Source organism: Streptomyces sp. 5K101 (genome assembly GCF_046506645.1).
Lineage (GTDB): Bacteria > Actinomycetota > Actinomycetes > Streptomycetales > Streptomycetaceae > Streptomyces.
The window spans coordinates 55,278-252,312 of sequence record NZ_JBKFFO010000012.1; the positions used below are offsets into that span (position 1 = coordinate 55,278).

167 protein-coding genes, 2 tRNA genes, 13 pseudogenes and 1 riboswitch (1 of these 183 running past the window's edge) are annotated in these 197,035 nt (G+C 70.8%); of the genes and pseudogenes, 79 read left to right on the top strand and 103 right to left on the bottom strand.

The genetic code is table 11. The annotated features are described in order from the left end of the window. From ACLB9X_RS22935 to ACLB9X_RS22945, 3 genes are all read right to left on the bottom strand, one after another. Positions 1–423 carry the 5' portion of a carbohydrate ABC transporter permease gene (locus ACLB9X_RS22935; protein WP_410362257.1) on the bottom strand. 567 nt of this gene lie to the left of the window's left edge, so 423 of the gene's 990 nt are visible here — the first part of the coding sequence; it begins with the start codon at positions 421–423; its stop codon lies beyond the left edge, outside the window. Next, the gene (locus tag ACLB9X_RS22940; RefSeq protein ID WP_410362258.1) at positions 420–1,778 is read right to left on the bottom strand and encodes an ABC transporter substrate-binding protein; all 1,359 of its coding nucleotides are present in this window, start codon (positions 1,776–1,778) and stop codon (positions 420–422) included. The genes ACLB9X_RS22935 and ACLB9X_RS22940 overlap by 4 nt, the downstream gene beginning before the upstream one ends. Before the next feature lie 130 nt (positions 1,779–1,908). Next, complete coding sequence (locus tag ACLB9X_RS22945; RefSeq protein WP_410362259.1) at positions 1,909–2,670, bottom strand: DeoR/GlpR family DNA-binding transcription regulator; 762 nt, start codon at positions 2,668–2,670, stop codon at positions 1,909–1,911. Positions 2,671–3,063: 393 nt separating this feature from the next. Here ACLB9X_RS22945 and gndA point away from each other — a divergent pair, with 393 nt between their 5' ends. Then, positions 3,064–4,506: an NADP-dependent phosphogluconate dehydrogenase gene (gndA, locus tag ACLB9X_RS22950; protein ID WP_410362260.1), complete on the top strand. Its 1,443-nt coding sequence runs from the start codon at positions 3,064–3,066 to the stop codon at positions 4,504–4,506. Positions 4,507–5,404: 898 nt separating this feature from the next. Here the strand turns inward: gndA and ACLB9X_RS22955 are convergent. The 5 genes from ACLB9X_RS22955 to ACLB9X_RS22975 form a co-directional block, all read right to left on the bottom strand. After that, positions 5,405–6,073: an aspartate/glutamate racemase family protein gene (locus ACLB9X_RS22955; RefSeq protein WP_410362261.1), complete on the bottom strand. Its 669-nt coding sequence runs from the start codon at positions 6,071–6,073 to the stop codon at positions 5,405–5,407. A 49-nt stretch (positions 6,074–6,122) separates the two neighbouring features. Next, entirely contained in the window at positions 6,123–6,935 is an 813-nt protein-coding gene (locus ACLB9X_RS22960; protein ID WP_410362262.1) for an MBL fold metallo-hydrolase, read from the bottom strand. A gap of 217 nt (positions 6,936–7,152) precedes the next feature. Further along, entirely contained in the window at positions 7,153–7,494 is a 342-nt protein-coding gene (locus tag ACLB9X_RS22965) for a GNAT family N-acetyltransferase (protein ID WP_410362263.1), read from the bottom strand. Positions 7,495–7,569: 75 nt separating this feature from the next. Beyond that, positions 7,570–7,986, bottom strand: a complete 417-nt coding sequence (gene panD / locus ACLB9X_RS22970) for an aspartate 1-decarboxylase (RefSeq protein ID WP_410362264.1) — start codon at positions 7,984–7,986, stop codon at positions 7,570–7,572. Between the two features lie 371 nt (positions 7,987–8,357). Next, positions 8,358–9,005, bottom strand: coding sequence for an IS110 family transposase (locus ACLB9X_RS22975; protein WP_410362265.1), 648 nt, complete (start codon positions 9,003–9,005; stop codon positions 8,358–8,360). A gap of 648 nt (positions 9,006–9,653) precedes the next feature. On the opposite strand from ACLB9X_RS22975, the gene ACLB9X_RS22980 reads away from it, so the two are divergent. The 4 genes from ACLB9X_RS22980 to ACLB9X_RS22995 all read left to right on the top strand — a co-directional run bounded on the left by ACLB9X_RS22980 (position 9,654) and on the right by ACLB9X_RS22995 (position 13,296). Next, positions 9,654–10,151: a DUF1360 domain-containing protein gene (locus ACLB9X_RS22980; RefSeq protein ID WP_410362266.1), complete on the top strand. Its 498-nt coding sequence runs from the start codon at positions 9,654–9,656 to the stop codon at positions 10,149–10,151. A 1,027-nt stretch (positions 10,152–11,178) separates the two neighbouring features. Beyond that, positions 11,179–12,378, top strand: coding sequence for a hypothetical protein (locus ACLB9X_RS22985; protein ID WP_410362267.1), 1,200 nt, complete (start codon positions 11,179–11,181; stop codon positions 12,376–12,378). A gap of 11 nt (positions 12,379–12,389) precedes the next feature. Next, positions 12,390–12,977, top strand: coding sequence for a hemerythrin domain-containing protein (locus tag ACLB9X_RS22990; protein WP_410362268.1), 588 nt, complete (start codon positions 12,390–12,392; stop codon positions 12,975–12,977). A gap of 67 nt (positions 12,978–13,044) precedes the next feature. Then, positions 13,045–13,296 carry a hypothetical protein gene (locus ACLB9X_RS22995; protein ID WP_410362427.1) on the top strand — a complete coding sequence of 84 codons (252 nt, stop codon included), beginning with the start codon at positions 13,045–13,047 and terminating at the stop codon, positions 13,294–13,296. A 213-nt stretch (positions 13,297–13,509) separates the two neighbouring features. Here ACLB9X_RS22995 and ACLB9X_RS23000 read toward each other — a convergent pair. The 4 genes and pseudogenes from ACLB9X_RS23000 to ACLB9X_RS23015 all read right to left on the bottom strand — a co-directional run. Beyond that, positions 13,510–13,662 (bottom strand): annotated as a pseudogene (locus ACLB9X_RS23000) (cytochrome c oxidase assembly protein); the annotation flags it as partial. Between the two features lie 59 nt (positions 13,663–13,721). Beyond that, positions 13,722–14,294 (bottom strand): annotated as a pseudogene (locus ACLB9X_RS23005) (cytochrome c oxidase assembly protein); the annotation flags it as partial. After that, the gene (locus ACLB9X_RS23010) at positions 14,201–14,683 is read right to left on the bottom strand and encodes a DUF2243 domain-containing protein (RefSeq protein ID WP_410362415.1); all 483 of its coding nucleotides are present in this window, start codon (positions 14,681–14,683) and stop codon (positions 14,201–14,203) included. The pseudogene ACLB9X_RS23005 and the gene ACLB9X_RS23010, both read right to left, overlap by 94 nt. 323 nt (positions 14,684–15,006) lie before the next feature. Further along, complete coding sequence (locus ACLB9X_RS23015; protein ID WP_410362269.1) at positions 15,007–15,363, bottom strand: hypothetical protein; 357 nt, start codon at positions 15,361–15,363, stop codon at positions 15,007–15,009. A 178-nt stretch (positions 15,364–15,541) separates the two neighbouring features. Here ACLB9X_RS23015 and ACLB9X_RS23020 point away from each other — a divergent pair, with 178 nt between their 5' ends. After that, entirely contained in the window at positions 15,542–16,528 is a 987-nt protein-coding gene (locus tag ACLB9X_RS23020; RefSeq protein ID WP_410362270.1) for a Rieske 2Fe-2S domain-containing protein, read from the top strand. A gap of 1,263 nt (positions 16,529–17,791) precedes the next feature. Here the strand turns inward: ACLB9X_RS23020 and ACLB9X_RS23025 are convergent. Beyond that, positions 17,792–18,796 (bottom strand): cytochrome c oxidase subunit II, encoded by a 1,005-nt coding sequence (locus tag ACLB9X_RS23025; RefSeq protein ID WP_410362271.1) that lies wholly within the window; start codon positions 18,794–18,796, stop codon positions 17,792–17,794. A gap of 273 nt (positions 18,797–19,069) precedes the next feature. On the opposite strand from ACLB9X_RS23025, the gene ACLB9X_RS23030 reads away from it, so the two are divergent. From ACLB9X_RS23030 to pstS, 8 genes are all read left to right on the top strand, one after another. After that, positions 19,070–19,414 carry a hypothetical protein gene (locus ACLB9X_RS23030; protein ID WP_410362272.1) on the top strand — a complete coding sequence of 115 codons (345 nt, stop codon included), beginning with the start codon at positions 19,070–19,072 and terminating at the stop codon, positions 19,412–19,414. Between the two features lie 332 nt (positions 19,415–19,746). Then, the gene (locus tag ACLB9X_RS23035; RefSeq protein ID WP_410362273.1) at positions 19,747–19,950 is read left to right on the top strand and encodes a cold-shock protein; all 204 of its coding nucleotides are present in this window, start codon (positions 19,747–19,749) and stop codon (positions 19,948–19,950) included. Between the two features lie 953 nt (positions 19,951–20,903). Beyond that, positions 20,904–23,189 carry a nitrate- and nitrite sensing domain-containing protein gene (locus ACLB9X_RS23040; RefSeq protein WP_410362274.1) on the top strand — a complete coding sequence of 762 codons (2,286 nt, stop codon included), beginning with the start codon at positions 20,904–20,906 and terminating at the stop codon, positions 23,187–23,189. Then, positions 23,186–23,590: a roadblock/LC7 domain-containing protein gene (locus ACLB9X_RS23045; RefSeq protein WP_410362275.1), complete on the top strand. Its 405-nt coding sequence runs from the start codon at positions 23,186–23,188 to the stop codon at positions 23,588–23,590. The genes ACLB9X_RS23040 and ACLB9X_RS23045 overlap by 4 nt, the downstream gene beginning before the upstream one ends. Continuing rightward, positions 23,590–23,955 carry a DUF742 domain-containing protein gene (locus ACLB9X_RS23050; protein ID WP_410362276.1) on the top strand — a complete coding sequence of 122 codons (366 nt, stop codon included), beginning with the start codon at positions 23,590–23,592 and terminating at the stop codon, positions 23,953–23,955. Before ACLB9X_RS23045 ends, ACLB9X_RS23050 begins: the two co-directional genes overlap by 1 nt. After that, on the top strand, positions 23,942–24,532 hold the full coding sequence (locus tag ACLB9X_RS23055; protein ID WP_410362277.1) for a GTP-binding protein: 591 nt from the start codon (positions 23,942–23,944) through the stop codon (positions 24,530–24,532). The genes ACLB9X_RS23050 and ACLB9X_RS23055 overlap by 14 nt, the downstream gene beginning before the upstream one ends. Positions 24,533–24,708: 176 nt before the next feature. Further along, positions 24,709–25,440 carry a hypothetical protein gene (locus ACLB9X_RS23060; RefSeq protein WP_410362278.1) on the top strand — a complete coding sequence of 244 codons (732 nt, stop codon included), beginning with the start codon at positions 24,709–24,711 and terminating at the stop codon, positions 25,438–25,440. A 312-nt stretch (positions 25,441–25,752) separates the two neighbouring features. After that, complete coding sequence (gene pstS / locus ACLB9X_RS23065) at positions 25,753–26,877, top strand: phosphate ABC transporter substrate-binding protein PstS (protein ID WP_410362279.1); 1,125 nt, start codon at positions 25,753–25,755, stop codon at positions 26,875–26,877. A 42-nt stretch (positions 26,878–26,919) separates the two neighbouring features. Here pstS and ACLB9X_RS23070 read toward each other — a convergent pair whose 3' ends face one another. From ACLB9X_RS23070 to ACLB9X_RS23080, 3 genes are all read right to left on the bottom strand, one after another. Next, the gene (locus ACLB9X_RS23070; RefSeq protein ID WP_410362280.1) at positions 26,920–27,468 is read right to left on the bottom strand and encodes a DoxX family protein; all 549 of its coding nucleotides are present in this window, start codon (positions 27,466–27,468) and stop codon (positions 26,920–26,922) included. 401 nt (positions 27,469–27,869) lie between these two features. Next, a complete protein-coding gene (locus ACLB9X_RS23075; protein ID WP_410362416.1) occupies positions 27,870–29,243 on the bottom strand; it encodes a bifunctional transcriptional activator/DNA repair enzyme AdaA in 1,374 nt (457 codons plus the stop codon). A 236-nt stretch (positions 29,244–29,479) separates the two neighbouring features. Continuing rightward, positions 29,480–29,743, bottom strand: a complete 264-nt coding sequence (locus ACLB9X_RS23080) for a hypothetical protein (RefSeq protein ID WP_410362428.1) — start codon at positions 29,741–29,743, stop codon at positions 29,480–29,482. Positions 29,744–29,869: 126 nt separating this feature from the next. On the opposite strand from ACLB9X_RS23080, the gene ACLB9X_RS23085 reads away from it, so the two are divergent. The 3 genes from ACLB9X_RS23085 (at position 29,870) to ACLB9X_RS23095 (ending at position 35,620) form a co-directional block, all read left to right on the top strand. Continuing rightward, positions 29,870–30,298: a pyridoxamine 5'-phosphate oxidase family protein gene (locus ACLB9X_RS23085; RefSeq protein ID WP_410362281.1), complete on the top strand. Its 429-nt coding sequence runs from the start codon at positions 29,870–29,872 to the stop codon at positions 30,296–30,298. Between the two features lie 606 nt (positions 30,299–30,904). Beyond that, positions 30,905–32,599, top strand: coding sequence for a S8 family peptidase (locus tag ACLB9X_RS23090; RefSeq protein ID WP_410362282.1), 1,695 nt, complete (start codon positions 30,905–30,907; stop codon positions 32,597–32,599). Between the two features lie 189 nt (positions 32,600–32,788). Continuing rightward, a complete protein-coding gene (locus ACLB9X_RS23095) occupies positions 32,789–35,620 on the top strand; it encodes an AAA family ATPase (RefSeq protein ID WP_410362283.1) in 2,832 nt (943 codons plus the stop codon). Positions 35,621–35,623: 3 nt separating this feature from the next. Here ACLB9X_RS23095 and ACLB9X_RS23100 read toward each other — a convergent pair whose 3' ends face one another. The 3 genes from ACLB9X_RS23100 to ACLB9X_RS23110 all read right to left on the bottom strand — a co-directional run bounded on the left by ACLB9X_RS23100 (position 35,624) and on the right by ACLB9X_RS23110 (position 39,576). Continuing rightward, complete coding sequence (locus ACLB9X_RS23100) at positions 35,624–36,478, bottom strand: glutaminyl-peptide cyclotransferase (protein ID WP_410362284.1); 855 nt, start codon at positions 36,476–36,478, stop codon at positions 35,624–35,626. A 219-nt stretch (positions 36,479–36,697) separates the two neighbouring features. Next, a complete protein-coding gene (locus ACLB9X_RS23105; protein WP_410362285.1) occupies positions 36,698–38,176 on the bottom strand; it encodes a polysaccharide biosynthesis tyrosine autokinase in 1,479 nt (492 codons plus the stop codon). Between the two features lie 131 nt (positions 38,177–38,307). Then, a complete protein-coding gene (locus ACLB9X_RS23110; RefSeq protein ID WP_410362286.1) occupies positions 38,308–39,576 on the bottom strand; it encodes a nucleotide sugar dehydrogenase in 1,269 nt (422 codons plus the stop codon). 256 nt (positions 39,577–39,832) lie between these two features. Between ACLB9X_RS23110 and ACLB9X_RS23115 the strand changes: the two genes are divergently transcribed. Together ACLB9X_RS23115 and ACLB9X_RS23120 are read left to right on the top strand one after the other, a co-directional pair. Continuing rightward, complete coding sequence (locus ACLB9X_RS23115; protein ID WP_410362287.1) at positions 39,833–40,906, top strand: NAD-dependent epimerase/dehydratase family protein; 1,074 nt, start codon at positions 39,833–39,835, stop codon at positions 40,904–40,906. Then, positions 40,894–41,952: an MraY family glycosyltransferase gene (locus tag ACLB9X_RS23120; protein WP_410362288.1), complete on the top strand. Its 1,059-nt coding sequence runs from the start codon at positions 40,894–40,896 to the stop codon at positions 41,950–41,952. Before ACLB9X_RS23115 ends, ACLB9X_RS23120 begins: the two co-directional genes overlap by 13 nt. Positions 41,953–42,124: 172 nt before the next feature. On the opposite strand, the gene ACLB9X_RS23125 is transcribed toward ACLB9X_RS23120, so the two are convergent. Next, on the bottom strand, positions 42,125–43,102 hold the full coding sequence (locus ACLB9X_RS23125) for an NAD-dependent epimerase/dehydratase family protein (RefSeq protein WP_410362289.1): 978 nt from the start codon (positions 43,100–43,102) through the stop codon (positions 42,125–42,127). 5 nt (positions 43,103–43,107) lie between these two features. Further along, positions 43,108–44,307: a glycosyltransferase gene (locus tag ACLB9X_RS23130; protein ID WP_410362290.1), complete on the bottom strand. Its 1,200-nt coding sequence runs from the start codon at positions 44,305–44,307 to the stop codon at positions 43,108–43,110. A gap of 197 nt (positions 44,308–44,504) precedes the next feature. Here ACLB9X_RS23130 and ACLB9X_RS23135 point away from each other — a divergent pair, with 197 nt between their 5' ends. From ACLB9X_RS23135 to ACLB9X_RS23145, 3 genes are read left to right on the top strand one after another with little or no spacing between them, the layout of a single operon-like run. After that, the gene (locus tag ACLB9X_RS23135; protein WP_410362291.1) at positions 44,505–45,419 is read left to right on the top strand and encodes an FkbM family methyltransferase; all 915 of its coding nucleotides are present in this window, start codon (positions 44,505–44,507) and stop codon (positions 45,417–45,419) included. Further along, positions 45,416–46,522, top strand: a complete 1,107-nt coding sequence (locus tag ACLB9X_RS23140; protein ID WP_410362292.1) for a glycosyltransferase — start codon at positions 45,416–45,418, stop codon at positions 46,520–46,522. Before ACLB9X_RS23135 ends, ACLB9X_RS23140 begins: the two co-directional genes overlap by 4 nt. 14 nt (positions 46,523–46,536) lie before the next feature. Next, the gene (locus ACLB9X_RS23145; RefSeq protein WP_410362293.1) at positions 46,537–47,157 is read left to right on the top strand and encodes a low molecular weight phosphatase family protein; all 621 of its coding nucleotides are present in this window, start codon (positions 46,537–46,539) and stop codon (positions 47,155–47,157) included. A 151-nt stretch (positions 47,158–47,308) separates the two neighbouring features. Here the strand turns inward: ACLB9X_RS23145 and ACLB9X_RS23150 are convergent, their stop codons facing one another. Next, positions 47,309–48,136: a class I SAM-dependent methyltransferase gene (locus ACLB9X_RS23150; RefSeq protein ID WP_410362294.1), complete on the bottom strand. Its 828-nt coding sequence runs from the start codon at positions 48,134–48,136 to the stop codon at positions 47,309–47,311. A 111-nt stretch (positions 48,137–48,247) separates the two neighbouring features. After that, a complete protein-coding gene (locus ACLB9X_RS23155; RefSeq protein ID WP_410362295.1) occupies positions 48,248–49,750 on the bottom strand; it encodes a DUF4012 domain-containing protein in 1,503 nt (500 codons plus the stop codon). An 884-nt stretch (positions 49,751–50,634) separates the two neighbouring features. On the opposite strand from ACLB9X_RS23155, the gene ACLB9X_RS23160 reads away from it, so the two are divergent. Genes ACLB9X_RS23160 through ACLB9X_RS23180 form a run of 5 tightly spaced genes read left to right on the top strand, consistent with a single transcriptional unit; the run spans position 50,635 to position 56,386 of the window. Further along, a complete protein-coding gene (locus tag ACLB9X_RS23160; RefSeq protein WP_410362296.1) occupies positions 50,635–52,002 on the top strand; it encodes a lipopolysaccharide biosynthesis protein in 1,368 nt (455 codons plus the stop codon). Positions 52,003–52,048: 46 nt separating this feature from the next. Further along, the gene (locus tag ACLB9X_RS23165; RefSeq protein ID WP_410362297.1) at positions 52,049–53,848 is read left to right on the top strand and encodes a GNAT family N-acetyltransferase; all 1,800 of its coding nucleotides are present in this window, start codon (positions 52,049–52,051) and stop codon (positions 53,846–53,848) included. A 17-nt stretch (positions 53,849–53,865) separates the two neighbouring features. After that, positions 53,866–54,516, top strand: coding sequence for a PIG-L deacetylase family protein (locus ACLB9X_RS23170; RefSeq protein ID WP_410362298.1), 651 nt, complete (start codon positions 53,866–53,868; stop codon positions 54,514–54,516). Beyond that, complete coding sequence (locus ACLB9X_RS23175; RefSeq protein WP_410362299.1) at positions 54,513–55,208, top strand: WbqC family protein; 696 nt, start codon at positions 54,513–54,515, stop codon at positions 55,206–55,208. The genes ACLB9X_RS23170 and ACLB9X_RS23175 overlap by 4 nt, the downstream gene beginning before the upstream one ends. A 29-nt stretch (positions 55,209–55,237) precedes the next feature. Next, positions 55,238–56,386 (top strand): glycosyltransferase, encoded by a 1,149-nt coding sequence (locus ACLB9X_RS23180; protein ID WP_410362300.1) that lies wholly within the window; start codon positions 55,238–55,240, stop codon positions 56,384–56,386. Here the strand turns inward: ACLB9X_RS23180 and ACLB9X_RS23185 are convergent. The 7 genes from ACLB9X_RS23185 to ACLB9X_RS23215 all read right to left on the bottom strand — a co-directional run bounded on the left by ACLB9X_RS23185 (position 56,361) and on the right by ACLB9X_RS23215 (position 63,946). Continuing rightward, positions 56,361–56,834 (bottom strand): acyltransferase, encoded by a 474-nt coding sequence (locus ACLB9X_RS23185; RefSeq protein WP_410362301.1) that lies wholly within the window; start codon positions 56,832–56,834, stop codon positions 56,361–56,363. The two genes, ACLB9X_RS23180 and ACLB9X_RS23185, sit on opposite strands and share 26 nt — an antisense overlap. A 136-nt stretch (positions 56,835–56,970) precedes the next feature. Beyond that, positions 56,971–57,717, bottom strand: a complete 747-nt coding sequence (locus tag ACLB9X_RS23190; protein ID WP_410362302.1) for an FkbM family methyltransferase — start codon at positions 57,715–57,717, stop codon at positions 56,971–56,973. Between the two features lie 373 nt (positions 57,718–58,090). Continuing rightward, entirely contained in the window at positions 58,091–59,443 is a 1,353-nt protein-coding gene (locus ACLB9X_RS23195; protein ID WP_410362303.1) for an O-antigen ligase family protein, read from the bottom strand. A gap of 310 nt (positions 59,444–59,753) precedes the next feature. Further along, positions 59,754–60,536 carry an O-methyltransferase gene (locus ACLB9X_RS23200; RefSeq protein WP_410362304.1) on the bottom strand — a complete coding sequence of 261 codons (783 nt, stop codon included), beginning with the start codon at positions 60,534–60,536 and terminating at the stop codon, positions 59,754–59,756. A 113-nt stretch (positions 60,537–60,649) separates the two neighbouring features. Then, complete coding sequence (locus ACLB9X_RS23205) at positions 60,650–61,630, bottom strand: NAD-dependent epimerase/dehydratase family protein (RefSeq protein ID WP_410362305.1); 981 nt, start codon at positions 61,628–61,630, stop codon at positions 60,650–60,652. A gap of 131 nt (positions 61,631–61,761) precedes the next feature. Next, on the bottom strand, positions 61,762–62,883 hold the full coding sequence (locus ACLB9X_RS23210; protein ID WP_410362306.1) for a glycosyltransferase family 4 protein: 1,122 nt from the start codon (positions 62,881–62,883) through the stop codon (positions 61,762–61,764). 151 nt (positions 62,884–63,034) lie between these two features. After that, positions 63,035–63,946 carry an LPXTG cell wall anchor domain-containing protein gene (locus ACLB9X_RS23215; RefSeq protein WP_410362307.1) on the bottom strand — a complete coding sequence of 304 codons (912 nt, stop codon included), beginning with the start codon at positions 63,944–63,946 and terminating at the stop codon, positions 63,035–63,037. Positions 63,947–64,727: 781 nt separating this feature from the next. Between ACLB9X_RS23215 and ACLB9X_RS23220 the strand changes: the two genes are divergently transcribed. Further along, complete coding sequence (locus tag ACLB9X_RS23220; protein WP_410362308.1) at positions 64,728–65,957, top strand: MFS transporter; 1,230 nt, start codon at positions 64,728–64,730, stop codon at positions 65,955–65,957. A gap of 9 nt (positions 65,958–65,966) precedes the next feature. Here ACLB9X_RS23220 and ACLB9X_RS23225 read toward each other — a convergent pair whose 3' ends face one another. The 4 genes from ACLB9X_RS23225 to ACLB9X_RS23240 all read right to left on the bottom strand — a co-directional run bounded on the left by ACLB9X_RS23225 (position 65,967) and on the right by ACLB9X_RS23240 (position 70,571). Then, positions 65,967–66,683, bottom strand: a complete 717-nt coding sequence (locus ACLB9X_RS23225; RefSeq protein ID WP_410362309.1) for a TSUP family transporter — start codon at positions 66,681–66,683, stop codon at positions 65,967–65,969. An 11-nt stretch (positions 66,684–66,694) separates the two neighbouring features. Further along, complete coding sequence (locus ACLB9X_RS23230) at positions 66,695–69,130, bottom strand: WD40/YVTN/BNR-like repeat-containing protein (RefSeq protein WP_410362310.1); 2,436 nt, start codon at positions 69,128–69,130, stop codon at positions 66,695–66,697. Between the two features lie 55 nt (positions 69,131–69,185). Continuing rightward, positions 69,186–69,944, bottom strand: coding sequence for a PQQ-binding-like beta-propeller repeat protein (locus tag ACLB9X_RS23235; protein ID WP_410362311.1), 759 nt, complete (start codon positions 69,942–69,944; stop codon positions 69,186–69,188). Positions 69,945–70,497: 553 nt separating this feature from the next. Next, positions 70,498–70,571 (bottom strand) — tRNA-Pro (locus tag ACLB9X_RS23240). A 298-nt stretch (positions 70,572–70,869) separates the two neighbouring features. On the opposite strand from ACLB9X_RS23240, the gene ACLB9X_RS23245 reads away from it, so the two are divergent. Genes ACLB9X_RS23245 through ACLB9X_RS23255 form a run of 3 tightly spaced genes read left to right on the top strand, consistent with a single transcriptional unit; the run spans position 70,870 to position 73,616 of the window. Beyond that, positions 70,870–71,739: an ABC transporter permease gene (locus ACLB9X_RS23245; RefSeq protein WP_410362312.1), complete on the top strand. Its 870-nt coding sequence runs from the start codon at positions 70,870–70,872 to the stop codon at positions 71,737–71,739. A gap of 24 nt (positions 71,740–71,763) precedes the next feature. After that, entirely contained in the window at positions 71,764–72,786 is a 1,023-nt protein-coding gene (locus tag ACLB9X_RS23250) for an ABC transporter substrate-binding protein (RefSeq protein ID WP_410362313.1), read from the top strand. 2 nt (positions 72,787–72,788) lie between these two features. Continuing rightward, a complete protein-coding gene (locus ACLB9X_RS23255; RefSeq protein WP_410362314.1) occupies positions 72,789–73,616 on the top strand; it encodes an ABC transporter ATP-binding protein in 828 nt (275 codons plus the stop codon). Positions 73,617–73,717: 101 nt separating this feature from the next. Here the strand turns inward: ACLB9X_RS23255 and ACLB9X_RS23260 are convergent, their stop codons facing one another. After that, positions 73,718–74,605 (bottom strand): sugar phosphate isomerase/epimerase family protein, encoded by an 888-nt coding sequence (locus tag ACLB9X_RS23260; protein WP_410362315.1) that lies wholly within the window; start codon positions 74,603–74,605, stop codon positions 73,718–73,720. Between the two features lie 15 nt (positions 74,606–74,620). Next, complete coding sequence (locus ACLB9X_RS23265) at positions 74,621–78,076, bottom strand: ThuA domain-containing protein (RefSeq protein ID WP_410362316.1); 3,456 nt, start codon at positions 78,074–78,076, stop codon at positions 74,621–74,623. Positions 78,077–78,326: 250 nt separating this feature from the next. Here ACLB9X_RS23265 and ACLB9X_RS23270 point away from each other — a divergent pair. Further along, positions 78,327–78,693, top strand: a pseudogene (locus ACLB9X_RS23270) (MmcQ/YjbR family DNA-binding protein). Between the two features lie 373 nt (positions 78,694–79,066). Here ACLB9X_RS23270 and ACLB9X_RS23275 read toward each other — a convergent pair. After that, positions 79,067–79,528 (bottom strand): annotated as a pseudogene (locus ACLB9X_RS23275) (MBL fold metallo-hydrolase); the annotation flags it as partial. On the opposite strand from ACLB9X_RS23275, the pseudogene ACLB9X_RS23280 reads away from it, so the two are divergent. Next, positions 79,527–79,745 (top strand): annotated as a pseudogene (locus tag ACLB9X_RS23280) (CGNR zinc finger domain-containing protein); the annotation flags it as partial. The pseudogenes ACLB9X_RS23275 and ACLB9X_RS23280 overlap by 2 nt on opposite strands. A gap of 40 nt (positions 79,746–79,785) precedes the next feature. Here the strand turns inward: ACLB9X_RS23280 and ACLB9X_RS23285 are convergent. Both ACLB9X_RS23285 and ACLB9X_RS23290 read right to left on the bottom strand, forming a co-directional pair. After that, on the bottom strand, positions 79,786–80,685 hold the full coding sequence (locus tag ACLB9X_RS23285) for a transketolase family protein (protein WP_410362317.1): 900 nt from the start codon (positions 80,683–80,685) through the stop codon (positions 79,786–79,788). Positions 80,686–80,749: 64 nt separating this feature from the next. Next, positions 80,750–81,454: a transketolase gene (locus tag ACLB9X_RS23290; protein ID WP_410362318.1), complete on the bottom strand. Its 705-nt coding sequence runs from the start codon at positions 81,452–81,454 to the stop codon at positions 80,750–80,752. Between the two features lie 146 nt (positions 81,455–81,600). On the opposite strand from ACLB9X_RS23290, the gene ACLB9X_RS23295 reads away from it, so the two are divergent. The 3 genes from ACLB9X_RS23295 (at position 81,601) to ACLB9X_RS23305 (ending at position 83,578) form a co-directional block, all read left to right on the top strand. After that, positions 81,601–81,674, top strand: a tRNA-Pro gene (locus ACLB9X_RS23295). Positions 81,675–81,882: 208 nt separating this feature from the next. Beyond that, positions 81,883–82,410 carry a DM13 domain-containing protein gene (locus ACLB9X_RS23300; RefSeq protein WP_410362417.1) on the top strand — a complete coding sequence of 176 codons (528 nt, stop codon included), beginning with the start codon at positions 81,883–81,885 and terminating at the stop codon, positions 82,408–82,410. 106 nt (positions 82,411–82,516) lie between these two features. After that, a complete protein-coding gene (locus ACLB9X_RS23305) occupies positions 82,517–83,578 on the top strand; it encodes an NAD-dependent epimerase/dehydratase family protein (protein ID WP_410362319.1) in 1,062 nt (353 codons plus the stop codon). 378 nt (positions 83,579–83,956) lie between these two features. Here the strand turns inward: ACLB9X_RS23305 and ACLB9X_RS23310 are convergent, their stop codons facing one another. Both ACLB9X_RS23310 and ACLB9X_RS23315 read right to left on the bottom strand, forming a co-directional pair. Then, a complete protein-coding gene (locus ACLB9X_RS23310; RefSeq protein WP_410362320.1) occupies positions 83,957–85,075 on the bottom strand; it encodes a sensor histidine kinase in 1,119 nt (372 codons plus the stop codon). After that, complete coding sequence (locus ACLB9X_RS23315) at positions 85,072–85,794, bottom strand: response regulator transcription factor (RefSeq protein WP_410362321.1); 723 nt, start codon at positions 85,792–85,794, stop codon at positions 85,072–85,074. Before ACLB9X_RS23315 ends, ACLB9X_RS23310 begins: the two co-directional genes overlap by 4 nt. Positions 85,795–85,910: 116 nt before the next feature. Here ACLB9X_RS23315 and ACLB9X_RS23320 point away from each other — a divergent pair, with 116 nt between their 5' ends. The 3 genes from ACLB9X_RS23320 to ACLB9X_RS23330 are packed head-to-tail and all read left to right on the top strand — an operon-like array spanning position 85,911 to position 87,936. Further along, a complete protein-coding gene (locus ACLB9X_RS23320; RefSeq protein ID WP_410362322.1) occupies positions 85,911–86,612 on the top strand; it encodes a glycosyltransferase family 2 protein in 702 nt (233 codons plus the stop codon). Further along, positions 86,609–87,238: a DUF2064 domain-containing protein gene (locus tag ACLB9X_RS23325; RefSeq protein ID WP_410362323.1), complete on the top strand. Its 630-nt coding sequence runs from the start codon at positions 86,609–86,611 to the stop codon at positions 87,236–87,238. The genes ACLB9X_RS23320 and ACLB9X_RS23325 overlap by 4 nt, the downstream gene beginning before the upstream one ends. Further along, complete coding sequence (locus ACLB9X_RS23330; protein ID WP_410362324.1) at positions 87,235–87,936, top strand: class I SAM-dependent methyltransferase; 702 nt, start codon at positions 87,235–87,237, stop codon at positions 87,934–87,936. The genes ACLB9X_RS23325 and ACLB9X_RS23330 overlap by 4 nt, the downstream gene beginning before the upstream one ends. On the opposite strand, the gene ACLB9X_RS23335 is transcribed toward ACLB9X_RS23330, so the two are convergent. Next, on the bottom strand, positions 87,915–88,343 hold the full coding sequence (locus ACLB9X_RS23335) for a hypothetical protein (protein WP_410362325.1): 429 nt from the start codon (positions 88,341–88,343) through the stop codon (positions 87,915–87,917). The genes ACLB9X_RS23330 and ACLB9X_RS23335 overlap by 22 nt on opposite strands. Positions 88,344–88,348: 5 nt before the next feature. After that, positions 88,349–89,695, bottom strand: coding sequence for a molybdopterin-dependent oxidoreductase (locus ACLB9X_RS23340; RefSeq protein ID WP_410362326.1), 1,347 nt, complete (start codon positions 89,693–89,695; stop codon positions 88,349–88,351). Positions 89,696–89,808: 113 nt separating this feature from the next. Here ACLB9X_RS23340 and ACLB9X_RS23345 point away from each other — a divergent pair, with 113 nt between their 5' ends. After that, complete coding sequence (locus ACLB9X_RS23345; RefSeq protein ID WP_410362327.1) at positions 89,809–91,167, top strand: glycosyltransferase 87 family protein; 1,359 nt, start codon at positions 89,809–89,811, stop codon at positions 91,165–91,167. 19 nt (positions 91,168–91,186) lie between these two features. Here the strand turns inward: ACLB9X_RS23345 and ACLB9X_RS23350 are convergent, their stop codons facing one another. Both ACLB9X_RS23350 and ACLB9X_RS23355 read right to left on the bottom strand, forming a co-directional pair. Beyond that, a complete protein-coding gene (locus ACLB9X_RS23350; protein ID WP_410362328.1) occupies positions 91,187–91,468 on the bottom strand; it encodes a hypothetical protein in 282 nt (93 codons plus the stop codon). 49 nt (positions 91,469–91,517) lie between these two features. Next, positions 91,518–93,281 (bottom strand): S8 family serine peptidase, encoded by a 1,764-nt coding sequence (locus tag ACLB9X_RS23355; protein WP_410362329.1) that lies wholly within the window; start codon positions 93,279–93,281, stop codon positions 91,518–91,520. 144 nt (positions 93,282–93,425) lie between these two features. Here ACLB9X_RS23355 and ACLB9X_RS23360 point away from each other — a divergent pair, with 144 nt between their 5' ends. Further along, on the top strand, positions 93,426–94,220 hold the full coding sequence (locus tag ACLB9X_RS23360) for a TetR/AcrR family transcriptional regulator (RefSeq protein WP_410362330.1): 795 nt from the start codon (positions 93,426–93,428) through the stop codon (positions 94,218–94,220). 24 nt (positions 94,221–94,244) lie between these two features. Here ACLB9X_RS23360 and ACLB9X_RS23365 read toward each other — a convergent pair whose 3' ends face one another. Further along, positions 94,245–96,674 (bottom strand): SpoIIE family protein phosphatase, encoded by a 2,430-nt coding sequence (locus ACLB9X_RS23365; RefSeq protein WP_410362331.1) that lies wholly within the window; start codon positions 96,672–96,674, stop codon positions 94,245–94,247. Positions 96,675–96,975: 301 nt separating this feature from the next. Here ACLB9X_RS23365 and ACLB9X_RS23370 point away from each other — a divergent pair, with 301 nt between their 5' ends. Continuing rightward, positions 96,976–97,347: a DUF488 domain-containing protein gene (locus ACLB9X_RS23370; protein ID WP_410362332.1), complete on the top strand. Its 372-nt coding sequence runs from the start codon at positions 96,976–96,978 to the stop codon at positions 97,345–97,347. A 206-nt stretch (positions 97,348–97,553) separates the two neighbouring features. Here the strand turns inward: ACLB9X_RS23370 and ACLB9X_RS23375 are convergent, their stop codons facing one another. Then, positions 97,554–98,069 (bottom strand): DUF309 domain-containing protein, encoded by a 516-nt coding sequence (locus ACLB9X_RS23375; RefSeq protein ID WP_410362333.1) that lies wholly within the window; start codon positions 98,067–98,069, stop codon positions 97,554–97,556. 389 nt (positions 98,070–98,458) lie between these two features. On the opposite strand from ACLB9X_RS23375, the pseudogene ACLB9X_RS23380 reads away from it, so the two are divergent. Continuing rightward, positions 98,459–99,429, top strand: a pseudogene (locus ACLB9X_RS23380) (acyl-CoA dehydrogenase family protein); the annotation flags it as partial. Positions 99,430–99,513: 84 nt separating this feature from the next. On the opposite strand, the gene ACLB9X_RS23385 reads toward ACLB9X_RS23380, so the two are convergent. The 8 genes and pseudogenes from ACLB9X_RS23385 to ACLB9X_RS23420 all read right to left on the bottom strand — a co-directional run bounded on the left by ACLB9X_RS23385 (position 99,514) and on the right by ACLB9X_RS23420 (position 105,748). After that, a complete protein-coding gene (locus ACLB9X_RS23385; RefSeq protein WP_410362334.1) occupies positions 99,514–100,071 on the bottom strand; it encodes a GAF domain-containing protein in 558 nt (185 codons plus the stop codon). Beyond that, a complete protein-coding gene (locus ACLB9X_RS23390; RefSeq protein ID WP_410362335.1) occupies positions 100,068–100,679 on the bottom strand; it encodes a GTP-binding protein in 612 nt (203 codons plus the stop codon). Before ACLB9X_RS23390 ends, ACLB9X_RS23385 begins: the two co-directional genes overlap by 4 nt. Further along, a complete protein-coding gene (locus ACLB9X_RS23395) occupies positions 100,657–101,028 on the bottom strand; it encodes a DUF742 domain-containing protein (protein ID WP_410362336.1) in 372 nt (123 codons plus the stop codon). Before ACLB9X_RS23395 ends, ACLB9X_RS23390 begins: the two co-directional genes overlap by 23 nt. A gap of 1 nt (position 101,029) precedes the next feature. Next, positions 101,030–101,464, bottom strand: coding sequence for a roadblock/LC7 domain-containing protein (locus ACLB9X_RS23400; protein WP_410362337.1), 435 nt, complete (start codon positions 101,462–101,464; stop codon positions 101,030–101,032). 7 nt (positions 101,465–101,471) lie between these two features. After that, complete coding sequence (locus ACLB9X_RS23405; RefSeq protein WP_410362338.1) at positions 101,472–103,373, bottom strand: ATP-binding protein; 1,902 nt, start codon at positions 103,371–103,373, stop codon at positions 101,472–101,474. 629 nt (positions 103,374–104,002) lie between these two features. After that, positions 104,003–104,446 (bottom strand): annotated as a pseudogene (locus ACLB9X_RS23410) (VOC family protein); the annotation flags it as partial. 63 nt (positions 104,447–104,509) lie between these two features. Next, on the bottom strand, positions 104,510–104,710 hold the full coding sequence (locus tag ACLB9X_RS23415) for a DUF1737 domain-containing protein (protein ID WP_410362339.1): 201 nt from the start codon (positions 104,708–104,710) through the stop codon (positions 104,510–104,512). A 255-nt stretch (positions 104,711–104,965) separates the two neighbouring features. Next, complete coding sequence (locus ACLB9X_RS23420; RefSeq protein ID WP_410362418.1) at positions 104,966–105,748, bottom strand: methyltransferase domain-containing protein; 783 nt, start codon at positions 105,746–105,748, stop codon at positions 104,966–104,968. Positions 105,749–105,947: 199 nt separating this feature from the next. Between ACLB9X_RS23420 and ACLB9X_RS23425 the strand changes: the two genes are divergently transcribed. The 4 genes from ACLB9X_RS23425 (at position 105,948) to ACLB9X_RS23440 (ending at position 108,258) form a co-directional block, all read left to right on the top strand. After that, a complete protein-coding gene (locus ACLB9X_RS23425) occupies positions 105,948–106,307 on the top strand; it encodes a hypothetical protein (RefSeq protein ID WP_410362340.1) in 360 nt (119 codons plus the stop codon). Between the two features lie 683 nt (positions 106,308–106,990). Then, positions 106,991–107,635 (top strand): protein-L-isoaspartate(D-aspartate) O-methyltransferase, encoded by a 645-nt coding sequence (locus tag ACLB9X_RS23430; protein WP_410362341.1) that lies wholly within the window; start codon positions 106,991–106,993, stop codon positions 107,633–107,635. 165 nt (positions 107,636–107,800) lie between these two features. Further along, the gene (locus ACLB9X_RS23435) at positions 107,801–107,953 is read left to right on the top strand and encodes a hypothetical protein (protein WP_410362342.1); all 153 of its coding nucleotides are present in this window, start codon (positions 107,801–107,803) and stop codon (positions 107,951–107,953) included. Continuing rightward, positions 107,953–108,258, top strand: coding sequence for a hypothetical protein (locus ACLB9X_RS23440; protein WP_410362343.1), 306 nt, complete (start codon positions 107,953–107,955; stop codon positions 108,256–108,258). Before ACLB9X_RS23435 ends, ACLB9X_RS23440 begins: the two co-directional genes overlap by 1 nt. Positions 108,259–108,379: 121 nt before the next feature. Here the strand turns inward: ACLB9X_RS23440 and ACLB9X_RS23445 are convergent, their stop codons facing one another. The 3 genes from ACLB9X_RS23445 to ACLB9X_RS23455 all read right to left on the bottom strand — a co-directional run bounded on the left by ACLB9X_RS23445 (position 108,380) and on the right by ACLB9X_RS23455 (position 112,433). After that, entirely contained in the window at positions 108,380–108,886 is a 507-nt protein-coding gene (locus ACLB9X_RS23445) for a hypothetical protein (RefSeq protein WP_410362344.1), read from the bottom strand. Between the two features lie 476 nt (positions 108,887–109,362). Next, positions 109,363–110,664: a Na+/H+ antiporter NhaA gene (nhaA, locus tag ACLB9X_RS23450; RefSeq protein WP_410362345.1), complete on the bottom strand. Its 1,302-nt coding sequence runs from the start codon at positions 110,662–110,664 to the stop codon at positions 109,363–109,365. A 233-nt stretch (positions 110,665–110,897) separates the two neighbouring features. Next, positions 110,898–112,433: an alanine/glycine:cation symporter family protein gene (locus ACLB9X_RS23455; protein ID WP_410362346.1), complete on the bottom strand. Its 1,536-nt coding sequence runs from the start codon at positions 112,431–112,433 to the stop codon at positions 110,898–110,900. Positions 112,434–113,224: 791 nt separating this feature from the next. Here ACLB9X_RS23455 and ACLB9X_RS23460 point away from each other — a divergent pair. From ACLB9X_RS23460 to ACLB9X_RS23470, 3 genes are all read left to right on the top strand, one after another. After that, the gene (locus tag ACLB9X_RS23460) at positions 113,225–113,401 is read left to right on the top strand and encodes an alpha/beta fold hydrolase (RefSeq protein WP_410362347.1); all 177 of its coding nucleotides are present in this window, start codon (positions 113,225–113,227) and stop codon (positions 113,399–113,401) included. A 101-nt stretch (positions 113,402–113,502) separates the two neighbouring features. Beyond that, positions 113,503–114,009, top strand: coding sequence for a hypothetical protein (locus ACLB9X_RS23465; RefSeq protein ID WP_410362349.1), 507 nt, complete (start codon positions 113,503–113,505; stop codon positions 114,007–114,009). Between the two features lie 96 nt (positions 114,010–114,105). Beyond that, positions 114,106–115,512 (top strand): flotillin family protein, encoded by a 1,407-nt coding sequence (locus ACLB9X_RS23470; RefSeq protein ID WP_410362350.1) that lies wholly within the window; start codon positions 114,106–114,108, stop codon positions 115,510–115,512. Between the two features lie 320 nt (positions 115,513–115,832). Here the strand turns inward: ACLB9X_RS23470 and ACLB9X_RS23475 are convergent, their stop codons facing one another. Next, a complete protein-coding gene (locus ACLB9X_RS23475) occupies positions 115,833–116,816 on the bottom strand; it encodes a phosphotransferase (protein ID WP_410362351.1) in 984 nt (327 codons plus the stop codon). Positions 116,817–117,075: 259 nt separating this feature from the next. Here ACLB9X_RS23475 and ACLB9X_RS23480 point away from each other — a divergent pair. Both ACLB9X_RS23480 and ACLB9X_RS23485 read left to right on the top strand, forming a co-directional pair. Beyond that, positions 117,076–117,262 (top strand): annotated as a pseudogene (locus ACLB9X_RS23480) (site-specific integrase); the annotation flags it as partial. Positions 117,263–117,288: 26 nt separating this feature from the next. Further along, positions 117,289–117,774: a transposase gene (locus ACLB9X_RS23485; protein WP_410362352.1), complete on the top strand. Its 486-nt coding sequence runs from the start codon at positions 117,289–117,291 to the stop codon at positions 117,772–117,774. Here the strand turns inward: ACLB9X_RS23485 and ACLB9X_RS23490 are convergent. Together ACLB9X_RS23490 and ACLB9X_RS23495 are read right to left on the bottom strand one after the other, a co-directional pair. After that, a pseudogene (locus ACLB9X_RS23490) lies at positions 117,662–118,087 on the bottom strand (DUF5958 family protein); the annotation flags it as partial. The gene ACLB9X_RS23485 and the pseudogene ACLB9X_RS23490 sit on opposite strands and share 113 nt — an antisense overlap. After that, a pseudogene (locus tag ACLB9X_RS23495) lies at positions 118,032–118,427 on the bottom strand (hypothetical protein); the annotation flags it as partial. The pseudogenes ACLB9X_RS23495 and ACLB9X_RS23490, both read right to left, overlap by 56 nt. Before the next feature lie 596 nt (positions 118,428–119,023). Here ACLB9X_RS23495 and ACLB9X_RS23500 point away from each other — a divergent pair. The 3 genes from ACLB9X_RS23500 to ACLB9X_RS23510 all read left to right on the top strand — a co-directional run bounded on the left by ACLB9X_RS23500 (position 119,024) and on the right by ACLB9X_RS23510 (position 121,809). Next, positions 119,024–120,529 (top strand): ISL3 family transposase, encoded by a 1,506-nt coding sequence (locus ACLB9X_RS23500; RefSeq protein WP_410362419.1) that lies wholly within the window; start codon positions 119,024–119,026, stop codon positions 120,527–120,529. A gap of 138 nt (positions 120,530–120,667) precedes the next feature. Beyond that, a complete protein-coding gene (locus tag ACLB9X_RS23505) occupies positions 120,668–121,042 on the top strand; it encodes a DUF779 domain-containing protein (protein ID WP_410362353.1) in 375 nt (124 codons plus the stop codon). A 404-nt stretch (positions 121,043–121,446) separates the two neighbouring features. After that, positions 121,447–121,809, top strand: a complete 363-nt coding sequence (locus ACLB9X_RS23510; protein WP_410362354.1) for an ATP-binding protein — start codon at positions 121,447–121,449, stop codon at positions 121,807–121,809. Positions 121,810–122,108: 299 nt separating this feature from the next. Here ACLB9X_RS23510 and ACLB9X_RS23515 read toward each other — a convergent pair whose 3' ends face one another. From ACLB9X_RS23515 to ACLB9X_RS23525, 3 genes are all read right to left on the bottom strand, one after another. Further along, the gene (locus tag ACLB9X_RS23515) at positions 122,109–124,871 is read right to left on the bottom strand and encodes a SpoIIE family protein phosphatase (RefSeq protein WP_410362355.1); all 2,763 of its coding nucleotides are present in this window, start codon (positions 124,869–124,871) and stop codon (positions 122,109–122,111) included. A 393-nt stretch (positions 124,872–125,264) separates the two neighbouring features. Continuing rightward, positions 125,265–125,633, bottom strand: a complete 369-nt coding sequence (locus ACLB9X_RS23520) for a carboxypeptidase-like regulatory domain-containing protein (RefSeq protein WP_410362356.1) — start codon at positions 125,631–125,633, stop codon at positions 125,265–125,267. Positions 125,634–125,651: 18 nt separating this feature from the next. Then, positions 125,652–126,806, bottom strand: a complete 1,155-nt coding sequence (locus ACLB9X_RS23525; protein WP_410362420.1) for an MBL fold metallo-hydrolase — start codon at positions 126,804–126,806, stop codon at positions 125,652–125,654. A 290-nt stretch (positions 126,807–127,096) separates the two neighbouring features. Between ACLB9X_RS23525 and ACLB9X_RS23530 the strand changes: the two genes are divergently transcribed. Both ACLB9X_RS23530 and ACLB9X_RS23535 read left to right on the top strand, forming a co-directional pair. Further along, on the top strand, positions 127,097–127,717 hold the full coding sequence (locus ACLB9X_RS23530) for a TetR/AcrR family transcriptional regulator (RefSeq protein ID WP_410362357.1): 621 nt from the start codon (positions 127,097–127,099) through the stop codon (positions 127,715–127,717). Between the two features lie 147 nt (positions 127,718–127,864). Then, a pseudogene (locus ACLB9X_RS23535) lies at positions 127,865–128,014 on the top strand (ROK family protein); the annotation flags it as partial. Between the two features lie 53 nt (positions 128,015–128,067). On the opposite strand, the gene ACLB9X_RS23540 reads toward ACLB9X_RS23535, so the two are convergent. Together ACLB9X_RS23540 and ACLB9X_RS23545 are read right to left on the bottom strand one after the other, a co-directional pair. Next, entirely contained in the window at positions 128,068–128,859 is a 792-nt protein-coding gene (locus ACLB9X_RS23540; protein ID WP_410362358.1) for an SGNH/GDSL hydrolase family protein, read from the bottom strand. 159 nt (positions 128,860–129,018) lie between these two features. After that, on the bottom strand, positions 129,019–129,924 hold the full coding sequence (locus ACLB9X_RS23545; protein ID WP_410362359.1) for a peptidoglycan DD-metalloendopeptidase family protein: 906 nt from the start codon (positions 129,922–129,924) through the stop codon (positions 129,019–129,021). A 4-nt stretch (positions 129,925–129,928) separates the two neighbouring features. Next, positions 129,929–130,085, bottom strand: a riboswitch (cyclic di-AMP (ydaO/yuaA leader). A 525-nt stretch (positions 130,086–130,610) separates the two neighbouring features. Between ACLB9X_RS23545 and ACLB9X_RS23550 the strand changes: the two genes are divergently transcribed. After that, a protein-coding gene (locus ACLB9X_RS23550) for an IS5 family transposase (protein WP_410362421.1) occupies positions 130,611–131,536 on the top strand; the annotation gives its coding sequence in 2 pieces (ribosomal slippage) (positions 130,611–130,982 and positions 130,985–131,536; 924 coding nt in all). A 15-nt stretch (positions 131,537–131,551) separates the two neighbouring features. Here the strand turns inward: ACLB9X_RS23550 and ACLB9X_RS23555 are convergent. Continuing rightward, the gene (locus tag ACLB9X_RS23555) at positions 131,552–131,773 is read right to left on the bottom strand and encodes a hypothetical protein (protein WP_410362360.1); all 222 of its coding nucleotides are present in this window, start codon (positions 131,771–131,773) and stop codon (positions 131,552–131,554) included. A gap of 161 nt (positions 131,774–131,934) precedes the next feature. Between ACLB9X_RS23555 and ACLB9X_RS23560 the strand changes: the two genes are divergently transcribed. Both ACLB9X_RS23560 and ACLB9X_RS23565 read left to right on the top strand, forming a co-directional pair. Next, the gene (locus tag ACLB9X_RS23560) at positions 131,935–133,143 is read left to right on the top strand and encodes an IS701 family transposase (protein ID WP_410362361.1); all 1,209 of its coding nucleotides are present in this window, start codon (positions 131,935–131,937) and stop codon (positions 133,141–133,143) included. A gap of 362 nt (positions 133,144–133,505) precedes the next feature. Next, positions 133,506–134,318, top strand: a complete 813-nt coding sequence (locus ACLB9X_RS23565; protein WP_410362362.1) for a tyrosine-protein phosphatase — start codon at positions 133,506–133,508, stop codon at positions 134,316–134,318. A gap of 86 nt (positions 134,319–134,404) precedes the next feature. On the opposite strand, the gene ACLB9X_RS23570 is transcribed toward ACLB9X_RS23565, so the two are convergent. The 17 genes from ACLB9X_RS23570 to ACLB9X_RS23650 form a co-directional block, all read right to left on the bottom strand. Beyond that, positions 134,405–134,578 carry a DUF6126 family protein gene (locus ACLB9X_RS23570; protein ID WP_410362363.1) on the bottom strand — a complete coding sequence of 58 codons (174 nt, stop codon included), beginning with the start codon at positions 134,576–134,578 and terminating at the stop codon, positions 134,405–134,407. A gap of 14 nt (positions 134,579–134,592) precedes the next feature. Next, positions 134,593–135,180: a helix-turn-helix domain-containing protein gene (locus ACLB9X_RS23575; RefSeq protein ID WP_410362364.1), complete on the bottom strand. Its 588-nt coding sequence runs from the start codon at positions 135,178–135,180 to the stop codon at positions 134,593–134,595. 77 nt (positions 135,181–135,257) lie between these two features. Beyond that, positions 135,258–136,652: an aspartate aminotransferase family protein gene (locus ACLB9X_RS23580; RefSeq protein WP_410362365.1), complete on the bottom strand. Its 1,395-nt coding sequence runs from the start codon at positions 136,650–136,652 to the stop codon at positions 135,258–135,260. Positions 136,653–136,723: 71 nt separating this feature from the next. Next, complete coding sequence (hpnH, locus tag ACLB9X_RS23585; RefSeq protein ID WP_410362366.1) at positions 136,724–137,743, bottom strand: adenosyl-hopene transferase HpnH; 1,020 nt, start codon at positions 137,741–137,743, stop codon at positions 136,724–136,726. A 5-nt stretch (positions 137,744–137,748) separates the two neighbouring features. Continuing rightward, positions 137,749–138,414 (bottom strand): 1-hydroxy-2-methyl-2-butenyl 4-diphosphate reductase, encoded by a 666-nt coding sequence (locus ACLB9X_RS23590; protein ID WP_410362367.1) that lies wholly within the window; start codon positions 138,412–138,414, stop codon positions 137,749–137,751. Next, entirely contained in the window at positions 138,414–140,453 is a 2,040-nt protein-coding gene (gene shc, locus ACLB9X_RS23595) for a squalene--hopene cyclase (RefSeq protein WP_410362368.1), read from the bottom strand. The genes ACLB9X_RS23590 and shc overlap by 1 nt, the downstream gene beginning before the upstream one ends. Positions 140,454–140,586: 133 nt before the next feature. Next, positions 140,587–141,672: a polyprenyl synthetase family protein gene (locus ACLB9X_RS23600; protein WP_410362422.1), complete on the bottom strand. Its 1,086-nt coding sequence runs from the start codon at positions 141,670–141,672 to the stop codon at positions 140,587–140,589. 38 nt (positions 141,673–141,710) lie between these two features. After that, a complete protein-coding gene (gene hpnE / locus ACLB9X_RS23605) occupies positions 141,711–143,096 on the bottom strand; it encodes a hydroxysqualene dehydroxylase HpnE (protein ID WP_410362369.1) in 1,386 nt (461 codons plus the stop codon). A gap of 637 nt (positions 143,097–143,733) precedes the next feature. Further along, positions 143,734–144,672 (bottom strand): presqualene diphosphate synthase HpnD, encoded by a 939-nt coding sequence (hpnD, locus tag ACLB9X_RS23610; protein WP_410362370.1) that lies wholly within the window; start codon positions 144,670–144,672, stop codon positions 143,734–143,736. Further along, positions 144,669–145,583 (bottom strand): squalene synthase HpnC, encoded by a 915-nt coding sequence (gene hpnC, locus ACLB9X_RS23615; protein WP_410362371.1) that lies wholly within the window; start codon positions 145,581–145,583, stop codon positions 144,669–144,671. Before hpnC ends, hpnD begins: the two co-directional genes overlap by 4 nt. A 416-nt stretch (positions 145,584–145,999) precedes the next feature. Next, positions 146,000–146,797, bottom strand: coding sequence for an ABC transporter ATP-binding protein (locus tag ACLB9X_RS23620; protein WP_410362372.1), 798 nt, complete (start codon positions 146,795–146,797; stop codon positions 146,000–146,002). Beyond that, positions 146,790–147,719, bottom strand: a complete 930-nt coding sequence (locus tag ACLB9X_RS23625; RefSeq protein WP_410362373.1) for an ABC transporter permease — start codon at positions 147,717–147,719, stop codon at positions 146,790–146,792. Before ACLB9X_RS23625 ends, ACLB9X_RS23620 begins: the two co-directional genes overlap by 8 nt. An 84-nt stretch (positions 147,720–147,803) precedes the next feature. Next, positions 147,804–148,649, bottom strand: a complete 846-nt coding sequence (locus ACLB9X_RS23630; RefSeq protein ID WP_410362423.1) for a glycosyltransferase family 2 protein — start codon at positions 148,647–148,649, stop codon at positions 147,804–147,806. A 35-nt stretch (positions 148,650–148,684) separates the two neighbouring features. Next, a complete protein-coding gene (locus ACLB9X_RS23635; protein ID WP_410362374.1) occupies positions 148,685–149,464 on the bottom strand; it encodes a CDP-alcohol phosphatidyltransferase family protein in 780 nt (259 codons plus the stop codon). Next, positions 149,442–150,503, bottom strand: a complete 1,062-nt coding sequence (locus ACLB9X_RS23640; RefSeq protein WP_410362375.1) for an iron-containing alcohol dehydrogenase family protein — start codon at positions 150,501–150,503, stop codon at positions 149,442–149,444. Before ACLB9X_RS23640 ends, ACLB9X_RS23635 begins: the two co-directional genes overlap by 23 nt. Then, a complete protein-coding gene (locus ACLB9X_RS23645; RefSeq protein WP_410362376.1) occupies positions 150,491–151,243 on the bottom strand; it encodes a sugar phosphate nucleotidyltransferase in 753 nt (250 codons plus the stop codon). The genes ACLB9X_RS23640 and ACLB9X_RS23645 overlap by 13 nt, the downstream gene beginning before the upstream one ends. Further along, positions 151,240–153,054, bottom strand: coding sequence for a DUF5941 domain-containing protein (locus ACLB9X_RS23650; protein ID WP_410362424.1), 1,815 nt, complete (start codon positions 153,052–153,054; stop codon positions 151,240–151,242). Before ACLB9X_RS23650 ends, ACLB9X_RS23645 begins: the two co-directional genes overlap by 4 nt. 403 nt (positions 153,055–153,457) lie before the next feature. Here ACLB9X_RS23650 and ACLB9X_RS23655 point away from each other — a divergent pair, with 403 nt between their 5' ends. The 3 genes from ACLB9X_RS23655 (at position 153,458) to idi (ending at position 156,624) form a co-directional block, all read left to right on the top strand. Beyond that, positions 153,458–154,399: a cation diffusion facilitator family transporter gene (locus ACLB9X_RS23655; RefSeq protein ID WP_410362377.1), complete on the top strand. Its 942-nt coding sequence runs from the start codon at positions 153,458–153,460 to the stop codon at positions 154,397–154,399. A 220-nt stretch (positions 154,400–154,619) separates the two neighbouring features. Beyond that, positions 154,620–155,894, top strand: a complete 1,275-nt coding sequence (locus tag ACLB9X_RS23660; RefSeq protein WP_410362378.1) for a GNAT family N-acetyltransferase — start codon at positions 154,620–154,622, stop codon at positions 155,892–155,894. Positions 155,895–156,030: 136 nt separating this feature from the next. Then, on the top strand, positions 156,031–156,624 hold the full coding sequence (gene idi, locus ACLB9X_RS23665; RefSeq protein ID WP_410362379.1) for an isopentenyl-diphosphate Delta-isomerase: 594 nt from the start codon (positions 156,031–156,033) through the stop codon (positions 156,622–156,624). 93 nt (positions 156,625–156,717) lie between these two features. On the opposite strand, the gene ACLB9X_RS23670 is transcribed toward idi, so the two are convergent. Then, positions 156,718–157,194 carry an ATP-binding protein gene (locus ACLB9X_RS23670; RefSeq protein ID WP_410362380.1) on the bottom strand — a complete coding sequence of 159 codons (477 nt, stop codon included), beginning with the start codon at positions 157,192–157,194 and terminating at the stop codon, positions 156,718–156,720. Between the two features lie 242 nt (positions 157,195–157,436). Here ACLB9X_RS23670 and ACLB9X_RS23675 point away from each other — a divergent pair, with 242 nt between their 5' ends. Next, on the top strand, positions 157,437–158,213 hold the full coding sequence (locus ACLB9X_RS23675; protein ID WP_410362381.1) for an enoyl-CoA hydratase/isomerase family protein: 777 nt from the start codon (positions 157,437–157,439) through the stop codon (positions 158,211–158,213). On the opposite strand, the gene ACLB9X_RS23680 is transcribed toward ACLB9X_RS23675, so the two are convergent. After that, positions 158,200–158,835, bottom strand: coding sequence for a DJ-1/PfpI family protein (locus ACLB9X_RS23680; protein ID WP_410362382.1), 636 nt, complete (start codon positions 158,833–158,835; stop codon positions 158,200–158,202). The two genes, ACLB9X_RS23675 and ACLB9X_RS23680, sit on opposite strands and share 14 nt — an antisense overlap. Before the next feature lie 79 nt (positions 158,836–158,914). After that, positions 158,915–159,886, bottom strand: coding sequence for a GlxA family transcriptional regulator (locus ACLB9X_RS23685; RefSeq protein WP_410362383.1), 972 nt, complete (start codon positions 159,884–159,886; stop codon positions 158,915–158,917). Positions 159,887–160,019: 133 nt separating this feature from the next. Here ACLB9X_RS23685 and ACLB9X_RS23690 point away from each other — a divergent pair, with 133 nt between their 5' ends. Beyond that, positions 160,020–160,886: an SCO6745 family protein gene (locus ACLB9X_RS23690; protein WP_410362384.1), complete on the top strand. Its 867-nt coding sequence runs from the start codon at positions 160,020–160,022 to the stop codon at positions 160,884–160,886. 108 nt (positions 160,887–160,994) lie between these two features. On the opposite strand, the gene ACLB9X_RS23695 is transcribed toward ACLB9X_RS23690, so the two are convergent. After that, complete coding sequence (locus ACLB9X_RS23695; RefSeq protein WP_410362385.1) at positions 160,995–161,666, bottom strand: hypothetical protein; 672 nt, start codon at positions 161,664–161,666, stop codon at positions 160,995–160,997. Positions 161,667–161,891: 225 nt separating this feature from the next. On the opposite strand from ACLB9X_RS23695, the gene ACLB9X_RS23700 reads away from it, so the two are divergent. After that, positions 161,892–164,273 carry a Tex family protein gene (locus ACLB9X_RS23700; RefSeq protein ID WP_410362386.1) on the top strand — a complete coding sequence of 794 codons (2,382 nt, stop codon included), beginning with the start codon at positions 161,892–161,894 and terminating at the stop codon, positions 164,271–164,273. Between the two features lie 124 nt (positions 164,274–164,397). Further along, on the top strand, positions 164,398–165,234 hold the full coding sequence (locus ACLB9X_RS23705) for a DUF2182 domain-containing protein (RefSeq protein WP_410362425.1): 837 nt from the start codon (positions 164,398–164,400) through the stop codon (positions 165,232–165,234). A 144-nt stretch (positions 165,235–165,378) separates the two neighbouring features. Here the strand turns inward: ACLB9X_RS23705 and ACLB9X_RS23710 are convergent, their stop codons facing one another. The 6 genes from ACLB9X_RS23710 to ACLB9X_RS23735 form a co-directional block, all read right to left on the bottom strand. Continuing rightward, positions 165,379–166,035 carry a DUF1326 domain-containing protein gene (locus tag ACLB9X_RS23710; protein WP_410362387.1) on the bottom strand — a complete coding sequence of 219 codons (657 nt, stop codon included), beginning with the start codon at positions 166,033–166,035 and terminating at the stop codon, positions 165,379–165,381. Positions 166,036–166,326: 291 nt separating this feature from the next. Continuing rightward, a complete protein-coding gene (locus ACLB9X_RS23715; RefSeq protein ID WP_410362388.1) occupies positions 166,327–167,964 on the bottom strand; it encodes an ABC-F family ATP-binding cassette domain-containing protein in 1,638 nt (545 codons plus the stop codon). Positions 167,965–168,310: 346 nt separating this feature from the next. Continuing rightward, positions 168,311–170,110, bottom strand: coding sequence for a BCCT family transporter (locus tag ACLB9X_RS23720; RefSeq protein WP_410362389.1), 1,800 nt, complete (start codon positions 170,108–170,110; stop codon positions 168,311–168,313). Positions 170,111–170,190: 80 nt separating this feature from the next. Next, positions 170,191–171,468: a M14 family metallocarboxypeptidase gene (locus ACLB9X_RS23725; protein WP_410362390.1), complete on the bottom strand. Its 1,278-nt coding sequence runs from the start codon at positions 171,466–171,468 to the stop codon at positions 170,191–170,193. A 26-nt stretch (positions 171,469–171,494) separates the two neighbouring features. Further along, positions 171,495–173,471, bottom strand: coding sequence for a Xaa-Pro dipeptidyl-peptidase (locus ACLB9X_RS23730; RefSeq protein WP_410362391.1), 1,977 nt, complete (start codon positions 173,469–173,471; stop codon positions 171,495–171,497). 68 nt (positions 173,472–173,539) lie between these two features. After that, on the bottom strand, positions 173,540–173,773 hold the full coding sequence (locus tag ACLB9X_RS23735; RefSeq protein ID WP_410362392.1) for a ferredoxin: 234 nt from the start codon (positions 173,771–173,773) through the stop codon (positions 173,540–173,542). A 249-nt stretch (positions 173,774–174,022) separates the two neighbouring features. Between ACLB9X_RS23735 and ACLB9X_RS23740 the strand changes: the two genes are divergently transcribed. The 3 genes from ACLB9X_RS23740 to ACLB9X_RS23750 all read left to right on the top strand — a co-directional run bounded on the left by ACLB9X_RS23740 (position 174,023) and on the right by ACLB9X_RS23750 (position 177,648). Then, entirely contained in the window at positions 174,023–174,487 is a 465-nt protein-coding gene (locus ACLB9X_RS23740) for a hypothetical protein (RefSeq protein WP_410362393.1), read from the top strand. Between the two features lie 105 nt (positions 174,488–174,592). After that, on the top strand, positions 174,593–176,116 hold the full coding sequence (locus ACLB9X_RS23745) for a M1 family metallopeptidase (protein WP_410362394.1): 1,524 nt from the start codon (positions 174,593–174,595) through the stop codon (positions 176,114–176,116). Between the two features lie 506 nt (positions 176,117–176,622). Further along, complete coding sequence (locus ACLB9X_RS23750) at positions 176,623–177,648, top strand: LacI family DNA-binding transcriptional regulator (RefSeq protein WP_410362395.1); 1,026 nt, start codon at positions 176,623–176,625, stop codon at positions 177,646–177,648. Between the two features lie 26 nt (positions 177,649–177,674). Here ACLB9X_RS23750 and ACLB9X_RS23755 read toward each other — a convergent pair whose 3' ends face one another. Next, entirely contained in the window at positions 177,675–180,443 is a 2,769-nt protein-coding gene (locus ACLB9X_RS23755; RefSeq protein ID WP_410362396.1) for a glycosyl hydrolase, read from the bottom strand. Between the two features lie 256 nt (positions 180,444–180,699). Here ACLB9X_RS23755 and ACLB9X_RS23760 point away from each other — a divergent pair, with 256 nt between their 5' ends. The 4 genes from ACLB9X_RS23760 to ACLB9X_RS23775 all read left to right on the top strand — a co-directional run bounded on the left by ACLB9X_RS23760 (position 180,700) and on the right by ACLB9X_RS23775 (position 185,507). Further along, entirely contained in the window at positions 180,700–182,001 is a 1,302-nt protein-coding gene (locus ACLB9X_RS23760; protein WP_410362397.1) for an extracellular solute-binding protein, read from the top strand. 110 nt (positions 182,002–182,111) lie between these two features. Beyond that, positions 182,112–183,059: a carbohydrate ABC transporter permease gene (locus ACLB9X_RS23765; protein ID WP_410362398.1), complete on the top strand. Its 948-nt coding sequence runs from the start codon at positions 182,112–182,114 to the stop codon at positions 183,057–183,059. After that, complete coding sequence (locus ACLB9X_RS23770) at positions 183,056–183,964, top strand: carbohydrate ABC transporter permease (RefSeq protein WP_410362399.1); 909 nt, start codon at positions 183,056–183,058, stop codon at positions 183,962–183,964. The genes ACLB9X_RS23765 and ACLB9X_RS23770 overlap by 4 nt, the downstream gene beginning before the upstream one ends. 142 nt (positions 183,965–184,106) lie before the next feature. Further along, positions 184,107–185,507 carry a GH1 family beta-glucosidase gene (locus ACLB9X_RS23775; protein WP_410362400.1) on the top strand — a complete coding sequence of 467 codons (1,401 nt, stop codon included), beginning with the start codon at positions 184,107–184,109 and terminating at the stop codon, positions 185,505–185,507. On the opposite strand, the gene ACLB9X_RS23780 is transcribed toward ACLB9X_RS23775, so the two are convergent. Further along, a complete protein-coding gene (locus tag ACLB9X_RS23780) occupies positions 185,479–186,366 on the bottom strand; it encodes an oxygenase MpaB family protein (protein WP_410362401.1) in 888 nt (295 codons plus the stop codon). The two genes, ACLB9X_RS23775 and ACLB9X_RS23780, sit on opposite strands and share 29 nt — an antisense overlap. 239 nt (positions 186,367–186,605) lie before the next feature. Between ACLB9X_RS23780 and ACLB9X_RS23785 the strand changes: the two genes are divergently transcribed. Next, positions 186,606–186,848: a hypothetical protein gene (locus ACLB9X_RS23785; RefSeq protein ID WP_410362402.1), complete on the top strand. Its 243-nt coding sequence runs from the start codon at positions 186,606–186,608 to the stop codon at positions 186,846–186,848. A gap of 47 nt (positions 186,849–186,895) precedes the next feature. On the opposite strand, the gene ACLB9X_RS23790 is transcribed toward ACLB9X_RS23785, so the two are convergent. The 3 genes and pseudogenes from ACLB9X_RS23790 to ACLB9X_RS23800 form a co-directional block, all read right to left on the bottom strand. After that, positions 186,896–187,213, bottom strand: a complete 318-nt coding sequence (locus ACLB9X_RS23790; protein ID WP_410362403.1) for a hypothetical protein — start codon at positions 187,211–187,213, stop codon at positions 186,896–186,898. A 489-nt stretch (positions 187,214–187,702) separates the two neighbouring features. After that, positions 187,703–188,940 (bottom strand): annotated as a pseudogene (locus ACLB9X_RS23795) (IS701 family transposase). Between the two features lie 255 nt (positions 188,941–189,195). Beyond that, entirely contained in the window at positions 189,196–190,089 is an 894-nt protein-coding gene (locus ACLB9X_RS23800; protein WP_410362404.1) for an alpha/beta fold hydrolase, read from the bottom strand. An 84-nt stretch (positions 190,090–190,173) separates the two neighbouring features. Between ACLB9X_RS23800 and ACLB9X_RS23805 the strand changes: the two genes are divergently transcribed. From ACLB9X_RS23805 to ACLB9X_RS23820, 4 genes and pseudogenes are all read left to right on the top strand, one after another. After that, complete coding sequence (locus tag ACLB9X_RS23805) at positions 190,174–190,761, top strand: CGNR zinc finger domain-containing protein (RefSeq protein ID WP_410362405.1); 588 nt, start codon at positions 190,174–190,176, stop codon at positions 190,759–190,761. A gap of 202 nt (positions 190,762–190,963) precedes the next feature. After that, entirely contained in the window at positions 190,964–191,344 is a 381-nt protein-coding gene (locus ACLB9X_RS23810; protein WP_410362406.1) for a hypothetical protein, read from the top strand. Continuing rightward, positions 191,341–191,778, top strand: a complete 438-nt coding sequence (locus tag ACLB9X_RS23815; RefSeq protein WP_410362407.1) for a MarR family winged helix-turn-helix transcriptional regulator — start codon at positions 191,341–191,343, stop codon at positions 191,776–191,778. The genes ACLB9X_RS23810 and ACLB9X_RS23815 overlap by 4 nt, the downstream gene beginning before the upstream one ends. After that, positions 191,775–192,777: pseudogene (locus ACLB9X_RS23820) on the top strand (IS481 family transposase). The gene ACLB9X_RS23815 and the pseudogene ACLB9X_RS23820 overlap by 4 nt, the downstream one beginning before the upstream one ends. Positions 192,778–193,112: 335 nt before the next feature. Here ACLB9X_RS23820 and ACLB9X_RS23825 read toward each other — a convergent pair. From ACLB9X_RS23825 to ACLB9X_RS23840, 4 genes are all read right to left on the bottom strand, one after another. After that, on the bottom strand, positions 193,113–194,459 hold the full coding sequence (locus tag ACLB9X_RS23825; RefSeq protein ID WP_410362408.1) for a recombinase family protein: 1,347 nt from the start codon (positions 194,457–194,459) through the stop codon (positions 193,113–193,115). 30 nt (positions 194,460–194,489) lie between these two features. Beyond that, positions 194,490–195,295 (bottom strand): IS5 family transposase gene (locus ACLB9X_RS23830; RefSeq protein WP_410362426.1). Its coding sequence is split into 2 segments (ribosomal slippage): positions 194,490–194,965 and positions 194,965–195,295, totalling 807 coding nucleotides; the frame shifts between segments, so codons are not numbered across the junction. 48 nt (positions 195,296–195,343) lie between these two features. After that, a complete protein-coding gene (locus ACLB9X_RS23835; RefSeq protein ID WP_410362409.1) occupies positions 195,344–195,478 on the bottom strand; it encodes a hypothetical protein in 135 nt (44 codons plus the stop codon). A gap of 49 nt (positions 195,479–195,527) precedes the next feature. Continuing rightward, a complete protein-coding gene (locus ACLB9X_RS23840) occupies positions 195,528–196,943 on the bottom strand; it encodes an FAD-binding oxidoreductase (RefSeq protein WP_410362410.1) in 1,416 nt (471 codons plus the stop codon). Positions 196,944–197,035: the final 92 nt, after the last annotated feature.

Genomic DNA, 197,035 nt, shown 5'->3' on the forward strand with positions numbered 1-197,035 from the left:
GAACGGGGTGATGAGCAGGGTGCGCACCAGGCCGCGGCCGGGGAAGGCGCGGTCAAGGAGCAGGGCCAGCAGGAGTCCGAGGACCACGGCGGTGACGACGACGCCCGCGGTCAGGAGCACCGTGGTGAGGACGGACTCGCGCAGGGCGGGATCGGTGAACACCAGGGCGTAGTTGGACAGGCCGGTGAAGGCGCGTTCGGCGGGGTCGAGCGAGTTCCAGTCGAACAGCGAGATCACGAGCGTGGCCACGAAGGGAAGTTGGGTCACGGCTATCAGGAAGACGAGTGCGGGCAGCAGCGGCGCCCGGGTGACCCAGGCGCGCGTTCGCCCGGTGGCGCGCGCGGTGTGCGGCGGGGGCTTGACGGGGTCCGGGGACGCGGTGCGCGCCTGTGGGCCCGACGATGTGCTGAGTGACGTACTCACCGGTACTCCTTGGCGACCTTCTCGGCCAGTGACTGCGAGGTCTTCAGGGCCTGGGGGACGGACTGGCGGCCGGCGATGGCCGCGCTGATCTCCTGGGAGACCCTGGTCCCGAGGTCGGTGAACTCGGGGATGCCGACGAACTGGATGCCGGCCGCGGGACGCGGCTGGGTGCCGGGGTCCAGCGGATCGGCGGCGGCGATGGCCTTCTCGGTGACCTCGGCGAAGGCTCCCGCGGCCTTCAGGTAGGCGGGGTGGTCGTAGGTGGAGGCCCGTTTCCCGGCGGGGACGTCCGCCCAGCCGCTCGTCCGGCCGACCAGCTCCTCGTACTCCTTGCCGGACGCCCAGGAGATGAACTTCCATGCCTTGTCCGGCTTCTTGGACGCCTTCTGCATGCCCCACGCCCAGGTGTAGAGCCAGCCGGAGCTGTCGGTCCGCTCGACGGGCGCGGGGACGTAGCCGATCCGGCCCTTCACCGGGGAGCCCGCCGCTTCGAGCGATCCGGCTCCGGCGGTGGCGTCGTACCACATGGCGGTCTTGCCCTGCGTCATGTTGTTGAGGCACTCGGCGTAGCCGGACTGGGCGGCGCCGGCCTGGCCGTGCCTGCGCACCAGGTTTACGTAGAACTCGGTCGCCCTGGTGAACTCGGGTGAGTCGAGTTCCGCCTGCCAGTCCTTGGTGAACCAGGTGCCCCCCATGGTGTTGACGACGGTGGTGAGCGGGGCGACGACCTCGCCCCAGCCGGGCAGCCCGCGCAGGCAGATGCCGTTCATCCCTCTCTCGGCGCCGTCCGCCTGGGCGGCGAGCGCGGCGACCTGGCGCCAGGTGGGCCTGGCGGGCATCGTCAGGCCCTTCGCGGCGAAGACGTCCTTGCGGTACATGAGGAAGGAGGACTCGCCGTAGAACGGCTCGGCGTACACCGTGCCCTTGTGGGTCAGCGACTGGGCGACCGGGTCCAGGATGTCGTCCTGGTCGAAGGCGGTGTCCTTGTCCGCGTAGGCGTCGAGCGGGCGGAGCCAGCCGTTCTCGGCGAAGAACGGAACCTCGAAGTTGCTGATGGTGGCGATGTCGTACTGGCCCGCCTGGTGGGAGAAGTCCTGGCTGATCTTGTCGCGGACGTCGTTCTCCGGCAGCACGGTGAAGTTGACCTCGATGCCGGTCTCCTTCGTGAAGTTCCGCGCGGTCAGCTTCTGCAGCTGGACCATCTGCGGGTTGTTGACCATGAGCACGTTGAGCGCGTCGCCCCCGCCGAAGGAGGTGCCGCCGGCTCCGGCGCATCCGGTGGCGACGAGGGCGACGGCTGCCGTGCCCGCCGCCACCCGCACGCGGATGCCACGTCGTCGTCGTTGGTGGGGCATGTGTTCTCCTGATCGTTCGTCGCGGCTCGGTGCCCGGTGTCCACGGGTCGTTTTCGGGTACGCCGGACCCGCCCGGCGGCCCGGGTGCGGCTGATGCGGTTCTGTTGTGGCGGGCTGCGGCGGCGTCGGGTCAGACGCGGACGACCTGCGGCCCCATGAGGGAGTAGCGCTGGGCCTCGGCCGAGGACAGGCCCGTGTCGGTGACGACGGCCTCGAAGTCGCCGACGTCGGCGAAGCGGCAGAAGCTGACCGCTCCGAATTTGCTGTGCACGCCGGCGAAGACGTGCCGTCGCGCGCTGCGCATGGCCTGCGCCTTGACCTCGGCGACGGCCGGGTCGGGCGTGGTCAGGCCGTACTCGCGGGAGATGCCGTTGGCCCCGACGTACGCCAGGTCGATGACGAAGCCGTCGAGCATCCGGGTGGCCCAGTGGTCGACCGTGGCCATGGTCTGGCCGCGCAGCCGGCCGCCGAGCAGCAGGACGGCGGTCTTCTCCGCGTCCGCGAGGACGGACGCCACCGCCAGCGAGGCGGTGACCACGGTCAGCGGCCGGTCCCGCGGCAGGTGCTCGGCGACGAGCTGCGGGGTGAAGCCCTCGTCGACGAAGACCGTCTCCGCGTCACCGAGGAGGTCGGCGGCGGCCGCCGCGATCCTCGACTTCTCCGGTACATGGCGCATCGTGCGCATCGCGAGCGTCGTCTCGAAACCGGCGCTCTCGACCGGGTACGCCCCGCCGTGCGTGCGGCGGACGAGTCCGTGCTCCTCCAGGGTGTGGAGGTCACGGCGGATGGTCTCCTTGGCCACCTCCAGCCGGGCGGCCAGCGCGTTGACCTCGACCGACCCGTCCCGTCGGGCGGTGTCGAGAATGGCCCGCCGGCGTTCCTCGGTGTCCACGGCCCACATCCCTGCCTGTGCTGGTGCTGCATGGCGGGCCCGTCGTCCGTTCGGGCCCATGCGTCGTTTGTACAAGCAACCGTGGCCGCCGGACCAGCGTCTTCGCCCGGCGGGGTGTGCCCGTTCCTGCCCGTTTCGCCGAGACGTCGTCGCTGGTCATCAGCCTGCGCCCGGGTGCGACGGGCCCTGTCGGCGCCCGCTTCGCACGTGACGGAGTCCGAACGGTGCCCGAGTACGTCACGAGGGGGGCCGGGCAGAGTGCGGAACGCCGCCCGTGCGTCGAGGATCGGTGAATGGCCCTGGCCGCCCGCACGTATGCGTATCCGTAAGCGCGGGAACAGCGGGCAGTGACGGCACGGACGGATCTTCCGACGGATCTCCAGGAGCACACGCATGAGTGGTACAGCCCAGATCGGTGTGACGGGACTCGCGGTGATGGGCCGCAACCTCGCCCGCAATTTCGCGCGCAACGGACTCACCGTGGCCGTGCACAACCGCACCGCGGCACGGACGCGCGCGCTGGTCGAGGAGTTCGGTGACGAGGGCGCGTTCGTCGCGGCCGAGTCGCCCGAGGAGTTCGTCGCCGCGCTGGAGCGGCCCCGCCGGCTGGTGGTGATGGTGAAGGCGGGTGAGGCGACGGACGCGGTGATCGAGGAGTTCGCGCCGCTGCTGGAGGAGGGCGACGTCATCATCGACGGCGGCAACGCCCACTTCGCCGACACCCGCCGGCGGGAGAAGGACCTCCGGGAGCGCGGCATCCACTTCGTGGGCACCGGCATCTCGGGCGGCGAGGAGGGCGCGCTGCACGGGCCCAGCATCATGCCGGGCGGCTCGGCCGAGTCCTACACCTCGCTGGGCCCGCTCCTGAAGAGGATCGCCGCGAAGGCCCCGGACGGGACGCCGTGCGTCACCCATGTCGGCCCCGACGGCGCGGGCCACTTCGTCAAGATGGTCCACAACGGCATCGAGTACGCCGACATGCAGCTGATCGCCGAGGCGTACCACCTGCTGCGCGCGGTCGCCGGATACTCACCGGAGCAGATCGCCCGGACGTTCCGCGAGTGGAACGAGGGGCGGCTGGACTCGTACCTGATCGAGATCACCGCCGAGGTGCTGGCGCACACCGACGCGGCGACGGGCGAGCCGTTCGTGGACGTGGTCGCCGACCAGGCGGAGCAGAAGGGCACGGGCCGCTGGACCGTGCAGATCGCGCTCGACCTGGGCGTGCCGGTGTCGGGGATCGCGGAGGCGGTGTTCGCCCGTTCGCTGTCGGGCCACGCGGGGCTGCGCGAGGCGTCCCGGGCGCTGCCCGGCCCTGTGCCGCAGCCGCTGGTCACGGACGAGGCGGCCCGGTTCGCCGACCGGGTCGAGCAGGCGTTGTACGCGTCCAAGATCGTGTCGTACACGCAGGGCTTCCACCAGGTGCGGGCCGGGAGCGAGGCGTATGGCTGGGACGTCGACGCGGGAGCGGTCGCGGCGATCTGGCGGGCGGGGTGCATCATCCGCGCGGCGTTCCTGGACCGTATCCGCGCGGCGTACGACGCGCAGCCGGAGCTGCCGAGCCTGCTGTCGGACAAGCAGTTCGCGGAGGAGATCGGGGCGGCGCAGGACGACTGGCGCGAGGTGGTCGCGACGGCGGCGCTTCAGGGGGTGCCGACGCCAGGGTTCTCGGCGGCGCTCGCCTACTACGACGCGCTGCGCGCGCAGCGGCTGCCCGCCGCGCTGACGCAGGCCCAGCGCGACTTCTTCGGCGCGCACACCTACCGGCGGACCGACCGGGAGGGCGCGTTCCACACACTGTGGGGCGGGGACCGCTCCGAGGTGCGGTCGGACTGAGGGCGGGTCGGGTGTAGGGGGCTGCGTGGGCCCGTTGGCGGGGGCTTGCGGGCGCGTCCGGAGATGGGGTGGGTTGCGGCACGTCTGTTGGAGCGGCATGCGGGCGCGTCCGCTGGCGGGGCCTGAGTCCGCATCTGTCCACGGAGGGGCCGCCTCCCGTGCCCCGGCCCGGCGGCATCGGCCGCCGGGCCGGGGGTCGGGTCCGGTCAGGCGGGACCCGGCTGGGGTTCGGGAGGCGGTACGGGCTCCGGAGCCGGTCCCGGTGGTGTCGGGATCGGATCCGGTGCCGGGCCCGGCTGGGGCGTCGGCGTCGGCACCGGCCCTGGCAGCGGCCCCGGGTCGGGGGGCACGCCGGGGTCCGGTGTGGGGACCGGACGTGCGGGATCGGGGTAGGGGTGCGTCATGCCGGACCTCCAAGGTGCGAAGTCGTGCGTTCCCTCTCTACGGGTGCGCGTTCCCACCCTCGCCGGGTCCAGTCGTCAGGCCACGCAGCTGGAGGCCCGCTACGGCGGACGCGGTGCACACCGTCGGCGGCCGGCGGACGGCATGGGCGCAGGGTCCGGGTCGGCGGGCGCCCGGTCAGTGCGCCGGTGCGCGCCGGCGGCGGGCACGGCGGAGCCGGACCGACCGGTCCAGCCAGTCACCGGCGCCCGGTGGCGGCGGACGCCCGGCGCCGGCCTCGGAGCCGGGGGGCACTCCGGCGGACGCGGTGCATGCCGTCGGCGGGCCGGCGGGCGACATGGGCGCAGGGTCCGGGTCGGCGGGCGCCCGGTGGCGGACGCCGTGCGCGCCGGCGGCGGGCGCGCCGGAGCCGGGTCGACCGGGTCCAGTCGCCGGCGCCCGGTGGCGGCGGACCCGGGACGCGGGCCCGAGCCGGGTCGGCGACCGGGGTCGGTCGTCAGGCCGCCGGGCCCGGGGACACGCCGGCGGACGCGGAGGCGGCGGACAGCGCGGCCTCCGCCGCGGCCCGCAGGCCGGGCACCGGGCTGGAGAGCACCGGCAGCGCCGTCCGCGTACGGGCCGCCGCGTCCGCCATGGACGCCTGGGCCAGGACGACGACGTCCGCGTCGCGCACCTCGTCGACCGCAGCCGCCACCGCGTCGAGGTAGCCGTCCCGGTCCCCCGCCGTGAAACGCTCCCAGGCGTCCTCGACGAGCAGCGTCCGCAGCCGTGGCTCCCGGCCGCGGGACTCGTCCCGGATGAGGGCCGCGGTCGGTTCCAGCGTGCTGGCGACGGTGGCCACGATCACGACCCGCTCCGCGCGGGCCGCGACGGCGCACATGGGCCTGTCGACCCGCAGTACCGGTACGCCGGCCCGGCCGGCGGCCGCCTCGGCCACGCCGCCGATGGTCGAGCAGGTGCAGAGCACGGCACGGGCGCCGTCCGCGGCGGCGCCGGCGATCACGTCGGCCACGGCGGCCGCGACCGCGTCCGGACCGTCGCGCCGGGCCCGCGCGAGCAGGTCCTCGTCGACGAAGTGACGCAGTTGCAGGGCCGGGTGGTGGGTGTCGCGCAGGGCGTCGAAGACGGGGACGTGGGCCGGGGACGTGTGCAGCAGTGCAAGCATGCCGGGATCGTAGGAGGTAACGCGTCGCACGCGGGAGGCTGCGCCGGGCTCATCGAGGGGCGCCTCCCGGTTCGAACCCGGCGAGCAGTTGCTCCAGCGCCTGCTGGTCGGGGCCGACGAACGGGTCGGCCTCGGGCGCCGCCGCAATGTTGTCGATCATCTGAGGGGCGAGGCCGAGCGCGGGGGGAAGGTGGGTACTCAGCACCGCCTCGGGTGCCATCTCGCGGAGCGGCCGCACACTCGCCGCGTACTTCTCCGGGTCGATCCAGTGGATCCACGGGCTGTCGACGGTGGCCCACAACAGCTGCGCCGCCCGCAGCTCGTCGTCCTTGATGTCGCACGCGGTGGCTCCCGCGGCGAGGTCGGCGCTGGCGATGGGGGCGCCGAAACAGTCGGAGCTGAAGCAGGCGGCCGACTTGTCGTCGTAGAAGCCGACCGTGGCGGGGTTGTCGAACAGCGGCGGCCGGAAGGCGTGCAGGACCCGGTCGCCGACGTCCAGGGACTGCCCCGGGTTGAGCAGGTAGACCCGGTCCAGGGGCAGGGGCCGTTCGGTCGACATCATGCCGACCGCGAGGTACGTGGTCACCAGGCGCGCCCGCGGTGCCGCGGCCAGCAGCGCGAACAGGCCGCCCGTGTGGTCGCGGTCGGGGTGCGTGAGCCAGATCCAGCGGACGTCCTCGGGGTCGACGACGCTGCCGACCATGTCGAGGAAGGAGCGGTCGGGCAGGCCGAGTCCCGTGTCGACGACCACGGGCTCGGCGGCGTGGAGCACGAAGGCGTTGACCGTGAGGTAGCCGATGCCCGGCACCGGCAGGTGATCGCCGAGGACGCTGATCTCGTGTCCGATTCGGTGAATGGCCATGATTTCTCCGGGAACCCCCCAGGTGGCAGGGATCGGATCACGGCTCACGGCGCCGCGGTCACGTGCAGGCCGGGTGCAGGCGAGGCAGGCCCCCGGGCCGAGTGCTTCTGTTTCACAGTGTCCCCCCGTGGGGCGGGGCCCGCTGCCGCACATGGCACCCACATGCCCTGGGATCGGCGTCGGACCGCCGGTCCCGGGGCTCAGCGTGGCAGGGCCGTCACAGCTCGGGGTGTGCCTTGAGCTGCTCCTCGGCCTCCCGGACGAGCTCGGCGGGCGCGGCCGGCGCCTCGTCGGAATGCTTCAGGGCCCACTTGGCGGCGTACGGGCACAGCGGTACGACGGGGACGTTCTCGCGCGCCGCTGTCGCGTAGAACTCGCGCACGAGCGCGCCCCCGATGCCCTTGCCCTCGTGGCCCGGCTCGACCACGGTGTGGACGGCGACGAGTGCGGCGGTGCCCCCCGCCAGTACGAAGTACGCGATGCGCCCGGCCACCTCTCCGTCCAGGTGCGCTTCCAGCAGCCCTGCGGGCCGGTTGTCGCGGATCTCGATCTCTCCCACGGCGGGGTTCTCTCCTCGATGCGTCGGACGGGGCCGCCGGGCGGGCGGTCCCCGCCGGCGGTGGTACGAGGGGGGTCAGACGACGGCGTGGGGGCTGCGCGCGGTGTCGGTGCCGGGCACGGGGGCGGACGCGTCGGAGCCGAGGGCCACGATCCGGTTGGCGGCGTCGACGTGGACGACGCTGGGGACGAGGGCGCGCGCCTCGGCGTCGTCGACCTGGGCGTAGCTGATGAGGATCACGAGGTCGCCGGGGTGGACGAGATGGGCGGCCGCCCCGTTGATGCCGATCACACCGGAGCTGCGCTGCCCCTCGATGACGTAGGTCTCCAGGCGGGCGCCGTTGGTGATGTCGACGATGTGCACGAGCTCACCGGGCAGGAGGTCGGCGGCGTCCATGAGGTCGCGGTCGACGGTGACGGAGCCGACGTAGTGCAGGTCGGCCTGGGTGACGGTCGCGCGATGGATCTTGGACTTGAACATTGTACGCATCATCGAGGTACTCCTGGACATAGGCTCCCTGCCTGCGTTTTTGCAGGTCAAGGGCGGTTCCCTACCCTACAACGTCGCATGTTCGGGCAGCGTTCCCCAGGTTTTTCAGAACTCATGCTGACCACTTGCTGACTTTTCTGACGAGTCATCAGGCCATTGCAGGGGGACTTCCCCCGCCCTCCTGGACCCCACCCAGACGACTGCACAAGCTTACGCAGCACCCTCCCACCGGCGTCCGTGATCACCGTCACTCCGGCGCTCTGGGCGGCAGTCGAGAGCGAAGGCGGCCGACCACCGGGAGGCCACACGCCGCCCTGGGTCAGCTGGCCAGGGCCCCTCAATTCCGCCTGAAAAAGGTGCCTCTATGGCTTTCGTCAAGCCGTAGTGGGTGTGGGTGGTTGGTAGAAGGTGCCGTCGCGGAGCATGGCGAAGAGGACGTCGATGCGGCGTCGGGCGAGTGCGATGAGGGCGGCGATGTGGTGCTTCCCCTCGCGGCGTTTACGGTCGTAGTAGGCGCGTGACTCGGGCTGGGAGAGCGAGGCGAACGCGGCGAGGTAGAAGGCTCTCTTGAGCTGTTTGTTGCCGCGCCTGGAGGGGTGTTCGCCGCGGATGGAAGAGCCGGAACTGCGGGTCACGGGTGCGAGGCCGGCGTAGGCGGCGAGGTGTCCGGCGGTGGCAAAGCCGCTGCCGTCGCCGACGTCGATGAGGATGCGGGCGGCGGTCCTGATCCCGATACCGGGCATCGAGATCAGGACCTGGGAAAGAGGGTGGGCCTCCAGGAGTTCCTCGATCCTCGCGGCGAGGAGTTTCCGCTGCTCAAGCACGGATTGGAGCGAGCTGGCGAGGCTTGGGACGATCAGCGCGGCGGCATCCGTTCCCGGGACGACGACGGTCTGTTCGTCGAATGCGGTGAAGACGTCCGCGATGATCGAGCGCCGCACCGACGGCGTGCCGGCTTCCTGAGGTGCAGTGATCTGCCGTCCGAAAGGCCACCGGTGCCACAAAGCGAGGAGGGAGGCCATGCGTGCGCGAGATCTTGCCGAACCTTACCCGGCAGACGGCCCCTTCTTGCACACCCCCATGCCGCCCAGTCGAGTCTGAGGCGAGCGAGCTGCTGAGCTTGTCGACCGTGAGCTTCGGCGCTCGGGTCGCGGGCTGGCGGGCGCAGTCGTAGACAGGATCGAGCGGCCCGGGCAGCCGGCGCCTTCGACGGCGAATCGGCGCTCGGGCCACTGCTCGCACCAGCGCATCAGCTGGCGGAAGGTCCCGGCGTTGACTACGAACCGGCGCTGGGCCACCTGATGGCCCGCGGCGTCGATGGCGACGGCGGTGTGGGACGACTGTGTGGATAAACACCGATCAGGATCACAGGCTGCTGCCCTCGCACTCGGTGAGACAGGAAGGGAGTGCGCGGGCACCCTGACTCGAAGTCTCTGCGTCACCGTCATGCCTCTGTCGAGCCACACCGCGCGGGTGTCGGCCAGCGGTGGCAGGCTATCAGTGAGCCGGCCCGAGGGCGGCAAGGAGCACTGCGGGCGCGCTCACCGACAGCCTGAACGCTGAGGCTGCAGACGAGCGTCTGGGCTCGATGCAACAAGTCAGGAGTGTGGTGCTGGGTTGACGGTTGTCACAGGGGGCACCCGCGCACCGGATGACGAGAGGGGGTGCCGGTGGGCGCGCAACAGGATGTACGAACGGCCGACGGAGAAGCCGACGAGCGGCCGATGGGCGGTTACGCGATGGCGCTGGCGGCTTATGCCACCTACGCCGCGGGATCGGCGGCCCTGATCCAGCGCTACGGTCGGCCGCCGGAGCGGCACGATGCACAGGACATCGTTCTCACCGCGATCGCCACCTTCCGGATCAGCCGCCTCCTGACGAAAGGTGCTGTGACCAGCCCGCTGCGGACGCCCTTCACCACCTACAAGGGTACGCAGGGGCCGGCCGAGGTCGTGGAACGACCGCGCCATGGGCTGAGGCACACGGTCGGTGAGCTTCTGACCTGCCCGTTCTGCATGAGCCTTTGGGTGAGCACCACCTTGACGGCGGGGCGCTGCCTGTGGCCTCGGGCGACTCGGACCGCTACGGCCGTCATGGCGTCCGTGGCCGGCGCTGATGCGCTCCAGCTCGCATACAGCGGACTCATGGAAGTGACTCGGAGTGAGTGACGTCCCGAGCTGGATGATGCAGCGTTTGCTGCCGCCGTGCGCCGGGAGATGCAGCTCCACGTACTCGACGCGTTCAGCCGCCCGCGGCCGTCTGGCTGAACAGCGCGGCGAAAACGTGCGGTGTCTAATCGGAGATGTGCTGCGTTTCGTCCGTGGACACGGCCCGGCAACGGTGGTCGGCACGGCACGTGCATGGCTTTGAGGCGTGCGCGGGCTTGCCCGTCCGCTCGGCGATCCGGCGGTAGACCCAGCGGCGCCGGCCGAGCCGTTCGCTGCACTCGATACCCTTGCGGGCTATGCTGACGCCTCTCCACTCAGAGGGCGTTTATGCAGGTCAAACCCTATATGCGGCTCTCGCCCCTGCCCTGCTTTGAGGGCTCTCATCCCATAGGCAACGAATGACGCTCTCCGAGGCGGATGCTCGACCATCCTGCATCATGATCCAACCGATGCTCCGCTCAACCACCCAGGGCCTTTTCACGACCTGAAAGCCGCGTGCCTCGATCGACAACCTCGCCAAGCGCATAACGGACGAGACGACACCCACCTGGGGAGGAACGTACAAGGACGTAAAGGGCAATCCTCCTACTTCAAAAAGCGCCCTCTTACAGCATTGCCATTTCCGCAGGCGGGGGACGTCGTAGGCCGTGTCCGCGTGGAGCCGTTGGGGCTCGAATCGGTCGCATGGGATTCGTACCCCGAGATGAGTGTGCAGGCGATGCTGGTGAAGGCGAGGAAGTTGCTCTGCCTTGCTTTCGTAGCGGCAGTGGATGCGGCGACAGCCGGCGAGCCAGGCCATGGTGCACTCGATGGTCCAGGGGTGGCGGCCGAGTCGCTGCGAAGTCTCGGTGCCCTTGCGGTCCTGCGCCATTCAGGGCACGGACACGGCCGGCCGGGCGTGTGCGCTCGCGAGCCTGTCCGGACGGGCGAAGCATGTGCCGGGTGCCCTGCGGACTCGGCGGACATGGATCGCGACCACGGGGGTACCCCGCCAGCCCGTCCCGTTTGTCATCGAGGAGAAGCCGTCGTGACCTTCAATCCGCTCGAGCAGCGGGGCATCCCGCTGGACCGGCAGTTGCGCAGTTGGCGTGAGCTGAATGTGCAGCCGATCGATCCGGACCGGTGTGATCCGTACACACGGTGCCGCATCATCACGATGAACGGGATCGAGGTGGAGGCGATTCTCTTCAGCCATCAGCTGGCCCGGAACACGGTGGACCCTGAGGTCAAGCGGCAGCTGGCGCGTGTGCGCTATATCGAGGCGCAGCAGCAGAAGGCGGTGAACTGGCTGCTGCCGGGGGTGTCGTCGGTGCTGGAGACGACGATCGCCTACGAGCAGGTCGCGGTGGACCTGACGGCGTGGATCGCGCGGATGGAACCGGATCCGTATCTGAAGCAGGCGTACCAGTTCGGTGTGCTGGAGGACTTTGACCATCTGTACCGGTACGCGAACCTGTACGAGATGATCGAGCACCGCAAGGCGGAGTCGATCGTGGACGGGCTGACCGAGGTCATGCCGGGCCGGCCGACGAAGTTCCACCACCGCGACCCGGTCGACAACGTCCGCGACCCCTACGCGAAGGACGAAACGAGCCCCCTGTCGAAGCTGCACGCGCTGACCGTCCTGTCGGCGGAGCAGCAGACCATGAGCTTCTACATGAACACCGGCCCCACCTACATGGAGCCGATCGCCCGCCAGTTGTATCAGGAGATCGGCCTGATCGAGGAGGAGCACGTCACCCACTACGAGTCCCTCGTGGACCCCGGGGAGACATGGTGGGAGCAATTGGTCACCCACGAGTACAACGAGTGCTACCTGTACCACTCCTTCATGGAGCAGGAGAGCGATCAGAAGGTCAAGGCGATCTGGGAACTGCACCTGAACATGGAGCTCGAGCACCTGCACCGTGCGTGTGATCTGATGCGCCGCCATGACGGGCGGGACCCGGAATCGGTGCTGGCCCCCGAGCTGCCGAACGTGCTCACCTTCGAGCCCAACAAGGAGTACCTGCGGGAACTGCTGGACACCCAGATGGACCTCACCACGCTGGGTGCCGGCTATGTGCGGGAGGCCCACGAGCGGTTCGAGCAGATGCAGGAGCGCCTCCACGGCGGCGAGGAGCCGCCGAGCGAGCGGGTCATGGCCGAGCACGATCAGATGTTCGGCCGCGAGTACCGCATCGAGTACGAGGGCGAGCACCCCGACCCCGCCATGCGCGAGAAGTGAGGCACCGGCACATGTCCGAGATCCAGACTCTTCAGGCCGGCGACGACCACGCCCCGGACAACGACGTCGTCGCGCTGCTGATGCGCCAGCACGGCGACATCCGCAATCTCTTCGACGAGGTGGAGGCCGCGAACGGCGAAGAGCGCCGCGACGCCTTCCACCGCCTGGTGCGCCTGCTCGCGGTGCACGAGACCGCGGAGGAGGAGGTCGTCCATCCCTTCGCGCGCAGCATCCCGGGTGGTGAACAAGTCGTCGACGACCGTCTGGCAGAGGAGAAGGCGGCCAAGGAAACCCTGGCGGCGCTCGACGACCTCGACACCGACGACCCGAAGTTCATTCCCCGGCTGATGAAACTGCGTACGGAGGTCCAGGAACACGCACGGGCCGAAGAGCGCTACGAGTTCGTCCACATCCGCCGCAGCACCGACGCCACCAATCGGGCCGCCATGGCCAGGGCGGTCAGGGCAGCCGAGGCCATGGCCCCCACCCGGCCGCACCCAGGGGTGGAGTCCGGAATGGCCAACATCGCGCTGGGACCGGTTGCCGCGCTGATGGACCGCACCAAGGACGCGGTCCGCAATGCCATGGGCAAGGGCTGAATCGAGCGGAAGCCCGGGGGCGTTCGGACCGGGCTGCCGGCTGGGGCGCACTACAAGAAGGGAGTACATGGTGATCGACGACGCTCTGGTCTGCGAACTGCTGGAGGCGACCGGGGGCGACGCTGCCCTGATCCTCCTGGAAGGGAAGGCGCAGGTGGTCGGCCGGGCCGACCTTGACAGCGACGCCTTCCGCGGCGCAGCGGTGCTTCTCTCGCGTGCAGAGCTGGTGGAAAGATTGGGCACCTCGTCGCCCGCCCAGGAGGATGTGACTCGGCTGGCGGCGGCGCTGCGCGACGCGGTCGGCAAGCTCGGCGCCTGAGCGGCTGCGTTCCACGGGCGCCGTACGCCGGTGCACGTGGACAGCGCCCGCAGCACAGTCACACGACAGGCGACCTGGCTGCCAGACTGCTCCAGACGGTGGTCGGGCCGCTGCCGCGGCGCGACGGCGCCGTGCCCGGGCCCGTCCGGTGCTGGTGTACCACTGGACGGCCAGCACGGTGGCAAGGGCAATCTCGACAAGATCGCCGCCGTAGTACATCAGCAGGGCGCCGGTGTGCAAGTCGGCCGTGGAGAAGCGGGTGCCGGGGGGAGGAACAGCGTACAGGGACTTGGCCAGCACGGCATGTGCCGCCCCCGCGACCATGAGCACGGTTCCCCGCCAGGCAAGGCCCCAGGGCCGGCGCATCGGGTATCGAGTCGGCAGACCGCGAACGTGAACAGCAAGCCGGCAAAGAGGACATGGGCCTGGACAGCGGCGTATAGCAGCACGTGCCCGTGGCCGGCGGCCAACAACTCGGTGCGGTGGAGCACCCACAGCCCGCCCATGTCGAGCAGAGCGGCTGTCGGCGGGAAGAGCAGCCAGGCCACCGGCCGGGAGTGCGCCGCGGCCAGCAGGGCGCGCCGCGCGCGGCCGGCGGGCAGCGCGCGCATGGCGAGAGTGAGGGGCCGGGCGAGGGCAAGCAGCAGCGGCGCGACCATCGCGACGATCACGTGCTCGGCCGCATGAGCCGCGAAGGGTCCACCCAGTAGCGGAACAAGCACTGCGTACGCGATACCCGCGCCCCCGACAGTGAAGGTCGCGTCGCGGCTCCACGGCCAGGCGTCACCGCGCCGGCGCAGCCGAGCGGCGGCCGCCATGTACACCACTACGGTCACCATCGCGATCGCAGCGGTGATCGTCTCGACCGGTCCCGCAACGCCGGAGTGGTGACTGCAGAAGGGTGTCACCGTTCGGCCGGTCCACCACGCCGGTGCCGGGCCGCTCGGAGTACCAGCACGGCACCGACGGCGAGCAGCACCAGAGCGGCCGCGTTCCATGCGATGTCGTAGGGCACGATGCCGACACCGTAGCGGATCTGATGCAGACGCAGCAGTTTGTGATCCACGATCCCGTCGAACAGCTGGAACGCCCCGAGCCCCAGGAAGAAGCCCGCCCAGGCATGCGGCCCGACCAGTGACCGGCGGCGACGCAGATCGGCGAAGAGGAAGAATCCTGCCACCAGTCCCAGTAATTCTGCCGTGTGCAGCAGGCCGTCCGAGAGGAGTCCCACGGAGGAGGTGGAGCGATCGTAGAAGTGGTGCCAGCCGAGGACCTGATGGAACACGATCTCATCCAGTGCTGCCATGACAGCCGCGCCGATCAGCGCGCAGACCACCATCGACCGTCGCGGCCGCGGCTCGGACGCCGCTCGTGGCGATTCAGTCATCACCCCGAGTCCTTTCCCTTGGTCGCTCGATCTGGCAGCATATCCGTGAAACCGGAGCGCGCCCTTCAGCCTCTTCATCGCGGACGAGGTGGAATGGCAGCATGACAGCGGAGCACACAGCAGATCCCGGTGACCCTACGTTGGTGTTCGCGAACTTCGTTTCCGACCTGACCGTGGGCCTGCAAGCGGCCGACGTGCTCGCTCATTGGGCCCCACGCAAGGCTGATGCGTCCAGTGACGTACTGCTGACTCCTGTGGCACTGAGCGTCGACTTTCAGCGGTACGCCGCGGGACTGCTGGCGATGCCGGGCGGGATGTCCCGTTCACGTTGTGCTGCGTGTGCGCCACCAGGCCGCGAGCCAGGCGATTTCCTTGGCCGCGTCCATGAGGTAGGTGGGGCGAATTCGTCCCAGTGGGACGTACACGAGGTCGACGGCGAGGAGGGTGGCCGCTGTGCTCACGCCGATACGTCGGGCGTGCCGCAGTCCCTCCGCGTCTGAGGCAGTGCACGCCATCGTCCAGCCGATGGACACCAGGAGGCCCCCTGTCGTCTTCTGAAGCCACTCGTCTGTCTTGGGGCCGTAAACCCGCTCGAAGGTCCGCAGGGACAGCAGCGGCCACGCGCCGCCGACGAGATTGAACAGTCCCTGGGCGCGGGCCACGGTCAGTGCATTCACCACAGCAGCCACCTCCGTCCACGTGCTTCGGGTCGCCTCATGGCAACGACCCGCGTAAGGACCTGTGTGCCCAGGCGCGGGCCGTCCAATCAGGCACCTCTTTCGGGACGGTCGGCGGGTCTCCGGAAGACTCCGCCTTGATGCGGTGTTTTGGGACGGAGTCCGCGGTTACCCAGATCTCATGAACCGATGGGACGGCTCTCGTGGCAACGGCGGTGGTGCGGAATGGCGCGATCAGTCTGAATCGCGAAAGGACTTCTTCGCGTCGTCAGCAGGCCCGGGCCGGTTCCTCTCGGCTTTGGACCGCCTGGAGCGCCATCCGCGCAACGACCGGGTGATCGACATTGTCCGGCGTGGGATACACACGCTTCCGCTGGGGCGCGGCCGGGACTTCCTGCACGGCCGGTGGCTTGGGCATCCCCTGCATCCCCTCATGGTGCAGGTGCCGATCGGAAGCTGGCTTTCCGCGGCAGTGCTCGACCTGCTTCCTAGGCAGCGGCGGGGGGCACGGACGTTGATCGGGGTGGGTCTTGCCGCGGCGGCCCCGGCGGCCGTGGCGGGCTGGGTCGACTGGGCCGAGCTGCAGCGCCAGCAGATGCGGGTGGGACTCGTACACGCGGCGGCGAACATCACGGCGGTAGCGCTGTATGCGGGGTCGTTCACGGCCCGGACACAAGGTCGCACCGCCGTGGGCAAGGCTCTTGGCTTCGGAGGGCTGGCGGCTGTCGGTCTCGGTGGTGCGATCGGCGGCCACCTTGCCTACCGGCAGGCATCCGGTGCGAATCACGCGGAAGTGGTGCCTCATCTGGTGAAGCCCGGCTGGCACGAGATCGGCGCTGTCGCTGACTTCCCCGTCGGCCTGGCGGTTCGCCGCCACGTCGACGACGTGCCGGTGCTGGTTGTGCGCGAGAGCGGCAATCAAGTCCATGTCCTCGCCGATGTCTGCAGTCACATGGGCGGCCCGCTGTCCGAGGGAACGATCGCTGACGGCTGCGTCCGCTGTCCTTGGCACGGCAGTGTGTTCCGCCTGTCCGACGGATGGAACGTACGCGGCCCTGCGACCGCACCGCAGCCCTCCTTCGACGCCCGCATCACCGGCGGCCGTATCGAAGCACGACTGCGGCACCTGGACGCGGACGCCGGGCCGCACAAGACCGACGCCGCCTGACAGGGCTTTGTCGACGGGCTCGGTGCCTGGAGGTGAGAAGAGCCGTGATCCGTCAGCGACCAGGAGCAGCCCGCATGAGACAGGAGTACACGAGCATGGGGCTCGTCGTTCGGGCAGCACACTGGATTGCGCACTGGCGACATGCGCCTGCCCTGCATCCCTTCGGTGTCAGCTGCACCGGAGTCCTCGAGATGCATCCAGCCGGTCGAGCCTGGGGCGAACGGTGGCTCGACGAGCCGGGCGGCTATCAGGTCCGGTTGCGGTGGTCGCGCGCCGCTGGACTGCCCGGACGGCTACCCGACGCATTGGGACTCGCACTTCGTGTGCTCGACGCCGGTGGGCCTGATCATCCCCTGGACCTGCTGCTGACCAGCAGCGGAACGGGACGTCGGACCAGGCACTTGCCCCTGCCGCGGCGTAACGCACTCGCCGGCCCCTACTCCACACTTCTTGTCTATCAGCTCGGCAACCGCAGGGGCCTGTTGGCCGCACTGCCCGTAGTGACCTCGCCTCTCGTGCCCAGTGACCTCGAGAGCCTCCGCAGAGCACTCAAGGCAGCGCCGCTGAGGTTCCACCTGTGCGCGGCAGAATCGGGACAGGCATGGCGTACCCTTGGCACGCTCACCACCGGCCCACCTCATGACGTCCCGCCGGAGAGCACCGTCTCGTACGACCCCTATCTGAACCGCCTACCGCATCTGCACCCGACTGCCAGGCTCAGTAAGCTCAGGGAAGCCGTTTATGCCGCATCTCGAAAGGGACGGCAAACCTCCAACCGCCGACGGGCATGAACCTTGATGCTCTGCGCACCGGCTGTTGATCCCGAGCTCCTGCGGACGTCCTCCGGTCGCAGCCTGCGGCGGCTCAGTGATGGACGCGGTCATGAGGACCCCACGCTCAAGCAGCGATCGGGCACGCGCCCCAGGACGCACAGCTGATCGTTCTGCACGGATGACGCGGCGCAGCCGAGACCCCCGTCGAGGCCAAAGACGCCCATCGCAACGAACTCGCGTAAGCATGATCACGATATTTGTCTCGATCGCGCGGACTAGCGACATGCGGCCCGATGGGTCTTGCAGGTCAGAGCAGGCACTGTTCCGATCGTGTTGGCCGGCATCCATGCTTCTGCGGGGCAACTTCGCACAAGCGAGAGCAAGGCGCGGTCCCGGCTGGGGAGGAGTGTCCCGCCACCCGGCTGAGCCGATTGTGCACGTGTCGCTCATGGGGCGGGGAGAGCAGGTCGGTTGAGTCCGGCGGCCTGTGTCACAACTTGTTGGTCTCGGCGTTCCGGGCGTTGTCAGTCATTTCGATGCCCGCGGGGATGAAGCCGGTCTGCCCCTTCTCGGCGAGCCCCTTCAGGTGCTGCTGGTAGCGCTCCGGGGAGACGACCTTGACGTTGAAGAGCATCCGGGAGTGGTCGACGCCGCAGAGTTCGGCGCACTTGCCCCTGAAGGTGCCCTCCCTGGTGGGAGTCGCCTCGAAGGCGTTGACGTTGTGGCCGGGGAAGACATCCTGCTTGAACAGGAAGGGAAGTACCCAGAAGGAGTGGATGACGTCGCGGGAGGAGAGGATGAACCGGACCTTCTCTCCCTTGGGCAGCCACAAAGTCGGTCCGGGGTTCCCGTTCTGGGGATTCCGGGTACCGGGGATGCCGGCATCGTAGACGCCCTCGGCACCCGCCGGGAAGGCGTTGCGGTACCTGTCCGGAACGACACTCAGGTATTGGTCCTTCTTCGCGTCGCCCGTGTCGGCCTTGCCGTCCACGTTCTCGATGTAGTTGAAGCCCCAGCTCCACTGGTAGCCGACCACGCCGATGGTATGGGCGGGCTTCTCCGAGAGGGCGAGCAGCTTCGACTCGTCACGCGCGGTGAAGTAGAAAAGCACCGAAACGATGATGATCGGGACCACGGTGTACAGCGCCTCGATTGGCATGTTGTACCGGGTCTGCGCAGGAATCTCCACCTTGGTGCGGCTGCGCCGGTGAACGATGACGCTCCAAAGGATCAGTCCCCAAACCAGCAAGCCCGTCGCGAGCGCTGCCGCCCACGAGCCCTGCCAGAGGGAGAGGATCCGCGGGGCCTCCTCCGTCACCGGAGTGGGCATGCCCAGCCGGGGGAAGTCCTCCCAGTTGTATGAGCAACCGGAGGCGGTAGCCAGGATCAGGCCCGCAGTCAGCACCTGCGGCAGCTTCCGCCGCATCAGGCGACGCGACGTGGGGGTACCACCCGCGCCTTGGCTGCGGGGGAGGTCGGAGCCGTTGGGACTCACGTAGCGCCTTCCCGAGATCTCCGCCCGTGACTCTCATGAGCCGTCATGCTGGTCGCTCACCAGCCTGAACACGGGCAGAAGTGGACGTGGTGGCGCCAAACCTACTGGCGCTCATGCCGAGAGGGTGCCCAGCGTGCCTTCAGATGCACCGAAGAGGTGAAAAATCTGCTCCGTTCGGGACGATCGCGGTGGTCCCACCGACACCCTGGACCCCGACGCCGTCGGCCTCGTTACAGGCCGCCGGAAGGCACAGGGCACTCGAGTCAGCCGGGGTTGCCGCCGGAGCCGACCTGGGCCACGGCGGAGTCGATCCGGTCGGGCGAGCTCCAGGTCGAGGCGGGTGACCGCATCGCCCGACGGCGTACGGAGGGAGAAACTGATGGCTTCGTCCTCCTCGTGCACGTCCGCCTTGTGACGCAGGTCCCGTGCAGCCCGTTCGACGGCGCCCAGGAGCGGCGCAAGCCGGTCCTTGAGCAGGGCCACGGTGCGGGTGAGACGGCCGCCGTCGCCGCTCCACTGCGGCCGTCGATCCATTTCGGCGGAGATTCCTTCGCGGCCAGCGGTGCGGGTGCGTCGGTTGCGATGTTCATGCACTCCGGTTGTGCCGCCGGGACGTGAACAGCGTCGCGTAGTCGTCCGGCAAATGTGCACGCAGCTCGCTCCCCAAGTCCGCATCGGCGACGTGCTGCACGGTCGCGTGCAGACGGCTCTGCAGAGCAGCCGCTGAACCCGCCGACCCACACGGCGAGCGGGCAGACCCCAGACCGAGGACGAGGCCTCGCAGACCCACGTCACGCGAAGCCTCTTTCACGCCGACTTCGCCGGTCAGGCGAAACGACCACTCATGCGTGTGGGCGTGTCGGCCGCTCAAAACGCCGGGCAGCCGTGACGATCCCTTCACAACCCGACACGGGCGTTGTCCCGTGTCCGCACGAAGGAGAACAAGCACAATGGCTACCGGCACGGTGAAGTGGTTCAACCCGGAGAAGGGCTTCGGCTTCATCGCCCAGGACAGCGGCGGCCCGGACGTGTTCGTCCACTACTCGGCCATCAACGCGACCGGGTTCCGCGAGCTCACCGAAGGGCAGAAAGTACAGTTCGAGGTCGTCCAAGGGCCGAAGGGCCCCCAGGCCGAGAACGTCACCCCCGCCTGACCCTGCCCCGCGCCGGCGTCCCGCGATCAACCGAAGAGGCACCCCCACGTGCGCTGCTGGGGTCGCTTAGCGGTCTCGCAGCCAGTTGCCCGTCCCGCGCACGAGATCACATCCCATGGTGAGAGGCAGCCATGGTCCTGCCCATACGACGCAGAGGCGGCGCCCCCGAGCGCCGGCCGGCCTGGGGCGATCCGTTCCGCGACTTCGAGGACATGTGGAGCCGGATGGGACACCTCCAACCCAGGATGAGGAGCAGCTCGAGTACACCGCCTGAGGCAGCACGGCCAGGTGCCGGCCCTTCCCGCCAAGCGCGACGGCGACTGGCTCGCGCCGATCCCGCCCAGATGCTGGGGGCTGGCCCCCGCCCCTGCCGGTACACGGCGCGCGCCGGCGCGGGCGGGGGGTTTCACTCGCAACAGGGTGAAGGCCAGCGACGTCGGCCCGAGCCGATCGGTAGTGCGCATCCATGAGGCAGCCGGTCAAGCGCGCCCCAGTACGGTTGCGTCCTGAGAAGTGGCGGCTCACCTGTATTGGCGAAATTTCAACTACACACAGAGGGGGCGTACCGCCACGGCTGAGCCGTCCCCACCGTGCCGCAAAGCTCGGCCTCCCTCCGCTGGGGGTGCCGCGGCCGCGGAGGCGATCGGCACCCACCGTGCACGGTGCCGGATCCCTTCGGACGTACCGGTTGGCCCGACGCAATCTCCCCGCTTCTCAGCGCCCTTAGCACTCAATTGATCGCTGCCGCAAGCTCTCTCTTTCTCGGCGTGGCTGGTTATGATCGGCACCCCTACGTCCCACCGAAGCCGGACCGGCGTTCCCCAAGTCCCCTCCCCAGGACCTCGCCTGGCCCGGCTGGTGGTCCCCGCTTTCCCCCCCGCTCCCGAGGATTGATGTCTCCCATAGAACCCGAAGGGCCCCAAGGCCGGTCGACGACTCGTCGGCGGCGTACCGTGCGTCTGCGTACGCTGCTCATCTGGCTTGCGGTGGTCCCCACCACGGCCATGGGTGTCCAAGCCTTCATCACCGCGGACCGGTTGCTGGACCACGCGCAGCACCTGCGCGCCGACGTGGCGGCCGGTGAGCGGATCGGCGTCCCCCTGTACGAGCTCATGATCGAGATGCAGGCCGAGCGGACGATGACCGCGGCACGGTGGGCGGACCGTTCCGCGTCCGAGGACGAGCTGGGGAAGCGGCGGGCCGCCACGGACCGGGCAGCCGCCGAGTTCCGCCGGTCGTCTCCCATCGATGGGGCGCGGTCCGAGCAGGCGGACCGTCGCCTCCTGGAGGTGATCGAAGGCCTCGAGGACCTGGATGCCTACCGCGAACGCACGGACGCCCGCAGCGGCAGCGCCGAGAGTACGATCGCGTACTACACCGGCCTCATCAGCCAGATGGTGCGCTTCTACCAGGACGAGTTCAGCCACACGGAAGACGGCGGGCTCACGCAGGAAGGCCGCGTGGTCGTCGCCATGTTCTCGGCCTCCGAGATGATGGCGCAGCAGGACACGATCCTCGCGCAGGCCGGGCCGTCCAGGGAGCTGAGCACCTCCCGGTTCGCCGACATGGTCAATGCCGTCGGCGCCCACAGGTACCTGTACGACATGTGGATCGTGCCGTATCTGCCTGCCGAGGACAACGAGCTCTACGCTCAGATGGCCCACTCGGAGGCGTGGCAGACCAGGACCCGCATCGAGAACGAGATCGTTTCCGAGCACGCGGACACCCGGTTCGGCGTGAAGCTGCCCCGGGCGGTCAAGGGCTGGTCGGCCGCGCGGGAGAAGTGGGCACCGCAGTTGGAGACGCTGAACGTCGGCCGGGCGCGGGGGCTGCTCACGCAGGCCGACGCCAAGGCGGCCCAGCTCGAGACAGAGGTCGCCTGGCTGATCACGGGAAGTGGCGGCGCGCTGCTGCTTGTCAGCGCCGTCGTCGTGTTCACCACGCGCTCGGTGCTGCGCCGCCTTCGCCGTCTGCACGACCGCACGGTGACCATTGCCGAGGACACGCTGCCGGACGTCGTCGACCGCCTGCAGCGGGGGCAGCCCGTCGCAGCCGACGCGCTGCCCAGGGTCCATGGAGACCGGGACGAAGTCGGGCGTATCAACGACGCGTTCGCCCGGGTCGTCGCCGTGTCCGTCGACGGGCACAGGACACTCGCGGACGAGCGGCACGGCTTCGGCATGTTCGCCGCGGGCATCGCCTCACGGACCGGAAACCTGGTCAGCCGCCAGTTGAGCCTCACCGAGGACCTCCAGGACACCTTCGGCCACGACGAAGCGCTCCTCGCCCAGTTGATGCGGGCCGACCAGTTGACGGTGGGCATGCGGCGACAGATCGAGAACCTGCTCATCCTGGCCGGCGGTGAGATCCCCGACCCGCACACGGAGCCCATGCGCATCGCCGACCTGCTGCGCGAGGCCGCCGCGGAGGTCGAGGACTTCCGGCGGATCGAGCGGCAGGCCCTGGACGAGATCAGCGTGGAACCGCGCGTGATCAGCCAGATCAGCCACCTCCTGGCAGAGCTGCTCGACAACGCCACCCGATTCTCGCCGCCGAAGTCGAAGGTCGTCATCCGGGCGGACCTGGTGGCCGACGGTCTGTCGGTCGAGATCGAGGACCGCGGTCCGCGCGTGACGGCCGCGAGCTACGAGGAGATGAACGCCCGGCTCCACTCGGCCCCGCCGTACGCCGTCCTGGCGGAGAACGCACACCGGCTGGGTCTCTTCGTCGTCGGGCACCTCGCCGAGCAGCTCCGGGCCACGGTCACGCTGCGCAGGTCGGTGTACGGCGGAACGTCGGCCATCGTGGTCATTCCCAAGGAGCTGCTCGTGCCGACCGAGCGGGAACAGCCACGCACGTCGGTACGGCCCGTCCCCCCTCAGCCCGTCCCCGCTCGGCCTGCCTCCGTCAAGCCTCTCCCTGCCCCGGGCCGCCTCGATGAGCGCAAGCCAGAGCTGGTCCTGCATTCGCGGTCCGGTCTGCCGAGCCGTCGGACGCATGAGCGGTTGCGGGACAGCACGCTCCCGGTCCGGCCCATGGCGCCTGTCGGCGACCCGAGGCCCGCCCTGCCCGAGCGTGTCCCGCAGACCCATATCGCCGAGCAACTGCGCGAGTCACGCGCACCGGAACCCGTGGTCCCCCAGAACGCGGCGACGCCTGAAGAGGTGGCCGACGCCTGGGCGGACTACGAACACGGAACCCAGACAGCAGAAGAAGAGCTCCGACAGGATCAGCCATGACGACGACATCGAACGACATGATCTACAGCATCCTGGACAACAATCTGAGCAGGATCGCCGGCGTCCAGGGAGCCGTGCTCCTCTCCAACGACGGGATCAAGCTCAGCGCCTACCTGATGGACCGGCCCCAGGCGGAGCGCATAGCCGCGGCGTCTTCCGGGATCGCGGCCACGATGAAGGCGATCTCCCGGGAGGTCGACGGTGGGCGGGTGATCCGCCAGCTGGTCGAGATGGACGACAGGTATCTCTGCATCGTCGGGTGCGGAGAGGGCAGCACGCTCATCGTCGTGACCTCCCGCAAGGCACGGCTCGGGGAGCTGGGTGGCGAGGCGGTGCGGACCGCGCAGGCACTCGGTGAGTGGCTGGGCACACCTGAGCGCACGCAGGCGCCCGCGTCGTAATGCCGGACGACCCGCAGCCCAGAGGCCGCCGCCGGACTCGGCTGTACGCGCTGACCGATGGCCGTACAGCCGGCCCGCACACCGTCCTGACCATGGACACCACGATCACGGCGGCGGTCCCCGCGGACGCCCGCGGTGGCCTGCCCACCGAGTGGCAGGCCATCCTCGCCATGTGCCCGGCTCCGGACGGGCGCGCGGTCGCCGAGATCGCGGCGCGGATGCACATGCGCCTAACTCCGATCACCGTCCTTCTCGGCGAACTCGCGGACCGCGGGCTGATCCACCACCGGCCGCCCCTGGAGGAGGCCGAGACCACCAATGTCCACCTGCTCATGAGAATCAGGGACAGCCTTGCCCGAATATGACTACCCTGCCTGGGAAGCGGCCCCCGTCAAGATCCTGATCGCCGGGGGATTCGGCGTCGGCAAGACGACGCTGGTCGAGACGGTCTCCGAGATCGAGCCGCTGCGCACGGAGGAGCGGCTGACGGCCGCGGGTGTCGGCGTGGACGACCTCGACGGAATCGAGTCCAAGACGGTGACCACCGTCGCGATGGACTTCGGCCGTATCACCCTCACCGACGCCGGGGTCGTCCTGTATCTGTTCGGTACGCCGGGCCAGGAGCGCTTCTGGTTCATGTGGGACGATCTGCTGAACGGGGCTCTCGGAGCGATCGTGCTGGTCGACACCCGGCGCCTGGACCGCAGTTTCCCGGCCGTCGACTTCTTCGAGAGCCGCGGGCTTCCCTTCGTGGTCGGCGCGAACTGCTTCAACGGCGAGCAGCTGTACTCGGCGGAGGAGATCGGGGCGGCGCTGCATCTGCGTGACCCGAACACGCCCATCCTCATGCTCGACGCCCGCTCCCGTCGCGACGTCCGTGACGCCCTGCTCTCGCTTCTCGACCTGCTCATCGCCATGGCGGAGACCGCTGCGCCCGTCTGACGGAGGAAGCACCCTCCCGCACGGCCCGGTGACGGCCCGGCAGTCCGAAGCCGGCCTCGTATCCCCGGGCAGTCGGCCAAGCGGCGGCCACGCCGAGCTGAGAACATCGGCAGCCGAGGACCGCGAAGCGGGCAACGTGCGCGCACCGCGCCGTCCGTGCGACGAGGAGGGACCTGATGAACGCCGCCGAAGAAGGACGGCAGCAGTTGGACGCGGTCAGCGTCCTCAACGCGAAGACGACACTCGTGCAGCTCCTCGCGCGGGCGGGCGTCTACTCCGGGGACGCGGAGGAGCTGATCGGACTCGTCGAGGCCGGTGCCCTCGCCCTCGCACACAGGGAGGTCGGCGCAATCGGGCGGAGTGCGCCGGGTGACAAGGGTGAGCTCTACGAGTCCGGCTGGCTCGACGGTGCCCGGGCCGTCACCGACGCGCTCGGCGTCACCGCCGAACGGGCGCTGCAACACGCCGTCGGCTCCGACGCGTCGGCCGGCGCTCCCGACCATCGTCCCCCTGTCGGGAGGATGGAGGTGGAGCGGGCGAAGGTGGCCGTCACACCCCTCTACCTGTCGTTCACCGCAGTCTCCGACCTCGACCCCGAGGTCACCGAACAGGTGCTCACCGCCGTCCTCGGCACGATGACCTCCAGGCAACGGGCCGCATACGCCGGGCGGCTTGCGGAGTTCGCCTCGGAGCACCGGGTACGCCTGGAGCGGCTCTACGCGGAGTACGGGCCGGGCAGCACCATCGCGATCCACGGCCGTTACTCCCTCATCCACTCCCCGACCAGCATCGCCGCGCTGGAGCGCCTGCTCACGGCGCCGGCCGCGCTACGGGAGGAGTGGGACGCCGCGGAACTGCCGCCCGCGTGGCTGGACGGGCTGACGACGGCCTGGGGGTCACCGGCCTGACCTCCGACTGCCTCGACCGCGCTTTCGGAACGATCCGGACCGAGGGCGGGCCGACCCGCCGTTATCCTTTCAACTTCCCTAAAATGAACGCCACATGGGCCTGCGGGCGGGTGCGTCACAACACGGGGGGACAGAGCGCCTCGCGGCCTGCTTCGCGCCGGCCCAGGAAGGCGAACACCCGGCCCCGGAAGGCGTCGTGTGGAATCCGGGACCGGAGAACACCTGAGCGATGCCCCCTGTTCGCCTGCGCGTCACCGAACCGGCATCCGTGTCGGAGAGCATCTGTGTCCCTGGCTCAGGGAGGGAACGCAGGTGCGGCAGGGACGGATCAATCGGCTACGTCGGCTCGGTGCGGGGTTGGCGGCCCTGGCGGGGGCCGCGTCGCTGTCCGCGTGCGGTGGCGGGGCGGCCGGCGACGCCGGGCAGGCGGCCGCCAAAGCGCCCAGCGACATCGTCTGCGCGCGGCAGGGCCGCCTGGCGGCCTCGGGCTCGACGGCCCAGCAGAACGCGATGAAGCACTGGATGCGGGAGTACCAACAGGCGTGCCCCGGAGTGCAGATCCGCTACGTGGCCCTCGGTTCGGGTGGCGGTGTCGCCCAGTTCCTGCGCGGGGCGACGGTGCTGGCCGGCACGGACAGCGCGCTGAAGCCGGACGAGGTAGAGGCGTCCCGCCAGACCTGCCCCGGCGGCCGGGCCATCGACCTGCCCATGGTGGGCGGGCCGATCGCCGTCGGCTACAACGTCGACGGCGTGGACGACCTGGTCCTCGACGCGGCCACGCTCGCCAGGATCTTCGACTCGGAGATCAGCACGTGGGACGACCCGGAGATCCAGCGGCTGAACCCCGGCGTCGAGCTGCCCGCGACTCCGATCAGCGCGGTGCACCGCTCCGACGGTTCGGGCACCACGCAGAACTTCAACGCCTATCTGGGCGCCGCGGCGCCCGAGGAGTGGCCCTACGGGGCCGAGAAGGCGTGGCAGGCCAAGGGAGGCCATTCGGCGGCGGGTTCGGACGGTGTGGCCTCGCAGGTGTACACCACGGACGGCGCCATCGGATACCTCGAGTTGTCCTCCGCCGCGGCGGAGGGGATTGCCACGGTCAGGCTGGACACCGGTGCGCCGGAGCCGGTCGCCGTCTCGGCGAAGGCGGCGTCGGCGGGCATCGCCGCGGCCGAGGTGGGTGCCGGGGGCGGCAAGGACCTGACGGTGGAGTTCGACTACGCGACCGACGCCCCGGGGGCGTACCCGCTGGTCCAGGTCACCTACGAGGTCGTCTGCGACAGGGGCACGCCGGCCGAGGTGCTTCCGGCCCTCAAGTCCTTCCTCACCTACACGGCGGGCGAGGAGGGGCAGAACCACCTGGCGAAGCTGCACTACGCACCCTTGCCGCCGGCGCTGGCCGCCCGGGTGCGGGACGTGGTGGCGAGCCTGTCCTGACGGAGGGGTGCGGGCGCGCGACGTCGGTGCGACGGACGCGGGTCACTCGTCGAAGGGGTCCTCGGGCTCCGCGTCCGGGTCCGGCCACGCCTGGTCCTTGACGCGCTTGCCGACCACCGCCGCCGCCGCGAGCGCGCTGGCGAGGAAGGCCGCGGCGACGGTCCACGGCTGGTTGAACCGGTGGCCGGTGACGTGGTCGAGCGAGTACCGGCCGGGACCCGCGACGCCGATGGCCGCCGCGGTGAACCCGAGGAACGCCGGGTACTCGAAGCCGCCCGACTGCGCGAAGAAGCCGGCCGGCGCGTGCACGGAGACGGCGCCCGCCATGTTGCCCGCCGCCACGGCGCCGGCGGCGGGAGTCGCGAGCCCCAGCGCCAGCAGCACGCCTCCACCGGTCTCGGCGAGGCCGGCAGCGAGGGCGCTCCTCTTGGGCGGGTGGAAGCCCATGGCCTCCATCCCCTTGCTGGTGCCCGCCAGGCCGCCGCCCCCGAACCAGCCGAAGAGCTTCTGCGTGCCGTGGGCGACGAGCACGGTGCCGGTGCCGACGCGCAGGACGAAGAGCCCGACGTCGCGGCGGTTGAAGGTGGTCATGGCTGCTCCCGTCGGGGACGACATGGGCGACGCCACCCACTCTCGTCCCGCCGCGCGCCCGGACCGCTGCGTTGCTACGCCGTACGGGTGACAACCCGCGCGACCGGCCGGGCACTCCCGGCGGCCGGGGCGCCCGTTCCGGGCCACGCCCGCCGGCACCGCGAGGCAATGACTCCCGCCGCGCCCGACCCGACGTCCCGAGCCCGCGCCGCGGCCCCGGCCGGCACCCGCCACGCGCGCGGCACACGGACACCCGCCGGCACCGCCGGGCACACCCGCGCCCGCCGCGGCCGCGTGGCACGCCCGGGGCTCGCGAGCGGGGCTCGGTCGGCCGGTGGACCGGCTCGGGGAGGGCGTCCGTACCCGTCCCGTTCCGCGAACACGGTGCCCGCGGACCCCGGCTACCGGCGACCCGCCTCGGCTCCCCGTAGATGCTGCATGGCGTACGAGCTCCACGGACGCCAGCGGGCCGGGTCGGCGTCCGGCGGCAGCGGTGGGCCGTCGGGCAGCAGTACGTCCGGGTCGCCCAGTGCGAGCATACGGATGCGGGCGGCTGTCGCGGCATCGACGCCGGGGAGGCCGAGCAACCGGCGCTCGGTCTCCTCGCGGTCCGCGCCCGGGTCCAGCGTCAGGTCGCCGGAGGCGAGCGCGGTCGCCAGGGCACGCAGCGCCGGCGGACCCGCCTCAGTCAGGCTCTCGGCGCGCGGGAAGAGGCGGGTGAGGCCGCCGTTGGGGGCGCACAGCTCCTCTCCGTGGGCCGCCACGAGATCCGCGGCGGCTTCGCCGGCCACGATCCGGATCGCGGCCTCGTGCGGGTCCGCCGCGCCGGGCACCCGCAGGCCGGGGCGGGCCGCGACCAGCGGGGCGAGGACGGGGTCGGCGCCGAGGCGGTCCGCGACCGCGCGGGGGTCGGCGTCCAGGTCGAACAGGCGGCGCACGCGCTGCGTCGCGGTGGTCAGGTCGCGCAGGTCGGCGAGGTGCAGGCGGCACTCCAGCCAGCCACCGGGGCCCGGCCGTTCCGACACCTCGGCGACGGCGGCGCCGCCGGGCAGGCGCAGGGTGCGCCGGTAGCTGCGCGAGCCGTTCTCGCCGACGACTTCCTCGACGCCCGGGATCGCGCGGGCCGCCAGGTGGTCGACCATGTCGCGGGCGGCGTAGGGGCCCCGGTAGGCCAGCCGCAGCGGGACGCCCGCACCGCCGCCCGGAGCGTGGGTGGGCCCGGGGCGGGCCGAGCGCAGCTCGCTGGGGGTGGCCGCGTAGATCTCGCGCATGGTGTCGTTGAACTGCCGTACGCTCGCGAACCCGGCCGCGAAGGCGATCTCCGCGGCCTGCAGCGTGGTCGTCTGCAACAGGACGCGTGCGGTGTGACCGCGCTGCGCGCGGGCCAGCGCGATGGGCCCCGCGCCCAGCTCGGCATTGAGCTGGCGCTGCACCTGGCGGGCGCTGTAGCCGAGGCGGGTGGCGAGTCCCGCGACGCCCTCGCGGTCCACGACGCCGTCGCCGATGAGCCGCATGGCGCGGCCGACGACGTCCGCGCGGACGTTCCATTCGGCGGAGCCGGGCACGGCGTCGGGACGGCAGCGGCGGCAGGCGCGGTATCCGGCGCTCTGGGCGGCAGCGGCGGTGCGGTAGAAGGAGACGTTCTGGCGTTTGGGGGTGACCGCGGGGCAGCTGGGGCGGCAGTAGATGCCGGTGGTGGAGACGGCGAAGAAGAACACGCCGTCGAAACGGGCGTCGCGGCTGCTCACCGCCTGGTACCTGCTGTCCTCGGTCAGGGCCCCGGTGAGGAGGTCCTCGGACCGTGTCCGCGCCTCGGACCGTGTCCGCGCGGTGCGCCCGTCGGCCGTCCGGCTGCCGTCGATGGTCATAGGGCCAGTATCGGAGGCTCCGCGGTCCCCGGCTGGCGGAAATCGGACATGATACTGACGCCGACCGTGCCGCCGTCGCGGTCCACGTCGTCGGGTCGGCCCGGCTCGAGGCGGGCCGACCCGGTCGGGCACGACGGTGCCGTTCAGCGGCTGCCGGTACAGCAGCCGCCCGTCCTGTTCCACGGCGAGAACCGCGCGGGGCGGACGACCAGCGCCTTCGTCCCGGACGTGCCCTGGTCGACGGCGAGCGCTGGCCCCGAGGGCCGACGAGCCCGCCCGTTCCGCTGATGCGGCATCAACTCCTTGCTGATTCCGCCCACGGTGTGGTGGTTCGTCGCGCGGCGCACGTACAGCACGCCCGCCGCGTACGGCAGCGCCTGTGAGCAGGCGGAGGTCGCGGAGAACATCGTCTGACGCGCGACCGGTCGCGTTGCGCCGGAATGGCAGGGGTGACAACGATGTTGGGGCAAAAGGCGCTCTGTTGCCGGAGCCCGTGTCCTCCGTGTTGTGCGTACCGAAGGAGTGAGTGTGCCGTGGCCCTTTCCCGTCACGAGCGTGAGCAGTTCCTCGCCGAGCCCCATATCGCCGCACTCGCGGTCGACTCGGGCGACGGCGCACGGGCGCCGCTCACGGTGCCCATCTGGTACCAGTACGCCCCTGGCGGCGACATCTGGATCATGACGGGTCGCGACTCCCGCAAGGCCCGGCTGATCGCGGAGGCGGGGCGGTTCAGCCTCATGGTCGACCGGGTGGAGCCCACCGTCCGGTACGTGTCGGTCGAGGGCCCTGTCGTCGACACCGTGCCGGCCACGCGGGAGCAGCTCGTGGAGATCTCCGCCCGCTACCTTCCGGCCGAGAAGGTCGAGGGGTACGTCGACTTCGCCTGGAAGAGCCACGGCGACCAGGTGGTCGTCCACATGCGGCCGCAGCGCTGGGTGAGCTCGGACCTCGGCAACGTCTGAGCCGGTCTCCGGCCCCACGACGTGGTCGTCGGGCCGGCGGCGACGGGCCGACGCCCCCCGGACCGGGCCGGGCAGGAAGCAGGACAGGGGCGAGCCGCCCGACGGTCTCAGGCCGTCGGGCGGCTCGCTTTTTCTGGGCCACTTCCTGCCCTTGACGCCCTGCCCCCCTCCCTCCCCCTCAGCGGAGCCGAGGGGGACAAGGGTTTTCCCCGTATCGCGTTCACCTCAGCTTTTCCTACTGTCTGCCGCACCGGCAGATCCGCCCCCCTGACTCGCGAGCTCCACGCTCTCCTGTCAGGTGCATGCAGATCGGGCCTGCCGGTGCGGCCCCGAAGAGGGGGGCCGTCGTGCCGGCGGCGGCGCGCGGGCCACCCGGCCCAGGGAACCGCGGGAAGCAACCCCCACACCGCGACCTCGGTTCCCGCGCCGCCCGCTCGGCAGCAGAGACCGTCATTCGAGAGGAACACCTTGAACGGTTCCAGGCGGAGACTCATAGCCGTCGCGGCAGCGAGCGCCACACTCGCCGGCGTTGCCGCGACGACTTCCGTGGCGTTTGCCGCAACGCCAGCGAATCCCGCGCCGAAGCCCGCCCCGGCGTCGCAGGCGATGTCCACCCCTCCGGCCGCGCCGGTGGAGAAGGTCATCGTCACCTACAAGTCCCAGGCCGCCGAGGCCATCTCCAACACCGCGGCCAGGAGCGACGCGGCCGAGAAGGCCGAGAAGACCGGCGAGAGCCTGTCCTTCGAGCGCCGGCTCGCGGGCGGCTCGGCCCTGGTCGACCTCGGGGGCGAGGCGTCCGGGAAGGACCTGACCGAGGTCATGGACGCCTTCCGCGCCGACCCGCAGGTCGCCTCCGTGGAGGCGGACATCCGCGCCTACGCGATGGCCGTCACCCCCGACGACACCGAGTACGCCAAGCAGTGGGACCTCTTCGAGGCCACCGGCGGCATGAACGTGCCCGGCGCCTGGGACAAGACCACCGGCAGCGGCGTGACCGTCGCCGTCATCGACACCGGGTACGCGGCGCACACCGACCTCGCCGCGAACACCGTCGCCGGCTACGACTTCATCTCCAGCTCCACCGACGCCCGTGACGGCGGCGGCCGCGACAGCAACCCGAAGGACGAGGGCGACTGGAACGCCACCGACGGCGAGTGCGGCACCGGTTCGCGGGCGAGCAACTCCTCCTGGCACGGCACGCACGTCGCGGGCACCATCGCGGCGACGACGCACAACGCCAAGGGCGTCGCGGGCATCGCGTACGGCTCGAAGGTCCAGCACGTCCGTGTGCTCGGCAAGTGCGGCGGCTCCTCCTCGGACATCGCCGACGCCATCACCTGGGCCTCCGGCGGCTCCGTGCCGGGCATCCCGGCCAACGCCACCCCGGCGAAGGTCATCAACCTGAGCCTCGGCGGCGCCAGCAGCACCTGCCCGAGCATCTACCAGAACGCCATCAACGGCGCCGTCTCCCGCGGCACCACCGTGGTCGTCGCGGCGGGCAACAGCAACACCAACGCCTCCGGCTTCACGCCCGCCAACTGCGCGAACATCATCAACGTGGCGTCCTCCAGCCGCGAGGGCAACCGGTCGTTCTACTCCAACTACGGCACCATCGTCGACGTCTCCGCGCCCGGCGGCGAGACCCGCCGCGCCACGGACACCCCCGGCACGGTGACGACCCCGGAGAACGGCATCCTCTCGACGCTCAACTCGGGCGCCACCATCCAGTCGACCGAGAACTACAAGCCCTACCAGGGCACGTCGATGGCCGCCCCGCACATCGCCGGCCTCGCCGCGCTGCTGGAGTCCGCCAAGCCCACGCTGACCCCGGCCGACATCGAGTCCGCCATCAAGGCGAACGCCCGGCCGCTGCCCGGCACGTGCACGGGCGGCTGCGGCGCCGGCATCGCGGACGCGACGAAGACGGTGAACGCCGTCTCGGGCACCACCCCCGGCGGTTCGGTCTACAGCAACACGAACGACGTGACGATCGCGGACAACTCGACCGTCACGTCGTCGATCGCGGTCACGGACCGCACCGGCAACGCCCCCGCCGCCCTCAAGGTCGACGTGGACATCAAGCACACCTGGCGCGGCGACCTGGTGATCGACCTGATCGCCCCGGACGGCACCGTGCGCAACCTCAAGACGTCCTCCGGCTCGGACAGCGCCGACAATGTCCTCGCGACGTACACCGTCGACGCCTCCACCGAGGTCGCGAACGGCACCTGGAAGCTCCAGGTCCGCGATGTGGCCTCGGGAGACACCGGCTACATCGACTCCTGGAGCCTCACCTTCTGATCCCCGGGACCGACGTATCACCGCAGGTCACGGCGCGTTCCCGGCTTCCGCCGGGGGCGCGCCGTCCGGCTGTGCAAGTCCAGACCTGTCCGTATGCCGGACGACGACCCTGGACTGAGGGGACCGGCTTCGTATCCTCTGCTCGAACGGGCAGGGGGCCCGCGCACGCCGGAGGGTGGTGGTGGGCTCATGACATCGGCCGCGTACCGCGCCGAGCCCGTCGGCCGCGCCGAACTCCTCGCCCGCCTCGACCGCGTACTGCGCACCGGCGGCCGTGCCCTGCTCACCGGTCCCCCGGGAGTCGGCAAGACCGAGGTCGCCCTGTCCGTCGCCGCGCGCGCCGAGGCGCGGGGCGAGACGGTGCTCTGGCTGGCCGCGCTGCCCGCAGACCGCGGCATCCCGGGTGCGGCCGCCGCCGCGCTCATCGCCTCCGTCGCGGCGGCCGCCCTGCCCGCGCAGGGTCCGGCCGAGGGGGACGTCCTCGCGGGCCTGCCCGGCCCGCAGCGCGCCGCCGTCGCCATGCTGTGCCGTGAGGCGCCGATGGCGGACGGCGGCTGGGACCCGGTCGCCCTGCGCCTGGCCCTCGCCCGCATCCTGCGCACCCTGGCCGCGCGCGGGCCCGCCCTCCTGGTGCTCGACGGCGTCCAGTGCATCGACCCGGCGAGCGCCGACCTGCTGCGGTTCGCGCTCCGTCTCGCGCCGCCCGAACTGCGGGCGGTCGCCGTCGACACCCCGGCCGCGCACGGCACGGGCGGCGACCCGACAGGGCGGACCGCGCCGGAAGCGACGGCGGAGCCGCTCTGGGAGCCGTCCGAGGCCGACGTGCTGAACGTGCCTCCCCTGCAGGCCGACGAGATCGCCGAACTCCTCATCCACCACCGGCTGCCCGCCCGCATGGCGGGCCGCATCCACAAGGCCAGCGGCGGCAACCCGCGGCTCGCGCTGGCCGTCGGCCGCTCCCTCGCGGACGCACGCACGCCTGTGCACCACGCCGAGTCCCTCTCGCTGTCGGGCCGCGCCCGGGACCTCGCCCGCGCGCTGCTCGGCGCCGTCCCGCCCGACGTCCGTACGACCCTCCTGCTCGCGGCGCTCGCCCTGCGGCCGACCGCCTCGCTGATCCGCCGGGCCGGGCGGCCCACCGCCGAGGCGGATCTGGCGGCAGCCGAACGCGCGTCGTTGATCCGGCTCACGGAGGACGGCACGGTCGCCTTCTCCGCCGGCGTGCTGCCGTCGACCCTGGTGCACGACGCCTGTTGGACCGAGCGCAGTGCGGGCCACGCCGCGCTCGCCGAGGTCGTCGACGACCCCGTCGAGGCCGTACGGCACCGGGCGCTGGCCACCGACATCCCCGACGAGGGGCTGGCCGCGGAGGTGTCGGACGCCGCCGAGACGGCCCGGCGGCGCGGCAACAGCACGCTCGCCGCGGAACTCGCGCTGCTCGCCGCCGAGTCCACCCCGGGCCTGCACGGCCCGCAGCGCATCGCGCGGCTCGTGGACGCGGCGGAGGAGGCGGCCCGCGCGGCCCGCGCCGATCTGGCGATGCGCGCGGCGACGGACCTGCTGGCACGGGACGCTTCCGCGGCCGACCGGGTGCGGGCCCGGCTCGCGGTGCTGGACACCGCCGGACAGGGGCTGACGGGCCTCGACGAGATCTACGTCCACGCCATGGAGGACTCCGAGGGCGACACGGCGCTGCGGGCCGCCGTACAGCTGCGGCTGGCGGTCAAGTACGTGCTGGCGGACGGCGATCCGGTGCGTTCACGCGCGGCGGCCGTGGAGTCGGCGGCGCTCGCCGCGTCGGTGAACGACCGGGGCACGGCGGCCCGGGCACTGACGGTGCAGGCACGCATGGACCGGGTGCTCGGATCACCGGACGCGGAGCGTGTGCTCGCCGAGGCGCGCGCCCTCGAAAGGGTGGAGCGCCCGCTCGGCATCAGCAACGCCGCCCAGATTCTGACCATCCGCCATGCGATGTTCGACGACCGCCTCACCGAGGCCCGCGACCAGCTGGGGGCGCTGCTGCCGCTCGTCGAGCGCCGCGGTTCGGTCGAGGACGCCATCGAGCTGTTCCGGACGCTCGCCGAGATCGAGGCGAGGCGGGGCCAGTGTGCCGCCGCCCTCGCGCACGCCGGACGGTCACTGGCCCTGACGCTGGAGGCCGGGCTCTCGCCGGGACCCGCCTGGTACGCGCTGGCCCTCGCCGAGACGGCCGGCGGGAGCTTCGCGCGTGCGGCGAGCTACGCGCGGCGCAGCGCGCAGGCGTCGGAGGAGGAGGGCGACCACGTATTCCTCTCCCGCAGCCTCTACGCGCTCGGCCGGGTCCAGTTGCTCGCCGGCGACGTCGCCACCGCGCTGGAGACCCTGCGCCGCGTGCAGGCGGGCGAACGCGCCCAGGCGACCGTCGATCCGTCGATGCTGCGCTGGCACGAGGAACTGGCCGAGGCCCTGGTCGCGGTCGACTCCCTGGACGAGGCGGCGGCGCTGCTCGCGGACGTCCGCCCAGTGGCCGAACGTCTCGGCCGCACCACGGTCCTGCTCGGCTGCGACCGGGCACATGCCGTGCACCTCGCCGCCGGCGGCTGCCCGGACGAGGCGGCGACGCTGCTGACGGAGGTCGCCGAACGGTACGGCGCGGCGGGCCTTGTGCTGGAGCGCGGCCGGGCACTGATCACACTGGCCCGTGTCGAGCGCCGCCGCCGCAGGCGGTCGGCGGCCGCGAGCGCGTTGCAGGCGGCGGCCGCGGTCTTCGAACGGGCGGGTGCCGCACCGTGGCTGGCGCTGGCGACGGAAAGCCCGACGGCCCCGGCGGAGCCGGTCCCTGCCGCACGGAGCGGCGCCCTGTCGGCCCTGACGGACGCGGAGCTGCGGCTGGCGCGGCTGGTGGGCCAGGGAGCGAGCAACCAGGAGGCGGCGGCGAAGCTGTACCTGAGCGTGAAGACGGTCGAGGCGAGGCTGACCCGCATCTACCAGAAACTGGACGTCCGCTCCCGAGCGCAACTGGCGACGGCGCTGAACAGCTGACTGCTACGTGGCGGGGCTTGAGGCGGCCCCGGCCGCCGCGGGGACGAACGACACCCGGAACATCCTGGGCCACCACTTGCCCGTCAGCAGGAACTGCTCGGTCCCCGGTACCGCAGCGATGCCGTTCAGGACGTCCGTGTGCCGTCTCTCTGCTTTGCTGAGCAGTGGCGGTACGTCGATGTCACCGGTCACGTCGCCCGAGTCGGCGTCGACGCGTACGATCCGGTCGGTGGGCCAGACGTTCGCGTACACGATGTCGCCGACGCATTCCAGCTCGTTCAGCCGCCCCACAGGCCGTCCGTCGGCGGTGACGGCGACCTCGCCCCGTTTCTCGAGAGTGCGGGTGTCCCGGAAGACGAGCCGGGAGGTGCCGTCGGTCGTCACGAGCCGACCGCGGTGTCGCTGGTGGCACACCCCCCAGCCTTCCCCGTCGTACGGCACCCGGCGCAGTTCGGCCAGCGTTCTGGCGTCCCGCTCGATGGCGATGCCGTTGCGCCAGGTGAGCTGCCAGAGCTTCGGTCCCACGACGGTGATTCCCTCGGCGAACAACGGCGAGGGCAGTTCGGCGCGCTGCGCCGGCGGGGCGCCGGGCCGGCCCGCTCTGAGCGTCGAGCGGCCGGCCAGGCCGGTGCTCTCGTAGAGCATGCCGTGGGCCATCTCCAGGCCCTGGGTGAAAGCCGTCGGATCATGAGGCAGGGTCTCGACGACCCGGACCGTCAACGGCTCGACCCGTGCCGCTGACTGCCCCGGCGTGCCCCGTCCGCGATCCGCGGCTCCGTCGCCCGTGTCGCACGAGCCGACGAGCATCCCGCCGACCAGAGCGACGGTCGCCACGGGGACCACGAACGCAAGCCGCATGGCTGCACACTGGCACACGGTCCGGCGGGATCGGGCGTGCCCGCGGTACCGGACCGCGACGGTCGTCCCAATGGCGCAGCCGCCCGGGTACCGGCGCGGCGCGCGGCTCGAGGTGGCACGCCGGCCCGGCACCTCCGGAAAACGGCCAGGTCCGGCGACGCCCCCGTGGGGCATCGCCGGACCTGGCACGACGGCATGCGCCGGAGTGGCTGTCCGGTTCTACGAACGCCTCTTGGCCGACGCCTCCATCGTGTGACCGTTGGCGGACGATCCACTGCGAGGAGCCGCAGACGTCAGGCGCGTCGACAGGAGCGCCGAAAGGCGACCTGTGGTCTCGGGCTTTGGCTGGTACCGGTACGCGTAGTTGTGCTCACCGTCGCCTCGTGCCGGAGCCGCGTTCAGGACGGCTCCCAGTACAGGCACGTTGACACGGTCGAGAATGTGCAGGGCGTCGAGGATCTGGCCCTTGCTCGTCCGTCCGGCACGTGCGACGAGCAGGTAACCGTCGACGGCTTGCGCCATCGCCGGGGTGTCGGCGAACGGAAGCACGGGAGGGGTGTCCACGACGATGTGGTCGAAGTCCTGGGCGAGATCCTGCAGCACGGCCGCGAACTGGGCACTGCCGAGGATCCGGGTCGGGTTCGGCGGAATCGTCCCACTGGTGAGCACCGAGAAGGACCCTGTCGACTGCAGCACCTCACGCACCTGGGCCTTGCCCACCAGAGCAGTGGTCAGCCCGGCGTCCCTGACCAGTCCGAGGGCCGAGTGGACGGATGGACGGCGCAGGTCGCAGTCGATGAGGCATACCCTGGCCCCTTCCTCGGCGAGTGTGGCGGCCAGGTTGACCGACACGCTGCTCTTGCCCTCACGTGGCAGCGGGCTGGTGACAGCGATGATCTTCGGTCGTTTGCCCACTTCGGCGAACTGGAGATTGACCCGCAGCTTCCGGAAGCCCTCCACACGGGGACTGTGCGTGTCGTCGCGCAGGGAGACCGGGCGCCGTGAGGCTCGCGAGTCGTGCACGATGCTCGACAGCACAGGTGGCCCACCAGCGGCCGCCAGGCACTCGGCCAGGGCCTTGGAGTCCCGCATCGACGTGTCCACGGTCTCCAGCGCGACGCCGATTGCCAGCCCGAGTACGAGGCCCACGGCCAGGCCCAGTGCGACGTTGAGCGTGGTCTGCGGCGACGAGGGTGCATTCGGCACGGCCGCGGGCTCGATGACGGTGAGCCGCACCGGTGACTCGGCCATGTCCCCGTCGGGACTCTCCAGCTCCCTGATCACCCAGGCGAACCGGTCGGCGACGGCGTTGCTGATCCGGGCGGCTCGTGCCGCGTGGGTGTCGGTGACGGTCAGACGGACCAGCACCGTGTTGATCGGCGCCTCGGCCGAGATCCGCGAGCCCAGTTCGCTCGGCGTCATGTTCAGCTTGAGGGATTTCACGACCGGTGCGGTCACCTCTGGGCTGGCCACGATGTCGGCGTAGGACTGAACTCTGGCCTGGGTGAAGGCGTTTCCCTGGTTGAGCTGGGACGTGTCGTCGCCCCCGCGGATGGTGGCGAAGAGCGTGGTCGTCGCCCGGTACTCCGGAGTGACAACGATACTCCCGAGGACGCCTGCCGCCGTTCCCAGCAAGGCCATGAGGACAATGACGCCCCATCGGCGGGAAAGGACTCGTAGGTACTGATGCAAATCCAAGATCTTCCCCGATCGGAGCGAGTAATTGGTCAGTCACCTTAGGGTCAGCGCCGAGAATTTCCGGAGCACGGCATGCGTGTTCGGCCACTCGGTACCGTCAGCACTCCTCGGCGGAGTGCGTCGGCGCCTTTTCAGAGGCGCTCGGCAGCGCCTGAACGGCAGCGGTTGCAGGCGTCGAACACGTAAGGGGCGACACGCTCCACCATTGCGTAGTCGAAGGCGTCGTGATCGGTGGCGACGACCACCGCGTCGGCCGACGCGACCTGCTCCTCGGTGAGTTCCACACACAGAATGTCCTGGGGCAGCTGCGACGGATCGACATGCGGTTCCACCGCGAGGACGTGTGCACCGAGTTTCTGGAGGCCCTGGGCGACGGCAAGGGACGGGGATTCCCGGATGTCGCCCGTGTTCCTCTTGTAGGCGAGCCCGAGGACCAGGATCTGACTGCCGTTGACCGGCTTGCGCCGCGTGTTGAGTCCTCGTGCCACCCGGAGAACCACATGGTCGGGCATGTGGCTGTTGATGTCGTTGGCGAGTGACACGAAGCGGAAATCGTGCTGCAGCGCCTGTTTGACCTGCCACGAAAGATACGAAGGGTCGATGGGAAGGCAGTGACCGCCGACTCCGGGCCCGGGCAGAAAGCGCATGAATCCGAAAGGCTTGGTCGACGCCGCGTCGATCACTTCCCAGATGTCGATGCCGAGCGGCCTGCAGAACATCGCGAGCTCATTGACCAGAGCGATGTTCACATGACGGAACGTGTTTTCCAGGAGCTTTGTCAGCTCCGCGGTGCGTGGCGAACTCACCGGGACGGTGCGGTCCACCACATCGTTGTAGAAGTCCTGGACATGCCGCAGGGAGACGTCATCGATGCCGGAGACCACCTTGGGTGTGTTCTCCAGTCGCCAGGTCGGGTTTCCCGGGTCGATCCGTTCCGGGCTGTATCCCAGGAAGAAGTCCTCGCCGGCCCGGAGTCCGCTGTGCGCCTCCAGAAGCGGGCGCACGACGTGTTCGGTCGTGCACGGGTACGTGGTGGACTCGAGGATGACCGTGGCGTTCGCCCGGACGTGCGGGGCGACTGCCTCTGCGGCGCTCTCGACGAAGCTCAGGTCGGGCGCGCCGTTCTTCAGCGGCGTGGGCACCGTGATGACACACACGTCGAAGCCCGCGGCATCCGCATAGTCGGTGCTGAGGAGGTAGCGGCCCGAGTTCAGGGCGGCCAGGAGACGGGAGGACGTGACGTCCTCGGCGAAGGATTCACCGGCCGCCAGGCGCTTGACGCGCATCTCGTCCAGGTCGAGACCCACGACGTCGTGCCCGGCCTCGACCACACGCATGGCGAGTGGCAGGCCCACGTACCCCTGGCCGACGACGACCACCCTTTTCACTGACACCGACACGTCCGACTCTCCTCTCGCCCGCCCTGCCGAATGCTGCGATGGAATACGCGCCATGTATGCCAGGCTCACGCCGCCGTGTTCTGCAGAGTGACACCGCTTCAGGCAAACAGAGTCATATTTTCCTCTGAGCGACGGGGCAAGTGGACTAACCGATGTATCAATTCACGCTGTTCGTACTGTTCCGGGCTATCGTTGCCCTGCGTCGCCGGTGGACATGACCCTGGCAATGCCCCACCCACAGACATGGAGTGACGGCGTGACGGACCATCCGAAGTACCTGGTTACTGGAGGAGCCGGATTCATCGGCTCCCATCTCGTCGATGCACTGCTGGCCCGTGGCGAGCCGGTCGTCGCACTCGACGATCTCAGCACTGGACGCCTGCAGAACCTTGCCGGCGCACGCAATCACGGACACTTCCAGTTCATCCACGGCTCCGTGCTGGATGCGCCGCTGGTCGAAAAGCTGGTAGGTGAATGCGACCGGGTCGTTCACTTGGCCGCAGCAGTTGGGGTGAAGCTCATCATGGAGCAGCCGCTGAGGTCCTTCACCATCAACACCAAGGGAACTGAAACGGTCATCGAAGCGGCGTACCGCCACGGCAGGCCGGTCGTTCTTGCCAGCACATCGGAGATCTACGGCAAGAACTCCTCGGGGCCGCTGACCGAGATGTCCGACCGTATTCTGGGAAGTCCCTCCATTCCGCGATGGTCCTACAGCACGGCCAAGGCGGTGGACGAGATCCTCGCCGAGCTGTACCGCCGCGAGTACGGACTGCGTTCGACGATTGTGCGCTTCTTCAACACCGTCGGCCCCCGGCAGAGCCCGGCCTACGGCATGGTGATTCCGAGATTCGCCCGACAGGCGGTACAGGGGGAACCGCTCACGGTGTACGGCACCGGCCGGCAGAGTCGCTGCTTCCTCCATGTCACCGACGTGGTCGCGGCACTTCTCGCGCTGATCGACCGTCCGGAGGCCGAGGGAGAAACGTTCAACATCGGAAGCGACGAGGAAATCAGCATCCTCGATCTCGCCGCACGCATCATCACGTGCGCGAAGAGCCCCTCGACCGTCGAGCGAGTGTCCTACAACGAGGCGTACGGACCGGGATTCGAGGACATGGACCGCCGGGTCCCGGACACGACGAAACTGAGGGCCCTCACCGGCTGGCAACCACGGCGGACCCTCGACGACATCCTCGCGGACGCCGTGGCGGACGCCCGCGGCGAAACGCTGCAGCAGGAGCCCGGTGCCGCGTCCGGTCGCACGGGCGAAGGTCACACCGGCGACACCGACGGCCGAACGAAGGCGGCACGTCCATGCCCAGTCTGAGTCTGTGGACGGTGACGGCACTCGCGGCACTGTGGGCCCTGGCCGCCGCCGCTCTGCTGACCGAGCCCCTGCGTCTCCTCGCTGTACGGCGCGGATACACCGACCAGCCCGCGGCTCGCAAAGTGCATGTCTCCCCCACGCCCTATCTGGGCGGCATGGCCGTCGCAGTGGCAACTGCGGGATCCGCGAGTCTCGTGATGTTCGCCGTGGGCAGGAGTGACTCCACCCTCGGCGTCGTGCTCGGATGTGCCTCGGTGATCGCCGTGCTCGGCCTCGTCGACGACCTGCGTCCGCTCAGTATCCGGGTGCGGCTCTCCGTCGAGGCGGCCGCGGCGCTCGTGGTCGTCACGTGGTGCGGCCATCCCGTGCTCTTCGGCACGTGGCTCGACACGCTCCTCGCCGTGCTGTGGATCCTGTTCACCACCAATGCGTTCAATCTGCTGGACAACATGGACGGCGTGGTGTCCACGGTGACCGCGGTCATCGCGGCATGCCTCTGCTGCGCGGCGCTGTCCGCCGGGTTGCTCGGCACCGCCGCGATCACCGCCGCCCTGGCCGGGGCCTGCGCCGGGTTCCTCTTCCACAACTGGCACCCGGCGCGCATCTTCCTCGGTGACGCGGGCGCTCTCTTCGTCGGATTCCTGGTGTCGTCCGTGAGCATGACCCTGCACAGGGACAGCACCGCGCTCTCCGGGTACGGCAGTCTGCTGCTCATCACGCTGGTGGTCACCGCGGACACCGGACTGGTCATGGTGGCGCGGCGCAGGGAGGGGCGGCCTGTGCTGCAGGGCGGCAAGGACCACATCGCGCACCGGCTCCGGCAGCTCGGGCTGACGGTTCGTCAGGTGACCGTGGCCCTCGGAGGCTTCGCGGCGATCACGAGCCTGACGGCCGTCCTGGTCATGCTCAAGGCCGTCCCCCAGCCGGTCGTGCTGATCAGTGTGGTCGCGGTGACCGCCGTCGTCTGGCTCCGGCTTCTGCGAGTCCCCGTGTACAGCGCGATTCCGACGAAGAGCACCGAGAGCAGCCACAGCGAGGCGGCGTGACCACCACGTTGCACAGCGCGCCGTGAACTCGCGTCCCGCCGTGTCGATGGGGACGCCGATGTCCGCCGGCGCCTCTGCCGGCTCGGCCGGCGGGAGCGGTCCAGCCACTCTTCCCAGTGGTTGGACCGCTCCCGGCTCCAGCGCTGAACGAGCAGGTCATCGGCATCGACCGTCAGCCCACGTCGACCGAAACGGTCTCCGCGGGCTGCCGCACCGCATAGTCGGGGAGGGTACGGAACCAGCTCACCGTCCTCGCGAGTCCCTCCTCCAGAGGCACCTGGAGGACATCGGGGAAGAGTTCGCGCAGCAGGTCGCCCGCCGCCTGGGAATCGCGGACGTCCCCCGCCCTCGGCTGTTCATGCCGGATGTCGGCCGGCAGTCCGGTGATGTCCATGAGCTCCCGGACGAGGTCGAGGACGGTGACCCGGGTGCCGAGTGCGAGGTTCACCGGACGGTCGCACGAGACCTTGTGCATCACCGCGTCGGCCAGCACCCGGACCACGGTGCCGACATAGGTGAAGTCCCGGGTCTGCAGTCCGTCGCCGAAGATCCGTACGGGTGTGCCGCGCAGCATGGCGTCGATGAAGGCCGGGACCACGGCGGCGTACGCATGGCCGGCCGGCTGCAACGGCCCGTAGACGTTGAAGAAGCGGAATGCCAGAGTGGGCAGGCCGAACGAGGCTCCGTAAGCGAGGACGTACGCCTCGGTGGCGAGCTTGCTCGCGGCGTAGGGGCTCAGTGGCCGGGTCGCCAGATCCTCGTGCTTCGGCAGGACGGCGGTGGCTCCGTAGACCGAGGAGGACGAGGCGGCGACCACGGCGACGCCCGCGCGCCGGCATGCCTCCAGGACGGTGACCGTGCCGGTCGCGTTGATGTGATGACTGGCGAACGGGTCGGCCAGCGAGCGCGGCACGGACGGGCGCGCCGCGAGATGCACGACGGCGTCCATGCCGGGCACGACGCTGTCGAGGAGTCCGGCGTCGAGGATGCTGCCCTCGACCAGTTCCACGTCGGTTCCCGCGAGGTTGGCCGGGGAGCCCGTGCTCAGGTCGTCCAGGGCGATGACCTTGCCCACGTTCGGACGTGACACGAGCTCGCGGCACAGGTTGGCGCCGATGAACCCGGCACCTCCGGTAATCAGGACGTTCACTGTGCTCACCTTTCGGACGAGGGTGCGGTCCACCAGCCGCGGGCGACGGCGATGGAGGTGTAGAGGGCCTGTGTGTCGGCCACCAGGCGCTCTTCGCCGAAGCGCCGGGTGGCGAACGCTCGCGCCTGCGCCCCCATCTCCCGGCGCCGCTGCGGGTTGCGCAGAAGAGTCAGCGTGTGGCGTGCGAGGTCGGTGGTCCTTGGCGCAGCCAGGAATCCTGTCGTTCCGTCCTGTACGACCTCCGCGACACTGCCGACGTCGGTGGCCACGGTCGGCAGCCCGGCGAGACCCGCCTCGATCAGACTCACCGGCATGCCTTCGTTGTCCGACGTCAGCAGCACCATGTCGGCGGCGGCGTACACGGTCTCGACGTCCGCGCGCCAGCCCAGCTGATGCAGCGAGTCGCCGAGTTCGGCGACGGCGTCCGGATCCGGGTGGAGGTCTCCCGCTCCGCACACAACGAAGCGGGCTTCCGGTACGGCGCGGTGCACCTCGCGGGCGACGGCGAGGAGACGGTCGGGACGCTTGATCGCGGTGATGCGCCCGACGTACGCGACCACCGGGCACCCCTGCGGGAGTCCCAGCATGCTCCTGGCCTTCGCGGGGTCGGGCGCGGGGGCGAGACTGGTGCCGGGCGGAACCACCGTGTACTGAGCGGCCCTTCCGATACCCGCGGCGACGAGATCGTCACGTACCCGCCCGCCCACGGCGACCAGACGGTCCGTGAGGGCCGCGAGCCCGCGTTCGGCGGCCACCACGGCCTTGGTCTTCGCCGGGGAGAAATAGCCGTGCAGGAGATGGCCGTGAAAGGTGTGCACTCGTGAGGGCACCCGGGCCAGCACGGCGGCGGTCCGGCCGAGCGCGCCGGCTTTCGCCGTGTGCGTATGGACGATGTGGGGACGGAACCGACGCATGGCCGTGACGAGTTCGGCGAGGCAGCGTGCGTCGTCCGAGGGGCGCACGGCACGCCCCAGGCCGTTGATCCGGTGTACCGGCAGGTCGGGTGCCCGCTGGTCCAAGTGGTCCGCCTCGTCCGGCCCCACGTGTCCGGTGACCAGACGATGGTCGAACCGCTCGGGATCCATGCCACGCATCAGTGCCGACACCTGGACGGCCGGACCACCGATGTTCATTCGCGCGATCACTCGCATCACGCGCAGGCGAGGAATTCCGGAACCGCTGGTTTGCTGCATGGCGGTCGACATGTACCGATATTAGGCGGAGCACAGTCGACTGTCCGTCAAGCGCCCGGGAAACCCGCGTGGCGGCCTCGGCACACCAGGTCACGCCGGATATAAACAGCACAGACCCAGCCGGGTCTTCTCATTCAGGTGACGGATGACGGCAAATGCGCTGCCATTTGCGTCGGAAGTAGGGGCCCATGCCGACTACCGTGCGGGAAATGCTCAGACTGATCTGGAACCACCCGGCCAACCGGGGCCACCGCCCCGGGGCATACGCGCGCATGACGCTCTGGCAGGCGCACAAACGCCTGGTGGCGAGGCCCTTCGACCTGAAGGTCTACGACGACATGCGGTTCCGGGCCCACCCTGACAGCACTCAGGTGGGCCGCTTGCTCTATTACGGCGGCCTGCCGGACTTCGAGGCCATGACCTTCATGAAGCGCTATCTGCGTCCCGGTGACGGTTTCATCGACGGAGGCGCCAACGAGGGAATCTTCACTCTTCTGGCGGCCAAACTCGTATCGCCCCGGGGCGAGGTGCACGCATTTGAGGCTCACCCGGTCTACGTGAAGAGGCTGCGTGCGAACGTGGAAAAGAATCGGCTGAGTTGCGTGTCGGTGCACGAATTGGCGGTCGGAGAGACTCCCGGCACGCTGCCCTTCGTGCTGCGCGGGACCGGTTCCCGGATCCGGACCCCGGAGGACGTCGGCGAGGTCGTGTCCGCGCGGGTCGTACGCATCGACGAGACGTTGCCGGACCGCTCCTGGGCCATGGGCAAGCTCGACATCGAGGGCGCCGAGCACCGCGGTTTGCGCGGCGCGGAGAAGCTGCTGTCCCGTGCCGAGCCGCCGGTGTGGTTCCTCGAACTCGTCGACCCCTTCCTCGCACGGTTCGGCTCGTCGGTCCATGAGGTGCGCCAATGGCTCGGGGACCACGGATACGACTTCATGTACTACGAGCCCCGGATGAACCGGCTCGTGCCCGGCCGGCCGGCAAGTGGGCCGGACGTCTTCGCGGTGTCGCGGGAACGCCTCGCCGAGGTCGAGGCCCGGCTGCGCGAGAGCCGTGAACGGCAAGCCGGCCCGTCCACGTCCCGGGCGAGCAGGCACGGCGCACGAAAGGCGGCACGGTGACGGCGGTCCGGATCTGCGAGGTCATCAAGACACTCGACGTCGGTGGCGCCGAGGTGCTTCTGGTGGAACGACTTCGTCGCGCCCCCCGCGACGAGCGGCACTACACCGTTGTCTTCCTCCACGCCTCAACCGAGACACTGGCCAACGAGTTGCGTGACTGCGGCGTGAACGTCGTCGATCTGCAAGCCTGCCCGCAGTGGTTGCGCTACGCCAAGTTGGTGCGCGTCGTGCGAAAGCAGTCCCCCGACATCGTCAACGTCCACTCCCCCGCGCCGGCGGCGGTGCTGCGCCCCTTCCTGTACCTGATGCGTCGCCGACCGTTCCTGGTCTCCACGGTGCATCAGGTCTGGTACCGCCCGCTCACGATGCTGCTCGACCGGTCGACCCGCTGGCTGGACGACGTCACGGTGGCCGTGTCGCCACAGGTGGCGACCGCTCGTACGGTGCGTGGAGCACGTCAGGTGCGGACGCGGATCCACGGCGTAGACGTCGGCGTCCAGCGCTCATGGGCCCAGCGGGCGCAGCAGGTGAGGTCGGAGTTCGACATCCCGTTGGACGCCTTCGTGTTCGCGTGTGTGGCCAACCTCAATGCGAAGAAGAATCATGCACTGCTGCTCGAAGCGGCTGAGCAGGTGCTCGCCGAGCGCGATGATGCTCTTTTCGTCCTGGCCGGGGACGGGCCCCTGCGGGAGCAGGTGCTCGCCGAGATCGGTCGGCGTGGGCTGAGGGACCGCGTTCGGTTCCTGGGTGCCGTTGAGGGTGCCAATCGCCTGGTGGCTGCTGCGGATGCGCTGGTGCTGGCCTCCACGTACGAAGGCCTGCCCGTGGTGATCATGGAGGCGATCGCGGCCGGCGTGCCGGTGGTGTCCACGGCGGTCGGCGGTGTGCCCGACCTGGTGCGCGACGGCGACAACGGCATCCTCGTGCCGCACGGCTCGCCGCAGCGGCTGGCCGATGGCATGCTGCGGGCCATGCATCCCGACGTGCATGCGAAGCTCGCCGCCGGAGCACGCGCCGGTGCCGAGGCGGTGGACGTGAAGGCGACAGCGGCGTGGTTCGACGAGCTGTACGGCGTCGCCACGACGGGCGGTGTGCGCGATTAGTGGAGGGCGATCTCATGGAAATGCGTACGGGCGTGGTGCTCGACGGCGACTCTCCCTCCGGCACGCCGCGCGTGCCGGAATTCCGTGTGCTCACCGTGTGCACCGCCAATCTCTACCGCTCCCCGCTCGCCGAATGCCTGCTGAGGCAGCGGCTGGCCGCGGTGCGGGAGGCGATCCATCTCAGCAGCGCCGGCACACGGGCCGTCCCCGGCACGCCGATGGAGGCCGCGGCCGCTTCCGCGGTCGTCGCACGGGGCGGGAGCCCGTCGCAGACGGGTGCCCGCCGACTGACGGCCGGACTTGTCGAACGTGCGGATCTGGTACTCGGGGTGGCAACGGAGCATCGTGAGGCGGCCGTACGCCTGGCACCTGTCCGAGCCCTGTCCCGGGCCTTCAGCCTGCGCGAGTTCGCCCGGCTGGTGAGGGCGGAGGACGGCGCGGACGTGGTGGATCCGGCCGCCAGGTTCGCCGCTCTCGTCGCGGGGGCCGCTGCGCGGCGCGGTGCGGCCCCGGCGGACGGAGTCGATGACGACGTGGCCGACCCGCTCGGGGGCAGTGAGGCAGTGGCGCGGGAGTGCGTGCAGCGCATCGAGGAGTCGGTGGCACGAATCGCCGTGGCAATGGGCGTCGGTTGAGGGGCGTCCAGCCACAGGGGCACACTCTCGGCCGTTCAGGCGGCACAGGCCGGTGCGGGCTTGCACCGACAGCCCGTCGAACCCCTTCGCGTCCCTCGGGTAACCGCACTCCACGGCGGCCCTCAGCGCACTGCCTGGGCCCTGACCCCGTTCAGGCTCTTTCTCTCTCTCCTGGGTCACCTGCGACATCGTGGTTCCCGTCACTGCTTTCGGCCGGATCGCCGATCATTCCGATGTACTTGTCGCCATAAGCGAAAACACGGAACTCGGTATCGCACTGTGCCACATGGTCACGGAAGAACAGGTTGTCGTTGATGTCATCCATGACGACGACCGCGTTCGGCGCGAGATGGCCGGCCACGCGCCGCATGAACCACTCTCTTCCGGCTCGGCTCTTGTCGGAGTCATAGTGCGCCAGATCCACCGTGACACCCGGAAGGAGAATCTCTTCCAGGTTCCGTCGATCGCCCTTCAACAGCAGAGTCCACGGCCCCTTGACTTCCTCCGGCACGAGATATCCCACATACCGCTCCGGATGAGGGATCCGAAAGTACGGGAAGTCGCTCGAGTAGAGATGGCCGTACCCGTTGGCACGGATCCCGCCAAGGAAGGCGGTGGTGGACCACCCGGCTGCCACGCCGGTTTCCAGCACCACGCGCGGAGCGAGCAACCGCGTCAGGAAGTAGAGCAGCTGATTGGCTCCGCCCCCACCCAGTTCCACGCCACGTACACGCAGATCGGCGATGCGGGGCCGAGCTTCTTCTTCCAGGCGATGCGTGAAAGTAAGAGATTCCTCCCACAGACCGGCATTCTGCCCCCGCGCCCATGTGTCCATGTCCTGCGCTTCTGCGGCGGCCCACACAGCGGCGGCATTACGCTCGCGCGTGGTTGCGTATCGTGTACGTGAATACACTTTGCGGGCCATCACGGGAAAATACGCCGGCCGGATGCTGTTCCGGGCAATTGTCGCCAGCTTCATAGAGAGCGAGGGTAGTGGCGGGTCGAGTGGAGAACGGCGCTGACTCGACGGCCAATCAGGTGCTCTCGGGTCGTGCATCACGTCCGAGGCAGCCCTCGCCGACACAGCCCGTCATCCGGGCCCGCCGCCGACGGATGAGCCTGACCAAGCCCTACTGGAGGCACCGCATGCCGGGTAGGGCGCCACACTGGCTCGTAGTGGCGTGACCAGCGACTGGCCCAGGAGCACGGGAGCACGATGACTGACCGGCTCCACGAGCCGGAGCGTGAGGGTGCGACTGCTGTTCGCGGGCAGTTCCAGGTCGGCTGTGAAGACCGGGTAACCGCGCTCGACACCGCTGTGCAGCATCGCGGGACGGCCGTCGACAGTCAGCGCGGTCAGTCGTGCGCCCTTGCTGGCGTAGTAGGACACCAGCAGCCTGTTGTCACCGGGTTGTGTCGGGTAGGGCGGGTTGTCGCCGCGCTGGGTGACGTACGGGGGAAGCCCCGTGGCGGGGGCGCGGTTGGTGAGCGTGATCCGCGCGGTGACCAGCCGTCCGTCCCGGGTGCAGCGGCCGGGCATCCAGCGCAGCTCGCGGTCCAGGTAGTAGTCGAGCTTTCCCCCTGCGGCGTTGTTGACCACCACGCCGGCGAAGGGGCCCGAGGTCACCGGAAGCGCGCCGGCCAAGGGCCGGGTCATCAACAGCCGTTGCTCGTCGTCCCGGGCGCTCCAGACTTTCAGGCGTTCCTCCGCCATGACGTCATACATGGCCCTGGCCATTCCGGGGAGTTGCTCGGGATCGTCGAGGGCGTCCACGAGCGTCGCGGCGGCTGTGCGGGCCACATCGAGGAGGAACGCCTTGCGTTGCACGCTGTCCGGAAAGCGTACGTAGCCGTCCCGCTCCACGAGGTCCAGCGCGTTGTCGGCAGTGAGAACCGTACCGTCCGGCATCCGCGCGGGACCGGTCACCCGCAACAGGCGTGCGAGTCCGCTGGGGTCGAGGGCGATCGCGCCGTCCACCCGCTGACCGCTGTGGTCGTGCCAGGCTGCCGCCCAGATGCGGGCAGCGTAGGGGAAGTGCGGGCTGACGTTGGAGTTGGCCCAGGTGCCCGTGGGGTCCATGCGCCCGTACTGGGCCGTGTACTCAGCGCCCAGATCGATCGAGGGCTCGGCCTCCGCCAGCATCGAGTCTGTGCCGAAGGTCTCGAAACGCGGTTCCCCCTGCTCGACGGTAATGACGGCGAAAGCTCCGGGCAGCCCGCCCGTGCCACGCGCCTCGGCGGTGTTCTGGAAGACCAGGAGATACCGCCGGGGACTGTCCGCTCCCAGCATGGGCGGCACCACACGTGCCGCCACGGCGGCGTCGGTCAGCACCGGGGCGAGCCGGTCGAGTTGGCGCACCATCTGGATCCGCGCCTGGTCGGCGGCCGCCATCCATGTGGTGGGCGGCAGTTCGTGAGCCTCGTCCCTCATGTCGGCGGCCACCCGTGCCGCCCGTTCGAAGTCCGGAGCCGACCTGCCCAGCCTGGTCAGCATGGCCTGAAGGCCGACGTCACGAGAGTTCTCGCCTCCCGCCGCCAGGCCCACCATCGGCGGCAGCACATCGTGCGTCAAGCGGTCGGCGGTGTGCGCCACACCGCGCACCGTAGTGAGGGGCCGGCCGATGAAAGGCACCCGAGCGGCGATGTACCAGGCCGGGCCCGAGGTGAGGCGATGGGCCCGGGCGGCGTGCCCTGCCGCGGACCGCATCGCCGCTTTCGGATCCGCCGACCGCTGCGGACCGGCCGCCGGGGCGGCGTTCGCCGCAGGCCCGGAAACCGATTGCCGCAGTGCCTCCAAGGACTGCTGTGAGGCGAGGAGTTCGGAACGGGCGATCAGCCCGGTGCCCACGATCCACCCGGCGCCGGCCAGACACAGCAACGCGGCCGCCCCGACGACGTATGCGGCACGCCGCCGGAGCGACGGCCCCGGCGGATCCGCTTCGACTCGTCGACTGAGCCGGATCCGACTCTTCCATTCCACCCAGGAACGCGGACGACGAGTACTCATCGGAGCGGCCGGGGCAGGTCCGCCGGCGCCTCACAAGAAGTGAGCGAGGCGGAACGCCATCTCGATGGGGCCGTCATCTCTTCACGCTCCTCAAGTCGGTTCGGGTCCGTTCCTTGCGCATCGCGACCCCTCGGGCCGGTTCATGCATACATAACCCCCGTGTGGTGTCCGAGCGCTCGAACTCCCCGAAACCACCGGATGGCGTAAGAGGCCCCCAGTCCAGGGCACTCTGGCGTGCACGCAGCGCTGCGGTGTGGTGCTGCTGCATCAGGGTGGTGCCCGACGAACACACACAAGGAGTCGGGACGGGAGCCCTGCGGGCATGCGTCAATGGCCCGGCAGAGCCATGGAGGAGCGTACGGAGTGCTGAAAGTGCGACGAGGGGCGTGCAGTGACCCGCGGAGTGTGGTGACCGTAGGGCTTGTTGCCGCCCGCCGTCGTGCCGTCGACCACCCGCTCCCCGTGAGCCTGTGAACCCGTCGGGGCCGGGCGGCAAACGGCGTGCCTGGAAACGCCACCTGCGGACGTTCAGCTCCCTGACCGTCTCCGGCCAGGTGGAGGCGGTGCTCTCCTTCGTCACCACGGCCGCGCTGGTGCGGCAGGTGGGCGGTGCCGAGGCGGGGCAGGTGCTCTTCGTGCAATCCCTGGCAACGGTCTGGTTCCTGCTGTGGGATCCCCGCCTGGAGGACGCGCAGCAGCGTTACGTGCCGGCGGAGCAATTGCGCGGTGCGGGCCGAGGCACCCAGCTGTACCACCAGCTCGTCCGGCTGGACTTCGCCTCCGGGCTGCTGGCCACGATCGTGGGCGTGCTGGTGGCCCTCGCCGCCTCTGCCGCTGGATGGCTCTCCGCCGAGCTGCTCTGGCTGCTCGTTCCCGCCGTGCTGGGAGCCGGTGTCGCGACACCCGCGGGAAGCGCCTCGGCCGGCTACGCCCTCACCGGCCAGCTGTTCCGGTTGGGCACTGTCCGTCTCGCACTCGCCGTGTTCGGGTGTGTGGTCACGTTGGCAGGGCTGCTCATGGCCGGCCAGGTCGGCTACCTGACGGCGACCGTGGTGACCGGTCTGGTCTCCACGGTCGTCCTCACCACCGGCGCTGTCCGGCAGGTGCGCCAAGCATGCGGCCCGCCTGCCGCCGAGCCCGTCGCACTGCCCCCGGGCCTCATGCCGTTCCTGGTGAAGACATCGGCGACGGGATCGGTCTCCGCTGCTTCGGAGAGCGGTGTGTCGGTGCTTGCCGGGGTGTTGGGGGGCCCCACGCTGGTGACGTATCTGAAGGTGGCCACGTCGATGAGCCGCCTCTTCCTGACCGTCATCAGCCCCGTGGCAGCGCAGCTCTATCCGCGCCTGGCGCTCGCCGGAGCTCATGGAGACCGTACGGCGGTGCTGAGGGATGCCCTCCGTTCCAGTGCGCTGACCGGGGCGGTCGGGGCGCTGGCGGTGGCGGTCGCGGCTCCCCTCACCGGAGTACTGCTCGGCCTGGTGTACGGCGCCGAGTACACAGTGCTGTCGACGGCGACGGTGGTACTTCTGGTCGGGGCCGCGCTGCGCGGCACGGTGATCTGGGGCAAGGTGCTGCCGACGGCCCTGGGGTTCCCCGGCGTCCGGCTGGTGTTCCTGACAGCCGAGGGCGTCTGCCAACTGGCCGTGCTGGTCGCCGTGACCCGCATCTGGACAGACCCGGAACGCATGACGCTGGCCTACGCCTCGAGTTCGCTGTGCCTGCTGGCGTTGAGCACGGCATGCTGGTTCCTCGTGCTCCGCGTCCTCGTCAGATCACTGCCGCCTGCGGTTTCAAGGGCAGAACCGCTCCCGGAGCAAGCGAAAAGTACCTCGCCGTAAGGCGGGCCCGCTGTGGCGGACGGCGATGGTCAAGCGCTGTGTTCGGGTGACGCGCGATCAGGCGGCCAAGGCAGTACTCCCCTCCGAGTGGATACGCCGTCGGGGTGCACCGGCTTGCGCGGACGGCTCGTCGGGCCAGGTCATCGCGTTGTGCCGTGCCAGTCTGGCAAGCGGAACCACAACGCGATCAGGAGACCTCACGATGCACGGCACGGCGGGGACGACCTCGGCCGCTCACCACCGACAAGTCCTCTGCCGCCTGGGGGACTTGCCGGACGATGCTCTCGGTGCGCTGGTCGAACTGGAACGCCTGGTGCACGAGGCCGGCGCCCACTACGACGACGAGCCCTGGGAGCTTGAGAACTTCACGCGCGAGCTTCCCGGCAAGGCCGAACTGAGCCTCGTGGCTATGGCGGCGGGGAAGCCGGTCGGTTTCCTCATTGCCTCCCGCCGGCCGACCGGCGTGCATGTGAACCGCGTCGCCGTTCATCCCGACCACCGGGGCACCGGCATCGCGTCCTGGATGCTCGCCCGCCTTTTCGTGCAATCGTGCGGCGTCGTCTCGATCAACTGCGACCCCCAGAACGGGCCGGCCCTCGCCCTGTACACCCGCGCGGGCTTCCATGTCAGGGGAACCACTCCAGCCGGCAAGTTGCTGCTCTCGACCGACCCACTGCCCCCGATGGGGAAAGTGCGTATATGGTACGTCTTCACCACGGCGGGCATGCGGAGCGGACACGCCGCGCACGTCCCAGCGCTCGTCGACGCCCTGTCACGTACGACCCGGGCGACCGCCGTACAGTACGGCGATCCCGCAGACCTGCCGGGCCTGCGGTTGAGCCTGGGCTGGGCACGCGCCTTCGTCCGCCTTGTGGCCCGGGCACGGCGGGAACGGGTCGACGTCATCTTCGTCCGTATCCACTGGAAACTGGCGGCGCTCCTGGCGCTGGCCGGTCGGCTGGGGGGCGGATGGCGCGTCGCGTTGTGGTCGTCGGGCGGCACCGGCCTCGCGCCGGACGTCCGACGCCTCGGTCTTCGTTTGCGCGTGGGACGGGTCCTTCATCGTTTCGTCCTGCGCCGGGTGGTCGACGCGGTCGTCACCGGCCCGCCACGTCTCCTCGGTGAGTACGCCGACCGGTACGGGATCGAGCAGGACCGGCTTCTCCTTGCCAGCAACGACGTCAACCAGGAGGCATGGCGCACCCGCGCGGCCGTCGAGCCCGAGCTCGCTTCGCAGGAGGTCGTCCGGCGTTGGCTCACGTCTCCTCACCGGTTCGTCTATGTGCATGGTCTCGACACCATCCGCGGCGCGGACAGCCTGCCGCACCTGCTGACAGAGATCCGCAAGGAGCTGCCCGCGGCGGAGCTCCTGGTGCTGGGAGACGGGCCGCTGCGTGCGCAGCTCAGCACCGAGGCCCTGCTCCTGGCCGGGCAAGTGCCGAACTCCGACGCCGCCTGGGCGATGGCGCAAGCGCACTGCGTACTCGTTCCCTCACGTCAGGAGGGCTTCCCCCGAGTCGTACTCGAGGCCATGGCACTGGGGGTCCCTTGCGTCTCGTTCGACGTCGGCGGCTGCTCGGACATCGCAGGCGACTTGCGTGACCGCTACGTCGCACCCGACGGGGATCTCGCGCGCATGGCAGCTCTGGCCGTGGCCGCCGCGCGTCTCCCGGGTGCCGGCACACCCCGATCCGAACTCATACAGCGAGCCGCGGACTTCGACACAGAACCTGTCGCCGTGGCCCTCGCCGCGACACTGCGTTGTCTCAAGGTCCAGGGTGCCGCTCCGGCTGCCTGGTTGTCGCGGTCGTTGTGGCGGCCGACGTTCTCTAGGAGGAAGCCCTGATGTTGTGCAGCAATCCGATGTTTGAACGCAGCCTGTTCGTCGGGGCCCACCTCGACGACATCGAACTCGCGGCCGGCGGCACCGCTGCCAGGCTGGTGCAGGCGGGGGCGCAGGTGCGCTTTCTCGTGATGAGCACCTCCGAGTACACCAGCTACAACGGCAGCCATTTCCGGGATGCCGACGTCGCGACGGAGGAAGGGTACGAAGCCGCGGCGACGCTCGGGGTCAAGGACCTCGATATCCTGCAGTTCCCGGCGAAGGACGTGGAGAACCACTCGACCGTCGTGGAGGCGATCAACGAGACCGTCGACGACTTCCGTCCGACGATGGTGTTCACCCACTGGCCGTTCGACACCCATCGGTCCCACGCGAACACGGCCCTGGCGACCATCGCGGCGAGCAGGTACTACAACTCGGTGCTGATGTACGAACCGATCACACCATCCGGACGCAGCTACGTCGGCTTCCGCCCGCAGCTCTACATGAACATCGACGACACGATCACGGCGAAGCTGCAGGCTCTGCGCTGCCATCGTTCAGAACTCGAGAAGTACGGCGAGCAGTGGATCGAGGGCGTCGAGGCCCGCTCGCGATACCGCGGCTACGAGATGCGCGCACAGTACGGCGAGGCGTTCGAGGTCTCGCGGCTGGAAGCAGTGCTCGCGTGAGGGTCACGATTCATCAGCCCGAGCACCTGCCGTGGCTGGGCCTGCTGGCCAAGGTCGCGGCGTCGGACTTGTGGATCGTCCTCGACTCGGTCCCGTACCGGAAGAACTACTTCCAGAACCGCAACCGGGTGCTGCTTGCCGGGCAAGAGACATGGCTCACCGTCCCGGTGAACGCACCCTTCGGCACCCTGATCCGTGAGGTGCGAGTCGCCGACACGCCCCACTGGCGACGGCGCTACCGCGGGCGCCTGGCCCAGGCCGTATCCGGTACACCGGGCGCGAACCGCCTCGAACCACTACTCGCGGCGATTGACGACGCGTCACCCGGGTCCCTCCTGGCAGACCTCAACCTGAAGCTCGCGGACTGGCTGCTCTCGCAGTTCGACGTCAAGGTGCCGCAGATGCGCGCGAGCGAACTCGCTGCCACCGGGAGCAAGAGCGACCTGATCCTGAGTCTGTGCAAGGCGGCAGGCGCCGACGAGTACATCGCCGGCCCTTCCGGACGCGACTACCTGGACCTGACTGCCTTCGCCGACCATGACATCGCGGTGCGGTTCTTCGACTTCGACCATCCGACATACCCTCAAGGCGGACGCTTCGTGCCCTGCCTCTCCGCAGTCGATGCCTGGTCGCGGCTTGCACCGGCCGAACTCCCCGCGCTGCTCTCCGGCTACCGACTCGGAGCGAACTGATGGATACGCCGCGCTCTACCACAGCCGCCGTGGTGCAGCCTCGCATCACCGTCGTGACGATCTCCGGGCACCGGCAGGCCGCCGTCGAGGATTCCGCGGACTTCCGCTCGTGGAACGCGCTGGCCGACAGGCTCGGCCACGCCTGGTGCGTCTGGGCGGGGCCTCGTCTGGAGTCCGACCGGGGCTCGATGTACGTCGTACGGCGTCCGCGCCATACAGGTCCGCGGTCCCTGCTCTGGGCCGCCGGATCGGTACGGCTCGGGGTGCGCCTCGCCCGAGCGGCCGTGCGCAGGGGCGAGACCGTCGTGATCAACGGGGCCGAGCCATGGGGCTGGCTGTCAGCCTGGATCGTGTCACTGATCGTCCGGCGTCCATGGCTCATGGACATCCACGCCGACTATCTGGCGCTGCCGGCTGCCTCGCTCGGCCGCTGGCGCAGGGCCGTGCTCGAGCGGGCCGTTGTCGCGTTCGCCCGTCGCGCCACTGCGCGCAGGGTCGTCGCCCAGTCGATGGTGGACGCGCTGGCCCGTCGCGGCATCCCGTCCGATCTTGTGCCGCCGCGGCTCCTGCCGGTCTGGGAGGAGCCACTGGAGCGCATCCGGCCTCCGCTGGCCGGGCCCACGGCGTCACTCCTGACTGTCGGCAGGCTCGTTGCGTCCAAGGGCTACGACATGCTGCTGACAGCAATGACCACGCTCGTCGAGTCGGCACCGACGACACGCCTGCGCATCGTGGGTGACGGTCCGGAGAAGGCGAAGCTCCTCCGTCAGGCCGATCGGCTGGGGCTGTCGGAGCATGTCGAATTCCTCGGAGCCCGCAGCCTCGATGAGGTGAGGAAAGAGCTCGCATGTGCCGATCTCTTCGTCATCTCGTCGAGGGACGAGGGGTTGCCGAGGACGCTTCTGGAAGCAGCGGCCGCCGGCGTCCCCGTCGTGGCGACCTCCGTCGGCGGGATTCCGGCCGCCGCGTCGAGCTGGCCCAGCGTCTCGCTGGTACCGGCTGACGCCGTCTCGCTCGCAACGGGTCTGCGCGAGGCCCTGGCATCCTCGCCCGGACCGGGGCAACTTGCCGCAGTGCGGCGAACGGCACTCGCGACGTACGGCTTCTCCACCAACCTCGACGAACTCGGCGGCCTCTACCGCCGCCTCCTGGTCACGGATGCCGCAGGGAGACGGTAGAGCCGGCTCCGTGGTCCCCGGAAGGGTCTCGGTGGCGCACCACGCGCGCCGGATTTCCCGCAACAACGCTGTACTCCGGGACGTCGCGCGTCACGACCGACCCCGCCCCGATGACACTCCCCCGGCCCACGGTCACCCCGTCCAGCAGGATCGCGCGCGCCCCGATCCACACATCGGACTCGACGACGATTCCCCGAGCGGTAATCGGCTGGCGGTGAATGGGGCGCGTGAGGTCTCCGAACTCGTGGTTGAAGGCGACGATGACGACACCGGTCGCGATACGGCAGCCGTCATGCACGGTGATGCCACCGGCGCCGTACAGGACGACGTAGTTGTTCAGACTGCAATCGCTTCCAATCGTGATGAAGCCTCCCTGGGGGACCAGCTCCACATGGCGGCCGACCATGGTTCGCTGCCCGATGGCGATGTGTGCGTGCTCCTGGAGCACGGCGCGTGGCGAAATGTACGAGCCCGTTCCGATGCGCGCCCCGCGCAACCTCGGAGGCACGTTCACCCATGCCCGTAGCAACCTCATTGCTCTCGACGCCCCCTCCGAATCGCCACAGCAGACCTCCCGGTGCGGGTCAGCCGCTGTGTGCCTTGGAGCGCATGCGCGCCTGTCTGCCGAGACGTCGCGCGGCCTGTGTGTACACGGCCCCCGGCAGGACTGTCCTCGCAACCGAGACCGCCCAGACGTACGCGGGCCGGTGGAGACCGAGACGGTAGCGCAACGCTCTCGGGCCGGTGCTTGGGGGACTCACCATCTCCAGCCACTCCTTCACCGAGGCGCTGCCGGCCGGACTGGTCAGGACATCGGGCGTGACGAAGTGGCACCGTCGGTCGCGCAGCCGTTGCTCGACGCTCTCCTGCCGGTGAGCCTGACTCGGGATCTTCCGTACGTCGAAGTCGACATAGATGCTCTGCATGCGATCGATCACACCACTGTCCAGCAGGTCTTCGAGCACGTCGCACTCGCTGCCTTCGCAATTGAGCTTCAGGTAGATCTGGTCGTCAGCCGATGTGTTCGCGACCAGCCAGTCGGTGGCTCGGACCAAGGCGATCGTCTCCTCCTCGAGATGAGTGCTCGCCTGGCTCTTGTCCGCGTACACACTCGCCCCCAGCAAACCGCTCCCGTACAGCGTCGCCGACCCCCGCTTGTTCGAGAGTCCTGTCGGCACGACAGTCAGCCGGGCGTCACGGAAACCTCGCAGCAGGTGCAGACAGGCCTGGGCGGGCTCGAACGAGTAGATCTTGTCGAATCCCCATCGGGGGTCAAGGGCGATGTCCAGCGATTCGCCGTAGTGCCCCCCGACATCGAGGAAGATCCGCATGATTGTTTCCCTTTCCGGCACCGATCGGTCCGACAACGGACGCAGCAGTCACCAAAGGCAGAGATTCATGTCCGAGGGAGGACGCGAATACAAGCTCGACCATGCAGCCAACGAAGGTCATGGCACACACCACCATCGCTGCCTATGCACATTTACTTGCCGTCGCGCGTGCCGGCGAGAGTGATTCCGTAATCGAAGATCCCATTATTACGGTCGCAGATGAAATGCAGACCTGGACACGCCAAGCTGTCGCGGGTGGGTGCGGCGTCGTTCCACGCCGGAGGCGTGGGTTGCGATGGTCACGGTGCGGGGCCCGTGGCGGCCGTTTGCGGACCACCAGGCGGTGCCCGGCCTCGTCCGTCTCGGCGCCAACTCAGCAGCGCCTCGTCAGATCACTGCCACGTGCTGTTCCGCAGACCGCGCCGGTCGGCGAGCCCTCGGGAACGACACCCGCATGAGCGGCAGGGCCCTCCGCCGACGCACGAGAGGGCCCCCCTCCTGCCGTCGTCGGTCGGTCCGACGGCATTGGTGCATCGGACGGGCCCAGCCCCAAACCCGCGTACGTGAAGAACAGCAGCGTCAGCATGGATCCTGCGTACAGCGTCATCTCCGTGAGCGACATCGCGAGCACCGCCGCCGTGAACAGCAGCGGAGCGCCGCGCTTCGCCACCAGACGGTGGAACAGGCGGCACATGAAGAGGGCGAGAAGCAGTACGGCCGGTACGCCCGCCGAGGCGAAGACGCACACGAACAGGTTGTACGGAAGGACGTAGTCCACTGCCTGGTAGAGGTAGGACGGCACAGAGTGGTCGCGGCCGGACGAGGCGTAGCCCCATCCACTGCCGAAGAGGGGGCTTGCGAATCCCCGACGCAGGCCTGCCTCGATGGTCTGCCAGCGGTAGTCGCCACTGGCCGAGTTGAGCCCGAACATGCTGGTGACCCAACTGACGGTCGTCAACCCCAGCAGGGCGAGCGTCGTGAACACGACGAGGAACCTGCGCAGCGTCACCTTCTTCTGGGCCCAGATGACCAGCACGACGACCGTGGCGAACCAGACGCTTCGGGTCTGCGTCAGGAAGATGCCACAGAGCAGCACGGCGCCGACGAGCCGCGGACAGGGCGTCCGGACTTCCGATGTCAGCAGAGGGCACAGTGCCGCCAGGAGCAGGCCCCCGGTCTGCGCGGGATCGCCGATGTACAGGCCGACCAGTCGCGTCTGGTCCTCAATCACTCCGCCGACGATGTTGACCAGCGCGTAGCAGACGACGATGGTGTAGACCGACCTCCGGTTCGTCCGGTGACGGGCCAGGAGGAGGAACACCGCCCCGTAGACGGCGATCCGAAGGAGCGGGGTCGCCGATGTGCCCGCGAGGAGTGTGGCCAGCAGCGACCAGCCGACGAACAGCGCCAGGCATACGGCGAGAAACCTGTCGCGCTTCGCTTCGCCCGCACGCCGCTGGAGGAGACAGCCCAGGCAGGCGAGCAGCAGCAGATCACTCAGCAGCAGCTGGCCCACGAGAGGGGCCTGGAGGGCGGTGAAACCCAGACCACTGCCCGTCACGATCGCTGCTGTCAGGAGGACTTCGGGGGGCAGGAAGAGCGCCGAGAGCGTAATCGCGGCAGTGAGAGCCACGGAGAGCGGCCCGCGGCCCACGAAGTGGGCGATCAACGACACCGCAACCGTGAGAGCCAAGATCGGCGCGGCCTGTCGGGACATTACCGGCATCACGTGTTTCCTCCGCCGCAGACAGGACAGCTCCTCGTGTGAGTCCCGCCGATACGTCGCAGGTGCGGACGGAAGAACAATGAGCAGGCATCCTTGGACATGTCGAGGGCCGAGTATTGCCCTGGCGCGGGCCGTTGCGGATCCGGCGCGCGGAACGGGCTACTCCTCCGGGGGCAACGAGCCCGGCGGATGCCCGCCGGAGGGGTGTACGGACATCCCCAGCGGTCCGGTCGCCGACCCTCACCCGCGTCGGCCGTGTCACACGGAGCTCCTGGGTGCAGCGAGCCGCCGACGAGCCGGTCGACCAAGGTCATCGGCGAACCGCGCCGATGACCTTCCTGCGATCGAGGAGCAGAGAAGGAGTCGTTCCTTCCTTGTGGCAGAAGTCCAAGAACGCACGGCTGTCGTCGACATCGTCGCTGGCGAACACGCTGCCGGGTGTCATGAGGCGCCATGCCTGTTCGTACTCGATGAGCTGACTGAGGTAGCGATGGTCGCTGTCGTGAAAGTACAGATCGATCGCCTCGAGCCGACGCATTGCGGCGACGAAGGAGGACATTGCCTCCTCTGCCCTGGAGATCTGCAGATGCCATTGCGGGTGACGCCCCACCAGCTTGCCCACGTGATCCTTGATGTCGAAGCTGTGCAGGGTTCCGCAGCCGTTCCGCTCGAGAGCGGAGATGATGATGAACGAAGAGCGACCGTCCGCAACTCCCGTCTCGACCACCCTGTTCGGCTTGAGCAACCGAGCGACGGCGTAGAGGAAGGCGCCGGTCTCGGCTTCCACGCCGTGGGTCACGGGGAACTCCAGCTCGCATTCCTTGTACCGGTCGTTCAGCCGTGACTCGACCTCCTGGTACTCGTCCAGCACCTCTGAGACCTGAGGCATGCTCCATCCCAGAGTCTGGACGAAGGCGGCCGCCGTCGTGGAGAGGGATCCACCACTCTCGACGAAGTCGGCGATGGCCGGCGCCGTATACCGCCGCACTCCGGTCGGAACGGCATGCACGGCGAGGTATCCGCTGACCAGCGAAGCGACAGGAACAAGTCCTGAGTGCTTGACCCATTGACGGACCATCGACAAGCGACGCACGAAGTCACCTACATTTCCACGGCAGCTGAATCGGACAGACACTCAGGGGGGCAAGGCAGAACGACTGGGAGAGGCATTGCATTTCTTCGCATCATTTCCGAAAGGGCCGTCAGTCACAGGGCATTTACGGCCGCCGGCTCGTGAGTGGAGATCCAATTCCACTGACGCTCGATTCCCTCCATCAACGAAACGGAGGGGTCATATCCGAGAAGCGCGCGCGCCTTGGTGATGTCAGCAGCGGTTACCTGGACGTCGCCCGGCTGCTCGGCATCACTGACGATCGGAACCTCCTGCCCGGTGACCTCGGCGACGCAACGCAGGACGTCAAGCATGGAGACACTGTTGCCACCGCCGACGTTGACCGCTTCCGCCGTCGCCGTCGCCGTCGCGGCAGCGAGGGTTCCGGCCACGATGTCCCCGATGTAGGTGAAGTCCCTGCGCTGGCGGCCGTCCCCGTACAGGCTCAGTGGCCGACCGGTCAGCACGGCGCGCAGCATGCGGCCGATGGCCATGTCCGGCCGTTGCCGCGGGCCGTACACCGTGAAATAGCGCAACGCGACGACGCTGGTGGGACTCTCCGGCGCGAGGGCGTAGGCGAGAGCGAGGCGCTCGGCGGCGAGCTTGGTCACCCCGTACGGCGAGAGCGGAGCCGTGAGACCGTCCTCCCTGAACGGACCCGTGCCGTCGCCGTAGACGCTGGACGAGGAGGCGAGAACGACACGGCGGACGCCCAGGGAGACACACGTCTCCATCAGGCGCTGGGTGGCGAGGACGTTGCACTCCAGGTACTCGCGGAAAGCGCCTCCCCATGACGGCCGGACCCCCGGTACGCCGGCGAGATGGAAGACCGTCTCCGCCCCATCCACCAAAGGTTTGATCTCGTCGCTGACAAGGTCGCATTCAACCAGCTTGAATGCGGGATCCTCCAACGCCGTGGAAAGGTTGCGCGCCGCCTCGGCATCTTCTCGGGGCGATCGACGGTCGATGCCGACGACCCTCGCGCCACGCTGCAGCAAAGCCTCGACCACGTGAGAGCCGATGAATCCAGCGGCTCCGGTGACCACTGCGCCCTCGATTGCCGGTGCTCCACTCATCGCGCCTTCCCTCTCTGCAGTTGCCCGCCGCACCCATCGAAATCACCCTGAGTGACTGAATAGCCTCAGTATTTCGATATGCCCCGTTATGGGGCCGTTGGACACGCCATGGCACCGCCAAACGGCCCGCATTACGTGCGCGCCCGATGTTCCAGCGCCATGCGAAACCACTCCTCGACCCTTCCGGTCACCGCGGGCCAGGCCAGCTCCGCCGCGGCACGTCTCCCGCTCTCGCTCATGACGTGCCGCGCACGGTCGTCGGCGAGCAGGGTGCCCAATGTGCCCACCAGATCCGCCTTCACCCCGGCGCGGAAAACTCGATAGGCATCCGGGATCGTGACCACCGGATCGAGTGAGGCCTCCGACGACACGACGACGGGGGTGCCCAGCGCCAGGGCCTCGAGCGCGGCTGTGGGTACGCCCTCGCCCTTCCCCGGCAAACGGCGCGATGCCAGGACGAACACCTCGGCGCGGCGCACCAGTGCGTAGACGTCGTCCCGACAGAGCGCACCGGCGAGTTCCACCCCCGGTCCGGCAGCCGCGAGCTCAGTGAGCCGTTCCCGCTCCGGACCCTCGCCCGCGATGACGAGGCGCAACCCCGGTCGGCTGCGGGCCAGTTCATGGAACGCTTCGATGAGCAGGCCATGGTTCTTCATGGGGTCCAGCGCGCCGACACTGACGATCAGTCCGCGCTCACGACCTTCGGGGCCGACGGCCGGGGGCATGCGGGACAGCTCGAGACCGCTGGACATGGTGAGGATGCGTCGCTCCGGCACCCCGCGTGCCACCAGATCACTCGCGGTCCCCGAACCGAGAGCGATGAACGCGTCCACGAACCGGAACGCGCGTCGGGCCAGCCACCGTCGCCGGTCGGACAGTCGGGCGTGGACGGTCATGCACAGCGGGATACCGAGGCGGCGGCACAGGGGACCCAGCCACAACGCCTCAATCTGGTCACCGTGCAGATGCAACAGGTCCACGCCCTGAGCATGTGAGCCGCCGACCAACTTCCGGATTGTCGCCGATGCCTCCGCCGCGAAGGCGGCCTTGTCGGATCTCGGCGCCAGCAGGCGTGACAGAGCGGTCCTGCTCAGGGACAGGCGTGCAGCCCCGTCGGGCACGGCCGTACCGTGACGAAAGGCCAAGGTCACACGGTGCCCGCGGCCCAGTTGCTCTCGCGTCAGGCATTCCACATGGCGTTCCATGCCACCCGGCATCGGGGGAACTCGGTAACTCAGCCGCAGAATATGCATGGCAATCCGCTCCCTTCATGTGCCACATCCGCTGCGGATTTCTGACGTGGCCGGCTGCTCGGCACGGCCTCGTCGCATCAAACAGACAGAATCTCGGACAGCTGAGTGCTGTCCGAGATTCTGCCGGTGGTGCTGCGGGCAGGAATTCGCCTTACCGCTGCTGACCCGCCGTACGCCGACGCTTCATGAGGACCAGAGACCCTCCGCCGAGCAGAACGAGGCCGCCTGCCGCGGCGAGCATGGCCGTCGTTTCGTCCGACGAGCCGGTCTTGGCGAGCGAGGAGCCGTTGTGGTCGGACTTCTTGTCGCCGCTGTCGGATTCATCGTGCTTGCCGTTGTCGTCGTAGGAATCGTCGTGCTTGCCGTTGTCGTCGTAGGAATCGTCGTGGTCGTCGTCGCCGTGGTCGGAACGACCGTGGTCGTCCTCGCCGCCACCGTGTCCGCGACCGTGGTCGTCGTCGCCGTGGCCCGGGCGGCCGTGGTCGTCGTCGCCGTGGTCGTCACCGTGGTCGTCACCGTGGTCGTCACCGTGGTCGTCACCGTGGTCGTCACCGTGGTCGTCCCCGTGGTCGTCCCCGTGGTCGTCCCCGTTGTCGTCCCCGTTGTCGTCCCCGTTGTCCAGGATGATCACCCGTGCGGTCAGGACGAGGCCCGACTCCAGGCCTTCGAGCGTGAAGTCGTACTTGCCGGGCTTGGTGTCCTCGGGAATGGTGACCGAATCGGCCACTTGCCCATTCGCATCCGCGATGTGGGTACCGAGCGGCACGACCGACAGGTCGTCGTCGTCGCCCTTGTCGCCCTTGTCGCCCTTGTCGCCCTTGTCGCCGTCGTCGGACGGGGCGCGTACGGCCGCAAGAGGCGCCGGGAATGCGACTGATCCTCTCAGGGCGGCGGTGTTCACCGATCCGGCGGCGCCGGCGGCGCCCCCGTCCACGGGAACGAGACTCGATTCGACCTCTTCGTTGGGCTGGAAGCCGGTCGCGACGAAGTCGAGCTCATCGCCGGGAGCCAGTGTGGTGTCGTCGACCTCAAGGCTTGGGCCGGGCGGATATGGCTGAGCCATTGCCGGCTCCACGGCGATGAGGGGAGCTGCGGCAATGAGGCTTACGGTGGAGGCGGCCAGTGCGACTCGCCATCCGGGGCGTCTGGGCATCGTTTCGGGCTCCTTCGGGCGACCCTTGATGAGGGATGAATTTCTTGTTTGCCGATGTGGAGGGTCGGACCGCGTTGCAGGACAGAGCTGTCTGCCGTGTCCGTTTCCCGCCGTGGCTCTGTATTCCGGACACCGACCCGTTCTGCGCTCGCATTGGATGGCACACGATTGACGCCTGCCGTCCAAGCATCGGGATCCATAGACGTGGGCGGCTCCGTCCAAACAGCCACACCACAAGGCTCCTCAGGACGGTGTAAGAGGTGCGCTCGTGTGGCCCTGACGACTGGCGATCACGGCGCGGACCTGCTTTGGTCTGTCGCACCCTCGCCGCGAGAGCGGGCCACCCTCGCATGTCATTTAGGTGCCCGCCGGCTCGCCCCTGAGTCGGCCACTTTTGCTGGGATTTCGAGTGATGACACGCCCACGACCGCCTGCTGCCGCGCATCGACGTCGAGGGCGAGAAGCTGACGCAAGGGCGGCCGCGATCCCCGCAGCGCCCTTGTCGCCTCGTGCCCCGCGTCCCCTCGGCTCGGGGACCGCGATGTCGTGGGCTGACCCCACGATTCGAAGGGCCGTTCAGGATTCCTCCGGAACGACCCTTCGGCCTGCGACGACCTGACGCTCCGCGCGCCAAGCACGTCCGGGAGGCACCTCGTCCGGCGCTTCGGGCGGACCGGGCAGACTGTCGGGAATGAACGAGATCGTCCCGCCCGCAGCCGGCCGTGACGGAGACCGCTGGCTCACGCCGGGCGTCAAGGGCATCGGCTCCGCCAGTCTCCTCGCCGATGTCGGCCACGAGATGCCCACCGCCCTGCTGCCGTCCCTGCTGACCTCCCTCGGCGCGCCGGCCGCGGCGCTGGGCGTGATCGAAGGGGTCTCCGACGCCCTGGCCGGCGCGGCTCGGTTCGGCGGCGGGGCCCTGGCGGACGATCCGTCCCGGCGTCGCAAGGTCGCCGTCGGCGGCTACACCGCCACCGCCGTGCTCGGCGCCGCGACCGCCGGGGCCACCGCGGTCTGGCAGGTCGGCGTGCTGCGAGCCGCGGCCTGGACCGCTCGCGGCCTGCGCGTCCCCGCCCGCAACGCCCTCCTCGCCGACCTCGTCCCACCAGCGGCGTACGGACGCGCGTACGGATTCGAGCGGATGATGGACAACCTGGGCGCGATCTTCGGCCCGTTGCTCGCGCTCGGTCTGGCCGCCTGGCTCGGAGTCGACTGGGCCATCGGCCTCTCCGTGGTCCCCGGCCTCCTGGCCGCGGCCGCGATCGTCTATGCGATCCACCGGACGCCCCGTCCTACCGGCCGGGTCAAGGTGCCCGTCAGGATCCGGATCAGGCCGGTCCTGCGGGGCCACCTCGGCAGGCTCATGGCCGCAGTGGCGGCCTTCGAGGTCGGCAACGTCGCGGCGACGCTGCTGATCCTGCGGGCATCCGACCTGCTCGCAATGGAGCACGGCGCGAGGACCGCGACGACGATCGCGCTCGGCCTCTACACCGCGTACAACCTCGCCGCCACGCTCGTCTCCGTCCCGGCGGGCCGGCTCGTCGACAGGCTCGGCCGCCGCGGGCCGGTGGTCGTCGTCGCCGGCGGCGTCGCCTGCCTCGCCCTGTCCTATGGACTGTTCGTCGTCGACACCACCGCCGTCGCGTTCCTGGCCGTCCCGTTCCTCCTGGGCGGGATCGGCATCGGCGCGGTCGAAACGGCCGAGCACTCGGCCGTCGCGGTCCTCGCCCCCGAGGACATGCGCGGCTCCGCCTTCGGCATGCTCGCCGCCGTCCAGTCCTTCGGCAACCTCGCCGCCTCGGCCCTCGCCGGCATCCTCTGGACCGCCTTCTCCGCCGCCGCGGCCTTCGCGTACCTCACCGCGTGGATGTTCGTCGCGCTGGCCGGACTGACCGTCACCTCCCGCGGACTCGGGCGGTGACGGTCGGGGTCACAGGCCGGCCAGCAGGCGCCCGGTGTAGCCGACCATGACGGTCCAGAAGAGGCCCGTATAACCCCGCTCACCGATGCTGGTGTTGAAGCGCCTGCCGAGGAAGGTCGCGATGAACATCAGCGGCACGCACACCAGGGCGACGAGGTAGTCCCCGCCCGTCAGCAGCGCGGCATCCGTCCAGACGGCGGTCTTCGTGACATCCCCGACGAGCGAGACCAGGGAGAGCGCGCCGACGAGGTGGAGACGGTCGAGATCCAGTCCGCGGACCGCGAGCCCCTTGAGGGGACCGGACGTACCGCTGAATCCGGACGTCGCACCCGAGGCGAAGGCCAGCAGCGGGGAGCCGGCCCGCCGCCAGCGGGTCAGGTCGAACGTCTCCATAAGGAACGCAGCGGCGAAGCTCGCGATGACCGCGAGCGTCACGGCCCGTTCCGGAGCGGAGACGAGCAACTCGGCCCCCAGGAAGGCCCCCGCGGCGACCAGCACGATCACGACCGCGGCCTTGCGGAAGGGAAGCGTCGCCTGGTAGGCGAAGACCTTCACGAGGTTGTTGGCGGCGAGGAGGAGGGCTGCCAGCGCCACCCCGGGCTTGGTGCCGAGAACCAGCGCCAGCGTGGGGACGAGGATCAGGCTGCCTCCGAACCCGGCCGAGGCGGACAGGAGGAACGCGGCCGCCACCGCAAGGAACACGACCGGAATCAGAAGCGGCTCCATCGCTGCTCGCCCTACGGGATCGTCGACAGGTCGATCCGGAACATCCCGCGACCGTGTGTCACGCAGACGAGCACCTCGTCCATCCAGAACAGGTCGTCGACCGAGCAGTTGGTCGGGCCCTCGTTCGTCGGCGACCAGCTCGCTCCGGCGTCCTCGCTGGCGAACAGCCCCACCTCGGTGCCGCAGTAGAGCAAGTCCGTTCGCCGCGGATGCACCGCCAGGGCCCGGATCGGAGCGGGCGGCAGAGCGGTGGCGAGGTCGGTCCAGGCCGCTCCGGCGTCTGTGGTCACCCACAGGTTGCCGCGCTCGTATCCGCCGAAGGTGACGTAGGCGGTGTCCGGGTCCGTCGGATGCACGGTGATGCCGGTGCAGTAGCGCCGTGGCGTCAGCGGACTCGGCCCCGTCGCACCGACGCGCGCCCAGGTCGGCGTCGCCGCGGTGCCGTTGGCGGTGCGGAAGACCATGCCGTCCTCGTGGCCCACCCACACCACGTCCGAGTCACCGCGCGCCACCGCGATCGCGCTGATCATCGCTCCGGCGCCGGGCTTGATCGCCCGCCAGGCCGGTCCGGCGACGAGCGTGTTGGGCTGCTTGGCGTTGTCGGTCCGCCACAACGACACGCCGCCTGCCAGGATCCGGTTCTCCTCGTTCGGATCGAGCACGAACGGTGCGATGAAGAGTGCGTTCTCGTTCTTCGCGTCCGGGATACGGAAGGGCACCTGCTTCCAGGACCACTCCCCCGTCCCGAAGTTGAAGAACTGGCCGCTGATGTAGCGGTCGCCCTGCGTGTCGTCGGTGGTGGCGCCGTCGGTGTTGCGGTGGATGTTGAGGAAGACGTATTCGCCGTAGAACACGTCGGGGTCGGTGGGGTCGGAGGCGCACCAGCCGCCGTCACCGCCGAAGAACTCCCGCCAGTCCTGGGTGCCGAGGGCGGGGTCGAAGACGAGCGAGCCGTTGTCCTGCGCGCCGCCGATGATCTTCCCGCTGCCGGTGTGGCCCGCCCCGGCGTAGAACTGCGTCACGCCGTAGTCGTTCACCAGCTCGGTCCAGCCGTTCACGAACGGAGGCTTCGGCTCGGATCCGACGACCGCCAGGTCGTCCGCCCTGAACACACCGCCGTCGTTGCCGAAGAACACCGTGCGGTTGGTGACCCCGTCGTACGAGGGGTGCGCAACGATCGCGTGCTGGTCGGCGTGGACCGAGGTGGGCTCCCACCACGTGCTGATCTCGGACAGATGGTCGCCGCCGTCGGTGCTGCGGTACAGGTTCACGCCGCCGACGACCACCAGGTCCGCGTCTGTCGGGTCCCCGGCCCAGATGGCGTTGTCGTACCAGCCCTGACCGCCGAGGTAGTCCGACGGCCGGCCGTCCGGGGTCAGCGTCTTCCTCTTCTGGTAGGACGCTCCGCCGTCCTGCGACCGCCAGATCTGGCCGGTGGTCATCTGGACCGACGCGTAGACGATGTCCGGGTCCTTCGCCGCGTACGCGAGCTCGACCCGGCCGGTCCACGGGCCGCCAGTCGCGAGGTCCCAGGTGAGACCCCGGTCTCGGCTGAACCAGGCCGCGCCGTCGCGCAGCGCCCCGGCGACCGCCTTGTCGCTGTCCTGCGGATCGAATCGGACGTCGCCGAGCGGGTGGCCGAGCACCCTGGTCCAGGTGGCCCGCGCAGAATCGGCGCTGCGGAAGAGGCCGGTGGAGGTGGCCGCGAGGACGACCGCCCCGTCCTGCGACACGGCGATCCGGCTCACGAACTGGAAGTCCGGGGTCTGGGTGGCCGCGATCGGCGTCCAGGCGCGCGCGTCGGTGGTGCGGAAGATGCCGTTGCCCCGGATGGCGTCGAGGTTGTGGAAGGCCTCGCCGGTCCCCACGTACATCGTGGACGCGTCGGACGGATCCATGGCGATGCAGCCGCAGGAGAGGTTCTCCAGGAAGTCGTCGACCGGTGCCCATTGGGCACCGCCATCCCCGGTGTGCCACACCCCGCCGCCGGCGCTCACGGCCCACATGCTGTCCGGATCCGCCGGGTTGATCACGATGCCGCGGGTCCGTCCGCCGATGTTCCCGGGGCCGAGCCACACCCAGTTGGCCAGCTGCATGCCGGCCGTCGGGGCCGGTCCGGCCCGGCGCGGCCGGCTGTTCAGACCGGTCGGCACACCGGCGGTCATGGGCGGCGCCTCGCGACCCAGCAGGCTCTCCGCCTGCGCATAGGCCGCGCCCAGACCGTGCGGCCGGACGTTTCCGTCGTCACTGCGCTCCTGTTTGAGGCGGAAGAGCCCGCGGGCGGTGGGCAGGTCGGGGAACTCGAGGCGCAGCAGGGCCCGCCGTACCGCGGCCTCGGGAAGGGCCGCGAGCGTCTCGTTCGTCGTACCGCGGGAGCGGCACAGCAAGTGCACCTGCGCGACGCTGATGTTCTTCGACTGGGCGACTTCTTCGTCTGAGACGGCCATGATGACACCCCGATCGGGATGGGATGGTGCGGGTGGGTGGGGGGTGAGGATGCAGCTAGGGCCGGAGCCTGGGCGCCCGCCTCGGGCTCGCGCGGTCCAGTTCCACCTCCCACGCGTGCGTGCCGGTGCGGGTATCCGCGGCCCTCAGGACGACGGCGCCGGAGTCGGGGCGAAGGAGGAGTTCCATGCGTTTGCCGCCGACCAGGCTCTGGTCCAGTACGGCCGACTGCCGGTCGGACGAAGCCGCCGGTGGTACGGGGGGTGGTACATCGGCGTCGCCTGTATCCGGGAGCGCCTCTGCCTCCACCCCGGCTCCTGCCCATACCTCTGCCTCGGCTTCCGCCTCGGGGAGCACTTCCAGCGAAGGGGAGCCCGCCAGAGCGACCCTCAGGGCTCCGTGCGCCGAGCGCCGGGACTCCTCCAGGACCTCTGCGCTCGGTGCGGCACCCCCGCGGTACCAGGTCCGGACGACCCAGCGGAGCACCACGGCGTCGTCGGCCGCCTCGGTCCGCAGGGTGAAGTCGCGGGTGTCGTCGAGGGTGCAACGCGCCCACGGCGGCAGGTCGACCGGCTCCGAAGTCCAGCGGTCCTCGCCGGTCGCGGCGTCGAGCACCACGACCATGAGCGTCGGCGACGGGCTGATCCGCAGGGCCACGACCGAACCGGCGAGCAGCGCGCACGGTCGCAGGCTGGGCCCGTGGCGCCACAGCAGTGCGCCGTTCTCCAGGTCCAGTGCCATCAGCGCACCTTCGTGATCGTGTACGACGGCCTGCCGGCCGCGCGCGTCGGCCACGCCACGCGGAACTCTCGCCATACGGCCCCCAGGTGGGCGTCGCAGGAACGCGGATGCGGGATCACGGACCGGAGCCGTGAGGCGTGCGGGCCGCCCGGCGCGAGGTGCGGGGCCCGGCCTGGCCGCAGCGCACTTTCATCGTCCCCCCGGCCGGGGAGGGCGGCAAATGGATCTGCCCCCATCCCGCTCGGCCTCCCGTCAGTTGACGCATACACCATCCCGCACTGGGGTCAGCGGCGCGGTCCGGCGAGCAGGGCGCCGGCGAGGGCGAGGTGACGGCGCGTGGATTCGGGGACGGCTCCAGCGTCGTCGAGGATCCGGGACAGCCACGCTGCCGCCTCCGCCTCGCGCTGGGCGGCCGTCAGGGCCTGGGCGCGTTGCAGCCGGCTCTACTCAACACATGGGTGGTCGTGTGCCGAGCAGCCGACTGCGCTCAGCCGCGGGGCGGGTGAACTCGGCGATCCGCGGTTGGCCAAGCCGTCGACACCGTCGACCGCATCCCCCACACCCCCGAACGCGGAAGGCCGCCCTCTCATGGATGAGAGAACGGCCTCCGACCTGCGTTTCCGCACAGTCGGGACGACAGGATTTGAACCTGCGACCCCTTGACCCCCAGTCAAGTGCGCTACCAAGCTGCGCCACGTCCCGATGCCCGTCTGACCTGGGGTTTTCCCCGGCCGAACGCGCATGAGAACCATACCGCACCCGACCCGGTGGTCACGAACCCGCGTTGCGCCGCCCGAGCCCCTGCGACGTGCCGCCCCCTCAGCCACAGCGCAGGTTGGCCCAGGGCCGGGGTGGGCCGTGCCCATCGCCAGGTGCCGCGGGGACAACTTTCGGGACGACCTATTGACCGTGCGCACCTGCGCTCATTAGCGTGGCGGCACCTTGCCAGAAAGCGCTTTCTGCACGCTTTTTCTCGGCACTCGGCCGGAGCTCGGAGGAGTTGACCGTGAGTCAGACCGCCATCAAGGCACCGCCCACCGGGGTGGCCGGCGTGGACCGGCGGAGCGCGCCGACGGCCGGCGAGCGGGCCGGCCGGCTGATCGAGCAGAGCTGGCGGCCGCTCGCCCTGCTCCTGGCCTGCTTCGCCGCCTGGTGGGCCGTCGCCGCCGCCGAACTGGTCGAGCCCTATCTCGTGCCCTCGCCGGGCGCCACGCTCGACGTGCTCACCTCGAAGGCCGACTACATCTGGCAGCACAGCTGGGTGACCACGTACGAGACCCTGCTCGGCTTCGTCATCGCCGTCGCTGTCGGTGTGTTCGCCGCCGTCGTCATGGTCTACTCGGCCACCGTCGGAAAGACCCTCTACCCCATCCTGCTGTTCGCCCAGGTCGTGCCCAAGATCGCCATCGCGCCGCTGTTCGTCGTCTGGCTCGGCTTCGGCATCGCGCCCAAGATCCTCATCGCCGTACTGATCGCCTTCTTCCCCGTCGTCATCTCCATGGTCACCGGACTCAAGGCGGTCGACCCCGAGATGCTGCAGCTCTCCTCCACCATGGGCGCGAGCCCCTGGCAGACCTTTGTGAAGATCCGTCTGCCCGCCTCGCTCCCCCACCTCTTCTCCGGACTCAAGGTCGCCGTCACGCTCGCCGTGACCGGTGCCGTCGTCGGTGAGTTCGTCGGCGCCAACGAGGGGCTCGGCTACGTGATCCTCCAGGCCAACGGCAACCTCGACACCCCGATGCTCTTCACCGGACTGCTCGTCATGTCCCTCATCGGCGTCGTCCTCTTCGTCCTCGTCGAGATCGCCGAGAAGCTCCTCCTGCCGTGGCACGCCAGCCGCCGCGAGACCGGCGCCACCACCACGTTCTGACCCAGCTGACGACAAGGACCAGCCATGACTGCGCGCAGACCACTTCTGACCGGCCTCGTACCGCTGCTCCTGGTCGCCACGGCCTGCGGCGAGGACGGCTCCGGCACATCGACCAGCTCGTCGGGCAAGGAGCTGGACAAGGTGACGCTGACCCTCAACTGGTACCCGTACGGCGAACATGCGCCGTTCTACTACGGCAAGCAGCAGAAGATCTTCGAGAAGCACGGCATCGACCTCGACATCCGGGCCGGGCAGGGCTCCCAGAAGACCGTGCAGGCGACCGGTGCCGGGCAGACCGACTTCGGCTGGGCCGACACGCCCGCCGTGCTCTCCGGAGTCGACGCCGGTGTGAAGGTCAAGAGCCTCGGCGTGTTCCTGCAGACCACGCCCTCCTCGGTGCAGTTCTTCGCCTCGCAGGGCATCAAATCCCCGGCCGACCTCAAGGGCAGGACCATCGCGGGGACGGCGGGCGACGCGCTCTCCAAGACGTTCCCGATCTTCCTGAAGAAGAACAACCTCGAGGAGTCGGACGTCAAGGTGCAGAACACCGACCCGGCGGGGAAGATCGCCGCGGTCATCTCCGGCAAGACCGACGGACTGCTCGGCTACGCGAGCGACCAGGGCCCCACCATGCAGGACAAGGCCAAGAAGCCCGTGGCGTACCTGCGTTTCTCCGAGAACGGACTGAACTTCTACTCCAACGGCCTGATCGCCGGCAACAGGATCCTCCAGACCCGGGGGGACCTCGCGCAGCGCATGGCGAAAGCCGTCAGCGAGTCGTTCACCGCCGCCGAGAGGGCACCGGAGCCGGCCGTCGCGTCGATGGCGGGCGCGAGTGAGCAACTGCCGCCCACGACCGTGCTGTCCGAGCAGCTCGCGACGACGCTCACCCTCCTCCACACCGACGCGACCCGCGGCAAGGCCCCCGGCGTCAACACCGAGGCCGACTGGCAGCAGACCATCGACGTCTTCGCCGAGGCCGGACTGGTGAGCAGTCCCCAGCCCGTCGCGGAGTACTGGGACAGCGCCAGGGCGATGAAGGGATGACCATGGCCAGGGACATCACCCTCCGGGCACCGGCCGTGACGGACAAGGACGGACAGGGCGGCGCGGCCGTCTCGCTCAGGGACGTGGCCGTCCGCTTCCGTACCAGGAACCGGGACGTCACCGCGCTGAAGGACATCGATCTCGAGGTGCCGATGGGCCGGTTCGTCGCCATCGTCGGCCCCTCGGGATGCGGCAAGTCCACGCTCCTGAAGCTCGTCGCCGGGCTCCTCGCCCCCTCGTCGGGCGAGGTGCTGCTGGGCGGCGAGCGCGTGCGCGGCCCGCGCCACGACATCGGTTACGTCTTCCAGCGCGCCGCGCTCCTGGAATGGCGCTCGGCCCGCCGCAACATCCTGCTCCAGGCCGAGATGCGCAGGATGCCCGCGCAGGCGGGGCGCAGGAGGGCCGACGAGCTGATCGCCATGACCGGCCTGAGCGGCTTCGAGGACGCCCTGCCGCACGAGCTGTCCGGCGGCATGCAGCAGCGTGTCGCCCTGTGCCGGGCGCTGCTCCACGAGCCGCCGGTGCTGCTGATGGACGAACCGTTCGGCGCGCTCGACGCCCTGACGCGCGAGCAGATGAACACGGAGCTCCACCGCATCTGGCGGGAGACCGGCACCACCGTGCTGCTGGTCACCCATTCCATATCGGAGGCGTGCTACCTCGCCGACCGGGTCGTGGTGATGAGCCCCCGGCCGGGCACGGTCACGGAGATCATCGATGTCGGCCTGCCGGCGGAACGCGACTACACCGAGACGATGGGGCGGCCCGAGTTCCGGGAGGCCACCACCCGTATCCGCGGGCTGCTCGGCGCCGCGTCGGCCCAGGACTGACGAGCCGGGCGCCGGGGGCCCGCACCACGGCAGGAGCCCTGTACCACTCACCGAGTGGGACAGGGCTCCTTCGTTCGCCGGGCCAGTAGCGCAGAGCCGGGTCAGTAGCGCAGATTCGCCAGGTACGTGTAGCTGTTGCGCGCGGTGGCGAACGGGTCGGCCGGCGAGTCGTGCTCCACCAGCCACTGCTTCACGCCGCCGCTGCGGGCGGTGTCGAACATCGCGGCGAAGTCCAGGACCCCGGAACCGACGTCCGCGAAGCCGCCGTTCGGCGCCATGTCCTTCACGTGCAGCGCAGGGAAGCGCCGCGGGTGCCGGATGAACAGGTCCTGCGGATCGCTGCCGCCGCCCTTCGCCGCCCAGTAGACGTCCAGTTCGAACCCGACCAGCTCCGGGTCGGTCTCGTTCAGCAGGATGTCGTACAGGACCTCGCCCTCGACCGTCTGGTGGTCGAGGCCGTGGTTGTGGAAGAGCAGCGGGCCGAGGCCTGCTTCGCGGGCAGCCAGGCCCGCCTTGTTGAACTCGCGGGCCGCCTCCCGGAATCCGGCCGGTGTGTGCATGGCCCCGGGCAGGCTCGGCACGACGATCCAGCGGGCGCCCAGTGTGTGGATGTCCTCCAGCGCCCTGGGCAGGCCGCTGCCCCGGACGGTGTCGTAGCCGACGTGCTCCAGCACCGCCCTGAGCCTCGTCGCGTCCAGCATCGACCGGATGGCGGCGGCGCTGTTGCCGTGCCGGCCGCTCACCCCCACGGTCATGTAGCCGATCTCCGCGAGGCGGGCCAGTGTCCCCTTGAAGTCGGCGGCCAGTGGCGTGCGCATCGTGTACAGGTGCATGCCGATGCCGGACGGCGGGATGCGGCGGCAGCGGCGGGCCGTGTCTGCCGCCGTTTCCGGTGACTGGGCCGCGTGGGCGAGCGGGCCGGATGCGGCGACCGCGGCCGCCGCCGCCCCAAGTGCCCTGCCGAGAAACGCGCGTCTGCTGTCGTTCATGGTGATGCTCCCTCCTCAGCCGACCGTGACGCGTACGTGGCCGGTCGTCGTGTCGCCCTTGTCGTCGGTGACCGTCAGGCGCGCGGTGTAGGTGCCCGCGCGGGCATAGGTGTGGGCCGCGGTGGCGCCTTCCTCGCCCGCGGGCCGGGTGTTGTCGCCGAAGTCCCAGTGGTACGCGGCGGCGGTCCGGCCCTCCGGCAGCCCGACCCTGCCCGCGAGGGCCACGGTCCGCCCGGAGCCGGGCTCGGCCGTCACGGTGACCTTGGCACCCTGGCGCTTCTCCACACCGGGGCCGTTGAAGTGCAGCCAGTCCACCGCGAACAGATCGGGTCCGGCCGCCGACCAGGCCGGGTTGGTGAAGACGGCGTACAGCGCGACCGTGGAGCCCGGGTCGGCCAGCGCGGTCGTCGGCGAGACGACGTTGCCCCAGCCGCCGGTGGGCGGTACGTCGACCGCGCCGAGCAGCGGACCGGTGGGCGACCCGGCCCGGAACTCGACCGTTCCCCCGATGCCGCCCGACGCCGCGCCGACCGCCACCGAGTCGATGCCCTTGAGGTGGACCGGGTCGAAACGGATCCAGTCGCCGTGCTCGATCTCCGTGAGCCGCTTGCCCCCGGACGCGTCCGCACGCGAGCCCACCACCACGCCCTGCTGCGCGCCGCCCGTCGAGGTCATGTGCTCGGCCTCGCGGAACGTGGTACGCAGGGTCAGCGAGGCGGAACCGGTGAGCGCGGGGGCCGACGGCGCGCCCTTGTCCTCGTACTGCGCGGTGATGCCGTAGTAGAGGTGCTGCCCGGGACCGTGGCTGTCGCCGGCGTCGGTCGCGATCTCACCCGCGCAGCCGGTGTAGTTGTCCAACGGGTGCAGGTGGGAGTCGTGTCCGAGCTGGGACTGGACGACGACACGCGAGCAGTCGATCCGGCCGTCCTCCTTGTCCTTGACCCGCACGGTGAAGGGGATGGTGTCGCCGAAGGCGAACATCCCGCCCTTCGGCGGCTGTTGGATGGTGACCACCGGCCGTGTGTTGCCGACGGTGATGTCATGGACGGCGAGACCGGTCAGACCGCCCGGTCCGGTGACCGTGAGCCGCGCGGAGAACCGTCCCTTGTCCCGGTAGACGTGCGTCGGGTTCGCCTCGGTCGAGTCGGTCGTTTCGTTCCCGTCGAAGTCCCAGGCGTACGTGACGGGTTTGCCGTCCGGCAGGCCCGAGCCCTCGCTGGAGAACGTGACCGTCAGCGGCGCGCTGCCGCTGTCGGGAGTCGCGGTGACCTTCGCGGCCGGTAGTCGCTCGTCACCGACGTAGTCGATGCGGTAGATCCCCGAGCCCTCGTTGCTGCCGCCCCGTCCGGTGCCGCTGCCGAGACCGAAGTCGATCACGTACATCGCGCCGTCGGGGCCGAAGTCGGCGTCGAACGGCTGGTTCCAGCTCATGTCCGCGAACACCGGGTTGATGGAGTGGAGATCACCCGCCTTGGCGGGCGCGAACCGCGGGTCGGTGAACGTCTGGTCGTGCTGCTGGAACGAGAAGGACTTGAACCACCGGCGGGTGAGCTCGTACGTGAACCACTTCCCCTCGAAGTAGGCGGGGAATTTGCCCTGGTAGGTGTTCGCCGGGTCGTAGTCGTAGACGGGCCCGCTCATCGGACCGCCGCCACCGGTGCCGACCTCGGGGAACTCGGCCGATGCGGAGTAGGCGTACCAGACGGTCGCGGGCTTCGCCGGGGGCAGTTCGGTCAGGCCCGTGTTGTTGGGCGAGTCGTTGACGAGCTGCGCGCAGTCGAACGTCGGGCCGGAGGTCCTGGAGGCGAAGTCGTAGTCGTTGAAGGGGGTGTTGTTGCCGACGCAGTACGGCCAGCCGAAGTTGCCCGCCTGGGTGATACGGGTGTACTCGACCGTGCCCTCGGGGCCCCGGTCCGCCTTGGCCGCTCGCGCGTCGGGACCGTAGTCGGCCACCATCAGCGCCCCGCTCACGGGGTCCGTGGTGATCCGGAACGGGTTGCGCATGCCCATCGCGTAGATCTCGGAGCGGGTCTTCGCCGTGCCGGGCGCGAAGAGGTTGCCCTCGGGCACCGCGTACGTCCCGTCGTCCTTCGGTGTGATCCGCAGGATCTTGCCGCGCAGGTCGTTGGAGTTGCCGGAGGTGCCCTGTGCGTCCCAGGCCCGGCGGCCCTCGCGCTCGTCGATGGGGGTGAAGCCGTCGGAGGCGAACGGGTCGGTGTTGTCGCCCGTCGCGACGTACAGGTCACCGTCCTTGTCGAACGCCAGCGAACCGGCCATGTGCGAGTTGGCCCGTCCCTCGCCGCGCAGGGTCGGGATCGTCAGCAGCCGCTTCTCGGACGCCGGGTCGACGGTGTTGCCGCCGACCGTGAAACGGGAGAGGTTCAGCTGCTTCTCCGTCTTGTCGGAGTGCAGCAGGTACAGCCAGTGGTTCTCGGCGAAGTCCGGGTCGAGCGCGAGGCCGAGCAGGCCGTCGGACTGGCTCGTCATCTCCGGCGTGTACGCGAAGTCGAGTGCGGTCGTGACCTTCAACGTCTCCTGGTCGATCACCTTGACCTTGCCGGTCCGCTGGATGAAGAACACCCGGCGGTCGGGCGCGACGGCCAGCTCGAACGGGTCGGCGAGGTCGCTCGTGACGAGCGGGGTGCGCTGGAAGGAGCCCGTCTTCGTCGCCGTGCAGTCGCCGGGCCTGTTCCCCGCCGCCCACTGGATGCCGCCCAGCAGGTGCTTCAGGAAACCCTCCTCCTGGAAGGCCGACTCGGCGTGTCCGCCGGCCGTGAACCAGGAGCGTCCGCCGTCGTAGTTCTGGCACCAGGACCAGGGGTGGTCGACGCCCTCGTCGAGACCGGTGATGCCGTCGCGCACCTTGATCTGCGCGAGGGTGTGCACCTTGCCGGTCGGGTTGGTGCGCCAGTTGTACCACTCCTCGGTGCGCTCCCAGAGTTCGGGAAGGCCCTCGGTGGAGGGGTGCGTGCGGTCGAGCACCTTGATGCGGCCGGTCTGGACGGCCGGGTGCTTGTCGAAGATTGCGCCGACGAGACCCTCGTACCAGGCCCAGTCGCGTTCGCTGGCTGATGCGGCGTGCAGGCCCACCCAGCCGCCGCCGCCCCGGATGTACTTCTGCAGCGCCGCGCGCTGGGGCGCGTCGAGCAGATCGCCGCTCTGCGGGGTGGAGTTGGTGTTGTTGAAGACGATCGCCTGGAAGCGGGCGAGGTTGGCGTCGGTGAAGGCCGCGGCGTCGTCGGTGGCCTCGACCTCGAAGCCGTTCTCGCTGCCGAGCTTCTTGATGGCCTCGATGCCGGCGGGGATGGAGTCGTGGTGGAAGTTGGTGACCTTGGAGAAGACCAGTACGCGATAGGGCGCCGCCTCGGCGGGAGGTGACAGGGTCACCCCGAGTCCGACGAGCAGCGTCAGCAGGGCTGTGAGGGCGGGGAAGGGCGTTCTGCGGCGTACCCCTGGTCGATGACTACTCATGGCGCTCCCGGGTGCAGGTGGTGTCCGTGCGGGGTAGAAAGCGCTTTCTGAATACGCGGCACAGCGTAGGTTCCGGCCTGACAGGGGGTCAATGGGTCGGAAGCGCCCACGTGCCGGGGTAGTTGGCGCCCTCCGGGTCGGAGAGGGCCGGGGGTCCTCGTCGCGTCGCGGGCGCGGGGGCGTGTCCGTGGCGCGGTGCGCTCGCCGCGCTCTCGGGCGCGTGTCAGTGGTCCGTCGTACGGTCACTGTTATGGCCACTGCCGACGACGTACGCAGAATCGCGCTGGCGCTGCCGGGCGCGATGGAGAAACTGTCCTGGGGGATGCCCACCTTCCGGTTGGAGGCGGGCGGCCGGATCTTCGCCTCACTGGACGACGACGACCGCGTGATGGGCGTGAAGTGCCCCAAGGAGGAGCGGGCGGAGCTGATCGCGGCGGAGCCGGAGAAGTTCTTCCTGCGTCCGGGCCACGACGAACTACGCGTGGCTGCGCGTGCGGTTGGGGGCGCTGGAGGACGAGGAGGAGCTGCGGGCGATCCTCCTGGACTCCTGGCGCCAGGCGGCTCCTCGCAGACTCCTCGACGCCCACCCGGACTTGGCGTCACCGCCGCCGAGGTGACGGACGGGAGCGCGGGAGCGGTGGGGGGCGCGGTGCCCCGGTCCCGGGGGGCGTGGGGCTGGGCGCGGCGGGGGCGCCGCGGGCCCGGGCACGGAACGGCGGGGGCGCGGGCCGGTTGCGCGCGGGGGCTTCGGGGCCCGGCACGGAACGGCCGGGGTGGGGGGCCGGGCATCGCACGCCTCGGCCCCGCCGCGTCGTGATCCCGGGTCAGGTCGGCCAGGGCCCGTTCCGTCGTGGCGGGCGACGACCGTCAGCCGGGTTCCTCGTCCACTGGAGCCGGCTTCACGCCCGGCCTCCGTCGGTGTGCTGCCGGCCGGAAGGTCCCGCCACTGCGAGCGCGAGCGGCCGTCGGGCCGGAGCCGTTCGTGCCGGCTCAGCCCTGATGCCCCCAGTCCAGGCGGGCGGCCAGGCCGGCAGCGGTGAAGGCGGCTGCCAACTCGTCGCGCCCCTCGGTGAAGTGGGTCCAGCTGTTGTAGTGGACCGGAACGACCCGGCGGGCGCTGAGGATTCGGGCGGCCTCGGCGGCCTGGGTGCTGTCCAGGACGAGCGGGTCACCGTCGAAGAGCACAGGGAATCGAGGAGCTCCGGCGAACAGGAGGGCGGTGTCCACCGGGGCGAAGCGCTCGGCGATCTCCTTGACCAGGTCGAGGGAGGCGTTGTCGCCGCTGACGTACACGGTGGGCAGGCCCTCTCCGGTGAGGACGAAGCCGACGACCTGGCCGGCGAACGGCTCGACCGCCTCGCGCGGGCCGGGGCCATGGATGGCAGGGGCGGCGGTCACGGTGATCGTGCCGCCGCCAGGGCGCTCCAGCTCGACGGACTCCCAGTCGGCCACCACCGAGATCGTCGACCACGCCCTGGCGACCCTTGCCGCCGACGCCGCCGACCTCCTCACCGGCCCCGACGCAGAACGCCTCACCCCTTGCGGTTCGCCCCCCTGCAACCGCTACCTGCTCCGCCGCGGCCGCCGCCACTGGTGCTCGACCCGGTGCGGCGACCGCGCCCGTGCCGCCCGCGCGTATGCCCGCCGCACCCAGTCCGGGACGGATTGACGAAGCCGCCGATGGGACGACGGGCCGCGGGGGCCGGGAGTCAGTGCGCGAGGAACGACCTGATCCGGTCGCGCAGACCCGCTGGGTCCAGGCCGTGGGCCGTCAGGTGTTCGTCGATCGTGCCGTACCTGCGCAGCTCCCGCCGCGCGACACCGAGATCGAGTACGCGGTGGGGCACCTCCGCCAGGGCCTCGGTCGCCCGGGTCGTGGACGTGCCCGCGAGGTACGGCTCGACGATCACGACGTCGGCGGCCCGCTGGGCCCCGGCCGCCGCCCGCAGCGCCGCCGCGTCGAAGGGGCGCACGGTCGTCGCGTAGAGCACGCTCACATCGAGGCCCTCCGTCGCCGCCAGGACGTTGTCGAGCATCGGGCCCACGGCGATCACGACACCGCCCCGGCCTTCCCGCAGGGTCAGGAAACCGGCTCCGGTCACCGGGCGGGGCGCCGCGTTGGACTGGTTCGACAGGCGTACGTACACCCGGTCGTCGCCCCGTACAGCCTTGCGCAGCAGGTTCTCCGCCTCGTCGGGGTGGCCGGGGACGTGCACCGTCCAGCCGTCCAGGGTGTCCAGGAGGGCGACATCGCCCGGCGACATGTGCGTGAAGCCGCCGGCCGGCCAGTCGTACGACGCGCCGGCGCTGACCAGCACACCGCCCGTCCCCTGGTGCCCGAAGTCCAGCTTCACCTGCTCGAAGGGCCGCTCGACCAGGAAACTCGCGAACGTGTGCATGATCGGCCGCAGCCCGGTGAGCGCAATGCCGCCGCCGGCGCCGATGAGGAGCTGCTCGCGGATGCCGACGTTGATCACGCGGTCCGGGTGGCGGCGTTGGGCGGCGTCGAAGCCGTCCCGGCTGATCTCCGCGAGGACGAGTGCGAGCCGCGGATCCTCGTCCAGCAGTCGTGTCGTGGTGGAGATGAAGCGGTCGCGCATGGTGTCCATCGTTCGTGGTTCCCCTCGTCGGCAGTGGTGGAAGGACCGCGGTGTCGCCGCGGGCGCGTCGCGGTCAGGCGTTCTTGGGCTCGACCCGGGCGACGACCGCCCGCGGGCGTCCGGGGTGCGGCGCGGTGAACGCCGCGTACAGCGCCTCGTGGTCACGGCCGTCAACCGTCTCGGCCGACCAGCCAGCCGCCTCGAAGCGGGAGGCGATGCCGCCGGGCCAGCCGTACGTCGCGGAGGAGTTGTCGATCACGAGCGTGTGCAACTGCTCCAGGCCGGCCGGCCCCGCGTAGGCGATCGCCTCGTGGTTGCTGCCCTCGTCGAGTTCGGCGTCGCCGATCAACACCCACACCCGCGGGTCGGTCAGGCCCTGTGCCCGCAGGCCGAGCGCGGTCCCGACAGCGAGCGGGAGCCCGTGTCCCAGTGAGCCGCTGCCGACCTCGGCGCCCGGGACGAGCATCCGGTCGGGGTGGTGCCCGAGCGGGGAGTCGTACGAGCCGAAGCCCGGCAGCCACTCCTCGGGGAAGAAGCCCTTGGCCGCGAGAACCGCGTAGTACGCCATGGGCCCGTGCCCCTTCGAGAGCAGGAAGCGGTCGCGGCCCGGTGCGTCGGCGGTCTCGGGGGTCACCCGCAGTACGCGGTCGTAGAGGACCCACAGCGCGTCGAGGGTGGAGGTCGCGGCGGGACCGTGCTTCTCGTCGCCGGTCATCAGGGCCATGAGCCGGTTCAGATCGGCGAACCCGACTGTCCGTGTGGTCTGCGTCGTCGTCATGGCCCCACCGTGCAACCTGAAGTCTGGTTGAGGTCAAGCGCGCCCCGCGCGCGGGTCGGCGCAATACCGGTTCGTGACCACCGGGTCGAGTGCGGTATTGTTCTCATGCGCGTTCGGCCGGGGGAAACCCCAGGTCACACGGGCACCGGGACGTGGCGCAGCTTGGTAGCGCACTTGACTGGGGGTCAAGGGGTCGCAGGTTCAAATCCTGTCGTCCCGACTCTGCTTTTCGCAGGTCGGAGGCCGTTCTCTCATCCTTGAGGGAGCGGCCTTTCGTGCGTCCGGGGCCGGTGCGGCCTCGGCATCCGACGTAACACTTCCGTCATGGGCGGTTCTCTGGGCCGCGGCGTCCCGATGACGTTGAATGCGTCTGAGGGACGAGGAAGGAGCACGTGGTGAAGCGTGAGGGCGGGCGTCGTCGGGCGCTGATGATCGTGGCGGCGGCAGTGGCAGCCGTGGTGGTGGCCGCGGGGCTGTACTGGTTCCAGCCGTGGAAGCTGTGGCAGGACCAGACGGTCAGCGAAGCCCTGCCCACCGCGGCGCCGAGCACACCGGCCGCCGATCCCACCTCCGCGGCGCCGACGGAATCGGTGCCCCCGGCCCCGCAGACCGTTGCCCGGGGAAGCCTGATCAGCCACGAGCACACCACCACCGGCACCGCGAAGATCGTCCGGCTGCCGGACGGCTCGCACACGCTCCGGCTGGAGGGGCTGGACACCAGCAACGGGCCGGACCTGCGGGTGTGGCTGACCGACGCCCCGGTGAAGGAAGGGACGGCGGGCTGGCACGTCTTCGACGACGGCAAGTACGTCAGCCTGGGCAAGCTCAAGGGCAACAAGGGCGACCAGAACTACCCGATCCCGGCGGACGTGAAGCTGTCCGAGTACACCAGCGTCAGCATCTGGTGCGACCGCTTCGACGTCTCCTTCGGCGCGGCCCGGCTGACGGCCGCCTGATCCGGCGCGGGGCACGTCAGCCGGTCACACCCTGGTGATGACGGAAGCGTTACGCCCCGGTGCGGGAGCGGCCGTGGCGGGGACCGGTCGCCGTAGCGTGCGGGGCATGCGAGTACTTGTCACAGGAGGAGCCGGGTTCATCGGCTCGCAGGTGGTGGCCGCGCTGGCCGCCGAAGGGCACGAGCCGGTGGTGCTGGACGCGCTGCTGCCCGCGGCGCACCCCACCGCTCCCGAGCTGCCGGATGCCGAGTTCGTCCGGGGTGACGTCCGCGCACCGGAGGCCGTGCGCGCCGCCCTGCGGGGAGTTGGGGCCGTGTGTCATCAGGCGGCGATGGTGGGGCTCGGGAAGGACTTCGCGGACGCCCCGGCCTACGTGGCCTGCAATGACCTCGGGACCGCGGTGCTGCTGGCGGGCATGGCCGAGGCCGGGGTGCGGTGCCTGGTGCAGGCGGGGTCGATGGTGGTCTACGGCGAGGGCCGGTACGAGTGCCCCGCCCACGGGGTGGTCCGGCCGGGGCCGCGGACAGTGGCGGACCTGGAGGCGGGCCGGTTCGATCCGTGCTGTCCGCGCTGTGGTGCGCAGCTCGTGCCGGGCCTGGTGGCCGAGGACGCGCCCGTCGACCCGCGGAACGTCTACGCGACGACGAAACTGGCCCAGGAGCACCTGGCGGCCTCCTGGGCGCGTGCGACGGGCGGACGGGCGATCTCGCTGCGCTACCACAACGTGTACGGTCCCGGGATGCCCCGGGACACCCCGTACGCGGGCGTGGCGTCGTTCTTCCGGTCGGCGCTGGCCGTCGGCGAGGCACCGCGGGTGTTCGAGGACGGCGGGCAGCGCCGGGACTTCGTGCACGTACGGGACGTGGCCCGGGCCAACGTGGCCGCACTGGCCCACCTGGAACGCACGTCCGCGGACGGACATGCCGCCTACAACGTGGGCAGCGGCGAACCGCACACGGTCGGGGACATGGCGGCGGTGCTCGCGGCCGCGCACGGCGGGCCGCATCCGGTGGTGACCGGCGAATTCCGGCTCGGGGACGTCCGGCACATCACCGCGGACTCGTCCCGGCTGCGCCGCGAACTGGGCTGGCGACCGGAGGTGGGCTTCGCCGAGGGCATGTCCGACTTCGCGCGGGCTCCGCAACGGGCTTCGGCCGGGGTCGGGTAGCCGGAGCCCCGTGCCGGGCGCCTCCGCCGGGTGGGGCCGACGGCCGGTCCTGGGCAGCGCCACAGGGGTCGCGTAGCCGACGCCCCGTCAGGGGTGCTGTGCCGGGGTGGACGACGACCCCGCCCCTCCGCCGGGTCGGGTACACGACGGCCGGTCCTGGGCGCCTGCACGGCCGGGCAGCCGCGGCCCGGTCTCGGTACCCCCGTCGGCGTCGCGTAGCCGATGTCCCGTCCAGGATGCCTGCGCCGGGGTCGGGTGGACGACGGCCCGTCCGGGGCGCCTCCGCCGGGTCGGGTGGACGAGGGCCGGTCCCTGCAGGGGTCGAGCACGTCGGCCGGCGGCGGGGCGCTTCGACGCGGTGGCCGCCCGGGCCGCCGGTCAGGCGCCCGTGCCGGCCAGTGGCAGGGTCACCTCGAAGCGGCAGCCGCCGGGCACGTTGCGGACCTCGGCCTGTCCCGCGTGGGCCTCGACGATGCCGCGGACGATCGCGAGTCCGAGTCCGGCGCCCGCCGGGGGCGTCCGCGCCGGGCTGCCACGCCAGCCGGTGTCGAACACGCGCGTCAGGTCCTCCTCGGCGATGCCGCCGCAGCCGTCCGTGACCGACAGCACGGCCGTGTCCTCGCGCCGGTCGACGGCCACGGCCACGGTGCCGTCGGCCGGAGTGTGGCGGATGGCGTTGACGAGGAGGTTGGCGAGGACCCGGGTCATCTCCTTGCCGTCCACGTCGACCGGCACGTGGGCGATGTCCTCGGCGAGCAGCCGTACGCCGCGTTCCCGGGCGAGCGGGTCGGCGCCGAGGAGGGCGTCGGCCGCCAGGTCCCGCAGCGAGACGCGGCTGCGGGTCAGCTCCAGGGCGCCCGCGTGGATGCGGGAGAGCTCGAAGAGGTCGCCGACCATGACGTCGAGGCGTTCGACCTCGGTGCGGATCTGCCGGTGGTAGCGGGCGGGCTCGGTCGCCACGCCGTCCTCCAGGGCCTCGGCCATGGCGCGCAGTCCGGCGAGCGGGGTGCGCAGGTCGTGGGAGATCCAGGCGACGAGTTCGCGGCGGGAGGTGTCCAGCGCGCGCTCCCGTTCCCGGGAGGCCGCGAGCCTGGCGCTCGTGGCGGCCAACTCGCGCGTGAGGTCGGCCAGTTCGGCCGTGGCGCGCGCCGGCGGGGCGGCGAAACTGCCACCGTTCCCGAAGTCCCGAGCAGCGCGCGCGAGGTCCCGGCTGCGGGCCACCACCCAGCGGCCCAGCAGCAGTGCGGTGGCCAGGGAGACGGCGGCGGCCATGGCCACGACGAGGGTGACGACGGTCAGGTCGTGCGGGGACAGGAACATCGCCCAGGCCACGGCGAGGGTGCCGGCGAGCATGGCCGTGACGGTGACCGCCGCGACCACGGTCAGGGACACGGCGACCGACCTGTACCGGAGCAGGCGCAGTGCCAGGGCGCCGAGCGCACCCGCGCACGCCGCGCCACCGAGGGCGAAGAGGGCGATCAGCAGGATGTCCTTCACGGCTGGCCCTCCTCCTGCGGCTCGAAGCGGTAGCCGACGCCCCAGACGGTCTGGATCAGCCGGGGCGCGGCCGGATCGTCCTCGATCTTGGCGCGCAGGCGGCGGACGTGCACCGTGACGGTGGACAGGTCGCCGAAGTCCCATCCCCACACGTCGCGCATCAGCTCCTCGCGGCTGTGCGCGCGCTCGGGGTGGGTGAGGAAGTGCGCGAGCAGATCGAACTCCCGCAGCGTGAGGGTGAGCGGCCGCCCGTCCTTGGTGGCACGACGGGTCTGCGGATCCAGCTGGATGCCGGCCCGGCGCGGCACCGGCTGACCGCCGCCCGCCGCCGCGGCCCCGGCGCGGCTGCGCCGCAGCACGGACTCGACCCGCAGGACCAGTTCCCGGGGGCTGAAGGGCTTGGTGACGTAGTCGTCCGCGCCCAGTTCCAGGCCCGCGATCCGGTCGTCCTCGGCTCCGCGGGCCGTCAGCATGATCACCGGCACGGGGCGGTCGGCGCGCAGGCGGCGGCAGACCTCCAGTCCGTCGATGCCGGGCAGCATGAGGTCCAGGACGACCAGGTCGTGCCGGTGGCGGGCCGCCCGGTCGAGGGCGGTGGGGCCGTCGGCGGCGTGGTCGACGCTGTGGCCGGCCCGGTGCAGGTAGCCGGTGACGACCTCGGCGACGGTCGGATCGTCGTCGACGACGAGGATCCGGGCGGGCGGCGTACGCGTACTCATGACGTCCAGCCTCGCACCGGCCGCCTCCCGGTGTCCCCTCCGGGATCACGCCGTACGGCCGACGTCCGCGTTTCGTAAGGAGTCGATGTCCGCTATGTCCGCCGCGAATTCCTACGGTGGCAGTCGTGACCGCTGACACCGTGGACGTCGTCCTTCCCTGTCTGAACGAGGCCGGTGCGCTGCCCTGGGTCCTCGCCCGCATCCCGGCCGGCTGGCGGGCCCTGGTGGTGGACAACGGGTCCACCGACGGATCCGCCGGCATCGCCCGCTCGCTCGGGGCCACCGTCGTTCGAGAGCCCAGGCGCGGCTTCGGCGCGGCGTGCCAGGCCGGACTGCTGGCCGCCGAGGCCGAGTTCGTGTGTTTCTGCGACTGCGACGCGTCCCTCGACCCGGGCCGGCTGGCCGGCTTCGTCCGGGCCGTCGCCGCGGGCGAGGCCGAGCTCGTGCTCGGCCGCCGCCGGCCCCAGGGGCGGGGCGCCTGGCCGCTGCACGCCCGCGCCGGAAATCTCGCCCTGTCCCGGATGCTGCGCCGCCGCACCGGCCTGCGGCTGCACGACCTCGGCCCGCTGAGAGCGGCGCGCCGCGAGGCCCTCCTCGGCCTGGACCTGACCGACCGGCGGTCCGGATACCCGCTCCAGATGGTCGTCCGGGCCGCCGACGCGGGCTGGCGGATCCGGGAGGAGGACGTGCCCTACCTTCCCCGCGCCGGCAAGTCCAAGGTCACCGGCACCTGGCGGGGCACCTGGCACGCGGTCCGCGACATGCGCGCGGTCCTCGCCGAGGCCCCGCACACCACCGCCGTCGGAGGTGTCCGGTGACGAGCCTGCTCGTGATCGCCAAGCAACCGCTGCCCGGCCGGGTGAAGACCCGCCTCACCCCGCCGTTCACCCCCGAGGAGGCGGCGGCCCTGGCCGAAGCCGCCCTCGCCGACACCCTCGCGGCCGCGGCCGCCACCCCCGCCGACCGGCACGTGCTGGTCCTGGACGGGGTCGCGGGCCCCTGGCTGCCGCCCGGCTTCGACGTCGTGCCCCAGTGCGCCGGCGGCCTCGACGAACGGCTCGCCGCCGCCTTCGCCGCCTGCACCGGCCCGGCACTGCTGATCGGCATGGACACCCCGCAGGTCACACCTGAACTCCTCGGCCCGGCCCTGGAGTTCGGCGATTGCGACGCATGGTTCGGCCCGGCCGTCGACGGCGGGTTCTGGGCCCTCGGCCTGGCGACCCCCGACCCCGCGCTGCTGCTCGGCGTACCGATGTCCGTGCCGGAGACCGGTGCCGTGCAGTACGCGCGGCTGCGCGCGGCCGGGCTGCGGACCGGGCTCCTGCCCCGCCTGCGCGACGTGGACACCGCGGCCGACGCGGCCGTGGTGGCCGGCCAGTCCCCCACCGGACGCTTCGCCACCCTGCATCACCGGCTGACCGGCGCCCTGCGGACGGCGCGGTGACGGCCCCCGCGACCGCGCGCGACAGGACCGGCACACCACCCGGTCCGGCCTGGCGGGAGGATCCCTATGCCGGGGCGCTGCACGCCGGGCACGGCCCGCTCTTCCTGCGTCGCGACGACGGCTGGCTGCTGCCCCTGGACGTCGAACGCTGGTGCGCCGACGCGGACGCCGCCGACGAGAGCGTGCTCGCCCGGTGCGGCGGCTCGGTTCTGGACATCGGCTGCGGTCCGGGCCGACTCGTGGCCGCGCTGGCCGGGCGAGGGCACACGGCGCTCGGGGTCGACGTGAGCCCGGCCGCGGTGAAACGGACCGTACGCCGCGGTGGCACGGCCCTGTGCCGGTCCGTCTTCGAACCCCTGCCCGGCGAGCGCCGGTGGGCCACGGCCCTGCTCGTCGACGGCAACATCGGCATCGGCGGAGATCCCGTGGCGCTGCTGCGGCGGGTCGCCGGGATTCTCGCTCCCAGCGGGCGGCTGATAGCCGAGGCCGCCGCCGTCGAGGTGGACGAGCGCTGCGAGGTGCGGCTGGACGACGGGCGCGGCGGGCTCGGCACCCCCTTTCCCTGGGCCCGGGTCGGGCCCGGGGCCCTGCTCCACCACGCTGCCAGGGCCGGCTGGGCGGTCACCCGTGCCTGGACGGCGGCGGGGCGGCACTTCGCCGAACTCGCGCCCGGCCCTCAGTCCTCCGGCGGGCCCTGACGGCCGGCCCTGGACGCCCTGACCCGCCGCCGCAGGCGGGTCAGGACCACCCAGGCCAGCGCGACCGCCGCGACCACCGCCAGCACGAGCAGCAGGTTGCGCGCGTAAGGCAGGGGAAGCGCCGAGGGGTTGGGCGGTGCGCCCGGCCGCACCAGCAGCGGCAGCGTGACCAGCACCAGTGCCCCGCCGGTCACCAGCGCGCCGCGCACCACCGGGCGCGCCGGCAGTGCCGCGACCAACAGCCCGACGGCGAGCACCACCGGCGCGAGCACGCCGTCGTGCAGCACCAGTGCGCCCGCCATCCACAGCAGGACGTCGTACGGATCGGGCTGAGCCGCCAACTGCCGGCCGCCGACCCCGATCAGCAACAGGCCCAGCGCACCCAGCGCGCAACGGACCACGGACACGGACCTCACCACACCTCCAGCCGGGTGACCCACTTGGTCTGCAGCACCCCGGGCCGGTTCGGCGCGATGATCCGCGCCGGGAAGCCGTGGTCGGCCGACAGCACCTCGCCGTTCAGCCGCAGTGCCAGCAGTGTCAGCGGGTCCTGCGCGTACTCCCGCCCCATCTCCATCACCCGGTACGCGCCCCGCACTTCGAGGGACACCACCCGCACCCCGGAGCCCGGCAGGGCTCCCGCCCGCTCCATCAGGTCCCGGACCCGTACACCGCTCCACCAGGCATCCATGCTCCAGCCCTCCACGCACGCGATCGGCAGCCGTGCCCGGACCCGGGGCAGTGCGCCCAGCTCGGCGAGGGTCAACCGGTACGGCCGCGGCCCCAGCACCTCCAGGGACCAGTCCCGGACCGCGGTGTCCGTCACCCCGGCGGCGGCCGCCGTCCGGTTGACCGGCAGGCCCTGCGGCCCGTGACCGGGATGACGGGGGGCCAGCAGATCGACGGCGGCCAGCGGCGTCAGGGACTGGCCGACCGTCGTGACGGTCACGGCGCCCACGGCCGCCCCGACCCCGAGCAGCAACGCCCTGCGGTCCGGGCCGTCCCGTTCCTCGTCCGGCAGCGCGAGGGTGCCCGCGGACCGCCTGCTCCAATGGGCCCGGATGTCAGGTGCCTTGACCGCGAGATGCAGCAGCACGGACCCGGCCAGGACCCAGGCCACGGCGTAGTGGACCGGCACGAAGGAGAACGGCCACGGGTACCACTCGACGATGTTCAACAGGCCGGTCAGCACCTGGAACACGCCCGACGCCACCAGCACCGCCACCGACAGCCGCTCCAGAGCGTGCCGCACCGACCGGACCGGCGGCCACACGAACAGCCGGGGGTAGACCGCCCAGAGCTTCGCCAGCAGCAGCACGATCGCCGCCAGTCCCACAGCGACGTGCAGCCCCTGCGTCAGCCGGTATCCCCACACCGGCCGCGACGGCAGGTGATCGGCCAGCCAGGCCGGCGGGCTCTGCAGGAAGTGACTGATCAGCCCCGTGAGGAAGCACACGGCGAGCGCCACGCCGAGCCACCGCCCGATCACCGTGGCGGTGCGCGGATCGTGCAGACGCCCGGAGAAGGCCGGTGGGCGGACGGCGGGCAGACGCAGCCGCGGCAGGCGGACGGCGGGCCGACGGACGGCGGGCAAGCGCAGCCACGGCAGCCGGAGCGCGGGTCGGCGGAAGGCGGGCAAGCGCAGCCACGGCAGCCGGAGCGCGGGTCGGCGGAAGGCAGGCAGGCGCAACCGCGGCAGCCGGAGCGCGGGCAGTCGGAAGGCCGGAAGGTGCAGGTGCCGGCCGATTCGAGATCCCATGCACCCATGCAACCGCGCCGGCCACTCGCGCGGACGGATCCGACACCTTACGAAACGCGGACGCCCTGCCGTGCCGCCGTCCCCGACGCCCCGGCCGCTGCCAGGGTGAAGGCGTGACCCGCCCGCCCGCCACCACCCCGCGCGCCACGGTGGCCGCCTCCGTGCTCCTGGCCGTGCTCACCGCCGTGCTCGTCCTCACCGTCCGCAAGGACGGCTACGGCGCCGACCCGGCCGGCCTGTCCTGGTGGTACGCCGCCTCCTGGGCTCTGTTCGCGGCGGCCACCTGGACCCTGCGCAAGGCGCCTGCCCGGCACATCGCCGCCCTCGTCGTCGCCGGGGGCGTCGCGGTGGCCGCCACCGGACTCGTGGCCGCGCCACGGACCAGTACCGACTCGTTCCGCTACGCCTGGGACGGCCGGGTACAGGCCGCGGGCATCTCCCCCTACGACCACGCCCCCGCCGATCCCGCGCTCGTGCCGCTCCGCGACACCTGGCTCTTCCCCACGGCAGACGCCTGCGGGAAGCCGGGGCTCGCCCCTGTCTCCGACGGCGTGTGCACCCGTATCAACCGCCCGCGGGTCCACACCGTCTATCCACCGGCCGGCGAGCTGTACTTCCTCGCCGTGCACGCCGTCTCCCCGGACGGCGTCCGCCACAAGGCGTTCCAGACCGGCGGAGCGGTCCTGGCTCTCGCCACCACCCTGGTGCTGCTCCGGATCCTGCGCCGCAGGGGTGACCCGCGCAACGCCGCCTACTGGGCCTGGTGTCCGGCCGTCCCCGTCGAAGCCGTCAACAACGCCCACGCCGATGTCTTGGCGGTCCTGCTCTCCGCCGTCGCGCTCGGCCTGACGGTTCGTCACCGTACTGGCGGAGGCGCCCTCCTGGGCCTGGCCACCGCTGCCAAACTCCTGCCGGCCGTTCTGATCCCCGGTGCCCTGTCCGGTGTCCGCCGTCCACGCGACGCCGCCGCGACCCTGCTCCCCGCAGCCGCCGTGCTCGCCGCGCTCTACCTCCCGTACATCCTCCTCTCCCGCTCCTCCGTCCTCGGCTATCTCGGTGGCTACGCCGAGGAGGAGGGCTACCGGGACGCGTCCGCCGACGACCGCTACGCCCTCCTGCGCCTCGTCCTGCCGGACTCCTCGTCCCTGCCCGCGGTGATCGTGGGCGTGCTCGCCGTGAGCCTGTACGTGATCCGCCGCGGCGACCCCGAACGCCCCTGGAGCGGAGCCCTCGTGGTCACCGGCACGGCCTTCCTCCTGACGACGCCCGGCTACTCCTGGTACGCCCTGCTCCTCGTCGCCCTCGTCGCGCTCGACGGCCGGTGGGAGTGGCTGGGCGTCGCCGTCGCCGGGGCCGCCGCCTACGTCACCGCCCGGGCGGTCCCCGACGCAGGCACGATCGCGTACGCGCTCGCCGCGGCGGCCGTCGCCGGCGGCTGGGCGGCCCGCTCCCGCGGCAGCAAGGTCCGATAACGCACCCACCGGGCCGCGGTCAGGGCTGCCCGCCCAGCGGGCGGCGCGTCGCCGACAGGGTCAGGGACCGCACCCACGGCTCGCGGGAGAGGTGCTCGACGCCGTGGCGGGAGACCGTGCCGGTCGCGACCGTGCGGTCCGGGGCCGGGACCTCGACTCCCGCGTCGCGGAGGACCTCCCGCTGCGCCGCCGTGGGCACCCGGTGCAGACGAACGGTCACCAGCAGGTTCCTGGCGTCCGGATCGCCGCCCGGGGCGTCCATGGCGGCGGCGAGGGAGACGTCGAGCTTTCCGTAGTCCACGTCCATGATTGTCACCGAGGGCCGTCCCCGACGGCGCGCAGCGAACGCCTCAGAGACGGTTCGCGTCGACGAGCCCGTTCCCCCACTTGGGGTCAAACGCGCCCGGAGCCCCGCCGGGGATCGCCGCGGCGGCGGTCAGGGCGGAGAGGACCTTCGCCGGGTCCGCGCCCGGATCGCCCTGGAGCAGCAGCGCGGTGAGACCGGCGATGAACGGGCAGGCCATGCTCGTCCCCTGGAGCGCGACATGACCGTTGTCGATCATGAATGCCCGCTGCAGGTCCACGGCGTCCCGCGACAGGGCGGAGACGATCATCGCGCCCGGTGCGGTGACATCCGGCTTGTGCGCGTCGTCGCGGCGCGGCCCCTCGCTGGAAAAGCTCGCGATGTCGTTCGCCTCCAGCCAAGTGGCGTGGCGGGTGATGCCGTCGACGTCCTGCCATTCCGTGCGGGTAGTGGAGGCGGCGACGGTGATCGCCGACGTGGCCGCCCCCGGCGAGCCGACCTTGAGCGCGTCGTGCACGGACGGGCCGCTGAACTGCGGCTGGGGGTCCGCCTCCGCCCGGCCGAGGATCCACACGTCGGCCGTGCAGTGCTCGCCGGTCACGTTCGCGCCGCGCAGCACCAGCCGCCACGCAGGCGAGGTGAGGGCCGAAGCGGTCACGGTCGGTTCCACGGCCACGAAGAAGTTGTGGTCCCCGTTGGCGGGATCGGGGCCGGGCGTGACGATCTGCACGGTGCCGCCGGCCAGTTCGAAGGTGCGCACCGGCGATCCCAGGGTCGTGACCGACTGGAACGGGGTGCTGTCTCCCGCCGGTGACACCATGGCGACGTCCAGCCGGTCCGCCCCGGGGTACCAGCCGTTCAGCCAGAACAGGGAAGGGACGCCGTCCATCCTGCCGGAGTGGCAGGGGACGGAACGGCGGGCGCCGTTCGCGACCGTCATGCGCGCGTGGATGTCGTCGTCGCCCTCGTTGCCCGCGGCACAGCAGACGATGCGGCCCGGCCCGGACTCCTCCTCGACGGCCAGGGACATCACGTCCGTGCCGTCGTGCGGGTCGACGTGGCCGCCCAGGCTCAGGTTCACCACCGCCGGCAGGTTCAGTTCGTTCGCCAGACGGAAGACGTACTGGATGCCGTCGATGATGTGCGCGTCCTGGAAGTCCGTCTTCACCGCGACGATCCGGGCCTCCGGAGCGACGCCTTCGGTGCCGGCGGCGATCCCGGCGACGTGCGTGCCGTGTCCGTCCGTGTCGCGGGACAGCGAACCGGCGCCCAGCTCGGCCCCGACGAACTCCGCGCCGTAATGGCCCTCGGGCACGCCGCTGCCGCCGTCCAGCGTCTGGTCCCAGACGCGTTCGAGACGCCCGGCGAACTCGGGGTGCGCCGAGTCGATGCCCGTGTCCACCACACCGACGAGGACGTCGCGTCCGGTGCGTCCGGTGCGGTTGCGGAACCCCGGCACGCCGACCTTGCCCTGGGCGAGATCGAGCGCCGGGCGCAGCTGTGCGGCCGGCACCACACGGCGTACGCCGGGCTGTTCGGACAGCCGCTCGACGGCGTCGAGCGGCACGATCGCCGTACGGATCCGCCGGCCGCCCTCGTTCACCTCGGCTGCGTCGCCCCATTCACCGGCCGGCCGCTCGTCGGGGTCGCACTCCAGCGTGACGACGACGCGCACGGGCTTGGCGCGTTGTCCGACGGAGGCGAGCCCCATGATCGCCGCCGGCCGCTTCAGTACGCCGCGATTGCGGCCTTCCGCTACGTAGCGCTCGTACGCCGCGGCGAGCGGCGGCGCGAGTTTCTCGATGGCCATGGCTGCTCCTCGTCCTGCCGGGCGCGGGCGACGCCGCGAGGTGACCGAACGCCGGGGCGGTGGCTCGGCTGCGGTCCGCCCGGTGGCCGTTCTCGGGCGTTCCCGTCCCGCCAGGCATGCGTATATGCCCTACATGTGCGGGGTATGTTTATTCTGTACGTTTATGTCATATACTGCTCCGTACGGGTGGGCACCGTCAAGGTTCTGGGCATGGCCATGATCGACGAACGATCGGCATCGGGACGGGGGCGTCTGAGCCGGGAGCGGGTGTTGCGGACCGCTCTGTCCGTGGCGGACGCTGAGGGGCTGCCTGCGGTCAGCATGCGGCGGGTGGCCGTGGAGCTCGGCGTGGAGACCATGGCCCTCTACCGCTACACGCCCAGCAAGGACGACCTCTTGGACGGGCTGGTCGAGACGGTGTTCCTGGATCTGGAGGAGCGGCTGTCGGGCGGACCCGCCGCCCTGGCGGAGCCGGCCGAGTCGCGCTCTCTGGACAGGTCCGCCCTTCGGCAGGCTCTCCACGGCGTCGCGCGGGAGACGTACCGCGTCGCGGTGGCGCATCCGAGCGTCGTGTCCCTGTGCGCGACGCGCTCGCTGACGACCCCTCTGACGCGCCGGCCGCATGCGGTGCTGCGCACGCACGAGCGCCTTCTCGTGCTGCTGCGTGCGGCGGGGCTGGACGACCGGGCCGCCCTGCTGCTGTACCGGGCGTTCGTCTCCTGGGTCCTCGGCTACATCGTCATCGACCTCCGCGAGGTGGTCGACGACCCCGACGAGCCCGACCCGGCCTTCCGGCTGGGGCTGCACCGCCTGCCGGCCAAGGACTTCCCCAGGCTGCGGGCGCTCGGGCAGGAGTTGGCCGACCGGGGAGGAGAGAAGCAACTCACCGCCGGGGTAGACGCGTTGCTCGACGGCCTGGTGCCCGCCGCCGACGGCTAGAGGCCCTCGCGTCCCCTCACCCCGTCACCCTCGCGCGTCCGCCGGCGCCACCGCGATCTCGGCCCAGACCTGCTTGCCGCCGCTGAGCGGTACCGAGCCCCAGGCCGCCGTCATCGCCTCGACGATGAGCAGGCCACGGCCGCCGGTCGCCTCCCAGTCCACGATGTCCGGCTTGACCGGGCTGCGCGGCGACGCGTCGTTCACCGCGATGCGCAACCGGTCCGCCGACAGCGTCAGATTGAGCCGCACCTCGCCCCTGGTGTGCGCGATCGCGTTCGTGACCAGCTCCGAGACCACCAGCAGGGCCACGTCCATCTCCTCCGGCACCCCCCACGCCTTCAGCGTCCGCGCCGTGAAGCGGCGCGCGTGCATCACCGCGTCCGGCAGCCGCCACACGGTCCAGTGGGTCCGCAGGGGCCGGACACGGGTGCCGTCGTAGCGCAGCAAGAGCACCGCCACGTCGTCGTCGCGGCCGTCGGCGCTGCCGAGCAGCCGGTCCGCGACCCGTCCCGCGTCGCCCGGGTCTGCGTCCGCGAGTACTTCACGGACGCGCGTCATGCCGTCCTCGAGCGCGAGATGCGCCGACTCGACGAGTCCGTCCGTCAGCATCGTCACGAGCGTCCCCGGGGCCAACCCGGCCTCGGTCATGGGGAATTCGGTGTCCGCCAGCACGCCCAGCGGCGGCCCTCCCTCGACCTGGAGCTCCTGTGTCGTCCCGTCGGGGTGGCGCAGCACGGGCGGCAGGTGCCCGGCCCGTACGAAGCGGGCGATGCCCTCCTCCATGTCCAGGTCGGCGTAGAGGCAGGTGGCGAACAGGTCCGTCTCCATGCCCATGAGCAGCCGGTTGGCACGGGCGACCACCACGTCCGGCGGGTGCCCCTCCACCGCGTACGCGCGCACGGCCGTGCGCATCTGGCCCATGATCGTCGCGGCGCCGGCGCTGTGCCCCTGGACGTCGCCGATGACCAGGGCCACGTGCCCGTCGGCCAGCGGGATCACGTCGTACCAGTCGCCGCCCACCTCGAGTCCGACCGTGGCGGGCAGGTAGCGGGCGACGGCGACCCCGCCGGCCAGCGCCGGAAGCTTGCGCGGCAGCAGACTGCGCTGGAGCATCGTCGCCAGCTCGTGGCCCGCGTCCAGGGCGTGCGCGCGGGTCAGGGCCTGGCCCACCAGACCCGCGACCGCCGTCAGCAGCGACCGCTCCTCCGGGCCGAAGCCGTGCGGCTCGTCCCAGCCGACCAGGCAGACCCCGACCATGCGCCCGTCCGCGGGGAGCGGCAGGACGGCCAGACCGCCCGTACCGATCCCGGCCAGCCCCTCCTCCAGGCCGGTCCCTGAGGTCCACAGGCTGACGTGGCCGTCGCGCAGCGCGTTCTGCAGCGTCGGCAGGGCGTGGCACGACGCGTCCGGCCACTCGGAGCGCCATTCGGACTGCCACACCTGCGGCCAGGCCTGATGGTCCGGCGGGTCGAGGACGGTGACGAAGAGCCGGTCGCCCTCCAGCTCGGCCACCGCGATCCGGTTCGCCTGCAACGGGCCGCCCAGCGCCGAGACCACGAGCCGGCTGACCTCCCGTACGGTCGTGGCTCCCGCCAGCTTCGCGGACAGCTCCTGCACCACGGCCACCTCGTCGGCGGTGGGCCGCAGGTAGGCGGCGTCGGCCACCACGCCGAGTATGCGCTCGGGTGTCCCGTCCGCGCCGAACCGCAGCCGGCACCGCAGCCCCAGCCAGCGCAGTTCGCCGCCCGGGCGCCGGACACGAAACGCCAACTGGCCGCCCGCCTCGGCCAGTCGGCCCGGCTCCACGATGTCCATCAGCGCGGGCACGTCGTCCGGCACCGCGCAGGCGAGCAGCGTCTCCGCCCGGCCGTCGAACCGCTCCGGCGGCATGCCGAGCAGCCTCAGCATCTGGGGATCGGCGTCCAGCGCACCCGTGCTCAGTGTCAGCGTGAACGCGCCGCCCAGCGGCGGTACGAGGGAGGGGCCGTGCGCGCGCGGCTGCGGGGGCCGGCCGGCGGAGCGGGCCGCGGCCGATTCGAGCCCGGCCGCGACCTGGTCGGCGTACAGCTCCAGCAGTGTGCGGCTGTCGGCGTCGAAACCGCCGCCGACGTCGCCGGCGACCAGGAGGCACCCGAGCTCCGTGGCGCCGCGGCCCAGCGGCAGGACCCCCAGGGACAGCGGACCGGCAGAGGTGCCCGGTCCGGGGTGGAGGAGCGGAGTGTCCCCTCCCGCCCCGTACGCGGCGACGTCCGCGGGCCCGAACCACAGCGGCCGTCCCGCGCGCACGGCGTCCGCCGCGGGAGAGCGGCCGGTCAGCGGGATGTGCGTGGGCAGCCCCTGCGCCCCACCGCGGTCCCCGGCGATTTCGGCCAGGCGCAGGCCGTCGTCGTCCTCGGCCAGCACGTAGACAGCTGCCAGCTCGGCACCGCGAAACGCAAAGTCTTGCCCGGTCACCGTGTGTACCGCCTCCGTACGCGGACAGGCGTCGCCTCTCTCCCATGCTGCCGTTCACCGGACGTTCGCAGCCAGTCAGGTGTCAGGACAACCGGAGAGCAGGGACTGAATCATGCCCGCGCGGGCGGCCGACGGCAGCCGTCTTGCACAAGTGAACGAAATATTCCCTTGTGGACGTAATGCCACGAAGGCGGTGGTTCAGGGGGGATCTCCCGGGCTCGGGATCGGCGGCGGATCCGGTGTTGGACCGTACGGCGGTGTTCCGCTGCGTGCCGGGCGGCGGAGCGGTGACCCTGGGGGGATGGAGCGACGTTCCGACAGGGTGAAGGTCCGCCGGGTCTACGAGACGCCCGACGCGGACGACGGCGTGCGCGTGCTCGTCGACCGGCTCTGGCCACGTGGACTGGCGAAGACCGAGGCGCGCGTCGACGAATGGCCCAAGGCGGTCACACCGTCGACGGAACTGCGCCGCTGGTTCCACGGCCCGGACGGGACGTACGAGGAGTTCTGCAGGCGCTACGAGGACGAACTCGCCGAGCCCGAGGCGGCCGAGGCCCTGGAACGGCTCAGGGGCCTCGCGGCCGACGGACCGCTGACCCTGCTCACGGCGGCCAAGGATCCGGACGTCAGCCACGCGTCGGTGCTGCTGCGCCTGCTCCGCGGGCGCCGTTAGCCCGTATCCCGGCCCGCGCCGGGCGGCGCACCACCGCGCGCAGGGCGGCGCGACCGGATGCCGGGCAGTACGTGACGCGCCGGGCGGTGTGTCGCGGAGGCCGACCCGGACCGCACCCCGGCCCGTCTGGGGTGACCGCGACGCGCCCGGTGAACCCGTCACGTGCCGGGCGGTACGGCGCAGGCTGGGCCGGTACGGGCCGTGCCTTACGTGCCGGGGCGCGACGCCCGGTCCGCCGGACCACCGGTCAGGTGCGGGGCCTCGGCCGCCGGGTCCACCGGGCCCGTCAGGCCGTCCGCCAGCTTACGGGCCCACCGGGCCAGGCCCGGCACGTCGATCCCGTACGGTCCCCGGTACGGCGTGATCCGCTCCGCTCCGCGCAGCAGCAGCCGTGCGCCGCCCGTGGTGTTGCCGCGGGCGGCGTGGGTGAGGCCGACCGCCAGTTGGGCGAGCCCCCGCCACAGCTCCCGTTCGGCGTCGGGGCCGGACTTCCAGGCGTCCTCGAAGACCTCATGGGCGTGGAACGGCATACCCGCGTCCAGCAGCCTCTGCGCCTCGGCCACGGTCTCGGGGCCGGTGCGCCGCACGCCCTCGGGCTGCCGCTCCACCCCCGGGACGCCGTACGGGAGGGGCCGCCCGAGACCGTCGCGGGGCCGGGCGCTGCGGGCGCGGCCCTCGGCGTCGCGGTCGCGGCGGGACCCGGCACTGCGCTTCTCGTCCATGCCGCGATTGTCCCCCGCCCGAGGGCGACGCGGTCGGCTGCGGCACTCACCACCAGCTGCCGCCACTGCGGTGCCGAGGTCTCCCCCGGACGGCCTGCGCCTGACAGCGGTGCCACGGAAGACCGGTAGCGGACAAGGTCGGTTCTCGGTCGCGTGGGGGCGCTGTATCAATCCTGCAGATGTTCCCCAATGGCACACCTGTGCATGTCTGAGGTGTCCCCTCCGCCGCTTCGCCGCGCAATTCCGCATCCTTTGCCGTTGGCATGTGGCAGGAAAAGATCCAAGGGGAATGGTCCCGAGCAGCGACGGAGAGCGGCTGTACCCACCTGGCTCATATCTCCGATCAAACGTCAACACTCTTGTTTTCGGCCGAACTGGACGTCGGCCGGGAGCTGTCCCGGGTCAGCGGGGCGATGGGCGCCATGGTGCAGGCGCCACAACTCGGCGTCGCCAAGATTGTCCATTTCGGCGACGACGAGCAGAAGAAGACCTGGCTTCCGGCGATAGCCGCCGGTGCATGCCTGCCGACCATCGCCGTCACCGAGCCGGAGTCGGCGGGCACGTGCTCGGCATGAGCGCCACCGCCGTGCGCGACGGCGACGACTACGTCCTCAATGGCCGAAAAGTGTATGTGGGCAACAGCCATGTCGGGGCTCTCCACGGCGTGGTGGTCCGCACCGGCCCGGGCTCCCACGGGCTGACCGCCTTCCTCGTGGAGTCCGGGCGGCCGGGCTTCCGTATCGGCGAGCAGAAGCCCACGATGGGGCTGCACGGCTTCAGCTTCGGCGAGCTGTTCTTCGACAACTGCCGCATCCCCGCCGCGAACCGCCTCGGCGACGAGGGCGACGGACTGTCCGTCGCGTACTCCTCCAGCGTCCTGTACGGACGCGCCAATCTCACCGCCGTGTCCCTCGGCATCCACCCGGCGATCCTGGAGGACACCACACGCTTCTGCGAACAGCGCCACCGCTACGGCAAGCCCCTGCACGAACTGCCGTGCGTCCGGCTCAAGTTGGGCACGATGCAGGCGCGACTGATGACGTCACGGCTCGCCGCCTACCACGCGGTCCACCTCCTCGACGCGGGTCTGCCCTGCGACGCCGAGCTGATGAACGCCAAGCTGGTGAACGTGGAGTCGGCGATCGACTCGGCCCGCAACGCCATGGAGATCCACGCCGCTGCCGGGCTGTTCACCAACCGTCCCATCGAGCGCTACATGCGCGACGCGCTGCACATGTTCGCGCCCGCCGGCACCTCCGACGTACAGCTGCTCCGCCTGGCCGAGGTCGCGCTCGGCACGGCGAAGGGCCAGTGGTCGCAGCTGCTGTCGGACGCCGTACGGATGGCGCCCACCGGCTGAGCGTCCGGGAGGGGCCACGCGGGACACGGCCGTCCGGCGGCACGCCACCCCGGGGCGCCTGCGACGCACGCCCCGGGGCCGGCCTCAGATGCTCCCGTCCTCCCGCCGGTGGATCTGCTCGATCAGTTCCGCAGCAAGGGACTTGATCGTTTTGAGCCCCGCCCTGCCCCAGGGGCGCGGCTCGGTGTCCACCACGCAGATCGTGCCCAGGGCGATGCCCGTACGGTCGATCAGCGGCGCGCCCAGGTAGGAGCGGATGCCGATCTCGTCGACGACCGGATTGCCCGCGAAGCGCGGGTAGTCGCAGACGTCCTCCAGGACGAGCGCCTTGCGCCGTACGACCACATGCGGGCAGTAGCCGTGGTCGCGCGCCATGAACCGGCTGACCTCGCCGCCCGCCGCGGCCGTGCCGCTGTGCGTGCCGCCCGGCGTGTGCAGCCCGGCGAAGAACTGCCGGGTCTCGTCGATGAAGTTGACCATCGAGTACGGCGCACCGGTCACCTCCGCGAGCTTGTGGGCGAAGTCGTCGAAGGCGGGATCGGGCCGTTCCCCGAACCCGAGCTGGCGCAGGCGCTGCACCCGGACGGGTGCCTCGCGGTCGACCGGGGTCAGCAGCAGATGGCCGGTGGGGTCGTACGTCATGTCGGTGCTCCATGGCTCGGTGCCGGGGCGGGCTGGGTGGTGGTGAGCAGATGCTGGACGAGCGTGACCAGGGTCGCGTTGCCGGAGCCGGGGACCCGCGCGTCGCACAGCACGACCGGCACCTCCGGCTTCAGGTCGATGGCCGCCCGCACCTCGTCGGGTTCGTAGCGGTACGCGCCGTCGAACTCGTTGACGGCGACGACGAACCCGATGCCGCGCCGCTCGAAGAAGTCCACCGCGGAGAAGGACGCCTCCAGGCGGCGGGTGTCGGCGAGGACGACCGCTCCGAGCGCGCCCTCGGAGAGCTCGTCCCACATGAACCAGAAGCGCTCCTGGCCCGGTGTGCCGAAGAGGTAGAGCACGTGGCGGGCGTCCAGGGTGATCCGGCCGAAGTCCATGGCGACCGTGGTCGTGGTCTTGGCCTCGATGCCGTCCAGGCTGTCCGTCGCGGCACTGACCTGGGTGAGCAGCTCCTCCGTGCTGAGCGGGTCGATCTCGCTGACCGCTCCGACGAAGGTCGTCTTGCCCACTCCGAAGCCGCCCGCGACCAGGATCTTCAACGCGGCCGGGAACAGGCCGGCGGCTTCAGAGCCGTCGTCGTAGGCCATCGAGCACCGCCTCCAGGAGTGATCGGTCCGTGCGGGTGTCACATGGGCGCGGCGTCCGCGCGGTGACGGCGCCGCAGTCCACGAGGTCGGACAGGAGCACCTTGGTGACGACGGCCGGCAGTCTCAGGTGCGCGGAGATCTCGGCGACCGACGTCGGCCCGTGGCACAGTCCGAGCGCCATGCTGTGCTCGGGGCCGAGGTGGCCCTGCGGCTTGGATCCGGTGGCCATCACCAGACTGAGCAGATCCAGCGCCGCCGTCGGACGGGTGCGGCCGCCGCTGACCGTGTACGGACGGATCAGCCGGCCGGCCGCGTCGTCCAGCAGCGGCCCGTCCTTCGGCACGGACATGTCACTGCCCCGCAGTGCTCGTCGCTCCCGCGGCCGCTCTGGCCGGCGTGACCAGGTACGGCCGTACGCTCTTGACCAGCATCGCCATCTCGTACCCGAGCACGGCGGCATCCGCCTCGCGTCCGGCGAGTACGGCCAGACAGGTGCCGGAGCCGGCCGTGGAGACGAACAGCAGGGTGGAGTCGAGCTCCACGACCACCTGGCGCACCTCGCCGCCGTCGCCGAAGCGGGCGCCGGCGCTGCGGCCGAGCGAGTAGAGGCCGGAGGCGAGGGCGGCCATGTGGTCGGCGCTGTCGGTGTCCAGGCCGTGCACGGATTTGACCAGGCCGTCGGAGGAGAGCAGCACAGCGTTGCGGGTGTACGGCACTCGCTGTACGAGACCGCTGAGCAGCCAGTCGAGGTCCGAGACGTGGCCGGACGGCGCATCGCTCGCCATGGTGCATCTACTCCTTGGTGGTGGTGTCCTGGGGGTGCAGGGCGTGTCGTGCCGGGGCGGTCGGCGGCTGCGATGCAGCGAGGCCGATGCCGCGCTGAAAGGCGGCCATGAGTCCCGGGTCGTGCAGGGCCGGCTCGTCGTCCTTGCGAGGGGCGGGGGCATCGCGCAGCTGTGGCACCAGGTGCTCCTGGCTGCGGCGCTTGGGGAGTTGGGGGCGGCCCATGGTGTCGCGCACGGCGTGGGGGCGCAGCGGGTCGACGTCGGTGTCCCGGGGGTCCGCGGCCGGTTCCTGGGGGGACGGGGTGTGGTCGTATCCGGGCTGGGGGGCGGCCGGGTGGGGCCGCTCGTCGTGGTCGCCGCGTACGGGGAGGGGTTCGAGGCGGTCAGAGACGCGGACCGGCTCGCGCTGGGCGGGCAGCGGCTGCGGATGGGCCTGGGGATGCGGGGGCGGCTCGGACTGCAGGTACGGCTGCGCCCCGGGAATCGGGTGCGGCTCGGACCGCGGCAGCGGCTGCGTCCGGGGATGCGGGTGCGGCTCGGGCTGCGGCCGGGCGGGGGTGCCGGCGGTTCGCGGCTGAGCGGTCGCCGCCGACCGCGGCAGCTGGGGCGGTGCGGTGGCCGCGATGCGGGGCCCGGTGGAGGGCTGATGGCCCTCGTTCTGCGTGAGTCCGCCCGATTGGGCGCCCAGCAGGCCCTGCGGCAGGACGAGAACGGCCTGCACCCCGCCGTAGATGTTGGACTGGAGGCGTACGGCGATGCCGTGCCGGCGGGCCAGCGCGGAGACGACGAACAGGCCGATCCGCCCGTCCTGCAGCAGGTGCGCGACGTTGACCTGGTCGGGGTCGGTGAGCAGGGCGTTCATCTTGTCCTGCTCGCCGAGGGGCATGCCGAGGCCGCGGTCCTCCACCTCGACGGCGAGCCCGGCCGTGACGTGCTGGGCACGGAGCAGGACCTGGGTGTGCGGCGCGGAGAACAGGGTGGCGTTCTCGACGAGTTCGGCCAGGAGGTGGATTACGTCGGCGACCGCGTGCCCGCGCAGCGTGCCGTCGATCGGCGGCACCAGCTTGACCCGCGGATACTGCTCGACCTCGGCGATCGCGGACCGGAGCACCTCGGTCATGGTGACCGGGTTCGACCACTGACGGCGGGAGATGGCGCCGCCGAGGACGGCGAGATTCTCGGCGTGCCGGCGGATGCGGGTGGCGAGGTGGTCGACGTGGAACAAACCCTTGAGCAGCTCGGGGTCCTCGACCTCGTTCTCCAGCTCGTCGAGCAGCTGGATCTCGCGGTGGACGAGCGACTGGAGGCGCCGGGCGAGGTTGACGAAGACCTCGACCTTCTGCTCGTTGCCGACGCTGCTGGAGAGCCGGGACGCCTGGACGACCGCCGCGACGGCGGCGTCGTGCGAGCGCGTCAACTCCGCGGCCAGCAGGTCGAATTCGTCCGCCCCGTTCGGCGGGGGCGCGGGGCTGCGGCGGGGCGGGGGGCCTTCGCCGCGGCGCAGCCCGTCGAGGACGGTGCGCAGTTCGGCCTGTCCGCGCGCGGTGGTGCGGCGCAGTGTGGAGGCGCGTTCGAGCAGGGACTTGGCCGTGCGGTCGGCGCCCACGGCGGCCGCTGCCACGGCCGTCACCGCGAGTGCGGCCATGCCCAGGAGTACCACCCACAGCGTGAGGGTCGGTTCGGGGGACGCGGCACGCAGGGTGAACAGCACCGCTGCCGCGCCGCTGAGGGCGGCGACTGCGGTGGGCAGGACCGCGGTGCGCAGAAGTTGGGGTCTTATGCGGGTGTCCGGCGGGACGGGGGAGGTCTGCGACCGCCCCGGCGAGGACAGGGGGCGGGCGCTCGGCCGGCCGTGACGCCCGCCCTCTCGGCGGTCGGACCGCGCGGTGGGTGCGCGTAGTTGAGACATCTGCGTCCTTGGTACGTGGGTCCCCAGGAATCGGCGTTCTGCGGTTTGGGCGACGTCGGTGCGCGGCGGGCCGAGGGCACACGAAAGGAAACCCACCGTGGATCACCGGCGACACACGGTAGTCGCGGAGGGACGCGTACGGCGGGCAGTTGGAAAACTTGCCCGCCGTTGGTCCCGCTCTGGTATGAGGGCTCGTACGCCAGCCCGACATCGCGCCGAGGGAGTCGCGACCGCATTACGCACCGGGTGCGTGCAGGTCTCAGGGTGAGGTTCAGTCCGGCCGCGACGCGCGGCGGATCCGGACCTCCTCTCCGTCGTAGAGCAGGCCGGCGAGTGCGGCCTCGCCGGCGAACCGCAGGTCCAAGCCCGCCTCCCGTAGATCGACGCCCGCCTCCCGCAGGGCCCTGGCGAGGCGCCGCGGGAGGGTGCGCCGTTCACTGTCCTCGAGCTCCGCCGGACCGACGACGAGGACCGGCCGGACCTCGCCGGCTGCGCGGCCCGCAGCGGTTGACGCTTACCCCTACCCACGGGACACCGCCACCTACCGGACAGTCCGGCGTTCAGCTCCCGGAAGCGTTATTCCGCTTTCGGTCGATCGCGGTGACCGCGATTCCGGTGCGCACGGAGGGGAACCGGGCCATCCCTCGTGGATCGGTGCAGTCGACTACCACTGCGGCGATCGGTCCGGTGTTCCGGTGGATCGGACGGGGCTCCAGGACGCAGAACTCGTTGCCCTCCGGGTCGGCCATGACCGTCCAGGGGACGTCGCCCTGACCCACGTCGGCGAGCGTCGCGCCGAGATCCTTCAAGCGCGCAACCAACTCCGCCTGATGGGCAGTCGAGGTGGTGGCCAGGTCAAGGTGCACCCGGTTCTTCACCGTTTTGGGTTCCGGGCGGGCGACGATGTCTATGCAGACTGCCACGGGGTCGGGGTAGGCGAAGCCCACGGGTTCGAGGTTGGTCACACCGGGTCCCTCGCTGTCGACACCCCAACCGAGTGCCTACGCCCAGAACCGGCCGAGCGCGGAGTCGTCCTGGGCCTTCATGTTGATCTGCACGAGTCGTGTTGCCATGCCGCAGATCCTAGAAGCTCTGCCAGCCCAGGTCGCCGCGATGAGACATGTGCTCGACTACCGCTACGCACCGGGGTTGGACGCCCGTGTCGGCCAGAGCAGCGCCTGAGCGACGATGACCCTCTCACCATTGAAGGTGACGGCGGGGCCTTCGTGCAGCTCGTAGCCACGATCCATCGCTTCGCTCACACGCCGGCAGAACGTGGCGTCATCCGGCCCGGTCAAGACCCGGTAGATCGGCAATCCGTCAGGTGGTGTGCTCACGGGAAGAAGGATCCCAGAGGCACCCGCTCGCCGAGCCGGCGCGCCACTGTGACCTGAAGCAATCGCCGTCAGCCCCGCCTCGACGACGATCGCGTAGCCGACGGTTGTCGGCGGGAGTCCGGGACGCTCGGCGCAGCCCCGGAAGCTGTAGCGGGGCGGCGCGTCCTGCGGGGCGTGCAGTCTCATGCCCCGGCGCCTCACCCGCAACGGCCCCCGGGCCGACAGACGTCGAGGACGCCCAACCGGCCGCCCGGGTCAACGCCTCCGGGCCTCGATGAGGAAGCGCTGTGAGTGCGCCACGAAAGGGCCGTGGCGCTCGATGAAGTGGTGGAGCTCTGCCAGGCGCGTGCGGTACTCATTCACCGTGAAGCCCGGGACGATCCAGATGACCTTGCGAAGGAAGTGGACGACCGCCGCGATGTCGTGGAACTCCATCCGCAGTGCTTCCTGACGCACGGCCACAACGTCCAGACCCGCTGCTTCCGCGTTGGCCGCTGCTGCCATCGGACTCGCGCCCGCTGTGGTCGCCAGCGGAGGAAGAGACCAGTGAGTCTCATCCCGCTGTGGCCCCATCATGAAGTCGGTCAGTTCTCGTACGCTGCCCGAACCCACCTGCTGCGAAAGGTACGTGCCCTTCGGGCGCAGGACTCGGCGCACCTCGTCCCAGCGGGTGATCACCGGATGACGGCTGACCACGAGATCGAAGTGGTCCGAGGGGAACGGCAGGTCAGCCGTGTCGCCGACGTCAACGACGCTGCAGTTGCACGTGGCCAGATTACGCCGGGCGATCTCCACGTTCGGACGCCACGACTCCGTGGCTGCCAGGACCGGCGGCGCAACCGGCACCGAGGCCAGCACCTCACCCCCGCCGGTCTGGACGTCAAGTGCTGCCTCCGCCTTCGCCATCCGGTCCGCGAGCAGCTTCGCGTAACCCCAGGACGGACGCTGCTCGGTCGCGCGACCGGCGAACCAGGAAAAATCCCAGCCCTCCGTCGGGACGGCTTCTCCTTCGAAGACAAGATCGTCGAACCTGGACATGCGGCGAGGATGGCAGACGGCCGGGCAGCCCGCACCAGGATTTCGGCAGCGCAACGGCAGGACCGGCGACACCCGCCACGGCAGAGGCCGCGATCTCCTGGGCGTCGTGACCGGCGCCGGAGAGCAGGGAGATGTGGTCGAGGCCGTGGTCGTCGGCGGCCTGGTCTTCTGCACGCCCTCGTCGAAGGGGACGTAGGCGGTGTTGGCCATCCGCCGGGTGGTCAGCGACAGGCCCGGCCGGCTGCCCTCCAGATCGCGCAGGAATGCGGCGAGGGCCTGCTTCGGCGCGAGCCATCCGGGCGTCGTCGGGGTTGCGCAGGTCGACGGTCGTCTCCGCGCGGCCCGGGACGATGTTGGTCAGGTCCGGGTGGACGATCAGGTGGCCGACGGTGGCGCGCAGGTCGCCGTACTCGCCGGAGTCGACCAGCTCCCGCAGGTGGACGATGATCTGTGCCGCGGCGAGTCCGGCATCGGCGCGCAGGTGGGTGGGCGTGGTGCCGGCGTGCGCGGCGCGGCCTGGATGGTGATCTCCTGCAGGAGATGCCCTGGACACCGGTGACGACGCCGACGGGCACGTCGTGCTCGGCGAGGACGGGGCCCTGTTCGATGTAACGCTCGACGTAGGCGTGCGGCGGGGCCAGGCGTACGTCGGTGGGCCCATGAAGGCCGGTGCGGGCGAGTTCGCCGCCCAGGTGTGACCGTCACGGTCGCTCAGGGCGTGAGCGTACTCAAGGGTCAAGCGCCCGGCGGCGACGGTGCTCCACCTCCGCCTCGTCGAGGAGCAACACGCGGTGGGCCTTCCTGCCCGACCTCGTCTGGAGGGGACGACGTCCCGCCGTCCCCCTGCGACAACTCCCCCGAGGCCGGCGCGCACGCCGCGTCTTCACCGTCGTGCGCCGCGGCCGCAGCCGACACCCCGCCGTCCTGGCCTGCCGGGCCACCCTGCTCCGGGCGGCTTCCTTGCCGTCCGACAGGGCGTAGGGGCAGTCGCGACGTCCGCATCGCCGACCTCGTCGCACGGGCCGACGCCGGATCCTGACGGCTCGGACCGCAGGACGACCTCGGTCGTCTGAGTTGGCGCGGGTTGGACCGCGAGCGCACCCTGGGACCATGGAAGAGGTTGTCGCGTATGCCACCGCGGGCCGTGTCAGGCTCTGGGAGTTCACGATGTGTCCACCTCTGCTGACAGGCTCGGCAGTCCTCCTGCTGGTCGCCGGCCTCGCCTGAACATCGCTTTGACCCATGGCGCATGAGTCGTCTCCCGAGAATCTGGTCCGAGCGGCACGGGCCGTGGGCGTGACGGACGAGCGGCTGCTCGAGGCCGTCCGGGTCACCCCGCGGGCGGAGTTCGTCCCTGCCGCGCACGTGGCGTCCGCCTACTGGGACGCGCCCGTACCGCTGCCGCACGACCAGGTGACCACCCAGCCCTCGCTGGTCGCCATGATGGTGTCGGCGCTCGGCCTCACCGGAGGCGAACGCGTCCTGGAGGTCGGCACCGGCTACGGCTGGCAGACCGCGCTGCTGGCCCGCGTCGCCGCGTACGTGGTCAGCGTCGAACGCTGGCCGGATCTGGTCGAGGAGGCCCGCCGCCGGCTCGCCGGGCACGGCGTTGAGAACGCCGTGATCGTCCTCGGCGACGGGACCCTCGGCGTGCCGGCCCGTGCTCCGTATGACGGCATCATCGTCTGCGCGGCCTTCCCCGAGGTACCGGAGCCGCTGGTCACACAGCTGAGGACGGGTGGCCGGCTCGTCCAGCCCATCGGCCCGGGCGGACGCGAACGCGTCGAGCTCTACGAGCGGCGGGCCCACGGCCTGGTGCACCGCGCCACCGTCACGGCGGCCCACTTCGTCCGCTTGTACGGCGCCCATGGCTACGATCAGCGCTGATGCGTCCCGACCAGCTCTCTGCGGGGTCTCCCGTCCAAGGCTCCCAGCGCACAGGTGCGCCCGTCGGACGGTAGTCGCTCCAGTATCCGTACGACGATGGCAAGTCGTCCCTTTCCGGGCATACGCCCAGCGCCGGCACCTCGACTCCAGAAAGGGCCCCTCTCCATGCCCCTCGAACTGCCCGACGACATACGCCGCAGCGTCACCCAGGCCACCGCCGTCACCGCGCCCGGCATCACCGCGCGCTGTGGGCACTGTGTGCAGGAGGCCGGGACGTGCAGGGCGCGGGGCTGGTCCCTGATCACGGGTGGGCGCTGATGCCGCTGGATTCCGTGCACAGGGTGTACCTGCGTCAGTCGCGGTGGCAGCGGGAGCACGTGGGCGAGGGCTGGTTGTGGAAGCCGTCCTGGATCCCGTTCGCCTCGTGGTCGGTGACCGATGCCAGTGCCGGTCTGTTCGTCGACGCCGAGACGGGCGAGGTCGGCCAGTGGGACGACACTGCTGTGCGGACCATGGGGGACAAGTCGCTGACGGTGCTGCTGGAGGAGATCGCCGACACGCTGGAGCACCCGCAGCTTGCGGTCGGCTACCGGTCCGGTCTGATCGGCGACCGTCTGGTGTGAGGTCCGCCGCTCGCCGTGGACGAGGCCGCGCTGTGGCGGCCGTTCACGGGCTGAAACGAGAGAAGGGGCGGACAGGCTGCTGCCTGTCCGCCCCTTCTTGCTGTCTACCGTCAGCCGCTGCTCACACCTTGCGCCAGGTGCAGGTCACCGCCAGGCCGGAGCAGTGGTTGAACCCCGGGGTGTCGATGAAGAACCCGTCCCCGTCGGTCAGCCGCCACAGGCTGGGTTGGAGCTTGTGGAACGCGCCCTGGTTCTGCGACGAGTCGATCGCCGCACGTCCGCACCGCTCCGTCCCGGTCGGGCCGTTGGTCGCGACCCGGGTGTCCGCGAGCAGACCGAACGACGTCGACCCGTCACCGACCCCGTTGAACACCCAGTCGGTGTAGAGCTGGGCGCACTGGTTGCCGCTGGTGACCTGGTTGACCCCGCCCGGGAACCCGCCGCGCTCGTGCGTGGACGCCGGCGCGTACTCGTCACAGTCGGTGGTGCCGACGATGCTGTCGGCAGGATGCTTGGTCCACGTGCTGGGGCAGACGACCTTGCGGCTGTCGTCGGACGACCAGGCCGCGCCCGTGGAGGGTTCTTCACGGGGGTGTCCGGACCCAGGTAGTGCACCAGGCTGTCCCAAAGCGGACTCCTCGATCGGCGGATCATCCCCCGCGAACGGGGCCTCCCTTGTCGCGGCTGATGACGTACGGGCCGGTGGCGGTGGGGAGGTCGGTGGACGTTTTCCTGGTACAGGTCGCGACGGCGTTCCGCCCTTGAGGCGGCGCGGCGTCCGCCGCAGCGGCAACGACGCCTACCTCGCGCAGCTGCCGGCCGGCACCCTCCTCGACCTCGTCCGCGATCCCGGCAATGAGGCTGACCCGAACGCCATCCAGGGGCTCGCAGCGGCACGTTTGTCCACGCCTCCGCGCAACGGGACCAGCAGCACGAGGTAATGGGCGGGTCAGTAGCCAGGTCTCGGTGACCAGTCCTTTGACCAAGCTCGTTCCCGCCCGACGTCATCGCTCACCCGCGAGGTCCAGTGGCAATTGATGGCCATGACGGAGTCAGGAACGGTTTCGCCGGCCGGGAAGGTGACGGGCCCGAGGCTGTTCCCTGTCAACGAGGCCCGCCCGGCTGGGCGCCGGTCTGGTAGACGTCGGGGATGCCGTCGGCGTCCACGTCTCGGCTCTCCTCTTCCCACAGCCGCTTGTAGACGCGGTTGCGGCGGCGCAGGAGTACGGCGGCGAGGACGGCGGCGGTGAGGGAGCCGAGGAGTACGGCGGCCTTGACGTGTTCGGTCTGGGCCGGGTCGGTGAAGGACAGTTCGCCGAGCAGCAGGGCGACGGTGAAACCGATACCGGCGAGGACCGCGATGCCGAAGACATCAGCCCATTCGAGTTCCGGATTGAGTCTCGCGCGGGTGAAGCGCACGGCGGCGTAGGTGCCGAGGAAGACACCCAGGATCTTGCCCGCGACCAGACCGACGAACACCGCGAGAGGCTCGGGCTGCGTGAAGACCTTCGCCAGCGCGTCGCCGGAGAGGCCGACCCCCGCGGCGAAGAGCGCGAAGAGGGGGACGGCGACGCCCGCGGAGAAGGGGTGCACGAGATGGGAGACCCGCGCCCCCGGGGATCGCTCCTCGCCGCTGTCGCGGGTGGTACGCAGGATCAGGCCCATGGCCACGCCGGCGACGGTCGCGTGGACACCGGAGTTGTACATCAGCACCCAGATCGCGATGCCGAGCGGCACGTACCACCACCAGCCCCGGACGCGGAAGCGCTGGAGGGCGTAGAAGAGGCCGAGGCCGGCGAACGCCCCGCCGAGCGCCCAGAAGTCGAGGTCGCTGGTGAAGAAGATCGCGATGATGAGGATGGCGCCGAGGTCGTCGACGACCGCGAGGGTGAGCAGGAACGCCCGCAGGGCGGCGGGCAGATGCGTGCTGATGACGGCCAGGACGGCGAGCGCGAAGGCGATGTCGGTGGCCATCGGAACCGCCCAGCCGTCGAGACTGCCGCCGCCCGCCGAGGCGGCGAGGAGGCAGAGGGCGGCGGGTACGGCCATGCCGCACAGGGCAGCGACCACGGGCAGCGCAGCGGTCGCGGGGGTGCGCAGTTCTCCGACGACGAGTTCGCGTTTCAGCTCGATGCCGGCGACCAGGAAGAACACGGCCAGGAGCCCGTCCGCCGTCCAATGGCCGACCGAGAGATCGAGGCCCAGGGCGGGTATGCCGAAGTGGAAGTCACGCAGAGACTCGTAGGCGGCGCTCCACGGACTGTTCGCCCAGACGAGCGCGACGATCGCGGCGGCGAGCAGGACGAGACCGCCCACGGTCTCGGTGCGCAGCGACTCGGCGATCGCCTGGCGCTCGGGCCAGGGAAGCAGTCCGAAGACGGTCTTGCGGGGGCGGGCCTGGGTCATGGGGGAGCAACCCTCCGGGGCATGTCGACAGGTGTGCGCACAGGCCCCTCGGACGCCGACCAGACTTCCCGGCACACCGGCATCGTTTCGTTGATGCGCTCTTTACACCCTTATCGGGCGGTCGGGAGTCTCACCAGGCGTCTCTCACCTGCTGGAACAGGGTGAAGGACCCTGTCCTCACCAAGGCGCGAGGTGGGGACGGGGTCCTTCGGGAGCCGGGCCGTGGGGGACGGTCAGACGGTGGTCTTCACCGGCTCCTGGTCGGTGTCCTCGTCCGTGTCGAGGCCGGCGTCACGCCGCTTCACGAAGGCGAGGAAGGAGTTGAGCTCCCGCTTGACGACGGGGGCGAGGAGGTACAGGCCGATGATGTTGATGACCGCGAGCATGAAGAGCACCGCGTCGGCCATGTCGATCAGGGTCTGGAGGGTGAGCAGGGAGCCCGCGACCGCGAAGAGGGTGTAGAAGACCTTGAACGCCAGCTCGCTGGCACGGCTGCGGCCGAACAGGTGCGTCCAGGCCTTCATGCAGTAGTAGCCCCAGGTCAGCACCGTGGAGATCGCGAACAGCATCACCGCGATGGTGAGGATGTACGGGAACCAGGGCAGCACCGTGGCGAAGGCGTCGGAGGTGATCGTGACGCCGCCGATGGACTCGCCCGCGCGGGCCTCAACCCAGCTGGCCGGGTTGGCGATGACGATGGTCAGCGCGGTCATCGTGCAAATGACCACGGTGTCGATGAACGGCTCCAGCAGGGCGACCAGGCCCTCGCTCGCGGGGTGCTTCGTCTTCACCGCGGAGTGGGCGATCGGCGCGGAGCCGAGACCGGCCTCGTTGGAGAACGCGGCCCGCTTGAAGCCGATGATCAGCGCGCCGAGCACACCACCGGCGACACCCTGCGGGTTGAACGCGCCCTCGATGATCGAGGAGATCGCGGAGGGAACGGCGGTGACGTTGACAGCGATGACGACGAGGCACGCGGCGATGTAGATGCCGGCCATGGCGGGGACGAGCTTGCTGGTGACGTTGGCGATGGAGCGGATGCCGCCGAGGAGGACGATGCCGACGAGGGCGGCGATGAGGATGCCGAAGAAGAGCGCGCCGGCGGATCCGCCCATCAGGCCGTTCTCGCCGCCGGTGACGGCAACCAGCTGGGCGTAGGACTGGTTGACCTGGAAGAGGTTGCCGCCGAAGAGGCCGAAGAACAGGACGAAGAAGGAGGCGAGGATCGCGAGGACCTTGCCGAGGGTCTTGCCGTTCTTGCCGAAGCGGTCGGCCAGGCCCTTGGGCAGGTAGTGCATCGGGCCGCCGGAGACGGTGCCGTCGGCGTGCACCTCGCGGTACTTCACGCCGAGCGTGACCTCGACGAACTTGGTCGCCATGCCGAGCAGGCCGCAGAGGATCATCCAGAACGTCGCACCGGGGCCACCGATGGAGACCGCGACCGCCACACCCGCGATGTTGCCGAGGCCGACCGTGCCGGAGACGGCCGCCGTCAGAGCCTGGAAGTGGTTGACCTCGCCGGCCGACCCCTTCTCGTCGTACTTGCCCCGGACCACGTCGACGGCGAGCTTGAACTTGCGGATCTGGACGAGCCCGAACCAGGCGCTGAAGACCAGACCGGCGACGACCAGCCAGGCGACGATGAGGGGAAGCTGGGTGCCGCCGACGGGCACGGAGTAGAAGACGACCTCGCCCAGCCACGTAGCTATGGGCTCGAAGAATCCGCTGACTGCCTTGTCGACGGACTGGGTGATGGAGTCAAGTGACACGGTGGGGACCTCAGTGGCGCAGGACCGGCGCGCGGGAGGCTGCGCCGGTATGGGAGTGCGGGCTTTGAGCGAACGCCGTTGTCCGTTCGGCGACCAGGTATGTCGACGGTCCGCGGACTCGGACCATGTTCACGTAGGGTCGTGCTGCCAGGGCGTGCCAGCAGGCTCCGGAGGCGGCGAGGGGTGGTGCCACCTGCGGAGTTGCGCATTCCTACCACGAGACCCGGCTCGTACCATGTGATGCGGACCACATCACGGAAGGTGATCTTCCAAAAGTCCAGCATCCGTGATGCGACCGTTATCCGGACAGCAATGTCCGTTCACTGTGCACTTATCCCCGCAGGTCAGGAGCTTGCACGAAAATTGGTCCTGTTGTTCGCGATGCTGACCGCCTCGTCAGCCGCCACGGCAGAGCACCAGACCCAAGTCTGCGTCCAGAAGGCCCTGCCGGGCCGGCCGAGGAGTCGCGCTCCGATGACGGCGGCCTGGTGACGCATCCGGAGTCGAAGAACGCGGTCAGCGTGTCGGGGAGCGGTTCCGGTGCCTGCGTTCTCTTGGAATGGCCCGGCCGCCATCCGGCGAGGACCGCGGGCCGGGGGCCAGGAGGAGGACGGTGCCGCCTGCGGTCGCCGCCGGCGCCGTGCACAGCAGCAGCGTGGGCGGGGTCCGCCGCCACAGGGGCAGCTCGGTCATCCGCCACACGCGCAGCACCCCACGACCGACGGCGCATCAAGACGTCGGCGGGTTCGACGCCCGCCCTTGAGAGAGTGGGGTCGGTGCCCTGCCTGGCCATGGTGGGCTCAGCCGACACGTTCCTGCCTCCGGCCCTGCTCGGCCGCGCCGTGGAACGCCGGCTCGGCATCCCCCTGCACGTGGTCGAGGGTGCGGGGCATCTCCTCCCGGAGGCCCCTGACCGTATGGCCGCCCTGGTGGCCGGATTCCTGCCGTCCGTACGACCGCGGCATTAAGAGCGCGTAAACGTTGCCGAACTCCGGCAGTGAACACCTGCGCGACTCCGTGGAACCATCAGTTCAGCGACGGAAGAAGGCGCATGGGAGGGGTGACGCGCATGGGCTGGTTTCTTGGTCTCGGCATCGCAGGTCTCGTGCTTCTGGTCCTGTCCCTCGTGTTCGACGGGGTGTTGGAGGGGCTCCTCGACGGTATCGGCGGGGGGCTGGACGGGTTTCTGTCGTTGCCGGTGATCGCCGGGTTCGTGTCGGCTCTCGGTTTCACGGGGGCGATCGTGCTCGGGGCCGCCGGTACGGGGGCGGGGGTCGCCACCGTTGCGGGCGTGGTCGCGGGGGTCGCCGCGGCCTGGCTGACATGGAAGTTCAGCCGGGCACTGATGCGCGACGGGGCCGCGCCCGCACCGCGGGGCGAAGACCTGACCGGGACGAGCGGCTCGGTGGTGACGGCGATCCCGGCGGGCCGCTACGGCGAGGTGCTGCTGTACCTCGCGGGTCAGCCGGTGAAGTGCGCGGCGAAGGCCGCGGTCCCCCTCGCGCGCGGCACCGAGGTGTGGGTCGAGTCCGTGCTCTCTCCGACGTCGGTCGTCGTCCGTCCGGTCGATCGCTGACGCCACGTCGCCACCGTAGTCGGCGTAACCCCCATACCCGTGACAACCGCCATCTTCCGTCCTTCCTGTTCCGTTCTGATCGAAGGGGGTTCCCTCATGAGCCCTGTGCTCTTCTCCGTGCTGGGCATCGTCGTCCTGCTCGTGCTGCTCGGTCTTGTCGTCATCACGCGCTACAAGGTCGCGGGACCGAGCGAGGCGTTCATCATCACCGGCCGACGGGGCAAGAGGACCACGGATCCGGCGACCGGCCGCGTCTTCACCGACAACAGCGGGCAGAAGGTCGTGGTCGGCGGCGGGGTCTTCGTCGTGCCGTTCGTGCAGCAGAAGTTCAGCCTCGACCTGTCCAGCCGCCACATCCCGGTCGCCGTGCGCGGCGCCGTCACCCTGCGGGGTGTGAAGGCCAACCTGGAGGGCGTCGCGATCGTCAAGGTCGGCGGGACGGAGGACTCCATCCGGGCCGCCGCCCAGCGGTTCCTGATGCAGCAGGACGGCATCGTCGGCTTCACCCAGGAGGTCCTGTCCGGCGCGCTGCGGTCGATCGTGGGCCGGATGTCGGTCGAGGACATCATCCGCGACCGGGCCGCGTTCGCCGGGCAAGTCGCCGAGGAGGCCGAGGCCAGCCTGTCCGGGCAGGGCCTGGTGCTCGACGCCTTCCAGATCCAGGACATCACCACCGAGGGCTCCTACCTGGAGGACCTCGGCCGGCCCGAGGCCGCCCGCGCCAAGCAGGAGGCCGACATCGCCGAGGCGGAGGCCCGGCGGGCCGCCGAGCAGGCCCGGCTGAAGGCCGAGGAGGAAATCGCCGTCGCCCAGCGGACCCTCTACCTGAAGCAGGCCGAGATCAAGGCTCAGACCGACGAGGCCGCCGCCCAGGCCAACGCCGCCGGTCCGCTCGCCGAGGCCGCCCGTCGGCAGGACATCCTCACCGAGCAGGAGAAGGTCGCCGCCCGCCAGGCCGCCCTGACGGACCGGCAGCTCGACACTCAGGTCCGCAAGCCCGCCGACGCCGCCCGCTACCAGGCCGAGCAGGAGGCCGAGGCCCGCCGCATCGCCCTGGTGAAGGAAGCCGAGGCCGCCGCCGAGCGCGCCCGGCTGACCGGTGAGGGCGAGAAGGCCCAGCGCGCCGCCCTCGCCGAGGCCGTACGCATCGAGGGCGAGGCCCAGGCCGCCGCCCTCGGGGCGAAGGGTTCCGCCGAGGCAGAGGCGATGCGGAAGAAGGCAGACGCCTTCGCCCAGTACGGCGACGCCGCCGTACTCCAGATGCTCGTCGAGGTCCTGCCCCAGGTCGTCGCCAAGGCGTCCGAACCGCTCGCCGCCGTCGACAAGATGACCGTCATCTCCACGGACGGAGCAAGCCAGTTGACTCGTACGGTGACCGACAATGTCACGCAGGGCATGGAACTCCTCTCCTCCGCCACCGGAGTCGACCTCGCCGCACTCCTCCAGGGCATCACACGGAAGAGGCCGGAGACGCCGAGTGCGCAGGCCGAGATCACCGACTGAGACACCGGTCCGGCGGGGAGACGGCATGCGCAAGAGCTTCAAGGTGCACGCGCGGCTGCCCTTGGCCCTGGGAACAGCGGCGCTGTGTGCGTCCGCCTACTCCGCCGTCCCCCGCCTTTCCCCCTTCGCCGGTGAAGGAATCCTCCTCGGTGTCGGCCTCGCCATGCTCTTCCCGCTACAACGGTCCCCCGACTCCGTCGGCGGACATGAAGATCGAGGCCGTGGCGTGCCATCCAGCGCGCGCACCACACGGTCGCGCTCATCGCTCGGCAGACAAGTCAGCAGGCGCACAACCTGGCTGAGGTCATCCTCGCTCACCGTCACCGCTCGCCCGCAAGATCGAGATCGTCGCTGCGCGGCTCGGCACCGACCTCGGTAGGTCGGGGGAGGCGCCACGGATAGGCGATCTGATGGGACACGGCCCGCCACCACGGCTCCTCCGGCAGCTTCACCGCGGGCTCGAACGGCTCGCCGGGACGCGGGAGCGCCGCCGCCTGGTCGGCCTCCTCGGCCGCGTCCTTCGTCCACTCCCCCGGCTCCGCCCACGGGTGGGGCGCCAGGTTGAACGTGCCCCAGTGGATCGGCAGCATCACTCCGGACGGCGTGCCGCCCTGGAGGTCGAGGTGGGCCTGCATGCCCTCGGCCGGCGTCATGTGGATGTCGGGGTTGAAGTCCGAGTGCACCAACTGATCAGCATCAACGGTCTCGGCCACCAGCGGCGCGCACCGAACGCCGAGCTCCACCAGCGCCCGCTGCTCCGCCTCCGACAGCACCGCAGCCACGTTCCCCCGGGCCACAGTGGCCTCGACGAAAGCCACCAGATCGTCATGATGCTCCGGCGGCGTGGCGTCAGGCCGCAGAGCACCGTCGGAGAAGAAGCCGGGGCGGCCGAACCGCACCGAGTGGATCGCCACCAGGACCTCGGCCACCGCCTCGGCCAACTGCGGACCGTCCTCGTCCGCCGCGCCGGCGAACACCGACGTCAACGGCACCCCGGAGGCGAAACGCGTCAGTATGAACGGCTCGCCCAGCAGATCCCCGCCGTCATCGGCGTACACAACCTCCGGGACCGGAACCCGGTCCGCAACCAATCGCATCAGCGCCGCCTCCACGGCACACGTATTCCTTCTCGGATACCGCCGCAGGACGAACGACGTCCCCCTGTCGGTGCGCAGCAGCACGTTGTCGCTGCTGAAGCCGCCCGACAGCCGCCGCTCTTCCACGACCAGCGCGCCCCCCAGTACCTGCGTGCGCAGAACATCGAGGATGTCGGGGTCCAGAGAAGCGCCAGGGGCATCAGCCATAGGCACGAGCCTGCCTCACATGCACCTGCAACCCCAAACAACACGCTGGCCCGCCTACCGCGTCCCCGGCACCGCCCGCTCTGCTGGCCGGACGGAGGTCAAAGGGCAAGTAGGGTGTGGGATCCGTCGACTTCGGGGACGCGAAACAGATGTCCCGCACCAGCGTCGCATTCTCCCCCACCACTGCGATCTGAAGACCTGGTGTCTGCCCCCGCTCCCTCACCGTCCGCTGACGTCCGCGACTTTCCCAAGCCACGGCCGGTGCTGCGCCCAGGGACTCGACAGCGAACGGAAGGCATGCTGAGCGATTGGCGAGTGCTGCCAGAGGCAACTGTCCCCCCTTGACCGTGACGTACGTACACTCGGTGCTCAAGTCGGCACTGGAGCACGCCGTCCGCCAGGATGAACTGCCCCGCAACGTCGCCCGTAACGTCAAAGCCGCCACGTCCCCAACAGCGGCTGGCTGACCAGAGTGAAGCTGCCGCCCTACGCGCCCGACCTCAACCCCGTCGAAGGCGTATGGGCCCGCCTGAAAAAGTCCCTGGCCAACCTCGCACCCCGCGCGATCGAAGACCTCACCCCGCTCGTGCAGAACCGCTTACGAGGCATCCAACGCCGCCCCCGAAGTACTCGACGGCTTCATCGCCGGGACCGGAATGGGGGCTGGAGTCCCCGTAACTCCGTTCACCCCACCCTTTCAACCTCAGCGTCAAACGCCCAGGAGCCCCCGCCGATTACCGACTCGGCGGGGGCCCCGATCTGCGCCCAAGCGAACGCAGAAATCCTCGGCAATTTCCTCTTCGACGCGCCGGGAACGTTGGCGCTTACGACAGGTTGTGCCAAGCGTGGCTACAAGTCCCTCGGCACTCCGTTTCTCTTCGTCGCGTGTCAGCCACAGCGAACGTGGACAAGAGGACGCGAAAGGACTTCACGTACTCGCCAGGGGGCAGATTTATGATCTTCCCCATCTGTTCGAGAATCGGCTCTCGAACAATCAATACTGCCGGGGTCATTGTCGGCTTGACGCCTGATCGCGGTAGCCCCTCACGCGCGTCATTCACCGTTGCATGGGCCTGCATCGCGTAGCGAACAACCTCGTGCAGTACCGCTCCCTGCTCAACGTGCTCCAGCGAAGAGAACCAGGCCACAGCGTCCTCCAAGCTGCGGAGCCCTTGAGCAACCTCGTTGATGATCCGCTCTGATGCTCGCAAGTGCTCACCTGCTCCGGGGCTCGAAAACAACGTACGGCCTGCCTCTGTCCAGCTCGGCATAGTCTGGGCGGTTCGGATTGTAGTTCTGCCAGAAGTCTCTACCGCGCCCACTCCCTTCACCGTCACCTGTCCCTCTCGGCAGGGAGTTCTTAACGCTGTGACGAGTTCTGGACGGACCGGAGAGGATGTAATCCCAGTCCGATGTCGGGTTGGGTGTTCCGTTCGCACGGCTCCCGACCACAATGATTGGCTGCCCGGCTTTATCAGCGGCATTCTGAATTCGCTTGGCAGCATTCGGGCTGATACCGGCTTCCGATGCCGTTCTAAGGCCAGGGCCACACCACCCACTGGAATTGTGAACCAGAACCGGAGTCTCGCCCGCCAGCACATAGTACGTGTGCTCGCCGAGTGGGCGTCACCTGCATTTTCGCTGGTCAGCGAATTCCGGCCTGCCCGTGGGCGTGCGTGGAAGTGCCGGGTTGTGCGCCTGTGTTGCCGTCGGCATTGCCGTCAGACGGCTACGCGCGTGAGGGCGGTGGAGTGGGCTTTGGCCGGTGTCCTGCCCGGGTTGGGGTCGGGCATGGCCAGGGGGCCGTACGCTAGCCCGGCAACTCGGGCAGGCTTCGTACTGCCCGGAATTTGAACGAGTGGCCCCCTGGCCTTGCCCGACGCGGGCCCCGGCCCGGGGAGGTGGGTAAAGCCCACGGAACCGACCGGCCCCACCCCCGGGCCGACGCCCCGGCCAACTCCCCGCCGTCGCCTCGCCGTCGGCCTGGCGTTCGCCGTGCTGGCGCGTCCGGCTTTCTCCGCGCTTCCGTTCGTCCGCTGCGCTGTCTTTGCGCGGCCTGGTCGCTGGCCGGCCCGCGGTGGCGGAGCCGAGAGCGGGCCGGGTGGGGGGTCTGTCAATCGAGCGGCTCTGTTCCGTAGTCGGTGGTGACGGCAGGTGACGGGCGTCGTTGAAGTTGTATGCGAGATGTCAACTCCCTTGTGGCAACGGTGTTTTCAGGGCTCTCGGCGCTGGTCATCGAGGATGTGGCCGACGACGGCGACGTGATCCGGGTCTTGGCCCGGACCCGGGGTGTTCCCTTTCCCTGCCCGATTTGCGGGGTCCCGACGGGGAAGGTGCACGGATACCACGTCCGGACCGTTGCGGATGTGCCGGTCGATGGCCGCCGGGTCGTGGTCAACGTCCGGGTACGACGTCTGGTCTGCCCGGTCCTGGGCTGTCGGCGGCAGACCTTCCGCGAGCAAGTCCCTGGGCTGATCGAGCGCCTTCAGCGCCGCACCACGCGTTTGACCAGCCAGGTCTCGGGGGTGGCCAAGGAGTTATGCGGCCGGGCAGCCGCCCGGCTCACCCGGCTACTGGCCGTGCCCGTATCGTTCGCCACCGCCCTGCGGGTGCTGCGGGGAATCCCCCCGCCGACGCTGCGGATCCCGAGGGTGATCGGGGTCGATGACTTCGCCCTGCGCCGCCGTCACCGCTACGCCACGATCATCATCGATGCCGAGACCGGGGAACGCGTCGATGTCCTGCCCGACCGCGAAGCCGCCACATTGGAGACATGGCTGCGCGGGAAGAAGGGGATCGAAGTCGTGTGCCGGGACGGCTCGGCCACCTACGCCGAGGCGATCCGCCGGGCCCTGCCCGACGCGGTGCAAATCAGCGACCGCTGGCATCTGTGGCGGAACCTGTGCGACAAAGTCCTGGCCGAGGTCCGCGCCCACGCCCCCTGCTGGGCCACCGTCAACCCGCCCCGGCCCGGCGGCGTCCGCGAGCAGACCACCCGCGAGCGCTGGCACAAAATCCACACCCTCCTCGACTCCGGCGTCGGCCTGCTCGACTGCTCCCGCAGACTGAACCTCGCCCTGAATACCGTCAAGCGCTACGCCCGCATCCCCGAACCGCCTGCGGATCGCATCGCCCCCCGCTACCGGCCCACCCTGGTCGACCCCTATCGCGACCACCTGCGCCGGCGCCGGTCCCACAACCCGGCTGTTCCCGTCACGCACCTCCTGCACGAGATCAGGGAACTGGGCTATACCGGCAGTGCCAACCTGCTGGTCCGCTACCTCAATCAGGGCCGCGCCGAAGGCGACCGCCCCGTGACACCCCCCCGCCGCCTCGCCCGGCTCCTGCTCACCCACCCCGAGCACCTGTGGACCAGGGACACCGACCTGCTCGGCCTCCTCACCGCGGCGTGCCCCGAGATGACCGCACTCGCCCGACTCCCCGGCGAGTTCGCCGCGCTCCTGACCCCGGCCCAGGCCAACGACGACAAGCTCAGCCAGTGGATCGCCACAGTCCGCACCGCTGGCCTGCCCCACCTGCACAGCTTCTGCAACGGCCTCGAACTCGACCGCGCCGCCGTGAACGCCGGCCTCACCCTGCCTCACCACAACGGCCGGACAGAGGGCGTCAATACCCGAACCAAAAAGATCATGCGGCAGATGCACGGCCGAGCAGGATTCGACCTCCTCCGTCACCGCATCCTCCTGCAATAAGGAGAACGCACCGTCACCACCGACTACGGAACAGAGCCAATCGAGCGGTGTAACCAGAGTGGTTGGGGTTACTGGCGAGCGGCGGAGAGGCGGCCGTCGAAGGTGATGTCGAAGGCGTTCAGGGCGGTCTTCCAGCGCATGGTCCAGCGGGCCTGGCCCTTGCCTGTGGGGTCGAGCGACATGATGGCCAAGATGTTCCACCAGTCCGGCGGCTGCTGCGACGGCAGCGCTCCGATGTGCTACCCGCGCGGCGAGTTCCGCGTCGGCGGCTCGGACGTGCTCCTCGGCCACGTCGCCGGTGCCACCCCCTTCTGGATGAGCGCCGACCAGTACGCGTACTGGAAGCACACCCACCTCACCGTCGACGTGGTGCCCGGCCGGGGCAGCGGCTTCTCGCTGGAGGCCCCGGAGGGCGTACGGTTCCTGCTGCGCTCCCGAGTACTCACCGACGAGGAGTGGCAGCGCGTGGAGACGGAGCCACCGCTCCCGACGGGGGCCGAGGTGACCGGGTGACCCGGCGAGTCGGCGCGCCGGGTCTCAGACAGCCACCGCGTCGGCGCAGGCGGTGGTGAAAGCGGGGCCGGACACCCGGGTGTCCGGCCCCGCACCCGTTGCGCCCGTCGGAGAATGCCGTCCCTCTCCGGACGGACAGGGGCACTCCGCCCCACAGCCCAGCTACGGAGTGTCATGGTGCCGCATAGCGTCAGCGGTGACGCATCCGCAGAGGTTCCCTTGTGAACACCTGCCGTCCGCGACTTTCGCCGGGCCCCGCAGCGCCAAGGCTGCGGCGAAGTCGCTCTTCCGGGCCCCGCGGCCCGGACCCACGGGAGGGCTACCGAGCACCGCGTCCTCTTCCACCTAGTTCTGGGGCAGACATGACCACCGCAGCCCTCCGTGACAGACCGCAGCCGACTGCCATGACCGGCACGGTCATCGCGCTTCCGGCGGAACACCACCCTCGGTCGAACAGCACCAGCCGCCGCACATGGCCCACCGCCACGCCCGGCCCGGAGCCCGCGCCCGCCCGTCATGCCGTCCTGGCGCTGCCCGCCGAGGTGCGCTGGGTTCCCGTGGCACGCCGCTCCGCCACGGCCGTGCTGACCCACTGGCATCTCCCGCCCGCCGACCTCGACTCCGCGGAACTCGTCATCGACGAACCCGCCGCCAACGCCGCCGAGCACGGCCACGGTGACATGACGATCGGTCTGTCCCTGGGCGCCGCCGGAGTCCTGCGGATCTCCGTGACGGTTCCGGCAGCCCGCCTCGGTCACGGCACCTGAACGACGACGACCCCGACGAGCACGGCCGGGGCCTCGCCATCGTCGAACTCCTGGCCAGTGAGGTCCGCGTCCACCAGGGCTCCTTCGGCCGCCGAGTCACCGTGGCCCTTCGCGCCGGCCTCCCGCGCTGACCAAGGCGATCGCCGCGAGCGCGAGCACGTGCAGGGCGAAGAGCCGTACGATCGCTGCGCAACGCCGCCCCCTGTTTCGAAGGCCGCCGTGCCGCTCTCGGCTCCGATACCCAGCGGGGCCACTCGCTCGTCGCACGGGCAACCACCAGGAGAACCCGCCGATCGGGCTCAGACCGGTGTGAGCGGCTGCTCCGTCCAGATGACTTTGCCGTTCGGGGTGTACCGCGTACCCCAGCGCTGGGCGAGCTGGGCGACCAGGAACAGCCCGCGACCGCCCTCGTCTGTGGTGAGGGCCCGGCGCAGATGGGGGGAGGTGCTGCTGCCATCAGACACCTCGCAGATGAGCGCGCTGTCGCGGATCAGACGCAGCGTGATCGGTTCGCCGCCGTAGCGGACGGCGTTGGTGACCAGCTCGCTGACCAGCAGCTCGGTGGTGAATTCCAGGTCCTCCAGAGACCATTCGGCCAGTTGGGCCGTGACGTCCGCACGTATCCGGGAGACGGCGGCGGGGTCGGCGGGCAGCTCCCAGGCGGCGACCTGGCCGGCGTCGAGAGTCCGGGTGCGGGCGACGAGCAGGGCGACGTCGTCGGCGGGGTGGTCGGGCAGCAGGGCCCTCAGCGTCTGGCATGTCTGCTCGGGGCCACCGCCTGGGTGGGCGAGCTCGTGCCGGAGCCGTTCGAGGCCGAGATCGACGTCCCGGCGGCCGAGGTGCTCGATCAGCCCGTCGGTGTAGAGGGCCAGCAGGCTGCCCTCGGGCACCTCGATCTCGGCGGTCTCGAAGGGCTGGCCGCCCACACCGAGAGGCGGTCCCGCGGGCAGGTCCGGGTACTCCACTGTGCCGTCGGGCAGGATCAGCGCGGGCGGCGGATGGCCGGCACGGGCCACGGTGCACCGTCGTGTCGTCGGGTCGTAGACGGCGTATAGGCAGCTCGCACCGACGATCTCCTCGCCCGTCCCCGCCTCGTCCTGGTCCATGTCAAGGCGACAGACCAGGTCGTCGAGCTGAGTGAGGACCTCGTCGACGGCCAGGTCGAGGGCGGAGAAATTGTGGACCGCTGTGCGCAGCCGTCCCATGGTGGCGGCGGCGTGCAGGCCGTGCCCGACGACATCGCCGACGACCAGCGCCACCCGCGCCCCGGACAGCGGGATGACGTCGAACCAGTCGCCCCCGGCCCCGGACTGCGCGGGCAGATAGCGGTGGGCCGCCTCCACGGCGTGCTGTGCGGGAAGGCCGCGCGGCAGCAGGCTGCGCTGCAGGGCCAGGGCCACGGCGTGCTCGCGGGTGAAGCGGCGGGCGTTGTCGATGCACAGCGCCGCCCGTCCGACCAGTTCCTCGGCGAGCGTAAGGTCGTCCTCCTCGAAGGGCTCCGCACGCCGCGAGCGGTAGAAGCTGACCACGCCCAGGATTGTGCCGCGGGCCCGCAGCGGCACCGTGATGAGCGAGTGCACGCCGGCGTCCAGGATTTTCTGCCCGCGGGCCGGGTCCTGGGCGATCCAGCCGGCCGCCTTGGCCAGCTCAGGTTCCAGAACCGGATCCCCGCCGGCCAGCGATGTGGCCTGCGGCGTGTGCGTGGCGTAGGTGACCGGCTCGCCGGCCGCGTACAGGTGGGAGCTCTGATTGATCCCGGCGATCGCGGCCCGCCGCAGCGCGCCGTCCGCCCGGATCGGCTCCTCGCCGAGGAGTACGGCCTCCGGCAGGTCGACTGCGGCGAAGTCGGCGAACCGGGGGACGACCACCGCGGTGAGTTCCTCGGCGGTCCGGGTCACGTCCAGCGTGGTGCCGACGCAGAGGCCTGCGTCGTAGAGCAGCCCCAGCCGCTCCCGGGCCCGCAGGGCGAACCTGCCGATGCCGGGCTCGCCGACGGCCAGCAGCCATCTGTCGGGCCCCCTGGACGGCGGCTCTGCGGGGGGACCGGGCACCGTGAGGGGCGTACGCCGAGAGCTGCCTGCCGGAGGGAGAAGGACCTGCGGACCGGAGACGGGCGGTTCGGGGACGGGCGGTACGTCGGGAGCCGACGTGGCCAGGCGGCGCAGCACACCCTGCGGAAGGACAGCCTCGACAGCGAATCCCATAACGCCCGAAGAGGTCTGCACCGGGCGGCTGAGGAGCACGGCCGTGCGGCCACGCGTGAGACCCACCTCAAGCAGACCGGTCCGTCCAGCGGAGATCAGCGCGGTCGCGTTCTCCTCGAGGATGCGTCGGTCATGGAGGTCGAGCAGCTCCCCGACCGGGATGTCCCTGCCTTCCGGTCCGCCGGCCATCGCCCGGCGGCGGGCGGCCTGGAACGACTGGAGCAGGGCTCGCTCGCGATCCGTGGCGCGGTCGAGCAGCCGCTGCTCGATGGCACGGGCCGCCTCGCGTGCCACCGACATCATGGAGGGGTCCGAGTGGACGTTCAGGCAGCTCAGGTCGAGCACACCCATGAGCTGTCCGCTCAGGGGGTCGCGAATGGGAGCCCCGGCGCAGGCGAGCGTGCTCCAGGTGTCGGTGAAGTGCTCGCGGCCGTGTATGAAGGCAGGCTGCCGCGTCGCGAGTACGGTGCCGATGCCGTTGGTGCCGATGAGCTGTTCGGTGACCTCGAAGCCGGGCACGAGCTGCAACGTGTCGAGCTCGCGGTTCAGCGCGGGCTCGCCGACCCGGCGGTCGAGCAGCCGGGCCCTGCCATCGCTGAGCAGCACGGCCACCCGGATCCCCGACAGCTGGGACTCAAGTCCCTCGAGCACTGGCCGGGCGGCCTCGGCGAGACTGCCCGTACGTGCCAGGTCGTCGTGGTAGGGCAGGTTCAAGGGGTGGTCCGCCGCGAGGCCCAGGGACCGGCACCGCTGCCAGGAGGCAAGGACGGGAGGGCGTACAGCCAGACCCGCGGGCTCGCCCATCAGGAGCCGCTCGTGGGCCCTCGACAGAGCGGCGTCGTCCCAGACGGCCTTCACCTGGCCACTTCCTCGCGCGACATTCGAAGACTTATTCAATTGTCTCCCATGTGAGTCGAGTGTGCCCTCGCTGCCGCGACCACCGGGGAAGGTCACTCCGCGGACATCGCCGCGGCGGGTGGCGGCGGCCATATGTACGGCGGCCACAGGCGTCACCGGTGGCCGAGAGTATCGACGCTTGGACCTGCCGCGGGCGCGCCGCGAGGCTCCCAGTGATCGCCGCCTGTGTCCTGGCTCGTCACGCGACCGATGGAGTGCCGTCCGCCTGCTCCGCCAGTACGGCCTGGATGGCCATGGATCTCCGCCAGGCCGATGCGCCGGGCAACGAATCGGATCGCGGTGTGGTCCGGGTCGATGTCCCACCGCCCGCGCGAGGGGCAGCGGCGAGGCCCATCACTCCGGCCGTCGCCCTGGCTCCGGGGACACCCTGACAGCGGTGCGAAGTGGCTGGAAACCATGGCAGGCGACCGACAGGTCGTAGCCGCCGGGCGGCACGGCGGCGGTGAACAGCCCGTACGCGTCAGTGCCGCCCTCGACCACGCACTGCCCCGTCCGATCGAGGACAGTGACCGCTGCCCGTATCGGCAGCCCCACCGGATCCACCACCTGGCCGTCTACCCGCCCCGCACCCTCAGGCAGCGGCAACTCCCCATTCCCCTCTGCTCCCCCGCCCCCATGCCTCTGTTTAGTCGCCGCCACGGCAAGGTGAACATGCCGGCACCGTTCACTGCCCTGTCTGAAAATCGCCCCACCTTGCTCCACCCACGTCCTTACTCACCGTCAGCGCTCGCCCGCGAGGTCGAGATCGCCGCTGCGCATCTCGGCCACAACCTCGGCGGGCCGGGGTCGGCGCCACGGGTGCGCGATCGGATGGGACACAGCCCGCCACCAGGGATCCACGGGAAGCGTGCCGACGGGCTCGAAGGTCTCTCCAGGCCGCGGGGACGCTACCGCCTGGCCGGCCTCCTCGGCCGCGTCCTTCGTCCACTCCCCCGGCTCTGCCCACGCATGCGGAGCCAGGTTGAAGGTGGCCCAGTGGATCGGGAGCAGGACGCCGCCCGGCTGGCCTCCTTGCAGGTCAAGGTGGGCCTGCACGCCCTGGGCGGGCGTCATGTGAATGTCCGGCCAAGCCCCGGGCAGCGGCGTATAGTCCGTGTGGTTCTCGGGCCAGTACTCGGAGTATGCGCCGATCTGGATCATGGTCACGTCGAACGGACCGTGCTCCGCCCCGATGTCCGCGAAGCCCGGGAAGTATCCCGTGTCGCCGCTGTGGTAGATCCGGTGCTCGGGGCCCGCCACCACCCAGGAGGCCCACAGGGTGTGCTGCTGGTTGCGCAGTCCACGCCCGCAGAAGTGGCGGGCCGGTGTGGCGGTCAGCCGTATGCCGTGGACCTCGGTCGACTCGTTCCAGTCGAGCTCGCGCAGCCGGTCCGGGGCCACGCCCCAGCGCTCCAGGTGGGCGCCCACGCCGAGCGGGACCGCGAACACCGTGTCCGTGCCGGCGAGGGCCTTGATGGTGGGCAGGTCGAGGTGGTCGTAGTGGTCGTGGGAGATCACCACGACGTCGACGGTGCCGAGAGCGGCCAGCGGCGCGGGCACGGGGTGCAGCCGCTTGGGCCCGGTGAAGGCGAACGGGGAGCAGCGCTCGCCCCAGACGGGGTCGAAGAGGACCCGGCGGCCGTCGATCTCCGACAGGACACTGGAGTGGCCCATCCAGGTCAGCCGCAGCCCGGAGGCGGGCGGCTCGGCGAGATCGGCGACGGTGGTGGAATGCACGGGCACGTGTCCGACCGGGGTCCGGCGGGCCCGCGCCTCCTTCTCGAAGTAGATCTTGGCGAATTCGACCATGGAAGCGCCGGAGGGTCTGGTGCGCGCACCCACCGGGTTGCGGAAGACGCCGTCGGCGAAGTTCGGCGAGCGGCGGATGCGCGCCATCCGCTCCCCGGACGGGTCGGCTCCGAAGGCGGCCGGCCTGAGCGAACGCAGCCGTGCTCGCAGCGAGTGGGGTGAACCAGCGCCGGTCACGACACCTCCTGATGATCGGGGGCTTTCCTCATTATGTGCGGGCACGCATGTCACGCAGAGTGTCCTGCGCTGCGTCCGATCCGTCATGACGGGCAACGCGCGCGCCGGCACCGGTGTTCCTGGGCCCCGGACCGCGTGAGCCCCTGCCGCGTCCGCCGGAAGGCGGTCCCGCTCAAGATCGGCCTGTGTAGGGTGACGCCGTGGCCAGGATTCGGTTGAGCGTGTCGGAGCGGCGTGAGGAACTGCTGAACGCGGCTGTCGAGCAGATCGAGCAGCGGGGTGTGGCGGCCGTACGGATCGCCGATGTCGCCTCGTCCCTCGGCGTCTCCAGCGCCCTGGTGCTCTACCACTTCTCGTCCAAGGAGCAACTGGTCGCGGCGGCGTTCACACACGCCGCCGACGCGGACCTGGCCCACCTGCGCAAACTCCTCGGCCGGCGCACCTCCGCCCTGCGCCGGCTGCGGGCGGCCGTGCGCTGGTACGCGCCGACCGGCCAGGCCAAGGGCTGGCGGCTGTGGATCGACGCCTGGGCGGCCTCGCTGCGCGACCCGGCCCTGCGCGAGGTCGCCCGCGCCCTCGACCAGCAGTGGAAGGCGGCACTGGCCGAGGTGATCGCGGAGGGGGCGGCGGCCGGGGAATTCCCGTGCGAGGACCCGGCGGCCGCGGCCTGGCGCCTGACGGCGTTCCTCGACGGGCTCGCCGTGCAGATGACGTCGTACGCGGGGTCGCTGACCCGCGCGGCGATGCTGCAGTGGACGGACGAGGCGCTGGCCCGCGAGCTGGGTGTGGACCGCGAGGCGCTCACGGCTGCCGGCCGCTGAGACACGCGGACCGTACACGTAGCCGACGGCGCGGGTGAACAGCAGGGCGCGGAAGGCCGGTTCCTTGTCGGGCGTCGAGCGCGGTGAGGAACCCCGGCGACCAGGTGGTAGGCGCCGGGCGTGCCGCGGTCGTTCGCAGGCTGCACCGGGGGCCAGGGCTGCGCGGGCGACATCGGGCACATCCGGGTCGGCCCGCAGGACGTGCCCTGCCGGTGCGGGAACTCCGGCTGTCTGGAGGCGGTCGCGGGCGGCGCGGCGCGGGCAGCGAAGATCCCAGGTGGACCGGCAGCTCGCGGGCTCCACGGCGTGACGCCCGGGGCCGGGCCCCGGGCGTCAGGCGACGGCTCGGCTCAGAGCGGCAGCAGGTCCGGGCGCTTGGCGGCCACGTGGTCGCCCGAGCTCTCGCCCCGCAGTCGCCGGCCGATCCACGGCACCAGGTGCTCGCGCGCCCAGTTGATGTCGTCGCGCCGCACCTCGAAGGCGCCGCGCGGCGGGAGCGGCGGCCAGGGCTGGTCCGGGTCGGCGGGCACGTCGAGACCGAGCACCTGGGCGGCGCGCAGGGCCACGCGGGTGTGCCCCTCGGGCGACAGGTGCAGCCGGTCCGCGTCCCAGGCACGCCGGTCCTGAACGGACTTGAGCGACCACAGATCGAGGACCGGGCAGTCGTGGCGGTCGGCGATGGCCCGCACGTGCGCGGTGTACGTGGCGATCTTTCCGCGCAAGTGACGCAGGACCGGCACGTCCCGGGTGTCGAAGCCGGTGGTCACCATGACGGTGCCGACCGAGCTCCTGAGGTCGGCGACGGCCCGTTCGAACCGCTCGGCCACGTCGTCCGGGTCGCTGCCCGGCCGGATGATGTCGTTGCCTCCCGCGCAGAACGTCACCAGGTCGGGGGCGAGTTCCTTGGCCCTCGGGACCTGTTCGTCGACGATCTGGTCGAGGAGGCGGCCGCGTACGGCGAGATTGGCGTACCGGAAGGTGTGTTCCGGCATCAGGTCGGCGAGCAGCACCGCGAACCGGTCCGCCCACCCGACGTACGTCCCGTCGGGACCGGGGTCTCCCACGCCCTCGGTGAAGCTGTCACCGATCGCCGCGTACGACCCGAATGCGCCCTTGTTCTCTGTTCTCGAATCGTCTGCCACGAGAGCACATCTTTCCTTTACGGATGTGACCTACGCGACCGTAAGGAGGGGTTGACGGCAGGTGATCTTTGCCACCGGTCATGTTTACGCCAAGCCGGAATACGCGGAATCCCTCGCTCCGCCGCCGGACGGTACGAGGGATGCGCGGCTGACTGTGCGTCAGAGGGAGACGCCGTGCTGGCGCAGGTAGGCCAGTGGGTCGATGTCGGAGCCGTACGACGGGCTGGTACGGATCTCGAAGTGCAGGTGCGGACCGGTGGAGTTGCCCGTGGAACCGGACAGGCCGATCTGCTCGCCGCCCGCGACGCTCTGCCCGCTGGAGACGGACAGGGAGGACAGGTGGGCGTACTGCGAGTAGGTGCCGTCGCCGTGCTGGATGACGACCTCGTTGCCGTACGAGCCGCTCCAGCCGGCCGAGACGACGGTGCCCGGGCCGACGGACTTCACGCTCGTGCCGCTGGCGGCGATGAAGTCGACACCGGTGTGGTAGCCACTGGACCACATGGCGCCGGACGCGCGGTACGGCGTGGAGACACCGCCGCCGACGGGCGCGGTCCAGCCGGTGGACGCCGGGGCGGCCTTCTCGGCGGGAGCCTTGGCGGCCGGGGCCTCAGTGCGCGAGGCGTCGCGCGAGGGCCGGGGGGCGGACTCGGAGCGCGGCTCCGGGTCGTTCTTCGCGGTGGACTTCGCGTTGAGGGTCAGCTCGAGGCCGGGGTGGATGAGCGCCGGATCGGCGCCGATGGCACGGCGGTTGTCGTTGTAGAGCTTCTTCCAGCCGCCACGGACGTTCTGCTCGTCGGCGATCTTGGCGAGGTAGTCGCCGGGGACGACGGTGTACGTCTTCGGGGCCTTCTTGGCGGCCGGAGCGGCCGAGATGGGGGCCGCCGAGGCCGGGGCGACCGAGACCGGAGCGGCCTTCTGGGGAGCGGCGGCGGGGGTGGCGGCGTGGGCACCGGTCGCGCCGAGGAGCGGCAGGGCTATGGCGGCACTTCCCGTACTGGCGACGACGAAGCCGCGCGTGAGCGGGTTGGCCTTGGGACGGCGGTGCTTACCCTTTCCGGGCATGGCGCATTCCTCTCCGGCGCCTGCGAGGTGAGCTGTCGGGTTCGGGCTGGAGATGCCCGTCCGCGCATATTGCGCGAATTAACCCCAAGCCGTCCGAATTCTCCGGATACGGCGTACTACCTGGGTCCCCCGCTCCTGCCACACGTGGGTGGGTTCGAAGTCCGGTCGGCGGCAGGATGAGGCGGTCCGTCCGGATTGAGCGTGACCGTAGGCGAGTACACCGGGCGGAACAAGCCGCGAATTTCCCCGAGCTTTCCCGCTCGTGACGTCCGGGCCGCTCCACTCGTCACCCTCCGTGGACGAATGCCGGTCAATTCCCTTGTGGGCCACGGAATTGACATAGGGAAAGCAGATACGTTCCGTCACGAATATGATCCTGCTCACGAGTCGCAGCCCATCCCCCCCGCAGACGGGGCGCGTTAGCCTCAAAGGCCCAATTCGGACAGAAGCACCAAACAATCACTAAGGGTTCACACGGGCACCAAGCGCCGCCCATAACGCCCGGCTTCGTCCCCTGCGGTCGCATGGCCGGCGAAGGGACCCCCTCACCGCCCGATTCCGGTGATCCGGAATTCCAGCCCGTCGACTCCGAGGGAAACACGCCGTGAATGACGGCATTTCCCTTTCCCGCAAAGAGAATCCGACTAGGCAGTGTCCTGTCGATCAGTCGAGTCGTTGATAAGACTGTGGGACATCGGGGTGATCTGACGGATTCCCAGTGGGAGCGGCTTGAGCCGCTTCTGCCGGTGAGTAACGGGCGTTGTGGCAGGTGGCGGGACCATCGGCAGGTGGTCAACGGGGTGCTGTACCGGATCCGGACGGGCGTCCAGTGGCGCGACCTGCCGGAACGTTACGGGCCGTGGAAGACCGTCCATGAGCGGCACCGCCGCTGGTCGGCGGATGGCACATGGGAGCGGCTGCTGCAGCGGGTCCAGGCCGAGGCCGACGCAGCCGGTGTCGTCGACTGGGACGTCTCCGTCGACTCGACCTCCGTCCGCGCTCACCAACACGCAGCCGGCGCCCGCCATGCGCCGCCACCCGTCAAAGGGGGCTCCGCCCAGGCGGTCAGAACCGCTCGGATCTGGGCGAACCTGGTCGACCGGCTGGCGGAGGTGGTGCTGGAGGTGAGGCGCTCGGCCGCTCGCATGGCGGCTTCACCACCAAGCTCCACCTGAGTGCGGATGGCCGCTGCCGCATCCTGTCACTGGTCATCACACCTGGACAGCGTGCCGACTGCACCCAGTTCGAGGAGGTGATGCGACGGATCCGCGTGCCGCGCCTGGCCACCGGAAGGCCCCGCACGAAGCCGGACAGTGTCAGCGCCGACAAGGGCTACAGCAACCGCCGGACTCGCTCCTACCTGCGCGGACGCGGGATCCGGCATGTGATCCCGGAGAAGTCGGACCAGGCGGTCAACCGGCTCCGGCGTGGGAGCGTCGGCGGCCGGCCGCCCGGCTTTGACAAAGAGCGGTACAAGAAACGCAACACCGTCGAGCGGGCCATCAACAAGGTGAAGAACTTTCGCGCCGTCGCGACCAGGTACGACAAACGTGCCTACGTCTTCCTCGGCACGGTCACCGCAGCGGCCCTCGTGGTCTGGCTCCGCTCGTGAGCGCCAGAGCCGCGCTCAGTCGTCTTCGGGCAGGTGGAAGTAGACCGTCCCCGACCGCCAAGATCCGTGCTCAGTCATCTCCGACTCGATGACGACATCCTGAATCTCAACAGGGCCCAACGTTTCGATCGAATCGGCCAGCCTCCGCAAGAGCGCCGGCACGTTGTCGCAGCCCGGACCTGCAGGGTTGGCCTGGGAGAAGTGGCGAATGGTCCAGGACTCCGGAATGCTCGTCATAGGCTTGATCGTAAGACCCGCTCCTGCCTGGCCAGAGTCGATTGTGGGACCTGGCGATCGTGACTGCAGGCCCCAGTCCAGTCTGTGATCGCCAGGACAGTGCCTAGTAGTGCTTTGTTAGCTGCCTTGTCACGTGGGGTGTCTGGCAGTTCTCTGGGCGTATGAGGGCTGGGGAACTCGCGTCGTGTCGGGGCCGGTTGGAGGAGTTCGCCTCCGAGGTGTTCGCGCCGCTGGTGCGGCGGGATCAACGTGAGAAGGGTGCCCTTTATCTGCGGGGTCTGCTGCTGGACGGCCGACGCAAGTCGATGCAGCCGATGGCCGAGCGCCTCCGGGTGGACCATCAGCAGCTCCAGCAGTTCATCACGTCCTCCACCTGGCCCTTTGACGCGGTGCGGGCCCGGCTGGCATGGCGGGCGGTGCGGGTCGTCCGTCCTCAGGTGTGGGTGGTTGACGACACCGGCTTCCCCAAGGACGGCATCTCCTCGCCCGGGGTGGCGAGGCAGTACTCCGGCACTCTGGGCAAGGTCGGCAACTGCCAGATCGGCGTCAGTGTCCATGCCGCCTCCGACACTGCCTCGTGCCCGCTGTCCTGGCGGCTGTTCCTGCCCGAGAGCTGGGACACGCCTGCGGCGGGCTCCCGACGGGAACGCTGCCGCATCCCCGATACCGAGCATCACCGGCCCAAGTGGCAACTGGCCCTGGACATGCTCGACGAACTGGCCGGCACCGGGCTCAGACCCGCCGTGCTGGTCGCGGACACCGGATACGGAGCAAACGCCGACTTCCGCCACGGCCTGGAAGAGCGAGGTCTTGCCTACGTCCTGCAGGCCAAGGCCGAAATGACCGCCCATGGTGAGGCTGCACAACCCCACCAGCCGCCCTACGGCGGTCTCGGACCCAGGCCCCTCCCGCGTTACCGCACCCGGCCGATGTCCCTGCGCGAACACGTACTGGCCGCAGGGCGACACCAGGGACGGACCCTGACCTGGCGCAAGGGCTCCAAAGCCGCGATGAGCTCGCACTTCGTGCTCGTGCGCGTCCGTCTCGCGGGGCGACGGCCCAAACCCGCCGAGGACGGCACGATCCCGCTGAGCTGGCTGATCGCCCAGTGGCCCGAAGGCGAGGACGAGCCGGTCAAGTACTGGATATCCAACCTGCCCGCCGGCATCCCTGCCCGTGACCTGGTCCGGCTGGCGAAGTTACGGTGGCGCATCGAGCACGACTACCGCGAGTTGAAGTCCACGCTCGGACTCGACCACTTCGAAGGCCGCTCGTTCACCGGCTGGCACCGGCACGTCACCCTCGTCACCGCCGCCCACCTGTTCCTGACCGAACAGCGGACCTGCCCAAAAGCCCCTGCCAGGGCCTGACCCTCTACCAGGCCCTGGATCTCCTCCAACACCTACTCGCCACCTGGACCGGCAGCTGCCCCACCTGCCGACAACCCACCCCCTGGCAGCCCTACGACACCACCTAACAAAGCACTACTAGGTCCCGCTCCGCTGGAAATTGATCACGGAGCCGTAATTCACCGGGAGTGCGGGCGGGGTCGTGCGCGCAGTGCCGCCGGCAGGGCCCGGGGTACGGGGCCGCGGCCGACCCTTACCGCGCCGGACCCACGGGCCGGGGTCGCGCCACGACCGAGATGATTGCCTGGTGAACCTGTGCCGTATCGTCGGATCGCGCCCATGTCGGCGACCGGCGCCGACGGCCGTCACCTGAAGGAGTCCACGTGACGCAGCAGCTGCCGCAGACCTCGTCGACCGAACCCCGGCTGGCCGGGGTGCGAAACTTCCGGGACGTGGGCGGGCTGCCGACCGTGGACGGCCGGCGCGTGCGGCACGGCAGGCTCTACCGCAGCGGACACCTCGCGCACGCCACCGAGAGCGACGCCGCCTTCCTCGCGTCCCTCGGGCTGCACACGATCTTCGACTTCCGCAATGCGGCGGACCAGCGGCTGGAAGGCCCGGACGTCGAGCTGCCGGGCGTACGGAACCTGAATCTGCCGCTGAGCGACCCGGCCGACGGCGCGGAGTTCTGGAAGATGGTCCGGGACGGCAACCTCGACCAGCTGAAGTCGATCCTGGCCGACGGCAAGGGCGCCGCCCGCATGATCGCCTCCTACCGGATGATCATCAAGGAGCGGACCGCCGAGCACAGCCGCGTCCTGCACGCACTGGCCGAGGACAGCGTCCCGGCCCTGATGCACTGCGCCGCCGGCAAGGACCGCGCCGGCCTGTCGATCGCGGTGACGCTGCTGGCCGTCGGCGTGGAGCGCGAGGCGATCGAGGCGGACTACCTGAAGTCGAACGACCCGCACCGCCGCTACAAGGTCAAGCGCGGCGACGACTCCCCCGAGGCCATGTCGGAGGAGGTCATGGAGCTGCTGAGCCCGCTGTTCGACGCCCGCGCGGCCTATCTCTCCGCCGCGTTCGAGACGATCGAGGAGACGTGGGGCGGCACCGAGCAGTACCTCGCGAAGGGGCTCGGCCTCTCCGCGCCGACCCGTGAGCGGTTGCGCGCGCGGCTCGTCGACGAGTCGTGAGCGGCTGCGCGCAGGGCTCGTCGACGAGTCGTGAGCGGTTGCGCGCGCCGCTCGCCGACGCGTGCTGAGCCCCAGGCCAGGGCCGCCTACTGGTTCTGGCCGCCCACGAGGAACAGCAGGTAGAGGAACGCGGCGACGAGGTGTCCCGCCACCAGGTAGGCGAACAGCCGGATGACCAGGCCGCGCGGGAAGCGGTCCTCACGCCTGTTCTCGGGGGTGTCCGGCAGGGACTTGTCCAGCGGGTCCCACGTGGGCGCCATCACAACCTCCGGGGTCAGGCGTGCGGGTGGGGATCGGGGCTCTGCAGCAGGGTGTGCAGGAAGAGCAGCTCCGCGCCCTCGGGCGTGGCGGCCGCGATCCGGTGCGGCGTGAGCGAGTCGAAGTGCGCGCTGTCCCCGGGCGCCAGCTCGTGGACGGCGTCGCCGAGCCCGAGCCGGAGGCGACCGTCGAGGACGTACAGCCATTCCTCGCCGGGATGCACCCGGATCAGATCCCCTTGGGAGCCGTACGGGACGACCACCCGCAGGGCCTGCATGGCCCTGCCCGGGGAGCCGACCTCGTGGTACGTCCAGCCGTCGGCGGACGCCGGTTCGCGGCGGCCGGCCCGGATGACGGGCTCACGCTCGGGCGGGAGCTCGCCGAGGACCTCGGCGACCGTCGTACCGTAGATCCTGGCGAGGGCGAGGAGCATCGGCAGCGACGGCTGCCGGTGCCCGGTCTCGAGTTGGGACAGATGGGCCGGGGACAGCCCGGCGCGCTGGGCGGCGGCCTCGAGGGTCAGTCCGCGGCGGCGGCGCAGCTCGCGCAGCCGGGGCGCGACGTGGTGGAGCCCCTCGTCCGTCGGTGCGGCGGAAGTGGTCATGCCCCCCATTGGGCCAGCCCCCTTGCCCTTGAGGCAAGTTTCTTGCCTCAAGGGCAAAAGGGCTCGAAGCGGTGGGCTCAGCGACCGGCCATGGCCTGCCTGACCAGCGTCTTGCCGAAGTCCCACATCAGCCCGCCGCCGTTGTGGGCGTCGTCCATGACGTCCGTGAAGGCCGCCACGAACCGTTCCACCTCGCGCTCGCCGATGATCAGCGGCGGAATCAGCTTGATCACTTCCATGTGGTCGCCGGACACCTGGGTGAGGATCCGGTGCCGCTGCAGCAGCGGCACCACGACCATCTGCGCGAACAGTCCCTTCCGGGCGGCCTGGAGCATGGCCCACCGGCTGCGCAGCCGCATCGACTCCGGGCGTCCGAACTCGATCCCGATCATCAGCCCCCGGCCGCGGACCTCCCGCAGCAGCTCGTAGCGGTCCACGAGCGCGGCGAGGCGCGCGCGGAGCAGTTCACCCGTGACCCGGGCGTTCGCCACGACCTGCTCCTCCTCCAGCACCGACAGGACGGCCAGGCCCGCGGCCATCGCCTGGGCGTTGGATCCGAAGCTCGCGGAATGCACCAGCACCCGATCCATGGACGAGTAGACCTTCTTGAAGATCCAGTCCTTGCCGAGCGTCGCCCCGACGGGGACGTAGCCGCCGGACAGGGTCTTGGCGAGGCAGATCATGTCGGGCTCGACGCCCGCCTCGTACTGGAAGGCGTAGAAGTCGCCGGTGCGCCCGAGGCCCGTCTGCACCTCGTCGGCGATCAGCAGCGCCTTGTGCCGGTGCAGCAGCTCCTGCGCGGCCCGCAGGAAGCCCGGCGGGCTCGGCAGCACCCCCTTGCCCTGCACGGGCTCGACGATCAGACCCGCGACGTCGCCGCTGCGCAGCTCGCGCTCGAGGGCGTCCAGGTCACCGAGCTCGATCGCCGTGTCGGGCAGCAGCGGCTCGAAGCCCTGCCGGAATCCGGGTTCGCCGTTGACCGAGAGGGATCCCGTGGTCAGACCGTGGAAGGCGTGCGTGCAGTAGAGCATCCGCGGCCGGCCGGTGGCGTGCCGAGCGAACTTCAGCGCCGTCTCCACCGCCTCCGTCCCGCTGTTGCCGAAGAACACCCGGTCCAGGTGTGGGGTGTGGGCGAGCAGTTTCTCCGCGAGGAGCCCCGGCAGCGGAGGGCAGTCGAAGCGGGTGAGGTCCGGCAGCGAGGCGTCGAGCACGTCGTGCAGGGCCTTGCGGACGACCGGATGGTGGCGGCCGAGGCCCATGACGCCGAAACCGGCGAGCATGTCCAGGTAGTCGTGTCCGTCGGCGTCCCAGAAGTACGCGCCCTCCGCCCGCTCGTAGACCTTGTCGAAGCCGATGGCGTGCAACATGCGCGGGAGCTGGTGGTTGAGGTGACGGCCGTGCAGTTCGTAGCGTTCGGCCCCGCGCCGGGCCAGCAGTGCCGCCAGGTCGAAGCCCTTGGGCGCCTCGGTCATCACTCAGCTCTCCTTGCCTGGGCCCTCGCCGGGCCGCTCCTGGGCCGCCACGGCGGCACCGATCGGCCGGATCACCGGCTGCTGGTGACCGTCTCGCGGGCCGCGCGCAGGGATTCCCTGAGCGAACCCATGGTGGCGAGCACGGCGGTCGGTTCGTAGCCGCAGTGCGCCATGCAGTTGGCACAGCGCGGGTCCTTGCCGCGTCCGTACTTCGTCCAGTCGGTGTCCTCGACCAGCTCGCGGTAGGTGGGGACGTAGCCGTCGCTCATCAGGTAGCAGGGGCGCTGCCAGCCGAAGAGCGAGTAGTTGGGAATGGCCCAGGCCGTGCACGGGAAGTCGGCCTTGCCCTCGAGGAAGTCGAGGAACAGCGGGGAGTGGTTGAGCCGCCAGCGGCGCCGGTTGCCCCCCGCGAACGCCTTCCTGAACAGTTCGCGGGTCTGCTCGACGCCGAGGAAGTGCTCCTGGTCGGGCGCCTTCTCGTAGGCGTACGCGGGCGAGATCATCATCTCGTCGACCTGGAGGTCGTCGTTGAGGTAGTTCAGGACCTCGATGACGGTCTGCGGGGTGTCGGTGTTGAAGAACGTCGAGTTGGTGGTGACACGGAAGCCGCGGCTCTTGGCCTCCTTGATCGCCTCCACCGCCTCGTCGAACACCCCTTCTTTGGCAACCGACTCGTCGTGCCGCTCCCGCAGTCCGTCGATGTGCACGGCGAAGGCGAAGAACGGTGACGGTGCGAAGTCGTCCATCTTCTTGCGCAGCAGCACCGCGTTCGTACAAAGGAAGACGTATTTCTTCCGGGCGACCAACTGGCGGACGATCTCGCCGATCTGAGGATGCATCAACGGCTCGCCGCCGGCGATGGAGACCATCGGGGCCCCGGACTCCAGCACCGCCCCGACCGCCTGCGCCACCGGCATCCGCTGCTTGAGCACACCGGCGGGATGCTGGATCTTGCCGCACCCTTCGCACTTCAGATTGCAGGCGAACAGCGGTTCGAGTTCGACGATGAGGGGGAACTTGTCACGCCCGCGGAGCTTCTGTTCGACGAGATAGGTCCCGACCCTGATGGTCTGGCGGATCGGCATGGCCATCTGGCTCACCTCCTGGGGAGCAGCAAAGAACGGTGCCATTCGTAAAAAGCAGGAAGGACGGCACGAAGAACACGGAAAGCCGATATTCCACCGCGAACCGTTCCAATACGGACCAGCTCGTGCTCCGGAGCGTCCACGACCACCCGGACGGCCGCAACCGCACGGGGACCGGCGCGCAGCGCGCTGCTCAGCGTGACCGCCGACTCCATGTCGACCGCGATCGCCCCGGTGGCCTCCAGCCGGGCGCGCTCGGGGCCCCGCACCACGTGGTCGGCACCGGTCAGCAGGCCGCCGTGCACGGTGCGCCCCGGTACGGCCCTGGCCACCGCCGCGCGCAACGAACCGGCAGCCGTGCAGCTGGTGGTGACCTCGTCGACGCGGGTCTCGTCCGCGACGACGAGATCACCGGGATGCATGCCCGGGGCGAGTCCGGCGCAGAAGCCGGAGGCGACGACGGCGGCCTCCCGCCAGGGGTCGCTCGCGCAGGCGGCGAGCACGGCCCGTTCCGCGTTGGCCGGCCCCATTCCGGTGCGCAGCACCGTGACGTCCACGGGCCCACCGTCCGTGTCCAGGGCGCGGACACCCCTGCGCAGGGCGGCTTTCTCGATGCCGAGCGCGCAGGCGACGAGCAGCCGTGCGGCGGAGCAGGCCGGCTCCGGGGGACAACCCATCAGCCCCCCTTGCGGGCGCGGGCGCGGAGGACGGGCGGTTCGCCGTGCACGAAGCGGCCCAGCGCGGTGAGGGGGAAGACCTGCCGGTACAGGTGGTAGTTGATGGAGAAGTCCCAGGGGAAGCCGGTGCCGGTGAACTGCGGCTCGTCCCAGGAACCGTCCGCGCGCTGGCTGCCGGCGAGAAAGGCGACGCCCCGCTGGGCGGCCCTGCCGTCCTGCTCCCCCGCCGCGATCAGGGCGAGGAGCGCCCAGGCCGTCTGGGAGGCGGTGGAGGCCCCGTGCCCGATCCACTCCTCCTCGCGGTAGGAGCGCAGGTCCTCGCCCCAGCCGCCGTCGTCGTTCTGCACCGACTCCAGCCAGGCGACCGCGCGGCGGACAGCCGGGTGGGACACCGGCAGACCGGCCGCGGTGAGCGCCGGCACCACGGACCCGGTCCCGTAGAGGTAGTTGACGCCCCAGCGGCCGAACCAGGCGCCGTTCGCCTCCTGTTCGGCGAGCAGCCACTCGATCGCCCCGCGGGTCCGGGGGTGGCCGGCCTTGCCCTCGTACGCCAGCATCTCCACGACGTGCGCGGTCACGTCCGCCGACGGCGGGTCGATCACCTCACCGAAGTCGCAGAACGGCAGCCGGTTGGGGAACGCGCTGGTGTTGTCGGCGTCGAACGCGCCCCAGGCGCCGTTCCTCGACTGCATGCCAAGGCTCCAGCGGGCGCCGCGCTCGACGGCCGCGTCCACCCGCTCCGGATCTGGGTGCCTGACCCTGCGCAGGGCGAGGATGACCTCGGCGGTGTCGTCGATGTCGGGGTAGTTGTCGTTGTGGAACTCGAACGCCCAGCCGCCGGGCGTCAGTCCGGGCCTGCGCACCGACCAGTCCCCGGGCCGTACGACCTGCTCGCTGAGCATCCAGTCGGCGGCCCTGACCAGCGCCGGGTGGTCGGCGGGCAGGCCGGCGTCGGCCAGCGCGATGGTGGCGAGGCAGGTGTCCCAGACCGGTGACTGGCACGCCTCGATCATGCGGACGGGCAGCCCGTCCTGCTCGGACCAGACGGCGAACCGGTCCAGCGACTCCAGGCCGGCCCGCATCACGGGGTGTTCGAGGTCGTAGCCGAGCAGGTGCAGCGCGATCACGGAGTACACGGCCGGCGGCTGGATGCCGCCCCAGCAGCCGTCGTTCTCCTGGCGCTCGATGATCCAGCGGGCGGCGCTGTTCATGGCGGTACAGCGCAGCCGGCGGGGGGCGACCTTGTGGTACAGGTGCAGCGCCTTGTCGGCGCGCTGGAAGAATCCCTCCCAACTCCTCGCGGGCGCGAGCTCCTTGGGCGGGCTGGGATTGCCGCGGTCGGTGTGCAGCTCGTCCAGGGGGAAGGGCGCCGGACGCACGGGCCGCTTGGCGGACACGACGGTCAGCGGGACGATCGTCTGGCGGGCCCACTGGCCGAAGTCGTAGATGTTCAGCGGGAACCACGGGGGCAGGAAGATCAGTTCTGGCGGCAGCTCGGGCAGGTCCTCCCACCTCCACCAGCCGAACAGGGCGAGCCAGATCCGGGTGAAGACGCGGCTCGCGGCGATGCCGCCGCGCGCGCGGATCCACGCTGCCGCGCGCAGCATGTGCGGGTCGTCGGGCCGGTCCCCGGCGAGCCGCAGTGCGACGTACGCCTCGATGGTGGTGGACAGCTCACCGGGACCGCCGTGGAACGTGGCCCAGGTGCCGTCCTCGCGCTGCTGCCCTCGCACGAAACGGGCGGACGCCTCGGTGGTCCGCTCGTCCTGGATGCCGAGGAACTGCCGCAGCAGCAGATCCTCCGCGTCCATCGTCACATTGGTCTCGAGATCGCCCTTCCACCAGCCCTGGGCGTCCTGGCGTCGGAGCAGATGGTCGACCGCCCGTTGCACTGCCTTCCCGGCGGCTTCGCGGACGTCCGCGGGGGCCTTCGGCCCGACGGCCGTCGTGGCGGCGCAGGTGGCGGGGGCGGTCGTGTTGCCGGCAGCGGCAGCCGAGGCCCGCAGGGGCCCGTTGCCTCCGTCGGTCGTCGCTGTCATGGCTTCCCCTTCGTTGCAGTGGTCCTCTGCTGTGCTGGGGTCTCCGTCGGCCGGTGACGCTCGGGGTCACCGGCCGGCGACGTTGTTCATATGGCGCGGCTGACGTTCCGCGTCGTGCTGTGTGTGACGGTGATCATCTCTTCCGTACGACGACGAAGTCGGCGAGCGCCACGAGCTGCGCCCGGATCCGCTCCGGCATGTCGACGCCGTGGAGGGCCTCGATCGCGACGGCGTGCTGGCGGCGGGCCTCCTGGGAGGTCCACTCGCGACCGCCCGCCTCCTCGATCAGGGCCGCCCTGGCGGCGAACTCCTCCTCGGAGAAGCTGTCGAAGTCGCTGCTCTTGGCGTCGGCCGCGAGCAGCTCCCCGAGGCGCTCGGAGGCCGGGCCGCCGGCGGCGAGCGCGGCGACGACCGGCAGGGACTTCTTGCGCTGGCGCAGGTCGCTCCAGGTCTGCTTGCCGGTGGCGACCGGGTCGCCCCAGATGCCGAGCAGGTCGTCGACGGCCTGGAAGGCCAGACCGAGGTGGTAGCCGTACGCCTCCAGGGTGTCGGCGGTGCGGTCGTCGGCACCGCCGAGGACGGCGCCGATGGAGACGGCGCAGGCCAGCAGCGCACCGGTCTTGTTGCCCTCCATCTCCAGGCACTCCTCGACGGTGACCCGCTCGCGGTGCTCGTAGGAGATGTCCTGGGCCTGGCCGTCGATGAGCTTGCGCGTCGCGGTGGTCAGGCGGCGGGTGGCGCGGCCGGCCTCCACGGTGCCCATCTCCAGGAGGAGTTCATTGGCCAGCGCGAACAGGGCGTCGCCGACGAGGATGGCCTGCGCGGGGCCGTGCACCTTCCACACCGTGTCCCGGTGCCTGCGCTGCTCGTCGCCGTCCATCAGGTCGTCGTGCAGGAGCGAGAAGTTGTGCACGAGCTCGACCGCGACCGCGCCGGGAATGCCGACCTCGGGCGCTGCCCCGGCCGCCTCGGCGGACAGCAGCGCGAGCGCGGGGCGCACCGCCTTGCCGCCGTCGCCGTCCGAGGGGCGGCCCTCGGCGTCGATCCAGCCGAAGTGGTAGGCGGCCACGGTGTCCATGGGCGGGGCGAGCCGGTTCACGGCGGCGCGCAGCACCGGGGTGGACATGGTGCGGCCGCGCTCCAGCAGCGCGGCGATGTCCGTGGCTTCCACCGCCTGGGCGGTCTGTGCGGTGTCTTCAGCCGGGTTCGCCGAGGGCACTGTCGGCACGCTCACTCCTCTTGTTCCAGTACTGGTGCTCACGCCGCCTCCTTGAGCGGATGTTCATGGCGACGGCCGAGCGCGGAGAGCGCAGCGCCGGCGGCACTGAACCCGCTGCGCACGGCACCCTCCATGGTCGCGGGCCAGCCCGTGGCCGTCCACGCGCCAGCAAGGTACAGGCCGGGGGCGCGCGTGCGCGTGCCCGGCCGCAGACGGCCGACGCCGGGGGCGGGCGCGAAGGTCGCCGTACGCTCCCGGGTGACGAAGAAATCGCGGACGCGCCCGCCGCGCGCGGCGGGCAACAGCCGTTCCAGCTCGGGCAGATAGCGCTCGCGCAGTACGGCGACGGGGTCGTCGATCTCGTCCTGTGCCGCCGACTGCGACAGCGCCAGATACTGGCCCTCGGTGCACCCGGAGGCGTGGGTGCGGTCGAAGACCCACTGCACGGGCGTGCCGAGCGCGGCGAAGAACGGGCGGCGCAGCACCTTGCGGTCGTAGACGACATGGACGTTGAGGATCGGGGCGGTGCCGATGTCCAGCAGCCGGTCGGGAGCGTCCATGGCCCCTTCCGGCAGCAGGGCGTGGGCCTCGCGCTGCGCCACCGCGAGGACGACGGCGTCGGCGTGCAGCGTCTCGCCGCCGGCCGCCACCTGCCAACGCCCGCCTTCGGCACGGCTGATGCCCCGCACGCGCGTGGCGAGTTCGGTGCGCACACCGGCCGCGTCGAGCGCCTTGCGGGCGAGGGTGTCGTGGATGTCGCCGAGGGGGATGCGGGCCCAGCCGATGTCGGCGGCCCCGGGCGCGGAGAGCAGCCCCGTCTTGAAGACCATGGCGGCGAGGCCCATGGAGGCGTGCGGAGCACGGGCGTTGAGGGTCGCGACGCCGACGAGATCCCACAGGGCGGCGACGGCGCGCGGGGACTGGCCGTGCCGGCCGAGCCAGGTGGCGAAGTCGATGCCGTCGAGCGCGGGGTCGGCGGGGTCGAGCCTGCCCAGGGCCATCGCGGCGCGTGCGACGCCGGCGCGCTCGGCGAGCGAGAGGTGCGGGTAGGCGGCGAGCCCGCCCGCGAGGTGCAGCGGTACGGGCAGGGCGGTACGCCGCAGCCGGCCGAGCCGCGGCCCGCCGGGAGCCGCCACGTCGAGCACGGGGACGTCCAGCCGGTCCTGCAGCGGGGCGAGCCGGGCGGCGTCGATGCGGTCGAGGAACCAGCGGTAGGCGGTGCAGCAGCGCAGGTAGACGTGCTGGCCGTTGTCGACGGTGAGATCGCCGCGGCGGAAGGAGAAGGCGAGTCCGCCGAGGCGCGGCCGTCCCTCGACGAGGGTGACCTCGCATCCGGCTTCGGCGAGCTGCAGTGCGGCGGTGACGCCGGCGATACCGCCGCCGACGACCACGGCCTGCGGGCCCAGCGTGTCGTCGCCCGTCATCGGCTCTCCCTCCTCGTCCGGGCCCCTGCCGCGACAGCACGGGTCGACTGCGTAACGACGGCCTCGGCCCCCCGGTGACGCGTCTGCCACACGGCGACCGCCCGCACGGGCAGGCCGCCGCCGAGCCCGCACACGGCCTGCGGCCCCGCCGCGCGGGCTCGGCCGATCGTGAGCCACAGGTCAGCCCCCATCGAGCGACCCGGCCGCAGCCGCCGCCTACCGGATGCCGCACCGCGGTGACGCGCCCCACCGTGGCGCGTGTGCCACGCGGCGGCCGTCCCCACAGCAAGGGGGTGCAACACCGCGACCGCCCGCGTGGCGCACGTGGGCAGGTCGGTGCCGTACCCGCGCACCGCCTGCGGCTCGGCCGCGTGAGGGCACATCGGCCTGAGTGGCACGCCATCCGGGAGCGCACAGCGCACGGAATCCCGCTGCGGCCGCAGCGCACCGGGCCCCGCCGCGCGATCGCGACCGATCGTGAGCCACAGGTCAGCCCCCATCGAGCGACCCGGCCGCAGCCGCCGCCTACCGGATGCCGCACCGCGGTGACGCGCCCCACCGTGGCGCGTGTGCCACACGGTGGCCGTCCCCACGGCAAGGGGGTGCGGCCCTCGCGGGGTCGCGACGGCGAGGGGGCTCACGCGCGGACCCCCTGTGTGCGGCGGGCGTCGAGGCCCGTCAGGCCCCGGACCGCCACGTACGCCTTCTCGTGGCCGGGCAGGGAGACCCGGCCGCGCAGCACCGCCTCGGGGTCGCGCTCGATGCGGTCGAGCAGACGGCGGTAGATGCCCGCCATGGCGGCGACGCAGGCACCGCTGCGACGGTCGAGCATGGGCAGCAGCCGGTAGCCCTCGGCGAACAGCGCGCGGGCGCGGCGCACTTCGAAGTGGACGAGGCCCACGAAGTCGGCCCCGGGCGGCGGGGTCGAGCGGTGGAAGCCCTCGGAGCAGCCGAACTTGGCGAGGTCGTCGGCGGGCAGGTAGCTGCGTCCGTTGGCGGCGTCCTCGCGAACGTCGCGAAGGATGTTGGTCAGTTGCAGGGCGAGGCCGAGCGTATCGGCGTACTCGGCGGCGCGGTCGCTGCCGCGTGCGCCCGGCTGGGTGCCGAACACGCCGAGCGAGAGCCGGCCGATCGCGCCCGCGACGCAGCGGCAGTAGACCTTGAGGTCGTCCCAGGTCTCGTACGTCTCGCCGCGCACGTCCATCAGGACGCCGTCGATGAGCTCGTCGAGCCCGTCCAGGGGCAACGGGAAGCGCTGTGCCGCGTCGGCGAGCGCGACGGCGACGGGGTCCGTGTCGTCGTCGTCGACGGCGCCCTTCCGGACGCGGTCGAGCAGGTGCCGGGTGTCATCCAGCCGGGCGTGCTTGGCCTCGGGGGTCAGCGCGCCGTCGCCGATGTCGTCGACCCGCCGGGAGAACGCGTACAGCGCCGACATGGCCTGGCGCTTGTCGGCCGGCAGCAGCCGGATTCCGTAGGCGAAGTTGCGGGCCTGCTGCCCGGTCACGGCCTCGCAGTAGCGGTACGCGGCCTGCACCGGCGCGGGCGCCTGGGGCGATCCCTCCATCGTCCGGTTCATCCCTTCCTGCGTGCTCTTCGCAAGACCACTCCCGTTTCGCGCAGCACGTGGGCCTTTGCGGCTTTGGGTGGTCCGGGCAGCACATCATGTCCGGCCGTGGCGATCGCGGCGAGGGCGGCGCGCCCACCGCCGACGAATCCGGCGAGGAGCAGGCGCAACCTGCCGTGCACGCTACCCACGAGCGCCGTGCCCTCGTCGAGGAGGCCGAGGGCCCGCTGGGACTCGTAGGCGATGAGCGCCCGCACCGAGGCGTTCGCCGTGGGCGCGGCGAGGTCGTCCTCGGTGACGCGGAAGCGCTTGAGGTCCTCGGCGGGCAGGTAGACCCGGCCGCGGCCGAGGTCCTGGGCGATGTCCTGGAGGTGCTCGACGATCTGCAGCGCGGTGCACACGGCGTCGGAGCGGCGGACGCGCTCGGGGCTCGACGTGCCGGTGATGGCGAGGACCAGCCGGCCGACGGGGTTGGCCGACAGCTCGCAGTAGGCGCGCAGGTCGTCAAAGGTTTCGTAGCGGCGGACGAGCTGGTCCTGCCGGTTGGCGGCGATGAGGCCGAGGAAGGGCTCGGGGGTGAGCGAGTGACGGCGAACGGTGGGCCGCAGGCCGCGCAGCAACGGATGACGCGGGGTGCCGGCCGGGTCGAAGACGCGGTGCAGGTCGGTCTCGAAGGCGTCGAGGAGGACGAGCGCGTCGTCGGCCCGAGCGGGGTCGACACCGAGGCTGCGGGCGTCGGCGCCGCCGGGGGCGAGGTCGCCGTCACCGATGTCGTCGACGAGGCGGGCGTATCCGTAGACGGCCATGAGGTCGTCGCGCCAGGCGCGCGGGAGGAAGAAGGGGGCGACGGGGAAGTTCTCGTCGGCGGCCTTGTCGAGGGTCGCGCGGGCGGACGCCTCGCGCGCCTCCCGGGCGGCCGTCACCGCGCGCTGCCCGGCACGACGGGGACGGCGCAGGCGTCGCGGCGCTGGAGAGATTCCGTCATGGCCGTCACATCTCCCGTTCTACACTGCCGACCCAATACATCCTATTTCGGACACGCCGCCGCCCATTCTCGCCTCCGGTGGCTGTCCGACCCCTGAGACGGGAGGGACAAAACCCCTCACTTGGCGCGATTCCGCACCGCTACAGCTTACGTGCTGCAACGCGCGACGCCGCTCGGGGGTGCCGCGCCCGCCGGGGTCAACGCCCCGGTTCGTCCCAACGTTCCCCAGGGGTACGGCACTTGGCCATTGCCTGACGGCCCGTGCGAATCGGCGGGCACACCGAGGGGGGCGGGACCGGCGCACGAGGGCCCCCGCCGCGCGGACGGCGACGGGGGCCCGGGACGCGGTGACGGCTACTTGCCGGTCTCCTTCTCGTACGCCTTGACGACCTCGTCGGTCGGGCCGTCCATCAGCAGCTCGCCCTTCTCCAGCCACAGGACCCGGTCACAGGTGTCCCTGATCGACTTGTTGCTGTGGCTGACCAGGAAGACCGTGCCTGCCTCCTTGCGGAGCTCGCGGATGCGCTCCTCGGAACGGATCTGGAAGCGGCGGTCGCCGGTGGCCAGCGCCTCGTCGATCATCAGGACGTCGTGGTTCTTAGCGGCGGCGATGGAGAAACGGAGCCTGGCCGCCATGCCGGAGGAGTACGTGCGCATGGGCAGGGTGATGAAGTCGCCCTTCTCGTTGATGCCCGAGAAGTCGACGATGCCCTGGTAGCGCTCGCGGATCTCCTCACGCGACATGCCCATGGCCAGGCCGCCGAGTATGACGTTCCGCTCACCCGTGAGGTCGTTCATCAGTGCGGCGTTGACGCCGAGCAGCGAGGGCTGGCCGTCGGTGTAGACCCTGCCGCTCTCGGCGGGCAGCAGGCCGGCGATCGCCCGCAGCAGGGTCGACTTGCCGGACCCGTTGGTGCCGATGAGGCCGATGGCCTCGCCGCGGTAGGCGGTGAAGGACACGCCACGTACGGCGTGCACCTTGCGCACTCCGCGGGACTCGCCCTTGTCACGGCGGAGGATCCGGCTCAGGGCCGCGGTGGCGCTCCCCCTGCCACCGCCGTTCGCGTTGACGCGGTAGACGATGTGCACGTCGTCCGCGATGACGGTCGGCACGCGTCCGGCCGGCCCGTTCTCGTTCTTGTCGTCAGCCACGGCCGTACCGCTCCTCAGCCTTCCAGAAGTACACGAAGCCCGCGAAGCCGATCACGACGGCCCAGCCCAGGGCCGACGCCCACACGTGCGAGGGCAGGTTCTCGGAACCGTAGCCGTCGATCAGCGCGAACCGGACGAGGTCCATGTAGACGGCCGCCGGGTTGTACATCAGGACGTCGGCGATCCAGGCCGGCCGGTCGGCGAGCATGACCGGGATGGAGAACATCACACCCGACGCGTACAACCAGGTCCGCATGACGAACGGCATCAGCTGGGCCAGGTCCGGGGTCTTCGCACCCAGCCGCGCCATGATCATGGCCAGGCCGGTGTTGAACACGAACTGCAGGGCCAGCGCCGGAACCACCAGGAGCCACGACCAGGTGGGGTAGCTGCCGAACGCCACGACGATGGCGACCAGCACGATCATGGAGAACAGCAGCTGCTGGAGCTGCTGGAGCGCGAAAGAGATCGGCAGCGAGGCCCGCGGGAAGTGCAGGGCACGGACCAGGCCCAGGTTGGACGAGATCGCGCGGACGCCGGCCATCACCGAGCTCTGGGTGAAGGTGAACACGAACACACCGGTCACCAGGAACGGCACATAGACCTCGACCGGCATGCCGCGGCTGGCCTTCAGGATCAGCCCGAAGATCAGGAAGTAGATCACCGCGTTGAGCAGCGGGGTCGCCACCTGCCACAGCTGGCCGAGCTTCGCCTGGCTGTACTGGGCCGTGAGCTTCGCCTGTGAGAAGGCCAGGATGAAGTGGCGGCGTCCCCACAGCTGCCTGACGTACTCGGCCAGGCCGGGACGGGCACCGGAGACCGACAGGCCGTACTTGGCGGCGAGCTGCGCCGGCGAGAGGCCGTCGTCGGGCGACGGGGTGGGGCTCATCGCGACGGCACCGTCATGGGTTGTGTCACTCACAAGTTGAAACTTCCGTGTTCACGATGCGGGGCTGATCCGGGCTCTGTGTGTTCTTCGGCCCAGATGCTCTCAGAACCGAGCTTGTCAGACGACAGGAGGTCGGCCGAGCTTGGTGAGCCGCCACACAGTACGCCACTTCATGGGACGGCGCGGCCCGCAGGGGGTCCGCCATCCCTCCGCGAAGCCCTTGAACCATGCCTTCAGCGCGGGCACCGTGGGCCGGCGCAGCAGCGTGAGCAGCACCCAGACGCCCAGGTAGAGGGGGACGAGCGGCGCGGGCAGATTGCGCCGGGCCACCCACACGCGGTTGCGGGCCACCATGCGGTGGTAGACCGCGTGCCGCGAGGGCGGCATCGTCGGGTGGAGCAGGACGATGTCCGCGCGGTAGTCGATGGCCCAGCCGGCGTCGATCGCGCGCCAGGCGAGGTCGGTCTCCTCGTGGGCGTAGAAGAACTCGTCGGGCAGGCCGCCGACCTCCTCGATGACCTCGGTCCGCACCGCGTTGGCGCCGCCGAGAAAGGTCGTCACGCGCGAGGAGCGCATCGGGTCGGAGGCGCGCAGCCGCGGGACGTGGCGGCGCTGGGTGAGCCCGGTCTCGGGGTCGGCGATGCGGAAGCTGATGATGCCGAGCCGCGGGTCGGCGTCGAACGCCTGGCGCACCAGTTCGCCGGTGTCGGCGCCCTGCAGCAGCCCGTCGTCGTCGAGGAAGAGGAGGACGTCGACGTCCCTGCCGGACGGTCCGAACGCCTCGATGCCCACGTTGCGTCCACCCGGGATGCCCAGGTTCTCGGGCAGGTCCACGGTCCGTACGCCCTCGGGGACGTCGAGCACGGGTGCGCCGTTGCCCACGACGACGACCTCGATCCGGTCGCCGTGCTGCCCCGCGACCGAATCGAGGAGGGCGCGCAGATCGTCGGGGCGGTTGCCCATGGTGATGACGACCGCGCCCAGTTTGAGCGGTGCCGTCACTTCAGCCTGCTCGACGCCAGGATCGAGACCAGGTGCAGCACCGTCTGCAGCAGCGCGATGCCGGCCAGCACGGCGACACCGAGACGCGAGAAGAACAGGTCGCCTCGCACCTGGTCCGCCACGGCCAGCACCAGGATGAGCAGCGACGCCTCGATGCCGAGGACCAGCCGGTGGAACTTCAGCGCGGCGGCGGCCCGGCGGGCGAGCGCCATGCCGGAGGAGCGCGGCTCGGCCGCCGCCTCCTTGACCGGCGGCAGTCCGCCCTGGTGCCGGGCGACACCGACCAGGTCGGTCTCCGCCTTGATCAGGATGGCGCCCAGCGCGGCGAGCGTGCCGAGGAAGGCCCACAGCCAGTCGATCCGCCCGCCGCCCCACAGGTCCGCAGCGCGCAGACCGAAGCCGACGAGGACCGCGGCGTCGCACAGGTAGGCGCCGACCCGGTCCAGGTACACGCCGGACAGCGAGAACTGCTTCTTCCAGCGGGCCACCTCGCCGTCGACACAGTCGAGCAGCAGGTAGAGCTGGACCGCCACCACGCCGAGGACGGCACCCCAGATGCCCGGCACCAGCAGGGCCGGAGCGGCGAGGACGCCCGCGAGCGTCATCAGGTAGGTCAGCTGGTTCGGCGTGACCCGGGTGTTCACCAGGGAGCGGGTGACCCGCAGCGAGATCTCCCGCATGTACAGGCGGCCGCCCCAGTGCTCTCCACTGCGCCGGTCCTTCACACCCGCCGGGTGAACGACCGGACGCAGTTCAGCTACGGATGGTCTTGGCATAGTCGGCGTACGCGTCCCTGATCTGATCGGTGGTGAGGTCGAGGTGCTCGAGGACGGTGAACCGTCCCGGGCGGGTCTGCGGTGCGTACTCCACGGCGCGGACGAACTCCTCCGTGGAGAACCCGATCTCCTCCGGCAGCACCGGCAGCCCGTGCCGGCGCAGCGTGTCGGCGAACAGGGCCGCGTCCTCGCGCGCACCGCGCAGGTGCATCGCGAACGCGGCGCCGAGGCCGACCTGCTCGCCGTGGCTGGCGGCGCGCCTGGGGTAGAGGAGGTCGAAGGCGTGGCTGATCTCGTGGCAGGCGCCCGACGACGGCCTGGAGTCGCCGCTGATCGACATGGCGATGCCGGAGAGCACGAGGGCCTCGGCGAGGACGGTGAGGAACTCGTCGTCGCCGACGCCGCCGGGGTGGCGCAGCACGGACTCACCGGCGGTGCGGGCCATGGCCGCGGCGAGGCCGTCCACCGGCTCGCCGTTGACGCGGTGGGACAGCTCCCAGTCGGCGATCGCCGAGATGTTGGAGATCGCGTCGCCGATGCCGGAGCGGACGAACCGCACGGGGGCGTCGCGGACCACGTCGAGGTCGATGACCATGGCGATGGGCGAGGGGACGCCGTAGGAGCCGCGGCCGTTGTCGTTGTCGAGGATGGAGATCGGCGAGCACAGGCCGTCGTGCGCGAGGTTGGTCGCGACGGCGGCGAGCGGGAGCCCGACGCGTGCCGCGGCGTACTTCGCCACGTCGATGATCTTGCCGCCGCCGAGGCCGACGACGGCGTCGTACCGGCTGCCCTTGATGTCGTCCGCGAGCTTGACCGCGGAGTCGATGGTGCCGTCGCAGACCTCGTACCAGTCGGCACCCGGCAGCGCCGGGGCCAGCCGCTCGCGCAGCGCCTGCCCGGAACCGCCGCTGACGGCGACGGCGAGCCTGCCGGACGCCGAGATGCGCTGGTCGGCCAGGAGCGCGGCCAGATCGTCCAGGGCTCCCGCGCGGATGTCGACGACGACCGGGGACGGGATGAGCCGGGTCAGTACAGGCACGCGATCTCACGGCCCTTCGCGAGGTCGTCGTGGTTGTCGATCTCGACCCACCTGACGTCCCCGATCGGGGCCACGTCGATCGTGAAACCGCGATCGACGAGTTCCTGGTATCCGTCCTCGTAGTAGAGGTCCGGGTCCCGCTCGAAGGTGGCCTTCAGCGCGTCGGCGAGGTCGGCGGCGGCGTCGGGCTCGATGAGGGTGACGCCGATGTACTCGCCGGTGGCGTCGGCGGGGTCCATGAGCTTGGTGATCCGCCGGACGCCCTTGCCGCCGGCGGTGACGACCTTCATCTCCTCGTCGGCGAGGTTCTTCACCGTGTCGAGGGCGAGGATGATCCGCCGGCCGTCGCCGCGGGCGGCGAGCAGCGTCTTCTCTACCGACACGGGGTGCACGGTGTCGCCGTTGGCGAGGATGACGCCCTCGGCGAGGACGTCACGGGCGCACCACAGCGAGTAGGCGTTGTTCCACTCCTCGGCCTTGTCGTTGTCGACGAGGGTGAGCTTCAGGCCGTACTTCGCCTCCAGCGCCGCCTTGCGCTCGTAGACGGCCTCCTTCTGGTAGCCGACGACGATCGCTGCCTCGGTGAGCCCGATCTCGGCGAAGTTGCCGAGGGTGAGGTCGAGGACGGTCGTGGCCTCCCCGTCCTGTTCAGGGCCTACAGGCACGAGGGCCTTCGGGAGCGTGTCGGTGTAGGGGCGAAGACGCCGTCCGGCACCGGCTGCCAGTACGAGGCCGATCATGCGGGTTCTCCTTCGTCATGTACTGCGGGTGCGCTCGAGGACACCCAGAAGCGGATGCTCTCGGCGAGCACCACGAGCGCTACGGCCACGGCGACGACCGTCAGCGCGATGGTGAAGTCCGTGGTGTCCAGCAGGAAGGCCGCCAGCGCGACAGCCAGGACCCGCCCCTCGTGCCCGCCGATCACCCGCACCAGCCAGTGCGGGGGCGCGCCCGTACCGCCGCGTATGCGGTACACCGTGTCGTAGTGATGGTAGGCGACCGCCGCCACCAGCCCGAAAGCCGCCGGTAGCGCCCCGTTCACCTCGGCGTGAGCGGCGAGGACGAGGACGGTGCCGTATTCGGCGGCCCGGAACACCGGGGGCACCAGCCAGTCGAGCGCGCCCTTGAGGGGTCGCGCGACCGCGATGCCGGAGGTGACCGCGTACACGGCGGCCGCCGCGACGGTCCACCCGGAGCCGAAGCCGGTGAAGACCGCGGCGGCCACCACGGCGGCCGCGCCGGTGACGGCGGCCGCGAGCGGTACGAGCCCGGGGAGGTGCCGCACGCTCTTCGCTGCAGCACGCGCCACCGCCTCGGCCAGCGGGCCGGAGTCGGCGAGGTCCGCGAGCGCCTGGGCGGCGCGGTCCGTGCGGTGTGCCCTTCTGGTGAGGGAGCGCAGCACGCGGCCGGCGGTGGTGTAGCAGGCGGCGAGGGAGCAGCCGATCAGCAGGGCCCAGAAGACGATCCGGGGCGTGGTGACGGCGGTGAGCACCGCGATCATGGCCCAGCGCTCGCCGATCGGCAGCACTATCATCCGGCGCACCCACACGGTCCAGCCGACGCTGTCGAGCCTGTTCGACAGGGCGGCCGTGGGGCTCGTGTTCGCGGTGGCGTCGTGGTTGGCCTCGTTGAACGAGAAGTCGACGACGTGCCGGCAGGTCTGCAGGACCATCGCGCCGAGCGCGAGCGCCCAGACGTCCTCGCCGCCGCGCGCGGCGCCGAGGGCGAGTCCGGCGTAGTAGGCGTACTCCTTGGCGCGGTCGAACGTGGCGTCCAGCCAGGCGCCCAGCGTCGAGTACTGCAGCGAGTAGCGCGCGAGCTGGCCGTCGGTGCAGTCCAGGACGAAGGAGAAGAGCAGCAGCAGTCCGGCCGCGACGAAGCCCGCGCGGGTGCCGGTCGCCGCGCATCCGGCGGCGATCAGCGCGGTGAGCAGCGAGGCGGTGGTGACCTGGTTCGGGGTCAGGCCGCGGCGGGCGCACCAGCGGGCGATGTAGCGGGAGTACGGGCTGATGCAGAACGTCGTGAAGAAGCCGTCCCGCGCCTTGACGGCGGAGCGCAGGCGCACGGCCTCGTCGTCGACGGCCTCGACCGCCGCGCGTGCCCGGTGCCGCGCTTCCGCCTCCGCGGGCACCTCGGCGACCAGGGAGCCCAGGTCGGGGCGGTGCACGGCGGCGCCGCCCGCTTCGAGGGCGGTGGCGACGTCGTCCACCAGTCCCGCCCCGGTGACGGCGGCCGCACCGGCGGGCACGGTCGCCGTGACCGCGCGCACGGCCGTGGCCAGCGCGGACCTGGCGGCCGGCTGGGCGGTCAGCGCCCCGGTGACGGCGGCGGCCGGGAAGCGGGGGTCGGTCAGGGCCAGCCGCAGGGCGTGCACGTGTCCGACGAAGCGCGGGTCGATCAGGGCGACGCGCTCGGCTCCCGGCACGTCCGCGACGAGCGCGGCGGTGTGCTCGGGACCGTTCGCGACGTGCACGTCGAAGCCCAGCGACCGCAGATAGCCTTCGAGCGGCGATCCGGGTACCGGCGGACCGGTGAGGATGGCGGTCGACAGACGAACTCACTCCTTGGAGCTGACGATGCACGGGCACGGCGGCTCGGCCCGGTCCCCGGGCGGCGGCACGTCGGCTGAGGCTATCGGATGAAGGCGAGCGGGAATTCATCGGCCGTTCACGCCTTGGCGGCCCGCCGGGATCATCATGGTCGATCACCGCCTCGCCGGACAAACCGCGGCCGGACGCCGGGCAGGGCAGGCGTCCGGCGGAAGCGACCGAACGGGCCGGCTCCTGCGGCGCCTCAAAGCCGCGGCCCACTGATCGCACAGACGCCCGACCTGCATACATTTCCGCAGGTCAGGGCACATGACAACGGTGTTCAGTGCCGTGTTGACCATACCCCCCACCCGTAGTTCACTGAGGGCCTGACGACACCGCCGACACCGGCTTGGAGGCATCCGCATGGGGGCTGGGCACGACCACGGGCATACGCACGGCGGGCCGCCGCCGACGGGGACCGCGGCGGCCGCCTACAAGGGACGGCTGCGCATCGCGCTCTCCATCACCCTCGGCGTGATGGTGCTGGAGATCGTCGGTGGTGTGCTGTCCGGCTCACTCGCCCTGATCGCGGACGCCGCCCACATGGCGACGGATGCCGTGGGACTCGCCATGGCCCTGCTCGCCATCCACTTCGCCAACCGCCCGGCCGGACTGAACCGCACCTTCGGCTTCGCGAGGGCGGAGATCCTCGCCGCGCTCGCCAACTGTCTGCTGCTGCTCGGCGTCGGCGGCTACCTGCTGTTCGAGGCGGTCGAGCGCTTCATCACACCCACCGAGACCCGCGGCGGCCTGACCATCGTGTTCGCCGTCGTCGGTCTGGTCGCCAACATGGTCTCGCTCTCCCTCCTGGTACGCGGCCAGAAGCAGAGCCTGAACGTCCGCGGCGCCTACCTGGAGGTGCTCGCCGACGCGCTCGGCTCGGTCACCGTGCTCGTGTCGGCGGGCATCATCCTCGGCACGGGCTGGCAGTACGCCGACCCGATCGCCTCCCTCGTCATCGGCCTCATGATCGTCCCGCGCACGCTGCGGCTGCTGCGCGAGACGCTCGACGTGCTGCTGGAGGCGGCGCCCAAGGGCGTCGACATGGGCGAGGTCCGGGCGCACATGCTGGCGCTGCCGGGCGTGGAGGACGTGCACGACCTGCACGCCTGGACGATCACCTCGGGCATGCCGGTGCTCTCCGCCCATGTGGTGGTGACCCGGGACGTGCTGGACGCGGTGGGCCACGAGAAGCTCCTCCACGAACTGCAGGGCTGCATCGGCGACCACTTCGACGTCGAGCACTGCACGTTCCAGCTGGAGCCCGTCGGGCACGCGGAGCACGAGGCGAGACTCTGCCACTGAGCGGGCCGGTGTTGTTAGGGTGCGGCCGGGACGATCACGTCCCGGCCCGCCCTTCGAAGAGGAGCTGAGATCGATGACTGCGGCAATGACAGCTGCCCTGCGCAGCGCCCGGTCCGTCATCCGCTTCCGGGCTCCCGGCCACCACTGATCCGACCCGGTCCATCCACCGGACCCGGTCGTGCCGTCGGCCGGAGCCCTTTCCCACACGAGGGTTTCCCCGTTGTCCGACAACGCATTGCACGACGCTTTCTTCGCCCTGCACCACGGTCTGCCACGGCAGGGTCCCGGTTCCGACGCCACCTCGCTGCGACTCCTCGCCGCCGCGGGGCCGTTGCCCGCGCGTCCGCGGGTGCTCGACCTGGGTTGCGGCCCGGGCCGTTCCGCAGTGCTGCTGGCAGCCGAGGCCGGCGCCCAGGTGACCGCGGTCGACCTGCACCGGCCGTTCCTCGACGAGCTGCGGCAGTCCGCCGACGCCCGCGGGCTCGGTGACGCCATCCGTACCGTCCATGCCGACATGGGTGATCTCCCCTTCCCGGACGGGTCGTTCGATCTCGTCTGGGCGGAGAGCTCGGCCTACTCCATCGGCTTCGACACCGCCCTCGCCACCTGGCGGCGGCTGCTCGCCCCGGGCGGTTCCCTCGTGATGACCGAGTGCGAGTGGACGACCGCGTCGCCGTCGGCCGCCGCCCGCGCCTTCTGGGACGCGCACTACCGGCTGCGTACGACCGCCGAGAACTGCGCGGCGGCGTCCGCCGCGGGGTACGCGATCCTCTCGGTGTACCGCCAGCCGGAGACCGACTGGGACGAGTACTACGGCCCGCTGGCCGCACGGGCCGACGCCGCGGATCCCGCGGTGCCGGGCATGTCCCAGGCCCTCGCCGCCACGCGCGAAGAGATCGCCGTACGCCGCGAGCACGGCGCGGAGTACGGCTACACCGGCTATGTGCTGCGTCCGGCGGATCCCCGCTGGCGCACCCGCCCCGAGACGGCGGCCGACGCCGGTCTCGTCCGCGAGCTGAACGAGGCCGCCTTCCCCACCCCGGACGAGGCGGACCTCGTGGACGCGCTCCGCGGGGACGGCGAGGCATGGCTGCCGGGTCTGTCGTACATCGCGGAGGCCGCTGGTGCCTCCCCCGCCGAAGGCTGCGGGGGAGGGTCACCCGCGGCGTACGCGCTGCTCACGCGGTGCCACGTGGGAGACACGCCCGCGCTGGCGCTGGCCCCGGTGGCGACCGCGCCCCGGTACCAGTGCCAGGGCGCGGGGCAGGCGGCGGTCCGGGCCGTGCTGGACGCGGCGCGGGCGCGCGGTGAGCGCCTCGTGGTGGTGCTCGGGCATCCGGAGTACTACCCGCGGTTCGGTTTCGAACGGGCGTCCCGATACGGGATCCGGCCCGGTTTCGAGGTGCCGGACGAGGCCGTGATGGCGCTGATGCTGGACGGATCGGCCGCGGTTCCGCGCGGTGAGATCCACTGTCCGGCGGCCTTCGGGGTCTGAGGCGTCCGTCCGGGTCCGGCCGCGCGCACCGCGCGGCGGGACCCGGACATGCCAGGCCGCCGAAGTGCGGACAAGCACCGTTTTTGCGGCAGACTGGGCAGGCTCCCAGGGCCGAGGAACGATGCGAAGGATGGTCATGCCGATCACACCAGCCACTGCGGCGAACAGTCAGTCGAACGGCACGTCACCAGCGATCCTGCTCGAGCTGGTCGACGAACAGGGCCATACCATCGGCACCGCGGAGAAGCTCTCCGCGCACCGGGCGCCGGGCCGGCTGCACCGCGCCTTCTCCGTGTTCCTCTTCGACGAGCAGGGCCGGCTGCTGCTGCAGCGCCGCGCGCTGAACAAGTACCACTCCCCCGGCGTCTGGTCGAACACCTGCTGCGGCCACCCCTACCCCGGCGAGGCGCCGTTCGCGGCCGCCGCCCGGCGTACGTACGAGGAGCTGGGCGTCTCGCCGTCGCTGCTCGCGGAGGCCGGCACGGTGCGCTACAACCACCCGGACCCGGCGTCGGGCCTCGTGGAGCAGGAGTACAACCACCTCTTCGTCGGCATGGTGCAGTCCGCTCTCCGGCCGGACCCCGAGGAGGTCGGCGAGACGGCGTTCGTGACGCCCGACGAGCTGACGGAGCTGCGGGGCCGCGCGACCTTCTCGGCCTGGTTCATGACGGTGCTGGACGCCGCGCGCCCGGCGGTCAAGGAACTGACGGGTCCGAGCTCCGGCTGGTGAGCCGTACGGGCGGTGCGGGCCGGGGTGGCGGCGGTGCGGCTCGGGGCGCGGGCGGTGCGGCGTGGGGTGGGGGGGCCGCACGCCCGCAGTGGACTAGATAGGGGCCGCGTCACCCTTCAGGGCGGGGACCAGCGGCAGCTCGGCCCAGATGATCTTGCCTCCGCTCGCGGTGTGCGCGACGTCGCACAGGCCGCCCGCCTCGCGGGTGATCTCCCGCACGAGCAGCAGGCCCCGGCCACCGGTCTGCGCGGAGTCGGTCTCCAGCGCCTTGGGCCGGTAGGGGTGGTTGTCCTCGACGGACACGCGGATCGACTGGGCGCCGATAGCGACCTCGACGGCGACCTCGGGCGAGAGCAGGGCCGCGTGCCGTACGGCGTTGGTGACCAGCTCGGAGACGATCAGCAGGAGTCCCTGCACCACCTCGTCGGCGACCGGCACGCCCTGACGAACCAGCAGATCCCGGACCGCGCGCCGCGCCTGCGGGACGGATACGTCGACCGCCGGAGCGGTGAAGCGCCAGACGCCCTCGTACGACAACGGCCGGGCGGGCACGCTCCCGCGGCTCTCCATAGTTTCACCCTCGGCTCGTTTGCCACTGACCATCGAGTTGATAAGTGTTGGAGGTCAGTCGGTGGGGGCCGAGCAGCTGAACAGAATTGATCGCCTTTTAGCGTCTTTTGATCGATTGCGTATGACAGCGTCAGTTGTGCGACTGGTCGCTACCTCCTTCTGCGCGGTTCGTCAGGCCGATCGTTTCAGCAGCCTTTTCCCCGCCGGGAGCCCCGCCGACCCGGGCGGATACCATCCGGCGCATGGAGCCGCCCCAGTCCCCGCAGCCGCAGCTGACCCACACCGTCGAGGACGGTGTCGCCACCGTCGTGATCAGCAACCCCGCCAAGCGCAACGCGATGACCGCCGGGATGTGGCGTGCCCTGCCCGAGCTGCTCGCCGAGCTGGCCGGCGACCGCGGCGTGCGGACGCTGGTGCTGACCGGAGAGGGCAAGACCTTCTGCGCGGGCGCGGACATCTCCTCGCTGCGCGAGCCCGGCGAGGACCCGCAGGCGCTCGCCGTCCGCGCGGAGGAGGCGCTCGCCGCGTTCCCCAAGCCGACGCTCGCCGTGGTGCGCGGATACTGCGTGGGCGGCGGCTGCCAGCTCGCCGCCGCCTGCGACCTGCGGTTCGCGGCGGACGACGCGCAGTTCGGTGTGACGCCCGCGAAGCTCGGCATCGTCTACCCCGCCGCCTCCACTCGCCGGCTGGCCGCGCTGGTGGGCCCGGCTGCGGCCAAATACCTCTTGTTCTCCGGCGAGTTGATCGACGCGGACCGGGCCCTGCGCACCGGGCTCGTGGACGAGGTGCTGCCCGAGGGCGAACTGGGCCGGCGAGCGGCCGGCTTCACCCGCGTTCTCGCGTCGCGTTCGCAGCTGACGCAGTGCGCCGCCAAGGAGTTCGCCGCCGGCCGCACCGACCGGGACGCCTACTGGGCGGAGCAGGCGCGCGGGAGCGGCGACACCGCCGAGGGTGTCGCCGCCTTCCTGGAGCGCAGGGCACCGGACTTCGGCTGGATGCCGGGCCCTACCGGAGGATGAACCGGCTCGTGGCGCGGAACTCCTCCACGAGGTGGGCGGGCGCTTTCTGTGGCGACCCGGCGTCGTAGGGCGGCTGGGGGTCGTACTCGGTCAGTAGCTGCACGGCCTGCGCGTGCTCGTCACCGGCCAGTCGGCCGACCAGGGTCAGGCCCATGTCGATGCCCGCCGACACCCCGGCGGCGGTCAGGTACTTGCCGTCGGTCACGACGCGGCGGCCCGTGGGCTCGGCCCCGTACGACCTGAGCATGTCGAGCGCGAGCCAGTGCGAGGTCGCGTCGCGGCCCTTCAGCAGCCCGGCCGCGGCCAGCAGCAGCGAGCCCGTGCACACGGAGGTGGTCCACGTGGAGGTCGCGTCGGCGGTGCGCAGCCAGCCGAGCAGGGCCTCGTTCTCCATCTGGTCGCTCTGGCCGGGCCCGCCGGGCACGACGACGACGTCCGGGCCGGGCACCTCGTCGAGGCTCGTCGTGGCGACGAGGGACAACTGCCCCTGGTCGTTCACGACGGGGCCGGGGCGCTCGGCGACGAAGACGACCTCCGCGCCTGGGAGGCGGCAGAGCACCTCGTAGGGGCCGACGGCGTCGAGGGCGGTGAAGCGGTCGAAGAGCAGGACGGCGATCTGCACGGAATGTCCCTTCGGTGGGGTGAGGCAGGGGTGAGGCGGGGTGAGGTTCAGGGCGAGCGGCCGTTCGGGCGGCGGATGGTCAGCCGGCGGGCGCGGCCGTGGTGCGGAAGCGGCGGCGGTACTCGGCGGGCGCGACGCCGAGCGCCTTGACGAAGGCCCGACGCATGGCCTCGGGGGTGCCGTAACCACAGGCGCGCGAGACGAGCGCGACCCCGTCCGCGGTGTCCTCCAGGAGCCGGCGGGCGTGTTCGAGGCGTACGCGTTCGACGTAGCGGCCGGGCGTCATGCCGGTCTCGGCCTGGAAGGCGCGGGCGAAGTGGCGCGGTGACAGGCGCGCCCGGCCCGCGAGCGCCTCCACGGACAGGTCGGCGGCGGGGTGCTCGGTGACCCAGTGCTGGACCTCGCGCAACGGGTCGCGCCTGGCGGTCTGGGCGGCGAGCTGGGCGCTGAACTGCGCCTGACCGCCCGGCCGGCGAAGGAACACGACGAGATGGCGCGCCACGGTGAGCGCCACGTCCCGCCCGAGGTCCTCCTCCACCAGCGCGAGTGCCAGGTCGATGCCCGCCGTGACACCCGCGGACGTGGACACCGGGCCGTCGCGGACGAAGATCGGGTCGGGGTCGACGTGGACCGCCGGGTGGGCGCGGGCGAAGTGGTCGCAGGCGGCCCAGTGGGTGGTGGCGCGCCGCCCGTCGAGCAGACCGGCGGCGGCGAGGAGCAGGGCGCCCGTGCACACGGAGACCAGGCGTTCCGCGTGCGGGCCGTGCTCGCGCAGCCAGTCGATCACCCGTGCGTCGGGGCGCCGGGTGCCTTGGCCGCCGGGGACGAGGAGGGTGTGCGGGCGCGGGGCGTCGGCCAGAGCGAGGTCCGGGACGAGCGTCAGGCCGCTGGAGGTGCGGACGGGGACTCCGTCCAGGGTCGCGGTACGGATCGGGTACGCCGTCGGGTCCCCGATCGCCTTTCCCGCACCGGCGAAGACCTCCACGGGTCCCGTCACGTCGAGGCTCTGCACGTCGTCGAAGAGGACGACCAGGACGGGTCGCTCTGCCATGCCCCCATCCTTCGCCCGACGTCCGGATGGCCGCAATGACGAATGCCCCACCTTTCCTGCCATGGGTCGATGGGTAGATGGCATCGACGGCTAACCCTGTACCGCCGTACCGACCAGTCGGTAACGTCGTCCCATGAACTCTCTACCCCCGCGTGCGGCTCGCCGCTGCCACAACGCGCTGAACCCGCTGCACTCCACGGTGTACTTCTCGCCCGACCTGGGCACGGAAATGGCCGGCGTCGGCATCGAGGACTCCAACGCGGCCTACTTCGCGGCGCGTTCCGCGGCGCTGGGCGCGGTCGGGCCGGGCACGGTCGCCGCCACCTTCTACAACTTCAATCCGGAGCTGATCGCCCGGCACCTGCCCGCCGTGTGGGACACCGCCTCCCCCGAGACAGTGCTGGCGGCCCGGCTGCGGGCCGCCGACGCGACGCTGCGGCGGCTGCTCGACGAGCACGTCATCGCGTCGAAGGGACTGGCCGAGGCGGCGGAACTCGCCCTGCGCGCCACGGAGGCGTGCACGCGGCACGCCCGGCCGCTGTACGCCGCGCACGCCGACCTGCCGGTGCCGGAGGAGCCGCACCTCGCGTACTGGCACGCGGCGACGCTGCTGCGCGAGCACCGCGGCGACGCCCATCTGGCCGCGCTGCTGCTCGCCGGCCTCGACCCGCTGGAGGCGCTCGTGAGCCACACGGCGACCGGCAAGGGCATGGCCCCGCGCTGGATCCTGGCGACGCGCGGCTGGGGCCGGGCGGACTGGGAGTCGGCGCAGGACCGGCTGCGGGAGCGCGGACTGCTGGACGCCGAGGGGGCGTTGACGGAGGCGGGCACGGCGCTGCGCGACGAGGTCGAGGAGCAGACGGACCGCATGGACCTCGCGCCGTACGCGCACCTGGGCGCGGCGGCCGTCGAGCGCCTGACCGAGCTGGGCCGCGGCTTCCTGCTGACGGCGTTCGCGGCGGGCGCGTTCCCCGCGGACGCGACGGGCCGGCCGGCCTGACCGGAGCCTGTTCCGGCTGCCGTCCCGCGGCGCGGGGCGGCAGCCGTCCTCCTGTCCCGGGCCACAGCCGGCTCCCGCCGGGCAGGGCACCGGCGGCGCCGCGGCGGATCAGTCCGTGGGGGCCGGAGTAGGCGCCGGGAGTGCGCCCGTGCAGGTCGCCCGGCCGAACTCGCCGAAGGCCGTGGCGCGCTGGACGTGTTCGCCGCGGATGGCCAGCGTGCAGCTCGCCTCGCCGCCCTTCTCGTCCAGCACGATGCTGACGGACGGGTCCTTGCCGAGGGGCACCCGCACCGTCTTCCTCCAGGGCAGCTCGACGTCGCTCTCGACCGTCGCCGAACCGGCCTGGCTGCGGGCCTGGTACGAGATCTCGACGGTCCCCCTGCCCTGCACCTCGTACGTGACCTCGGCGGTGGGAACGGGCTTGGCCGTGGGCTTGTCCTCCGAACCGAGCAGGCCGTAGCCGACGAGTCCGCCGCAGACGAGGATCAGGACGGCGGCGATGACGACTGCCGTGCGGTCGGGCCGCCCCGCCGTCGCCTTGCCGGCCGTGTCCGTCTCGGCCGCCGCCGCTTCAGCCGCCTCCGCCCCGGCCGTCTCTGTCGCGGCCGTCTCCGTCGCGGCCGCCGCCATCTCAGCCCTCTCCGTCTCGGCCGGCCCCGTCTCAGCCGCCTCCGCCCCGGCCGTCTCCGTCGCGGCCCCGGAGTCCTCGGCAGACACGGAGTCCGGGGACACGGAGCCCTCCGCAGATACGGGCTCCTCGTTGACTGGCGTCGATGTCATGGCAATCCGGCTTTCGGTCGGCGCGCATTTCTGGGGTGAATGCACTCGGTACAGAGCGGCTCGGGTATACACCGGCTGCTCCGCCCCGGTCGAGCGAGCGGACAAAGGGAACGAAAGCCCCGGTCGGCGCGGTCGTTCGCCGCGGCGGCGCGCGACACGGCAGGGCGGCACCCGGCACAATGCAGGCTCAAGCACAGCCAGCACGAGAAGGCGAGTCGGGAAACCGTGACCACGTCCATCGAAGGCAGGATCGCCGAGGAGCTCGGCGTACGCGAACGGCAGGTGAAGGCGGCCGTCGAGCTGCTCGACGGCGGGTCGACCGTGCCGTTCATCGCGCGCTACCGCAAGGAAGCGACCGAGATGCTCGACGACGCGCAGCTGCGCACGCTCGAGGAGCGGCTGCGGTACCTGCGCGAGCTGGAGGAGCGGCGGACCGCGATCCTGGAGTCCGTCCGGGAACAGGGCAAGCTCACCGACGACGTCGAGGCGCAGATCCGGGCCGCCGACACCAAGGCGCGGCTGGAGGACATCTACCTGCCCTTCAAGCCCAAGCGGCGCACCAAGGCGCAGATCGCCCGTGAGGCCGGTCTCGAACCGCTGGCGGAGGGCCTGCTCGGCGACCCGTCCGTGGAACCGCTCGCGGCGGCCGCGGCGTTCGTCGACCCGGAGAAGGGCGTCGCCGATCCCGCCGCGGCACTGGAGGGCGCGCGAGCGATCCTGACGGAGCGTTTCTCCGAGGACGCCGACCTGATCGGCGAGCTGCGCGAGCGAATGTGGACGCGGGGCCGGCTCGCGGCGAAGGTCCGCGAGGGCAAGGAGGAGGCAGGCGCCAAGTTCGCCGACTACTTCGACTTCGCCGAGGCGTTCACCGAGCTCCCCTCGCACCGCGTGCTCGCGATGTTCCGCGGCGAGAAGGAGGAGATCCTCGACCTCGTCCTGGAACCCGAGGAGCCGGTGGACGGCCCCTCGTCGTACGAGGGGATCGTCGCTTCCCGCTTCGGCATCGCGCAGCAGGGGCGGCCGGGCGACAAGTGGCTGGCCGACACCGTGCGCTGGGCCTGGCGGACCCGGATCCTCGTCCACCTCGGCATCGACCTGCGGCTGCGGCTGCGTACGGCCGCCGAGGACGAGGCGGTGCGGGTCTTCGCGGCGAACCTTCGGGACCTGCTGCTGGCGGCGCCCGCCGGCACGCGCGCCACGCTCGGGCTCGACCCCGGCTTCCGTACCGGCGTGAAGGTCGCCGTCGTGGACGCGACCGGCAAGGTCGTGGCGACCGACACGATCTACCCGCACGTCCCGGCCAACAAGTGGGACGAGTCGCTGGCGAAGCTGGCCCGCCTGGCCAAGGAACACGCGGTCGAGCTGGTCGCGATCGGCAACGGCACGGCGTCCCGCGAGACCGACAAGCTCGCCGGTGACCTCATCGCCAGGCACCCCGAGCTGGGCCTGACCAAGGTCATGGTCTCGGAGGCCGGGGCCTCGGTGTACTCGGCGTCCGCGTTCGCCTCCCAGGAACTGCCCGGGCTCGACGTGTCCCTGCGCGGGGCCGTGTCGATCGCGCGACGGCTGCAGGACCCGCTCGCCGAACTGGTGAAGATCGACCCCAAGTCGATCGGGGTCGGCCAGTACCAGCACGACCTGTCCGAGGTGAAGCTGTCGCGTTCGCTGGACGCGGTGGTCGAGGACTGTGTGAACGGCGTCGGTGTCGACGTCAACACCGCGTCCGCGCCGCTGCTTTCGCGTGTCTCGGGCATCGGCGCGGGCCTCGCCGAGAACATCGTGTCCCACCGGGACTCGAACGGCCCCTTCCGCTCCCGCAAGGCACTCAAGGACGTGGCGCGGCTCGGCCCCAAGGCGTACGAGCAGTGCGCGGGCTTCCTGCGGATCCGTGGCGGTGACGACCCGCTGGACGCCTCCAGCGTGCACCCGGAGGCGTATCCGGTGGTACGGCGGATGGTCAAGGCGTCGGGTGGCGAGGTCGCTTCGCTGATCGGCAACACCGGTGTGCTGCGGTCGCTGCGGGCGGACGACTTCGTGGACGAGACCTTCGGTCTGCCGACGGTGACGGACATTTTGCGCGAGCTGGAGAAGCCGGGGCGCGACCCGCGGCCCGCCTTCCGGACGGCGACGTTCAAGGAGGGCGTGGAGAAGATCGGCGACCTGGCCTCCGGGATGGTGCTGGAGGGCGTCGTCACGAATGTCGCCGCGTTCGGGGCGTTCGTGGACGTCGGTGTCCACCAGGACGGCCTGGTCCATGTGTCGGCGATGTCGAAGACGTTCGTCAAGGACCCGCGTGACGTGGTGAAGCCCGGTGACGTGGTCAAGGTGAAGGTGCTCGACGTCGACATCCCGCGCAAGCGGATCTCGCTGACCCTGCGGCTGGACGACGACGCGTCGGCCCCGTCGGGCGGCGCGGGCGGGCCGAGGCGGGAGCGTGGTGGGCGTCCGCCGCAGCAGCGCCAGGGCGGTGGCGGACGCGATCGCCGCGGTGGCGCGGGCGGTGGCGGTGGCCGTCAGGCTCCGGCCCCGGCGAACAGCGCGATGGCCGACGCCCTGCGCAAGGCGGGGCTGCTGGACCCGAAGGGCGGGGGCGGTCGGCGCGGCTGAGGCGCGGCTCGGCGGGGGCGGGGCTTTCCCCGCCCCTCGGCCCCCTCACTCCCGCCGAGTCGGGCGAGGTCGCGCTCCGCGTTGAGGCGTGGTCTGCTGGATGCATCTGTGGAAGGGCACGCCGATGCGCTTCACCCGGACCTCCGTCTTCGCACCCACGCAGTCGCCCGCGCCGACCGGAGCGGGGGGCGGGTTGCTGCCGGCGCGGGATCTCGCGGTCGCCTGGTTCCTCGTGGCCCTGATCGCGGCGCCCGCCTGGGCGCTGACGGTCGCGCAGGCCCGGGACATGGGGGTCGAGCCCGGCACGATGGGGATGGCCCTGCCGCTGTTTCTGCTGCTGTGGGTGACGATGATGACGGCCATGATGCTGCCGTCCATGGCGCCGGTGGCCATCACGTGGGTGCGGGGCATCGGCCGGCAGTCCTCCGGCTGGACGCGTACCGCGCGCACCGTCGAGTTCGTGGGCGCGTATCTGCTGGTGTGGACCGCCTTCGGACTCCTCACCTACGCGGCTCTGGCCCTCACCGGCGGCCTGGTGGACGACCATCCGACCGCCGGACGCTGGATCGGCTCGGTGGCCTTCCTGCTCGCGGGTCTCTATCAGCTCGGCCCCCTCAAGTACGTCTGTCTGCGGCACTGTCGTGACCCCATGAGCCACCTGGTGCGCTACGCCGGGTTCCGGCAGCCGGCCCGCGATCTGCGGGTGGGCGTCCATCACGGCGCCTACTGTGTCGGCTGCTGCGCGGGACTGATGGTCGTCCTGATCCCGCTCGGCGTGATGAACGTCGCTGCGATGGCCGGGCTGGCCGTGGTCGTCTTCGTCGAGAAGCTGTGGTCCCGGGGCCCGCTGCTCGCCCGGGTCGTGGGTGTCGCGTTCCTCGTACTGGCCGTGCTCGCGCCCTTCCAGGACTGGTTGCTGCCGGGGCTGGAGGATTCGACGCCGTCGATGGACGGCATGTGACCAGCCGGCTGACCGAGCAGACGAACGTGGCGACTGCCGTAACGGCCGGATCAGTGGACCGATCGACGTCTGCGACCGGGGCCGAAACGGCTGCGGCACGTGCCGGTGCCGCGCGCCGACCGGCTCCGCTCCCCGCCCAGCTCCTCAGCCAGGACCGCTCCAGTCGAACCTGAAGTGTTTGCTCGACTTTCCCGAACGTTCCCAGGAGAAGCCGAATGCGTCGGCGCGATCGGCAGTGGCCCGTCCCCAGGTGGCGACCTGGCCCGGCCCGACCTCGGAGCCCGGAGCGTTATGGACCTGGACGCGTGCGCCGTCTGGAGTCGTCGGGCCGGTGAGCGCCTCGGCGACAGCCGTGACCCGGCCGGGAATCTCGGCTCGCCAGGCGGCGAAGTCCTCGTCGATGTCCACGTGGATGGGGGCGATGTCCATGCCACGCATCTCGGGGTGGAACATCTCCCCGAACTGCGCCGGCCATCCGCCCGCCTCACCGCCGAAGATGGCCTCGAGTGCACCGCGCTGCTGCTCGTCGGCGCGCTCGTCGAGGAAGACCGCGGCGTACGCGTCGGTGTGCTCCCCGGCCCAGACGTTGCCGACGAAGGAGCCGAGCATCAGGACGTTGAGATCATCGAGCCGCACGTCGCCGAAGGTGCCTTCCCGGATATGCCAGACCAGCACGCCTTCGCAGTCGCCGTAGGTCGGGGGCTGTGCGAACGTGCAGGGGCACGGTATGGCGCACTTGCACACATCGAACCAATCGCCGGTCAGGCGCCAACGCGCACCGGTGGTGACCTGCTCTGTCATCTCGCTTCCCTCCTGCCGAGCCCAGACAAGCTCACTCGGAGCGGCGAGACCGCGTGTCCGAGCCGGCTCCCGAGATGGCGAGGCGGCCTCCATTCCAGCTTGCACCTTACGTCCCGGTAGGGGAAACCCGGCCGTCGCGGCGCTCACCTGCGAGGTCCGTTCCGTGCAGGGTGCGATCCGGTGGCGTGGCGGGCAACGGGCACGGCACGGGGTCCGCGGGCTGACGCGGCCGGACGGTACCGGGGCCCGGATGGGGCGGCGGCCGGGCGTGTGCATGCCCGGCCGCCGAGGTCACTCCTCGGTCACCTTTCCGTCCGCCACCTCGACGCGGCGCGTGGTGCGCACCGCGTCCAGCATCCGGCGGTCGTGGGTGACCAGCAGCAGCGTGCCCGGGTAGGAATCGAGCGCCGACTCCAGCTGCTCGATGGCCGGCAGATCGAGGTGGTTGGTCGGCTCGTCCAGGACCAGCAGATTGACCCCGCGGCCCTGGAGCAGCGCCAGGGCCGCACGCGTACGTTCGCCGGGAGACAGGGAGGTCGCCGGGCGCAGCACATGTCCGGCCTTGAGCCCGAACTTGGCCAGCAGCGTGCGCACGTCGGCCGGTTCGGTGTCGGGGACGGCCGCGCAGAACGCGTCCAGCAGCGACTGCGTCCCGTGGAACAGCTTCCGTGCCTGGTCGACTTCGCCGACGACGACGCCCGAGCCGAGCGAGGCGTGCCCGGCGTCGAGGTCGAGGCGGCCGAGGAGCGCGGCGAGCAGTGTCGACTTGCCCGCGCCGTTCGCACCGGTGATGGCGACCCGGTCGGCCCAGTCGATCTGGAGGGACGCCGGCCCGAAGCGGAAGGCGCCGCGGCGGACCTCGGCCTCGCGCAGGGTCGCGACGACGGAGCCGGAACGCGGCGCGGCGGCGATCTCCATGCGCAGCTCCCACTCCTTGCGGGGCTCCTCGACCACGTCGAGCCGTTCGATCATGCGCTGGGTCTGGCGGGCCTTCGCCGCCTGCTTCTCGCTCGCCTCGCTGCGCATCTTGCGGCCGATCTTGTCGTTGTCGGTCGCCTTGCGGCGGGCGTTCTTCACGCCCTTGTCCATCCAGGAGCGCTGCATGTGCGCGCGGCTCTCCAGGGCGGCCTTCTTGTCGGCGTACTCCTCGTACTCCTCGCGCGCGTGGCGGCGGGCCGTCTCGCGCTCCTCCAGGTAGGCCGCGTAACCGCCGCCGTAGAGGGTGATCTGCTGCTGGGCCAGGTCGAGTTCGAGGACCTTGGTGACCGTGCGGGTGAGGAACTCGCGGTCGTGGCTCACGACCACGGTGCCCGCGCGCAGGCCCTGGACGAAGCTCTCCAGTCGCTCGAGTCCGTCGAGGTCGAGGTCGTTGGTGGGCTCGTCGAGCAGGAAGACGTCGTAGCGGGACAGCAGGAGCGACGCCAGTCCGGCGCGCGCGGCCTGGCCGCCGGAGAGCGAGGTCATCGGCTGGTCGAGGCCGACGGCGAGCCCGAGCGAGTCGGCGACCTCCTCGGCCCGCTCGTCGAGGTCGGCGCCGCCGAGGTCGAGCCAGCGCTCCAGGCTCACCGCATAGGCGTCGTCCGCGCCCGGTGCGCCGTCGACGAGGCCCTGGGTGGCCTCGTCCATGGCGGCCTGGGCGGCGGCCACGCCGGTGCGCCGGGCGAGGAAGTCCCGTACGGACTCGCCCTCGCGGCGGTCGGGCTCCTGCGGGAGGTGGCCGACGGTCGCGGTGGGCGGCGAGAGCCGCAGCTCGCCCTGCTCGGGGCGGTCGAGTCCGGCGAGGAGACGCAGGAGCGTGGACTTCCCCGCGCCGTTGACACCGACGAGGCCGATGACGTCGCCGGGGGCGACGACGAGATCGAGGCCGGAGAAGAGCGAACGGTCGCCGTGGCCGGCGGCGAGGTCCTTCGCGACGAGAGTGGCAGTCATCAGGAGGCCGATCCTAGGCCAGCGCGTGGGGGCGGCCGCACGCGTCCCCGAGGGGGGCCGCAGCGCCCAGGGGCCCACGGGCTACGGTCCCGGCCTGAAGGGTGACGTACTGGTGCCGGGCGGTGGGTGCCGCGCCTGACGGGGTGTGCCCCTGGCGGGCCGGCCACCGGGAGGCCCACGCGCCGGGCTCGGCGCGACCGAGTCCGGCCGGCGGCCGGGATCGCTGCCCGGCCGCCATCCGAAACGTGCCCCCGGCCACCGCGCTCGGCACGCCCGGGCCCCGCCGACGGAAGGACTGGCGGCGGCGGTCGGTCACCGGGCCCGGCCCGTCGTCGAAGCCGGGGCGTCAGGGCGTGGCGGGGCCGTCGTTGTCGCGGGCCGGGGGCGGGTCCGTGTCCGGCGGGGTGGAGTCGTCTTCCGTCTCCTCGGGCGGGATCCGGCCCGCCACCGGGCCCGTGCCCGGGCCGATGCGGATCTCGAACTCGCCCGCGTACATCTCGTGGCCCGCGATCACCGCCGACTCCACCGCCTCCTCGGCGATCTCGCCGCGGACGATCAGCGGGTCCTGGCGCAGGTCGCGCATGAGCGCCACGCACATGCCGATCATCACCAGCACGAACGGGGCCGCCACGAGGATCGTCAGGTGCTGCAGGCCCGCGAGCGCGTCGCCCTTGCCCTCCCCGACGAGCAGCATCACCGCCGCCACCGCGCCTGTCACGACGCCCCAGAAGATGACGACGAGCCTGGCCGGTTCAAAGGTGCCCTTCTGGGACAGCGTGCCCATCACGATCGAGGCGGCGTCCGCGCCCGAGACGAAGAAGATGCCGACGAGGATCATCACGATCAGGCTCATCGTGCCCGCGATCGGGAACTGCTGCAGCACGCCGAAGAGCTGGCCCTCCGGCGTCGTCTCCGCCTCGAGCCGCCCCTGCTCCTGGAGCCTCATCGCCGTGCCGCCGAAGATCGCGAACCAGATCAGGCTGACCGTGCTCGGCACGAGGATGACGCCGCCGACGAACTGGCGGATCGTACGGCCGCGGCTGATGCGCGCGATGAACATGCCGACGAACGGTGTCCAGGAGATCCACCAGGCCCAGTAGAAGACCGTCCAGCTGCTCAGCCAGTCCGCGACGTCACCGCCGCCGGTCGCCGCCTCCGTGCGACCCGCCAGCTGCGGCAGCTCGCCGAAGTAGGAGGCCAGCGAGGTGGGCACGAGGTCGAGGACGAGGATGGTGGGCCCGGCGACGAAGACGAACACGGCGAGCACCACCGCGAGCACCATGTTGGTGTTGGACAGCCACTGGATGCCCCGCTCGACCCCGGAGACCGCCGAGATGACGAAACACACCGTCAGCACCGCGATGATGGAGATGAGCAGCCCGGTCCCGGCCCTCTCCATCCAGCCCATTTCGCGGAAGCCGCTGCCGATCTGCAGGGCGCCGAGGCCCAGGGACGTCGCGGAGCCGAAGAGCGTGGCGAAGATCGCGAGGACGTCGATCACGCGGCCCGGCGCGCCGTTGGCCCTGTCCTCGCCCATCAGCGGCACGAAGACGGCGCTGATGTTCTGCCGCCTGCGCCGCCGGAACGTGCTGTACGCGATGGCGAGACCCACCACCGCGTAGATCGCCCACGGGTGCAGCGTCCAGTGGAAGAGGGTGGTGGCCAGGGCCGTCTGCATGGCGTCCGCCGAGTCGACCGGATCCGTGCCCGGCGGCGGGGCGGTGTAGTGCGCCAGCGGTTCGCTCACGCCGTAGAACATCAGGCCGATGCCCATGCCGGCGCTGAACATCATCGCCACCCACGACACCGTCCGGAACTCGGGCCCCTCGTGCTCCTGGCCGAGCGGAATTCTGCCGTAGCGGCTGATCGCCAGCCACAGAGCGAAGACGACGAAGCCCGAGGCGGCCAGGACGAATGCCCAGCCGCCGTTGTGCATCAGGCCGTTCAGCAGTGTGTCGGAGGCGCTCTCCAGCGTTTCGGTGAACGCGGACCCCCAGACCACGAAGGCGAGGGTGAGGACGGCCGTCACGCCGAACACGACCCGGTCGGTGACGGCCGGCCTCTCCTCGTGCGGGTGGCGGCCCGGCAGCGCCGCCTTGACCGGGTACCACAGCCGTTTGACCGGCTTCTGTTCCTCGTGCGACACGGGGGCACCTTTCGCCTGATGACGGAGCCGATTGCACTCCCCCGCTACCCCCTACCACACGGGACAATCAGCTCCCGGGATCAACAGGCGTCAACAGGTTTCCCCTCCGTGAGGTGATAGGCCGCGCGGGTGTCGAGCAGCAGCGGTATCAGCGCGCGCTGGGACTGCCGCAGCGGCACGACGGCCCCGCCCTCGACGGGCCTGACCGCGACGCCGTGCAGCGCCAGTTCGTCCTTCACCTCCGCGTACTGGGCGGTGTCGAGGCGGTACGCGCAGGGCGGGTCCTGGAGGGTCTCCTCGGGCGTGGCCGGGTCGTTGTCGGCGCCGCCCAGATACACCGGCCCGCGGTCCGCGAGACCCGCCCGCCGGGCCGCTCCGGTCGCCGCCTCGATCCGGCCCCGCCGCGCGTCGCTGAAGGCGAAGAGGCCGTCCAGAGCGGCGAGTTGGCTGTGCACGCGTCGGCGGTTGTTCAGCGCGGCGTCCGCCTGCTCCTCGGGCGTCAGCGCGTCGACACGGCTCTCGATCAGCAGTCCGACCGCGTTCTTGACGCCGCTCGCGTTCCGCAGGATGCGCTCCTGGCCGTCGCCCGCGGTCTGCCTGATCGGCTTTCCGGTGACCGGGTCGGTCCAGATGCCGTACGTGCCGGTCGAGTAGCCCTCGCGTCCGGCGGCGGGGCGGACGTAGTGCGCGGACAGCGTCTGCGCCTCCCGGTGCACGGCGTCGTGGGTGTTGAGGTTGCGGGGCCACAGGTCGAACAGGTCCTTGTCGTAGTAGGGGGGTGTGGCTCCGTACTCGTGCAGGTCGTAGACGACGTCCGGGCGCCGGTCGCGGATCACGGCGGCGATGGCGCGCCCCTCGGCGGTCTTGAGGGCGATGTGGTCGCGGTTGATGTCGACACCGTCGGAGTTGCCGCGCGTGTCGGCGGCCCGGCCGTCCGGGTTGGCCGTGGGCACGACGAGGAGGTGCGTGCGGGACAGCAGCCGGCGGGTCGCCTCGTCCCTGCCGTACGCGAGGTCGCGGACGGCCGTCAGACACGCCTCGCGGCCGGACGGTTCGTCGCCGTGCTGACTGCAGATCAGCAGCACGGTGTGGTCGGCTCTGCGGTTGCCGAGGTGGACGAGCTGGAGGGGACGGCCCTGCTTGGTGCTGCCGATCCGTTCGACGGACACGGCACGATGGTCCCGGTCCACGGTGGCGAGCAGCGTCTGTTCCTCGGGCTGGGTGGTCCAGCGGGCGCCGTTGCTCGTCTCGAAGCCGGTGCGCGGCAGGCTGGGCGCGGCCTGGGCGGGGACGGTGACCAGTGGTGCGGCCAGCGCCGCCGCCACGCCGGTCAGCAGCAGGGTGTGCAGGCGGGGCATCCGGAGCACGGTTCGGGTGCGGGACGTCATCGGGTGCTGCCTCCGGGGATCGGGCGGATGGGACGCGGGCCCGCGACGCCTTCGGAGCTCCGGTCGCGCGCGCCGGGGCGGTCGGCGGTCGCGGCGGTGGCGCGGGCGAAGGCGGCGGCTCCGCCGACGAGGGGCAGGTCCGCCGAGGTGCGGGCGAGGTCGAGGGTGAGCCGGGGGGTGCTCGGGGGCGGTTCGATCAGGTACCGGTCCGTGCCGGCGACGATGAGGGCGAGCCGGTGCCCGGCCGGGACGACGTGGTCGCTCGCGTGCAGGTCGAGGGTCATGGTGTACGGCTTGCCGGGGGTCAGCGGCCGTCCTTCCGCGTCGGAGGCGTGGTTGCCGAGGTCGGCCCAGCCGCGGCTGAAGATCGTGTGACCGACGTCGGCGGTGTCCGCCTTCGTCTCCTTGAAGCACGAGCTGTCGCCGGCGGTGCTCGCGCCCCAACAGGTGCGGGCGGCAAGGGTGGTGATGCCTTCGCCGGAGGCCGTGTAGTCGCGGATGGTGGCGGGCCCGAGGTCGACGAGCACGGCCGTCAGGTGGGCGCTCGTCGTCGAGGGCGTGGCGGTGACGGTGACCCGTCCGGTGCCGGACAGGCGCAGGTCCCGGGCCAGGGGGCCGGTGACGAACCCGGCCTTGGCGGCCGTGGTGGTGTCGACGGCGGCGGCCCAGTCGCTCTCGTCCAGCGCCGGGTCGTCGGTGAACGTTTCGGTCGCGCCGGGGCGTGCGGGGCGCAGCGACAGGGTGCCGACACCGGGAGCGCTGCCGTTGCCCGGGCGCAGCGAGGTGGTGGCGGTGCCGCGCGGCGGCCAGACCCGGTCGGTGGACCACTGGTCGGGGGCGTGCTCGATGTCGGCCATCGGTTCGCGGTCGACGCCGTTGTCGAGGCCGAGCAGGTAGTGGTCGAACCAGCGGTGCAGGGTGGAGACCCATGCACCGCGCCGGAAGTCGAACGGGTCGACGTGGCCGGTCTGGGAGAGCCAGACCTTGCGCTCGACGCCGTTGTCGGCGAGCGCGTCCCACCACTGTCCGAAGTGCTTGGCCCGCACGTTGAGGTCCTGCATGCCGTGCACGGCGAAGACGCTGGCCCGGACCTTGTCCGCGTCGGGCACGTAGTCGCGTTCGGCCCACAGCGGGGTCAGGTCGCCGCTGCGCGGGGCGCCGTCGACGAGGCGCTGCTGAACGGCCTGGCAGCGCGCCCGGGCCTCAGGGGTCTCGACGTAGCCGGAGAGCCATTCCGGTCCGGAGTCGTACAGCGGTGCGCCCTTGGCGAAGTAGTAGTCGTACCAGGAGGAGATGGCGCCGATCGGGACGATCGTCTTCAGTCCTCGTACGCCCGTGGCGGCGACGCCGTTGGCGATGGTGCCGTCGTAGCTCTTGCCGATCATTCCGGTGGCGCCCGTGGTCCAGTCGGCACGGGCGCGTTCGCCGCCCGTCCGCGCGGTCCAGCCCTGGGCGCGGCCGTTCAGCCAGTCGACGACGGTCTTGGCCGACTGGATGTCCGAGCGGCCGCCGACGTCGACACAGCCGTCCGACCGATTGGTTCCGGCCAGGTCGACGGCGACGAAGCCGTAGCCGCGCGGGACGAAGTAGTTGTCGTAGTACAGCGGGAACTGGACGGGGTCGCCGTTCGCGTCGTACGTCTTGCGCTGGCTCTCGTTGCCGCGCCCGCAGCAGGAGTAGTACGGGCTGGCATCCATGATGACGGGGATCTTCCGGCCCTTACGGGCGGTCTCTCGGGGGCGGACGATGTCGACGGCGACCCGGTCGGTACGTCCGTCGCCGTCCGCGTCGAGCCGGGTGTCGACCCAGACCGACTCGCGGATCGCGTTCTCGTAGGAGTAGACGGGTCTGCTCTCGCGCGGTGTCGGCGCGCCCTGTGCGCCCGCGGGGGTGCCCACGGCCAGCAGGGCGGCGGAGGCCGCGAGGACCAGCGATCTGTACGTCAGGCGGGTGGCCCGCACACGTATCGGCATGGGCCGGAAGGTACTCCCGTCAACTGCCGTGCAACAGAGGGCAGTCGAGTGGATCGGCCGCACGCGCCCTAGTCCTCCGGAGGGAAAACGGCCTCGCCCGTTCCTGCCCGCCGCAGTGAGATCGCCTCGACGGGGCAGCTCTCCGCCGCCCCCATCAGTTCGTCCGACGCCGGAGTCTCCTGCTCCACCGGATGCGATTGCCGCGCCGAATCCAGCCGGAATCGCTCCGGCAACGCGGCCACGCACATCGCCGACCCGATACACACCTCCCGGTCGACGTCCACTTGCCACCGCTCACCCATCAGTCATTTCCCTTCCAGCGCACGAGCAGGTCATGTGATCCAGAACGATCAGGGCCCATGGCAGTTACGACGGGTCTCAACGAAAGGCCTCTGCCGCTGGTTTGGGGTGGATGCCGCCGGACGGATGAACCGGGCACTTGTGATGAGTTTGAGAATTGACGCTCCATCGCACCATGAGAATTCTTGGGCGCACCCAAGGAGCCCGTATTCATCAGGCGAGGAAGAATGCAATTCATTTCGAAGTGGAGCGTGGCAGCAGCAACGGCGTTGTCGCTCGCGACTCTCGCCGGTTCCGCCGCTGCGTCACATGAGCCCGTGGACTGGGGCGTGGACGTCAAGCGCAAGGAAGTCATCAGCCTGACGTCCACGGGCACCGGAACCACGGTGGTCGACAACGGGACACCCGGACGCGGGGTAGGTGATCAGATCATCATCACCGCGAACCTCTTCCGCAGAGGTGTCGGCTACGGCAGCGAGGGGGCAGTGTGCACCCGCGTGGCAGCGCGAACCACTCACTGCACCGGCACGTTCAGCCTGCCCCGGGGGCAGGTGACGTGGCAGCACCTGCAGACCACCCCTGGTGGCGCCCCGCCCAGCGACTTCGACATCGCCATCACCGGCGGCACCGGCGCGTACGCCACCGCCCGTGGCCATGCTCACGTCGCCGGCATCTCGGAGTCAGGCGGAGCCCTCACCCTCCATCTCGTGCACTGACCTCCGGATGGTCGTCACAGGAAAGGCCGAGCTTCGCTCCTGACCGGTGGCCGCGGCCGTGCGTAGAGTCCAGGAGATCGTCCGCCCCTACGACTTGGAGCTCCTGTGCACCGCAGACTCATCGTCCCGAGCGCGCTCGCGGCCACTCTTGTGCTGGCGATCCCGGCATCGGCCGCCAACACGTCGATCGGGGCGCCGAGCATCGGCGACCCCTACTATCCGGCAGCCGGGAATGGCGGCTACGACGTCTCCCACTACGACCTGAGGCTCACGTACCAGCCGAAGACGGACCTGCTGACGGGTACGGCGACGATCCTCGCCACCACCACGCAGCGCCTGAGCCGCTTCAACCTCGACTTCGGCCTGTCCGTGGACGAGGTGCGCGTGAACGGCAGGAAGGCGGCGTTCAGGTCAACCGGCAACCAGGAGCTGGAGATCACTCCGGTCGCGGGGCTGGAGAAGGGCCGGCCGGTCGCCGTCGTCGTGCGGTACTCGGGCAAGCCGTCCGAGCTCAGCATCGGCGGCTACACCGCCTGGCACCGCACCCCGGACGGTGGAGTCGCCGCGCAGGAGCCGGAGTCGGCGGTGTGGTGGTTCCCGAGCAACGACCATCCGCTGGACAAGGCGACGTACGACATCTCGGTCGCGGTCCCGGACGGCACCCAGGCGATCAGCAACGGCGTCCTGGTCTCGGAGAGTTCGCGGCTGGGCTGGACGCGTTTCAACTGGCGCTCGAACAAGCCGCAGGCGTCGTACCTGGCGACGCTCGCCGTCGGCAAGTTCGACATCACGACCGACAAGACCGCGGACGGGCTGCCGGTCCTCAACGCGTACAGCAAGGACCTCGGCGACACCGCGGGTGCCGCACGGGCCAGCATCGAGCGGACCGCCGAGGTCACCGAGTGGCTGACCGAGATCTTCGGCCCCTATCCGTTCAACGCGATCGGCGGGTACGTGCCGAACGTGAAGAGCGGCTACGCGCTGGAGACGCAGACCCGCCCGTTCTACAGCCCGCGGCAGTTCGCGAACGGGGCCAACGTCTCCGTGGTCGTCCACGAGATGGCCCACCAGTGGTACGGCGACAGCGTCTCGGTGGACGGCTGGAAGGACATCTGGGTCAACGAGGGCTTCGCCCGTTACAGCCAGTGGCTGTGGTCCGAGAAGGAGGGCGAGGGAACGGCGCAGGAGCTGGCGGACCACGTCTACGCGACGCGGGCGGCCGACGACCCGTTCTGGACGGTGAAGCCGGGCGACCCGGGCCCGGACAACCAGTTCCACATCGCCGTCTACGACCGGGGCGCGCTGGCGCTGCAGGCGCTGCGGAACGAGATCGGCGACGAGGACTTCTTCGCGATCCTCAAGGGGTGGCCGGCGGAGCGTGCGTACGGCAACGCCAAGGTGGGCGACTTCGTGGCGTACGCGGAGCGGCTCTCGGGCAGGCCGCTGGGTGCCTTGTTCGACACGTGGCTGTACGAGCCCGCGAAGCCGGCTGCCCCGGCGGCGGCCGGGGTACGGATCGCCCAGGGCGACGCGGCCGGGCCGGCGGAGCCGAAGTCCTGGAAGAAGATCGCGGAGACCAACACGATCCACGAGCACGCGCGCTCGCGGGGTCACGGTCACGACCACTGACGTGGCGCCTCGGTGCCCCGCGCCCCAAGAGCCGCGGGGCACCGGCGCGTTCGGACCGGCCCGGGGACCATGAAGCCGGCATCGTCGCGCCAGGCTCCCGCCGCCGCGGGGTTCCAGCGGCACGGCGGCGGGACCGGCCGACGCCCGGGCAGCGCGGCCCAAGGGCCACGGGGTGCCAGCACGTTCCGACCAGGCCCGGTGACGCCGAAGCCGGGCCGTCGCGCCGGGCCCGTGCCGACGCCGGGTTCCAGCGGCACGGCGGCGGGACCGGCCGACGCCCGGGCCGCGTGCAGCGGCACGTCGGCGGGGGGGTACCCCAGCACCGGTGCACCGCATGGCGGCGTCGAGCGCGGCCGGGCTACCGGCACCGGTGCCCCGCATGGGCGCGTCGGGCGCGGCCGGACGGAGGACCCACGATGGGAGCGCTCTCAGACGGCTGGGCCAGGAGTTATCCTGAGCGGCGTCAGGGCTCGCAGCCGACGGAGCAGATACGAGGAGCGCCCGCCTTGCCCGAGCAGACCGCAGGGTCCCGTCCCACGCTGGAAGCCGTCGCCGCGCGCGCCGGGGTCTCTCGGGCCACGGCCTCCCGGGTCGTCAACGGCGGTGCCGGTGTGCGTGCTCCCCTGGTCGACAAGGTGCGCCAGGCGGTCGAGGAGCTGGGCTACGTGCCCAACCACGCGGCCCGCACCCTGGTCACCCGGCGCAACGGCGCCGTCGCCGTGATCATCGCGGAGCCGGAGTTCCGGATCTTCTCCGACCCGTTCTTCGAGCAGCAGGTGCGCGGGATCAGCCGCGAGCTGACCGCGCACGACTCGCAGCTCGTGCTGCTGTGGGTGGAGGGCCCCGGCGATCACGACCGTATCGCCCGCTACCTCGGCGGCGGCCATGTCGACGGCGCGCTCGCCTTCTCGCTGCACAACGACGACGAGCTGCCCGCCGTGATCGGCCGCGCCAGGATCCCCACCGTCTTCGGCGGCCGCCCAGCCACCGGCTCCTCCCCCGACGTGCCGTATGTCGACTGCGACAACCGCGGTGGGGCCCGGGAGGCCGTGCGCCATCTCGTCTCGCTCGGGCGCACGTCCATCGCCCACATCGCGGGCCCGCGCGACCAGACGTCCGCGCTCGACCGTGTCGACGGGTACCGCGACGTGCTCGTCGACGCCGATCCCGGCCTGATCCGCCAGGGTGACTTCACCGAGGAGAGCGGCGCCCGCGCCATGGCCGAGCTGCTGGACACGCGCCCGGACGTGGACGGCGTGTTCGTCGCCAACGACCTGATGGCCTCGGGTGCCCTGCGAACGCTGCGCGAACGGGGCGTGCGGGTGCCCGAGGACGTGGCGGTCGTCGGCTTCGACGACATGGAGTCCGTCGTCGCGACGACCCGCCCGGCGCTGACGACCGTGCGCCAGGACATCGAGGGCATGGGCCGGCTGATGGTGCGGCTCCTGATGCGGCTGCTGAACGAGGGCGGGAGCGACACCCCCGCGTCCGTCATCACGCCGACCACGCTGGTGCGGCGGGCGTCGGCCTGATCGCCGGTGCCCGCCGCCTTTCACGATCAGCCGTAGGGGATCACCAGCACGGAGGTGTCCGTCCCGGTCCGGAGCCGGGACGGACCGTTGCCGATCGCGCTCCACACCTCCAGCCGTACGGTGCCGCCGGCCAGGTCGCCGAGCGTGCCCGTCGCCGACTTGAGCCCGCGCGACTGCGCGTACTCCTCCCAGCCCGTGACGGGGTCGGTGGCGAAGTAGTGGTACGTCTCGGTCCGTTCGAAGGTGCCGTCACCGGTGAGGTCGTAGCTGACACGGGCCTGCTGGCCGAGGCCCACGGTGGTGCCCGCGTCCACCGGGAGCCGGAAGGCGGTCGACGCACCGGGCCTGAGCGTGCCGGTCACGCCGCGGGCCTCGTAGACCAGCGGCCGGTACGGGGTGCCGTCGTGATTGGCGCCGTCCGCGGACGCGATCGTGTCGCTGCCCGGCGTGCCGCCGGTTGCCGTGGTCAGGGTGCCTCCGCTGCGCACCTGGAACGTGTTGCCCGTGGGCGGCTGGGGATCCGGGTCGCCGCCGCTCCCGGTGCCGGTCGCGGTCGACCGGGCCGGTACGGACAGGGTCCTGCCGTCGGAGAACGTCACGGTGCGGGCCGTGGCGCCGTGGTTGTGCGCCGCGTACGTCCGTACCGTGCCTTTGGTGAAGACGGCCGAGGTCGGGATGTCGCCGGTCACGGTGGCGTCCGGGGCGCCGAGCGCGTCCAGCGTGGTGATCCAGTGGTAGGTGTGGGCCTTGGACTCGCCCTGTTCGGGGGTGTAGCCGGCGTGGCCCGCGTCCCACTTCGACCGGGCGGCGGCCGGGTCGGCGAGCGACTGGAACTCCCAGAGGATGTCGCGCCATTCGACGGCCGGGCCGCCGTTCTCCCGTTCCATCTCGGCGATGTTGCGCCGGATGGCGCCCTTCTCGCCGCCCAGGTGCAGTGAGCCGCCGGTCACGGGCAGGACGTTGATGCCGTGGATCTCCTCGGGGTTCGCCGTCCACCAGGTGGCGTACGCGGCGCCGCTGCCCCACACCATGCCGGCCGTGTCATGGCCGAACGCGGCGGGGAAGACCTGCTCGTCGGCGTCGAACCAGTACTGCGCGATCGACTCCGCCTCCGTCGTCAGCAGGTAGGTGCCGAGGTCGCGCAGCGCGGTGTCGCCGGTCACCGAGCCCCACAGGACGAGTGCGGCGCTGAGGTTGGCGGACTCCGACGACGACTCCTGGTTGTTGCCCGCGGCGAAGCCCTGGTGGCCGGACGCCCAGCTGTGCCCCGCGTACACGTCGAAGCCGCGCAGGAAGGGAAAGGCGGTGTCGGTGCGGCTGGCGTTGGCTGTGTCCCTGATCAGGGTCTTCACCATGCCGCCCCACGCGGAGTCGGCGGCCCACGCCGGGTCGTACTGGGCGACGACGGCCGCCGCGTAGACGTAGTAGCCGTAGTGGAAGTGGTGGTCGTTGAGCTCGGTGTCGCTGCCGTAGGAGGCCGGGTAGCCGGTCAGCGTCCGCCAGTTCCTGTCGTACGAGAACTCCGACGCGCCGCCCGCGCTGAACCAATCCTGGAGCCGGCCCTTGATCAGGCCGATGAGCCGGTCGCGGACGGCGCTCTCGCCGATCTGGTCGGCGACGGGCACGAGCTGGGCGAGACGGCCGAGCGCCTTGCCGGTCCAGTACGTGTCGGTGGCCCCGGAGAAGGGATCGGAGGCGTTCACGACGTCGTTCAGGTAGCCGCGCAGGCGTGCCGTGTCCACGCCGTTCGACTTCGGCAGCGCGGGCAGCACACCGGACGCCTTCTGCGAGGTGGTGAACGACGCGCCCTCGCGGACCTTCATGGTGCCGCGCGGTGAGACGTACGTGTACGGGGTGAGCAAGTCGGTGGTGTGCAGCCACTGGTGGCGGTACAGGGCCTGGATGGTGCCGCGTTCGCTGCCCTCCTTGGCCTCGGTGGTGAGCGTGTACGTGGCTCGCACCGTGCCGCCCGTGCAGTTCCAGGCGACCTTCGATCCGGTGACGAAGCTGTACGCGTACTTCCTGTACGTCGCGAGCGCGTCGGTGGAGGGCAGGACGGCGAGGGAGAAGTAGTCCTTCCCGCCGAGCCCCGCGCTGATGGCGGTCCCGGAGACGTTCCAGTCGCTGCCGGTGGGCGCGAACAGGGCGTAGTGGTGGCCGGCGACGGTGATGCCGAGGACGTTCCCCTGGTCGGCGAAGACGGTCGGGGCGGCGGCCGTGGTGATCTGCGCGTTGGCGCCGGTGCCCGTGGCGTACACGAAGGGCAGTCCGTGCCCGATGGTGGTGCGCAGCGTGCGGGCGCCGTCGGACCAGTAGGGGGTCACGGTCCAGTCGGACCAGTTGTCGGCCTTGGTGTCCGGGGAGTTGAGCCCGGCGAGGCCGATGGTCAGGTCCCGCTTGTGGGCGAACTCGTACTGGCGGCCGTCGCCGACGATCGCGGGGGTGGTGGGGTAGCCGACGTCGAGGCCGCCGGCGGTGGCCTGGTAGGTGAGCGGGTGGCCGTACATGGGGGTGGAGTACGGGTTGTCGCCGTAGCGCTGGAAGGCGAGGGAGGACCACCAGTCGTTGGTGGGCACCGGCCGGGCCGAGGCCGCGGCGGTGACCTTGGGGGTGACCGGGGTGCCGGTGTTGGTGGTGGGGCCGGACGTGCCGGCGGGGCGGGTGTCGGAGTAACTGCCGGAGCCTACGGGGACGGTGGCGGCGGCCGCGGGTGCGGCGGCGGGACCGAGTCCGACGGCGGCCAGGGTGGTGGCCAGGACCAGCGCGGCAGCTGGTCCGGTGCGGGGGGCGGGCATGGACGGCACCTCACGTCATCATGGATTGGGGGCCGGAGAGCGCTCTCAGATGGCCGCAACGTAAAACTCCTGAAACGCACGTGTCAATAGACGTGACACGGACGGGACTTGGGCCCGAGTCCAAGCCGTTACGCCTTCGACTCTTGACGGGGCGAGCGCGGAGCGGGCACGCTCCAGTCGCCACATCTGAGAGCGCTCTCACGCAGCGTCGACCACCGGCGCTCTCGCTCCACCCCGAAGCCAAGGGAGGCTTCCCATGCCCATAGCCCGAGCCGCCAAGAGGGCCGCCGTCCGCCTGGGTGCGGTCGCGCTCGCCGGGGCACTGCTCGCCGCCTGCGGAGGTTCGTCCGACGGCGCTGCCGACAGCGCGGGCGGAAAGGTGACGCTCACCGTGGACCTGTTCGGATCCTTCGGCTACAAGGAGGCCGGGCTCTACGCCGAGTACGAGAAGCTCCACCCGGACGTCACGATCAAGCAGACGGACACCGAGGACGAGGCCGACTACTGGAAGTCGCTGCAGACCCGGCTGGCCGGCGGCGGCGGTCTCGCCGACGTCCAGGGCATCGAGGTGGGGCGGATCGCGTCGGTCACCCAGCAGCAGGCCGACAGGTTCGAGGACTTGCGGACGTACGGCGCGGACAAGCTCGAAAGCCGGTTCGCCGAGGCCAAGTGGGCTGCCGCGACCGGCAAGGACGGTCAGGTGCTGGGGCTCGGCACGGACGTCGGCCCGGAGGCCCTGTGCTACCGCACCGACCTGTTCGCCCAGGCCGGCCTGCCCACGGACCGCGAGGAGCTCGCGAAGAAGTGGTCGACCTGGGACGGCTACCTGGACCTGGGCCGGCAGTACAAGGAGAAGGCCCCTGCGAAGAGCGCCTGGCTGGACAGTGTCGGCAGCCTGTTCTCCATCATGATCGGCCAGGAGAAGGAGCGGTACTACGACGCCTCCGGCAAGCTGATCTGGGAGACCAACCCGGCGCTCAGGACCGCCTGGGACACCTCCGTCAAGGCCGCGCAGGACGGACTGAGCGCCGAGCTCGACCAGTGGTCCCCGCAGTGGAACCAGGCGTTCGCCGCCGGTACGTTCGCCACCATCCCGTGCCCCGCCTGGATGCTCGGCTACATCAAGGGCCAGGCCGGTGACGGCGGCACGGGCAAGTGGGACATCGCGAAGCTGCCCGGCGGCGCCGGCAACTGGGGCGGCTCCTACCTGTCGATCCCGCGCGCCGCGAAGCACAAGAAGGAGGCGTACGAGCTGATCGAGTGGCTCACCGCTCCCGAGCAGCAGGCCAAGCTCTTCCGCAAGCAGGGCAACTTCCCCTCGGCAACGGCCGCCATCGACCAGGTCGCCGACGCGAAGGACCCGTACTTCTCGGGCGCCCCCATCGGGCAGATCTTCGGTGACGCGGCGAAGGCCGCCCCGGTCCAGGTGCTCGGGGTCCACGACCAGAACGTGAACCAGCAGATCACCAACGCGCTGAGCGAGGTCGAGCGCAAGGGCACCGCACCCGGCAAGGCGTGGTCGAACGCGAAGAAGGGCGTCGACAACACCATCGGCTGACGCCGGTCCTCAGGCCTCCGGGCCCGGTCCCCGACCTCCCCCGCCCCGGACCGGGCCCGGACACTCCCCGGACCCCCGCCCTGTACCGACTCCCTCCGAAGGGCCGCACCGTGACCCTCACCGCTCCCACGAAGCCGTATGCGCCGCCCAGGCCGCCGGCCGTGCGGCGCGCCTGGCGCAAGGTCTCGCCGTACGCGTACATCGCCCCGTTCTTCACGCTCTTCGCCGCCTTCGGCCTCTTCCCGCTCCTCTACACAGCGTTCGTGTCGCTCTACCGGGTGGAGCTCCAGACCCCCGGCGAGATGGAGTGGCGCGGCCTCGGCAACTACACCGCGCTGCTGGGCGACGAGTTCTTCTGGACCTCCCTGCGCAACACCTTCACCATCGGGGTGCTGTCCACGGTGCCGCAGCTGGTGATGGCACTCGGCCTGGCGCACCTGCTCAACTACCGGCTGCGCGGTCGCACGTTCCTGCGCACGGCCATGCTGCTGCCGTACGCCACCTCCGTGGCAGCGGCCACGCTCGTCTTCGCCCAGCTCTTCGGCCGCGACTTCGGGCTCGTCAACTACGTCCTCGGACTCGTCGGCATCTCCCCCGTCGACTGGCAGACGGGGACGCTCGCCTCGCAGATCGCCGTCTCCACCATCGTCATCTGGCGCTGGACGGGCTACAACGCGCTGATCTACCTCGCGGGCATGCAGTCCATCCCGGGCGAGCTGTACGAGGCGGCCGAGATGGACGGCGCGTCGCGCTGGCGGCAGTTCTTCCACGTGACGCTGCCGGGCCTGCGGCCCACGATCGTCTTCACCGTCATCGTCTCCACCATCGGCGCCACCCAGCTCTTCGGCGAGCCACTGCTGTTCGAGGGCTCCGTCTCCGGCGGCATCTCGCACCAGTACCAGACGCTCGGTCTGTACCTGTACGAGCAGGGCTGGGGCTTCTTCCACCTGGGCCGGGCCGCCGCCGTCGCCTGGGTGATGTTCCTGCTGATCCTGGCGCTGGTCGGGGTCAACGCCCTGGTCGCGCGCCGCCGTTCCCGCAAGGAGGCCGGCCGATGACCGCCCTCGCCGAACCGCCGGTGAAGCAGCCGGCCACCACGCCGACCGGGCCGCCGAGGCGCCGGCGGGGCCGGTCCGGCGCCGGCCGCACGATGCACGGCGGAAGCCTCGCCCACGCGATCCTGATCCTCGCGGTCCTCGTCTCCGCCTTCCCGTTCTACTGGACCATCGTGGCGGCCAGCCGGTCGAACGCCGACCTGGCCAAGGTGCCGCCGACGCTGCTGCCCGGCTCACGGCTGATCCACAACTTCGAGGCGGTGATGGAGGAGGCCGACATCGGCAAGGCGCTGCTCAACTCCTTCGTCGTGTCCTCCTCGATCACCGTCGGCACCGTCCTGTGCTGCACGCTCGCCGGGTTCGCCTTCGCCAAGCTGCGCTTCCGGGGCCGGGGTGCGCTGCTCGCCGTCACGGTCGGCACGATGATGATCCCGCCGCAGCTCGGCGTCATCCCGCTGTTCATGCTGATCGCCGAACTCCAGTGGGTGAACCAGCTGCAGGCCGTGATCCTGCCCGGCCTCGTCTCCGCCTTCGGCGTGTTCTTCATGCGGCAGTACCTGGTCCAGTCCCTGCCCGACGAACTGATCGAGGCCGCGCGCGTGGACGGCGCCTCCACGGCCCGGATCTTCTGGTCGGTCGTGGTGCCCGTCGCCCGGCCCGGCATGGCCGTGCTCGGCATGCTGACGTTCATGGCCGCCTGGAACGACTTCTTCTGGCCGATCGTCGCCCTCTCCTCGCAGGAGCCGACCGTCCAGGTCGCGCTGCGCCAGCTCGGCGGCGGCTACGTCCACGACCAGTCCGTGATCATGGCGGGCACCCTGCTCGGCACGCTGCCGGTGCTGCTGGTCTTCGGCCTGCTGGGCCGGCAGATCGTCGGCGGCATCATGCAGGGCGCGGTCAAGGGCTGACCTCGTCATGCAGGGCGCGGTGACGGACCGAACTCGTCATGCAGGGCGCGATGACGGACCGAACTCGCCCTGCACGGCGCGCAAGGGCCGCCCTCGCGCCTTCCCCCTCGTACGACGTCTCACTCCTGGGAGTTCCATCCTCATGACCGCGCTCGACGCACGCCCCGACACGACTCAGGCGCTCCGGTTCCCGGCGGGCTTCCGCTGGGGCACTGCCACAGCGGCGTACCAGATCGAGGGTGCGGCAGCCGAGGACGGGCGCACCCCGTCCATCTGGGACACGTTCAGCCGCATCCCGGGCAAGGTCCGCAACGGCGACACCGGCGACATCGCCGCCGACCACTACCACCGCACGAGCGAGGACATCGCGCTCATGAGACGGCTCGGCGTCACGGACTACCGCTTCTCGATCGCCTGGCCGCGGGTGCAGCCCACCGGCCGCGGGCCGGCCGTGCAGAAGGGCCTGGACTTCTACCGCAGGCTCGTCGACGAGCTGCTCGCCTCCGGCATTCGCCCCGTGGCCACGCTCTACCACTGGGACCTGCCGCAGGAACTGGAGGACGCGGGCGGCTGGCCGCAGCGCGAGACGGCGCAGCGTTTCGCCGAGTACGCGGGGATCATGGCCGGGGCGCTCGGTGACCGCGTGGCGACCTGGACGACGCTCAACGAGCCGTGGTGCGCGGCCTTCCTCGGGTACGGCAACGGGGTGCACGCTCCGGGCCGCACCAGCCCGCTCGCCTCGCTGCGGGCCGCCCACCACTTCAACCTGGCGCACGGGTGGGCGGTGCGGGAGCTCCGCTCCCGGCTGCCCGCTCGGTGCGAGGTGTCGCTCACGCTCAACCTCCACGCGGTGCGGCCCCTTTCGGACTCCGCCGCGGACGTCGACGCGGCGCGCCGGATCGACGCGGTCGGCAACCGGATCTTCCTCGACCCGGTGTTCCACGGCCGCCTCCCGGAGGACCTGGTCCGCGACACGGCGCCCGTCACCGACTGGTCGTTCGTACGGGACGGGGATCTGGAGGCGGCGTCGGCGCCGATGGACTCGCTGGGCATCAACTACTACTCCCCCACCGTCGTCGCCGCCGGTTCGTCCCCGGCTCCGTCGCCGTGGGCGGGCGCCGAGGAGCACGTACGCTTCCTGCCGGCCCCCGGCCCGCGCACCGCGATGGACTGGCCCGTGGACGCGGAGGGTCTGTACGAGCTGCTGACCCGGCTGCGCGACGACCTGCCGAGCGTGCCGCTGGTGATCACCGAGAACGGGGCCGCGTACGACGACTACGCCGACCCGTCCGGAGCGGTCAAGGACCCGGAGCGGGTGGCCTATCTGCACGCGCACCTCGCGGCGGTGCACCGGGCGATCGAGGCCGGTGCCGACGTGCGGGGCTACTTCCTGTGGTCGCTGCTGGACAACTTCGAGTGGGCCTACGGCTACAGCAAGCGGTTCGGCATCGTGCACGTGGACTTCGCGACCCAGCGGCGCACGTTCAAGGACAGCGCGCACTGGTACGCGGACGTCATCGCGCGCGGCGGGCTGCGCTCCTGAGGCGGCCGGTCCGGCGTGCCTTGCGCCGGGCCCGCCGGGCGAGCGGCAGGTAGCGCAGCCGCTCGGGCAGCAGGGGTACCACGATCCGGACGACGAGGGCGAACCGGCGCAGTGCGCGCTCCTGTTCGGGTGTCCAGTCCAGGCCGATGGCCTCGCGGGCGTCGGGCGGCATCAGCCCGACGGTCATGAAGCGGCGGAAGCGGGCGAACGGGGGCAGCAGCACGGGCCACAGGGTCCGCAGGACGAGCCGCAGGAGCAGCGGGCCCCGGTCGGGGGGCGGCACCCACTGGTGGACGTCGACGAGTTCGCGTACGACGACGGTCGCCTCCAGTTCGTCGGCGAGCACCTTGCGGTAGTAGGGCCAGAACTCCTCGATGCTCTGCGGCATGTCCCGGTCGTGGATGCCGAGGACGCGGCCGACCTGGAGCCACTCGGCGTACAGCTGCCGCTCCTCGGCCTCGGTGAGCCGGCGCACCAGGTAGCGGGTGGCGTGCCGGTAGACGGGGAAGCCGGTCGCGTGGACCCAGGAGTAGTGGGCGGGGTCGAGGGCGTGGTAGCGGCGGCCGTGGGCGTCGGTGCCCTGGATGGTGCGGTGCAGCGTGCGCAGCCGCCGGCCCTCCGCGGCCGCTTCCTCGCCGCCGTAGATCCACAGCTGGAGCGAGCGCAGGGAGCGTTCGCCGCGGCCCCAGGGGTCGGTGCGGAAGACGGAGTGCTCGTCGACGCCCGCGCCGACGGCGGGGTGGGCCACCTGCATGGTGAGCGCCGCGGGCAGCATCAGCAGGGCGCGCACGTCACCGGCGAGGCTCCACAGCACGCCGCCGGGCGGGGGCGGTTCGACGGGGGCCGCGGCCCTGCTCATGAGGCGCTCCAGGTGGTGCCGGGGTCCGGTTTCCCGGTGTGACGGTCACCTTCCATTATGACGGCGGCCGCAGTACCCGGTGCAGGGCCCCGGGCACTGCACAGCGCGGGGAACGCGTCGTTGCGCCGGGCTCAAGAAAGTCGGCACCTGCCTATTACCTAGAAGTAACTTCTGCTGATTGGATGTGCCGCGCCGGTCGTACGGCCGGCTCCAACCCCCACCGCCAACAGGAGAATCCTGTGCTGAACTCCGCGCTTCGCCGTATCCCCGGCGCAGCCCTGACCGTCGTGCTCGCCGCCTCCACCCTGGCCGCGACCGCACCGTCGGCGGTCGCCGCGCCCACCGCGGACACCCCGCGTCTGCAGGTGCTCACGTACAACGCGTTCCTGGTCGCCAGGGCCATGCACGACGAGGTGTTCCATCCATGCGACCGCGAGCCACCCGAGAGAGCGGGAGCGGTCGTGACCGGGGGTGCACGATAGCGCGCGGCACTGACCCTCCTCAGTGGCGGCCAAAGTGCCAGCGGGATCTACCTCCCATCCGCCCAATAGATCCAGCCCTCTTCGCGGGCCGGTGTGAACGTAATTGATGTCCAGGGAAGTTCCACGATGGTGAAGCGCAGCTCTCCGGGCACATCTCCGGGATCAAGCGCGGTCAAGAACTGCCGAAAGATCGTGATGTCCCGTTCCACCGACTTGAAGACCAGGGAGTATCGATGCAGTTCAAGCGTCCCGGTCAAAGGCTCGCGCGATTCGTCGGCGTGGTGCAGCACAGCGTCTGCCGTGGTCCATTCGCGGTGATGGTGCGCGTTGAACGCTTCGAACTCCTCCATCGTCATCTCAGTCAAGTGGGAAGTCTGACGTCGTCTCCGCCACAGGAAAGCCATACCGCCCCCTTACCTTGGTGTCATAGTAGGACGGAGCGTCGCGAGTCGGACGCCACATGCGTCAGCCTGTCAGCCAGCAGGGCTCGTCGGGAGCTGATGTCACTCACGTTGTCGGGGCGCTGTACGGGCGCCTGCGGGCGCGTCGTGGGGTCGTCGACCTTCAGCTTCAGGCGGGCCCTCTCCTCTTCAGGCGGGCCCTCTCCTCCGGCGTGGCGCCGAATTTGGCGACACGGAGACGGATCTCGGAGGCGTACTCCCATCGGCCCTTGCTCCACATCGTTGGTGCATCAGCGCCGTGTCGATGAGAAAAAGCCAGTCCATTTCGATGAAGGTCTGAGCCATGGGCGACGTGCGCCAGGCGTCCCACCACCATTGGGTCATGGGGTGCCACTCGACTACCGGGCCAGAATCCTCGTCGACGCCTAGTACTCCAGCCGTAGATCGTGATCTTCACGTCTGGCTCGCGGCTTGCCTCCGGTAATGGCTGGCCCGAGCACGGGCCTGGTGGCGACGTCGCCAGGCGGACCAGGCGAGCCGGTGGGCCACGTCGTGCACGGGCCGGACGACCAGCATCGTGAACAGTCGCTGGATCTCGATGCAGGTGAGGGGGATCAGCCCGTCCGGGGTGGGATGGCGAACGTGTTCGTCAGCGCGACCACGGCGAGGAAGGCGTGGGCGAGCATGGCCAGGGTGACCCAGCGCGACCACGAGGTATAGCGGCGGACCTGGTGTTCGTCCAGTCCGGCCAGGCCCTTTCCGGCCTGGAAAGTCTCTTCCACCCGCCATCTGGACCCGGCGACGCGGACCAGCGTGGCCAGGGGCACCGGGGCGGGCGAGAAGCAGCGGTAGTAGGCGAGTTCACCGGTGGTGCGGTTGCGCCGGATCAGCAGCTGGTGACTTCCGGGCCGTACTTCGGCCAGGTCGATGACGGCCCAGTCGTAGAAGCGGTGCCCCTTGGCGCCAGACCCTGCTGACAGCTTCTGCCAGGCTCGCTTCGGCACCTTCGCGGCTAGGGCGTCGGCACGGAACTTCCCGGCACCGGAGGTGACTTCGTGAGAGCAGGCGACGGCAAGCACGTAGCCGATGCCGCGCTCCTGCAGCGCGGACCGCAGCGTCGGGTTGCCGCCGTAGACCTCGTCCCCCGTGACCCAGCCCACACGGTGCCCGGCGTCGAAGAACCGGCTGATCATGCGGGCGGCCAGTTCCGGCTTGGTCGCGAAGACGGTGTCCTCGCCCAGCCCAGCGGCCCGGCAGCGGTCCGGGTCGCACGTCCACGAGCGCGGGATGTACAGCTCCCGGTCCACGGCCGCGTGTCCCCGCGCGCAGGCGTAGACGAGGTAGACCGCGACCTGGGAGTTCTCGATCCGCCCGGCGGTGCCGGTGTACTGGCGCTGGACCCCGACGGTGTGGGTGCCCTTCTTCAGGTCTCCGGTCTCGTCGACGACCAGCACCGCGGCATCGTCGTGGAGGTGCTCGACGACGTATTCGCGGACGTCGTCGCGGACCGCGTCGGCGTCCCAGACGGCTCGGCACAGCAGGTGCTGCATGCCGTGCGGGGTGGCCTCTCCGGTCCACTCGGCGATCGTCCAGCAGTTCTTGCGTGGCAGGTCCGACAGCAGGCCCAGCACCAGCCGCCCGGCCCGCAGGCGGGGTTCGTACCGGGCGAACCGGCCCGCGATTCGGCCCATGGCCACCTCGAACGCCTCCCGCCATCGGGCGGGATCTATGCTGTGACCTGCGGCCACCGCCTCTTCGTCAGTCCACACAACTCACGATGATCAACGGTAGCCGCACCCGTCTCTACACCGGCCGCCACCTGTGACTGAGCGTCCGAGTTAGCCCGTGAGCATTTTGAGTTGGCCCGGCTGAGCATCGGGATCGGCCTCGTGGCTCCGGCTGCCCATGCGCCGGCCGCCGCGGTACGACGAGTACAAACGGGCCAGTCAGGCCCAGGTGCGGGTGAGGAAGTCGGCAATCAGTAGGGCGATTTCGGGCAAGTGGTCCTCCAGGGCGAAGTGACCGGTGTCGAACAGGTGAAGTTCGGCGTCCGGTAGGTCTGAAAGGTAGGCAAGTGCGCCGGGTTCGGGGAAGAACGGGTCGCGGCTGCCCCAGGTGATCAGAGTCGGCGGCCTGTGCTTGCGCAGCCACGCCTGCCAGTCGGGGTAGGCGGCGATGTTGCTCTTGTAGTCGTAGGCAAGCGCGCGCTGCGCGTGCTTGCGGCCGGGCTGGTCGAGAAAGTGCTGGTCGAGCAGCCAGCCCTCGGGGGCGATCAGTTCGGGGTCGGCGGTGCCGCCCTCGTACTGGGCGCGGGTGGCGTCCAGGGTGAACAGGTCGAGGACGGCCTGGTCGGCGCCGGGGGTGTCGGGGGTGAGGGCGGTGAACTCGCGGGCCGCCTCCGACAGCCCCTCGGCGTATGCGTTGCCGTTCTGCACGATCAGGCCCGCGACACGATCCGGGCGGCGGAGTGCAAGGCGGAAGCCGACGGGGGCGCCGAAGTCGAAGAGGTACATCGCGAAGCGGGTCAGGGCCAGGCGTTCGGTGAAGCGCTCGACGACATCTGCGAGCCGCTCGAAGGAGTAGGTGAACTCGTCCGGGGTGCGGGTGTGTCCGAAGCCCGGGTAGTCGGGGGCGATGAGCCGGTAGTGGCGGCCGAGGGTGTCGATAAGGCGACGGAACTGGTGCGAGGCGGAGGGAAAGCCGTGCAGGAGCAGTACCACCGGGGCGTCGGGACGCTCGGGCAGGGACTCCCGGTAGAAGACCTTCACCTGATCGACCTCTACGAACCGGTGGACGGTCCGGGCCGGAACAGCGATGCGGAGCGGTGTAGCGGACGTCATATCACATGCCTCCTCAGCGTGAAGATGCATTAGTCCTAGCCTCGCTGCGACTAACGTGTCAAGTGCGCGATGTAGCATTAGGGCATGGCTGACAGTGCACCGCTGACCGGTGAGATCCTGGCCCTGGACTTGGTCAACACCCGCCCAGTGGGGGCCCACGGGCGCGTGGATCTGCTCGCCACTCCGCGGCAGTTGTCCGACTGGCTGACCCTGGAGGGGGACCGCCTCCAGGGAGAGGTCCGGGACACCGCACCGACCCGGGCCGACCTCGCCCCCGTCCACGCCGTCCGAGCACACACCGAAGCCGCCGTCCGGGCATTGTTGGACCAAACCGAACCCCCCGGGTCCGCCCTGCGCGGACTCACCGAGGCCCAGCGTGCGGCACCATCTGTCCGCGAACTCAGCTGGGACGGCACCGCGGTCACCGCCATCTCCCGCCGCACCGGCCCGCTCGGCACCCGCCTCGCCGCACTGCTGGCCGAGGCCGCTGCCGAGCTGCTCAGCGCCCCCGCGATCGGCAGGCTCAAGGAGTGCGAAGCCGACGACTGCGTCATGGTGTTCCTGTCGTCACACCCCCGCCGTCGCTGGTGCTCCCCCACCCGCTGCGGCAACCGGACCCGCGTCGCCCGCTACTACCGGCGCCACAACCCGGCCGATGCGTCCCGTACCTGACGGAGACAGCGCCCACTCCCGCGGACCTGCTCGCTCAAGGCCGAGACCTCACAGGCCAAGTTCACAGGCCAACTCGGACGCTCAGTTTCACCTCCAGCAAGATCACGATCTACAGCTGGAGTACTAGGTGTTGCGGGGCAGGAGGTTGATGACGCACTCGCCAGGACCGCAGGATGTATGCGATTCGCATATAGTCCTGGGTATGGACTCAGACCTTGAAGCAGCAATCAACGAGTGGCACGCGAGCGTCAACGCCGGCGACCTCCAGCGGTCTGCGCGGGCGGTCGGAGACCCGGTTGTCGTCCTCGGCCCGAAGGGCGCGGGCCCGATCACGCCTGCGCAGTTCGGGGAATGGGTGGAGCGTTCCGGGATCAAGCTGATGCCTCGGTCCTGGCATCCGGTCAGCAAGCGACTGATGGTGGTCGAGGAGGACGCCACCTGGCCTGAGAGCACGGAACCCACGCGGGTAGCGACGATCTTCCGTGCTTCCGGCGGGAAGATCACGGCTGCGCTGAGGCTGCCGGACCTCAAGGCCGCTCTCGAGCTGGCCTACATCTGCCGCGAGATGGCAGCAACCGAATGACAGACCAAGGCCCGGGACAGGTCCTGTTCCACTTCGTCCGGCACTGGGCACGCCGACCCGTCTCAGCAGACGCAGGTGGCGAGCAGGGGCGACACGTGCTGGTTTGCGAGGTAGTTTATGCGCTCAGCCAGCGCGGGGCCCCTGCAACGGTGAACGCGATCGCGCACGAGATCGGGATCGACCAGAGTGGCGCCTCACGGTTGATCAAGAGCGCCACATCAGGCGGCTACCTGGCCATGGTGGCGTCTCCGGTCGATGGTCGACGACGCGAAGCATCGCTCACCCCCGCGGGTCGATTCATGCTCGACCAGGCACATCGTTGGCAGGAGGACATCTTCGCTCAGCTGACCACAGGCTGGAGCGACAAGAAGCGCCGCGACTTCCAGCGGGCGATGACCGACCTGATGGACCGCTCCTACGCGATGGACGCATGAGCCACGCCAACGCGCCATTGAGCATCGAGGGACGACGCCGGCTGGTCGAGCGCTGCAAGACGCGCCCCATCGCGCACGTGGCTGCCGAGATGGGTATCTCCCGCACCTGTGCGTCGAAGTGGGTCAACCGGTGGCGGCGTCACGGCGAGGCCGGGCTGTGCGACCGCTCCTCGACCGCACCGAAGTCCGAGCGCGACACCAGCCTGGGTCATCGAGAAGATCGAGTCCTGGCGACGCGAGCACAAGTGGTCCGCCCAGCGCATCACCGACGAGCTCGCCGATCTCGGGTTGCCGATCAATCGCCGCACCGTCACCCGGCACCTGACGAGACTCGGCCTGGGTAGGCGGAGATTCATCGACCCCGGCGGAGACAACAACCGCAAGCTCGGGAAGATCACCGCCCGCTGGCCCGGCCACATGGTGCACCTGGACGTGAAGAAGGTCGGCAGGATCCCCGACGGCGGCGGCTGGCGCATCCACGGCCGCGACAGCGACCAGGCCAAGACCGTCGGTCGAGCGAAGTCAGCTGGCGCGAAACGTGGTTACACCTACCTACACTCGGCCGTCGACGGATTCTCCCGGCTCTCCTACACCGAGCTCCTGACCGACGAGAAGGGAGTCACCGCTGCGGCGTTCCTCGCCCGAGCCAAGGTCTGGTTCGCCGCCCACGGGATCACCCACATCCACCGGATCGTCACCGACAACGGGGCCTGCTATCGATCTGGCGACTTCGCGCGGATCGTCGGCCAGCGCACGCGGCATCAGAAGACCAAGCCGTACACCCCACGTCACAACGGAAAGGTCGAGCGCTACCAGCGAATCCTGGCCGAGGAACTGCTCTATGCCCGAGAGTTCAACAGCGAAGATGCTCGCTCTTCCGCTGTCGCTGTCTGGAACATCCACTACAACTACCATCGCCCGCACAGCGGCGCTGGTGGACGGTCGCCTGCATCTCGGCTCCGGGACGGCGTCACCAACGTCCAGCCCTCATACACCTAGCGACCTCAACGAGCGGGCGCGGACGGCCTCCAGGGCGTCGCTCAGTGCCAAACTGACGCCAGCAACGCCCCGGATGTTGTTATCGATCCGTTACCCAGCTGCCTTCATTTCGGGCGCTCGGCGCTGCCTGATCACGTCAACAGAAGCGCTCAGATCCGTGTCGACATCTTCCCCACCGACGAAGGGTCGCCACCGATAGGCGCTGCCCTCCGGGTAGACCTTCACCGTGACGTCGAACTCGTGAAGGATCTCGCGAGGCTCAGCGTTGTCCGCAGCGCCTGCCCATCGCGAGGCAACAGTCTCTCCCGTCGGGAGGGCGACCATGCCTGCCGGCCTTATAGGCACGGCCTTAAGCCGCTTATCTCCGCCGTCAGGTGGCTGTATCGCTTCCGGTACCACTCCGCGTCTTCCTCGTCGTCGTACAGTCCGGCATCACGGTCGTCCCGGAGGCGGTTACGGGCGGTGGAGACCTCCGCGATCTCCTCCTCGACGCCGTTACCGGGGTCGTAAACGGTCTCCATGTAGGCGTGATCACCGTAGGTTTCCAGGAACCATCCTGTGACCGCCTCTTCGAGGATGGACACCTGAATCGTCGGCGACGGCTGGCAGTCAGGAGCGATTCCCTTGCTCCGCCCCTTGCACGTCATGGCCACGGGGTCACCGGTTCGATAAAGCCGCGTCCCGCAGACACCGCAGACGGCGATGGAGGAGAGGAGGTGCACCCCGGATTGCGCCCACGGCCCGCGTGGATTCTTCGGCGCCAACTTCTTCTTCAACGCCTCGTGAGTGGCGCGGTTCCAGAGCGGGGGCACCGCGCAGATCGGCATGCCTTCGTCGTCCACGACGGGGCGGCCCTTGTGCATGAGGTAGCCCAACGCCGCTTCCGACGTCAGCATCCGCACAATGGATTCACCGTCCCATGGTCCGCCGCGAGCCTCACGGCCGCTCATGACGCGTTCGTGGTCGGCGGGTGAATAGACTCCCGCGCGGGTAAGCCGGGCAGCTTCCGTGTGTTGCGTGACTTCGCCAGTCTGATCCGCCAGGATGCGCCGCTGAATCTCCCTCAGGATTTCGCACGCGTTCTCTCGGTCCCGGACGTCGGGCGGCATGTCTTCCCCTCGATCCAGGGCCACGTGGTCGATTCCGGCTCTCGGGTGGAGGCGGACGTAGCGATATCCGTAGGCGTGCTTACCGCGTTTACGCCCCTGCGTTCGTGCCTTTACCGTCTCATCCCGATTTCGGCTCTGCGTGGCGCGCAACTCCATTTGCGCGCCCCATGCCTCCATCGTGAATCGGTTTTCGTCGACGGGATCGTCCAGATCCCACGGTCCGTCATGCCCGTAGGTAACGAGGAGCTTCCCCTCGTCCCGCATGCGGTATCCGGTGTTCAGGCAGTCGACGAGGCTTCGTCCGATCCGGTCGACGGCAGCGCCGGCAATGCCTGAGTAGGGCCCCCGCTTGCCCTGGAGCCATGGCCCAAGCTTCGGGCGGTCAAAGGGGTTTGTAGCGCCGGACACCTCCCAGTCATCCGCCCAGGCGATAACGTGGCCTCCGACGCTCTTGACGGCCGACAGGACGTTTTCCCGCTGACGCTCCGGGGACCACGTGGCGTCGGTCTTCCGTGACAGGCGCCTGACGCCGACGAAGCACAGCCCACACCCATCGTACGGTCGCTCTAGCATCCCACCTCCTCAATACACTTAGAGCTTGTCTCACGTGGTGAGCTTTGCGAGCTTCTTGTAGCAGGTCAGGGCGGCGGCGAGGCCGAGGAAGGCGAGGAAGTGGGAGCCCTTGCGCTCGTATCGCACGGTCAGCCGGCGGTAGCCGAACAGCCACGAGATCGACCGCTCGATCTTCCAGCGGTGCCGTCCGATCCGTTCGCTCGACTCGATCCCGGGGCGGGCGATGCGCGGGATGATGCCGCGGCCGCGCAGCCAGGCCAGGTGCTCGGCGGAGAAGTACGCCTTGTCCGCGCGGAGCTTGACCGGACGCCTGCGGCGGGGGCCACGCCGGGACCGGGTGGCCGGTATGCCCCGCACCAGGGGCTTGAGGGCATGGATGTCGTGGGTGTTCGCCGCGGAGACGGCGACCGCCAGCGGGATGCCCTGAGCCTCGGACAGCACGTGCAGCTTGCTGCCCTTTTTGCCGCGATCGACCGGATTGCGCCCGGTCAGCGAGCCCCCCTTTTCGCCCGCACCGACGCGGCGTCGACGATCGCCGAGGTCCAGTCCAGCTCGCCCCGGGCGCCGAGCTCGTCCAGCACCTTCCGGTGCAGCCGCCGCCACAGGCCGGCCTTGGTCCAGGTGGTGAACCGGCGGTGCGCGGTGGCCGGGGAGACCCCGAAGGCCGGCGACAGGTGCCGCCAGGCGCACCCGCTGGTGAGCACGTACACCACCGCTGTGAGCACGGCCCGCTCATCACACGGAGCGGTCCCACCGCCCTGCGGACGCGGAGAGAACGGAGGCGGCAACGGGGCAACCAGTTCCCATAGATCATCGGGGACCAGTCGCTGGGACAGATCGACACCCACGACCGTTCATCATGCCGTGATCTTGAAAGGCGAGAGTCACGGCGGTTCGAGGACCAGGCCGGTCTCGGCGATGAAGCCGTCGAGGAGCCCTGGGCGGTACTGCATCTGCCTCAGCCGGGTTTTGGCCGCCGCGGCCGGCTGGTCGACACCGCGCGGGACGCGGTTAGCCAAGCCTCGCCGGATGTGGGGCGACCGCCCGCATCACGGCCTGCTCGCATGCTCAGGGCCTGAGCGCGGCCGGTGCGAACAGGCCCTCCGGGTCGTACGCGGCGCGGATCCGCTCGAGACGCTCCTCGTGCGAGCCGAAGATCGCGCCCCGCAGCTCGTTCGCATCCTCGCTGAGCCCGGCGAAGTTGACGTACGTCCCGCCGCTCGCGAACGGCTTCAACGCGTCCCACGCCGAGCGCGCCCAACCTATCCCGGTCTCGTCCAGCGCGGGGTCCTGCCAGCCCGCGTCGAAGCTCACGTTGTAGCGCGCGGACCGGTGCGCGAACGCGCTGTCGTCGGCGCCGACGCGGGCCACCGCGCCGCCCAGCGTCCGGACGACGATCAGGCTCTCCGGGGTCGGCCGCCGGGAGTCCCAGTCGACCAGGGTCCTGATGGCCTCATCGCTCAGCTCGTCCAGGAAGAGCGACTTCATGAAGTAGCGGTCCCCGTCAGGGAACAGCTCGTCCTGCGAGCTCTGCAGTGCGACGTACGGGACGGTTTCGCTCATGTCGATGAGCGGCGGGCCAAGTTGCCGCTGCGGCGCCAGCGCGGCGGTGGCGTCGGCGCCCGGCGGGCCCGCGCACATGGCGGCCACGAACACGACATTCGACCCGTGCAGGTCCTGCGGGATCGCGGGGTCAGGAGGGATGCTCCAGAGGGCGAGTTCCGGTGTGACCGTCTCCGGCGTGGCGTCTGTGGCGTCGCGCCACGCCTGCAGGACGGCCTCGGCCCGCTCGTACGGGTGGAGGACCTGCACCGCGGCGACCTCGGGGCCGAGCGGGTGGAGGTCGAACTCGAAGGATGTGACCACCCCGATACCCCGGCCTCCGCCACGCGCCGCCCAGAACAGGTCGGACTCCTGGTCCCGGCTCGCCGTACGCACCACGCCGTCGGCGGTGACGATCTGGAGCGAGCGGAGAGAGTCGCAGCTGAGACCGTATGCCCGCATCACCAGCCCGAGGCCGCCGCCGAGCGTCAGCCCCGCGATCCCGGTGACCGAGACCTCCCCGCCCGGTGTGGCCAGCTCGTGCAGCTGGGTCTCACGGTCGAGTTCGCCCCAGGTCACCCCCGCCTGCGCCCGCGCTGTGCGGGCGGCGGGGTCGACGTGCACGCCCTTCATCCGCGAGAGGTCGATCACCAGCCCGTCGTCGCACACCGCGCTGCCCGCCACCTGGTGCCCGCCACCGCGGATGCTGACGACGGGACGGTGCTTGCGCGCGACGCGTACCGCCTCGACGACGTCCGCCGTGCCGGAGCAGCGGGCGATGAGCGCGGGGCGGCGGTCGATCAGGCCGTTCCATACGGCGCGGGCCTCGTCGTAGCCGGGATGCCCGCGGCCGACCACCTCACCCCGGAGCGAGGAGCGAAGCTGATCGGCGATCGCCTGCTCCGCAGCGGCTGTCGATGTGGCCCTCTGCTCGTCCGGCATCGGCGTCACCTCCCCCGGTGCGCGCTGCTGGCTGTCGCTGCCTGTCCTTCCACGCTAGGCCGGAGTGGGGGGGGGGGGGGGGGGGGGGCGCG

Bases quoted from the DNA above. Each gene is read 5' to 3' on its own strand.
- ACLB9X_RS22940 (WP_410362258.1), bottom strand. From the start codon at position 1,778: ATGCCCCACCAACGACGACGACGTGGCATCCGCGTGCGGGTGGCGGCG.
- gndA (WP_410362260.1), top strand. From the start codon at position 3,064: ATGAGTGGTACAGCCCAGATCGGTGTGACGGGACTCGCGGTGATGGGC.
- ACLB9X_RS22955 (WP_410362261.1), bottom strand. From the start codon at position 6,073: ATGCTTGCACTGCTGCACACGTCCCCGGCCCACGTCCCCGTCTTCGAC.
- ACLB9X_RS22960 (WP_410362262.1), bottom strand. From the start codon at position 6,935: ATGGCCATTCACCGAATCGGACACGAGATCAGCGTCCTCGGCGATCAC.
- panD (WP_410362264.1), bottom strand. From the start codon at position 7,986: ATGATGCGTACAATGTTCAAGTCCAAGATCCATCGCGCGACCGTCACC.
- ACLB9X_RS22975 (WP_410362265.1), bottom strand. From the start codon at position 9,005: ATGGCCTCCCTCCTCGCTTTGTGGCACCGGTGGCCTTTCGGACGGCAG.
- ACLB9X_RS22990 (WP_410362268.1), top strand. From the start codon at position 12,390: ATGTCCGAGATCCAGACTCTTCAGGCCGGCGACGACCACGCCCCGGAC.
- ACLB9X_RS22995 (WP_410362427.1), top strand. From the start codon at position 13,045: ATGGTGATCGACGACGCTCTGGTCTGCGAACTGCTGGAGGCGACCGGG.
- ACLB9X_RS23010 (WP_410362415.1), bottom strand. From the start codon at position 14,683: ATGACTGAATCGCCACGAGCGGCGTCCGAGCCGCGGCCGCGACGGTCG.
- ACLB9X_RS23020 (WP_410362270.1), top strand. From the start codon at position 15,542: ATGAACCGATGGGACGGCTCTCGTGGCAACGGCGGTGGTGCGGAATGG.
- ACLB9X_RS23035 (WP_410362273.1), top strand. From the start codon at position 19,747: ATGGCTACCGGCACGGTGAAGTGGTTCAACCCGGAGAAGGGCTTCGGC.
- ACLB9X_RS23045 (WP_410362275.1), top strand. From the start codon at position 23,186: ATGACGACGACATCGAACGACATGATCTACAGCATCCTGGACAACAAT.
- ACLB9X_RS23050 (WP_410362276.1), top strand. From the start codon at position 23,590: ATGCCGGACGACCCGCAGCCCAGAGGCCGCCGCCGGACTCGGCTGTAC.
- ACLB9X_RS23060 (WP_410362278.1), top strand. From the start codon at position 24,709: ATGAACGCCGCCGAAGAAGGACGGCAGCAGTTGGACGCGGTCAGCGTC.
- ACLB9X_RS23070 (WP_410362280.1), bottom strand. From the start codon at position 27,468: ATGACCACCTTCAACCGCCGCGACGTCGGGCTCTTCGTCCTGCGCGTC.
- ACLB9X_RS23080 (WP_410362428.1), bottom strand. From the start codon at position 29,743: ATGTTCTCCGCGACCTCCGCCTGCTCACAGGCGCTGCCGTACGCGGCG.
- ACLB9X_RS23090 (WP_410362282.1), top strand. From the start codon at position 30,905: ATGTCCACCCCTCCGGCCGCGCCGGTGGAGAAGGTCATCGTCACCTAC.
- ACLB9X_RS23095 (WP_410362283.1), top strand. From the start codon at position 32,789: ATGACATCGGCCGCGTACCGCGCCGAGCCCGTCGGCCGCGCCGAACTC.
- ACLB9X_RS23100 (WP_410362284.1), bottom strand. From the start codon at position 36,478: ATGCGGCTTGCGTTCGTGGTCCCCGTGGCGACCGTCGCTCTGGTCGGC.
- ACLB9X_RS23120 (WP_410362288.1), top strand. From the start codon at position 40,894: ATGCCCAGTCTGAGTCTGTGGACGGTGACGGCACTCGCGGCACTGTGG.
- ACLB9X_RS23130 (WP_410362290.1), bottom strand. From the start codon at position 44,307: ATGTCGACCGCCATGCAGCAAACCAGCGGTTCCGGAATTCCTCGCCTG.
- ACLB9X_RS23135 (WP_410362291.1), top strand. From the start codon at position 44,505: ATGCTCAGACTGATCTGGAACCACCCGGCCAACCGGGGCCACCGCCCC.
- ACLB9X_RS23145 (WP_410362293.1), top strand. From the start codon at position 46,537: ATGGAAATGCGTACGGGCGTGGTGCTCGACGGCGACTCTCCCTCCGGC.
- ACLB9X_RS23150 (WP_410362294.1), bottom strand. From the start codon at position 48,136: ATGAAGCTGGCGACAATTGCCCGGAACAGCATCCGGCCGGCGTATTTT.
- ACLB9X_RS23170 (WP_410362298.1), top strand. From the start codon at position 53,866: ATGTTTGAACGCAGCCTGTTCGTCGGGGCCCACCTCGACGACATCGAA.
- ACLB9X_RS23190 (WP_410362302.1), bottom strand. From the start codon at position 57,717: ATGCGGATCTTCCTCGATGTCGGGGGGCACTACGGCGAATCGCTGGAC.
- ACLB9X_RS23195 (WP_410362303.1), bottom strand. From the start codon at position 59,443: ATGCCGGTAATGTCCCGACAGGCCGCGCCGATCTTGGCTCTCACGGTT.
- ACLB9X_RS23205 (WP_410362305.1), bottom strand. From the start codon at position 61,630: ATGAGTGGAGCACCGGCAATCGAGGGCGCAGTGGTCACCGGAGCCGCT.
- ACLB9X_RS23210 (WP_410362306.1), bottom strand. From the start codon at position 62,883: ATGCATATTCTGCGGCTGAGTTACCGAGTTCCCCCGATGCCGGGTGGC.
- ACLB9X_RS23215 (WP_410362307.1), bottom strand. From the start codon at position 63,946: ATGGCTCAGCCATATCCGCCCGGCCCAAGCCTTGAGGTCGACGACACC.
- ACLB9X_RS23220 (WP_410362308.1), top strand. From the start codon at position 64,728: ATGAACGAGATCGTCCCGCCCGCAGCCGGCCGTGACGGAGACCGCTGG.
- ACLB9X_RS23225 (WP_410362309.1), bottom strand. From the start codon at position 66,683: ATGGAGCCGCTTCTGATTCCGGTCGTGTTCCTTGCGGTGGCGGCCGCG.
- ACLB9X_RS23230 (WP_410362310.1), bottom strand. From the start codon at position 69,130: ATGGCCGTCTCAGACGAAGAAGTCGCCCAGTCGAAGAACATCAGCGTC.
- ACLB9X_RS23235 (WP_410362311.1), bottom strand. From the start codon at position 69,944: ATGGCGAGAGTTCCGCGTGGCGTGGCCGACGCGCGCGGCCGGCAGGCC.
- ACLB9X_RS23250 (WP_410362313.1), top strand. From the start codon at position 71,764: ATGACTGCGCGCAGACCACTTCTGACCGGCCTCGTACCGCTGCTCCTG.
- ACLB9X_RS23255 (WP_410362314.1), top strand. From the start codon at position 72,789: ATGGCCAGGGACATCACCCTCCGGGCACCGGCCGTGACGGACAAGGAC.
- ACLB9X_RS23260 (WP_410362315.1), bottom strand. From the start codon at position 74,605: ATGAACGACAGCAGACGCGCGTTTCTCGGCAGGGCACTTGGGGCGGCG.
- ACLB9X_RS23265 (WP_410362316.1), bottom strand. From the start codon at position 78,076: ATGAGTAGTCATCGACCAGGGGTACGCCGCAGAACGCCCTTCCCCGCC.
- ACLB9X_RS23285 (WP_410362317.1), bottom strand. From the start codon at position 80,685: ATGGACACCATGCGCGACCGCTTCATCTCCACCACGACACGACTGCTG.
- ACLB9X_RS23290 (WP_410362318.1), bottom strand. From the start codon at position 81,454: ATGACGACGACGCAGACCACACGGACAGTCGGGTTCGCCGATCTGAAC.
- ACLB9X_RS23300 (WP_410362417.1), top strand. From the start codon at position 81,883: ATGATCGTGGCGGCGGCAGTGGCAGCCGTGGTGGTGGCCGCGGGGCTG.
- ACLB9X_RS23305 (WP_410362319.1), top strand. From the start codon at position 82,517: ATGCGAGTACTTGTCACAGGAGGAGCCGGGTTCATCGGCTCGCAGGTG.
- ACLB9X_RS23315 (WP_410362321.1), bottom strand. From the start codon at position 85,794: ATGAGTACGCGTACGCCGCCCGCCCGGATCCTCGTCGTCGACGACGAT.
- ACLB9X_RS23340 (WP_410362326.1), bottom strand. From the start codon at position 89,695: ATGGGATCTCGAATCGGCCGGCACCTGCACCTTCCGGCCTTCCGACTG.
- ACLB9X_RS23355 (WP_410362329.1), bottom strand. From the start codon at position 93,281: ATGGCCATCGAGAAACTCGCGCCGCCGCTCGCCGCGGCGTACGAGCGC.
- ACLB9X_RS23360 (WP_410362330.1), top strand. From the start codon at position 93,426: ATGTTTATTCTGTACGTTTATGTCATATACTGCTCCGTACGGGTGGGC.
- ACLB9X_RS23370 (WP_410362332.1), top strand. From the start codon at position 96,976: ATGGAGCGACGTTCCGACAGGGTGAAGGTCCGCCGGGTCTACGAGACG.
- ACLB9X_RS23375 (WP_410362333.1), bottom strand. From the start codon at position 98,069: ATGGACGAGAAGCGCAGTGCCGGGTCCCGCCGCGACCGCGACGCCGAG.
- ACLB9X_RS23385 (WP_410362334.1), bottom strand. From the start codon at position 100,071: ATGACGTACGACCCCACCGGCCATCTGCTGCTGACCCCGGTCGACCGC.
- ACLB9X_RS23390 (WP_410362335.1), bottom strand. From the start codon at position 100,679: ATGGCCTACGACGACGGCTCTGAAGCCGCCGGCCTGTTCCCGGCCGCG.
- ACLB9X_RS23395 (WP_410362336.1), bottom strand. From the start codon at position 101,028: ATGTCCGTGCCGAAGGACGGGCCGCTGCTGGACGACGCGGCCGGCCGG.
- ACLB9X_RS23400 (WP_410362337.1), bottom strand. From the start codon at position 101,464: ATGGCGAGCGATGCGCCGTCCGGCCACGTCTCGGACCTCGACTGGCTG.
- ACLB9X_RS23405 (WP_410362338.1), bottom strand. From the start codon at position 103,373: ATGTCTCAACTACGCGCACCCACCGCGCGGTCCGACCGCCGAGAGGGC.
- ACLB9X_RS23420 (WP_410362418.1), bottom strand. From the start codon at position 105,748: ATGTCCAGGTTCGACGATCTTGTCTTCGAAGGAGAAGCCGTCCCGACG.
- ACLB9X_RS23430 (WP_410362341.1), top strand. From the start codon at position 106,991: ATGGCGCATGAGTCGTCTCCCGAGAATCTGGTCCGAGCGGCACGGGCC.
- ACLB9X_RS23435 (WP_410362342.1), top strand. From the start codon at position 107,801: ATGCCCCTCGAACTGCCCGACGACATACGCCGCAGCGTCACCCAGGCC.
- ACLB9X_RS23440 (WP_410362343.1), top strand. From the start codon at position 107,953: ATGCCGCTGGATTCCGTGCACAGGGTGTACCTGCGTCAGTCGCGGTGG.
- nhaA (WP_410362345.1), bottom strand. From the start codon at position 110,664: ATGACCCAGGCCCGCCCCCGCAAGACCGTCTTCGGACTGCTTCCCTGG.
- ACLB9X_RS23460 (WP_410362347.1), top strand. From the start codon at position 113,225: ATGGTGGGCTCAGCCGACACGTTCCTGCCTCCGGCCCTGCTCGGCCGC.
- ACLB9X_RS23465 (WP_410362349.1), top strand. From the start codon at position 113,503: ATGGGCTGGTTTCTTGGTCTCGGCATCGCAGGTCTCGTGCTTCTGGTC.
- ACLB9X_RS23470 (WP_410362350.1), top strand. From the start codon at position 114,106: ATGAGCCCTGTGCTCTTCTCCGTGCTGGGCATCGTCGTCCTGCTCGTG.
- ACLB9X_RS23475 (WP_410362351.1), bottom strand. From the start codon at position 116,816: ATGGCTGATGCCCCTGGCGCTTCTCTGGACCCCGACATCCTCGATGTT.
- ACLB9X_RS23505 (WP_410362353.1), top strand. From the start codon at position 120,668: ATGGTCCAGCGGGCCTGGCCCTTGCCTGTGGGGTCGAGCGACATGATG.
- ACLB9X_RS23510 (WP_410362354.1), top strand. From the start codon at position 121,447: ATGACCGGCACGGTCATCGCGCTTCCGGCGGAACACCACCCTCGGTCG.
- ACLB9X_RS23525 (WP_410362420.1), bottom strand. From the start codon at position 126,806: ATGGCGCGCATCCGCCGCTCGCCGAACTTCGCCGACGGCGTCTTCCGC.
- ACLB9X_RS23545 (WP_410362359.1), bottom strand. From the start codon at position 129,924: ATGCCCGGAAAGGGTAAGCACCGCCGTCCCAAGGCCAACCCGCTCACG.
- ACLB9X_RS23555 (WP_410362360.1), bottom strand. From the start codon at position 131,773: ATGACGAGCATTCCGGAGTCCTGGACCATTCGCCACTTCTCCCAGGCC.
- ACLB9X_RS23560 (WP_410362361.1), top strand. From the start codon at position 131,935: ATGAGGGCTGGGGAACTCGCGTCGTGTCGGGGCCGGTTGGAGGAGTTC.
- ACLB9X_RS23570 (WP_410362363.1), bottom strand. From the start codon at position 134,578: ATGGCGCCCACGTGGGACCCGCTGGACAAGTCCCTGCCGGACACCCCC.
- ACLB9X_RS23575 (WP_410362364.1), bottom strand. From the start codon at position 135,180: ATGACCACTTCCGCCGCACCGACGGACGAGGGGCTCCACCACGTCGCG.
- ACLB9X_RS23580 (WP_410362365.1), bottom strand. From the start codon at position 136,652: ATGACCGAGGCGCCCAAGGGCTTCGACCTGGCGGCACTGCTGGCCCGG.
- hpnH (WP_410362366.1), bottom strand. From the start codon at position 137,743: ATGGCCATGCCGATCCGCCAGACCATCAGGGTCGGGACCTATCTCGTC.
- ACLB9X_RS23590 (WP_410362367.1), bottom strand. From the start codon at position 138,414: ATGGGTTGTCCCCCGGAGCCGGCCTGCTCCGCCGCACGGCTGCTCGTC.
- shc (WP_410362368.1), bottom strand. From the start codon at position 140,453: ATGACAGCGACGACCGACGGAGGCAACGGGCCCCTGCGGGCCTCGGCT.
- hpnE (WP_410362369.1), bottom strand. From the start codon at position 143,096: ATGACGGGCGACGACACGCTGGGCCCGCAGGCCGTGGTCGTCGGCGGC.
- hpnD (WP_410362370.1), bottom strand. From the start codon at position 144,672: ATGAACCGGACGATGGAGGGATCGCCCCAGGCGCCCGCGCCGGTGCAG.
- ACLB9X_RS23630 (WP_410362423.1), bottom strand. From the start codon at position 148,649: ATGGGCAACCGCCCCGACGATCTGCGCGCCCTCCTCGATTCGGTCGCG.
- ACLB9X_RS23635 (WP_410362374.1), bottom strand. From the start codon at position 149,464: ATGCCAAGACCATCCGTAGCTGAACTGCGTCCGGTCGTTCACCCGGCG.
- ACLB9X_RS23645 (WP_410362376.1), bottom strand. From the start codon at position 151,243: ATGATCGGCCTCGTACTGGCAGCCGGTGCCGGACGGCGTCTTCGCCCC.
- ACLB9X_RS23655 (WP_410362377.1), top strand. From the start codon at position 153,458: ATGGGGGCTGGGCACGACCACGGGCATACGCACGGCGGGCCGCCGCCG.
- idi (WP_410362379.1), top strand. From the start codon at position 156,031: ATGCCGATCACACCAGCCACTGCGGCGAACAGTCAGTCGAACGGCACG.
- ACLB9X_RS23670 (WP_410362380.1), bottom strand. From the start codon at position 157,194: ATGGAGAGCCGCGGGAGCGTGCCCGCCCGGCCGTTGTCGTACGAGGGC.
- ACLB9X_RS23675 (WP_410362381.1), top strand. From the start codon at position 157,437: ATGGAGCCGCCCCAGTCCCCGCAGCCGCAGCTGACCCACACCGTCGAG.
- ACLB9X_RS23685 (WP_410362383.1), bottom strand. From the start codon at position 159,886: ATGGCAGAGCGACCCGTCCTGGTCGTCCTCTTCGACGACGTGCAGAGC.
- ACLB9X_RS23690 (WP_410362384.1), top strand. From the start codon at position 160,020: ATGAACTCTCTACCCCCGCGTGCGGCTCGCCGCTGCCACAACGCGCTG.
- ACLB9X_RS23695 (WP_410362385.1), bottom strand. From the start codon at position 161,666: ATGACATCGACGCCAGTCAACGAGGAGCCCGTATCTGCGGAGGGCTCC.
- ACLB9X_RS23705 (WP_410362425.1), top strand. From the start codon at position 164,398: ATGCGCTTCACCCGGACCTCCGTCTTCGCACCCACGCAGTCGCCCGCG.
- ACLB9X_RS23710 (WP_410362387.1), bottom strand. From the start codon at position 166,035: ATGACAGAGCAGGTCACCACCGGTGCGCGTTGGCGCCTGACCGGCGAT.
- ACLB9X_RS23715 (WP_410362388.1), bottom strand. From the start codon at position 167,964: ATGACTGCCACTCTCGTCGCGAAGGACCTCGCCGCCGGCCACGGCGAC.
- ACLB9X_RS23725 (WP_410362390.1), bottom strand. From the start codon at position 171,468: ATGCCCCGCCTGCACACCCTGCTGCTGACCGGCGTGGCGGCGGCGCTG.
- ACLB9X_RS23730 (WP_410362391.1), bottom strand. From the start codon at position 173,471: ATGCCGATACGTGTGCGGGCCACCCGCCTGACGTACAGATCGCTGGTC.
- ACLB9X_RS23735 (WP_410362392.1), bottom strand. From the start codon at position 173,773: ATGGGTGAGCGGTGGCAAGTGGACGTCGACCGGGAGGTGTGTATCGGG.
- ACLB9X_RS23755 (WP_410362396.1), bottom strand. From the start codon at position 180,443: ATGCCCGCCCCCCGCACCGGACCAGCTGCCGCGCTGGTCCTGGCCACC.
- ACLB9X_RS23760 (WP_410362397.1), top strand. From the start codon at position 180,700: ATGCCCATAGCCCGAGCCGCCAAGAGGGCCGCCGTCCGCCTGGGTGCG.
- ACLB9X_RS23770 (WP_410362399.1), top strand. From the start codon at position 183,056: ATGACCGCCCTCGCCGAACCGCCGGTGAAGCAGCCGGCCACCACGCCG.
- ACLB9X_RS23775 (WP_410362400.1), top strand. From the start codon at position 184,107: ATGACCGCGCTCGACGCACGCCCCGACACGACTCAGGCGCTCCGGTTC.
- ACLB9X_RS23780 (WP_410362401.1), bottom strand. From the start codon at position 186,366: ATGAGCAGGGCCGCGGCCCCCGTCGAACCGCCCCCGCCCGGCGGCGTG.
- ACLB9X_RS23800 (WP_410362404.1), bottom strand. From the start codon at position 190,089: ATGACGTCCGCTACACCGCTCCGCATCGCTGTTCCGGCCCGGACCGTC.
- ACLB9X_RS23805 (WP_410362405.1), top strand. From the start codon at position 190,174: ATGGCTGACAGTGCACCGCTGACCGGTGAGATCCTGGCCCTGGACTTG.
- ACLB9X_RS23810 (WP_410362406.1), top strand. From the start codon at position 190,964: ATGGACTCAGACCTTGAAGCAGCAATCAACGAGTGGCACGCGAGCGTC.
- ACLB9X_RS23815 (WP_410362407.1), top strand. From the start codon at position 191,341: ATGACAGACCAAGGCCCGGGACAGGTCCTGTTCCACTTCGTCCGGCAC.
- ACLB9X_RS23825 (WP_410362408.1), bottom strand. From the start codon at position 194,459: ATGCTAGAGCGACCGTACGATGGGTGTGGGCTGTGCTTCGTCGGCGTC.
- ACLB9X_RS23840 (WP_410362410.1), bottom strand. From the start codon at position 196,943: ATGCCGGACGAGCAGAGGGCCACATCGACAGCCGCTGCGGAGCAGGCG.